The 230,686-nt window shown below is 71.3% G+C and carries 186 protein-coding genes, 2 tRNA genes, 1 pseudogene and 1 riboswitch (2 of these 190 running past the window's edge); of the genes and pseudogenes, 102 read left to right on the top strand and 87 right to left on the bottom strand.

The features are described 5' to 3' along the window. Both ettA and WME98_RS32100 read right to left on the bottom strand, forming a co-directional pair. On the bottom strand, positions 1-866 hold the 5' portion of the coding sequence (gene ettA, locus WME98_RS32095) for an energy-dependent translational throttle protein EttA (RefSeq protein ID WP_020733565.1). It extends 808 nt beyond the left edge of the window; only the first 866 of its 1,674 coding nucleotides appear in the window; the start codon lies at positions 864-866; the stop codon falls past the left edge of the window. Positions 867-1,136: 270 nt separating this feature from the next. Then, positions 1,137-2,816 (bottom strand): lipopolysaccharide biosynthesis protein, encoded by a 1,680-nt coding sequence (locus tag WME98_RS32100; RefSeq protein ID WP_437945503.1) that lies wholly within the window; start codon positions 2,814-2,816, stop codon positions 1,137-1,139. 191 nt (positions 2,817-3,007) lie between these two features. Between WME98_RS32100 and WME98_RS32105 the strand changes: the two genes are divergently transcribed. From WME98_RS32105 to WME98_RS32140, 8 genes are all read left to right on the top strand, one after another. Next, positions 3,008-3,083: transfer RNA gene (locus tag WME98_RS32105), tRNA-Asn, on the top strand. 273 nt (positions 3,084-3,356) lie between these two features. Then, positions 3,357-5,048 carry a DUF262 domain-containing protein gene (locus WME98_RS32110; RefSeq protein ID WP_437945504.1) on the top strand — a complete coding sequence of 564 codons (1,692 nt, stop codon included), beginning with the start codon at positions 3,357-3,359 and terminating at the stop codon, positions 5,046-5,048. 50 nt (positions 5,049-5,098) lie between these two features. Beyond that, positions 5,099-5,338, top strand: a complete 240-nt coding sequence (locus tag WME98_RS32115) for a hypothetical protein (RefSeq protein ID WP_437945505.1) — start codon at positions 5,099-5,101, stop codon at positions 5,336-5,338. Positions 5,339-5,427: 89 nt separating this feature from the next. Beyond that, positions 5,428-10,419 carry a DEAD/DEAH box helicase gene (locus WME98_RS32120; protein ID WP_437945506.1) on the top strand — a complete coding sequence of 1,664 codons (4,992 nt, stop codon included), beginning with the start codon at positions 5,428-5,430 and terminating at the stop codon, positions 10,417-10,419. 21 nt (positions 10,420-10,440) lie between these two features. Continuing rightward, complete coding sequence (locus WME98_RS32125; RefSeq protein ID WP_437945507.1) at positions 10,441-10,950, top strand: hypothetical protein; 510 nt, start codon at positions 10,441-10,443, stop codon at positions 10,948-10,950. Positions 10,951-11,747: 797 nt separating this feature from the next. Next, a complete protein-coding gene (locus WME98_RS32130; protein ID WP_437945508.1) occupies positions 11,748-12,614 on the top strand; it encodes a hypothetical protein in 867 nt (288 codons plus the stop codon). 804 nt (positions 12,615-13,418) lie between these two features. Continuing rightward, positions 13,419-13,811 (top strand): hypothetical protein, encoded by a 393-nt coding sequence (locus WME98_RS32135; RefSeq protein WP_437945509.1) that lies wholly within the window; start codon positions 13,419-13,421, stop codon positions 13,809-13,811. An 84-nt stretch (positions 13,812-13,895) separates the two neighbouring features. After that, a complete protein-coding gene (locus WME98_RS32140) occupies positions 13,896-15,485 on the top strand; it encodes an IS1182 family transposase (RefSeq protein WP_437945510.1) in 1,590 nt (529 codons plus the stop codon). Positions 15,486-15,556: 71 nt separating this feature from the next. On the opposite strand, the gene WME98_RS32145 is transcribed toward WME98_RS32140, so the two are convergent. The 3 genes from WME98_RS32145 to WME98_RS32155 all read right to left on the bottom strand — a co-directional run bounded on the left by WME98_RS32145 (position 15,557) and on the right by WME98_RS32155 (position 18,151). Then, positions 15,557-16,852 (bottom strand): hypothetical protein, encoded by a 1,296-nt coding sequence (locus WME98_RS32145; RefSeq protein ID WP_437945511.1) that lies wholly within the window; start codon positions 16,850-16,852, stop codon positions 15,557-15,559. A gap of 119 nt (positions 16,853-16,971) precedes the next feature. Continuing rightward, the gene (locus WME98_RS32150; RefSeq protein ID WP_437945512.1) at positions 16,972-17,517 is read right to left on the bottom strand and encodes a hypothetical protein; all 546 of its coding nucleotides are present in this window, start codon (positions 17,515-17,517) and stop codon (positions 16,972-16,974) included. Between the two features lie 220 nt (positions 17,518-17,737). Further along, entirely contained in the window at positions 17,738-18,151 is a 414-nt protein-coding gene (locus WME98_RS32155) for a hypothetical protein (protein ID WP_437945513.1), read from the bottom strand. Between the two features lie 183 nt (positions 18,152-18,334). Between WME98_RS32155 and WME98_RS32160 the strand changes: the two genes are divergently transcribed. Both WME98_RS32160 and WME98_RS32165 read left to right on the top strand, forming a co-directional pair. Beyond that, entirely contained in the window at positions 18,335-19,051 is a 717-nt protein-coding gene (locus WME98_RS32160) for a hypothetical protein (protein ID WP_437945514.1), read from the top strand. A gap of 108 nt (positions 19,052-19,159) precedes the next feature. After that, complete coding sequence (locus tag WME98_RS32165; protein WP_044987772.1) at positions 19,160-19,639, top strand: SRPBCC family protein; 480 nt, start codon at positions 19,160-19,162, stop codon at positions 19,637-19,639. 96 nt (positions 19,640-19,735) lie between these two features. Here the strand turns inward: WME98_RS32165 and WME98_RS32170 are convergent, their stop codons facing one another. The 3 genes and pseudogenes from WME98_RS32170 to WME98_RS32180 all read right to left on the bottom strand — a co-directional run bounded on the left by WME98_RS32170 (position 19,736) and on the right by WME98_RS32180 (position 21,783). Further along, a complete protein-coding gene (locus tag WME98_RS32170; protein ID WP_437945515.1) occupies positions 19,736-21,166 on the bottom strand; it encodes an ATP-binding protein in 1,431 nt (476 codons plus the stop codon). A gap of 100 nt (positions 21,167-21,266) precedes the next feature. Continuing rightward, positions 21,267-21,427, bottom strand: a pseudogene (locus WME98_RS32175) (helix-turn-helix domain-containing protein); the annotation flags it as partial. Next, positions 21,427-21,783, bottom strand: coding sequence for a hypothetical protein (locus WME98_RS32180; protein ID WP_437945516.1), 357 nt, complete (start codon positions 21,781-21,783; stop codon positions 21,427-21,429). The pseudogene WME98_RS32175 and the gene WME98_RS32180, both read right to left, overlap by 1 nt. A 76-nt stretch (positions 21,784-21,859) precedes the next feature. On the opposite strand from WME98_RS32180, the gene WME98_RS32185 reads away from it, so the two are divergent. From WME98_RS32185 to WME98_RS32205, 5 genes are all read left to right on the top strand, one after another. Continuing rightward, a complete protein-coding gene (locus WME98_RS32185; protein ID WP_437945517.1) occupies positions 21,860-22,093 on the top strand; it encodes a hypothetical protein in 234 nt (77 codons plus the stop codon). 126 nt (positions 22,094-22,219) lie between these two features. Next, on the top strand, positions 22,220-22,621 hold the full coding sequence (locus WME98_RS32190; RefSeq protein ID WP_437945518.1) for a hypothetical protein: 402 nt from the start codon (positions 22,220-22,222) through the stop codon (positions 22,619-22,621). Between the two features lie 3 nt (positions 22,622-22,624). Continuing rightward, positions 22,625-22,876 carry a hypothetical protein gene (locus tag WME98_RS32195; protein WP_437945519.1) on the top strand — a complete coding sequence of 84 codons (252 nt, stop codon included), beginning with the start codon at positions 22,625-22,627 and terminating at the stop codon, positions 22,874-22,876. Positions 22,877-22,886: 10 nt separating this feature from the next. After that, on the top strand, positions 22,887-23,810 hold the full coding sequence (locus WME98_RS32200; RefSeq protein ID WP_437945520.1) for a hypothetical protein: 924 nt from the start codon (positions 22,887-22,889) through the stop codon (positions 23,808-23,810). 55 nt (positions 23,811-23,865) lie between these two features. Further along, a complete protein-coding gene (locus tag WME98_RS32205) occupies positions 23,866-24,771 on the top strand; it encodes a hypothetical protein (RefSeq protein ID WP_437945521.1) in 906 nt (301 codons plus the stop codon). Positions 24,772-24,884: 113 nt separating this feature from the next. Here WME98_RS32205 and WME98_RS32210 read toward each other — a convergent pair whose 3' ends face one another. The 4 genes from WME98_RS32210 to WME98_RS32225 all read right to left on the bottom strand — a co-directional run bounded on the left by WME98_RS32210 (position 24,885) and on the right by WME98_RS32225 (position 29,928). Continuing rightward, entirely contained in the window at positions 24,885-25,535 is a 651-nt protein-coding gene (locus WME98_RS32210) for a glutathione S-transferase family protein (protein WP_437945522.1), read from the bottom strand. A 467-nt stretch (positions 25,536-26,002) separates the two neighbouring features. Next, positions 26,003-26,761 (bottom strand): hypothetical protein, encoded by a 759-nt coding sequence (locus WME98_RS32215; protein WP_437945523.1) that lies wholly within the window; start codon positions 26,759-26,761, stop codon positions 26,003-26,005. A 60-nt stretch (positions 26,762-26,821) separates the two neighbouring features. Beyond that, positions 26,822-28,168 (bottom strand): DUF1552 domain-containing protein, encoded by a 1,347-nt coding sequence (locus WME98_RS32220; RefSeq protein ID WP_437954044.1) that lies wholly within the window; start codon positions 28,166-28,168, stop codon positions 26,822-26,824. Between the two features lie 35 nt (positions 28,169-28,203). Further along, on the bottom strand, positions 28,204-29,928 hold the full coding sequence (locus WME98_RS32225) for a DUF1592 domain-containing protein (RefSeq protein ID WP_437945524.1): 1,725 nt from the start codon (positions 29,926-29,928) through the stop codon (positions 28,204-28,206). A 692-nt stretch (positions 29,929-30,620) separates the two neighbouring features. On the opposite strand from WME98_RS32225, the gene WME98_RS32230 reads away from it, so the two are divergent. From WME98_RS32230 to WME98_RS32240, 3 genes are read left to right on the top strand one after another with little or no spacing between them, the layout of a single operon-like run. Next, the gene (locus WME98_RS32230; protein ID WP_437945525.1) at positions 30,621-31,250 is read left to right on the top strand and encodes an RNA polymerase sigma factor; all 630 of its coding nucleotides are present in this window, start codon (positions 30,621-30,623) and stop codon (positions 31,248-31,250) included. Next, positions 31,240-32,559 (top strand): FecR domain-containing protein, encoded by a 1,320-nt coding sequence (locus WME98_RS32235; RefSeq protein WP_437945526.1) that lies wholly within the window; start codon positions 31,240-31,242, stop codon positions 32,557-32,559. The genes WME98_RS32230 and WME98_RS32235 overlap by 11 nt, the downstream gene beginning before the upstream one ends. After that, on the top strand, positions 32,556-33,614 hold the full coding sequence (locus WME98_RS32240; protein WP_437945527.1) for a hypothetical protein: 1,059 nt from the start codon (positions 32,556-32,558) through the stop codon (positions 33,612-33,614). The genes WME98_RS32235 and WME98_RS32240 overlap by 4 nt, the downstream gene beginning before the upstream one ends. Before the next feature lie 212 nt (positions 33,615-33,826). Here WME98_RS32240 and WME98_RS32245 read toward each other — a convergent pair whose 3' ends face one another. Next, a complete protein-coding gene (locus WME98_RS32245) occupies positions 33,827-35,149 on the bottom strand; it encodes an RICIN domain-containing protein (protein WP_437945528.1) in 1,323 nt (440 codons plus the stop codon). A gap of 236 nt (positions 35,150-35,385) precedes the next feature. Between WME98_RS32245 and WME98_RS32250 the strand changes: the two genes are divergently transcribed. Further along, positions 35,386-36,864, top strand: a complete 1,479-nt coding sequence (locus tag WME98_RS32250) for an RCC1 domain-containing protein (RefSeq protein ID WP_437945529.1) — start codon at positions 35,386-35,388, stop codon at positions 36,862-36,864. Between the two features lie 36 nt (positions 36,865-36,900). Here the strand turns inward: WME98_RS32250 and WME98_RS32255 are convergent, their stop codons facing one another. The 3 genes from WME98_RS32255 to WME98_RS32265 all read right to left on the bottom strand — a co-directional run bounded on the left by WME98_RS32255 (position 36,901) and on the right by WME98_RS32265 (position 39,461). Continuing rightward, a complete protein-coding gene (locus WME98_RS32255; RefSeq protein ID WP_437945530.1) occupies positions 36,901-37,542 on the bottom strand; it encodes a glutathione S-transferase family protein in 642 nt (213 codons plus the stop codon). Positions 37,543-37,718: 176 nt separating this feature from the next. After that, positions 37,719-38,501, bottom strand: a complete 783-nt coding sequence (locus WME98_RS32260) for an AraC family transcriptional regulator (protein ID WP_437945531.1) — start codon at positions 38,499-38,501, stop codon at positions 37,719-37,721. 183 nt (positions 38,502-38,684) lie between these two features. After that, positions 38,685-39,461 (bottom strand): SDR family NAD(P)-dependent oxidoreductase, encoded by a 777-nt coding sequence (locus WME98_RS32265; RefSeq protein WP_437945532.1) that lies wholly within the window; start codon positions 39,459-39,461, stop codon positions 38,685-38,687. 321 nt (positions 39,462-39,782) lie between these two features. On the opposite strand from WME98_RS32265, the gene WME98_RS32270 reads away from it, so the two are divergent. Further along, positions 39,783-40,388: a Uma2 family endonuclease gene (locus WME98_RS32270; RefSeq protein ID WP_437945533.1), complete on the top strand. Its 606-nt coding sequence runs from the start codon at positions 39,783-39,785 to the stop codon at positions 40,386-40,388. 76 nt (positions 40,389-40,464) lie between these two features. Here the strand turns inward: WME98_RS32270 and WME98_RS32275 are convergent, their stop codons facing one another. Continuing rightward, positions 40,465-41,679 (bottom strand): alpha/beta hydrolase, encoded by a 1,215-nt coding sequence (locus WME98_RS32275; protein ID WP_437945534.1) that lies wholly within the window; start codon positions 41,677-41,679, stop codon positions 40,465-40,467. 96 nt (positions 41,680-41,775) lie between these two features. Further along, positions 41,776-42,990: an aldose epimerase family protein gene (locus WME98_RS32280; RefSeq protein WP_437945535.1), complete on the bottom strand. Its 1,215-nt coding sequence runs from the start codon at positions 42,988-42,990 to the stop codon at positions 41,776-41,778. Positions 42,991-43,498: 508 nt separating this feature from the next. Between WME98_RS32280 and WME98_RS32285 the strand changes: the two genes are divergently transcribed. From WME98_RS32285 to WME98_RS32295, 3 genes are all read left to right on the top strand, one after another. Continuing rightward, positions 43,499-44,254, top strand: a complete 756-nt coding sequence (locus tag WME98_RS32285; RefSeq protein WP_437945536.1) for an RNA polymerase sigma factor — start codon at positions 43,499-43,501, stop codon at positions 44,252-44,254. A 138-nt stretch (positions 44,255-44,392) separates the two neighbouring features. Further along, complete coding sequence (locus tag WME98_RS32290; RefSeq protein WP_437945537.1) at positions 44,393-45,994, top strand: DUF1592 domain-containing protein; 1,602 nt, start codon at positions 44,393-44,395, stop codon at positions 45,992-45,994. 52 nt (positions 45,995-46,046) lie between these two features. Further along, the gene (locus WME98_RS32295; protein ID WP_437945538.1) at positions 46,047-47,624 is read left to right on the top strand and encodes a DUF1552 domain-containing protein; all 1,578 of its coding nucleotides are present in this window, start codon (positions 46,047-46,049) and stop codon (positions 47,622-47,624) included. A 56-nt stretch (positions 47,625-47,680) separates the two neighbouring features. Here WME98_RS32295 and WME98_RS32300 read toward each other — a convergent pair whose 3' ends face one another. Then, positions 47,681-48,526 (bottom strand): AraC family transcriptional regulator, encoded by an 846-nt coding sequence (locus WME98_RS32300; protein WP_437945539.1) that lies wholly within the window; start codon positions 48,524-48,526, stop codon positions 47,681-47,683. Between the two features lie 150 nt (positions 48,527-48,676). On the opposite strand from WME98_RS32300, the gene WME98_RS32305 reads away from it, so the two are divergent. Continuing rightward, a complete protein-coding gene (locus WME98_RS32305; RefSeq protein WP_437945540.1) occupies positions 48,677-49,375 on the top strand; it encodes an O-methyltransferase in 699 nt (232 codons plus the stop codon). A gap of 87 nt (positions 49,376-49,462) precedes the next feature. On the opposite strand, the gene WME98_RS32310 is transcribed toward WME98_RS32305, so the two are convergent. After that, positions 49,463-50,206, bottom strand: coding sequence for an SDR family oxidoreductase (locus WME98_RS32310; RefSeq protein WP_437945541.1), 744 nt, complete (start codon positions 50,204-50,206; stop codon positions 49,463-49,465). 183 nt (positions 50,207-50,389) lie between these two features. Between WME98_RS32310 and WME98_RS32315 the strand changes: the two genes are divergently transcribed. The 5 genes from WME98_RS32315 (at position 50,390) to WME98_RS32335 (ending at position 54,922) form a co-directional block, all read left to right on the top strand. Continuing rightward, positions 50,390-51,286 carry a cupin domain-containing protein gene (locus WME98_RS32315; protein WP_437945542.1) on the top strand — a complete coding sequence of 299 codons (897 nt, stop codon included), beginning with the start codon at positions 50,390-50,392 and terminating at the stop codon, positions 51,284-51,286. Positions 51,287-51,449: 163 nt separating this feature from the next. Beyond that, positions 51,450-51,779, top strand: coding sequence for an ArsR/SmtB family transcription factor (locus WME98_RS32320; RefSeq protein ID WP_061624550.1), 330 nt, complete (start codon positions 51,450-51,452; stop codon positions 51,777-51,779). After that, positions 51,776-52,216, top strand: a complete 441-nt coding sequence (locus WME98_RS32325) for an SRPBCC family protein (RefSeq protein WP_437945543.1) — start codon at positions 51,776-51,778, stop codon at positions 52,214-52,216. Before WME98_RS32320 ends, WME98_RS32325 begins: the two co-directional genes overlap by 4 nt. Then, a complete protein-coding gene (locus WME98_RS32330) occupies positions 52,213-52,431 on the top strand; it encodes a hypothetical protein (protein ID WP_437336635.1) in 219 nt (72 codons plus the stop codon). Before WME98_RS32325 ends, WME98_RS32330 begins: the two co-directional genes overlap by 4 nt. Before the next feature lie 64 nt (positions 52,432-52,495). After that, positions 52,496-54,922: an ATP-binding cassette domain-containing protein gene (locus WME98_RS32335; protein WP_437945544.1), complete on the top strand. Its 2,427-nt coding sequence runs from the start codon at positions 52,496-52,498 to the stop codon at positions 54,920-54,922. Positions 54,923-55,279: 357 nt separating this feature from the next. Here WME98_RS32335 and WME98_RS32340 read toward each other — a convergent pair whose 3' ends face one another. From WME98_RS32340 to WME98_RS32350, 3 genes are all read right to left on the bottom strand, one after another. Continuing rightward, positions 55,280-56,521 (bottom strand): pectate lyase family protein, encoded by a 1,242-nt coding sequence (locus tag WME98_RS32340; RefSeq protein ID WP_437945545.1) that lies wholly within the window; start codon positions 56,519-56,521, stop codon positions 55,280-55,282. Positions 56,522-56,574: 53 nt separating this feature from the next. Then, positions 56,575-57,603 carry a pectinesterase family protein gene (locus tag WME98_RS32345; protein WP_437945546.1) on the bottom strand — a complete coding sequence of 343 codons (1,029 nt, stop codon included), beginning with the start codon at positions 57,601-57,603 and terminating at the stop codon, positions 56,575-56,577. 303 nt (positions 57,604-57,906) lie between these two features. After that, positions 57,907-59,643 (bottom strand): hypothetical protein, encoded by a 1,737-nt coding sequence (locus WME98_RS32350; RefSeq protein WP_437945547.1) that lies wholly within the window; start codon positions 59,641-59,643, stop codon positions 57,907-57,909. Between the two features lie 256 nt (positions 59,644-59,899). On the opposite strand from WME98_RS32350, the gene WME98_RS32355 reads away from it, so the two are divergent. From WME98_RS32355 to WME98_RS32365, 3 genes are read left to right on the top strand one after another with little or no spacing between them, the layout of a single operon-like run. Continuing rightward, positions 59,900-60,418, top strand: a complete 519-nt coding sequence (locus WME98_RS32355) for an RNA polymerase sigma factor (RefSeq protein ID WP_437945548.1) — start codon at positions 59,900-59,902, stop codon at positions 60,416-60,418. Further along, positions 60,415-61,668: a FecR domain-containing protein gene (locus WME98_RS32360; protein ID WP_437945549.1), complete on the top strand. Its 1,254-nt coding sequence runs from the start codon at positions 60,415-60,417 to the stop codon at positions 61,666-61,668. The genes WME98_RS32355 and WME98_RS32360 overlap by 4 nt, the downstream gene beginning before the upstream one ends. A 3-nt stretch (positions 61,669-61,671) precedes the next feature. Beyond that, a complete protein-coding gene (locus WME98_RS32365) occupies positions 61,672-62,691 on the top strand; it encodes a hypothetical protein (RefSeq protein ID WP_437945550.1) in 1,020 nt (339 codons plus the stop codon). Positions 62,692-62,755: 64 nt separating this feature from the next. On the opposite strand, the gene WME98_RS32370 is transcribed toward WME98_RS32365, so the two are convergent. The 4 genes from WME98_RS32370 to WME98_RS32385 are packed head-to-tail and all read right to left on the bottom strand — an operon-like array spanning position 62,756 to position 66,283. Further along, the gene (locus tag WME98_RS32370) at positions 62,756-63,505 is read right to left on the bottom strand and encodes an ABC transporter ATP-binding protein (protein ID WP_437945551.1); all 750 of its coding nucleotides are present in this window, start codon (positions 63,503-63,505) and stop codon (positions 62,756-62,758) included. Further along, positions 63,502-64,311, bottom strand: a complete 810-nt coding sequence (locus WME98_RS32375) for an ABC transporter permease (RefSeq protein WP_437336644.1) — start codon at positions 64,309-64,311, stop codon at positions 63,502-63,504. The genes WME98_RS32370 and WME98_RS32375 overlap by 4 nt, the downstream gene beginning before the upstream one ends. After that, positions 64,308-65,144 carry a molybdate ABC transporter substrate-binding protein gene (gene modA / locus WME98_RS32380; RefSeq protein ID WP_437945552.1) on the bottom strand — a complete coding sequence of 279 codons (837 nt, stop codon included), beginning with the start codon at positions 65,142-65,144 and terminating at the stop codon, positions 64,308-64,310. Before modA ends, WME98_RS32375 begins: the two co-directional genes overlap by 4 nt. A 32-nt stretch (positions 65,145-65,176) precedes the next feature. Continuing rightward, a complete protein-coding gene (locus tag WME98_RS32385; protein WP_437945553.1) occupies positions 65,177-66,283 on the bottom strand; it encodes a substrate-binding domain-containing protein in 1,107 nt (368 codons plus the stop codon). 388 nt (positions 66,284-66,671) lie between these two features. Here WME98_RS32385 and WME98_RS32390 point away from each other — a divergent pair, with 388 nt between their 5' ends. Then, positions 66,672-68,099 (top strand): sensor histidine kinase, encoded by a 1,428-nt coding sequence (locus WME98_RS32390; RefSeq protein WP_437945554.1) that lies wholly within the window; start codon positions 66,672-66,674, stop codon positions 68,097-68,099. 43 nt (positions 68,100-68,142) lie between these two features. Here the strand turns inward: WME98_RS32390 and WME98_RS32395 are convergent, their stop codons facing one another. Continuing rightward, positions 68,143-68,685, bottom strand: coding sequence for a GNAT family N-acetyltransferase (locus WME98_RS32395; RefSeq protein ID WP_437945555.1), 543 nt, complete (start codon positions 68,683-68,685; stop codon positions 68,143-68,145). Then, positions 68,682-70,007 (bottom strand): hypothetical protein, encoded by a 1,326-nt coding sequence (locus WME98_RS32400; RefSeq protein ID WP_437945556.1) that lies wholly within the window; start codon positions 70,005-70,007, stop codon positions 68,682-68,684. Before WME98_RS32400 ends, WME98_RS32395 begins: the two co-directional genes overlap by 4 nt. Positions 70,008-70,075: 68 nt before the next feature. Between WME98_RS32400 and WME98_RS32405 the strand changes: the two genes are divergently transcribed. From WME98_RS32405 to WME98_RS32445, 9 genes are all read left to right on the top strand, one after another. Next, positions 70,076-71,614, top strand: a complete 1,539-nt coding sequence (locus WME98_RS32405) for a PLP-dependent aminotransferase family protein (protein ID WP_437945557.1) — start codon at positions 70,076-70,078, stop codon at positions 71,612-71,614. 392 nt (positions 71,615-72,006) lie between these two features. Continuing rightward, complete coding sequence (locus WME98_RS32410; RefSeq protein WP_437945558.1) at positions 72,007-72,531, top strand: DUF3943 domain-containing protein; 525 nt, start codon at positions 72,007-72,009, stop codon at positions 72,529-72,531. Positions 72,532-73,596: 1,065 nt separating this feature from the next. After that, a complete protein-coding gene (locus tag WME98_RS32415; protein ID WP_437945559.1) occupies positions 73,597-74,310 on the top strand; it encodes a hypothetical protein in 714 nt (237 codons plus the stop codon). A 77-nt stretch (positions 74,311-74,387) separates the two neighbouring features. Beyond that, on the top strand, positions 74,388-74,972 hold the full coding sequence (locus WME98_RS32420) for a Pycsar system effector family protein (protein ID WP_437945560.1): 585 nt from the start codon (positions 74,388-74,390) through the stop codon (positions 74,970-74,972). 11 nt (positions 74,973-74,983) lie between these two features. Beyond that, the gene (locus tag WME98_RS32425) at positions 74,984-75,475 is read left to right on the top strand and encodes a hypothetical protein (RefSeq protein ID WP_437945561.1); all 492 of its coding nucleotides are present in this window, start codon (positions 74,984-74,986) and stop codon (positions 75,473-75,475) included. A 393-nt stretch (positions 75,476-75,868) separates the two neighbouring features. Further along, entirely contained in the window at positions 75,869-76,450 is a 582-nt protein-coding gene (locus tag WME98_RS32430; protein WP_437945562.1) for a DUF6431 domain-containing protein, read from the top strand. Positions 76,451-76,573: 123 nt separating this feature from the next. Beyond that, positions 76,574-77,965, top strand: a complete 1,392-nt coding sequence (locus WME98_RS32435) for a DDE-type integrase/transposase/recombinase (protein ID WP_437945563.1) — start codon at positions 76,574-76,576, stop codon at positions 77,963-77,965. Then, on the top strand, positions 77,952-78,773 hold the full coding sequence (locus WME98_RS32440; protein WP_437945564.1) for an ExeA family protein: 822 nt from the start codon (positions 77,952-77,954) through the stop codon (positions 78,771-78,773). Before WME98_RS32435 ends, WME98_RS32440 begins: the two co-directional genes overlap by 14 nt. 262 nt (positions 78,774-79,035) lie before the next feature. Then, positions 79,036-79,335 (top strand): hypothetical protein, encoded by a 300-nt coding sequence (locus WME98_RS32445; protein WP_437945565.1) that lies wholly within the window; start codon positions 79,036-79,038, stop codon positions 79,333-79,335. Positions 79,336-79,639: 304 nt separating this feature from the next. On the opposite strand, the gene WME98_RS32450 is transcribed toward WME98_RS32445, so the two are convergent. From WME98_RS32450 to WME98_RS32460, 3 genes are all read right to left on the bottom strand, one after another. Then, positions 79,640-81,178 carry a hypothetical protein gene (locus tag WME98_RS32450; RefSeq protein ID WP_437945566.1) on the bottom strand — a complete coding sequence of 513 codons (1,539 nt, stop codon included), beginning with the start codon at positions 81,176-81,178 and terminating at the stop codon, positions 79,640-79,642. Between the two features lie 29 nt (positions 81,179-81,207). Next, a complete protein-coding gene (locus tag WME98_RS32455; RefSeq protein WP_437945567.1) occupies positions 81,208-82,623 on the bottom strand; it encodes a hypothetical protein in 1,416 nt (471 codons plus the stop codon). Positions 82,624-82,844: 221 nt separating this feature from the next. After that, on the bottom strand, positions 82,845-83,966 hold the full coding sequence (locus WME98_RS32460; protein ID WP_437954045.1) for a PEGA domain-containing protein: 1,122 nt from the start codon (positions 83,964-83,966) through the stop codon (positions 82,845-82,847). A gap of 302 nt (positions 83,967-84,268) precedes the next feature. On the opposite strand from WME98_RS32460, the gene WME98_RS32465 reads away from it, so the two are divergent. From WME98_RS32465 to WME98_RS32485, 5 genes are all read left to right on the top strand, one after another. After that, positions 84,269-85,285 (top strand): RNA polymerase sigma factor, encoded by a 1,017-nt coding sequence (locus WME98_RS32465; RefSeq protein WP_437954046.1) that lies wholly within the window; start codon positions 84,269-84,271, stop codon positions 85,283-85,285. Between the two features lie 74 nt (positions 85,286-85,359). After that, the gene (locus WME98_RS32470) at positions 85,360-85,974 is read left to right on the top strand and encodes a sigma-70 family RNA polymerase sigma factor (RefSeq protein ID WP_437945568.1); all 615 of its coding nucleotides are present in this window, start codon (positions 85,360-85,362) and stop codon (positions 85,972-85,974) included. A gap of 83 nt (positions 85,975-86,057) precedes the next feature. Further along, the gene (locus WME98_RS32475; protein ID WP_437945569.1) at positions 86,058-86,459 is read left to right on the top strand and encodes a hypothetical protein; all 402 of its coding nucleotides are present in this window, start codon (positions 86,058-86,060) and stop codon (positions 86,457-86,459) included. A gap of 86 nt (positions 86,460-86,545) precedes the next feature. After that, on the top strand, positions 86,546-87,904 hold the full coding sequence (locus tag WME98_RS32480) for a hypothetical protein (RefSeq protein ID WP_437945570.1): 1,359 nt from the start codon (positions 86,546-86,548) through the stop codon (positions 87,902-87,904). A gap of 379 nt (positions 87,905-88,283) precedes the next feature. Continuing rightward, positions 88,284-88,826: a YkgJ family cysteine cluster protein gene (locus tag WME98_RS32485; RefSeq protein WP_437945571.1), complete on the top strand. Its 543-nt coding sequence runs from the start codon at positions 88,284-88,286 to the stop codon at positions 88,824-88,826. 528 nt (positions 88,827-89,354) lie between these two features. Here WME98_RS32485 and WME98_RS32490 read toward each other — a convergent pair. Beyond that, positions 89,355-89,621: a hypothetical protein gene (locus WME98_RS32490; protein ID WP_437945572.1), complete on the bottom strand. Its 267-nt coding sequence runs from the start codon at positions 89,619-89,621 to the stop codon at positions 89,355-89,357. A gap of 310 nt (positions 89,622-89,931) precedes the next feature. Between WME98_RS32490 and WME98_RS32495 the strand changes: the two genes are divergently transcribed. Both WME98_RS32495 and WME98_RS32500 read left to right on the top strand, forming a co-directional pair. Next, positions 89,932-91,422, top strand: a complete 1,491-nt coding sequence (locus WME98_RS32495; protein ID WP_437945573.1) for an isochorismatase family protein — start codon at positions 89,932-89,934, stop codon at positions 91,420-91,422. Then, positions 91,419-92,135 (top strand): glutathione S-transferase family protein, encoded by a 717-nt coding sequence (locus WME98_RS32500; protein WP_437945574.1) that lies wholly within the window; start codon positions 91,419-91,421, stop codon positions 92,133-92,135. Before WME98_RS32495 ends, WME98_RS32500 begins: the two co-directional genes overlap by 4 nt. A gap of 42 nt (positions 92,136-92,177) precedes the next feature. Here WME98_RS32500 and WME98_RS32505 read toward each other — a convergent pair whose 3' ends face one another. Both WME98_RS32505 and WME98_RS32510 read right to left on the bottom strand, forming a co-directional pair. Then, positions 92,178-93,050: a hypothetical protein gene (locus tag WME98_RS32505; RefSeq protein ID WP_437945575.1), complete on the bottom strand. Its 873-nt coding sequence runs from the start codon at positions 93,048-93,050 to the stop codon at positions 92,178-92,180. 402 nt (positions 93,051-93,452) lie between these two features. Continuing rightward, positions 93,453-94,469: a hypothetical protein gene (locus WME98_RS32510; protein ID WP_437945576.1), complete on the bottom strand. Its 1,017-nt coding sequence runs from the start codon at positions 94,467-94,469 to the stop codon at positions 93,453-93,455. Positions 94,470-94,683: 214 nt separating this feature from the next. On the opposite strand from WME98_RS32510, the gene WME98_RS32515 reads away from it, so the two are divergent. The 3 genes from WME98_RS32515 (at position 94,684) to xylA (ending at position 98,624) form a co-directional block, all read left to right on the top strand. Continuing rightward, the gene (locus tag WME98_RS32515; protein WP_437945577.1) at positions 94,684-95,439 is read left to right on the top strand and encodes a ferritin-like domain-containing protein; all 756 of its coding nucleotides are present in this window, start codon (positions 94,684-94,686) and stop codon (positions 95,437-95,439) included. A 236-nt stretch (positions 95,440-95,675) separates the two neighbouring features. Continuing rightward, complete coding sequence (locus WME98_RS32520; RefSeq protein WP_437945578.1) at positions 95,676-96,791, top strand: hypothetical protein; 1,116 nt, start codon at positions 95,676-95,678, stop codon at positions 96,789-96,791. A 501-nt stretch (positions 96,792-97,292) separates the two neighbouring features. After that, on the top strand, positions 97,293-98,624 hold the full coding sequence (gene xylA, locus WME98_RS32525; protein ID WP_437945579.1) for a xylose isomerase: 1,332 nt from the start codon (positions 97,293-97,295) through the stop codon (positions 98,622-98,624). A gap of 44 nt (positions 98,625-98,668) precedes the next feature. On the opposite strand, the gene WME98_RS32530 is transcribed toward xylA, so the two are convergent. Then, positions 98,669-100,537, bottom strand: coding sequence for a hypothetical protein (locus WME98_RS32530; protein WP_437945580.1), 1,869 nt, complete (start codon positions 100,535-100,537; stop codon positions 98,669-98,671). A gap of 367 nt (positions 100,538-100,904) precedes the next feature. On the opposite strand from WME98_RS32530, the gene WME98_RS32535 reads away from it, so the two are divergent. The 6 genes from WME98_RS32535 (at position 100,905) to WME98_RS32560 (ending at position 104,894) form a co-directional block, all read left to right on the top strand. Then, complete coding sequence (locus WME98_RS32535; protein ID WP_061625990.1) at positions 100,905-101,252, top strand: polyhydroxyalkanoic acid system family protein; 348 nt, start codon at positions 100,905-100,907, stop codon at positions 101,250-101,252. A 12-nt stretch (positions 101,253-101,264) separates the two neighbouring features. Next, positions 101,265-102,641 carry a DNA topoisomerase IB gene (locus tag WME98_RS32540; protein ID WP_437945581.1) on the top strand — a complete coding sequence of 459 codons (1,377 nt, stop codon included), beginning with the start codon at positions 101,265-101,267 and terminating at the stop codon, positions 102,639-102,641. A 253-nt stretch (positions 102,642-102,894) separates the two neighbouring features. Then, the gene (locus WME98_RS32545; RefSeq protein ID WP_061625988.1) at positions 102,895-103,401 is read left to right on the top strand and encodes a hypothetical protein; all 507 of its coding nucleotides are present in this window, start codon (positions 102,895-102,897) and stop codon (positions 103,399-103,401) included. A gap of 444 nt (positions 103,402-103,845) precedes the next feature. Continuing rightward, positions 103,846-104,325 (top strand): DUF2383 domain-containing protein, encoded by a 480-nt coding sequence (locus WME98_RS32550; RefSeq protein ID WP_437945582.1) that lies wholly within the window; start codon positions 103,846-103,848, stop codon positions 104,323-104,325. A gap of 57 nt (positions 104,326-104,382) precedes the next feature. After that, positions 104,383-104,604 (top strand): addiction module protein, encoded by a 222-nt coding sequence (locus WME98_RS32555; RefSeq protein ID WP_437945583.1) that lies wholly within the window; start codon positions 104,383-104,385, stop codon positions 104,602-104,604. Beyond that, the gene (locus WME98_RS32560) at positions 104,601-104,894 is read left to right on the top strand and encodes a type II toxin-antitoxin system RelE/ParE family toxin (RefSeq protein ID WP_437945584.1); all 294 of its coding nucleotides are present in this window, start codon (positions 104,601-104,603) and stop codon (positions 104,892-104,894) included. The genes WME98_RS32555 and WME98_RS32560 overlap by 4 nt, the downstream gene beginning before the upstream one ends. Before the next feature lie 38 nt (positions 104,895-104,932). On the opposite strand, the gene WME98_RS32565 is transcribed toward WME98_RS32560, so the two are convergent. The 5 genes from WME98_RS32565 to WME98_RS32585 all read right to left on the bottom strand — a co-directional run bounded on the left by WME98_RS32565 (position 104,933) and on the right by WME98_RS32585 (position 109,305). Continuing rightward, entirely contained in the window at positions 104,933-106,099 is a 1,167-nt protein-coding gene (locus tag WME98_RS32565) for an acyl-CoA dehydrogenase (protein ID WP_437945585.1), read from the bottom strand. A 297-nt stretch (positions 106,100-106,396) separates the two neighbouring features. Further along, the gene (locus WME98_RS32570) at positions 106,397-107,530 is read right to left on the bottom strand and encodes a class I SAM-dependent methyltransferase (protein ID WP_437945586.1); all 1,134 of its coding nucleotides are present in this window, start codon (positions 107,528-107,530) and stop codon (positions 106,397-106,399) included. 37 nt (positions 107,531-107,567) lie between these two features. After that, positions 107,568-107,771, bottom strand: coding sequence for a hypothetical protein (locus tag WME98_RS32575; protein ID WP_061625985.1), 204 nt, complete (start codon positions 107,769-107,771; stop codon positions 107,568-107,570). Between the two features lie 27 nt (positions 107,772-107,798). Further along, entirely contained in the window at positions 107,799-108,986 is a 1,188-nt protein-coding gene (locus WME98_RS32580; RefSeq protein ID WP_437945587.1) for an iron-containing alcohol dehydrogenase, read from the bottom strand. Position 108,987: 1 nt separating this feature from the next. After that, complete coding sequence (locus WME98_RS32585) at positions 108,988-109,305, bottom strand: putative quinol monooxygenase (RefSeq protein ID WP_437336672.1); 318 nt, start codon at positions 109,303-109,305, stop codon at positions 108,988-108,990. A gap of 325 nt (positions 109,306-109,630) precedes the next feature. Here WME98_RS32585 and WME98_RS32590 point away from each other — a divergent pair, with 325 nt between their 5' ends. The 6 genes from WME98_RS32590 (at position 109,631) to WME98_RS32615 (ending at position 117,144) form a co-directional block, all read left to right on the top strand. Further along, positions 109,631-110,800 (top strand): hypothetical protein, encoded by a 1,170-nt coding sequence (locus tag WME98_RS32590; RefSeq protein ID WP_437945588.1) that lies wholly within the window; start codon positions 109,631-109,633, stop codon positions 110,798-110,800. 13 nt (positions 110,801-110,813) lie between these two features. Further along, complete coding sequence (locus WME98_RS32595; protein WP_437336674.1) at positions 110,814-111,485, top strand: hypothetical protein; 672 nt, start codon at positions 110,814-110,816, stop codon at positions 111,483-111,485. A gap of 208 nt (positions 111,486-111,693) precedes the next feature. Next, positions 111,694-113,613: an ATP-binding protein gene (locus WME98_RS32600; RefSeq protein WP_437945589.1), complete on the top strand. Its 1,920-nt coding sequence runs from the start codon at positions 111,694-111,696 to the stop codon at positions 113,611-113,613. A gap of 254 nt (positions 113,614-113,867) precedes the next feature. Then, on the top strand, positions 113,868-114,251 hold the full coding sequence (locus WME98_RS32605) for a response regulator (protein WP_061628355.1): 384 nt from the start codon (positions 113,868-113,870) through the stop codon (positions 114,249-114,251). A 378-nt stretch (positions 114,252-114,629) separates the two neighbouring features. Beyond that, positions 114,630-115,937 carry an ABC transporter substrate-binding protein gene (locus tag WME98_RS32610; protein ID WP_437945590.1) on the top strand — a complete coding sequence of 436 codons (1,308 nt, stop codon included), beginning with the start codon at positions 114,630-114,632 and terminating at the stop codon, positions 115,935-115,937. A gap of 76 nt (positions 115,938-116,013) precedes the next feature. Continuing rightward, entirely contained in the window at positions 116,014-117,144 is a 1,131-nt protein-coding gene (locus WME98_RS32615) for a substrate-binding domain-containing protein (RefSeq protein ID WP_437945591.1), read from the top strand. Here the strand turns inward: WME98_RS32615 and WME98_RS32620 are convergent. The 8 genes from WME98_RS32620 to WME98_RS32655 all read right to left on the bottom strand — a co-directional run bounded on the left by WME98_RS32620 (position 117,138) and on the right by WME98_RS32655 (position 130,200). Next, positions 117,138-119,327 carry a TonB-dependent receptor plug domain-containing protein gene (locus WME98_RS32620; protein WP_437945592.1) on the bottom strand — a complete coding sequence of 730 codons (2,190 nt, stop codon included), beginning with the start codon at positions 119,325-119,327 and terminating at the stop codon, positions 117,138-117,140. The genes WME98_RS32615 and WME98_RS32620 overlap by 7 nt on opposite strands. A gap of 51 nt (positions 119,328-119,378) precedes the next feature. Next, positions 119,379-122,213 (bottom strand): ATP-binding protein, encoded by a 2,835-nt coding sequence (locus WME98_RS32625; RefSeq protein ID WP_437945593.1) that lies wholly within the window; start codon positions 122,211-122,213, stop codon positions 119,379-119,381. Between the two features lie 3 nt (positions 122,214-122,216). Continuing rightward, the gene (locus WME98_RS32630) at positions 122,217-122,660 is read right to left on the bottom strand and encodes a response regulator (protein WP_020733683.1); all 444 of its coding nucleotides are present in this window, start codon (positions 122,658-122,660) and stop codon (positions 122,217-122,219) included. Between the two features lie 172 nt (positions 122,661-122,832). Beyond that, the gene (locus WME98_RS32635) at positions 122,833-123,864 is read right to left on the bottom strand and encodes a hypothetical protein (RefSeq protein ID WP_437572165.1); all 1,032 of its coding nucleotides are present in this window, start codon (positions 123,862-123,864) and stop codon (positions 122,833-122,835) included. Next, positions 123,861-124,748, bottom strand: a complete 888-nt coding sequence (locus tag WME98_RS32640) for a hypothetical protein (protein ID WP_437945594.1) — start codon at positions 124,746-124,748, stop codon at positions 123,861-123,863. Before WME98_RS32640 ends, WME98_RS32635 begins: the two co-directional genes overlap by 4 nt. A gap of 749 nt (positions 124,749-125,497) precedes the next feature. Continuing rightward, positions 125,498-127,153 (bottom strand): glycerol-3-phosphate dehydrogenase/oxidase, encoded by a 1,656-nt coding sequence (locus WME98_RS32645; RefSeq protein WP_437945595.1) that lies wholly within the window; start codon positions 127,151-127,153, stop codon positions 125,498-125,500. A 174-nt stretch (positions 127,154-127,327) separates the two neighbouring features. Beyond that, positions 127,328-129,364, bottom strand: coding sequence for an ABC transporter ATP-binding protein (locus tag WME98_RS32650; protein ID WP_437945596.1), 2,037 nt, complete (start codon positions 129,362-129,364; stop codon positions 127,328-127,330). Between the two features lie 260 nt (positions 129,365-129,624). Further along, on the bottom strand, positions 129,625-130,200 hold the full coding sequence (locus WME98_RS32655; RefSeq protein ID WP_437945597.1) for an NAD(P)H-dependent oxidoreductase: 576 nt from the start codon (positions 130,198-130,200) through the stop codon (positions 129,625-129,627). A 179-nt stretch (positions 130,201-130,379) separates the two neighbouring features. On the opposite strand from WME98_RS32655, the gene WME98_RS32660 reads away from it, so the two are divergent. Then, positions 130,380-130,874: a response regulator gene (locus WME98_RS32660; protein WP_437945598.1), complete on the top strand. Its 495-nt coding sequence runs from the start codon at positions 130,380-130,382 to the stop codon at positions 130,872-130,874. 10 nt (positions 130,875-130,884) lie between these two features. On the opposite strand, the gene WME98_RS32665 is transcribed toward WME98_RS32660, so the two are convergent. From WME98_RS32665 to WME98_RS32675, 3 genes are read right to left on the bottom strand one after another with little or no spacing between them, the layout of a single operon-like run. Further along, entirely contained in the window at positions 130,885-132,645 is a 1,761-nt protein-coding gene (locus WME98_RS32665) for a hypothetical protein (RefSeq protein ID WP_437945599.1), read from the bottom strand. Beyond that, positions 132,642-133,238 carry a hypothetical protein gene (locus WME98_RS32670; protein ID WP_437945601.1) on the bottom strand — a complete coding sequence of 199 codons (597 nt, stop codon included), beginning with the start codon at positions 133,236-133,238 and terminating at the stop codon, positions 132,642-132,644. The genes WME98_RS32665 and WME98_RS32670 overlap by 4 nt, the downstream gene beginning before the upstream one ends. A 57-nt stretch (positions 133,239-133,295) precedes the next feature. Beyond that, a complete protein-coding gene (locus WME98_RS32675; protein WP_437945602.1) occupies positions 133,296-134,123 on the bottom strand; it encodes a caspase family protein in 828 nt (275 codons plus the stop codon). Positions 134,124-134,352: 229 nt separating this feature from the next. Here WME98_RS32675 and WME98_RS32680 point away from each other — a divergent pair, with 229 nt between their 5' ends. Further along, positions 134,353-135,771 (top strand): multicopper oxidase family protein, encoded by a 1,419-nt coding sequence (locus WME98_RS32680; protein WP_437945603.1) that lies wholly within the window; start codon positions 134,353-134,355, stop codon positions 135,769-135,771. 75 nt (positions 135,772-135,846) lie between these two features. Next, positions 135,847-136,326, top strand: coding sequence for an N-acetyltransferase family protein (locus WME98_RS32685; protein WP_437945604.1), 480 nt, complete (start codon positions 135,847-135,849; stop codon positions 136,324-136,326). Between the two features lie 125 nt (positions 136,327-136,451). On the opposite strand, the gene WME98_RS32690 is transcribed toward WME98_RS32685, so the two are convergent. From WME98_RS32690 to WME98_RS32705, 4 genes are all read right to left on the bottom strand, one after another. After that, on the bottom strand, positions 136,452-137,873 hold the full coding sequence (locus WME98_RS32690; RefSeq protein WP_437945605.1) for an MATE family efflux transporter: 1,422 nt from the start codon (positions 137,871-137,873) through the stop codon (positions 136,452-136,454). Positions 137,874-138,084: 211 nt separating this feature from the next. Further along, positions 138,085-138,804: a CPBP family intramembrane glutamic endopeptidase gene (locus WME98_RS32695; RefSeq protein WP_437945606.1), complete on the bottom strand. Its 720-nt coding sequence runs from the start codon at positions 138,802-138,804 to the stop codon at positions 138,085-138,087. Between the two features lie 28 nt (positions 138,805-138,832). Further along, positions 138,833-139,231 (bottom strand): VOC family protein, encoded by a 399-nt coding sequence (locus WME98_RS32700; protein ID WP_437954047.1) that lies wholly within the window; start codon positions 139,229-139,231, stop codon positions 138,833-138,835. A 95-nt stretch (positions 139,232-139,326) separates the two neighbouring features. Further along, positions 139,327-140,271, bottom strand: a complete 945-nt coding sequence (locus tag WME98_RS32705) for a LysR family transcriptional regulator (RefSeq protein WP_437945607.1) — start codon at positions 140,269-140,271, stop codon at positions 139,327-139,329. A 49-nt stretch (positions 140,272-140,320) separates the two neighbouring features. On the opposite strand from WME98_RS32705, the gene WME98_RS32710 reads away from it, so the two are divergent. Next, positions 140,321-140,902, top strand: coding sequence for an arsinothricin resistance N-acetyltransferase ArsN1 family B (locus tag WME98_RS32710; RefSeq protein ID WP_437945608.1), 582 nt, complete (start codon positions 140,321-140,323; stop codon positions 140,900-140,902). 131 nt (positions 140,903-141,033) lie between these two features. Here WME98_RS32710 and WME98_RS32715 read toward each other — a convergent pair whose 3' ends face one another. The 3 genes from WME98_RS32715 to WME98_RS32725 all read right to left on the bottom strand — a co-directional run bounded on the left by WME98_RS32715 (position 141,034) and on the right by WME98_RS32725 (position 143,976). After that, positions 141,034-141,945: an SDR family oxidoreductase gene (locus tag WME98_RS32715; RefSeq protein ID WP_437945609.1), complete on the bottom strand. Its 912-nt coding sequence runs from the start codon at positions 141,943-141,945 to the stop codon at positions 141,034-141,036. Positions 141,946-142,025: 80 nt separating this feature from the next. Next, positions 142,026-142,976 (bottom strand): AraC family transcriptional regulator, encoded by a 951-nt coding sequence (locus WME98_RS32720; protein ID WP_437945610.1) that lies wholly within the window; start codon positions 142,974-142,976, stop codon positions 142,026-142,028. A 61-nt stretch (positions 142,977-143,037) separates the two neighbouring features. Continuing rightward, complete coding sequence (locus WME98_RS32725) at positions 143,038-143,976, bottom strand: serine/threonine-protein kinase (RefSeq protein ID WP_437945611.1); 939 nt, start codon at positions 143,974-143,976, stop codon at positions 143,038-143,040. Positions 143,977-144,012: 36 nt separating this feature from the next. Between WME98_RS32725 and WME98_RS32730 the strand changes: the two genes are divergently transcribed. After that, entirely contained in the window at positions 144,013-145,032 is a 1,020-nt protein-coding gene (locus tag WME98_RS32730) for a lipoyl protein ligase domain-containing protein (protein ID WP_437945612.1), read from the top strand. After that, a complete protein-coding gene (locus tag WME98_RS32735) occupies positions 145,029-146,411 on the top strand; it encodes a DUF2403 domain-containing lipoprotein (RefSeq protein ID WP_437945614.1) in 1,383 nt (460 codons plus the stop codon). The genes WME98_RS32730 and WME98_RS32735 overlap by 4 nt, the downstream gene beginning before the upstream one ends. 109 nt (positions 146,412-146,520) lie before the next feature. Here the strand turns inward: WME98_RS32735 and WME98_RS32740 are convergent, their stop codons facing one another. Continuing rightward, complete coding sequence (locus tag WME98_RS32740) at positions 146,521-147,981, bottom strand: aminotransferase class V-fold PLP-dependent enzyme (RefSeq protein WP_437945616.1); 1,461 nt, start codon at positions 147,979-147,981, stop codon at positions 146,521-146,523. A 37-nt stretch (positions 147,982-148,018) separates the two neighbouring features. Next, a riboswitch (SAM riboswitch) is annotated at positions 148,019-148,133 on the bottom strand. A 251-nt stretch (positions 148,134-148,384) separates the two neighbouring features. Between WME98_RS32740 and ggt the strand changes: the two genes are divergently transcribed. Then, positions 148,385-150,292 carry a gamma-glutamyltransferase gene (gene ggt / locus WME98_RS32745; RefSeq protein WP_437945618.1) on the top strand — a complete coding sequence of 636 codons (1,908 nt, stop codon included), beginning with the start codon at positions 148,385-148,387 and terminating at the stop codon, positions 150,290-150,292. Between the two features lie 80 nt (positions 150,293-150,372). Here ggt and WME98_RS32750 read toward each other — a convergent pair whose 3' ends face one another. Beyond that, entirely contained in the window at positions 150,373-150,843 is a 471-nt protein-coding gene (locus WME98_RS32750) for an ester cyclase (protein ID WP_437945619.1), read from the bottom strand. A gap of 547 nt (positions 150,844-151,390) precedes the next feature. Here WME98_RS32750 and WME98_RS32755 point away from each other — a divergent pair. From WME98_RS32755 to WME98_RS32780, 6 genes are all read left to right on the top strand, one after another. Then, positions 151,391-152,383 (top strand): 3-oxoacyl-ACP synthase III family protein, encoded by a 993-nt coding sequence (locus WME98_RS32755; RefSeq protein WP_437945620.1) that lies wholly within the window; start codon positions 151,391-151,393, stop codon positions 152,381-152,383. Positions 152,384-152,583: 200 nt separating this feature from the next. Next, a complete protein-coding gene (locus WME98_RS32760; RefSeq protein ID WP_437945621.1) occupies positions 152,584-154,344 on the top strand; it encodes a thiamine pyrophosphate-binding protein in 1,761 nt (586 codons plus the stop codon). A 182-nt stretch (positions 154,345-154,526) separates the two neighbouring features. Continuing rightward, entirely contained in the window at positions 154,527-155,309 is a 783-nt protein-coding gene (locus WME98_RS32765; protein ID WP_437945622.1) for a hypothetical protein, read from the top strand. Between the two features lie 34 nt (positions 155,310-155,343). Then, the gene (locus WME98_RS32770; protein WP_437945624.1) at positions 155,344-156,015 is read left to right on the top strand and encodes a hypothetical protein; all 672 of its coding nucleotides are present in this window, start codon (positions 155,344-155,346) and stop codon (positions 156,013-156,015) included. Positions 156,016-156,148: 133 nt separating this feature from the next. Further along, the gene (locus WME98_RS32775; protein WP_437945625.1) at positions 156,149-159,238 is read left to right on the top strand and encodes a TonB-dependent receptor; all 3,090 of its coding nucleotides are present in this window, start codon (positions 156,149-156,151) and stop codon (positions 159,236-159,238) included. 27 nt (positions 159,239-159,265) lie between these two features. Beyond that, a complete protein-coding gene (locus WME98_RS32780; RefSeq protein WP_437945627.1) occupies positions 159,266-160,057 on the top strand; it encodes a hypothetical protein in 792 nt (263 codons plus the stop codon). 190 nt (positions 160,058-160,247) lie between these two features. Here WME98_RS32780 and WME98_RS32785 read toward each other — a convergent pair whose 3' ends face one another. Beyond that, on the bottom strand, positions 160,248-161,258 hold the full coding sequence (locus WME98_RS32785) for a methyltransferase (protein ID WP_437945628.1): 1,011 nt from the start codon (positions 161,256-161,258) through the stop codon (positions 160,248-160,250). Between the two features lie 204 nt (positions 161,259-161,462). Between WME98_RS32785 and WME98_RS32790 the strand changes: the two genes are divergently transcribed. Beyond that, positions 161,463-163,319: a M20/M25/M40 family metallo-hydrolase gene (locus WME98_RS32790; protein ID WP_437945630.1), complete on the top strand. Its 1,857-nt coding sequence runs from the start codon at positions 161,463-161,465 to the stop codon at positions 163,317-163,319. Positions 163,320-163,384: 65 nt separating this feature from the next. Here WME98_RS32790 and WME98_RS32795 read toward each other — a convergent pair whose 3' ends face one another. Next, complete coding sequence (locus WME98_RS32795) at positions 163,385-164,263, bottom strand: SDR family oxidoreductase (RefSeq protein ID WP_437945631.1); 879 nt, start codon at positions 164,261-164,263, stop codon at positions 163,385-163,387. A 243-nt stretch (positions 164,264-164,506) separates the two neighbouring features. Here WME98_RS32795 and WME98_RS32800 point away from each other — a divergent pair, with 243 nt between their 5' ends. The 3 genes from WME98_RS32800 to WME98_RS32810 all read left to right on the top strand — a co-directional run bounded on the left by WME98_RS32800 (position 164,507) and on the right by WME98_RS32810 (position 167,532). Further along, a complete protein-coding gene (locus tag WME98_RS32800; protein WP_165373857.1) occupies positions 164,507-165,466 on the top strand; it encodes an AraC family transcriptional regulator in 960 nt (319 codons plus the stop codon). A gap of 358 nt (positions 165,467-165,824) precedes the next feature. Continuing rightward, positions 165,825-167,066: an MFS transporter gene (locus WME98_RS32805; protein WP_437945632.1), complete on the top strand. Its 1,242-nt coding sequence runs from the start codon at positions 165,825-165,827 to the stop codon at positions 167,064-167,066. Positions 167,067-167,106: 40 nt separating this feature from the next. Further along, positions 167,107-167,532, top strand: coding sequence for an ester cyclase (locus WME98_RS32810; RefSeq protein WP_437945633.1), 426 nt, complete (start codon positions 167,107-167,109; stop codon positions 167,530-167,532). Positions 167,533-167,773: 241 nt separating this feature from the next. Here WME98_RS32810 and WME98_RS32815 read toward each other — a convergent pair whose 3' ends face one another. From WME98_RS32815 to tssC, 4 genes are all read right to left on the bottom strand, one after another. Next, on the bottom strand, positions 167,774-168,649 hold the full coding sequence (locus tag WME98_RS32815; RefSeq protein ID WP_437945635.1) for an SDR family oxidoreductase: 876 nt from the start codon (positions 168,647-168,649) through the stop codon (positions 167,774-167,776). 281 nt (positions 168,650-168,930) lie between these two features. Then, positions 168,931-169,569, bottom strand: coding sequence for a glutathione S-transferase family protein (locus WME98_RS32820; RefSeq protein WP_437945636.1), 639 nt, complete (start codon positions 169,567-169,569; stop codon positions 168,931-168,933). Between the two features lie 33 nt (positions 169,570-169,602). After that, positions 169,603-171,717: a M13 family metallopeptidase gene (locus WME98_RS32825; protein WP_437945637.1), complete on the bottom strand. Its 2,115-nt coding sequence runs from the start codon at positions 171,715-171,717 to the stop codon at positions 169,603-169,605. A gap of 123 nt (positions 171,718-171,840) precedes the next feature. After that, positions 171,841-173,313: a type VI secretion system contractile sheath large subunit gene (gene tssC, locus WME98_RS32830; RefSeq protein ID WP_437945639.1), complete on the bottom strand. Its 1,473-nt coding sequence runs from the start codon at positions 173,311-173,313 to the stop codon at positions 171,841-171,843. A gap of 587 nt (positions 173,314-173,900) precedes the next feature. Between tssC and WME98_RS32835 the strand changes: the two genes are divergently transcribed. From WME98_RS32835 to WME98_RS32850, 4 genes are all read left to right on the top strand, one after another. Further along, a complete protein-coding gene (locus WME98_RS32835; RefSeq protein WP_437945640.1) occupies positions 173,901-174,161 on the top strand; it encodes a hypothetical protein in 261 nt (86 codons plus the stop codon). Positions 174,162-174,208: 47 nt separating this feature from the next. Continuing rightward, on the top strand, positions 174,209-174,799 hold the full coding sequence (locus WME98_RS32840; RefSeq protein ID WP_437945641.1) for a hypothetical protein: 591 nt from the start codon (positions 174,209-174,211) through the stop codon (positions 174,797-174,799). A gap of 2 nt (positions 174,800-174,801) precedes the next feature. Further along, positions 174,802-176,952, top strand: a complete 2,151-nt coding sequence (locus tag WME98_RS32845; RefSeq protein ID WP_437945643.1) for a heavy metal translocating P-type ATPase — start codon at positions 174,802-174,804, stop codon at positions 176,950-176,952. Positions 176,953-177,059: 107 nt separating this feature from the next. Then, the gene (locus WME98_RS32850; protein WP_061622284.1) at positions 177,060-177,614 is read left to right on the top strand and encodes a hypothetical protein; all 555 of its coding nucleotides are present in this window, start codon (positions 177,060-177,062) and stop codon (positions 177,612-177,614) included. Between the two features lie 21 nt (positions 177,615-177,635). On the opposite strand, the gene WME98_RS32855 is transcribed toward WME98_RS32850, so the two are convergent. Further along, positions 177,636-182,720, bottom strand: a complete 5,085-nt coding sequence (locus WME98_RS32855) for a sensor histidine kinase (protein WP_437945644.1) — start codon at positions 182,718-182,720, stop codon at positions 177,636-177,638. Between the two features lie 542 nt (positions 182,721-183,262). Between WME98_RS32855 and WME98_RS32860 the strand changes: the two genes are divergently transcribed. The 4 genes from WME98_RS32860 to WME98_RS32875 all read left to right on the top strand — a co-directional run bounded on the left by WME98_RS32860 (position 183,263) and on the right by WME98_RS32875 (position 189,808). Continuing rightward, positions 183,263-184,390, top strand: a complete 1,128-nt coding sequence (locus tag WME98_RS32860; RefSeq protein ID WP_437945645.1) for a serine/threonine-protein kinase — start codon at positions 183,263-183,265, stop codon at positions 184,388-184,390. 188 nt (positions 184,391-184,578) lie between these two features. Continuing rightward, a complete protein-coding gene (locus tag WME98_RS32865; RefSeq protein WP_437945646.1) occupies positions 184,579-185,694 on the top strand; it encodes a prephenate dehydrogenase/arogenate dehydrogenase family protein in 1,116 nt (371 codons plus the stop codon). Positions 185,695-186,362: 668 nt separating this feature from the next. Continuing rightward, on the top strand, positions 186,363-188,504 hold the full coding sequence (locus WME98_RS32870; RefSeq protein WP_437945648.1) for a response regulator: 2,142 nt from the start codon (positions 186,363-186,365) through the stop codon (positions 188,502-188,504). Positions 188,505-189,505: 1,001 nt separating this feature from the next. Next, positions 189,506-189,808 (top strand): hypothetical protein, encoded by a 303-nt coding sequence (locus WME98_RS32875; protein ID WP_437945649.1) that lies wholly within the window; start codon positions 189,506-189,508, stop codon positions 189,806-189,808. 545 nt (positions 189,809-190,353) lie between these two features. Here WME98_RS32875 and WME98_RS32880 read toward each other — a convergent pair. Together WME98_RS32880 and WME98_RS32885 are read right to left on the bottom strand one after the other, a co-directional pair. After that, positions 190,354-192,891 (bottom strand): GAF domain-containing protein, encoded by a 2,538-nt coding sequence (locus WME98_RS32880; RefSeq protein ID WP_437945651.1) that lies wholly within the window; start codon positions 192,889-192,891, stop codon positions 190,354-190,356. 226 nt (positions 192,892-193,117) lie between these two features. Beyond that, on the bottom strand, positions 193,118-194,362 hold the full coding sequence (locus tag WME98_RS32885; RefSeq protein ID WP_437945652.1) for an SDR family oxidoreductase: 1,245 nt from the start codon (positions 194,360-194,362) through the stop codon (positions 193,118-193,120). 177 nt (positions 194,363-194,539) lie between these two features. Here WME98_RS32885 and WME98_RS32890 point away from each other — a divergent pair, with 177 nt between their 5' ends. Then, complete coding sequence (locus WME98_RS32890; protein ID WP_437945653.1) at positions 194,540-196,021, top strand: hypothetical protein; 1,482 nt, start codon at positions 194,540-194,542, stop codon at positions 196,019-196,021. Between the two features lie 133 nt (positions 196,022-196,154). Here the strand turns inward: WME98_RS32890 and WME98_RS32895 are convergent, their stop codons facing one another. Then, positions 196,155-196,640, bottom strand: a complete 486-nt coding sequence (locus tag WME98_RS32895; RefSeq protein ID WP_437945654.1) for a gluconokinase — start codon at positions 196,638-196,640, stop codon at positions 196,155-196,157. A gap of 196 nt (positions 196,641-196,836) precedes the next feature. Here WME98_RS32895 and WME98_RS32900 point away from each other — a divergent pair, with 196 nt between their 5' ends. Next, complete coding sequence (locus tag WME98_RS32900) at positions 196,837-198,117, top strand: serpin family protein (RefSeq protein ID WP_437945655.1); 1,281 nt, start codon at positions 196,837-196,839, stop codon at positions 198,115-198,117. A 258-nt stretch (positions 198,118-198,375) separates the two neighbouring features. Here the strand turns inward: WME98_RS32900 and WME98_RS32905 are convergent, their stop codons facing one another. From WME98_RS32905 to WME98_RS32920, 4 genes are all read right to left on the bottom strand, one after another. Next, positions 198,376-199,038, bottom strand: a complete 663-nt coding sequence (locus tag WME98_RS32905; RefSeq protein ID WP_437945656.1) for a methyltransferase family protein — start codon at positions 199,036-199,038, stop codon at positions 198,376-198,378. Between the two features lie 160 nt (positions 199,039-199,198). Then, positions 199,199-199,546: a Kazal-type serine protease inhibitor domain-containing protein gene (locus WME98_RS32910; RefSeq protein ID WP_437945658.1), complete on the bottom strand. Its 348-nt coding sequence runs from the start codon at positions 199,544-199,546 to the stop codon at positions 199,199-199,201. A gap of 286 nt (positions 199,547-199,832) precedes the next feature. Further along, positions 199,833-200,093, bottom strand: coding sequence for a SemiSWEET transporter (locus WME98_RS32915; RefSeq protein WP_437945660.1), 261 nt, complete (start codon positions 200,091-200,093; stop codon positions 199,833-199,835). A gap of 211 nt (positions 200,094-200,304) precedes the next feature. Next, on the bottom strand, positions 200,305-201,762 hold the full coding sequence (locus tag WME98_RS32920) for a PLP-dependent aminotransferase family protein (protein ID WP_437945662.1): 1,458 nt from the start codon (positions 201,760-201,762) through the stop codon (positions 200,305-200,307). A 91-nt stretch (positions 201,763-201,853) separates the two neighbouring features. Between WME98_RS32920 and WME98_RS32925 the strand changes: the two genes are divergently transcribed. Beyond that, the gene (locus WME98_RS32925) at positions 201,854-202,888 is read left to right on the top strand and encodes a GNAT family N-acetyltransferase (RefSeq protein ID WP_437945663.1); all 1,035 of its coding nucleotides are present in this window, start codon (positions 201,854-201,856) and stop codon (positions 202,886-202,888) included. Here WME98_RS32925 and WME98_RS32930 read toward each other — a convergent pair. Continuing rightward, positions 202,804-204,330, bottom strand: coding sequence for a PLP-dependent aminotransferase family protein (locus WME98_RS32930; protein ID WP_437945664.1), 1,527 nt, complete (start codon positions 204,328-204,330; stop codon positions 202,804-202,806). The two genes, WME98_RS32925 and WME98_RS32930, sit on opposite strands and share 85 nt — an antisense overlap. 68 nt (positions 204,331-204,398) lie before the next feature. On the opposite strand from WME98_RS32930, the gene WME98_RS32935 reads away from it, so the two are divergent. Both WME98_RS32935 and WME98_RS32940 read left to right on the top strand, forming a co-directional pair. Then, positions 204,399-204,875, top strand: coding sequence for a carboxymuconolactone decarboxylase family protein (locus tag WME98_RS32935; protein ID WP_437945665.1), 477 nt, complete (start codon positions 204,399-204,401; stop codon positions 204,873-204,875). Further along, positions 204,872-205,681: an isocitrate lyase/PEP mutase family protein gene (locus WME98_RS32940; protein WP_437945666.1), complete on the top strand. Its 810-nt coding sequence runs from the start codon at positions 204,872-204,874 to the stop codon at positions 205,679-205,681. Before WME98_RS32935 ends, WME98_RS32940 begins: the two co-directional genes overlap by 4 nt. 86 nt (positions 205,682-205,767) lie before the next feature. Here WME98_RS32940 and WME98_RS32945 read toward each other — a convergent pair. Then, a tRNA-Arg gene (locus tag WME98_RS32945) sits at positions 205,768-205,841 on the bottom strand. 197 nt (positions 205,842-206,038) lie between these two features. Between WME98_RS32945 and WME98_RS32950 the strand changes: the two genes are divergently transcribed. Next, the gene (locus WME98_RS32950) at positions 206,039-207,670 is read left to right on the top strand and encodes a L,D-transpeptidase (RefSeq protein ID WP_061622737.1); all 1,632 of its coding nucleotides are present in this window, start codon (positions 206,039-206,041) and stop codon (positions 207,668-207,670) included. 17 nt (positions 207,671-207,687) lie between these two features. Here the strand turns inward: WME98_RS32950 and fusA are convergent, their stop codons facing one another. Beyond that, the gene (gene fusA, locus WME98_RS32955) at positions 207,688-209,799 is read right to left on the bottom strand and encodes an elongation factor G (protein WP_437945667.1); all 2,112 of its coding nucleotides are present in this window, start codon (positions 209,797-209,799) and stop codon (positions 207,688-207,690) included. Between the two features lie 204 nt (positions 209,800-210,003). Here fusA and WME98_RS32960 point away from each other — a divergent pair, with 204 nt between their 5' ends. From WME98_RS32960 to WME98_RS32970, 3 genes are all read left to right on the top strand, one after another. Continuing rightward, positions 210,004-210,342, top strand: a complete 339-nt coding sequence (locus tag WME98_RS32960; RefSeq protein WP_437336722.1) for a transcriptional regulator — start codon at positions 210,004-210,006, stop codon at positions 210,340-210,342. A gap of 334 nt (positions 210,343-210,676) precedes the next feature. Next, complete coding sequence (locus tag WME98_RS32965) at positions 210,677-212,677, top strand: protein kinase domain-containing protein (protein ID WP_437945668.1); 2,001 nt, start codon at positions 210,677-210,679, stop codon at positions 212,675-212,677. A gap of 53 nt (positions 212,678-212,730) precedes the next feature. Next, positions 212,731-214,047 carry a glycoside hydrolase family 113 gene (locus WME98_RS32970; RefSeq protein WP_437945669.1) on the top strand — a complete coding sequence of 439 codons (1,317 nt, stop codon included), beginning with the start codon at positions 212,731-212,733 and terminating at the stop codon, positions 214,045-214,047. Positions 214,048-214,050: 3 nt separating this feature from the next. Here WME98_RS32970 and WME98_RS32975 read toward each other — a convergent pair whose 3' ends face one another. From WME98_RS32975 to WME98_RS32990, 4 genes are all read right to left on the bottom strand, one after another. Beyond that, positions 214,051-215,463 (bottom strand): ATP-binding protein, encoded by a 1,413-nt coding sequence (locus WME98_RS32975; RefSeq protein ID WP_437945670.1) that lies wholly within the window; start codon positions 215,461-215,463, stop codon positions 214,051-214,053. 198 nt (positions 215,464-215,661) lie between these two features. Next, positions 215,662-216,369 (bottom strand): TIM barrel protein, encoded by a 708-nt coding sequence (locus WME98_RS32980; protein WP_437945671.1) that lies wholly within the window; start codon positions 216,367-216,369, stop codon positions 215,662-215,664. Between the two features lie 8 nt (positions 216,370-216,377). Further along, positions 216,378-217,460, bottom strand: coding sequence for a nucleotidyltransferase domain-containing protein (locus WME98_RS32985; RefSeq protein WP_437945672.1), 1,083 nt, complete (start codon positions 217,458-217,460; stop codon positions 216,378-216,380). Between the two features lie 31 nt (positions 217,461-217,491). Beyond that, positions 217,492-218,388 carry a hypothetical protein gene (locus WME98_RS32990; RefSeq protein ID WP_437945673.1) on the bottom strand — a complete coding sequence of 299 codons (897 nt, stop codon included), beginning with the start codon at positions 218,386-218,388 and terminating at the stop codon, positions 217,492-217,494. Positions 218,389-218,696: 308 nt separating this feature from the next. On the opposite strand from WME98_RS32990, the gene WME98_RS32995 reads away from it, so the two are divergent. Both WME98_RS32995 and WME98_RS33000 read left to right on the top strand, forming a co-directional pair. Next, positions 218,697-219,815, top strand: a complete 1,119-nt coding sequence (locus WME98_RS32995; protein WP_437945674.1) for a glycosyltransferase family 4 protein — start codon at positions 218,697-218,699, stop codon at positions 219,813-219,815. 14 nt (positions 219,816-219,829) lie between these two features. After that, on the top strand, positions 219,830-221,017 hold the full coding sequence (locus WME98_RS33000; RefSeq protein ID WP_437336730.1) for a glycosyltransferase family 4 protein: 1,188 nt from the start codon (positions 219,830-219,832) through the stop codon (positions 221,015-221,017). Between the two features lie 79 nt (positions 221,018-221,096). Here the strand turns inward: WME98_RS33000 and WME98_RS33005 are convergent, their stop codons facing one another. Then, positions 221,097-222,230: a hypothetical protein gene (locus tag WME98_RS33005; protein ID WP_437336731.1), complete on the bottom strand. Its 1,134-nt coding sequence runs from the start codon at positions 222,228-222,230 to the stop codon at positions 221,097-221,099. 893 nt (positions 222,231-223,123) lie between these two features. On the opposite strand from WME98_RS33005, the gene WME98_RS33010 reads away from it, so the two are divergent. Both WME98_RS33010 and glgX read left to right on the top strand, forming a co-directional pair. Continuing rightward, positions 223,124-223,258, top strand: a complete 135-nt coding sequence (locus WME98_RS33010; RefSeq protein WP_437336732.1) for a hypothetical protein — start codon at positions 223,124-223,126, stop codon at positions 223,256-223,258. Positions 223,259-223,325: 67 nt separating this feature from the next. Then, positions 223,326-225,455 (top strand): glycogen debranching protein GlgX, encoded by a 2,130-nt coding sequence (gene glgX, locus WME98_RS33015; protein WP_437945675.1) that lies wholly within the window; start codon positions 223,326-223,328, stop codon positions 225,453-225,455. A gap of 15 nt (positions 225,456-225,470) precedes the next feature. Here the strand turns inward: glgX and WME98_RS33020 are convergent, their stop codons facing one another. The 4 genes from WME98_RS33020 to WME98_RS33035 all read right to left on the bottom strand — a co-directional run. Further along, positions 225,471-226,790 (bottom strand): GNAT family N-acetyltransferase, encoded by a 1,320-nt coding sequence (locus WME98_RS33020; protein WP_437945676.1) that lies wholly within the window; start codon positions 226,788-226,790, stop codon positions 225,471-225,473. A gap of 10 nt (positions 226,791-226,800) precedes the next feature. Further along, positions 226,801-227,631, bottom strand: a complete 831-nt coding sequence (locus WME98_RS33025; protein ID WP_437945677.1) for a serine/threonine-protein kinase — start codon at positions 227,629-227,631, stop codon at positions 226,801-226,803. A gap of 126 nt (positions 227,632-227,757) precedes the next feature. Continuing rightward, positions 227,758-229,581 carry a Rieske 2Fe-2S domain-containing protein gene (locus WME98_RS33030; RefSeq protein WP_437945678.1) on the bottom strand — a complete coding sequence of 608 codons (1,824 nt, stop codon included), beginning with the start codon at positions 229,579-229,581 and terminating at the stop codon, positions 227,758-227,760. A gap of 145 nt (positions 229,582-229,726) precedes the next feature. After that, a protein-coding gene (locus WME98_RS33035; RefSeq protein WP_437939605.1) for an RtcB family protein crosses the window boundary here: on the bottom strand, positions 229,727-230,686 show its 3' portion. Its footprint extends 207 nt past the window's final position; only the last 960 of its 1,167 coding nucleotides appear in the window; its start codon lies off the right edge, out of view; the stop codon is at positions 229,727-229,729.

The following is a 230,686-nucleotide window of genomic DNA, read 5'->3' on the forward strand; positions in this document are numbered from 1 at the left end:
TTGCTCTTGGCCTGGCGGGCGCGCGGGGCCATGCGCACCCACTCGAGCTCGCGCTCGAGGGTGCGCTTGCGCGCGCTCTCCTGCTTCTGCTCGAGCTCGAGGCGCTTCTTCTTCTGCTCGAGCCAGCCGGTGTAGTTGCCCTCGTACGGGATGCCGGCGCCGCGGTCGAGCTCGAGGATCCAGCCCGCCACGTTGTCGAGGAAGTACCGGTCGTGGGTGACGGCGACGACGGTGCCGGGGTACTCGTGGAGGAAGCGCTCGAGCCAGGCGACGCTCTCGGCGTCGAGGTGGTTGGTCGGCTCGTCGAGGAGCAGGATGTCCGGCTTCTCGAGGAGGAGCCTGCAGAGGGCGACGCGCCGGCGCTCGCCGCCGGAGAGCTTCGTGACGTCGGCGTCGGGCGGGGGCAGCCGGAGGGCGTCCATGGCGCGCTCGACGACGCGGTCGATCTCCCAGCCGTTGGCGGCCTCGATCTTGTCCTGGAGGGCGGCGTACTCCTCGAGGAGCGCCTCCATGTCGGGGGGCGACTCGCCGAGCTTGGCGCCGATTTCCTCGAAGCGCTGGACGAGGGAGCGGACGTCGTGGACGGCCATCTCGACGTGCTCTTGCACGGTCTTGCCGGCCTCGAGCTGGGGCTCCTGGGGGAGGTAGCCGATGCGGATGCCGTCGGCGGGCTTGGCCTCGCCGAGGTACTCCTTGTCGACGCCCGCCATGATGCGGAGCAGGGTGCTCTTGCCGGCGCCGTTCGCGCCGAGGACGCCGATCTTCGCGCCCGGGTAGAAGGAGAGCCACAGGCCCTTGAGCACCTCCTTGTTCGGGGGGTGCACCTTCCGGACATCCTGCATCGTGAAGATGAATTGAGGCGCCACGGTATCTCCTGCGTGTGCGAGCCCGGCGGGCAGAGGGGAGCGGGGATGGGCGGGCGCTGGGTCGACCGCGCGTCGACCGAGCGGGCTCCGGCCGCGTTCGGGATCGGGGAGACCCGCGTATGCGAGATTGCCGGCTGTCGGTCAAGAGGCGTCGAGGGCGGGCGGCGGGGGCGGCGCTGGCGGGGCGGTGGGGAGGCGCTGGCGGGGCGGTGGGGAGGCGCTGGCGGGGCGGTGGGGAGGCGCGGGCGGGGCGGAGATCGCCGGGTCGGCTCACACCGGGCGGCCTCTGCGGCCGAACGCTTGCCGCAGGACGGCGAGGTCGTCCCGGCCGACCTCGCGCGTGGCGACGAGGAGGGCGACGTAGACGAGCGCGACGGCGATCGCCTCGCCGAGCACGGCGATCTTGCCGAGCCACGGCAGCCGCGCGCCGACGGCGATCGCGGCGGCGAGCGCGACGCCCACGCGGAGCGCCGTCGCCGCGGGGACGAAGCCGCCGGCGGCGCGGTGGAGCAGGGCGCCGGCGACGACCGCGGCGGTGGCGAGGGCGACCGAGGTGGCGGTCGCGGAGCTCACGAGCATGTCGGGGCCGAAGGCGGCGCGGGGCACGGCGACGGAGCAGCCGACGGCGACGAGGAGGACCGTGGCGGCGGTGAGCGCGGCGGCGACGCGCTCGCGGTGGAGGCTTGTGAGCGCGGCCGAGGCGACGCCGAGGATGGCGAAGGCGCCCATGCCGAGGGAGAGGACGCGGAGCGTGTCGCCGCCGCGGCTCCAGATCTCGACGGGGAAGGCGAAGCGCAGCACGTGGGGCGCGAGGCCCGAGATGGGGGCGACGAGGAGGCCGGTGAGCAGGAACGAGAGGCGGACGCCGGTCATGGCGTAGCGGCGGACCGCGGCGCGATCGTTCTCGGCGTGGGCGCGGGCGAGCATGGGGAAGAGGATGAAGGTGACGGAGAGGAGCAGCTGGTAGGGGAGGAACGCGAACAGCTGCGCGCCGCGGTAGACGCCGATGAGGTCGTCGGCGGCCCTGGCGCCGAGGGCGAGGTGGTTCGTGGCCTGGCCGAGGAAGCGGCGCAGGAGGAAGAAGTCGGTCTGGAGCAGGAAGTTGAGGAAGGTCTGCGAGACGGCGAGCGGCAGGAGGAAGACGAGGTGCTCGCGGATCGAGGGGCCGGCGTTGCCTGCGCGGCCGAAGCCGGTCTTGAGGGCCGCGAGGGGGACGATGATGGCGGCGGCGGCGACGAAGCCGGCGATGGCGCCGAGGACGCCGCTGTGGCCGGCGCGGAGGAAGAGGAGGGCGCCGGCGGCGACGCTGGCGGTGCGGAGGGCGCCGTAGCCGATGTCGAAGCCGGCCTGGGTGAGGAACCGCCGCTGGCCGTTGAGGGCGCCGACGAGCGGGGCGTAGAGGCCGTAGAGGAGGACGATGGCGGCGGCGAGGCGGAGCGGGCCGGCGACGTGCGGGGCCTCGGAGAAGTCGGCGATGGAGCCGGCGAGGAGCGCGAAGGCCGAGGAGACGGCGATGGCGAGGACGGCGTGGAGGGCGAGGGTGCGGCGGAAGGCCTCGGCGGCGTCGCGGTCGGCGACGCTGGAGACGGCGCGGGAGACGCCCTGGATGCCGGTGGCGACGATGACGTTGTTGACGACGCCGACGCCGGCGAAGACGACGGAGACGGCGCCGTAGCCGTCGGTGCCGAGCAGGCGGGGGAGGATGAGCTGCTGGACGAAGCCGAAGACGATGAAGGAGACCTTGGCGCCGGCGATGGCGAGGCCGCCGCGGCCGGCGGAGCGGGCGGTGGAGGGGGAGGGAGATGGAGAGGCGGGGGAGGGGCGTGCAGCGACAGCGGGGGCCGAGGGAGGCGCAGCAGGGCCCGGGGCGGCCTGCGCGGGGTCCGGGGGGGCCTGCGAGGCGGCGGGGGCTTCGGGCGGCGGCGGGAGGGGCTCGGCGGCGCGCGGCACGGCGCGGTTGTCGCAGAAGCACGCCAGGCGGGCAATCTCGCGAGAGCGGGCGAGGGGGCGCCGCGGGCAGGTCGGTAGGGGCGGGGGAGGGAGCGGGCGAGCTCACCTACCCGTCACCAAAGTGAAGCGCCGTGCGGATTCGCTTGACGGGAAGGGCTGGCCGACTATTCTCGCGCCCGTCTCCGACGCATTCCAGCTTAGCTCAGTCGGTAGAGCAGGCGGCTGTTAACCGCCGGGTCGCTGGTTCGAGTCCAGCAGCTGGAGCCATTCCTTCCTCCTCGCGAGCTTCGCGAGAGGCGTCAGCAAACAGCGGCCCCGGGAGCGATCCTCGGGGCCGTTGCCGTTTCTCCAGCTCGTTTCCGCGACCTTGCGGGCGTGTCAGGAGCGCGCGACGAGGGCGTTTGTGCTCTCTGTTCTGGCCAGCGGGATAGAGAGAGGCCGAGAGCGTTCAGCAGCGGAGGGCCTTCGCGCGAGACGGAGCCGCCGATGCTTAACTGGCCAGCGGCTCAGGAGTAGGATGCCGGCGGGAGATCCGTCGACATGAAGGCATCTGAGCGAACCCTGCAGCAGCTGCTCCACTCGTCCGACCAGTACGTGATCCCCGTCTTTCAGCGGTACTACACGTGGGGCACGTCGAACTGGGAGCAGCTCCTCGAGGACGTCGCCGAGCTCCTCGAAGCGGGCGCCGACGAGCGCCGCCACTTCATGGGCTCCATCGTCACGGTGCCGGACGGACATCAGCCCGGAGCGGTGCCTGCGTACCAGGTAATCGACGGACAGCAGCGCCTCACGACGCTGTCGATCCTCCTCTGTGTCGTCCGCGACGTGGCCGCGTCGCACGGGTGGAACGAACTCGCCGCCGAGGTCGAGGAGAACTACCTCGTCCACCGCTTCAAAAAAGGACGCGAGCGCTACAAGGTCTTCCCGCGCTTGCGAGATCGGGGTGGGTACCTCGCGCTCGTCGACCGCACTGATGCAGCCGCCGGTGGGCAGATCGAAGCCGCCCACCGCCACTTCGTAAAGCGAGTCGAGCAGCAGGCAACGTCGGAGCCTGAGCTGCGTCGGTTCTTCACGGCGCTTGTGACGAGGTTGGACTTCGTTGCAATCACCCTTGGGGCCGAGAACCCATACAAGATCTTCCGTTCGCTGAACTCCACAGGTGTGGACCTCACCGAGGCCGACCTGATCCGCAACCACGTCTTCATGTCGTTGTCGATCGACGATCAGGATGGATTCGACGACACGTTGTGGCGTGACCTCGAGTCCCGCTTCATGCGCGACGGCAAGTTGTCTGGGCGCGATTTCGAGGCGTTCCTTCGAGACGCGCTCATGCGCGACGGCACCTACGTCGGCCGGGACGGGACCTTCGAAGCGTTCGAGCGCCGGTTCCCGCATGGCAGGTTCGATCCCCGAGCCGTCGTCGGCGACTTGGTCAAGCTCTCGAAGCTGTACGACGTCGTTCGCGGGACCACCGCCCACGCCGACGCCGAGGTCGAAGGCGCGCTGCGTGCAATCAGGGAGCTCAACGTGACGACCGCCTACCCGCTCGTCACCGCACTGCTGGAGCGATCAAGCAAGAGCGAGCTGCCTCGCGCCGATCTCCTCGTCATCCTTCGGGCCATCGCAAGCTTCGTGTTGCGTCGCTTCGTATGCGGGCTCAGCTCGCGTGGGTACAGCACGTGGTTCGTTGCGGCGTGCCGCGAGCTGGCCGATCCCGCCCGGACAGTGCTCTCGTTCTTGCGCGCGAAGGGATGGCCCTCGGACGACGAGTTCCGGGCGAAGTTCGTGCGGTTCAACCTCTACCGGAGCAAGTACGACCGCGCGGTGCTCGCCGCTCTCGAGTTGGCCATCCAGGCGAAGAGCGAGCCGGTGCTGCTGGACGGCTGCTCCATCGAGCACGTCATGCCGCAGACCATCGATGATGCCGAGGACGATGGTCGCGCGTGGATCGCCGCTCTCGGTGAGCCGTGGCGCCCGGTGCACGCCGAGTGGCTGCACACACCGGGCAACCTCACGCTCGTCGGCGCCGATTACAACCGCGAGATGTCGAGCCGCCCGTTCGAGATCAAGAAGCCGGTACTCGGCCAGAGCAAGGTCTACCTGAACCAGTACTTCAAGGCAGAAGTCTTGAAGATATGGTCGAAGGACCAGATCGAAGCTCGCGCTAAGCTCCTCGCCGACCTCGCGATCAAAGTGTGGCCCGCGCCGACGAACCGGCAGAAGGACCAGTAGAAACGGAGACGCCAACGCCGCTGGCAGTGCGGGCCACGACCAAACCGGTCGTGCCGTCAACCATCGAGGAGCTGACGAGGCGACGGGACGCCGCCAAGGAGGAGCTCGAGCAGGCGGACGCGGCGCTCCAGGCAGCCATTGAGGTCGGGAAGGCCCAGAAAGACGAAGCCAAGCGCACCCAGCGGGAGGCGCTGCAGCAGGAGCCCGCTGCCGCGCAGGCCAAGCGCGAGGCGCAGGACAAGAAGATCGCCGAACTCCAGGCGAAGCTCGGTAAGCCGCCCGTCACCTGACACCGACGAGCGCGGGCCGCCCCGTCATGGTGCCCGCGCCTTGCGCTCCGCTCTTGCGTTCGCTCGCGTGCCCGTGCGAACTAGAGCGCGTGAGCGCGCTCCACGATCTCCTCGACCGTTTCCGCAACGCCGCCGCGACGAACCGTGAGCAGGGAACGTACTTCGAGGAGCTGACGATCAGCTACTTCAAGAACGATCCGCTCTACCGCGATCTCTATCGAGACGTCGTCCCGTACGCCGTGTGGGCCGCGCGCCGTGGGCTCGACCGGCGAGACGCTGGCATCGACCTCGTTGCCGAGACGGTCGACGGCGAGGTCCACGCCATCCAGTGCAAGCTGTACGCGGCGGACTACCGCGTCCAGAAGAGCGACATCGATAGCTTCTTCACGGCGTCGGGGAAGAAGCCGTTCACCCGTCGGCTGATCGTCGCGACGACGAACCACTGGAGCGAGCACGCGGAGGAGGCGCTCCGCGGCCAGCAGACGCCCATCACCAAGATCGACCTCTATGCGCTCGAGAACAGCGCCATCGACTGGTCGCGCTTCACTCCGCGCGAGAAGCCCGTCCTGCGCCCGAAGAAGGCGCCGCGGCAGCACCAGCTCGATGCGCTCCGGCGCGTCGCCCACGGGCTCGGGGAACGCGACCGCGGCAAGCTCATCATGGCCTGCGGCACCGGCAAGACGTTCACGAGCTTGACGATCGCCGAGAAGATCGCGGGCCCCGGCAAGCGCGTGCTGTTCCTCGTGCCCAGCCTCGCGCTGCTGTCGCAGACGCTGACCGAGTGGACGCAGGAGAGCGAGACGCGCCTGCACAACTTCGCCGTCTGCTCCGACAGCGACGTCGGCAAGAAGCGCAGCAAGGACAGCGACGTCGTACAGACGTTCGTCCACGAGCTGCAGTACCCCGCGACCACGGACGCGGAGCGGCTCGCGCGCGAGATGAAGGCGCGCCACGACGCCGAGCACATGAGCGTCGTCTACGCGACGTATCACTCCATCGACGTCATCCACCAGGCGCAGAAGGAGCACGAGCTGCCGGCGTTCGATCTCATCGTCTGCGACGAGGCGCACCGCACGACAGGCGCCAAGTTCGACGGGGAGGACGAGAGCCCCTTCGTTCGCGTGCACGACGCCGAGTACATCCGCGGCAAGAAGCGGCTCTACATGACCGCCACGCCGCGGATCTACGGCGACAAGGCGAAGGCATCTGCCGAGAGCGACAACGTGACGCTCTGCTCGATGGACGACGAGAAGCTGTACGGCCCGAACCTGTACGTCTTGACGTTCTCGGAGGCCGTGAAGCGCGGCCTGCTCGTCGACTACAAGGTGGTGGTCCTCTCGATCCACGAGTCGCACGTCAGCCGCCGCATCCAGGCCCTCCTCAAGGACAGCAACAACGAGCTGCGCGTCGACGATGCATCCAAGATCATCGGCTGCTGGAAGGCCCTGTCCAAGCAGGGGCTCGCGGAGGAGCTCACCGGCGATGCGCATCCGATGAAGCGGGCCGTCGCCTTCTGCCAGGTGATCGAGCGGCAGAAGGCGGCGAAGGTTCACAAGGTCAGCTCGAAGGCGATCGCGTCGATGTTCCAGGCCGTCGTCGAGGCGTACCAGGAGAGCGCGGACCCGGATGAGAAAGAAGTCGCGAGCCGTCTGCGCTGCGAGGCCGAGCACATTGACGGCAGCATGAACGCGACCGAGAAGGAGGAGAAGATCGCGTGGCTCAAGGCCGGCGGCGCGGAGGACACGTGCCGGGTCCTGAGCAACGTCCGGTGCCTCTCGGAAGGTGTCGACGTGCCCGCGCTCGACGCGGTCCTCTTCCTCACGCCCCGCAACTCGCAGGTCGACGTCGTGCAGTCGGTCGGTCGCGTCATGCGCAACGCGGTCGGCAAGACGCGCGGCTACATCGTGCTGCCGGTCGTCATTCCTGCGGGCGTCGAACCGCACGAAGCGCTCGATGACAACGAGACCTACCGCGTCGTGTGGCAGGTCCTCCAGGCGCTCCGGTCGCACGATGATCGCTTCGATGCGATGATTAACAAGCTCGACCTCGTCGGCGCGGACCCGACGAAGATGGAGGTCATCGCCGTCACCGACAAGATCGCGAAACGCTCGCAGAAGAAGAGCGGCGACGCGAAGAAGCAGAGCGCTCGGAAGGCGGCGAAGGGAGGGCGCGTCATCGGCGCCGCGCCGGAGGCCCCGCCGAAGGCCGAGCAGATGGAGCTCGAGTTCGAGATCGGCGAGATCGAGCGCGCCATCTACGCGAAGATCGTCCAGAAGGTCGGCAACCGCCACCACTGGGAGGACTGGGCGAAGGACATCGCCAAGATCGCGCGCACGCACATCGACCGCATCACCGGCATCCTCGACAACAAGGCCAACGTGCGCGAGCGCGAGGCGTTCGACCACTTCGCAGAGGAGCTGCGGGACGACCTCAACGACAGCATTACGCGCGACGAAATCATCGAGATGCTCGCACAGCACCTCGTCACCAAGCCGGTATTCGATGCGCTGTTTTCCGGCCACAGCTTCGCGACCGAGAACCCGATGTCGCGCGCCATGCAGGGCGTGCTCGATGCGCTCCAGGAGCATCGCCTCGACAAGGAGGCGAGCACGCTGGAGAAGTTCTACGAGTCGGTGAAGCTCCGCGCCGAGGGGATCGACGGCGCCAAGGGGAAACAGAAGATCGTCGTCGAACTGTACGACAAGTTCTTCCGCAACGCATTCCCCAAGATGTCGGAGCGGCTCGGCATCGTCTATACGCCGGTCGAGATCGTCGACTTCATCCTGAAGAGCGTCGACCACCTGCTGCGCACCGAGTTCGGCCAAACGCTCGGGAGCGAGGGGGTGCACATCCTCGACCCGTTCACCGGGACCGGCACGTTCATCACGCGGCTGATCCAGAGCGGGCTCATCTCGAAGGAGGAACTGCCGCGGAAGTACGCGAAGGAGATCCATGCGAACGAGATCGTTCTCTTGGCGTACTACATCGCGGCGATTAACATCGAGGCGGCCTATCACGGGGTGGTGGGTGGGGAGTACAAGCCGTTCGAGGGGATCTGCCTGACGGATACGTTCCAGCTTTATGAGAAGGATGATCTGGTTTCGCGGGTGCTGGTGGACAACAGTGCGCGGCGGACGCGGCAGAAGAAGCTCGATATTCGGGTGATCGTTGGAAATCCACCGTATTCGGATGGGCAGGATAGTGCTAATGACCTCAACGACAACGTTGCGTACCCGAAACTCGACGACCGCATTCGCTGTACTTATGCCGCGCGCTCGAACATCCGAATGGTGCGCTCTCTCTACAACAGCTACATCCGGGCAATTCGTTGGGCGAGCGACAGAATCGGGAACGCGGGTATTGTTGGTTTCGTCACGAACGCTGGCTTCTTGAACGCCATCAGTGCTGACGGGTTGCGTTGCTGTCTCGTTGACGAATTCAGCAGCCTCTACGTCTTCCACCTGCGTGGCAACCAGCGCACCGCGGGCGAGCTGTCCAAGAGAGAAGGTGGGAAGGTGTTCGGCAGCGGGAGCCGCGCGCCGGTCGCGATCTCGCTGCTCGTAAAGAACCCTAAGGCGGAGGAGATAGGTCGGGTCTTCTTCCACGATGTGGGCGATTACCTCAGCCGCGAGGAGAAGCTCGCGGCACTCTCGACTTCTGGCAGTGTCGCCGGTGTCACGGCCGCCAACGGATGGACGATCATCTCGCCCGATGCGCACGGTGACTGGTTCAAGCAGCGCGACACCACCTTCGAACGCCACATCGTGTTGGGCGACAAAAAGAGACAGCAGCTCCACCTGTTTGCGACCTTTTCGAATGGCGTGAAAAGCAATCGAGATGCCTGGGTCTTCAATAGCTCCAAGTCGCGGCTGCGTGAGAACGTGGAACGGATGACGCACTTCTTCAATGCAGAAGCGGAGCGCTTGGCTGAAGCCCGGCAGCGCGGGCTGGAGATCGAGATCGATGCGTTCATCAGAGTCGACCGCAGTCAGATCAGTTGGGCCGACGACCTCAAACGCGCGCTCGACGTTGGCCGGACCCTGAAGGTCGATCCCGACGCATTCGTGTGCAGTCTATATCGTCCGTTCAGCAAGCAGTGGCTCTACATGGACCGGCGTTATCTGTGGAGCCTCTACCTGATGCCGCGGCTCTTCCCCGCACCGGATGCCGTCAACCGAGTGATCATGGTCAAGCAACGCTGGCCTGGGGTTGGCTTCTTGGCCCTATTGGTCGACGTGGTCCCCGAGCAACAGACCGATGGGGGCACGCAGTGCTACCCGCTCTACCTCTACGAGAGCGATGTGCCCGACGCAGACGATGACGGCACCGCCTCACTGTTCTCGGCGCCGAGGAAGGTAGCAAGCGGCACCAGCACCCGCCGCGACGGCATCACCGACGCCGGCCTCGCCCACTTCCGCGTCGCCTACCCCGCCGAGCCCATCACCAAGGAAGACCTCTTCTACTACGTCTACGGCATCCTCCACTCGACCGACTACCGCGAGCGCTACGCCGACAACCTCGGCAAGGAACTCCCCCGCATTCCCCGCGTTGCCACCGCCGCCGACTTCTGGGCCTTCAGCAAGGCTGGCCGCAAGCTCGGCGACCTGCACGTCGGCTACGAACAGGTCGCCGAGTACCCCGCCACCGTCGAAGGCCCGAAGGCACCCACGCCGTCGCAGTACCGCGTCGATAAGATGAAGTTCGGCAAGGGCAAGGACAAGACGGTCATCCACTACAACGACTTCTTCGCCGTGCGCGACATCCCGCTCGCGGCCTACGAGTACGTCGTCAATGGCAAGTCCGCGATCGAGTGGGTGATGGAGCGCCAGAGCGTCACGACCGATAAGGACAGCGGGATCGTGAAGGACGCGAACGCCTACGCGACGGAGACGGTCGGCGACCCGCGCTACCCGCTGTCGCTCCTCCTGCGGGTGATCACCGTCAGCCTCGAGACGATGCAGATCGTGCGGGGGCTGCCGAAGCTTGAGGAAATGCCGGAGGAGAAGGCGCCGGTGGCGTATCCGACGCCGACGGAGCCGAAGCTCCTGATGGCTGCCGAGACGACCAAGCCGCGGGCCTAATTGATAGAGGAGGAGCGACGAATGGCCGAGTGGGTCTACAAGGCGAACACGACGCGCGCCAACTTCGACGACACGCACGATCTGGCGGTCTTCAACCACTTCCTGTGTCGATCGGCCTACGAGGGTGGCAACGACGCCGATCGGCTTCGGGCCGTCGGCGTCGTTGCGGAGGTCAAGGTCGGCGACCTGATTCACTTCTACTACCGTCGTGACAATGGCAAGGTGTCCTGCCTCGGCACCTTCCGGGTGGCTGACGGGAGCGCCCGGCCGGCCATCTTCGCGCTGTGCGAAGGCCACGGGGCGCTGTGCAAGGTGATCGAGTCGCCCGAGAACCAGAAGATCGTCGACCGGCTCCTGCGCGGGTACGACCGCGACCCGCGCCTCGAAGCCTTCACGGGATGGGTCATCGACAAGCTGCCAAGCGCCCACCCTACACCCGCGTTCGACATGGCTCGGATGTTCCCGGGCCCGCACACCAACATGTGGCCGTACCCGGATCCGAACCTGCCGAAGAAGGCAAAGAGGCGCTGACGGCTGCCAAGCGAGCCGCTGCAGCGACGCGTGTTGACGTGGCGAGCTTTTGGCGACGCTCGCGCTCAATAGTCGCGCGTTGCGCCATCGCAGCCTCGCGCGGCCCTGCTCCCTTCTCCCGCTCGAAATCGATGACGTAGTCGTTCGAACCGCTGCCCGCAGGAACGCTCGTCACCATCACCGCGGAGAACATCCTGCCCGGCATCAGCCAAGCCGACCACGACGCCGGCCTTCGATGGTCCCTGCAGAATCTCGCGCGTTACCTGGGGTGGCGCCTGCCTTTTGCGCGGAGCGACCGGGCCGTCGTGGTGCGGAGGCTTGGAGGGCGCGCCCGGGCGTGGGGCCCCCGACTCCAGAGGGCCGGGGCGGCCGCCGCCGTCGGTTGCGCGCCGCACGCTCGCGCCATGTAACCAGAAGGCGTAGGTGACGGCCATGCGCGAGCCGGGCGCCCACGCCCAAGGCCATCGACACCATCTGGCGCGTTGCCGCCGCCGCCCCCGCCGTTCGCGCCACCCCGCCCATCTGGACGCCCCCCGGCCCATCTGGACATCCCGCCCGCCCATCTGGACAGGGCGCGGCCTCATCTGGACACCCCGCCCGCCCATCTGGACAGGGTGCGGCCTCATCTGGACACCCCCCCGCCCACCCGGACATCCCACCCCGCCGCCTCACCTCCCGCCCCCCACCCCCGTCCAGACCCTGCTCCGTGCTGGACGCCCCTCCGACCGAGCTCATCCTTGCCGCTCTGCGTCGTGCCCCGACGGGCGCGGGTCGCAGGAGGAGGGGTCAACGTCATCATGGCAAAGCAAGCAACGGACTTCGATCGCTGGGTCAAGGTCGCCGCCAGGTCGGAGCGGACCGACAATCCGCTGAACATTCCGTACGACATCGCCGTGCGCGAGGCGGTCGTCGCCGCGGCGTTCGTGAAGAAGTACTGGGAGCCCGACGGCGATCGCCCGGGCCTCAAGCGGGTCAAGAGCCGCCTGCCCGCCTCGAGCAGCGAGGAGCTGCTCTCCATCGTGCACGCCGTGCAGGAGGCGCAGACGCGGCTGCTGCTCATCGTCGATCCGGCCGTGGCCGATCTCGGCGAGCGCGCCCGGTTCGTCGTCGATGAGCTCGAGTCGGCGCTCGAGTTCCTGCTCGACGACGACGTCGCCGAGCCCGCCGACGCGCAGCTGGCGCGCATCAAGGAGTTCCACGCGCAGGACGGCCAGCGCTCGAGCGCCCTCTCGCAGGCGCTCCGCGACTACGCGGGGCTCGCGGAGTCGCTCAAGGACCGCCTCGTCGAGGCGGACGAGGCGTTCGACGTGCGCGTGATCGCCGAGGCCAGGAAGCTCGCGGAGGACCTGCAACGGCGAGCGCTGGAGGCGGCCCCCGAAGCCGGCGCCTCGGCCGCCGCGACCACGATCCGCAACCAGCTGCTGCACCTCATGGTCGAGCGGGTGGGCGCCATCCGGAAGGCCGCGGCCCACGTGTTCCGGCGGCACCCCGAGATCGCCCGCGAGGTGACGAGCGCCTACGAGCGGCGCCGGCGCGCGGCGGCGCGGCGCGACAAGGCCCGCAAGGCCGCCGAGGCCGGACAGGCCAACGGCAAGCCGGCGGAGGCCAACGGCAAGCCGGCCGCGGCGCCCGCGCCGACGACCCCCGCGCCCACGACCTCCTAACGAGGGAACCATCTATGGCCCCCAAGGGGCCACAGGGGCCTCCTCGGGATCCGCGGACCACGCTGGACGATGTTGACCCCTTGCCGGAGGGCAATTCTGCGCGTGCGTTCAGAGCGGCCCGCGGTAGGAAGCGGTCAAGCGGACACCGACGGCCACGAGCTCGCGCGCTTCCTCCTCGACGCCGCGGCCGCTCCGCGGTCGACCAGGCTGCGGCTCCAGTCCACGCTCGAGGACCGCGCCGGGAGAGGACCCCGAGGTCGCCGGCGTCCACATCGGCGCCCGCGGCCGCTCCGCGGTCGCTCACGCCGCGGCGCCGTGCCCACGCTCGAGGAGCTCGCCGGCGACGTGGCCGAGCTCGACCAGGTGGCCATGGACGGCGACGGCCCCAAGCTCGCGCGGCGCTTCTACCCGGAGGAGATGATCCACACCTCGTGAAACGTCTCGCCGCCTCGCCGGGGCGAGGCGCCCGTACCCTCCACGGCCCCCTCGGCGCGTCCACGCCGCTGCTGGGCGGCACAGCGGCCCGCCTCGCCGCCAGGGCTCCCCGCGACGCCCCTTGGCGCGTCCACGCTGCCGCTGGGCGGCGCCGGGGTGCCTACCACGGGGAGGTGGGTCTGGTGCTTGTTATCAAGAAAAAAGACGCTGCGGCGAGGGCCGGTCACGCCGGCCGCTCGCTCGCAAATTCCCTCATCGGAAGGCGCATTCGGACCACCCTCGGCACCTCGCCGAACGCCGCAAACCACCCAGCGCATGGTTCATCCACGCTCGACCGGCTTTGGCCCGCGACTCGCATGCTCAAACATCATGCAGATCGGTCGGCTCATTTCCGCTGTCGTCTTTCTCCCGTGGATCGCTCTCTGTGTTGCCTCCTGCTGGATGCCACCATCGGAGGTGATTCCGGAGACCGAGGGCACTGCGAGCGAGCCACAAGCCGGCGAAATGGCCCTGTCGGAGGCAGACGGCGCAACGAGCGAACGAGAAGCTGCCGAGGTGATGGACGGTGAGGCTGTGGAAGAATCCATGGAAGCGTCGCTCGACGCGATCGGGCTGTTGAAAATCATCCGCTGCAAGAAAGCCGAACGTGGCATCCCATGCATGGAGAAGTGTGCAGAAGCGGGGATCTCGTGTGCAGCGAAGCGACCTCATCCAAGGGATCGTAACGTCGCAGCCGGATCCCTAGAGGACCGATCAGGTTGATTTTGTGATAATTCTGCGCTCTTCGATGGAAGGCTCGACCGTCTCGCCCGGGCCATGATCTCGTCCGCGTCCGGAGGTTCACGGATGGAACGATGGTCGCCGCCGGTGGAGCTGTCGCGGCAGGAGCAGGCGCTGATGAAACGGCTGACACGCGTGAGAGCACTGTTCGGCTTTCTCAGGCTGCACCGGCACGAGCTGTTCGATGAGACCTTCCAGGAGCAGCTGGAGGGCATGTACCGGACGACGGGGGCAGGTGAGCCGCCGCATCCGCCGGCGCTGATGTGCATGGTTACGCTGCTCCAAGGCTACGTCGGCGCATCGGATGCCGAGGCGGTGGAGCTGGCCGTAGTTGACCTGCGCTGGCAGATGGTGCTCGGCTGCCTGGGTGCGGCCACGCCGCCGTTCTCGCAGGGCGCGCTACAGGCGTTCCGAGAGCGGATGGTCGCGCACGAGATGGACCGGGTGCTGCTGGAGCGGACCGTGTCGCTCGTTCGGTCCGGCGCGATGACGGAGGGCGAGAGGCGCGCGATATCCAAAGCGCTGCGGGTAGCCATCGATAGCCGCCCTTTAGCGGGGGCCGGTCGGGTTGAAGACACGATCAACCTGCTCGGCCATGCTGCACGCAGCATCGTCCGCGTCGTGTCAAAGATCACGGAGCGTCCGCGTGAGGAGATCTGCCGCAAGGCGGGCATCCCGCTGCTTCTGGCTCCCAGCATCAAGGCCGGGCTCGATCTCGACTGGAGCGACCCGAAACAGAAGGCAGCGGCGATTCAGATCCTGGAGCGGCAGGTCTCGTCACTGCAGCAATGGGTCGACCGCCATCTGGACGACGTCGTCGAGCAGCCGCTGCGCATGTATCTGGATGCGCTCACACAGGTGGGAGACCAGGACCTGGAAACCGCCGAGGACGGGACCGTTCGCATCCGGCAAGGGGTTGCGCCCGACCGCCGTGTCTCGATCGAGGACGCCGAGATGCGCCACGGCCGCAAGAGTCGCTCGAAGCGGTTCGACGGCTACAAGGAACACATCGCACGCGATCTTGACCTTCCCGTCATTGTCGCCTGCGCGGTCACGCCTGCAAATCGGCCCGAAGAAGAGGGTGCCGCACCGATCGCCGAGGACGTCCAGCGTCAGCGGCTGCGCCTCGTCGAGCTCCACATTGATCGCGCCTACGTAAACAGTCCCGTCGTTGACGACGTGATCCGCGCGGGTGGCCAGGTGTTCTCGAAGCCTTGGGGCCAGCGGGCTCGAAGCCCCGATTTGTTCAGCAAGCGCGATTTCAAGATCGACCTGCGTGCCAAGACAATCACGTGTCCAGCGGGACAGGTCGAGGTGTTCGAGCCGGGCGACACGGTCGAGTTCGATCCCGAGGAGTGCGGCGCGTGCCCCCTTCGAGCCAAGTGCACGCAAGCTGCCTCGGGGCGAGGGCGGACCGTGTCCATCGCCGAGGACGAAGCTCTGCAGGGCAAGTTCCGGAAGTTGCAGCAGACCGGGCCAGGACGCGCCGTGCTCCGGCAGCGGACAGCTGTGGAGCATGCGCTTGCCCACATCGCGGCACGCAAAGGACACAGCGCGCGCTACATCGGCGCCAGGAGAAACCTGTTCGACCTCCGGCGCGCCGCAGCGATCCAGAATCTCGAGGCGGCTCAGCGGCTGATCCAGGAGGCTGCGTAACTAATTGGAATTAGATGATTTTCAACCCGTTCGGCGTTCTAGGACATGCAGAAAAGAAGGCGTCTTCCGTGCTAGCACCAAACGCTCCCACAGCCCTTCGCGCTGCCAGAACCCGCTTCCGCGGTATTTGGCAGCACAGGCCGTGCGTCTGACGGCGTGCGACCCCTGGCAGCGAACCCCATCACGACGCGGCGCCCGCCGAGCCACGGCAAGCCGATCTCTGCCGCGTTGAAGCGTTGGACCAGCGGGCGGAGCCAGGCTCGACGCGGCAGGAAGGCCAGCACGACGAGCAGGTGCGAGGGCGTGAGGATCAGGTCGGCGTCGCGCATCAGGACCCAGCGCCGCAGCGTGCGCGGGTGGGCGAAGTGGAAGCGGGGGGGCAGGGCGTCGCCCAAGGCGCGGAGCGCGTCCCAGGCGAGCGCAGCGATCCAGGCGCAGAGCGCGAGCGGTCCTTGGCGAAATCCGGGGCGGTCGGGCCGACCGCGCTTGGGATAACCGCTCGCCGAGGTGTCGAGCCAGAGGTCGTGCACGCCGATGCGGTGGCCCTGCTCGTGGTGCTGGCGAGTGCGGTACTCGTGCAGCAGCTCCAGGGCCGGCGTCGTGGTGTCGTGCAAGACGAAGAGCGCGTGCCAGCGGTCCTTGCCCTTCATCGCGTGCTCGCGCACGACCACGGTCCGCAGGGGCCGAGCGATGCCGCGGATCGTGGTGGTCGTCTCGGCGAGCTCGATCCTCTTGGGCTTGGCGCCCGTGTACCGGCCGGGCTCCTCATAGGGGGTGAACCGCGCTCGTGGCAATCGCTTCCACGCGTTGACATAGCCCGGCCGACGAGGCGCGCGGATCAAGAACACGGTCTTGCGGAAGCGATTGAGGCGCCGAAGGCCTTCGTTGGTGGCGGAGGCGCCCGCGTCGATGATCAAGCGAAGCTGACGGACCCGGACGCGCCGACGCACCGCGCGGAGGAAGCCGAGGGTCCGCTCGATGAGCTTGCCGTTGCCGCGGGTGACGACAAGCCCGAGGAAGCGGCGCGCCTGGGGCCAGTGCAGGAAGAAGAGCTTCTCGGCGCGCATCTTCTTGTTGCGGAGGGTATGGAAGCCCTTCGGGATCTTGAACTTGCGCGTGAAGCGGGCGACGACATGCTCGTCGAGGCTCAGTGTCACCCTGCGGTGGCGCAGCGCGCCCCACGACTCGGTCATGCGCGTGAGCCTCTTGACCCCTTCGGTCGTCACCGCGCGCACGAGCCCGCCAAGGCGGGATCGAGACATGACCTTCTTGCCGCCGGACAGGATCGCAAAGCCCGGATCGTCGAGGGTCTCGAAGTGAAAGATGCGCTCGATGCCCAGGCTCGCGCGGAAGAACAGCGACAGCACGAGGCGCTGCGCCTTGTCCGCGCTCCCCAGCGCCCTGGCCAGCGTGCGCTCCGCGGCGCGGCTCAGAGCGAGCGCGGCCGGCAGCAGGAGGAAGGCGCCCCCGAAATGGGTGCGCCCGATCAGGTGGGGCGCGCGACATGCGCCTCCGCGCGATCGTGCTCCGGGCGAAAGACGTACAGGCCGTAGGCGTCGAGAAACCGGCGGAGCGTCTGCTGCTCGATGTCGATCCCGAGCTCGCGCTGGATGAACGCGACCACCTCGGGCTGAGTGCATCGTGGATGGTCGACGAGGTACTTGGCGATCGGACCGGCATGCTCCGGGCGCAGCCGCGGTTGCCGGTGTCGCCCGAGCTCCGACCAGATCGATTCGAGCATCTGGTGGGCCGAGAGCGTGCGCACGGTGCGCATGGCCCGGTCGGTGCGACCGACCGCCGCGCCCACTTGCGCGGCCGTCAGCCCCATGTCCGCATGCAGGAGGAAAAAGGCTGCGACGCGCAGCAGGATCGGCTGGGCCGCGATGGCGGCCCCAAACCGCACCGCAGCCTCCAGCAGGACTTGCTCCGACCGTGTCGCCCCCTCCAGCACGTCCGCATGCTTGCGCTGCCAGCGTACCCACGCCTGCTGCGGCGCCTCGCTCGCCTGTGTCGTCGCCGTGTCCGTCGTCATGATGCCCTCCCCATGACGAGCATCCCACAGCGACGAAAGCCTGCAGCAGCCAGGCTCGGGCGATGATCATACGTTGAGGCGGAAGTCGTCGGTGAACGCTCCGAAGGGATCGGGGGCGTTTGGTGCTAGCAGTTGTTGGTATTACTATCCCAACGGCCAGCTTTGTGTCTTCGCCTTGTGGAGGTCGTTCTGTCGCATTGATAACGATTGATGGCGAAGGTTACTGATCGGGATCACGCAAGCCACGAACGGCTTCTCGCGCGGCTCGCTCCCAATCTGAGCCGAACAGACTCTCCATGCACTGGAGCGAGAGCCGGTACAGCTCGGGCGGCCGCTCCCCGCCAGCCAGCGCGGCGGAGCCCATCGTGTGAAGTCGGCGCATCCGCTCAACGTCCGCCACGGTGATGGTCGTAGGGCCCTGAACGCGCCCGTTCACATGCTCCATCATCGCCCACTCGGCGGCGACCATGGTGTTCTCCCACGCGGAGGGATCCACCCCAAGATCTGCGTCGCAGCGCTTCAGCGCGCGGGCAAGAAGGTAGATATAACCAAGGGCGAAGACCTGGGCATAGACCGTCCATGCGAGCTCTTCTTCCAGGTCTTCCTCCGCGTCGGTCCGCTCCTCGTCGGTCATGGCGTGCACTGTACTTCCGTGCCGAGGGGCTGCCAGCTGCGGGAGCCGCTCCAGGCGCGCGGTCGAGCCGCTCCAGGCGCGCGGTCACAGGGGCGCAGAACGGCCGCAGGCACGCCGAACCGCTCGCTCGGCGCGAGCTCGTCGCGCGCGTACGCGTCTTGGCGCACGGCCGTTGCCCGGGCCTTGGCGCGCGAGCTGCCCGAGCGCGCTGGTGCCCGCCTGCCCGCCTCGAGCAGCGAGGAGCTGCTCTCCCTCGTGCACGCCGTGCAGGAGGCGCAGACGCGGCTGCTGCTGATCGTCGATCCGGCCGTGGCCGATCTCGGCGAGCGCGCCCGGTTCGTCGTCGATGAGCTCGAGTCGGCGCTCGAGTTCCTGCTCGACGACGACGTCGCCGAGCCCGCCGACGCGCAGCTCGCGCGCATCAAGGAGTTCCATGCGCAGGACGGCCAGCGCTCGAGCGCCCTCTCGCAGGCGCTCCGCGACTACGCGGGGCTCGCGGAGTCGCTCAAGGACCGCCTTGTCGAGGCGGACGAGGCGTTCGACGTGCGCGTGATCGCCGAGGCCAGGAAGCTCGCGGAGGACCTGCAACGGCGAGCGCTGGAGGCGGCCCCCGAAGCCGGCGCCTCGGCCGCGGCGACCACGATCCGCAACCAGCTGCTGCGCCTCATGGTCGAGCGGGTGGGCGCCATCCGGAAGGCCGCGGCCCACGTCTTCCGGCGCCACCCCGAGATCGCCCGCGAGGTGACGAGCGCCTACGAGCGGCGCCGGCGCGCGCCGGCGCGACGCGAGAAGGCACGCAAGGCCACCGAGGCCGGACAGGCCAACGGCAAGCCGGCGGAGGCCAACGGCAAGCCGGCCGCGGCGCCCGCGCCCGCGGCCCCCGCGCCCACGACGCACTAAACATCGGCCGGCGTGCGGCGGCTTCAACGCCCATCATGCCGTGGGGTGACGCACGTCGGCAGACTCTCCGCTCTGGCCAGGGGACCGGTGGCGCGATAGCCTGTGTGGGTGCAAAATCCAGCCGCTAGAGGTCGAACGGATACCGCGTCGCTCGTCGTCGCAGCCCGACCCGACGCGGTCTACCGTGCCTTCGCCGATCCCGACGCGCTCATCACGTGGCTCCCGCCCGAGGGCATGACCGGTCGCGTCCTCGACTACGACTTCCGCGAGGGCGGTCGCTACCGCATCGAGCTGACCTACGAGGAGGCAGCGCCCTCCGGTGGGGGCAAGACCACAGGGCGCACCGACGTCAGCGCCGGGCGCTTCCTCTCGCTGGAGCCGGGCAAGCGCATCGTCCAGTCGGTCGAGTTCGAGTCGTCGGACGCTTCGTTTGCGGGCGAGATGGTGATGACGTGGTCGTTCGAACCGCTGCCCGCGGGGACCCGCATCACCATCACCGCGGAGAACGTCCCGCCCGGCATCAGCCAGGCCGACCATGACGCCGGCCTTCGATCGTCGCTGGAGAATCTCGCGCGCTACCTGGGGTGACGCCTGCCCCTCGCGCGGAGCGACCGGGCCGCCGCGACGCGGAGGGCCCCTCTCCCCGCTCGCTGGGTGGCGCGTTCGATGGCGTTGCGTGTGTCCTTAGCCACGACGCACCCCCTTCTTGCTGCTCTTCTGCGTCGCCTTCGTGCCCGTCTTCCTGGGCTTCGCTGCGGGTTTCGACGTCGACTTGACCGTCTTTGCCTTCGGCTTTGTCTTCTTCGAAGCAGCGGGCTTCGCGGCTCCGCCTCTCGACATGGTCTTCCCTCGCATCGCCGACTCGAAGCGGGGATGGGCCCAGAGGACGCAAGTCACGGAGACCTCCGTGGCATCGAAGATGGGCGGGGGACAGCCCGCTGCTTTCATCGTGCTGCGGATGGTCTGGATACCTTGTCCCTCCGCCTGGGCGAGCTGGAGGCGAGAGAGGAACCAGGCGAGCGCTTGGTTTCGCCAGCGGGGCGTGACCGAGCCCGTGCGGAGGTTCTCCAGCGTCACACCGACGGGGAGCGGCCCCGGTGAGACGAGCTCGATGCGATCACGGTACGAGGTGAAGCGGCCAGGATCGACGAGCTCATAGTCTCGATGCGCGAGCGCATTGACCATGGCCTCCTGGAGAGCTCGCTGTGGATACTTCTGCGCATTCGGCGCCTCGAGGTCGGTCTTGTCGAACAGCGTCACGGCTTCGGCGTCGAGGAGCTCCTGAAGGCGGCGCGCCTGATCGAGCAGCGTCCCGGGGATCTCGACGCGCCGAGCGACGGGAGCGGTGCGATCGAGCCCCGGGTACGCGGAGAAGATCGAGAACGCGCCCGGGATGAAGCGCTGGGGCTCTCGTCCGAAGAGCAACACGGCGAAGTTCCTCGGACGCAGCACGCCGGAGAGCGGCTCGGCCACGCACAGCGACGGCACGAACGGCGAGAGCTGGACCCCGTCGACCAGGTAGGGCTCGACACCGCGGTCGGGCGTGAAGACCCCCATGCGCTGCAGCGCGTCCCTCAGCGCGAGGAGGTCGATGTCGTTCACGGTCGCGGCGTTGCACGGCCTCCGATCCCAGGGCTCCAGAGCCCCCTTGCGAACGAGCAGGTCCTTGAGGAGCCCGTTCCGCGCCTCGATGGTGGAGCGGCTCACCCGCACGAAGTGCTTCGCCCCCTCGTTGCTTCGGCGAAACGTGTGCGCGGAGCCCGTGGCAGGTTGGAGGAAGACCAGGATCCGCCGCTGCGGATCGTCCGACTCGAGCTCCTCGACCAACGGCGCCAGAGGAGGAGAGACGCGATCCCTGCACCGAGTCAGGACGGTGTTCTCGACCTCCTTCAAGCGCGCTGCGGTCAGCCCCGTGCGAACGAGCTTGGGAAATCCGCTCTCGTCCTTCTCCTCCTTCGCGCCGCACACCACGTAGCCGCCGCCCAGATTCTGGAGGTCGTTCGCGAAGGCAATGAGCGTCTCGACGACGTCGTTGACGTCAGCGACGTTCTCTTTCCATTCCGTCCGCTCGCTCTCCCGTCTCGCGAGCTCCACGAGGCCGATGCGGTCCGTCACGAAAGCACCGCCTTCTTGCGCGCACCGATGAGGTGCGCACACGCATCGCGCAGGCCAGCCAGCGCAGCGTCGAGCTGCTCTTCCGTCTCGATTCCTCGGTCCCTCGCACCCACTCGTCGACCTCAGAAAGCTGGAACTTCCAGAGGCGTCCTATTTGTGCGCCGGCAGGCTCCGGGTCTCGATCCATCGGTAGACCGAGTCCTTCGCCACCCCAAGGTGCCTGGCGACGTCTTCAACCGAGGCCCAACGCTCTGTCGTCATCAGCTCCGCTCCGGTCGCGTGGAATCCCCTGTGCACCGGAGCAGGGTACCCGGGCCGAGCTCTGCCGACAAGACCCGACCAGAGTGGAGAGCGAGCGCGCCCGGTTCGTCGTCGATGAGCTCGAGTCGGCGCTCGAGTTCCTGCTCGACGACGACGTCGCCGAGCCCGCCGACGCGCAGCTGGCGCGCATCAAGGAGTTCCACGCGCAGGACGGCCAGCGCTCGAGCGCCCTCTCGCAGGCGCTCCGCGACTACGCGGGGCTCGCGGAGTCGCTCAAGGACCGCCTCGTCGAGGCGGACGAGGCGTTCGACGTGCGCCTCGTCGCCGAGGCCAGGAAGCTCGCGGAGGACCTGCAAGGCGAGCGCTGGAGGCGGCCCCCGAAGCCGGCGCCTCGGCCGCCGCGACCACGACCCGCACCAGCTGCTGCGCCTCATGGTCGAGCGGGTGGGCGCCATCCGGAAGACCGCGGCCCACTTGTTCCGGCGCCACCCCGAGATCGCCCGCGAGGTGACGAGCGCCTACGAGCGGCGCCGGCGCGCGGCGGCGCGGCGCGACAAGGCCCGCAAGGCCGCCGAGGCCGGACAGGCCAACGGCAAGCCGGTGGAGGCCAACGGCAAGCCGGCTGCGGCCCCCGCGCCCGCGGCCCCCGCGCCCACGACCCCCTGAACATCGGCCGGCGGGCGGCGGCTTCAACGCCCATCATGCCGCAGGGTGACGCACGTCGGCAGACTCTCCGAACTTCCTCGTGCCGCTTGCCTCGGCGAGTAATATTTTACTCGTCCGGAGGTCGTCATGTCCCGCTTCCAGGCCCTGACCAACAGCGTGCTCGACGCCGAGCTGGAGATGCTGCGGGAGCGGCTCGGGCTCGAGCCCAACCAGAATGCCGACCTCCTGCGTGAGGTCGCCGCGCTCGCCGGATGGGTCGTGCGGCAGGCCGAGCAGGGGCGAGCCATCGAGGCGCGCCGTGGTGAGGAGGTGGAGCCGCTCGTTCATCCGGCGATCGAGCGCCTCCGCGCCAGACGGCAGAAGCCGATGGGCGAGCGGCTCAGGCCGAGCGACGCCGAGACGATCCGCCTGGCCAGCGTTCTCGATCAAGGCTTCGCGCCGCCTCCCGCGCTCCGTGAGGCGCTGGCGAACCTGGCGAACCCGAAGCGCTGTCCGCCGAAGCTTCGCTGGAAGAAGCCGGCTGTCTGAACCATGGCGCTCCGCATCCAGGCCGGGGCGTGCGCAGGCGAAGACCCTTTCGCCGCGATGCTGCCTGGCGACGCCATGGAGGAACTGCGGACGCCACGGGGAGCGGTGGGAAATAAGTCGCCGTGCGACTTCTGCGGTCCGACCCTGAACAATATGGGATTGTCGAACCGGGTCATGACGCCGCAGGCCGCCGCGCAGGCCATGCCCAACATCGCCCAGGTGTTCACAATCCAGAACGTGCCCGTGTTCCGCTGACAGACCGCCCATGCGACCTCCCCTGCCTCTGCCCCTGTTTTCTCCGCGCGCTCAGCAGGTCCTCCTCTCCGCGGAGCGCGACGACATCGCACGCGATCGCGAGAGCGTCTCCCGCCGACTGGCCGAGTGCCATCGGCCGCTGTTCGCTGCGGCCATCGATTTCGAGCACCTCTACGGCGGGCTGTCGTGGGGCGAGGACACCCTCGGGATCTACGATGACGAACCGATGCGCGACGAGAACGACCCGCTCGACCTCGACGGCACGATGGTGCCGATCGGCAGCGAGGGGGTCTGCGGCCTGTTCATGAACGAGGCGGGAGAGGTGATCACCCAGCCTAACGTCAGGAGCGCCTCGATCGAGAAATACATCGAGCAGCGCGCGTTGCTCTCGGCCGCGGAAGCGCATCGCGCATACCGGCTCAAGGTCCGCCCCGCGACGGGCGACGCCCTCGCGGCGTCACTCGGTCTCACCGTCGTCTCCGAGGCGACCGACGCGTATCAGGCCTACTTCGCTTCGGGCGGCGTGCTCCTGCGCCACTACCGGCAGCCGGAGGTGTACGAGGCGCGCGCGGACCTCGTGCTCGCCCCCTCGCTCGAGCACGTCGCGGCGATCCTGGAGTCGGCTGCCCACGTCGTCGGATCGCCCCGCGTGAGCGTCCACCGCGTGGGGGCGACGGTGGTGCGCCTGTCCGCCGATGAGGAGTCGAGCCTCCCTCCTACGGGCTCGTGGAGCGCCGCCCCCGATGCCGTCCGTTTTGTGTACGGCGACGAGGACGACCACCACGATGGTACCGTCTGGCTCATCGGTGCGCGCGGCTCGCGGCGGATCGAGCAGTACCAGACGACCGCCGAAGGACGGCTGCTCAGCTGGACCACCTACGAGGATGGGAAGGCGACCCTGCGGCTCCCGTCAGGAGCGCCGGCGAGCTCCTGACGGGAGCCGCGATGGGCGCAGCCATGCGGGAGCACCGCCGCCGGGAGCGACCGAGATGAGCAAGGCACGCCGGCACAGTGACCGTCCGATCCGGGTCGCCGACAGCGCACGCAGGCGGCTGAGCCCGCACGCGGTCGAGGTCTTCCAGGAACTCGACCTCTGCCGCGACCCCGAGCACACCACGTCGCCCGACGCGCTGCGGGCCCTGCTGGAAGCGCGCGGGCTGCCCACCTACGAGGCCGCGCTCGATCTCGAGGGCCTCGCCGGGGGCACGCCGCTGCCGCGGTACAAGCGGCTCGGCGTGTTCGCCTCGCTGAAGGCGCTCGAAGGCGGGCGGCCGCTCGGGCCGGAGAGGCTGCCGCGCGCGGGGGGCAAGGTGCTGCTGCCGGTCGTGGCGAAGGGATACCCCTCACTCTGGATCGGCGAGGGCGGCACGGTGTACCTGGTCGACACCGAGGCCGCGGGCGTCGCGCCGGCGTTCGACGGGCCGGCGCAGTACCTCGAGGCGCTCGCCATCGAGCTGGAGACGGAGCCCTGGCCGCCCGAGCCGGAGCGCCTGCAGTGGCACCACATCAGCGTTGCCGGCCTGGTCGGCGCCGCGGTCGCCGAGGTCTTCTACGCGCCGCCGTTCGCCCCGGCTTCGGGCGCGCACGCGGCCACGTGGCTGCGCGAGCACCTCTACATCGTGGAGCAGAACACCCCGGGCTTCTTCGTCGGCACCCGGGTCACGACGACCGACGCCGACGAGGCCGTCGCCGCCCTGGAGGCGGCGCTCTCCACGAACCTGGAGGTGCGCTGGTCGGGGCCCCAGCGGCGGCCGCGCGCGGGGCAGCGGCCTGTCCTGTCGTTCACGTTCGCGATGGGGCAGAGCGCGCCCGACCGGGAAGCCGCGGTGTGGGGCGCGCCCGGCGACTACCGCATCGCCTCGCGGAGCGTCGGCGAGCCGTGGCCGTTCCGGTGAGAGCGTCATCCCTCCTCCGCAGGCAGCCTGCAGGCGGAGGCTCTCGCTCCACCCATGAAGCTGCTGGTCCAATCAGAGCGCGGATGCCGGAATGATAGAGGCCAAGACGCTCGTCAGCCTGACCCTTTTTCTGTTCTCTTCGCGTCGGCCGCCTCGAAAAGAGCGATCTGGTCGGCCCGGGCTTTCTTGAACGCGGGGCGATCGGTGACTCGAGTCACATAGGCCTCGGTCGCCGGCCGATCCCCGAAAGAGCGGACGTCCGGGATCCGTAGCACATCCGCCATCAGCAGGTCTGCGACGGTGAAGCGGCCGGCCGCGAGCCACTCTCGCTCGCTCAGTACCTTTTCGAGCTGGTCGAGGCGCTTGCCCATCCATCCGGTAAGTTTGTTCTGCGCATCGCCGCACATCTTCAGGAACCACCACGGTACGCTGACCATCTCAATCGAGTTGAGCGCGGCGATCGTCCATTGAAGCGTCTCCGCTTCTCCAGCCGGATCGCGCGGCATCAGCTTGTCGCTCTTCCGGGCCAGATGCAGCAGCCCCGCGCCGCTCTCGAAGATCTCCAGCTCTCCGTCGCTCAGGAACGGAACCTGGCCAAATGGCTGGCGCGCGAGATGGTTGGTCTCGCGATCATCGAACGGGATCGTTTGGACTTCGTAGAGGAGACCGGCCTCCTCACACGCCCACCTCAGCCTTAGATCACGCACAAAACCACGAGGCATTCCAGGCACCCAGTCGTAGGTCCAGATGGTCAGTTTGCTCATTGCAGCAAGCCTTTCCTGTATTCTTCGGCTGGGAACGATCCTCAGCGGGGTGTAGCCAATGTTACACAGCCAGTGAGCTCGTTGGGTCTGTCGGTCTTTGTAGGCGGATCCGTGGATCGCACTTTTTGTGCCTCATGTCAAATGCCGGTTCAGCCTACGGCCTGAGGACGCTCCATGTCGTCGGACAGCAGCGGCAAGGCCCCGGCAGCGAGTCCACGCGAGCGGCGAGCTCGACGTTCGGTCCAAGCTTGCTCACCGCTCCGGTGCCGCCGGCAGCCCGAGCAGCCGACCGATCGCCTCGCGAACGACCCGCGCCGCCAGCTCGTCCCCGAGGGCGACGGCGCGGCTCAGCTACTTTTCCAGGAGGGGAGGTGGAGCGCGCAAGGTGTTCTAGGTCAACCCGCGCGTGCAGCGTGGTTGTACGGTGAGACGGCCGCTACGAGGCGCTCATCCCGCGCGGCGCACGGTCAGGGCTGCGCCGCCTCGACCGACAGCACGTCGAGCTGGATGAACTGACCGATGAAAGGCTCGGGGGCCGGGGGGATGCCGTCCACGACGAGGTGCTTGTAGTTGGCGATCTCGACGGCGTTTTGACCGTCGCCGACGAACGTCACGGTGGCTCCGCCCCGAATCGGGATCGTCTTCGTGTGGTCGATGATGAACGTGTCGTGGCCCACGGTGGGGTTATCGTTGAGATAGTAGACCTCGGGCGGATCGGAGACAGCGAAGCTGTAGATGTTGTACGTCGGGTTGCTGGGCGAACCGCCGACGCGGAAGTGCATGCCGTCGGATGTGCCGCCCTGGTACGTCATCGGCTCGACGACGCCGCGCAGCCGGACAGTCACCTGGTAGGTCGTGTCGGGCGAGCCGCCGAACGTCCTGGTCTCGTCGACCCGCGCGGACGTCGTGCACTCGTCACGGTTGCCTGGGTCCTGGTCGCACGGCAGCTCCCAGCGAAAGCCGTCGATGCTGGCGGCCGCGGCGCGCGGGTCCTCGCCGCCGCTGCCGCCGGCCCCGCCGCTGCCGCCGGCTCCGCCGCTGCCGCCGGCCCCGCCGCTGCCGCCGGCCCCGCCGGAGCTCGCGCTGCTGGAGGCGCTCGTGCTGGCGCCCGTCGCGGCTCCCCCGCCCGAGCCCCCAGCGCCCGTCGCGCTGGAAGTCGCCGGGTCGTTCGCGGGCGGGTCGGCCTCGGAGCCGCAGGCAAGGAGGACCATCGTCACAGGGATCACGAGCAGAGAGATTCTCATTTCACACCAGTCCGGCGAGTGCGCCGCGCATCGTTCGAATGGCTAGGTCAGGTTGGTGAGCGGCCCGGTGCAGTCCCGCGGGTCGCCGAACGTGGTCCGGGTGTCGCCGAACAGGTTCAAGATCGAGACGAGCAGGTTGTTGTGCGGGAGGTTCGGGTACCGGAGCCAGCGCCCGGTGCGCAGGCCGCCGCCGCCGCCGGCCAGCAGGAACGGCATGTCGTTCTTCTTGTGCGACGGCGGATCCGACAGCTCGGAGCCGAAGAAGACGACGCTCTCGTCGAGCAGCGAGTGCCCGCCCATGTCGATCTTCTCCATCTCCTGCAAGAGGTAGAGGTGCTGCTTCGAGTACCAGGTGCAGATGGCCTCGCACTCGTTCGGCCTGAAGCCGCCGTCGTGCTGGTAGAAATGGTGGTGCTCGGTCAGGTTGAGCCAGGGGAAGGTGTGCTTCGCCTCGGTGTCGCTCCACTGCAGGGTGCCGACCCCGGTGATGTCGCAGGCGAGCGCCATCACCATCATGTCCGTCAACAGCTTGCCGACCTTGGGGATCGCCGCGTCGGTCGAGGTGTCCTTGATCGCGCCGTCGTCGGCCGAGTTGAGCCCCGTGCGCGGGTTGTAGTCGGACGTGTCGACCCTCGTCGGCACCTTGCACGCGCTCGTCTCGACCGGGATGTTGCTGAGGCTCTGCTCGATCTCGCGGATCTTCGTGAGGTGCTGGTCGATCTTCTGCTTGTCGGCGGCGCCGAGCTGCCCGGACAGGGTGGCGTAGCGCCGGTCGAGGAAGTCGAGGATCGATTGCTTCCGCGCGAGGCGACGGGCAGCGTCGTTGCCGTCGTTCGGGTTCAGCGTGCCGAAGAGCTCGGTGAAGATCTCCACCGGATCGAGGCGCGGCGGGATCGGCTTGTGCGGCGCGTCGTTCTCGAAATTCACGGCGTTCATCGGCGACAGCAGGCCGTGAGACTTGCCCGTGGCCCAGCGCAACGCGATCTGGATGCTGGCCTTCGCCTTCTGACCGGCGGAGATCCGGGCGGCGATCACCTGATCGATGGACGGCCCCTTCCCGTAGCCGCCGTTGTTGGCGCCCTCCTGCGACGTGCCCGTGAGCCATGCGATGATGCCGGCCTGGTGCTGCTCGCCGCGCGCGCTCTTCATGTCGAGGCCGTCGACGACGAGCAGCCGGTTCTGCACCGGCGCGAGCGGCGCCAGGATGGGGCTCAGGGTGAAGCTCGTCTCCGAGCCGGTCGGCCTCCAGCGGTTCATCACGGTCCCGCCGGGCGTGTAGACGGCGAGGAAACGCTTGGCGGGGGCAGGGGCCGCGTGCGCCGGGCGCTCGGTGCCCATGATCTCCAGCCAGGGGAGCGAGACCGCGATGGCGCCGGCGCCCCGCAGCATGGCACGTCGGCTCAAACGAAATTTCGACATGACCTTCACTCCTGTCCCGAAGCCAAATAGTGGAAAGCGTCCGTCTGCGTGAGATCGATCAGGAGCTGTTTCACGTTGTACCCGGACGCCTTGAAGGCGGTCGTGACAGCCTCTTCGGTGCACTTGTCCTCGTTGCGCAGGGTGAGGCCGTAGGCGAACTCGCTCCAGCGCTTGGCGAAGCAGTGCTGCACGTCTTCGGAAGCGGCGAGCTTCTGCACCAGCTCGATCGGCCCGCTCACGTCCCCCAGCGTCCCCGGGACCGTGCCGCTCGGATCGATCACGACGTCGTTCTCGGTGGTGCGGTACAGCCCGACCGCGTCGTAGTTCTCGAACGCGAAGCCGACCGGATCCATGAACTGGTGGCACCCCGCGCACGCCTTGTCCTGGCTGTGCTGGCTGAAGCGCTCCCGCGCCGTCTTGCCGGAGTACGGATCCGGCGGCTTCACCTGCTCCAGGATGTCGCCGGTGGGGAGCGGGATGATGATGCACATCAGCTTCTGCAGCACGAACGAGCCGCGGGTCACGGGGTTCGTGTTGTTCGAGTGCGTCGTCCCGGCCATCATGCCCGCCTGGGTGAGGATCCCGAGGCGCTGGGTCGTGTCGAGCTCCACCTTCTGGAACTCGTCGCCCGTCACGCCGGAGACGCCGTAGAACGCCGCGAGCTGCTCGTTCATGAACGAGTACGGCGCCGTCAAGATGGACGGCCATGTCCCGCCCCCCTCGAAGACCTCGTGCTCGATGAGCCGCTGTGTCTCCTCGCGCATCAGCGAGCCGATGGTGCGCGAGAAGGTCGGGAACGCCTCCGCATTCCGCTCGAGATCCGCGAGGCTGCTGATGGGGAGCAGGTTGTCGAAGAAGAACCGGATGGTGGGCCGGGACCGGGGATCCTCGAGCATGCGCTCGGCGTGCTTGCGCACGCCTTCCTTCGTCGAGAGCTCACCCGCCTGCGCGGCCGTGCGCAGCTGCTCGTCGGGCGTCGTGCCCCAGAGCATGTACGAGAGCCGCGTCGCCATCTCGTCGCCCGTGGGCCGGCGGAGCTCGGGGCGCTCCGGGTCGGGCATGCCGCGCTCGATGCGGTAGAGGAAGTCCGGCGATTGCAGCAGCGCCTCGATCACCGTCGCGACGCCGGTGGCGAACGTCGCGTCGGTCCTGCCGACTCGGTACAGCGCGAGGAGCTCGTTCGCCTCGCCGTCGGCGAGGGGCCTGCGGTACGCGACCGGGGCGAACCCCTCGATGATCGTGCGCGCGCACGCCTCCTCGTCCGCCGCCGCCACGTTGCGCGCGCAAGGGGCGAGCTTCGCGAGCGCCTCCGGGGTGGCGGTCGCGCGCTGGGCGACGCCCTCCGCGACGGTGCTCAGCTGCTCGGCCAGCAGGCTCGAGACCGACAGCGTGTCCGCGTCGTTGCCGAAGCCGTTCCCGACATCCTCGCTGGGCAGCGAAAAGGCGGGGTTGGTCGTGTCGCCCAGGAGATCGCGGACGGTGTTGTTGTACTCGACGCGCGTGAGCCGCCGCAGCGGCGCTCGCCCGGGGTACACCGCGCCGTCCTTGCACGCGAGCGGGGCCCCGGTGGTGGGATCCTTGACGTCGTCGGGATCGGTGCCGGGCTCGTCGCCGGAACCAGCACCACCCACGTTTCCGATGCAGCCGCTCGCCAGGAGCAACGCGGCCAGGATCGCCGACCGAGAGCCTCGGAAAGGACGCGCCTGCTCGTGATGTGAGGACCTGGACATCGTTGTCGCTCCTCGCCCGCTCCGGGCATGCTGAAGTTCTCTCATCGAACAACAGGCTTTCTTCACAAGAGGATCAGAGGATCATCGCGCAGGCCCCACCAGCGGGGCTTACGGCGAAGCAGGGACGACCGGGATCGCTCTGGCGAATCCGCGTTCCATCGATAGAAATGAGGAATCGAATCTCGGGACGTGCCGCCAGCCGCCAGGCTCGGGCGTCCCGCCCGTGGCGGCGGACCGACCGGGAGGACGAAGCGATCAGGAAGCGTAAGTGGAGCGCCCGCCATGCAGTAGCGGAACGCCCTCGGACCGGCTCACCACGTGAGCGAATATCGCCAAGGTGAAGTTTTCCTGTCGAAGCGTGCGCCTGCGCGTCGCGCCCGTGGGCGAGCTCACCGTAATCCGCCGGCTCATCCACCTGCCCGCGCGCGGTGAGCCGTTTCGGCGTCGCCGCGCTACTGCCTGACATGCGCTTCGCCACCCCGGCCGGGGAGCCGACCGTACCCCGTGGGGTCTTGCCGGCGTGGGGTGGTTTCGCCGCGGCTGGCAGCCATGCAATCCTCACCGGGGAACACCGCTGCGATGGCCTCTGGCCGTGTGCGACGAGCTCCTTGCAACGGAGACATGGGCTCGATACCGTGGCTCCCCCGCGCGGCCGCCGTGCGGGGATCATGAGCCCCCGGAGCGATGCCGTCGTGCGCAGAGCCAGCGTTGCCATCGCTCCTCCGGAAGCCGAGCGCGGCGGCCTCGACGACGGCGCGCTGGTGCGCGCGCTCGTGGCGGGGGAGCCGTGGGCGGCGGCGGCGGTGTGGAACCGGCACGCGCCGAAGGTGTTCCGGATCGTGGCGCGGGTGCTCGGTCCGGGCGCCGACGCCGAGGACCTCACCCAGGACGTGTTCGCGAGCGTCTTCTCCAAGGTGCCCGAGCTGAGGGATCCGGACGCGCTCGGGAGCTTCGTCGTGTCGGTCACCCTCCGGATGCTCAAGTGGGAGCTCCGGCGAAGGCGCGTGCGGCGGATCCTCCACCTCTCGGACAGCGCGGAGCTCCCGGAGCAGGCGGTGGAGCCGGTGGACAGCGAGGCGCGCGAGGCGCTCGGGCGCCTCTACGCGATCCTCGACACGCTGAACGCGGACGACCGGACCGTGTTCGTGCTCCGGCACATGGAGGGCATGAGCCTGCCGGAGATCGCCGAGGCGGCCGGTGTGTCGCTGGCCACGGTGAAGCGACGGCTCAGCCGGGCCACGGACCTCGTGTCGTCGCGCGTGGAGCACGACGCGTCCCTCGCCGGCTACTGCAAGAAAGGGGCGGCGCGAGATGAACCGTGACGAGGGGAGAGAGCCGGAGCTGAGCGCGAACGCCGCGCTCCTCGTCGGGCTCGCGCGCCGGTCGCTCGGCGAGATGTCCCACCAGCAGCGGACGCGAGGGCTGCTCCGCGTCGCGGAGCGGACGGCGTCGCGCCGGGCGCTCCGGCGCTCGCCCTTGCCGGCGGTCGCGCTCTCGATCGCCGTGGCGGCCGCGGGCTTCGTCGCCTTCGAGCGGTGGCAACGCAGCTCGCCCGCCGAGCTCCTGTCCTACGAGGTGGAGGGGGGCGCCGCCTCGCAGGACGGCTCGCTCCAGGCCGACGCGGCGAGCCGGCCGAAGCTCCGGTTCTCCGACGGCACCGAGGTGGAGCTCGCCGAGGGCGCGCGCGCGCATGTCGCGTCGGTGACCGGGCAGGGCGCCCGGGTCGCGCTCGACCGGGGCGAGGTCCGCGCGCACGTGGTCCACCGCTCGGAGACGCGGTGGCTGTTCGACGCGGGGCCGTTCGTGGTGACCGTGACCGGGACGGCCTTCGCGCTCGCCTGGGCGCCGGAGGACGAGCGCCTCGATCTGCGGCTCGAGCACGGCGCCGTCACCGTCAGCGGGCCGCCGTCCGGCGAGCCGATCGCCATGCGCGCCGGGCAGTGGCTCACCGTGCGGCTGCGCACCGGCGAGGTGCTCCTGCGCGACCTCGGCGCGCAGAAGGGCGCGGAGGCGGCGCCGGGCTCCGCCCCGCCGCCCTCGGCCGGCGCCGAGCTCCCCGGCGCGCCGCCGGAGGCCGAGCCGCCCTCGGCCGGCGCCGAGCTCCCCGGCGCGCCGCCGGAGGCCGAGCCGCCCGCGGCCCCGCGCGCGGAGGCGGCCGCCGCGCCGAAGCGCGACTGGGCCGGGCAGCTCGCGGCCGGGCAGCTCGACGCCATCGTCGGCGAGGCGCAGCGCCGCGGGCTCGACCAGACCCTCGCGGAGTCCAGCAGCGCGGAGCTCTCGGCGCTCGCGGACGCGGCGCGCTACACGCGGCGGGGCGACGTCGCGCGGCGGGCGCTGCTCGCGCAGCGCCGGCGCTTCCCCGCGACCCAGCGCGCCCGGGAGGCGGCCTTCCTGCTCGGCCGCCTCGCCGAGACCCAGGAGGGCGGCGCCGCGGCGCTCCCGTGGTTCGAGACGTACCTCAAGGAAGCGCCGCAAGGGGCCTATGCCTCCGAGGCGCTCGGGCGCAAGATGGAGATCGTGCGACGGCTCCACGGGGATGCGCAAGCCGAGATCGTCGCCCGGGAGTACCTGCGCCGGTTCCCCGGCGGGACCTACGCCCAGGCAGCGCGGACCCTCGCTCGGACGCCGTGAGGTTCGCGCGGGCGAAGGCGCTCTCCGGGGCCCTCGCGCTCCTCCTCTGCGCCGCGAGCCCCGCGGCGTCGGCGGAGCCTGCGCGCGTGGTCCTCGTGCGGCCCAGCGCCGCCGACCCGTCGATCTCCGAGGCGCTGATCCGCATCCACGGGGAGCTCGTCGCCGATGGCTTCGACGTGGAGCTCCTCGGCTCGCAGTCGGCCTCCGCCCCGCGGCCGGCGATGGACGACGCCGAGCAGCTGGCCGGCTCCGCGGCCCTGATCGGGCTGTTCCTGGCGCCGGACGGTCAGGCCGCCGAGCTCTGGGTGGTCGACCCGCGGACGGACAAGACGCTCGTGCGCCGGATCGACACGCGCGGCGAGGCGCCGGAGCACATCGCCGAGGTGCTCGCGGTGCGCGCCGTCGAGCTGCTCCGCGCGAGCCTGCTCGAGCTCCGGATGTCCTCGCGGCGCTCCGCGGCGCCCGCCGCCGCGCCGCCCCCGAGCGAGGCGAGCCGGCAGGCGCCTCGACGGGCAGAGCCGCCGCTCGACCCGCCGCGCCGGACGATGTGGGGCGTCGAGCTTGGGGGCGGGCTGCTCGCGAGCCCGGGCGGCATCGGCCCGGCGCTGCTCGGGGTGGCGCGCCTGCGCGTCGCGCCGCTGGCGCCGATGGAGGCGCGCCTCTCGCTCGCCGGGCTCGGAACGGCGCCGCGCGTCGCCGGGCCGCAGGGCAGCGCGACCGTGCAGCAGCGGTTCGGGCTCGTCGAGCTCGCGGCGCTCCCCTGGCCCGAGCTCCGCTTGCGCCCGAGGTTCTCGGCCGGCCTCGGGGTGCTCCACGTGGCCGTGGACGGCGAGGCGTCGTGGCCGTACCGGGGGGTGCACAGCGCGCGATGGGCGTTCGCCGCGGACGCCGGCGCCGGCGTCGAGCTCGGGATCGTGCCGCGGCTCGACGTCGTCGTCGAGGCGCACGCGCTCGTCGCGCACCCGTACCCGGTGGTCCGCTTCGTCGAGACCGAGGCGGCGCGCGTCGCGCGCCCGGCGCTGCTCGGCAGCCTCAGCCTCGTGGGGTGGCTGTGATCCGGAGGACGAGCGGCGCCGCCCCGCGCGCGTGGCGGTCGACGTTCATCGGCGGTCGATGTCGCTGAGCTGGCTGCTCGCCTGCGGGGGGTGGCCCGATTTGCCCCGGAGCGATTTCACATGAAGGCGGGAATATCATTGATCTTTTCTTCCCGCCTTCCCGCCTTCATGTTCAAATCCGGCCACCACCCGCCCGCGGAGAGGCGCCGGCGTCACGGGCCCGCGCCGCCGGTGCCGGTGCCAGCTTCGAGCGGGGTCAGCTTGAACTGCTGGCTGGCGCCGCCGTTGGAGGCCCTCTGGACGAGGGCGGTGCCGTTGGCGGGCGGGGAGCCGTAAGCGTCGATGACCTTGCCGCTGAGGCGCGACGTGATGCGGACGGCGCCGCCGCCTGCCTCGGTGACAGACCATTGCTGGTTGGGGTTCTCGTGGCAGGTGAACTGGACGATGGCGGCGCCGTCGGCGGTCGACGCGCTGCGGACGTCGAGGCACTTGTCGCTGTGGACGTTGCGGATCCGGTAATACCCGCCGTCCATCGCCTCGAAGCGGAACTGCTGGTTCATGCCGCCGTTGCAATCCCAGAGCTGCAGGACGACATCGTCGGCCGTGACGACGGCGGCGTCGACGTCCACGCAGAGCCCGCTCTGGGCGCCGATCAGGGTGTAGGTGGTGCCCGTCGAGATGTCCGCCTCGACCTCCGCCGGGACGGCGTGCTGGAAGAGCTCGGCGACCTCCGCCGGGGCGAGCGCTCGGCTGTAAATCGCGATGTCGTCGACGTCCCCGACGAGGAGCCGGCCCTCCTGCGGCCATCGGCCGACGTAGAGGCTGGTGGGGCCGGGCGAGATCGTCTCCTCGACGGGCACGGTGCTGTGGAGCCGCCCGTCGACGTAGAGGCTCATGGTGAGCGCCTCGCCGTCGACGACCCCGACGGCGTGCGTCCACCGCTGCAGCTCCAGGCAGGAACATACGATGGCTTGGTCGTCGGTGATCTCGGGCCCCTTCCAGAACCCGAAGCGCATGCCTGGCGCCTCGCCGTCGTAGTCGATGCTGAGCTCCCATCCGCCGGTGTCCTCCGCGCTGATCACGGCCCTCAGCGTGTCGCCGGCGGGGGGCTGGTCGGTCAGCACGCGGACCCACGCCGAGACGGTCCAGCTCGAGGTGGCGTTCGGGAAATCGCCCACCGTCATGAACTCGCCCTCGTCGAAGTGCAGCGCGTGCCCGAACCGGCCGTCCTTCACCCATGTGCCGCCGGTGAGCTCGCCGTGGCGCCGGTTGGCGGACCGGTCGGCCACGACCGTCCCTTCGCCCTCGTCGAACGGCCAGTACGCCACGAGGTCCTGCGTCAACGTCGTCGTCGTCGCCGGCGCCACGGCGTCGAGCGGCGCCTTCTCGCAGGCCGCGAGCCCGAGCGACGCGACCGCGGCCACCCAGCGGCGCGCCGCGCGGCCATGAGGCGCCGCCGCGGAGCCCGGCGTCGCGGCCGGACCCCGGCGCGGGTGCCGCGTGTTCGAGCGCGTCATCATCAGATCGTCACGCATAGCAGGCGACAGGACAGAGCGTAAAGCCCGCCTGTCGGGCTCGACAGGGGGAGCGCGGAGGCGCCGCGTGGCGCCGTCGGCAACGGGGACGGCATACGCTCGGTAGGCGTGCGCCGCAGCGCCCCTGAGGCCCTCCGGAAACGCGGGGACATCGGCGATCGAGCCCGACTGGACTTCTTGTGCTCCGTCCGGTAAGGCTGCGTAAGGGACGTTGGGGGTGTAGCCGGATGCTCGAGATGAAGAGGAACACCCAGACGCGACCGAACTTCTGCTCCGTTCTCGTCATCGCCGCCACCCTCGCTGCGGGGGCGGGATGCTCCGCTCCCGACCGGCATTTCACGGACAGCGGCGCGGGTGGCGGAACCGGCGGCGGCCCGATGGATGCGCAGGGCGGCGGAGGCGACGGCGCGTCCGGCGGAGGCGACGGCGCGTCCGGCGGAGGCGGCGGGGGCGACGGCGGAGGCGGCGAGGGCGCGTCCGGCGGTGGGGGCGGTGGGGATCCTGGATGCCAGATCCCGCCAGACAGCCCCACGCTCGCCGACGCCGTCATGGTGGCTGCGGGCGACAGCCATACGTGCGCGATCCGGCATGACGGCTCTCTCTACTGCTGGGGGGACAACTCGTTCGGCCAGCTGGGTGTCCCGCAGGCGACGGCGGTCTCCTCGAGCACGCCGGTGAGGGTGCTCTTCCCCGCGTCGCTCGGCGCGGCGACGATCACGCAGATCGCGTTGACCGAGCGGACGACCTTCGCGATCGACAGCCAGCTCCGACTCTGGGCCTGGGGAAACAACGAGACCGGGCTCCTCGCCAACGGCTCCAAGGACGCGATGGCCCATGACACCCCGGCGATCGTCGAGGAGGGTACGGCCCCGTTGCTCGTGCGCAAGATCGCGCCAGCGTGGTACTCGGCGTGCGCGCTCACCTCGACCAGCAACATTTATTGCTGGGGGGCCAACCTGTTCTCGAGCCTCGGGCCGGACGCGCGCGGCGAGGAGAGCCTCGTCCCGGTGAAGGCGTTCAACTTCACCGCGACGGCCGGTCCGAGGGCCGTCCTCGCGCGGGGCATCGGCTCGATAGGCAGCTGCTTCTCGACGGGGGTCGCGGAGGACGGGCTGCGTTGCTGGGGCGCCATGGGCGGCGGTTATATCCTCACGAACACCCCCTCCAGCTCCGAGGGCGGCGTGAACTACAGCGCGCACATGCCGCTCATCGAGGCGGGAGCGACGCTGCCCCTCTCCGAGATCTCGTACGGCACGAACTTCGGCTGCGCGCGCGACGACGTGGGAGGCCTCTTCTGCTGGGGGGCGAACAACAGCTCGGGTCAGCACGGCGCCGAGGCTCCCCCGCCCGGGACGGCGGCTGCGATCCCGGGTGTCTGGGGGCCGATGTCCACCGGCTACGTCTTCGTTTGCGCGGTCGACGACCAGAGGCAGCTCCGCTGCCGTGGCAGCAACGACCAAGGGCAGCTCGGTCGCAGCACGCCGATGATGGGCGACAATGCGCGACTGGAGCCCGTCGTGCTCGGCGACGGCACCGCGCTCGCCAAGGTCGTCGCGGTGAGCGCCGGCTTCTTCCACGCGTGCGCGATCGTCGAGGGGGCGTGCGGCCCCACGGGCCCTGGCCAGGTCCTGTGCTGGGGCAAGGGCAGCCTGGGTCAGCTCGGCGACGGCGCCGGGACGAGCTCCGCCGTCCCCGTCGAGGTGAAGGCGCCCTGAGGCGAGGATCCGCGGTGAGCGGGCGTCGACCCGGGCTCAGGTGAGCACGGGAGTCAGGTCCGGGTCGCCTTTGGCCATCGCCCGCCGGTAGGCGGGCCGCGCGCCGATGCGCTGGAGATAGGCGCGTATGCTGGGGTAGGGCGCGAGATCCACCGGATGGAACAGCCGCATCGTGGTGAGCGAGAATACGCTCATGACGTCGGCTGCGGTGAGCTCGCTCCCCGCGAGATAGTCGGTCTGCCCCAGTCGCGCTTCGATCAGCGCGAGCACTTGGTCGAGTCGCCCCTGCACCGACGCCTGAACCGGATGATCCGGCGCCAGCCCGCACCGTCCCACCATCATCGAGCGGAGCATCGCCGGCTGCAGGTTGCCGTTGGAGAAATGGAACCAGTAGAGATAGGCAGCGAAATCGGGGTGGTCCGGCCCATGGCGCAGGCGGCCGCGACCGTACCGGACGAGGATGAATTCGACGATCGCGGCCGACTCGGCCAGCAGCATCCCGTCGACCTCGATGAGCGGGGCCGCGCCGAGCGGATGCAGCGCCTTCAGCTCCGGCGGCGACAGGCGCGTGACGGGATCGCGCGTGTACTTCTCGAGATCGTAGGGAACGCCGAGCTCTTCACAAAGCCAGAGGATGCGCTCCGATTGGGAGTGACCGAGGTGATGGATCTTCAGCATGGATCCCTCCTTGCGTGCTGCACCCGGCGCCGTCGCGGTCGCGACGACGGCGCAGCAGGTGATCGCATGAACCACGTTCATGCCCCTGAACAGTAGCGCCCCCGGGTCGCCTCGGAACCGCAACCGCGCGCTCGGACGCCGCAATCCGCCGCGCGACGCCCCTGGGCGAAGGGGCGCTAGCGGCGGCGGCGCAGCTCCGAGGGCAGCACGCCAAAACGATCCCGAAAGCGCTCCGCGAACCGAGATGGCGAGTCGTAGCCGGATTGCTCGGCGACGACGGCGAGCGGTCGATCGGTCGTCCACAGGAGCATGAGCGCGTGATCCATCCGGATCTCGAGCAGCAGCTGCTGGAACCCCGTGCCCTCGCGGCGCAGGTGACGCTGCAGCGTGTCGTCGCTCATCCCCAGTTGCCGGGCGACCTCCGGCAATCGCCACGGGTGGGCGGGGCGCTCGCCGAGCATTCGCTTCAGCCGGACACGAAGATCGGACGCCGCGACGAAGGGGTCGATGCCTGCCTCGCCGAGCCACGCGACGAGCTCGAGGAGGCGCGAGCGCTGGACGGCCGCGGGGAGGCCTCGCTCGAACGCCTCCAGGCAACGGGTCAACGCTGCGTCGAGCTCCTCGTGCTCGGCCACGCGGAGCTTGCGGACCTGCTGGCGCTCGCGCGCCTCCGCGCCAGGCGGCAGGTAGCGCGCGAGCTCGAACGACAGAATGACGCCCTCCGCCTCGTAGGCCCCCTGCGCCGGCACATTGCGCACGTCGACCCGGGTGCCCGCGGGCAAATAGAGCAGCTCGCCCGGCCGCGCCGCGAGGGACTCGTCCGCGCGGCGGAGCTGCTTCTGGCCCTGCAGGACGCGCACGAGCGCCGGAGAGCCCCACTCGACGTCCGCGAAGAGCAGATCGGTCTCCGTCTGCCTCACCCGCAGCGGCAACCCGTGGGCGACCCTCGCCTCGGCCACGCGCGGCCGTGCGAGCCGTCCTTTGGCGTTCGCGTCCGTCGATCGCGCCCGTGACCGCGTCATCGGCGCTGGACGGTAGCACACGCCTCCCGTTGCGCGCCTCGACCGCGTCGTGAGCGCGCGTCGCTCGCCGGCATCGCGCCGGGCAGGGGGCGTGCTCGCTGGCCCGCCGGGGCCCGGCGCTCACTCCCCCGGCTGGATGGCGACGGAGTATCCGCCGTCGGCCATCACGATGGAGCCGACCATGAAGCTCGCCTTGTCGGACGCCAGGAACGCGACCACCTCGGCGATCTCCTCGGGCGCGGCCGCGCGACGGATGGGGGCGCCTTTGCCGTGATCGCGCAAGAACTCGCGGCCGTCGGGCCGGATGTCGTTGAGCAGGTTCGTGACCACGTCGCCCGACCCGACGGCGTTGACGCGGACGCCATGGTCGATGGCTTCCAGGGCCAGGACCCGCGTCAGCTGCGCCAGCGCGCCCTTCGACGCCGCATAGGCGGCGATCTGCGGGAACCCGAAGAAGCAGGCGTAGGAGCCGATGTTGACGATCGCCCCGCGCCGGTTCGGGATCATCGCCCGCAGCGCCTCGCGCGAATGCAGGAACACCCCGGTGACGTTCACGTTCATGATCGAGTTCCAGTCGTCCAGCGACATGTCGACCACGAGCTTGTTGATGATGCGCGCGGCATTGTTGACGAGGATGTCGAGCTTTCCGAAGCGCTCGACGGCGAGCGCGACCACGCGATTGGCCGTCTCTTCCTGGGCGACATCCCCGACGAACGGCACGATGCGGCCGTCACCGCGGGGCAGCTCGTGGACCGCCGGGTTGACGTCCTCGGCCACGACCAGGGCGCCGCGCGCCTTCAGCAAGAGCGCCGTGGCCCGACCGATGCCGCTCGCCGCGCCGGTGACGATCGCGACCCTACCTTCGAGATCACGCTGCAGGTCTTCGGTCTTGCTCATGTTCCTCTCCCGAGAGCGTTATGGATGTGCTCCCGATCTCTCCCTCTCCTGGTGGCGTCCAGGGGAGATCGCAAGCCCCCGGAGCCAGGGGCCCCGACCTCCTCGAGAGCGTCTTCCGAGCTCCACCAGATTGGCACTGCGCGCACGCCCGCGGGGCAATGCACGGTCCCGCTCGGCGATTGGCGAGCGCGGCTAGGTAATGCCGGTGGGTGAGGCGCCCCGCGTGCGCCGCGCGTGCCGGTGACCGCCCTCGAGGCCGCGGGCAGAGCGGGCACCATGTCGCACCAGGCGCCGCCCGGAGGGATTTGCTATCCTCGGAGCATGCCCGCATCCGCGCCGAAGGGTGCCCGCCCCGCGACCTTGGAGGATCTCCTCGCGATCCCGGAGGAGGAGCGGCGCCACGAGCTCATCGAGGGCAGCATCGTCGAGAAGGGGGCCGCGACCGGCGAGCACGGGGCCGTGCAACGCAAGCTCTCCGCCTACGTCGACCCCTACGATCAGCGGCCCGGCGGGCGCAGGCCCGGGGGTTGGTGGTTCGCCACCGAGGTCGATGTCCACTTCGACGCCGCGAACACCGTCCGCCCCAACGTGGTCGGCTGGCGGCGAGACCGCGTCCCGGAGCGCCCGCGCGGTACCCCGATCCTGGTGCGCCCCGATTGGATCTGCGAGATCCTCTCGACGAACAAGCGGAACGATCTCATCAGGAAGAAGCGCGTCTATCACCGGCACCAGGTTCCGCACTCCTGGATCATCGACCCCGAGGAGGAGACCCTGGCCGTCTACCGCTGGACGCAGGAAGGCTACGTCGAGATCCTCGTCGCCGAACGCGGCGAGCAGGTCCGGGCCGAGCCGTTCGAGGCGACCCCGCTACACATCGGCGTGCTCTTCGGCGACGACGAAGACGACCAGCCGGCGCGGGAACCCTAGCACAGCGTTCCCCGAGCTCCGCACGCGCTCGTAGACCCACAGCCTGCGGGGCCCAGCAGAGCTGGACCACCGTCCTTCAATCGACCGGATAGCCCCGCCACATCCAGCGCAGCGTGTCGGGGAGCGTCTGCCTGATCACGCTCCCTTCGCAGTGGCCGGCGCCCTTCGCGTAGACGAAGCGGTAATGATACCCCTTCTCCTTGAGGATCGCCGCCACGCGCTGGTTCGCCATCACCCAGTTGTGGTGGCTGGCCTCATCCCTGGTGCTGCCGAGGTCGTTCTCGCCGACCTGCAGGAAGATGCGCAGCGGCTTGCGCGGGCTCTCCCGGATGAGCCCCTCCGTGTACTCCCAGGCGCCGTCGGGATACTCGGCCTCGGTGGGCGCGCGGGGGTTCTGCTGGTCGACGAACGTGCCGGAGTAGGTGACGATCTTGCGGTAGGTGTCGTGCCCGAACCAGCCCATGGTCAGCGCCGCCGCCCCGCCCGAGCTGCATCCATACGTGGCGCGGCCGTCCGGGTTGCTCGTGAACTTCAGGTTGGGGTACGCGGCGCGGACGGCTCGATCGTTCTTGACCGCCTCGAGGAGCTCCGTATCGACGAACCTCTGATAGGCGTCCGACATGGTATCATATTCGAGCCCCCGCTCGCTGCCGTACGAGTCGCCCCCGCCGCTCGCGGCGAAGATGGCGATGACGCTCGGGAAATGGTTGCCCGGGTCCGCGACGAGGTTGTTGATCGTGTTGATGATCTCGTTCCTGTCGCGCGCGTCCTGCACGACCATGAACGGCGCCTCCGCGCCGTCGACGTACGTCGCGGGGATCGCGACCTCCACGCGGCGGTTGAAATCCCCCTTGGCATTGTCGTTCAAGGTCGGGTCGTGGCCGGTGAAGATCTCGCTCTCCCGGGAGGACAGGGTAAACGTGAACGTCCGCCCCTGGGGAACGCCGTCGATCCTCTTGATCTCCGGGGCGTCCTGGTAGCGCGGCCCGATCTCGAAATCGCCGTCGCCTTCGGTGCCGACCGGATCGACCGTCCCGCCCTGTCCTCCCCCGCCGTTCGGGTTCGGGTCGTCCGTGCCGCCCGCGCCCGAGGTGCTGGTGCTGGTGCTCGAAGAGCTGCTGGTGCTGGTGCTGGTGCTCGAAGAGCTGCTGCTGCTGCTCGAAGAGCTGCTGCTTCCTTTTCCTCCGCTGCCGCCCGAGCCGCCGCCGCCGGCGGCGCCGTCGTCGGACCCGCAGGCAGCGATTGAAAGCGCGACGAGGAGCGAGATACTGCATGAGCTCGAGCGGGGCATGGATTCTCCTTGGGCCGGTCGGCGGACGTGACGCCGATCGCGACGTTCGCGTGAGCGCGCAGGCGCCGCCGGGCAGCGCGGGCGACGATCGACGAGCTACTCGGTGGTGAACCGGAAGACGACCGTCTGCGCGTAGCGCTGGCCGGGCTTGAGGATGACCTCGTTCTTCCAGGCCGGGACGTTGATCGAGTTCGGGAACTTCTGCGGCTCGAGGCAGAGGCCGCTGTACTGGTCGTAGACCGCGCCGCCCTTGCCCTTGATCGACCCGTCGAGATAGTTGCCGGTATAGAACTGGATCCCCGGCTGGTCGGCCTCGACCGTCAGCACCCGACCGGTCTTCGGATCCTTGACCCGCGCCGCCTGGCGGAGCTTGTGCGGGTCGCCGTTGACGACGAAGTTGTGGTCGTATCCGACCGGCTTGCCGCCCACGGCTTTCAGGTCCCTGCCGATCGGCTTCGCGGCGGTGAAATCGAGCGGCGTCCCCTTCACCGGCTTGATCTGGCCCGAGGGGATGTCGGTGGCGTCCGGCGGGGTGTAGCTGTCGGCGTGCAGCGTCAGCTCCTGGTCGGCGACGGCGCCCGAGGCGTGCCCTCCCAGGTTCCAGTAGCTGTGGTGGGCCATGTTGACGATCGTGGTCTTGTCGGTCGTGGCCGACATCTCGACCGTGAGCTCGTTCTCGTTGGTGAGCGTGTAGGTCGCGGTTGCGCTGACCGTGCCGGGGTATCCTTCCTCCCCGTCCTTCGATACGTACGTGAGCTTGATGGACGGGCCGCGCGGCGTCTCGGTCGCTTCCGCGTCCCAGACGACCTTGTCCCAGCCTTTCTTGCCGCCGTGCAGCGTGTGGGCGCCGTTGTTCGCGGAGAGCTTGTAGGTCTTGCCATCGAGCTGGAACTGCGCGTTCTTGATGCGATTGGCCACGCGGCCGACCGTCGCCCCGAAGTACGGGCTGCTCTTCAGGTACCCGTCGAGGTTGTCGTGGCCGAGGACGACGTCGCCCATCTTCCCTGTCCTGTCGGGGACGTGGAGCTCGGTCACCGTCGCGCCGTAGGTCATCACCTTCGCGACCAGGCCGTTCGCGTTCGTCAGCGTGTAAAGGAGCACCTCTTTGCCATCGGCGTTGCCGAAGGGGGCCTTGGAGACGGAAGCGGGCTTTGCGTTCACGGCTTCACCACCAGGTGGCTCGGATTTGGCGGCCGGGGCCGCTGGAGGGGCGCCCGTCGCGTGGGCCGCCGCCGGCGCGGGCGGCGCTGCCGCAGGGGGCGTGTCGGCGGTCTGCGCGCCGCCGCACGCGCCGGCGATGCACGCCGTCATCGTGAATCCGAACCACGATCTCGTCCGACCTATCGCCATTCTGCTCCCTCCGTCAGGATGGGCTCACTTGGATCGGCTCCGCCTGAGCGAGCCCGGCGCGGGCGAGCCCCCGCGAGCTCGCCATGGCTTGCGTCTACGACACCCGAGCGGAGTCAGCGCGGATCTCGAGCCCGGTACCAAGGACCAAGAGTCCGGTGCGCACGACGGCTACCCGGGACAAAGCGGAAGGACGCCCCGAGGCAGAATTGTGAGCGTTCACATAGACCATGTCAACTCAAATGAATCGGCGCGAGGGAGCCTCGATCCCGAAATTGGAATCCACATCGAACAATACCGTGGCCCTGCGCCCGTCTTGTTGACGCGCCGCTCCGGGGGAGTCTCGCCAGCGCCAGCGCCAGCGACGCGACGTCGAGCGTGGCCGCGGATGGACAGATCCTCGTTGACATAAAAAATGTGAGCGTTCACAATACTGGGATTCCTGCTTCGACTTTGCCCTGAGGGGGTCGTGATGCATACCGGCACCTTCGCCATCGGGATCGAGCTCGGCTCCTACCGCGAGAGGGTTGTGTTCGTACCGATGGTGCGTGCGAAGGCTGCCCAGCCCGTGACCGCCCGCGCGGCGGTCGCTCCGTCGACGGCTCCGCCCGCCGACGCGGTCTCCGCCGTCCCCGACGACGCCGCGCCGCTCGACTTCGTCAAGGTGTACCGCAAGCTCTTTCCCCTCGTCGGTCGGACCGTGCGCCGCCTCGGCGTGGACGCCTCGTCGCACGAGGACGTGTGCCAGGAGGTGTTCGTCGTCGTGCACCGACGGCTCCCCGAGTTCCGGGGCCGCTCCTCGCTGAAGACGTGGGTCTTCGGGATCGTGGCCAACGTCGTGCAGGCGCACCGGCGGTCGCTGCGCCGCCAGAGCCCGGCCCACCGCGGGACAGGGGAGATCGTGGATCCCGAGCAGCTCGCAGGGCCGAGCGACCTCAGCCCCTACGAGGCCATGACGAGGGCGGAGACCGCGCGCGTGGCGCACGACCTCCTGGCGTCCCTCGACGAGGAGAAGCGCGTGGTGCTCCTCCTCGCCGATCTGGAAGAGATGCCGGCGGCGGAGATCGCGCAGGAGATCGGGGTGAACGTCAACACCGTGTATGCGCGGCTGAGGGCCGCTCGACAGGCGTTCTCCGACGCGGTGCACCGCCACCACGCCAGGCTCCGAGGAGGCCCTCCACGTCCGCCCCACACCCGGGCAGCCCGAGGAGCAACACCATCACCGTAGACTTCTGTGCACAGGGCACGGCCTGATCTTCGCGCGGCCCCGACGTCGATTTGATCACGAAATCCGCGCGCACCGGTCACTAGGGGGAATAGCCGATTCCATACGCGGGAGCCGATGATGACGTTCAGATTGGAGCGAGTGTTCGCGCGTCCCTGGCTCGCCGCCGGGGGATGCCTCCTGAGCATCTCGTGCACTGGTACCCTCGGGAGCGATAGCGCTCCGGGGCAGGGCGACGGCGATCCGGATCAGGACGTCGCCCTCGCTGTCGACGGGATGCCGCTGCACCATATGACAGCCTCGGAGTACAATTCGACGGTCGCCCACCTCCTGGGAACGCGCCTGCGGCCCGCGGACGGCTTCCCGGCCTTCGGCGCGAAGGGCTACGACGCGAACGTGAGCGCGCTCTCGAACCTCTCGCAGGTCCTGGTCCAGGGGTATTACGACGCCGCCAGGACCCTCGCCGAGGACGCGTTCTCCAACGAGGCGCAGCGCGCCAAGATCCTCGTGTGCGACCCGGCGCAAGGCGCGGGCGACGGGTGCGCGCGCGAGATCATCGAGCGCTTCGGGCTGCGCGCGTTCCGGCGCCCGCTCGAGGCGGCGGAGGTCGAGCGGTACGCGGCGCAGTACGCCCACGCGCGGACCGCCCTCGAGATGTCCCCCGTCCAGGCGGTGCAGCACGTCGTCCGGACCTTGCTGACGTCGCCGCATTTCCTCCTCCGGATCGAGCTGGGCCCCGACTCGGCGAGATCGGCGGGCGCCCTCAACGGCTACGAGGTCGCGTCGCGCCTCTCGTACCTGCTCTGGAGCTCGCTCCCGGACGAGGAGCTCTTCGACGCGGCGGAGGCCGATCGGCTGGCCACCGAGGACGAGCTCCAAGAGCAGGTGGACCGCATGCTGGCCGACCCGAAGAGCGCCGCCTTCTTCCAGAACTTCTTCGGGCAGTGGCTCGGCACGCGCACGCTCCCCAGCCACAACGCCGACGCGACCCGGTTCCCGCTCTGGAACGACGAGGTGAAGGGCGCGATGCTCGACCAGGCCAACGCCTACTTCGCCGAGTTCACGACCGGCGGGCGGCCCTGGTCCGAGTTCCTCACGGCGCCCCACCCGGAGAGCCGGCTCGTCGAGCCGCTCACCGCGAACGACCCCGAGGGCGTGCGCCGGGGGTTTCTCACGCTCCCGGCGTTCCTGACGCTGTCGTCCCGCGCCGACAGGACCTCTCCCACGTCCCGCGCGAAGACGATCCTGGAGCAGTTCTTCTGCGTACCCCTGGTGCCGCCCCCCAACGTGGACATCCCGGAGCTCGGCGACGCGGGCGGGGACGAGGGCCCCGTCGAAAATGTTCGCCAGGCGCTCGAGAAGCACCGCGCGTCGCCCGACTGCGCGAGCTGCCACGACGTGCTCGACCCGATCGGGCTGAGCCTGGAGAACTTCGATCCGATCGGCGCCTACCGGACCGCGTACCCGAACGGCGACCCGGTCGACGCGACGGGGGTGTACGAGGGCGCGGCGTTCGAGGACATCTCCGGCCTCGTGCCGGCGCTCGTCGAGGGCGCCCGGTCGGGGGCGTGCCCCTCGGAGCAGCTCTTCAGCTATGCCCTGCGCCGGCGCCCGAGCGGCGACGACAGGACCAGGCTCAAGGAGATCGCCGAGCGCTGGGGCGGGGGGACGATCGCGGATCTGGTGAAGCAGGTGGTGACCAGCGATGCGTTCCGCCTTCGAGGGAAGGGCAAGGCGCGGTGAGGCCGCGCGCGTTGTTTCTGCACGAGGCGAGGCACGAAGGAGCGATGCGCACATGAAACGCTTGATGACACGCAGGAACCTGTTGCGCGGCGCGGGCGTCTGTCTGGCGCTGCCGTGGCTCGAGAGCCTCGCGCCGCGCGGGGCGCGCGCGGGGGAGCCCGGCACCCCGAAGCGCTTCCTGCTCTGCACGTTCCCGAACGGGGCGCCCCATCACTGGTGGGAGACGGCCCCGGCGTTCGGGAAGACGTTGAAGGGCGCCGACTTCAAGCTGCCGAGGGTGCTCGAGCACTTCGCGCCGGTGAAGTCGAAGATGCTCATGATAAGCCGCCTCGGCAACTACACGTGGAGCACGGAGCAGCACCCCTACATCGAGCCTTCCCACTCGCGCCTCGGCGCGGCGCTCTCGACCTGCGTGGACGCCGATCAGCTGGGGAGGGAGGCGCGCCAGGACCTCGGCGAGTGGGTGGGCAACGGCGTCTCGGTCGACCAGCTCATCGTCCAGAAGGCAGGCCCGGAGCAGGCGACCCGCATCCCGTCGCTGCAGACGGGGCTCGGGGTCAAGCCCGGCTTCTTCGACCAGCGCAGCTACGCCTACAACCAGGTCGTCTCGTGGAAGAGCCCGCGCGAGCCGCTGAAGCGCTCGGTCAACCCGAAGGCGGTGTTCGACGCGCTCGTCGGCGCGGGCGTGGGGGCCGGCGTGCCAGGGCAGAGCGACGAGGAGGCCAGGATCGAGGCGGAGCGCCGCGCGGCGGCCGAGAAGAGCGTCATCGACGGCGTGCTCGCGGACGCGAACTCGCTCATGAACCGGGTCGGCTCCGAGGATCGCAAGATCGTCCAGCAATACCTGGACTCGCTGCGCGAGATCGAGAAGAACGCGACCCGCGTCCAGGACACGATGACGCCGGGGCAAGGGGGCCTCGGCTGCAGCCCGATCGGCCAGCCCGGCGTGGTCCCCGAGCCGCCGGGCCAGGCGGAGGGGCTCAACGAGAACGACAACACGGGAGCCGGCCCGTACAAGCACGAAGATCACGCGAAGGTCATGATCGACCTCATCGTCATGGCCATTCAATGCGACGTGACGCGCGTGATCACCCACATGCTCGACGACATGCGCTCCGAGTTCGAGTACCGGTGCATCCCGGAGGACGTCCGCGCCAAGGTGGGGCTCGCGTACAGGAGAGAGAGCAGCCTGCACTACCACTCCTCCCAGCACGCCGCCGGCAACCTGGACAAGGCGACCCAGAATGGCCAGTACAAGATCATCGCGCAGAGCAACCTCGACTACGCGGCGATCAACTGCTGGCTCAACCAGAAGAGCGCGCAGCTCGCGCAGCGGCTGGACGCGATCCCCGAGGGCGACGGCACGGTGCTCGATCACTGCGTCATGGTGCACATGAGCGAGATGCGCTCGCACGATCACGACGGGTACGACCTGCCCATCGTGCTCCTCGGCGGCAACGGCGTCTTCTTGAACGACGCGCACGTCGCCTACGGCGCCCTCGGCAGCGATCGCCAGCTCCGCGATCTGTGGTTCACCATCATGAACCAGTACTACGGCCTGGGCGTCACGTCGTTCGGCGAGGACCGCCGCGGCGCGCCGAACGCGTTGCTCGAGGAGATCCTGCGGTAGAGCGGCGACTCCCGTCCCGGAGCGCCCGCCTCCCGGCCTCGCCATCCCACCTCCGCTCAAGCAGGCGCGGCCAGGCGGCCCGCCATGTACCGCGCGGGCGACGTCCCGAGCGCTTTGCGAAACATGGTCACGAAGCTGCTCGCGCTCTCGTAGCCGAGGTCCAGCGCCACGCTTTGCACGGCCGCGCCGCGGGAGAGCTTCTGGATGGCGAGGATGATGTGGAGCTGCTGGCGCCAGCGGCCGAAGCTCAAGCCTGTCTCCTCGACCAGGAGACGGTTCAAGGTGCGCTCGCCGACGCCGATTCGCTTCGCCCACGCCTTCGCCGTCGCGCCGTTCGCCGGATCGGCGGTCATCGCGTCCACCAGACGACGGAGCCGCGGATCGGTCGGCATCGGCAGGCGATGCTTCTCGATGGAGACGGTCGCGAGCTCGTCGAGGAGCACGCTCACCAGCCGCGCGTCCGGCCCTTCGAGGTCGTAGAGCGCGGGGCGCGTCGCCAGGCGCAGCAACAGCTCGCGGAGGAGCGGCGTCACCGACACCGCGCAGCAATCCCGCGGGAGGTTCGGCGCCGCGCCGGGCTCGACGAAGACGCTGTAGCCCTCGAGCGGCGCGCGCGCGCGGATCCGATGCGTCACGGACGCGGGGATCCACAGCGCCGATTGCGGCGGCACGATCCAGAGGGCGCTCGACCCTTCGCAGACCAGCTCTCCGCGCACCAGGTACATCAGCTGCGATTCGCGGTGCGCGTGAGGCTCGCTCTCGAGCCCGCCGCTGGCCATGCTGAGCCCGATCGCGTTCACCGGCCGCGCGACCTCGGTCTTCCAGCGCCCACGCGCCTCGAGCGCGAAACGGGTCGCGAGCGACTCGAGCGACGCCGCAGCGCCACGGGGCTCGTTCGCCACCTGGACGTCTCCGCGGATCGTCCAGCCCGTCGGATGCTCAATCCGTGTCGCCCCCGAGCTCCGCCGCTTCGCTGCCATGACCGCTTTGAACAACAATTTGTCTTGATTGCGCAATGCGGTCAAGGCGCCGGTTGCTTAGGCTCTCCTCCCATGAAATCCGATCCCTTCGCCATCCTGCCCGACGGGCGGGTGCGCGCCGTGCTGCGGCGCCTCCACGACGACGCCGACCGGCAGTTGCCGGGCGTCCTGCTCCACTTGCTGCCGAAGCTGCCGCGGATGCTCCTCGGCCGCCGCATCGACGTTCCGGGCACGGAGTTCGACTTCGCCGACAAGTACCTCGCGATCGGGAGCGACCAGGGCGCCTTCTGCTACCTGACGGCGCGGGCGCTCCGCGCCACAACGATCGTCGAGTTCGGCACGTCGTTCGGCGTCTCGACGCTGTGGCTGGCGGCGGCGGTGCGCGACAACGGCGGCGGCCGCGTCATCGGCACCGAGCTCGTGCCGGAGAAGGCGCGGCGCGCGCAGGCGAACCTGGAGGAGGCGGGGCTCGCGTCCTTCGCCGAGATCCGCGTCGGCGACGCGACGGAGACGCTGCGGGCCGACCTCGGCGAGGTGGACTTCATGCTCAACGATGGGTTTCCCCTGCGAGCCCTCGACGTGCTGAAGCTCGTCGCCCCGGCCCTGCGTCCGGGCGCCGTGGTGGTGACCGACAACGTCGGCGTCTTCAGGGCCGACTACCGCGATTACGTCGCCTACGTGCGCGATCCGCGCCACGGCTTCGCGTCGATGACGGTGCCCTTCCGCTCGGGCACCGAGTACTCGGTCCGGCAGCCCGCACACCCGGGCTAACGGGGGCCAGCGGCAGCCCCGAGAAGGCGCGCGCGACGGCGTCCCGGTCGCGGATCGCGACGGCCCACCGCGCCCCGTCGACGGTGCTTATGTCGAGCGAGCCAGCGCCACCGCGTCGGGACCGGCCGGAAAACGGAGCTTCCCGGTCGCGTCGTTCGCGGCGCGCCACACCACCTCGGCCACGTCGGACTCCCTCGTCACCGCGGACGGCTGCCCGAGAGAGGCGAAGATGCGTTGCGCGAAGGGCGCGTACGCCTCGGGGATCAGCCCCTGCATCCGGGCCCCCCCGTTGCTCGTGAAGCTCGTGCTCGGGCCATAGCCCGGCTCGACCAGCTTCACCCGCACATCGAACTCCGCGAGCTCGAACGCGAGCGACGCGGTGAACCCCTCGATGGCCGTCTTGCTCGCCGTGTACACGGCCACCAGCGGCATGGGCGCCAGCGTCGCGCTCGAGGTCACGTTCACGATCACCCCCGACCTGCGCGCGCGGAGCTGGGGCAGCACGGCCTGCGTCATCGCCATCACGCCGAAGGTGTTGGTCTCGAACACCTCGCGCACCGTGGCCATGGGCGTGACCTCGAAGGCGCCGAAGAGGCCGATGCCCGCGTTGTTGACGAGCACGTCGATAGGCCCGCTCGCCTCGATCGCGGCGGCGATGCTCTCGGGCTTCGTCACGTCGAGCGCGACCACGCGCAGCCGGTCCGATCGGGGCAGGACGCCCTCGCGCGGCGTTCGCATGGTGGCGACCACGTTCCAGCCCTGCGCGTGGAAGTGGCGCGCCGTCTCGAGGCCATAGCCAGAGGAACAACCAGTAATGAGCACCGTCTTCATCGCGTTATCTCTCACCTCGTCGCCCCCTCCGGGACGTGCGGTCATCGTCGAACGAACGCCATTCGTCGCATTCACGTCGACTTCTTTGCCGCGGTGCGCGCGGCGTTCATGAGGGTAAAGTAGCCGCGGTGAGCCGGACGGTCCATCATGGACAGTCCGTGTTTCATTGGCTAGAGTCCGGACGTGAACGACCCGCTCTCGGAAGTCATCGCGCTGCTCCAGCCGCGCGCCGTGTTCTCGAAGGTCATCAGCGGAGCCGGCCGCTGGGGGGTTCGCTACTCGGACTTTGGCCAACCGAGCTTCTCTGCCGTGCTCGAGGGCCGCTGCCGTCTCGCTGTCGACGGTCAGCGCGCCGTCACGCTCGAGGCAGGTGATTTCGTGCTCCTGCCGGCGACGCCGGGCTTCACGCTGTCGGGCTTCGAGCCGGTGAGGCCGGAGCGCGTCGACCCCAAGGTCACGCCCGCGCCGACGGGCGAGGTCCGCCACGGCACGCGCGGCGGACGCCCCGACGCGCGGCTGCTCGGCGGGTATTTCGTCTTCGACGCGCCGGACGCGGCCCTCATGGTGTCGCTGCTGCCAGCGCTGGTGCACGTGCGCGGTGTCGAGCGGCTCTCGGTGCTGGTGCGGCTGGTCGGCGAGGAATCGAACGAGCAGAAGGCGGGTCGCGATCTCGTGCTCACGCGGCTCGTGGAGGTGATGCTCATCGAGGCGCTGCGGTCGACGTCAGGCGACGACGCGCCTCCGGGGCTCCTGCGCGGGCTCGCCGATGCGCGGCTCGCGCCGGCGATACGGCAGATGCATGCCGAGCTCTCGCGCTCGTGGACGGTGGCCGAGCTCGCGAAGACGGCGGCGCTCTCGCGCTCGACGTTCTTCGAGCGCTTCACCCGCGCCGTCGGCCTGCCGCCGATGGAATACCTGCTCGCCTTGCGCATGGCCGTGGCGAGGGATCTGCTCCGCCGCCACGATCTCGGGATCGCCGAGGTCGCCGAGCGCGTCGGCTACGGCTCGGCGAGCACCTTCAGCACGGCGTTCAGCCGGCACGTGGGCCAGCCTCCGAGCCACTACGCGCGCGCCGGCTAGAGCGACGGGAAGCCCGCGCCCCTTGGTGTGCCGCAGCTCACCGCGGAGGGGGCCGCTCTCGGAGGTCACGCACCGAGCGTGAGGATCATGACCCCGCTCCGCCGGTCCCGGCGGCCCGGTCTGCGCGCTTGACAATCCATAAGCGTCGGCTTATAGGTTGACCATGCAGCGCGCGGCCGCGGCCGAGGACAAGATCTTCCAGGCGCTGGCCGACCCCAGCCGCCGGGCGATCTTCGAGTCGCTCACGCGCGGCGAAGCGGCGGTGAAGGACCTCACGGCGCGCTTCGACATCTCGCAGCCGGCGGTCTCGCAGCACCTCGCCACGCTGAAGGACGCCGGCCTGGTGAACGCCCGGCGCGAAGGGCGCTGCGTCTACTACCGGGTGGAGCCGCGCGGGATGAAGCCGCTCCTCGACTGGATCGCACACTACCGAGCCTTCTGGACAGACCGCATCGATCGCCTCGAAGCCCTGCTGGAGAAAATGGACGAATGAGCCTCATCGACAATACCGCCCCGTCGCAAACCGAATCCATCTCCTTCGAATTCGATCTGCGCCATTCACCGGAGAAGGTGTGGCGCGCGCTCACCGACCCCGAGCTGCTCGCGGAGTGGCTCCTGCCCGCCGTCGGGTTCAAGCTCGATCCCGGGGCCGCGTTCACGTTCAAGACGCAGCCGTACCCCGGGTGGGACGGCACCGTGGACTGCCGCATCCTCGAGATCGAGGCGCACAGGAAGATCAGTTACACGTGGACCGTGCCTTTCCTCGACACCGTCGTGACCTTCACGCTCACCCCCACGGCGTCGGGTACCCGCCTGTCGCTCGAGCAATCGGGCTTCAAGCCGGACCAGAAGCAGAACTTCGGCGGCGCGCGCTACGGCTGGAAGATGATGGGTGGAAAGCTCGTCGAGCTGCTCGCGAGGCTCCCGTGAACAAACTGGTTCGACAGAGCCACCGCTGGGTGTCCGTCGCCTTCACGGTGGCCGTCATCGCCAACTTCGTCGCCTTGGCCTCGGGACAGGGGCAGCCTCCCGCCTGGGTGACCTACTCGCCGCTGCTCCCGCTCGCCCTGCTCCTGTTCACCGGTCTGTACTTGTTCGTGCTGCCGTATGCCACCAAGTGGCGCAGCGGGCGGGCCGCCGACTGAGCGGGCAGCCGGCCGGGGGGATCTCTTCACAAACCGTCGAACATCCATGACAGGATCGCGAAACATGACCGCCTCCAGCCAGCACGCCGCAGACCGCCACGACCTGATCCGCGTCCAGGGCGCCAGGGAGAACAACCTGAAAGACGTCAGCGTCGAGATCCCCAAGCGGCGGCTGACCGTGTTCACCGGCGTCTCGGGATCGGGCAAGTCGTCGCTCGTGTTCGGCACCATCGCGGCGGAGTCGCAGCGGCTGATCAACGAGACCTACAGCGCGTTCGTGCAGGGGTTCATGCCGACGCTGGCCCGGCCCGAGGTCGACGTCCTGGAAGGGCTGACGACCGCGATCATCGTCGACCAGGAGCGGATGGGCGCCAACGTCCGGTCGACGGTCGGCACGGCCACCGACGCCAACGCCATGCTGCGCATCCTCTTCAGCCGGCTCGGGAAGCCGCGCATCGGGTCGCCCAACGCCTTCTCGTTCAACGTCCCCTCGGTCCGCGGCGCCGGGCAGATCGTCGTCGAGAAGGCCGGCGGGAAGAAGACCGAGGCGCGCACGTTCGAGGTCAACGGCGGCATGTGCCCGCGATGCGAGGGGATGGGCTCGGTCTCCGACATCGACCTGTCCCAGCTGTACGACGACAAGAAGTCGCTCAACGAGGGCGCGATCACGATCCCCGGCTACAGCATGGAAGGCTGGTACGGCCGCATCTTCAGGGGCTGCGGCTTCTTCGACCCGGACAAGCCGATCCGCAAGTTCAGCAAGAAAGAGCTGCACGACCTGCTCCACAAGGAGCCGACCAAGATCAAGGTCGACGGCATCAACCTCACCTATGCAGGGCTGATCCCGTCGATCCAGAAGTCGTACCTGTCCAAGGACGTCGACGCGCTGCAGCCGCACATCCGGGCGTTCGTGGACCGCGCGGTCACCTTCACCACCTGTCCCGAGTGCCGCGGCACCCGGCTCAACGAGGCGGCCCGGTCCTCCAAGATCAAGGGGATCAACATCGCCGACGCCTGCGCGATGCAGATCAGCGACCTCGCCGCGTGGGTGCGCGGCCTGGACGAGCCGTCCGTCGCGCCGCTCCTGGCGACGCTGCGGGAGACGCTCGACTCGTTCGTGGAGATCGGGCTGGGCTACCTCAGCCTCGACAGGCCGTCCGGCACGCTGTCGGGCGGTGAGGCGCAGCGCACCAAGATGATCCGCCACCTCGGGTCGTCGCTCACCGACGTGACCTACGTCTTCGACGAGCCGACGGCCGGGCTGCACCCCCACGACATCCAGCGGATGAACGACCTGCTGCGGCGGCTGCGCGACAAGGGCAACACCGTCCTCGTGGTCGAGCACAAGCCGGAGGTGATCGCGATCGCCGACCACGTCGTCGATCTCGGCCCCGGCGCCGGCACCGCCGGCGGCAAGGTGGTCTTCGAGGGCACCGTCGACGCGCTGCGGGCCAGCGGCACGCTCACCGGCCGCCACCTGAACGACCGGGCCTCCCTGAAGCCGTCGGTGCGGAAGCCGTCGGGGGTGATCAAGGTGCGCGGCGCCCGCACGCACAACCTGCAGAACGTCAACGTCGACATCCCGCTCGGCGTGCTGGTGGTGGTGACCGGCGTGGCCGGGTCGGGCAAGAGCTCGCTCATCCACGGCTCGGTGTGCGGCCGGGAAGGGGTGGTGTCGGTCGACCAGACCCCGATCCGCGGCTCGCGGCGGAGCAACCCGGCGACGTACACCGACCTGCTGGAGCCGATCCGCAAGGCGTTCGCGAAGGCCAACGGCGTGAAGCCCGCGCTGTTCAGCGCCAACTCCGAGGGCGCCTGTCCGACCTGCAACGGCGCCGGGGTGATCTACACCGACCTGGCGATGATGGCCGGCGTCGCCACGGTCTGCGAGGAGTGCGAGGGCCGGCGGTTCCAGGCGTCGGTGCTGGAGTACCGGTTCGGCGGGCTCAACATCGCCGAGGTGCTCGACCTGTCGGTCGACGACGCGGCCCGCTTCTTCGGCGCCGGCGAGGCGCGTACGCCGGCCGCGCACGCGATCCTGCAGCGCATGGCCGACGTGGGGCTCGGCTACCTCCGGCTCGGCCAGCCGCTCACCACGCTGTCGGGCGGCGAGCGGCAGCGGCTCAAGCTCGCGACGCACATGGGCGAAGACGGCGGCGTCTACGTGCTCGACGAGCCGACCACCGGGCTGCACCTGGCCGACCTGGAGCAGCTGCTCGGGCTCCTGGACCGGCTCGTCGACGCCGGCAAGTCGGTCATCGTGATCGAGCACAACCAGGCGGTGATGGCGCACGCCGACTGGATCATCGACCTCGGGCCGGGCGCGGGCCACGACGGCGGGCGGATCGTGTTCGAAGGCACCCCGGCCGACCTGGTGGCGGCAAAGTCGACGCTGACCGGCGAGCACCTGGCGGCGTTCGTCGGCGGCCGTCCGAAGGCCGCCTCAGGCGGCGCGCCCGAGCCGCCCCGGGCGCGTCGTCAGAGGGCGTGACCTCGCTCGCCGGTTGTCCGCGATCCCCGACCGCGATAAGCTCATTCCATGGTCCACGCCGTCCCCGCCTTCTTCCGGCTTCGCTGAGCACGACAGCGCGTCTCCCTGCGCCGCGCGCCTCCCGCGCCGGCGCGCTGGTCTGCCGCGCTGTCGACCCGTCCCTGGACCCCATGTCGGAGGTCGGGGGCGTGATGCGCGCGCGGACGCCGCCTCTCCGGCGGGTGATGAAGGCGGTTCGGGATCGGAGCCCGGATCGCGGTCAACAACGCTCTGCACGCCGGAGGAGGGGCCTGGAGCGCTGCGGTAGAGCCGCTTCCCCCGAGGGCTGGTCCCCTGCCTCGTCGCGCTCCCGGTGGCTCAAAGGCCGAGCTCAGGTCTCGGACCTGCGCACCTGGTGAGCAGCGCCTCGACCTGGTCCGCGGGATCGAGGGAGTACTCGTAGAAGTCGCTCGGATCGAAGAAGGAAACCGTGGAGCCGCTCGACTCCTTGTCCCCCGACGTGGAACGGTAGATGTTCCCCGTGGCGACCAGCGTGCCGTCGTCATAGTAATGCGGGCGATTCACCGTGTCGAACACGCTGTTCTCGAGCACCATGTTGGTGCCGCCGCGCGCGTAGTTGCCGTAGGAGTCGATGCGCTGGAGCCAGTTGTTGTAGAGGTGGGCGCGGAGCACGTTGTCCGTGCTGGGGTTCCGCTGGTTCAGATCGCGGAACCAGTTGTGGTGGATGGTCATCTGCGCGGTGAGGTTCTCCGTCCAGCCGATCCCGAACGCCTTGTTGTGATCGCTCAGGATGCTCCAGGACACCGTCAAGTACGAGGTGTCCTTGCGGCTGTCGATCATGCCGTCGCCGATGTGGTGCAAATGGCAGTGATCGATCCAGACGTGGTGGGCCGTGTCCATCTGGACGCCGTCGAAGTCCTGCGTCTTCCCTTCCCAGTCTCCTTCGACGAAGGTGTCCCCGATGGTCAGGTTCCTCAGGATGACGTTGTGCACCCCGCTCCCCAGGAAGAACCCCCCCTGGGAGATCTCGGCCGTCGCGCCCACGCCCACGATGGTCTTGTCCGATGCGACCGAGATCTCCTTGCCCTTGGGGGACATCGTGATCTTTCCCTGGACCCGGATCACATAGGGCTCGGCCGCGCCGGCGTACTTCTCGAGATCGGCCTGCGTCGTCACCGTGACCGTCTCTCCGTCTCGTCCGCCATAGGTCCCGTCTTGGCCCTCGCCGCTCACGCTGGCAAAGCCCTCCAGGGTCAGGGGACAACCGTCGCTGTCGACCGCGCCGCCCGCGCCTCCGCCTCCGTCGCCGCCCGCACCCCCCGAACCCGCGCCCGGCTCGCCGCCGCCCGCTCCCCCCGAGGTGCTCGCCGAGCCGCCGCCCCCCGTGCCTCCCGGGCTCGGATCTCCACCCGTGACCGAGCTTCCGGCGGCCGAGCTCTCTCCGCTCGCCGCGCCTCCCGTCGTTGCGCCCGTGCTCCCGCTTCCCCCTGCCAGCGAGTCGATGCCTCCCGGGCCGTCGGGCGCTGAAGTCCCGCAGGCGAGGGCGAGGCCGAGAGGGGAGAGCGCGAGGAGGAAGGAGGCGAAGAGGTTCTGCTTCATCGCGCTTTGATCTTTCTTTGGTCTTGAGGGACAAGGGTCGATGAGAGGCGCTCTCAGTCCGCGAACGTAGGCCTCCAGGGCGCGAGCATGCTCTCGACCGTGTAGCTCGCAGCCTCGGCCGCGCTGAGCTGCCTGGACTCCGGGGCTCGCTCGCCCGGCTTCGCGCCAGGTCCCGTGGTCATGTGCTCGGCGAAGCGCGCGGTCGCGAGCGTGTTGTCGCCCATGCGGACCCAGCCCTGGGGCGCGATGTGCGCGCCGAGCTCGGTCCCGAGGTAGGCGGTCGCGCCGTAGGGCCTCCAGTTGCGACCGAGGGCGACCGAGCCGGACCTGACCGAGCCGGCCGCCGTGGCCCGTCCTCCGAGGAACACGATCCCGAAAGGGATCGATTCGTCCGTGCTCGGCGCCGTGATCGCCGTCCCGCCCGCGGCGTTGTGCATCGTGCAGTTCTCGAAGACGGCCGTGGCGCCCCCGAAGATGAAGTCGACGCTGCCCTCGATGTAACAGTCCCTGAAGTACTGCGTTCCGTTCTTCACGTAGAGCGTGTCCTGGTAACCGAGGGCCCGGCAGCGACGGAACTGCACGCGGCTCCCGGAGACGAGGAGAGCGACGGCCTGGATGCCTGGGCCCGTGCTGTTGGCGAAGGTGATGTTCTCGACCGAGACGTCGCTCGCGGAGATGTTGACGCTGAAGCTCCCCGAGGTGCCCAGCGTGCCCCCTGCGCCGTTCGAGGTGTTGGCGCTGTCGCCGTAGGTGAGCACGGTCGTCTCCGCCTGACCTGCCCGGCCGCAGAGCGTCAGGTGGGGGCGGTCGACGACGAGCTTCTCGGCGTAGGTCCCAGGGGCGATGCGGATCACGGTGGGCGTCGTGTTCGACCTGGCGACGCTGTTGATCGCGGCTTGAACCGAGGTGAAATCCCCCGAGCCATCCCGGTTCACCTCGACGAGCGGCCCACCTGTCGCGCTGTTGCAGTCGGACGCGCCGCTGCCGCCGCCCGAGCCACCTGCGCCTGAGCCGCCGCCGCCGTCGCCGCCGGTCCCCGAGCTGCCGCCCGTGTCGGCGCCTCCCGAGCCGCCGGGCGACACCGCGCCTCCGCTCCCCGTCGTGCCGCTCGATGGCCCGCCGGATGCGGTCGTGCCGCTCGATGGCCCGCCGGATGCGGCGGACGAGCCGCCTCCGGCCGCGGAGGTCAGCGGGTCGGCGTCCTGCTCGCTCGAACAGGCGAACGAGCCAACGAGAGCGAGAGGGCCCGCGCAGATCCACGCGACCGCCCCGAGCGAACGATGATGGAAGTTTCGACTGCCGCCGGAATGGCGGAAGAGCGCGCTGAAGGGCAACACGACGGGTGGTTGTTCGAGGGAGGTCGGACCCGTCAAAAAAAGCGGGCGCTACTCGCGCGCGAGCGGCAGCGCCCAGGGCCCTCCCGCGCCGGCGCGAGAGATCACCTGGGGAAAGGCGTCGCTCGCCCGTTCGGGCGCGTAGTCGTAAGGAGGCGTGAAGACGTCATCGGCTGGCTCCTCGCCCCCGCCGCCCAGGTGAACGCCGCTCCCGTCGCGGTAGAGGTTCGAGCCAGGGACGGCCAGGAGGAGCCCAATGCCCGTCGAGTCGCTGCAGCTCGAGCGCCGCGTCGCTGCCTCGACGTTCTCGAACACGCTCGCCTCGAGCAGCAGCTGCCCCTCGCACGAAGCGCCGACCGCCCACCCCGAGATGTTCGAGAACACGTTGTTGAAGAGGTGGACGCGCGCCTGGGAGCCGACCGCGAGGGGGGCGCGCGTGCTCGCTTCATCGAAGCGACAGTGGTGCATCGTCACCTCGGAGTCGGTGATCGTGGAGGCCCAGCGCTCGCGTCCGCCGCATTCCGCCTCGTTGCTCCCATCGAAGTGGACATAGGAGACGGTGACCGCGCTCGTGCCCGCGAGGATGTCGGTAAAGGCGTCGCTGATCCACTTGACGGTCGTGTGATCGATCCAGACCCTGGAGGGGGCTGTCAGCGTGAACGCATCGCCCGCTTCGAGAATGCCGGCGTTCAGATCGTAGAGGGCGAGGTTGCGGATGATGACGTTCTGGCTCTCGTCGAGGGCCATGGTCACACCCGGCAGCGCCGCGCCGCGTCCGAGCCCGACCAGCGTCTTGTTCGAGCCGAAGCGGAGGATGCGATCGTTCCGCGTCGCGCCGACGAGCGGGCTCGCGCAGGTCGCATCCCCGGTGAGGACCTGATAGAGCATCTTCTCGGCATCCTCCGCGCAGGCGCTCGGGCACACCTCGATGTCCGCGACGTCCGATCCCTTGCGGCGGAAATCGTGGGTGCCTTCGGCGAGCAGGAGCACAGCCGGCGCGTCGGAGCCGGCGAGCCTCTCGAGATCGGCCCAGCTCGAGACGAGCACGGGCGTCGCACCTGCGCCGCCGGTGGTGCTCTCGCCGAAGCCGACCGGCTCGATCCGTATCACCTTCCGGAGGGCGATGGGCCCCCTCGTCCCGGGCGCCGGCCCGATCCAGCGAGCCGTCGTGTTCGATGGAAAGGAACCCCCGGGATCGCAGCCCGGCAGATCTCCCGCGCTCCCCAGCTCGCGCGCCGCCATCCAGCCGCTGTCGTCGTAGCCAGGCGCCGTCCAGTCTCCTTCCGGCGCCGTGCTCAGCTTCCAGTCGCTGCCGCTCCCGTAGCTGCGCTCGAGCTCGTCGAGCTGGACGAGCGCCGCGGGGGTCCCCGCTGCGGCATGGACGCTCACGGCAATCACGTTGTCGCCCGGGAGCAAGGAGAGGGGCACGAAGCGCGGAGCGCGCGCCGATTCGCTCACGGCGACGAGGGCGCCGTTCCAATAGACGCGGAAGGTATCGCGCGCCGTGATGGAGAGACCGGGGCCCTCGAGCGCACCATAGCTCTCGCTGACGAGCGGCGACCGCGCGAGCTCCTCTCCTTCCCCGAAGGCGGCGCCCGGAGGGAGCTCGTCGTCGGGCGAATCTCCCTCGCAAGCGAGGTCCGCGAGGGAAGGAGAGCTGCCGCCGAGGCCCGCGTCCCCGGGGAGCCGCGTGGCCGTCTGGATGAGCTGGTCCTCACAGGAAAACCCCCAGGCCGCGGCCGAGAGCGCGGCGGCTCCGAGGACCCAGGTGCTGCGGGAGAGACGCATAAGGAACGAGGCAAAGCTGGGAGGCCATGCCGTGGAGCGCAAGCGAAATGCTCCGAGTTTCCTGCCTCGACCCCGCGGGCCGGCAGCTGCCGAATTTTTCTGGCGGGTCGAGACGCCCCCAAGTAACTAGGAGGGAGTGGCTCACCCCACGCGCTCCGTATCACCGCCGCCGGTGCCCACCTTGGCCCGCTTTCCCGCTGAAAAGCGGTCGGACGCGAGCCTGGTCGCCGGCGCGGCCGCAGGAGAGCGCGAGGCCATGGCCGTCATCTGGGATCGGTACTCCGGCCTCGTGCGAGGTGTGCTCTATGGCGCCCTCGGCCCCGATACGAGCCTCGAAGATCTGGTGCAGGAGGTGTTCCTGTCCCTGATCCAGGGCGCCGCGCGCATCCAGGACGGGCAGGCCCTCCGTGGCTATCTCGCGACCATCGCGGCGCGGCAAGCGGCGCTCGAGATCCGGAAGCGCAAGATACGCCGCTGGGTGGGCCTCTCCCCGAGCGGGGAGCTCCCCGAGCGCGCCCTCGAGCGCGTCGACTTCGAGCATCGCGAGGTGCTCCGCGCTCTCCACCGCGCGCTCGACAGGCTGAGCACGCGCCGGCGCATGGCCTTCGTGCTGCGCCACGTCCAAGGCCTCGACATGCTCGAGACGGCCGCGGCCCTCGGCGTGTCCGAATCGACGTTGCGCCGGGAGCTCGAGAGCGCACGCGAGCTGTTGCGAAAGGCGCGTGAGCCAGCCCTCCAGGAGTTTTTGTCTCAGCGTGAAGGACTCTGGCCATGAGCGACCCCGGACGACAGCTCGATCCCGTTGCGGAGCTCCTGCAGCGCGCCGCTCGGCTGAGCGAGACAGAGCGCATCGAGGCGCGCGCCGCCTTCCTGCGCCGCGTCGACGAGGAGCAGGCTCGCGCGAGCAAGCCGCGGGCGGTCGTGCGCTGGGCAGCGCCGCTCGCCCTCGCCGGGAGCGTGTTGCTCGCTCTCTTCCTCTGGCTGCCGGAGCGAGGCCTCGACTATGTCGTTGAAGGGGCGGAGGAGGAGAGCGGCTATGTGCGCGTGCCCCTCGATCACCCGGCCGCCATCACCTTCTCCGATCGGACGCAGATCCGGGCGGCGGCAGGGGCGCGGCTTCGCATCGACGAGATCGAGAACGAGAGCGGCGCCCGCGTCTCGGTCGAGCGCGGCCGCGTCGACGCCGAGATCACGCACACCGGGCACAGCGATTGGCGCTTCGTGGCGGGTCCGTTCGTGGTCCGCGTCACGGGCACGCGCTTCGAGCTCCACTGGGACGCCGACCGCGAGCGGATCGAGGTGACCCTGCACGAGGGCTCGGTCGAGGTGGAGGGCTACGCCGGTTTCGGCGCCGTGAGCGTGCGCGCGGGGCAGCGCTTCGTGGGGGACGCGTCGGCGAGGACGCTCCTCGTCAGCGACGCCGCGGCGCACGGCCCCGAGCCCGCGCCTCCCGCCGCGCAGGGAGAGGGCGCCGAGGTCGCGCCGGCGCCGCCGGAGCCCGCGAGCTCCCCGGAGCCGAGCTCCTCCGAAGATCCGGCGCCCCCGGCCGCGCCGCCGAGCGGCAAACCGTCCTGGACCAAGCTCGTTTCTCAGGGCGAGTTCCGGCGCGTCGTCCAGGAGGCCGCGGCGCGGGGCGAGCAGGCTTGTCTCGCCTCCTGCGACGCCGCCGATCTGAACGCCCTGGCCGACGCCGCCCGCTATGTGGGGCAGGGCGAGCTCGCCGAGCAGGCCCTGCTGGCCCTGCGCTCGCGCTACGCGAAGGCCGCAGGGAGTCGTGCCGCCTTCTTGCTCGGGCGCCTGCACGAGGGCCGCGGCGCCGCCGCGCGCGCCAGGACCTGGTACGAGACGGCGCTCCGCGAGGCGCCGAGCGGCCCCTTCGCCGCCGAATCGCTCGCGGGAAAGATGCGCACCGTCCAGATCCTCGAGGGGCCCGCCGCGGCGCGCGCGGTGGCGCAGGAGTACCTGCGCCTCTTTCCGAGCGGGGTCCACGCCAAGACGGCCCGACAGCTCGCCGCGCAGCCCTGATCCATGGGTCAGCGGGCGCGAACGCTCCTCGTCCTGCTGCTGCTGCTCGTCTGCCCTCGACTGGCCTGGGCGCAGCGGGTGCTCGTCGTGCGGCCGCCCCCGCGCGACGCCACGCTCTTCGAGGCCTTCGGACGGCTCAGCGCCGAGCTCGAGCTGCAGTCCTTCGAGGTGATCGCGCTCGGGAGCGCCGCGCGCCCTCCAGGGGCCGAGGAGCTCGAGCGAAAGGCGCAGGAGAGCGAGGCCTTCGCGGCTGTCGCGCTGAGCCGCGACGGCAGCGGCACGGCCGCCGAGGTGTGCATCGTGGATCGCGTGACCGGCAAGACGACCACGCGCAGGCTCCTCATCGACCCTTCGAGCGATGGCCCGATGCTCCTCGCCGTGCGCGCCGTCGATCTGCTGCGCGCAAGCCTGCTCGAGCTCGGCTCGGGCCAAGCCCCCGCGCGGGACGTGCTCGGCGTCGAGGCGCAGCCGCCCGCCCCCGAGGTGCTCCGCTTCTCCCAGAAGCCTCCCCGCTTCCACCTGCGCACCGGAGGGCTCGTCCTCTTCACGCCTCCGATCGGCGGCGGCGCGGGGGCGCAGATCGGGGCGCACTATCGCGTCGACGAGAGCCTCCGTCTCGGTCTGCTCCTGGGCGGCCCCCTCTTCGGCGCCGAGTTCCGTGGTGGAGGCGGCGCTGCCCAGGTGCGCCAGGAGCTCGCGCTCCTCCGGGCCAGCTGGAACCTCGCGCCAGCAGCTGCCGGTCCTCACTGGGAATGGGGGCCGCTCCTCGGCATCGGCGCCTATCACCTCCAGGCCACCGGCGACGTCACGTTGCCGCTCGTGGGGCGCAGCGAGGGGTTTTTCTTCTTTGCCGCCGACGTGGGGCTGAGCGCCCAGTTCTTCTTTCTTCCGAGCGTGAGCCTCGGCTTCGAGCTCACCTGCCTCACGCTCCTGCCGCGCCCCGTCATCGCCGTCGACGAGGCGCGCTCCGCTCCCCTCATCGCTCAAGCCCTGGGCGCGCTCAGCCTGGGCGTCGCGTTTTGACGGAGCGGCGCGCGGCCGGCAGCGCGTTTTCGGAGGTCGGCGGTGGCTCAGGGCATCGACTGCGTTACTCACCCCCGCCGCGCACCGACGCGACGAGCTCCTCCACGAAGCGCGACGCCGGCCGGGCCGAAAGCTCCTCCCACGTCCCGGCCTGCGTCACGCGCCCCGCCTCGAGCACGGCGATGCGCCTCCCGAGGAGCCGCGCGTCCGCCGCGTCGTGCGTGACGACGATCGTCGGGAGGGCGAGCGCCTCCAGGTACCCCGCGAGGAACGCCCGCACCTCGCGGCGGGAATGGACGTCGAGCGCGGCCAGCGGCTCGTCGAGCAGCAGCGCCCGCGGGCTCACGGAGAGCGCGCGCGCGAGCGCCACGCGCTGCCTCTCGCCCCCGGAGAGCGCCTCGGTCCGGCGGTCCGCGTGCTCGGAGATGCCGAGGTCGTGCAGCACCGTGTCCACCCGCGCGCCGATGGACGCGCCCCTCCGGCGCGAGGGATCGCTCCTCACCGCGAACGCGACGTTCTCCCGGACGCTGAGGTGCGGAAACAGCGCGTAGTCCTGCGGTACGTAGCCGATCCCGCGCCGCTCGACCGGCACGTCGATGCCGGCGGCCGTGTCGAGGAGCAGCGCGCCCCCGATCTCGACACGCCCCCGGTTCACGGGGAGCACGCCGAGCAGGAGTGAGAGCAGGCTCGTCTTCCCCGCGCCGTTGGGCCCCACGAGGGCCAGCGTCCCCGCTCCGGTCTCGATCTCCGCGTCGATGCGCAGCCGCCCGACCCGCGCCGTCACGCGGGCGCGCAGCCCCTCCGCGCCGGTCACGGCGCCGCCTCGCCGCGCCCGGCGGAGCGCCGCGCCGCGGCCCGCACGAACAGGAGCAGCGCGAACGCCACGGCGACGAGGACCATCGACAGCGCCTGCGCCGCGCGCATGTCCGACTCGAGCGCCGTGTAGATGGCGAGCGGCAGCGTCTGCGTCCGGCCTTGCAGGTTCCCGGCGAACATGAGCGTCGCGCCGAACTCGCCGAGGGAGCGCGCCCAGCTCATGGCCGCCCCCGCGACGAGCCCCGGGGCCGACAGCGGCAGCGCCACGCGAAAGAACACCCGGAGCGGCGACGCGCCGAACGTCCGCGCCACCACCACGAGCTTCGGGTCGACCCGCCGGAACGCGCTCGTCGCCGCCTGCACGAAGAACGGCGCCGAGACGAACACCTCGGCCATGACGACCGCCGCGGTCGTGAACGTCACCGACCACCCCTCCGGGTACAGCCAGCCGGCGAGGAGCCCGCGCCGCCCGAAGGCGAGCAGCATCGCGACCCCGGCGACCGCCGGCGGGATCACGATGGGCAGCTGCACCGCCGTCTCGACCGCGCGCGCGAGGCGCCCGCGCGCGCGCGCGAGCGTCCAGGCGAGCGGCGTCCCGAGGACCACCACGAGGGCGAGGCTGGCCGCGGTGGTGACGAGGCTCAGCCGCAGCGCGGGCCACACGAGGGGGTGGCTGAGCCCCTGCTCGACGTCCGCCGCCGTGGCCGTCACGAACAGCGCCAGGATCGGGACGGCCAGGAACGCCACGAGGACCGCGCCGATCGCGGCCAGGGCGCCCTGCTCCGCGCGGAGGCGCGCGCTCACGGGCCCGATCCGCCCCCGGACGGCGCGAGGAACCCGGCGCGCCGCAGCGCGCTCTGCCCGGCCTCCGAGCGCACGAGGTCGACCCAGGCGCGCGCGAGCCCCGGATGCGCGGCGCCGGCCACGACCGCGATCGGGTACTCGGCGACGACGTTGACCTCGGGCGGGATCGCCACGACGGTCACGCCGTCCTGCGCCGCCTGCGCGTCGGTCCGGTAGACCACGCCGACCTGCGCCTCCCCGAGGCGCACCTTGGTGAGCACCTGGCGCACGTTGAGCTCGCGCGAGGCGACCCTGGCCTCGACGCGCGCGCGGAAGTCCGCGCCCAGGGACGCGGACGCGCGATCGAGGATCTGCAGCGTATAGCGGCCGATCGGGACCTCCGGGGTGCCGAGGACGATCCGGTCCGCGCCGGGGAGGTCGGCGAGCCCCCGGATCGCGCCGGCGCTCTCGCGCGCGACGACGAGGACGGGCTCGTTGCGCGCGAAGACGACCGGTCCCACGGCGCGCCCGGACTTCACGAGCTCGTCCATGTGGCGCTGATCGGCCGAGGCGAACACGTCGGCCGCGGCGCCGTGCTCGAGCTGCGTGCGGAGCTCCTGGGTGCCGGCGAAGTTGAACGTGACCTCGACGCCGGGGTGAGCGGCCTTGAAGTCCTCGCCCATCGCGGTGAACACGTCCCGGAGGGAAGCCGCGGCGAAGACGGCGAGCCTGTCCTCGCGCGGGGCAGGCGGCGGCTCCGAGCGCCCGCAGCCGAACATGGCGATGAGGCACGCCGCGAGGACCAGGCGCGGGAAGGCGCGCAGCAGCGGTCGTCGGGCGACGCGCGTCCGCAAGGCCCCTGGGTGCCGTCTCCCCGCGCGCGCCGTCATGCCGCCCGCACCTCCGCGACCCGCTCGCCCGCCGGGCGGACGTCGTAGCCGAGGACCGACAGCTCGCGGCGGAAGGCCCCCGAGACGAGCACGTCGAGCAGGCGCTGGAGCCGCGCGTCGGCGAGCGACGCCCGCGGGATCGCGAGGTCGTAGCGCTCCTCGGCCAGGGCGACGAAGCCGAGCCCGAACGCCATCGCCGCGTCGCGCGTGGCGACGCCCGTGTCCGCCGCGCCCATGGCCACGGCGCGCGCGACGTCGAGGTGGCCGGCGGCCCGGAGCGGCGGCCTGCGCGCGAGCTCGATCGGCAGCCCGTGACCGCGCACCTCGCGCTCGAGGAGCCGCTGGGCGCCCGCGCCCGCCTCGCGCCCGACGAGGCGCAGGCCAGGGCGGCCGAGATCGGCCGCGCCGCGGATCCGGGCCGCGTCCTCGAGGCGGACCACGAGGCCCGCCTCCCAGCGCGCGAGCGTGATGAGGGCGATCGGCTCGGCGTGCCCGAGCTTCCGGACGTCGGCGACGTTCGCCTCGCCGGTGCGCGCGTCGACGAGGTGGACGCCCGCGACGTGGGCGCGCTGCCGGCCGAGCGCCTGGAGGGCCGCGGTGCTCGACCGGGGGAACCAGAGGAACCGCCCCGGCCCCGGCCGCGTGTTGAGCCGGTCGGCGAGCAGCCCGAGGCCCGCCGCGCAGCCCATCACGACGACGTTGTCCTCGACCTCGGCCAGCGCCCGGAGGGGCTCGACGTCCGCCTTCCCGCGCCGCTCGCCGGTCACGATGCCGTCCGCCGCCGTCCGCGCCGCGTCGTGGTCGAGCGGGTAGGCGACCCAGCGGCCCGCGATGCGCGCCACCGCGGCGCGGCCCGACGCCGCCGGCGCGTCGAGCTCGGCGGCGATGGCGGCCGCCGCGCCCGGCGCGCCGAAGAGGTCCTCGACCTGGCAGTCGAGGGCGCGCGCGACGCGCAGCGCGACGTCGACCGCCGGCGTCGCGCGGCCCGCCTCGATGGCGCCCACGCTCTGCCGCGTGAGCCCGGCGCGCTCCGCGAGCGCGATCTGCGACAGCCCGCGCGCCTCGCGCCGCTCGCGGACCCGGTTGGCGGCTCGGCCGGCCATGGCGCGTGATCTTTACATCGAGGAACGCGTGCTTGTCACCGCCTTCGCGCGCGAACGCCCCGGCGGCCGGGCCATCCCGTTCGGCCGCCCGCGCAGGAGCGCCGTAGCGCGTCGGTCGAGCGCCAACGCCCCTGCGCCGGTCGGCGGTCTTCTCGAGGACGCTGAAGAAGGCCGAGTGGCGCCGTGGAGCGCGTGGGAGCAACAGCGGACTGCCGTGCTCCGGCGCGACGCCGGCGCGCCGGGGCCGCCCCCCGGCGCGGCTCCGGGGGCAGCTTGCTCCCCGCGCTGCCCGGCCTAGCTTTTGAGCGGGGATCAGCCACGAAGGAGCGAGGGCTCTCTCCATCCGCTGGCCCGCTAGCCCCGTCGAGAGCAGGGAGGAACCTTGGTTATGCCGACGCGGACGCGCTTCGAGGCCACGGCGAGGAGGGGCTATGCCATCCTGATCCTGCTCCTGGCGGTCGGCATGGCGTTCTCCCTTCGCCGGTTCTCGTCCGTGGCGGACGCTCAGAGTGAGTGGCTGAGCGCGAAAGAGCGCAACATCACGCTGGTGGAACGGCTCCGGTGGACCGCCGAGCTCGTCGTGTCGCACGGCAGGGGCTACCTCGTTTCCGGAAATCGAGAGCTCCTCGACGAGGCCGAGGACGCCAAGGCGCGCTTCCGCGAGAACATCCGCGCGCTCCGCGCCGAGTCGCTCAGCCCGACGGCTCTCCAGCTGGTCGCGGACGTCGAGGAGGCGGCCGGGCGCTTCATCCTGATCCAGAGGGAGCTGCTCGCGGCCCGGGAGCGGACCGAGGACGCGGGCCTCATCGCGCGCCGCTTCGACGAGGAGCTGCGGCCGCGTCGCCGCGATCTCTATCGCTCCCTCGAGCGCCTCGTCGACCACAAGGAGTTTGCCATCGAGGCCGCCTATGCCGGCGCGCGGGCGGAGCGAGCCGAGCTCGCGCTGCGGCTGTACAGCCTGCTGGGCCTCCTGGCGTCGACCGGCCTCGGCGTCGCATGGTACTTCACGAGGCGCCTCGGCGGCCTGTACCAGCAGGTGCGGGAGGCGCGCGAGGCCGCGCGCAGGGCGGTGACGGCCCGCGACGAGCTCATGGGCATCGTGGCCCACGACCTGCGCAACCCGCTCAGCGCGATCACGTTGAAGGCCGCCCGGCTGCGGAGGGCGGCCGACTCCGAGCAGGTACGGCAGCAGGCGGAGTCGATCGAGAACGTCGCCAAGCGGATGGAGCAGCTCATCCGGACCATGCTCGACGCGGCGACCGTGGAGGCCAGCAAGTTCTCGGTGACGCCCGCGCCGTGCGCCGTCGACGATCTCCTGCGCGAGACCCTGGAGCTGTTCGGGCCGCTCGCCGAATCCAAGCAGGTCCGGCTCGAGCAGAGCGTGAGCGCGCCCGGGCTCGTGATCTCCGCCGAGCGGGAGCGCGTGCTCCAGGTGCTGTCGAACCTCGTCGGCAACGCGCTGAAGTTCACGCCTCAGGGCGGCCGCGTGACCCTCTCGGTCGACCGGGACAGCGAGATGGCCCGCTTCGGCGTCATCGACACGGGGCCCGGGATCCCCCGCGAGGACCTCCAGAGCATCTTCGAGCGGTTCTGGAAGGTCGAGGCGCCCGGGGAGAGGGGGACCGGGCTCGGGCTCTACATCGCCAAGGGGATCGTCGACGCGCACGGAGGCCGCATCTGGGCGGAGAGCGAGGTCGGGCGCGGCGCCCGGTTCTACGTGACGCTCCCGCTCGTCGAGCCCGCCGCGCACCGGGCGTCCGCCGCGGAGGAGGCGCCCGCGCTGTCCGCGGAGAGCGACCCTCGCGCCGGCGGGTGAGGCGCCCGCCGGGACGCGAGCCCCGCTCGGGGCGCCCTGCGCGTCACCGCCGCTCGCCGGCCGGCGCCTCCTCCCGGACCCGCGCGTAGAGCAGGACGTCGCCCACCCGCCCGTCCTTCACCACGTGCCGGCGCATCCGCGCCTCGAACGCGTAACCCGCCTTCTCGAGCACGCGGGCCGACGCGCGGTTCCAGTCGAAGATCCCCGCCTGGATGCGCTCGAGGCCGAGCTGCTCGAGCCCGGCCCGCGTCAGCGCGATCACCGCCTCGGTGGCCAGCCCGCGGCCCCAGTAGGCCGCGCCGAGCCAGTAGCCGATCTCGGCGGTGCAGCGGTGCACGTCGTCGAAGCGCTCGAGCCCGATCGCGCCGGCCGCCTCCCCGTCCACCACGATCGCCAGGGCCTCGGCGGGCTGCGCGCGCGAGGCGCACAGCGCGACCCAACCCTCGGCGTCGGCGCGCGTGTACGGGTGCGGAAAGCGATCCCGGAGGTTCGCCCAGACGCGGCGGTCGTTCGCGCTCTTCACGAGCGCGTCCACGTCGGCCGCGGTCCAGGGACGGAGCGTGAGGGAGGGGGTCTCGATGATCATGGAGTCGGTTCCTCCGGTCGAGCCTCGCCGGCTCGGGGTCGAGCCTCGCCGGCTCGGGCGGTTGGGCGATCGAACAGCTTCACGACCATCTCGGTCCCGATGCCGGTCGCGACCATCCGCTCGCGGCGGTTCGAGAGCAGCGCGCCGAGCCACGGCACCGCGCCCCCGTCCCCGACGGGGAGCTCGAGGCCGTCGTCCCGCCGGACGACGAGCTGGACGAACGGCCCGGCGTAGTAGCCGAGCCCCTGCAACCGCGCGAGGTCGTAGACGATCTCGACCTCCGGCCGCGCGCGCGCGAGCGGCTCGCCCACCTCGGCGACCCAGCGCTCGGCGCGCGCGACGGGCTCCGGGCCGAGGCCGAGCGACCGCGCCGCCCCCACGTAGTCCGCCGCGGCGCGCGGCAAGTCGACGGAGGCCTCGCGCAGGGCCGCCTCCGACGACCCCGGCTCGTGCGCCTTCGCCCGCTGCGCCAGCGCGTCCGCGTCGAGGCCGCGCGCGCCGAGGCACGCCCGGACCACGGCCGTGTCGGAGAGGACCACGCGCAGGCCCGCCGCGCGGAAGCCGGCCGCGGGCAGCGCGCGGATGAGGTCGGCCCAGACGAGCAGGTGCTCGAGCAGGGCGCGCCGCTCGCACGCGTCGTCCTCGCTCCGGCCCGGCGAGCGGGCCGCGGTCACGAGGGCGAACAGGCGGAAGTGCGGCGAGAAGCCGGGGTGCTTCGTCGGCTGCATGCGCAGCACGCGCTGGCTCGCGCAGAAGCGCAGCGGCTCGCCGCCCCGGGTCTCGCGCCGGCGCCGCGCCGCGTGCAGCGCGAGCCCGGTCGTCGGGTCGGCGGCGACCTCGGCGAAGCGCACCGTGGCGAGCACGTTGTTCGGCTCGACGCCAGCGCACGCGGTGGCGCCGAGCGGGCCGACCGGCGCGAGATCCACCGCCTCGAAGCCCGCCGCCGCCGCGTACGCCGCCGCGTCGAAGGCGTGGATGCGCCGGGCGTCCGCGGCCGACGCGTGGGTCATGGGCGTCCGCTCCGCGTGGTCCAGCACCTCGACGAAGCTCCGCCGCAGCGCGCGCTGGCGCAGGCAATGGAGCAGCAGCGTGGTCAGCTCGTTGCCCGGCAGGCCCTCCGCGAGCAGCCGATCGAGCGGCTGGCCGGCGTGCGCCTCGGCCGCGCGGCGCGCGATGCGCGACGACAGCTCGCCCGTCCTGCCGCCTTCGGGCGCCTGCGGCCGGCGAGGCGTCCCCGGCCGGTGACCAACGGCCTGCTCCTCTCGCGCGGCGGCCGGTGTCGTGACGTCGTCGGTGGTCGGCATCGGCCTCGGCGTCGGCATGGCGGGCTCCTCGTCGACACCGTGACCCGGATCTGGCACCCTGGAAAGTGCCACGGCGGCCGGTTTCGATGGTGCCAGTGCCCCACAGCTCCCACGCCCCTCACGCCTTCCTCCGCCTGGAGCGCGGCGCGCCGGCGACGCTGGCCGCGCAGCTGGTCGAGCAGCTGCGCCGCGCCGTGCTCGAGGGCGTCCTGCAGCGCGACCACCTGCTCCCGTCGTCGCGCGAGCTCGCGCGGGAGCTCGGCGTGTCGCGCAACACCGTCGCCGCGGCGTACGAGGCGCTGGCCGCGGACGGCACGGTCCTGGTCCGCGCGCGCCGGGCGCCGGTCGTGGCGCACGTGCCGGTGCGCGCGGGGGGGCAGAGCGCCGCCCGCGCCCAGCCCGCGGCGGCCCCGCCGCGGCTGTCCCGCAGCGCGCGGCGCCTCGCGGCGGTGGTGCCTCCCGACCGGCTCGACGCGCTCCTCGGCGGCCGGCCGCGCTCGCGCCCGTTCGGCGTCGGCCTGCCGGACCTCGATCTGCTCCCGTGGCGCATCTTCGAGCGGTGCCTCGCGCGCCGCCTCCGCGCGATGTCGGCCGAGGGCGCGCTCCACCACGATCCGCGGGGCGCGCTGCTGCTCCGGCGCGCGGTGCTCCACCATGTCGCGGTGGCCCGCGGCGTGCGCGCGACGGTCGACCAGGTCTTCATCACGGAGGGCTCCCAGGGCGCGCTGGACCTCTGCTGCCGCGCGCTGCTCGACCCGGGCGACGCCGCGTGGGTGGAGGCGTCGGGGCCGCTCGCCCTGCGCGCGGCGGTGCGCATGGCGGGCGCCCGGCCGATCGCGATCCCGGTCGACGACGAGGGGCTGCGGGTGCACGTCGGGGCGCGCCGGGCGCCGCGCGCGCGGGTCGCGTTCGTGTCGCCGGCCTCCGCGTTCCCCTCCGGCGCGCGGCTCACGCTGCCGCGGCGCATCGAGCTCCTGTCGTGGGCCGGCGGGGCGGGGGCGGTGGTCGTCGAGATCGACTACGAGGGCGAGCTGCGGTTCGACGGCTCCCCGCTGCCGTCGCTGCTCGGCCTCGACGTCGAGGGCGTGAACGACCGCGTGATCCACGTGGGATCGTTCAGCCGCTCGCTGTTCCCGGGCCTGCGGCTCGGCTTCATGATCGTCCCGCCCGCGCTGGTGCGCGCGGTGGCCCAGGTGCGCGCGGCGTCGACGCGGTCGCCGCCGTACCTGCTGCAGGCCGCGCTCGCCGACTTCATCGACGAGGGGCATTTCGCGCGCCACCTGCGGAAGCTGAAGCAGGCGACGCGGCGCCGCCGCGACTTCTTGCTCGCGGAGCTCGGGCGCGTGCTGCCGGCCGCGGTGCGGGTGCGCGCGCCCGCGGGCGGCTCGGTGCTGACGCTGGACCTGCCCGAGGGCTCGGACGACGTGGCGATCGTGAAGGCGCTCGCGGCGCGGGGCGTGGACGCGATGCCGCTCTCGCGCGGCGCGGCGGGGCGCGCCAGGGCGTCGCGCGCGCCGGGGCTGATCCTGGGGTTCGGCGCGCACGCGGAGCCCGCGCTGGCGGAGGCGGCGCGGGCGCTCGCGGCGGTGGTGGGCGAGGCGATCGGGGCGGGCGGGCGGCGGTGAGGGGGGCGGTTGACCGGGCCGAGGGCGCCGTCGACGGTCTGGAACAGGCGCTGGGCGGGGAGGATAGCCCGGGTCGCTGGCGAGTGCGGCGCGTCGCCGGGGTCGCCGGCGCGCTAGACTCGCGTCCGGCCGCCGTGCTCCTCGCGCGCGCCGCACCCGCTGTCTTGATGGCTTCGATCCGCCTTTACGCCGCCGCTGTCCTCGCCGTCCTCTCGTCGTCCGCGTGCGCCGGCCCGGCCACGACGGCTCCGCCGGTGGCGGCTCCGCCGGCCGGCGCGGCCGCTCCGCAGGCGTCCTCGGTCGCTCCGCCGGCCGGCGCGGCTGCCCCTCCGCGTCGCGCGCCTCGGGCCGGCGCGCCCGGGGCGCGGCCTGGCGCCGTCGCGACCGCGGGCGTGGAGCCCGCCTGGACGCCGCCGATCGTGCACACGCTGGCCGTGTTCACGGTGACCCGCAGCGTGGAGGCGGTGCTGTGGCCCGATCCGTTCGCCGACTTCCGCCTGGAGCGCTGGGGATACCACTACGGCGAGGCGTTCACGAAGCCGCCGCTCTTCGACGCCGATCAGCCCGCCTTCCGGTGGGATCACGACCCGTGGCCGATCAACGTGATCGGCCACGGCCTGCTCGGGAGCGAGATCTACTTCAGGGCGCGGAGCTGCCGGTTCGGCGTGCCGGCCGCCGTCGCCTTCGCCATCGCCGGCACCCACCTCTGGGAGTACGGCTACGAGGCCAACGGCGTCCGCCCCTCGGCGCTCGATCTCGTCTACACGCCGCTCGCCGGGGCGCTCCTCGGGGAGCTCCGCTATGCGACGTGGCGCGCGGCGGGGGGGATCGAGAGCGCGCCGGCGCGCGTGCTGGTGCGCGCGCTCGTGGATCCGTTCGGCGAGATCGAGCGGGGCGCGGGGGTGTTCGACTGCTAGATCCTGCGCATGTCCGGACGACGCGGTGCGGCGTGCCGACGGCTCTGTTATCCTGCCCGGAATGAGGATTGGCACAGAGTTTGGCGCGCGCATCCGCCGCTCGCGCGTCACCTGCGTCGCTCGCACCTCCCGGGCGCCGTCGGACTGGCTACCCGGGTCGCCGGTACTGCTGCTCGGTGATTGCTGGAACGACCGCTCGGGTCACCGGAACATCTGCTCGGGTGCCGTCGGAGCGACGCTCAGCCCGCGGCGAAACGGCTACTTGGAGCACGTCAGAATACGCAGCGACGGCGCAACATGGCGTCCGTCCGGCTTGTTACCAAGGCATCGCGTTGTTCACAAGCGCCGGCGAGGTGACGCGGCCCTTTGAAGGGGGCATCGGCCGTCCGCTGACGTCGCCGGATCTCTCGCCGACACCTCCACTAACACCTCGCAATGTTGGTTCGATCGTGTCACCCCACTGCCTCGTACGTGCGGCTTGACATGTCGGGTTGACCGTCGGCTACGCTAGCCACTCATGATGCGAAGGAGGGGCATGATGGGTGGGATCGGATGCATCGGCGTTCCATGCAGGAGCGGCGGCCCGTGGAACCGGGCGTTGATGACGCCGAACTGGCCGCCCTCGAGCAAGGTCGAGACGGCACCCTCAAGCGCGCCTGCCCGAAGCGTATCGACGGGCTGGCCGAGCGCACGCGCTCCCTCGAATTGGAGCGGCCCTCATCAGATCGACGCATGGCGCGCGGATGTCTGGCGGTGAGAGCCGCGGGGTCCAAGGCCGCGGCCCCAGTTCGAGCACCCTGCCAAACTCTCTAGAACAAGCAAGGTAGATCCTCTGGAACCAATTATCGGAGTGGAAAAGCGCAAGTTGCAGCTACTGGAGAATATTCCGGCCCACGCCCAGTCGCGCGGTGCGCGGTACCATTGGTACAAATCTTATGGTGTTCTCAGCAATGGTAGTGGCCTACTGATGGTAACGCTATGCACCGGCAGGCGACCATGCCGCCGGTACGGATCTGCGCCTGAGTCGCAATGGCCTTGAGCACATCATAATCATGCGAGAAGAAGATGACGAGTAGACGACAACAGCTTAGCGACTACTACCGACTCAAAGCCGGCGCTGACCAAGCATTGATCGAGAAATCTGCCGCGAGTGCGCAGCGTTACAAGTATTATGGTGACCAACTCACGGTGGCGCTCGTTGTTCGTGCGGACCTAAACGGCTACTCGAAGTGGGCGCGAGAAAAGGAGATCAGTGAACGTGTTGCGCTTTTGGATGAATTCTTCTCGCGCGTAGTCCCAACCGTCGAGGACCATGGTGGTGTTTATTTTCGCGATGAGGGTGACTGCATTGTCTGCATTTTTAGTCCATACTTCGGCGTCTTTGAAGTGCAGAAATCCATGTCGTTCTGTAAGCAGATTGTGGGTCAAGTGTATGGTCCTGACGAGCTAACCGCCAAGGTTACGATCGCGTGCGATAGCAAAGTGGCCTTCTTTCAAAAGGCGCATGAGCGCGGTACCGATGATTGGTCTGCGGAGGGCGAAGCCTTCGTTCGTGCCGCGCGGCTTGAACAGGCGATCCCGAGTCGTCCACGCATCTATGCTTATGCTGCCGAATATGACATTTTGTTTCATGAGAATGCTCCAACCGCATCCGCCGGAGAGCGATACTATTGGACGGTGAATGCGGAGAAGCTTCAGGTACCCGGCCTGTCACTTGCAGGAGGATGGACAGATGTTAAATATTTGGAATATGTGCCGGGTGGTCGCATTCAAATGTGACAAAATTTCTATATTGTGCGATACTGTAACGGGTTTGATGGGGCGCTAGAGCGGAACCAATGGCAACCGGGTATCCTATGGACTCAGCTGAATTCTCGAGCAAGGCCAATGCTTACCTTACGGAGTACGTCAAGATTGCGGACGCGAAGGCCGGAGCCATCCTGGCGTTCGCCGCCGCTGTCGGGGCTGTCGTCTCCGCAACCTCGGAGCGCATGCTCACCACGGCGCGCACGGCCGCCTGGTGGGCCTTCTGGTTAGGTGCGGTCACGGCAGCGGCCGTTGCAGTATCGGTATTGATGACCTTGGTGCACACGATCGATGCCTTGTCGCCTCGAACAGGTAAAGCGGAACACTCGCTTCACTCGTTTCCGGATATTGCCAATATGGCTTCCGAGGCTTATGTAAATGCCGTGGTTGCGCTCACGCCAGAGGCAATTTCTAGGAACTATTCGCTTCACAACCATACACTGGCGCAGATTGCTCTAGCGAAATTTGGATCTATCGAGAAGGCCATGTGCTGGCTGCGGATCGCCGTTCTCGCAGCGTTTGTGCTTGCCCTGCTATATGCTTGTGCGGGTGCAGCTCCCGATAAGACCGAAGTCGGTCGGCCTCAGTCCAGCTTTGATGCGCAAGTGTCGGAAACTTCGTATCTCAATATCTGACGGATTGGTCGGTGAGCAGCAAAGGTGACTATATCTATCTTCAGCGTGCTGCCGTGCGTGCGCAGATCAGGCGATCTTTCGCAACGGCTCAACGCGGTGTTCAGGCGCAGACCGTGGGCACGACAAAGTTCGCCCAAGAGCGTCTGCGTGAAACGGTAAGAACGGCTGGAGTGGGAGGCGCCGATCGTGGGCTCGTGTCTGACTTGCGTCAAAAGTCGCGCATTGGTGTGAATCATAAAGAAAGTGTAGCTGTTCTAGCCGCCGATATGCGTGGCTCAAGCACCATCGCCGATGAAAATGAGCCGGATGATGTTTTTGTGTTGATTCAGTGTTTTATCCCGTTGCTCGCCTTTGTTGTAAGGGAATTGCGTGGCGAAGTTGTGGGCCTTCGCGGAGACGGGCTCATTGCTGCGTTCGGATTCGGTGAGAGTGCCTGGTATTCATGTGTATTACCGCGCCCTCCCAAAAGTGGAGTTCGCCCCGATCTCGATCCCTGTTCGTGATGGCTATCTCCTGAGTGGTCCGTGCTCCTCCATCATGGAGTCGGTACCGACCGGGGAGAGGAAGCCGGGGTGGATGCAGCGGCTCCGTCGTCGGTCGGCGCTCGCCGTCGTGGATTCCGTGTCCTCACCAGAAATTCTCACAGAATCTTGGACCCAAAGCTACATCGCTTCCGTTGTCATGCGTTCCGGCTCCTTGCCCTAAATTACCAGTGCACGTTGCTCCACGTCAGCACCGCCGCTGACGTAAGGCCGGGCCGACGGAGCGGAGCATCGGCGCGAGGCCGGCCACAAAATAGGTGACGAGGGGATGCGTGTTGTGGCGACCCGTCCTCCCCTCGTCGTGCTCCGAGCACCATGCAGGAGCGGAGCTCATGCAGGATCGTTCAAGCCGACGTGGATATCAAGCGCTGGATGACGGTGCTGCCAACGATTGAGCACCTGCGGCCGGCGCGCTGTCCCTGCTGCGACGCGGCCGGCCGACCCGTCGACGGCCCGCTGGTGATGCGTGGCCACGGCCTGCGCGAGCGTCAGGTGTACGGCCCGCTCGAGGCGGGCGGCGCTCCGCAGCAGGTCACGGTGCAGGCTCGGCGCTACCGCTGCAGCGCCTGCCGCGCGGTCGTGCTCGTGGTGCCTCGCGGGCTGCTGCCCCGGCGGCGCTACTCCGCGGCGGCGATCGGCTGGGTGCTCGCGCGCATCGGACTCGACGGCGCGACCACGCCCGTCGTCCGCGCCGAGGTCTGCTGCTCCACGATCCTGGGCGTCGCGGCGGCCGAGCGGTGGCTCGCGCCGTCGAGATGGATCGAGGCCAGTCGCCGCGGGCAGCTGTTCCTCCGGCTCGGGCGCCATGGCGCCGAGAGCACCCGCGCGCAGGTCGCCGAGCGGACGGCGATGCAGCTCGTCGCGCTGTCGCCGCGAGGCCGCGCCGGCGACCGTGCCGCTCACCTGGCGTTCCGCGGCGCCGCGCTCGCCGCGTGATGCCCATCCGCAGGCAAACGCGCGCTCCGGCGACTCCACCACACAGGATCGGGCACGGCGGCCGGCAGATGAGGCACGGGATCCACACGGGTCGTCGAAACGCACCCGTGGAAAGGACCGTTCGTGGACATCCTCAAACCCAAAGATCACGCGGAGGAAATCGCCATTTTCCGCCATGGTGTCATCGGGCAGATCTGCGCTCGTGATCTCGAGCACGGCGACCTCGCCCAAGCGCTACGCACCCTCTCGATGCAGCGCCTGCGTCCGCCCGGGAGCGCGTGCACGCGCTCTTTCTCGATACCGACCCTGGAGCGCTGGCTCTATGCCTATCGCCGGCGGGGGCTCGAAGGTCTGCGCCCTCGCGCCCGTCGCGACCGCGGGCGCGGCCGCGAGCTCGACCCCGTGCTGCGGCAGCTCTTGTGCGACATCCGGCGGGAGCACCCGGATGCCTCGGTGCCGCTCATCCTGCGCACGCTCCGCGCCGACGGACGGCTGTGCGCCACGGTCAGCGCCTCGACCGTGCGCCGCCTCTTCCGTCAAGAGGGGCTCGACAAGATCCCGCAGCGCGACGGCAAGGGGCCGACGACCCGGCTCAAGTGGCAAGCCGACCACCCCGATGCGCTCTGGCACGGCGACGTCTGTCACGGCCCCACACTCCATCTCGCCGGGCGCAGGGTCACCGTCCGAATCCACGCCTTGCTCGACGATGCTTCGCGCTTCATCCTGGTTACCTCGGTCGAGAGCGACGAGAAGGAAGACACCATGTTGCGGCTGCTCGTCCGCGCCCTCCGGCTCTACGGCGTTCCAAGCGCGCTTTATCTGGACAACGGCGCTACCTACCGGGGTGATGCCTTGCGCCTCTTCTGCTCGCGCCTCGGAATCACCCTGCTCCACGCGCGCCCTTACGACCCGCAGGCGCGCGGCAAGATGGAGAGATTCTGGCGGACGCTTCGAGAAAACGTGCTCGACCACCTGGGCTCGATCACCTCGCTGGAGGACATCTCCTCTCGTATTCAGGCCTTCGTCGACGTCCACTACCACCCGTCCCCGCACGCCGGTCTGATGGGGCGCGCGCCAGGGCTCGTGTACGCGCCCGGGCAGCGCGAGATCGACCCCCTCTCCGAGGCTCGTCTGCGCGAAGCGCTCACACTCCGGCAGCGTCGGCGCGTGCGCCGCGATACCACCGTCTCCGTCCGAGGGCGGCTCTACGAGCTCGATCACGGCTACCTCGCCGGCCGTGTCGTGACCGTCGCCTATTGCCTGCTCGACGAGCCTCTCGCCCCGGTCGTCGAGATTGAGGGACAGCGGATCCCGCTTCGCCTCGTCGACCCGGTACACAATGCACACGTCAAGCGGCCTCCGCGCCGCGTCACGCAGAGCGGCGCGTCACCCGCGGGGCAGCCGGTCGCCTTCGACCCAGCCGGCGCCCTGCTCGTCAAGAGCGCGCGCGACGCGGCTCTGGCCGCTGGCGCAGTCGACGTCGACGCAGAGGAGGATCTCGATGCGATCTTCTGAGCTCGGCTTCTTCGGCCTCCGCACCGCCCCCTTCTCCAAGGAGCTCGACGATGCCGAGCTGTGGCTGCCCACGTCGAAGCAGGTGCTCGTCGACGATCTCGAAGCCGCGCTCCTCGAGCGCGCCAGCGTGCTCCTCGTCGGTGAGCCGGGGGTCGGCAAAACGTGTGTGCTACGGGCCTTGCGGCATCGGCTACCCCAGGCCGGCTTCCGCCTGACCTACTGCCACAATGCGACGCTCGGCCGGCGCGACTTCTACCGCTACCTCTGCCACGCGCTCGGCCTGCAGCCGACATCGAGCGCCGCGAGCCTGTTCCTCGCCGTCGAGCGGCATGTCCATGAGTTGCGCAGGGATCAGGTGCACCCGGTGTTTCTGCTCGACGAGGCCCATCTGCTCCACCCGGACATGATGGCGCATTTGCATATCCTCTTGAACCACGAGTGGGACAGCCGCGCTCTTCTGTCGATTGTCCTTGTCGGCCTTCCGGAGCTGGAGGGCCGGATGGCGCTGCGCTCCCACCGCTCGCTGCTCACTCGCATCCACCACCGCTTCATGATCGAGCCAGCAACGGTGGACGACACGGCGGAGTACGTGGCCTTCCGGCTGAAGGGCGCCGGCGCGGACCACGAGCTCTTCTCACGCGAGTCGCTCACCGCTCTGCATGAGCTCGCGTCCGGCTCGCTGCGCGAGATCGACCGCCTCGCCTCGGCGGCGATGCGGGAATCGGCGCGCCGCAAGCGGAAGCTGGTCGACCGCGACGTGGTCGCCCGCGTTGCGGAGACGCTCACGCTCTCCTCGTCGCTCGGCTAAGCGGCGGCGTGCAGCCCGCGAGGCTCATCGGCCTCGCGGGCTAAGTCGCTCAGGTCCACGATGGCCATCGCCTCGCCGCAAGGGGCGGTGGCCGGCAGGATGCCCATCGCAACGAGCGGCGTCGGGGCAACGCCCGCGATGGCCCTCGGCGCAGATGAGACCCTGCCGAGCGGCCGCGAGATGGCCATCCTCCAGGCGGAGCGCAGTGACACTAGCCAGTCGGCTCGGTAACACATGTGTAAATCGCGCATATGAGGCCGGGATGATCATGATCGAGGCTGTTAGAGACGAGCTTAAACCATTTCTTGTTGCTGAAGGGGTTCCAGTGCCGCGAGGCATGGGCATCGGAGTTGACTGTGGGAACGTTACGGTTACCAAGATTGGCTTGGCTGATGCAATTGAAGTTACCGCGTATGGATCTGCGGTGAACCAGGCTGCGAAAAGAAGCAAGTTGTTAAATCAGCTATGGATCTCCTCGAAAGCAAATAGGCTGCTTCATGGTGTGGACAAGGCGAATGCGTTGACCCAGAGCAAACGTCGCCTGCTGGGTGAACCGAAGTAGGCCACGAGTGAAGGCGGTATATGCCTATAATGCTGAAGGCTGCTCGTTAGAGATCTCCGAATGAGAGCTGTCTCAGGGGTAACTTGATCAAGCTTCAGACGTTCTGCTTGTCGACGGATATCCGATCCGCGAGCACCTTCGAATCACGGCCAGCGCCATCGTCGTGGTCGCCTGAGGCGCTGGCAGCGCGGGCTGCTCCGCCTCGGTCGCCAGCGACTGAAATTCCCGGGCTCACGTTACGGTGGTTCTCCTGTAGCGCTCGTGCCGGCCACGGCCCACAGCGTTCGCCTGATGAGCGCCGGTCCTACTCAGGAAAACGAAGGGTCTCGACGGTAATCCCGTCCTCCCCCTTGATCGCATTGCCGGCCCAATCCCAGCTGGTGCCGCCCTTGCCCGGAGGTCCGAGCTCGTAGGTGACGCCCTCCAGCGTGAGCTGATCCTCGTCGAGGTAGGCGACGCCGATCGAATCCCCGCCGCGCCCAGGCCCGCCGTAGCCGCCGTCGCCGCCTCGGCCACCGTTGCCCCCTTCGCAGGACCACGTGCCGTCCCCCACGGCGCCGCCCGGCGCTCCTCGGCCGCCTTTGCCTCCTTCCTCGGGCGGCCCTCCCTCGCCGCCCTGACCCGCGCCGAGCGTCCTGAACAGGGTGTCGCGCACGGTCAGCTTGGCGTGGAGCGCGACGATGCCGATGGTCGGCTCCCCGTTCTCGCCTCCTCGACCGCCTCGGCCGCCGCAGCCCCCGGCCGCTCCAGAGCCGCCGCCTGCACCTCCCTTGGAGGCCACGCCGCACGCGGCGAGCCCGCCGCGGCGCCCGCCGCCGCCGCCGCCGCCCTGGCCCGGCATGCCCCTGCCGCCGTCCCCTGCCTTGTCGCCCACCCACCCGGTCTCGGTGATGCGCCCGATACCCTTGCCCGGGGCGCCCATGGCGCCCGCCGCCCCGTACATCCCATCGAACCCCTGCTCGCAGTTGATGCCTGTCACGTCGCCGTCGCCTCCCCGTCCTTTGACCGGGTCGGACGTCGCACGCGGTTGCCCGTCGTCGCCGTCGCCAGCGCCGTCGGGAAGCCCGTCGCCTCCCTTGCCGCCGACGCTCGGGATTCCGCCCTCGCACGGGTTCACCACGGCCGGGCCGCCAGGTACGGTCTCCGCCGAGCACGCGTCGCCGCCGTACATGCCATGGGCGCCGTCCGCCGCGCGGTTCAGCCCGGGCCACGCCTCGCCCTTGCTGCCTGCCCATCCGTAGGTTGCCTTGATCTCGCTTCGGAGGATCTCCACCACGGTGTTGGACTGAACGAGCACCGCGATCTTGTCAGCCGCCCACATGCGCAGGTCGGCGAGCGTCGACACCCCGTCTGCGGCTCCCGTGTCGCTCGAGCCTGCCGGCTCGACCGTCACCACGGGGTCGGAGTTCGTTCTCACCTGAAGGAAGGATACCTTGTTGTCGTGATCGCGATGCCAGAGCCAGCAGTTGAATCCCCCGAACAGATCCACGCCGGAGGGCAACCTCACGTTGCCCTCGAAGCCGTCGCTGCAGATGAACACGCGCCCCCGTCCGCGGCGCGCGAGATCGACCGCACGTTGCACGGAGAAGACCGGCTCCGCCTTCGTGCCGGGGTTCTTGTCGTCGCCCCCGCCGGCGAGCCCGGCGACGAACACGCCGCAGCCGTCATCGAGGATGTCGGCGGCGAGGTGCTCAAGGCAGACCGACTCCGGCGGCGGCTCGCCCTGGCAGGAGGGTCCAACGCAAGGCGTTCCGGCAGGATCATTCACGTCCGGTGCCGTTCCGCAGCCGGTCGCCCACGGTGACAGCAGGATGGATAGGGCAGCGGCGGTCGTCTTTTTCATGGGAGTATCCTGAGGTAACGCACGGCGGTTCATCGAGGTGACTCCGGGTCGGGGGCATCGAACCTGTACCAGAACGTCGCTTGCCCCGCCTCGCCTGAACCTCTCTTGTCATCGGGGGCCGCATTGCCTGCGAGGCCGCCCTCCCCAGGTGTTCCGGGCAAGACGGTCGCATCGAGCGCAAGCGCCACGGATGCGCCCACGGAGGCGATGCCGAACGACGGACCACCGAGGCCACCACCAGCATCGCCTCCGCGCCCTCCATTACCTCCCCAGCCTCCGCGGCAACCTTCCCACATGCCCATCACGAGGGTGTGCCCACCGTGTTCACCTGATTGACCGTAACCGCCCGGCTGGCCCGTGCCGCCGACGCCCCCGCGGCCACCGGTGCCCGCAAGAACCTTGCTGGCCTCGACCGTCAGCGCGCTCCCCTGCAGTGCAACGATCCCGATGCTCGCGCCCCCGTAGCCGCCGCCTCGGCCGCCGCGCCCACCGCAGCCGCCGCTCCCCCCTGAGCCGCCGGCCGCGCCTCCCTGGGCTCCGCCCATGGGACACGCGCCCGTGTCTCCTCGCGACTTGCTGCCGCCACCGCCGCCCCCTCCTTGGCCGACGCCGCCCCGCTTTCCGTCCTCCCCCCGGACGCCGATCCAGCCATCAATGCCGAGGTGGCCGACACCGACCGCGCCGTCAGCTCGGCCGCCGTCGAGACCCTGCTTGCCGGCTTCGCCATCCTTGCAAGGCGCGCTCCCCGCGCCGCTGCCTGCACGCCCCCAATCCTCATCATTCTCCATAGGGGCCGGCTGCCCTGAAGAGCCGTCGCCTCCCGACTCGATCCCCCCGTAGCCTCCGTACCCCCCGATGGACTCGGTGCCATCGTCGCACACCGTCACGACCGGCAGCGCACCCGGCGTGAACTCAGCGGTGCAAGCGTTGGCGCCTTCATTGCCCATCACCCCGTCGTGCGCGCGGACGCTCGGCGCGTCCTCTCCCGCTTCCCCGTCCTTGCCGTCGCCCGCGATGATCTCGCTCGATCGCACGATCGCCTTGGCCCCCTGGCTCAAGATCATCGCGATCGACGATTTGTCGTCGATCGCGGACCCATCGGTCGCCACGACGCGCACGCCGAAGACCGTCGACGTGTCCTCTCCCTGGAGCACCCGCAGCGGCACCCCCACCGGCGGCGCGATGGTGGTCAGCTGATTCGGCCCGTCGAACGACCATCCATACGACCACTCGCCGCCGTCACACAGGCGACCCCCCCACAGGTCGACCCCCGCGGGCAGCGTGATCGCCTCCTCGAACGCGCCGCCGCAAGCGTACACGCGCCGGGTCGGCGCCTCGCCACCGCCTCGACCGCTCGCGGCGAGCCCGACCGCGTGCTGCAAGGTCTTGACCGGCGCGCCCTTCGTGCCGGGGTTCTCGTCATTGCCCTGTTCGCTGACGAACACCCCGCACTCGTCGAGCGCCGGCGCCTTGCCGGGCTCTCCTGCGCAACGGTCGGGCGGAGGCTCCGGATCAGGGGCGCACGCCGCCACCTCCCAGCAAAGGTCGGTGTAAGCGCACGCTGTCAGTGTGCTCGCCGCGCTCCACGCGCAGAGGGCGACGGCCACGGCGGACGTCGCAGCGCTCCGGCCTTCCTGCGAACGAATCCCCTCAGCGCCTCGGCTCCTCACCACAGGCCCCCGATCCACACGCCGGTCTCTCGCCCGGTCGCCATGGGCGCGACGTGGATCCGATCCTGAGTCGGCGCGAGCCCCAGGAAAGAGGAGTCGATGAAGAACGACGCCGCGGTCAGCGCCCCGATCACACCACCGGTGATGACCAGCGCAGTCCCCACGCCGGCGGAGAGGTTGCGCGCGTCTCGCAGGCGGACCAGGTCAGCACACGGGGAGTCTGGCGGCGCTTGCCAGCACATGGACGAGCTCGACGTCGAATCACGCGTGAGGCCATCTCGTCGCTCGCGCAGATCGCCATCGAGCTTGCTGGCCCTGATCATGAAGACGCCGCCCCCGAGCACCGTGCCCGTGGTGACGGCGATCCCCGCGACGCGCAGCGCCCCTGGCCAGGAAGCCCACGGGCTGGCAGGAACGTGCCTTCCGTGAGACGCGGGCGAGGCGCTCGCGGCCCTCGGCGCTTCCTTCCGTGATGCCGCCGAGTCCTCTTTGGAGCTGCTCAACGCCGCGCGCGGCAGTTGCATCGAGATGTTGTACTCCGTTCCGGCGACGGCGCCGAACGACTGAAACGCCTCCTCGCGCCCCGGAGCCCGGGCCCGCACCATGTGCTGGCCGGGCTCGAAGAACAGCGCGTAGGTCCGTGCGGTGCGGCCGATCGGCTTGCCGTCGACGAGCACCTCGGCGTCCGGCGGATTGATCGAGAGATAGAGCTTCGCGACGTGCGGCGCCGCCTTGCGCTGCCCCTCCTCCAATCGTTTCTGCAGCGCAACCGGCAGCGTTTCACGCTGCTCGAGGCTCCACGCCAGGTGCTCGGCCGCGTCGCGGTACTTGCGCAGCGCGAGCTCACAGAGGCCGAGCTCGCCGGCGATCTCCGCGCGCTCTCGCTCCGTGCTGGACGCCGGGGCCGCTGCCTCGAAGGCCGCCTTGTACGCGGCATACGCGTCGGTCCACCGTCCCGCGTCGCGCGCTCGCCGGCCACGGCGAACATGGTCCTTTGTCGTGGAACCGTCGCTCCGCCCCTGCGACGGGTGCTGTTCCTCTGCGCCGGCCTCACGGGTCAAGCCCGTCAAGGCGCCAAGCGCCAGCAAAATGAGAAGCAGGTGCACACGGCAACCCATCCAGGGACGGTACTTACGCCAGGCGCTCTGCGTCAATCGGCACAAAACGCCGCAATGCCGCGCTGTGGGCGAGAATTTGTGGCCGGATGACGGAAGGGCCCATCTGTTCCGTGAGTCGGTGATCTTGTAGCCCGACAGCGTGTGGCATGTTGTGCTACACTGTCCGACCAAACTGATCTCGTCCGTGCACTTTGCTGACCCCGAAGGCCCCCCTCAGGTGTGCTACCGGCGTGGGCAAGCCATCGGGCATCTCGCGCAGCTTCGAGCTCTTCCGTCGCATCGCGAGGCGTTGCGGTGTGCCTGTGCGAAACGCCGACGACGTAGCGCAAGACGCGCTCCTGCGCGGGTTGGAAGCGGATCAGAGGATCGAGCCGGGCGGGGATGCAGCGCCGTACCGTGTCACGATCGCGTGCAACCAGGCTCGCAATCATGTGCGCGATGCGCGACGCCGGAGAGAGGTTCTGACGTCGTTCGACGAGCACGAGATCCGAGCCGAGTGCCCGACGCCAGAGGAGCTCCTCCGCACTCGGCAGCGGGAAGAGCTGATGCGCCGCCTCATTGGCCAGGTCGACCGGAAATACCGGGACGTCTTGATCAAGCACGACCTCGAGGGCATCCCGCTCGCCCAGATCGCCGCGGAGCTGGGTCTCCACCCCGAGGCCGTGAAGACGCAGCACCGTCGCGCACGCGAGCAGCTGGAGGCGGCGACGCAACGCTGGAGAGCGAAGCAACGCTCGCGCGGATGGGACGACGCTGCCTGTGTCGCTCCGCTCGGGCTCTACCGTCGCCAGGGGTGGATCAGCTCCCTGGGCCGCTGGAGCCTGAGGGTCTTGGTTCAGGGCGCGACCTTCGCGCTCACGAGCGCGATCGTCGCCGCGGTCACGTCGCCGTCGGGCCTGGAGTCGTGGTTGAGATCGGCGGTCGGTAGCCGCTGGACTGAGCTGACTGGGCAGGCCCCGGTGCCGCTCCCGGCGGAGCCGCGCGGCGAGCAGGCGGGGACGCCGACCGCTGTGTCCTCAGGGAAGGACAGGGCGCCTCTCTCCGAGGATCGACGCGACAGGCAGGCTGGCGCTGGAGCGAGCGCGACATCCGCGCCCTCGAGCGCGACAGCTCGTCGTGCCTCGCCCCCCGCGACCTCCGTGCCATCACCCATCAGCGCGCGCGAGAGGAGCTTGATCACCCGCGCCCGCAGGGCCCTCGAGGCCCACACCGCGGAGGCGGACCTCGAGGCTCGCCAGCTGCTCGATGCCCACGCGCGGGAGTTCCCGCGAGGGAGGCTCGCCGAGGAGCGCGAAGGGATGCTCAGGCAGCTTCGCTGAACCTTCGGCTGCCCATCAACAGCGAAGCACGCCGTGACGCCGGTAGCACGGAGAATGCCCGGGGTGGTTGAGCCATGTCTCGTCAGTCCAATGAAGACGAGCGCGCAGCCGCGCACGCGCGCCTGTTTTGCCCGACGCTGGTTCGTGCGGTGCTGCGCTGGCTGGAGAGGCTGGGCGTCCCTCTATGCCATCGCGGCGACGTCGCAGGCCAAGTCTGGCTGAGCGCCTGGGAGAGCTGGCCCACGTTCGATCCGAAGCGAGGCAGGCCGGAACACTGGTTGAATGCGATCACCGTACACGTCGCCTCGCACTACCGCGAGCGCGCGCAGCACCGCAGGGAGGAGTTGGTCGATGTGATCGACGTGCTCGATCCGGCGCCCGACGCCGCTGCTGTGATGGAGCGCAGCGACATGACGGCCGGTGCCATCGAGGCCGTGAACGACCTCGATCCGCAGCTGCGCTTCGTGCTCGTCGCCCACGATCTCAACGGAGTCTCGATGGTCCAAATAGCCGAAGACGTAGGGATACCTGTCTCTACGCTTTACAGGCGGCGCGCAAAGGCCATCGGTGCGCTTCGCGACGCCATGGCTCTGCGGGAGGCCAGGGAGAACCACGCAGCATGCGTGGCGCGCCAGCGGCGCCGAGACGCGGCCGCTGGGCGCGAACCTCCTCCAAATCCCGCCCTCTGACGACGCGCACCTCCCAAGGCGCCCCAGCGAGCGCGCCGCGCGGCCCTTGACTTCGGGCTCCCCTTGCGACCTCCTGGTCTCTCATGAGCGATCCGAGCGAGCGCCACCCGGTGCGCGCGATCCCCGTCGACGACTACCGCCTGACGGTGGAGTGCAGCGATCACGGCTCGTGCATCCGGCTGGTCGATCGCGCCGGCGCGGAGCCGCTGCGGATCGAGCTGCGGCCCGAGGGGCCGATGCTGGTCCTCGGCAGCGGTCTCTCGATCGCCGTGGCCGGCGTTCTGCAGTTCGCGGCCGAGCGCGTGGCCATCCACGCCCGCGAGGGCATCGATCTGCACAGCGGCGGCGACACGGCGCTGCGCAGCGAGGGCGATCTGGTCAGCGAGGCGCGCGAGCAGCGGCTCAGCGCCCGGCGCGGCGACGTGCGGGTCGAGGCCAACGGCGACGTGAAGCTGCTCGGGGAGCGCATCCGGCTCAACTGCTGAAACGAGCGCCCAGCCGAGGCCGCTGCGCCCCGATACAGCGCGGCGGTCCTGGCCGGCGCGCCTGCCACCCTCGGAGGAGCATCGGCGTGAGCGACGTCAGCAACAGCATCGCGGGAGGCTTGAAGCGGCGGCCCTGGATCGGCGTCGCGCTCGGGCTGATCGCCGGCGTCACGCTCGGCGTGCTCTCGGTCCGGGCGTGGCAGCGGGTGGCGGCGTTCGGCGACGCGCCGGTGCGGCTCAGCGCGGCGGAGGCGCTGCGCCGCGCCCGGACGGAGGCTGTGTGGGTGGAGCTGACCGACGCGCAGTTCTCGTGCGAAGGGAGCGTGGAGCTCGCGGGCACGCGGTACGGTCGTCTGCTCGCGCCCTCGCTCGGCGAGGTCGTGGCCCTGGTGAGCGCGGACGGGCCGCTGTGTCCGCCGCCCGGCCAGCCGCTCACGGGCGCCTTCGACGCGCCGACGGGCCAACAGCGCTCCTTGCTGGTGGACCGGGGGCTGCCCGAGGCGGCCGACGAGGACGCGCTCGTGCTGTCGCTCGGGGACGGTCCGCGCAAGGCGCGCGTCGATGCCTGGACCTTGCTCGGCCTCGCCGCGATGTGCTTCGCGGTCGGGTTCCTGGGCTTCGTCATCCGCCGCGCCGACGCGCAGGCCGCGCGGCGGGCCGCGGCCGCCCTGCCGCTCGCGGAGCTCTGGCGGGGCCTCGACCGGGGCGCGCTGCGCCTCCGGCCGCGCTATCTCCTGATCGCCCTCGCGAGCGTGGTCCTCCTGGCGCCGCTCAACGGCGCGCTGATGGCGATCGCCGGCGTGGGCGCGGTCCAGATCGCGCGCGACGTGCTCGCGCAGCCGGGCCGCTGGGCCGCCGCGGAGCCGGTCGCCGTCGACGGCCTCGTCTCGGTGGCGCCTCACGGCCACACCGCCTGGACCGACGACTATCTCACCGATGTGGTCGTGAGCTTTCGCGCCGACGGCGAGGAGCAGGAGGTGAGCTACCTGGTCGCCTGGGCGCCGGGGGTGTTGCCGGACATCGAGGTGCGTAGGAGCGGAGGCGAGCTGATGACGAGCGCGGAGCCCGCCCTGAGGACACCGCGGCTGCTGATCGCGGCGGGGAGCGCGGGGTTCGCCGCCGTCCTGCTGGTGCTGGGCGTCAAGCTGGTGGGCGAGACCTGGTCGAAGCTCCGCGCGCTGCGCCGCGCTGCGAGCTCCCCCGAAGTCGTGCTGCTCCGGTTGCGCGACCTCCGGGAGAAGCGCCACAACGGCGTCGTCGTTGGATGGGAATGCGAAACCCTGAACGCGCAGGGGGAGGTGCGCCGCGAGGAGTTCAGTTACCGCGATCCTCCCGCGCTCGACGACGCCGGGGCGCACGTGCTCGCCGTCCGCCCGCGCGGCGCGCCGGGCGCCGAGCCGATCGTGGTGGCGATGGACGGCTATCCGTTCCGCATCGATCCCTGAAGCAGGGGCGAGGTCGCCCGAGCGCGCTGCCTCGGTCCCGCCCGGCGCTCCTGGGCGGCGGGGCCGGGGCGATCGTGCGCTCTCCTGGCCGCGCCGGGGACACGGGATCGCCCGCCCGGGTGTCCCCGGCACGTCCCCCCGCGTCCCTGCCAGCGGCCGCGGTGTCCCTGGCCCGCTCGCTCGTGTCCCTGGCGCCGGCGTCCATGTCCCTGGCAGCAGCTCCCTCGGTCGTGTCCGGCCTGGGCCCTTGTCCCAGCCGGCGCGGCCCTTGTCCCAGCCGGCGCGGCCCTTGTCCCAGCCGGCGCGGCCCTTGTCCCAGCCGGACGATTCCCTGTCCCTGGCGAGGGCGCCGGGGGGCTCGGGTGCTAGAACCCGGCGCGTGACTCCCCGGCCGCTCGATCGCCTCCGCGAGCTCTTCGCCAAGGTCGACGCGTTCTTCGCGAACGCGAGCGCGCGCCACGGCGGGCGGATGGCGTGCGCGACGGGGTGCAGCGACTGCTGCCGGCGGCGGTTCTCGGTGACGTCGATCGAGGCCGACGCCCTCCGCGAGGCGCTCGCGGCGCTCCCCGAGGCCGATCGCGCGGCGCTCGCCGGCCGCGCGCGAGCGGGCGATCCCGGCGTGTGCCCGGCGCTCGACGGGGAGGGGAGGTGCGCGCTCTACGCGGCCCGGCCGCTCATCTGCCGCACGCACGGCCTGCCCATCCGGTTCGCGCCGTCGGGCGGGCGCGCGCTGCCGGTCATCGACGCTTGCCCCAAGAACTTCGTGGGAGAGGACCTCCACGCCATCGAGGCGTCGTCGGTGCTGGATCAGACGACGCTCTCGACGGTGCTGGCCGCCCTCGACATGGCCCACGCCGACGCGGCGGGGCGGCCGCGCGGGCGGCGCGCCGCGATCGCCTCGGTGCTCTCGGGCGAGGGCTGACGCGCCCCCGGCGCGCCACGTCATTGCTCGCCTCTCCCAGCGCCGGTCAGGCCTAATCGTCAACGACCATTGACGAGGAGCAGGATGGGGCGGAGTGGCCAGGGCGCCGAGCACGTTGCAACTCGGCGATAACCGATCCGTTCGCAGGAAAGCGCCGGGGGTCGTTCGTTGTTGCCCGGCTCGCCTCGTGCACCGCTGGGAAACGCATCGCGGGCAGGGCGCCCGCGCGTGCGTCAGCTGCGGAGGGACCAAGGGATGAAGCAGGGAGATACGACGAGCCGAAGCGCACCGTCCTCTCGGACGCTCCAGCGCGCCCCGGCGGATGCCCCGGAAGCGTGGAGTGCGGGCAGGAGGACGGCCTGCCGCTCCTGATTCGCCAGGTCGGCGGGACCGTCGAGCTCCATCGCTTCGATGGCGTCTGCGGCCTCAGCCCCGTGGGCTGGAGATATTGCATCTGGGGCTCCGACGGGACGCTCACGGAGGGCCCCTCCTCCTGCGCGTGCGCGTGCCGTGAGGGGGAGTGACCGCTCACGCCTCCTTCAGGAACGTCATGTGGGGCAGCTTGGCGCTCGGGTCGTCCCGGTGGATCTCGGTGTGGACCCTGCTGATGAGCTGCTTGCAGTGGCTCAGGTCGTCGACCCGGAGGAGGAACAGGATGTCGTTGGGATCGTCGTCGTTCGTCCAGACGTGCTCCAGGTGCATCCCCTGTTCAGCGTGGCTGGCCGCGTCGGCCGCCAGCTGCTGCTTGACGTCCTCGAGCGTGGCGCCGGTGAGCCTTGCCAGTACGTGAGCCATGTTCAGACCTCCTCAGGGTGGTGAGCCAAAGGCGCGCCGCACGGGGGCCGTGCGGCCAGGCGCGGGGGGTTCGATCGGGATCCCTCGTGGGTGTAGCCGAACCGGGAGTCCGGCGGGGGCGCTTTTTCATCGAATCGCGCCCTGATGAGGCCGCAAGCGCCGACGCGAGCTGCCCTCCGCGAGCTGCCCTCCAGGAGAGCGCCGGTGGCTTCACCGAGCCTCCGCGCGTCGACGCGGCCGCCTCGCGGCGCGTCGCGCGCCGCGGCGCTTGGTCGACCGACCGAGGAGGTGATACCAGGAGGTCAAGGACGTGAGAGAGCGGCCACACCCCAACGACCCGGCGCGCACGGCGTTGCTCGTCATCGACATGCAGAACGACTTCCTCGCGGAGGGGGGCGCGTTCTCGAAGCGGCACTGCGATCCGCATCAGCTCGCCCAGAGCGTGGCCTGGCTGGTGCGCGCCGCGCGCGCGCAGGGGCGCGCCGTGGTGTGGGTGACCTCGGCCTACGGCGAGATCGAAGCGGCCCCGGACGCGCTCCGCGGGCAGACCCACACCGACGGCGCGTGCTGCGCCCGCGGCACGTGGGGCGCCGAGCTGTTCCCGGCGCTCGCCCCGGTGCGCGCCGAGCGCCCGGCGGGGGCCGCGGACTTGCACGTCGAGAAGCGCTGGTACTCGCCCTTCCGCGACACCGACCTGCGCGCCCGGCTCGAGGAGGCGGGCGTGACCGCGGTGGTCCTGTGCGGCGTCGCGACCAACGTGTGCGTCCTCGCCGCCGCCCGCGACGCGCGCCGGCTCGGCTTCGAGGTCGAGGTCCTCGAGGACGCGACCGCGGCGAGCACCGCGGGCAAGCACGCCGCGGCGCTGCGCGAGATCGAGGGCCTCGGCGCCCGGCGCCGCCGCTGGGCCGACGTGCTCTCGGACGGGCCCGGGCCGGTGTGCGTCGCCGGCATCGGCGCGGGCGGGACGGCGCTGTGGTGCGGCGCCCTCGACGAGCGCATCGATGGCGGCGCGGGCGCCTTCGAGGCCGTCGAGCGCGAGGTCGCGTGGACCACGATGCTCCACCGCGGCGGGGAGGTGCCGCGCCTCGTCGCGATCCAGGGCGAGCGCGCGCCCGACGGCGCCGTGCCGCTCTACCGTCACCCGGTCGACGAGCAACCGGAGCTCGGCGCCTTCACCCCCGCCGTCGACCGCATCCGCAGGGAGGTCGAGCGCCGCGTCGGGCACCCGCTCAACCACTGCTTGCTCCAGCTCTACCGCACCGGGCGCGACTGGATCAGCGAGCACTCCGACAAGACGCTCGACCTCGTGCGCCCGTCGTTCATCGTGAACGTCTCGCTCGGGCGACAGCGCACCATGGTGCTCCGGCCCAAGCGCGCCGCCGAAGGGGATGCCGTCCAGAAGGTCCCTTTGCCGCACGGCTCGCTGCTCGTCATGGACCTGGAGACCAACCGCCGCTTCTATCACGCCATCCGGCAGGAGGGCGACGCGGAGGGCGACGACCAAGCGTCGCGGATCTCGCTCACCTTCCGGCATATCGGCACGTTTCACGATCCGGCGACCGGGGCTGTCTGGGGCGTCGGCGCGCCCACCGCGGATCGCGCCGAGGCCGAGGCGCGCGCCCGGGCCCGGGCCGCGCTCGCCGAGCCGGAGCGGGAGGCCGCGGAGCGCGCCGAGGCAGAGCGGATGCTCCAGCTCTTCCGCGCCGAGAACATCGACGCCGACTTCGACGCCGCCGCGTACCGCGCGGGCTTCGAGGCGCTCAATTTTCGCACGTTGCAGGGGCCCGGAGGCGACCGATGAGCGCGCAGCGGGCGGTGTATTTCGTGAACGGCTCGATCTCGAGCTGGCGCGTGCTCCTCGCCGTTCGCGAGAAGGGCCTCGCCTTCGAGCCCCGCCGCCTGCGCGTGATGCGCGAGCCCCGCGAGACGCGCGCCGCGGAGTTCCTGGCCCTCAACCCGCGGGGCCAGGCCCCGGTGCTCGTCGAGCCCGACGGCACCGTCATGAACGAGTCGCTGGCGATCCTCACGTACCTGGAGATGCGGTATCCCGACCCGCCGCTCCTCCCGCCGCCCGCCGAGCCCGGCGCGCTCGCCCGCGCGCTCGCCTGGGCGCAGGAGTCCGAGGCCACCGCGTGCGTCTACGACCCGCTGGAGAGCCTCTTCGAGGCCGGCCCGGACGCCCTGTCGCCGGACCGGCGAGCGGCCATCGCGGGCGCGCTCTCGGGCGTGGAGCGCGAGCTCGCGCTGTGGGAGGCGCGGGCCCAGAGGACACGGTTCATCGCGTCGGACGCCTTCTCGCTCGCCGACTGCGCGTTCTACCCCGTGCTCGCCTACATGCAGCGGCGCGGGCTGTCGCTCGCCGGCCATCCGGCGCTCGACGCCTACGAGCGCCGCGTGCGGGGCCGCCCCTCGGCGGTCGCCTCGTACCCGGAAGGCTGGTCCCACGACCTGGCGCGCCCCGATCTGTTCGCAAAGGCGCGGGCGCTCGCCGCGCCCGGGATTCCCGGGAGCTGACGCGCGCACGGCTCGCCCGTGCCCCGAGCGCGGGGCGGGCGCTCAGGGCGCGGGCGCGGCGCCGACGATGTACTCGACCGCGAGGCCGAAGTTGCAGCCGCCGCTGATGTCGTAGTTCTTGAGATAGCGCTCGTTGGTGACGGTCAGCCCGCCGACCTCGGCGCTCTCGCCGTTCGCGATCGAGACGGCGGGCTCGCCGTCGGCCTCCACGGTCATCGCGAGCTCCTCGTAGCCGCACAGCCCATCCTCGCTGTAACAGGCTGGCTCGCCCTGGGCGATGGAGAGGCCGATGGGATCGTTCTCGCCCACGGCGACCACGAGCTCTCCGTCGCGCTCGACGCGGACTCCGGTGACGTGCTCCTGCCAATCCGTCGCTTCAGCATAAGAGTAGTCGACGTCGAGGGTGTCGCCGACGGCGACGGCGCTCGCCGCGAAGCCCGGGACCGTGAAGCCCAGGGTGAGCGCCTTCCCGGCCTCGTCGGCGAGGTCGATCATGACCTCGGGCGCGGTGCGTCCGATCGCGCTCCAGCGGAGCGCGCAGGGCTCGCCCTGGGCGGGCGGGCGCACGGCCGTCACCGTGCCGGAGAACGCGAGGGTCCACGGCACGCTCGAGCCCTCCCCCTCCCGTGCCGGGAGGTCGACGTCGGCGCACGCGAAGACCCTGGGCGCGTGCGCCTCACAGGCAGGCCCGCCGCCGGCGCCGGTGCCGCCGGTGCCGCCGGTGCCGCCGGTGCCGCCGGTGCCACCGGTGCCACCGGTGCCATCGGTGCCACCGGTGCCAGCGCCGGTGCCGGCGCCGGTGCCGCCTGGGTCGCTGCCGCCGGTGCCGGTGGTGCCGGTGCCGGTGGTGCCGGTGGTGCCGTCACCGCCGTTGATCTCGACGCTGCACGCGGCGAGGCTGACGAGGAATGTCATGAGGGAGGCAAGGAGAGGCAAGCTGGTTCGATGGTGCATCCCTTCACCGGGAGCACACCATGTGCCAATCCGGGCACTGTGCCGCTGGCGCTGGTCTTTCCCGTGCGATTCAGCAGGGATGACCGGCCCGAAGGTCCACGAAAGGCCGAGGCGGGCCGGGTCCTCACTGTGCCATCTTGAGCAACTCGGCGCGTCCGCGGGTGGTGGCCGGATTTGAACATGAAGGCGGGAAGGTGGGAAGAAAAGATCAATGATCTTCCCGCCTTCATGTGAATCACTCCGGGGCGAGTTGGGCCACCACCCGTCCGCGAAGGTGGATCATGCGCCAGACGCCAGCCGACGCCGGACCCCCTGGTCACGCGCGGCGTCCTCGTGGGCGACGGGGCGGTGCGGGGCGGGCGCTCAGGGCGTAGACGTGGCGCTGACGACGTACTCGACCGAGAGGCCGAAGTTGCAGTCTCCGGTGAGGTCGTAGTGCCTGAAATAGCGATGGTTGGTGACGGTCAGCGCGCCGACCTCGGCGCTCTTTCCGGTCGGGATCGAGACCGCGGGCCCGTCGCCGGCCGACACGGACATCCCGAGCCTCCCGTAACCGCAGACGTCATCCTCCTCGCGGTAGCACTCACGCTCGCCGTCGCGGAGGGTGAGCCCGAGGGGCTCGTTCTCTCCCACGCCGACGACGAGCGCTCCGTCTCGCTCGAGGCGAATGCGGGTGCGCGATTCCAGGTCCCAATCCACGAACTCGGAGGCGAAGAAGTCGACGTCGAGCGCGTCGCCCACAGCGACGGCGCTGGACGAGAAGCCCGGGACCGCGAAGCCCACGGTGAGCGCATTCCCGGCCTCGTCCGCGAGGTCGATCATGACCTCGGGCGTGCCGTGTGCGATCTTTGTCCATCGACGCGTGCACGGCTCGTCCGGGCCGGGTGGGCGTACGGCCGTCACCGTGCCGGAGAACGCGAACGTGCGAGGAGAGCTCGAGGGATCCACCTCCGGGAGGTCGAGGTCGGCGCACGCGAAGACCTCCGTCGTGTACGGATGACAGCTAGGCCCGCCGCCGGTGCCGCCGGTGCCGCCGGTGCCACCGGTGCCGCCAATGCCACCGGTACCACCGGTGCCGCCAACGCCACCGGTGCCACCGGTGCCGCCAATGCCACCGGTGCCACCGGTGCCGCCAATGCCACCGGTGCCACCGGTGCCACCGGTGCCGCCAATGCCACCGGTGCCACCGGTGCCGCCAATGCCACCGGTGCCACCGGTGCCACCGGTGCCGCCAATGCCGCCGGTTCCGCCAATGCCGCCGGTACCGCCAATGCCACCGGTGCCGCCAATGCCACCTGTGCCACTGCCGCCGGCGCCGCCGGTGCCGCCGCCGTCGATGATCTCGACGTTGCACGCGGCGAGGGAGACGAGGAACGTCATGAGGGAGACGAGGAGAGGTAAGCTCGTTCGATGGTGCATCTCTTCGTCATCTTCGTCAGCAGCACATGATGTGCCAGCCGAGCACTGTGCCGTGGCGCTGGTCCTTTCTTTGCCATGTGGGCTCGACGGGCCCGGAAGCAGCGCAAACCGCCGACGTTCACCAGGCCCCAGTTGTGCCATCCTGTGCAACCCGAGACCCCCGCGAAGGTAGATCATGCGCCCGACGCCGACCGACTCCGCCATCGATTTCGCCGCCCTCGATCCGGGCGCGCTGCCGCCCGCGCTCGTCGAGCAGGCGCGCCTCGTCTGGGCCGACCGTGTTCGCACCGAGTACCAGTCCATCCAGATCGCGACGCGCTTCCTCGGCGAGGCCCTCGCGGCGGGCGAGCCTCTCGACGTCTCCCGCGCCGTCGCGGAGACCATCGAGGAGGAGATCCGCCACGCCGAGCTGTGCGGCCGCATGTGCGCGGCGCTCGGGGGCCGCGCGCCCGCGCCCCGCGACGTCGCCGCGCCGCTCGCGGACCTGCGCGAGGTCCCGCTCGATGAGCGCGTGCTCGCGAGCGCCATCTCGCTCTTCCTGATCGCCGAGGCGTTCTCGGTCGGCTACCTCCAGGATCTCGAGGCCCGCGCCGACCACCCGGTCACGCGCGCCGTGCTCGCCGCGATCGCGGGCGACGAGGCGGAGCACGAGGCCTTCGGCCCCGAGCTCGTCGCGCGCAAGCTCCGCGATCTCCCCCCGGCGAAGCGGGCCGCGTGGCGCGGGTTCACGGGCCGGCTCGTGCGCGGGCACCTCGATCGCGCCGAGCAGGTCCTCGCGCGCGTCCCGGCGGAGGACCGGTCGCTCGACCGCTGGCCCGAGCCCGAGCGGGCGACGCTCGGGCTCCTCGGCGAGGTCCGGCTCGCGCTGCTCTGCCAGCGAACCTACAAGGAGCGGCTCGCGCCGGCGCTGGAGAAGCTCGGGCTCGGCTGAGCTGAGATGATGGCTCCTCGCCGTGGGCCTGCCGGCCCTCGCGAGGGGGGATCCTGCGCCGTCACGAACCGAGGGCGCCGTCCATCGCGAGCCTTCCTGCCGCTCGCAGCTCCGGCAGCGGTGCGCGCGGAAGGCGGTGTCGAGATCGGGACGCGGCTGGGTGGCTGGTACGCTGTGTGTATTCGCCGGTGCGGGGAAGTGTCCTGAGGCGATTGCCGTACACCACGGCAGGTGAGGTGAACATGGTCGTGTCGATGCAGCAGACCGCGGCAGCGGCTGCGGGCGCCGTGATGGTGGCGCTTGCGCTTTTGGGGTGCGGGTCCGAGGGGGGCGATCCGCCGGGCGGAACGGGCGGGGAGGGGGGCGCCGGAGGCGCGCAAGGGGAAGGCGGGAGCGCGGACGGGGGCGGCGGCGCCGGCGCGCAGGGCGGAGGCGGGCCGTGGGAATGCGTGACCCTCGACCTCAAGCCCGGCGAGGTCGGCCCTGGCGGCGTCATGGCGCTGTTTCGCGACGACGATCTCAATTGGATCGAGTCCGTCGGAGGGAGCGCGCTCTCGGGGGAGTATGTGTACTTCGACGCGGACTACCAGCTCCGGCGCGTGCCGGTCGCCGGCGGCCCCGCGGAGACGCTCGGGGACTTGCCCAGCGGATGGCACTCCATGGTCGGCGACACCCTCGTCTGGACCGAAGAGCTGAGCTCGCAACGCAACGTGCGCCTGCTCGCCGCGCCGGCGACGAACCTGAGCGCCTCGACCGTGCTCGCGGAGGACATCCTCCCTCCTCGCATGCTCGCGCTCGACGACACGAACGCCTACTACGATCAGGGCGACCCGCAGGCGATCTGGAAGGTCGCTCTGGCCGGCGGCAGCGCCCCCGAGGTGCTGGTGCCGAGCGGCCACCCGCTCGGCATGATCAGCCACGACGGCGCGCTGTACTGGCTCGACTTCCAGACGACCCAGCTCGAGCGGGTGCCGCGCGAAGGCGGCACCCGTGAGCCGCTCGCGGAGGTGTTCTTCGGCGGGCCGATGGCGGCGGCGGGCGAGAGCGTCTTCTGGACCGACCACAGCCTCCACACGGTCAACCGGTGGCGCGACGGCGCAGCCGCCATCGACGTCCTCCACGACATCGAAAGGGTCCCGAACGGGGATCCCACGCCCTCCGCCATCGCCGTGAGCGGTGATACCGTCTACTGGCTTCAAGGCTTTGGCTGCGTCGAGCTGTGGCAGGTGAAGACGGACGGCACGGGCGCTCGAAGGACAGCGTCGGGCTTCTTCCTCGCCGATGGGCTCTCGGTCGACGAGAGCCACGTCTTCGTGATAGCGCAAGACGCGATTTACCGCGTCGACCGCTGACCGCCGCCGCCATCACCAGGTCTCCGCCTCGCGCCGGCCCGGCGTCGAGGCGCACCTGTCTTACACTGCGCTCCATCGGGGGCCGCCTGCGTTGTTCCTGCGGCGAGCGGGCGGCGGCTCGCCGTGGAGGTGCGCGGCCCTACAGCATCGCCGGAATCGTTTGGCGTGACGGCTGCGGGCGGCCCCCGGCTCAGCTAGCTTCGGTCAACGGCGGAGATGCCGGCGCCGACCCTAGCCACCGACCCGTCACCATGTTACTGCTAGCCGGAATTCCACTACGCGTGCAATTGACGCGAATTGACGCGCGTCGGTGGTTCGCCTGGCGTGAGGAGAGTCGAAGCCACGAGAAGCTCACGTGCTTGAAAGGCCCAACCTGGGCGTGGCGAACCTGACTCCCCCCTGGCCCCGAGGTCAGAGCCCTTGGGCTCACCTCGCCGGCCCCGCCGCCGAGAGCCCCCTCCGAACGAAGGCACACGCAAACCACGAGCTGGAGATCCGGTCATGACCGTTGTAATTGGAGACAAAGAGTATTTCCCCGGTGTCGGCAAGATCCCCTACGAGGGGCCCGAGTCCGACAACCCCCTCGCCTTCAAGTGGTACGACGCGAACCGCGTCGTCGCCGGCAAGGCGATGAAGGATCACTTCAAGTTTGCGGTGTGTTACTGGCACACGTTCTGTGGTCGCGGACACGACCCGTTCGGGCCGGGGACGATCAACTTCCCCTGGGACGAGGGCAAGGACGCGCTGGCCCGCGCTCGCATGAAGATGGACGCGAGCTTCGAGTTCATCACCAAGCTCGGCGCGACGCACTACTGCTTTCATGACATCGACCTCGTGGAAGAGGGCGACAGCCGCGCCGAGACGTCGCGCCGCCTCCAGAGCATCGTCGAGTACGCCAAGCAGAAGCAGGCGCAGTCGGGGATCAAGCTCCTGTGGGGCACGGCGAACCTGTTCTCCAACCCGCGCTACATGAACGGCGCCTCCACGAACCCGGATTTCGCCGTGGTGGCCTACGCCGGCGCCCAGCTCAAGGACGCCCTCGACGCCACCATCGCGCTGAACGGCGAGAACTACGTGTTCTGGGGCGGCCGCGAGGGTTACATGAGCCTGCTGAACACGGACATGAAGCGCGAGAAGGACCACTTCGCTCGCTTCCTGACCCTGGCGCGCGACTACGCGCGCTCGCGCGGCTTCAAGGGGACGTTCTTCATCGAGCCGAAGCCGATGGAGCCCTCCAAGCACCAGTACGACTTCGACGCCGAGACCGTGATCGGGTTCCTGCGTCAGCACGGCCTGGACAAGGACTTCAAGCTCAACCTGGAGACGAACCACGCGACGCTCGCCGGCCACACCATGGAGCACGAGATGCAGGTGGCCGCCGACGCCGGCATGCTCGGCAGCATCGACGCGAACCGCGGCGACTACCAGAACGCGTGGGACACCGACCAGTTCCCCTACAACATCAACGAGACCGTGGAGATGATGCTCATCCTGCTCCGCAGCGGTGGGTTCCAGGGCGGCGGCGTGAACTTCGACGCCAAGCGCCGCCGCAACTCGACGGATCTCATCGACACCTTCCACGGCCACATCGGCGGCATGGACGTGTTCGCCCGCGCGCTCATCATCGCCGACGACCTGATCCGCAAGTCGCCGCTCGAGTCGATGCGCAAGGCCCGTTACGCGTCGTTCGACAACGGCAAGGGCGCGGACTTCGAGCAGGGGAAGCTCACGCTGGAGCAGCTGGCCGAGATCGGCAACGCCGGCGGCGAGGTCAAGCTCACGAGCGGTCAGCAAGAGCTGTACGAGAACATCGTCAATCGCTACATCCGCTGAGCCGAGCGCTCGAGGGGACGACGGCGGGGCGACGCCGCTCGGGCTCACCGGCCCAGCGCGGCCATCTTCTCGTTCACCCAGTCGTCCCCCACGAGCGGGTGCACGCCGGCCCCGTCCCGCTCGAGATCGATCCCCACCGAGAGCAGGCCGCTCTTCACGAGGAACGCGCCGAGCGGGTCCTGCCCGTCCGATTTGGTGAGCCGCCCGCGGATGGCGAGGTTGCCGCCCTGCGCCTCCAGCAGCCTGAAATCGACCTCGCCCTCCTTGCGCCTCACCGTCGCCGAGGCCTTGAGCCCCTCCATCGTGAGGAGCCCCGCGGCCCACCCGGGGATGGCGTCCTCGGCGTCGAGCAGCGCCACCGCGGGCCTCGCGTCCTTGCACTCGAGCCGGATCGCCGCCTCCATCAGCCCCCGCCCCACCTTCCCGTCGTCGACGTCGATGCGCGCCCACCAGCCGGGGAGCGCCTCGCCCTCGTGCTCGATCGCGAGGTCCTCGATCTCGATGCGGCTCTTGCCGAGCTTCGCCGTCGGGCCGAGGAGGTTCGCCGCCTCGAGCGCCACGCGCGCCTTGATGTCGCCCTTCACCCGCGTCTCCTTCCACGCGAGCGCCCCTTGCTTGAGGAGGAGGCTCACCGCCCCCGTGCCTCGGCCGAGCGGGTCGACCTCGAGGCTGCTCCGCGCGAAGGCGGTGCCGCCCGTGAACCGCGGCGCGTCCGGGCCGGCGCCCTCCGGGTTGAGCCAGCGCAGGTCCGGGATCGCCGCGGCGACGATGTCCACCTTCGACGAGAACCCCGGCGGGAGCCGCATGAGGTGGAGCTCCGGCGCGTCGAAGGCGGCGCTCGCCCGCTCCACCACGATGGGCGGCAGCCCCTTGCCAGGGCGCTCGAGCGTCGCGCGGGGCACCGCCACCGCGAGGCGCGCCTGCCCGCGCTCGTCGACGCGGAGATCCACGTCCGCCGCGACGGCCGCCCGGAGCGACCCGGCGGAGGCCGCGAGGTGGCTCGTGCCGTACGAGAGGGTGCTGCCCGGCTCGACGTTGCCCCGGTTCACGACGAGGTTCGCCCGGAGCCCTCCGCTCCCGTCCTCGATCCGCGGCTCCGCGCCCTCACCGGTGTAGAAGTGGATGAAGTCGAGCCCGGGCAGCTGGGCGTCGAGGCGCACGCGCGCCCAGGTGGTGTCGAAGACGTCGAGCCCCTCGATGTCCCGCGGATCGAAGGTGTTCATCGTGACGTCGAGGTCGGCGTCGATCCGCGCGGCGACGCGGTCGGCGAGGTGGACCTCGCCCGAACGGAGCTCCAGCGCCACGGGCCCGACGCGGACCGAGCGGAGCGGCTTGTAGTAGAACCCCCCGCGCACGCGGCCGCCGCCGGCGTACCGGACCTGCTGGATCCAGACCTCCTTGAGCGTCGTGTCCACGCGCTCCAGGTGCACGGTCCAGAGGTTGTAGCCCTCGTCCGAGTTCTCGAGATCGCGTCTCGGCGGCAGCTCCGGCTTGAGCGGGGGGTTCGTGAACTCCGGGATGGGGGGGAGCGCCTTGATGTGCGGCGCCTCCAGATCGCGCTCGCTCGTGGGATCCACGAGCAGCCGCATGCGGAACGTGAAGCCCTCGGCGCGGATGTCCTCCGCGTGGAACTTCTTCCGGAAAAGATCGGTCAGGTGGATGTCCGCCTCCACCTCGTCGAGCAGCACCGCCCACTCCAGCAGGCTGTCGGACCCGCTGAGCCGGAGCTCCTTCACGTGCACGACGCCCGGCCAGAGGCTCCAGGCCGACCCGTAGAACAGCGTCGCGTCGGTCGGGTTGTAGCTGACGAGCCTCGCCACGAGCTTCGTGCTCAGCATGACGTTGCCGATGACGACGTAGCCGAGCCAGAGCGCGATCGGCAGGATCAACATCACCTTCAGCGCCTTGCTCATGCGCGGCCCGACCCACCCTCTGAGGCCACGCGAAGACGTCACGGCGAAAGCTCCCGGCATGAACGGGCGGAACGCACGCGCCGTGCCGCCGAGCTGGCCCGCATCGCGGCCGGCGGGCGCTGGGCTCGCCGTAGCGATCTGCCCCGCGTGTGGCGGAGGTCGCCACGCGCGGCGCGCGAAAGTGCGCGATCTTGCCCGGATTTCCCGAGAAATGCTCTGTTCGAGGCGGTCGCCCCCCGCCGGACCCGGCGGGCACCCCGATTGCTAACCCCGATTGCCACGCCGACCCCTGGCGACCGCTGCGCTGCCGAGCCTGTCGCACGTCAGCCTCCGCTGGAGCCGAGCTCCAGCCAACCCCGAGGTCATCATGAAGCACACGGTCCATCACGACCTGAACGATGAAGAAGCCAAGAACGCCGTCCTGAGGGCGATGGAGCGGTATCGCGAGCGGTACGCGGAGTACGCGCCGTCGATGCTCTGGAGCGACGAATGGCGCGCGGATCTCGGCCTGTGCTTCAAGGGGTTCCAGGTCGCGGGGCGGCTCGAGCTCCGGCCCAAGACCGTCGATGTCGAGATCGACGTGCCGTTGCCGCTGCGCATGTTCAAGCGGATGGCGATCGCCGCGATCGACTCGGAGGTGCGGCGGTACATCGACGAGGCGCACCGCGAGCGGTCGCGGCGCGCTCATGGCGCGACCCTGGGGGGAGCTGTCTGAGCTAGCCGCGCCATGCCGAGCGCCAGCACCAAGACCCCCCGATCCAGGCGGCGCCCGCGGAGCGCGCCGCGCCGCGCGCGGCGCGCCGCCCCGAGCGGCGCCGTCGTCCAGCGGCACCGCGTCAGCCTGTCGATCGAGACCGTCGAGACGGTCGAGCTCGCGCGCGCCGCGGGCGCGCTCGCGGCGGCCGCGCCGCTCACCCCGTCGCCGGTCGAGTCCGCGAAATCGGCCGGGCTCCGGTACGTGAACGACGACGAGCCGGGCATCTCTCGCCGGAAGGTGGGCAAGGGCTTCAAGTTCCTCGACCCCGAGGGTCGCCTCATCAAGGACGAGGCGACCCTCCAGCGGATCCGGCGCCTGGCGATCCCGCCCGCGTGGACCGGGGTGTGGATCTGCCAGAGCGAGCGCGGGCACATCCAGGCCACCGGCCGGGACGCGCGCGGCCGGAAGCAGTACCGGTATCACCCGCGCTGGCGCGAGGTCCGCGACGAGACGAAGTACGATCGCATGCTCGCGTTCGGCGCGGCGCTCCCGGCGATCCGCGCGGCGGTGGAGCGCGATCTCGCGCTGCCGGGGCTCCCGCGCGAGAAGGTGCTGGCGACCGTGGTGCGCCTGCTCGACGAGACGTCGATCCGCATCGGGAACGACGAGTATGCGCGCGACAACAACTCGTACGGTCTGACGACGCTCCACGACGAGCACGTCGAGATCAAGGGCGATCTCATCAGATTCCACTTCCGGGGCAAGAGCGGCAAGGAGCACGAGCTGACGGTGCGGGACCGGCGGCTCGCGCGCATCGTGAAGCGCTGCCAGGACGTGCCCGGCCACGAGCTGTTCCAGTACATCGACGGCGACGGCCAGCGGCAGCGCATCCACTCGGACGACGTGAACGAATACCTGCGCTCCCTCGCGGGGCAGGAGTTCACGGCGAAGGACTTCCGCACCTGGACCGGCACGGTGCTGTGCGCGTCGTTCTTCTGCGAGATGGAGGTCGCCACCTCGGCCCGCCAGATGAAGAAGTGCGTGGCGCAGGTGATCGACATGGTGTCCGCCCGCCTCGGCAACACGCGCGCGGTCTGCCAGCGTTGTTATGTCCACCCCGCGGTGATCCGCGCCTACACCGAGGGGGCCTTGCAGACCTTGCTCGAGGCGGAAGAGGCGGTCACGGACGAGGCGATCGCGGCGCTCCGGCCCGAGGAGGCCACGATGCTCCGGATCGTCCGCGGGTTCAGCGAGCGCGACGCGGTGCCGCTCGCCACACAGCTCCGCGAGAGCGTGCGCGCGGTCAAGGCGCGGCGGGCGGACAGGAGCGCAGCGCACCCGAAGCGCAGCGTGAAGCGCCCGAAGAACGCGAAGCGCCCGAGCGGGCAGCGGCGCGCCGCTGCCTGACCCGTCCCCAGCGCAACCCTAGCTCCCGCGCTTGCTGCGCCCGGCGCCGCGCCGCCGCGGGCAGCCGACGAGTGCGCCGTGTCCCCCCGTCACAGCGTGGCCATCTCGCCGTGGCATTGTGCCCCGGGCGCGGGGCGTTCTGCCGTCGATCTGTGAGCAGCTACGCAGACTTCACGCGATGGACGCGCCCGGTACGTTTCGTGTTCTGCGAAGGAGAAGCGAACGACGAGGACCCTCAGCCAAGGAGACATACATGGCGAGCCAGAGGTTGGTCACCGAGATGGTGCGGACACGTGTGGAGGCCGAGGACGCCATCCGGCGTATCCTCGACCACGGACACTCGCGCAGGGACATCTGCGTCATCGTGAGCGAGGCCGCCCGACGCCAGCACTTCTCGCGTTCGCGCGTGCAGGGCGCGGCCGTGAACGGCAATGCGCTCAGCGCGATCCTCGCCGCGGCGGGCGCGGGGCTCGTGGTGCCGGGGCTGCGGCTCGCGGTGGCCGGCCCCATCGCGGTGAAGCTCGCCGACGCGAGCTCGGGCGGCGAAACCGCCAGCCTGGGCAGCGTGCTCGTCGACGCCGGCATCCCGGAGCCGCGCGCGCCGGAGGTCGAGCGGCGCCTCAAGGAGGGGGCGATGCTCATCGGCGTGCTCGCGCGCGACGACGCGGACGCCGCGGCCGTGCAGGCGATCCTGCGCGGGGTCGGCGCCGGGGAGTCCTGCGGCACCAGCAAGGGCGCGCGCGTCTTCGCGACCCTCTGACGCCGCGCTCGGCCGCCCCAGCTGCGGCGGTATGCCCCCACCGCGCGCCGTCAGGGCGCCAAGGACGCCAGGAGAGCCCAGAGTGCACCTCTCGCTTCTCTCCTGGCGTCCCCGGCGCCCTGGCGGCTCGAGCTCTCCTCGTCCTCTCCTCGTCAGCTCCGACGCCTGAACGCCTCGCTCCCGCGATGAGCCCGCTGCCGCACGAGCGGGAATCAGTACGGGTGGAACGGGGTTTGAATAGAATCCAGAGAGCTCAACCGAGGCCGCCCCGGTCTGAGACGTGGATTACCCCTGACGCAACGATGGCCGTACGCTCTCTGCGACGAGGTCGAACATCGGCGGTCTCGCTCACGGTTCTTGCGCGGACGTAGGTCGCGCCGGCTGCTGCTCGGGAGGTAGGGAGGAGACGAATCGGCGTTCACCAGCAATCTCAGGAGAGTACCCATGGAACCGATCGCATTCGCAGACGAGAGCGTGGGCCTGGACGGCCTGATCGATGACGATTCGATCGAGCAGCTCAAATCGTTCTGCCGGGGCGAGATGTCCGCGGTGGAGACCTACCGTCAGGCGATCGCCGCCGCGCGCGAGGACTGGTTGGTGCGGCGGCTCCGGCTCAACCTGGCGTCGCACGAGGCGCGGGTGCAGATGCTGCGCCGGCGGATCGAGGAGCTCGGGGGCGACCCGCCGTCGAGCTCCGGGCCATGGGGCGCGTTCGCCAAGGTGGTCGAGCGGACCGCGGTGGCGCTCGGCCACAAGACGGCGCTCTCGGCGCTGGCGGAGGGCGAGGATCACGGCCTGAAGGACTACCGGAACGACCTCGAGGAGCTCGACTGTGAGTCGCACGTCCTGGTGCGCGACGTGATCCTGCCGCAGCAGGTGTCGACGCTCCGGACGCTGGCCGACCTCAAGCGCCAGCTGCCGTGACGCGGCCGGGCCCGGCGGATTGTTCTGGCGGGCGCGTCATGCGATACTTCCCGACGTATGGCCAAGGCTGCCCTGGACATCGCCCGACTGAGCCGCGACGAGCAGCTCGACCTCCTCGACGAGCTCTGGGCTCACCTCGGGCGAGACCCTGACGTGTTCCCTCTCAGCGACGCGCAGCGCGTCGAGCTCGATCGGCGCCTTGACGAGCTCGAGGCCGAGGGACCGGTCGGGCTCACGTGGGATGAGGTCGTCGCCCAGGCGCGCGCACGGTCACGGTGAGGGCGGTCCTCGTTCGGCCCGCTGCTGCGGCGGATATCGCGCGAGCATACGCCTGGTATGAGCGAGAGCGCGACGGACTCGGAGAGGAGTTTCTGACCGAGGTCCGCGCCGCGATGCAGGCGGCCGTCGAAGCACCCATGGCGTACGAGGTCCTGCACCGCCAGACACGCCGGGTGCTCGTCCGCCGCTTTCCTTATGGCCTGTTCTTCCGTCTGATGAACGGTGTCGTGGTCTTCGTCGCGTGCTTTCACACGCGTCGAAGACCCGAGTCCTGGACGCGGAGGCGCTGAGGGCGGCGCTGGCCGGTCGTCGGGGACAGCTCCCCCGCTCAGCCCTTCACGTCGTACTCCGCCTGGAGCATCTTCGCGATCGTCGACAGCTGCATGTTCGACGTCCCCTCGTAGATCTTCCCGATCTTCGCGTCGCGGTAGAGCTTCTCGACCGGATAGTCCTTGGTGAACCCGACGCCGCCCATGAACTCGATGCAGAGCGACGCCGCCCGCTCGGCCACCTCGGACGCGAACAGCTTGGCCATCGCGGCCTCCTTCACGAACGGCTGGCCAGCGTCCTTGAGCCGCGCGGCGTTGTAGACGAGGAGGCGCGCGGCCTCGATCTCCATGGCCACGCGCGCATACTGGAACTGCACGCCCTGGAAGCTCGCGATCGACTGGCCGAACTGCTTCCGCTCGCCCATGTAGCGCATCGCGTGCTCGAACGCCCCGGCGGCCAGGCCGAGCATCTGCGCGCCGATCCCGATCCGACCCTCGTTCAACGTCTCGATCGCGATCTTGTAGCCCTTGCCGACCTCGCCGAGCACGTTGCCCTCCGGCACCTCGCAGTCCTCGAGGACGAGCTCGCACGTGCTGGAGGCGCGGATACCGAGCTTGTTCTCCTTCTTGCCCACCGAGAACCCAGGGGACGTCCGCTCGACCACGAAGGCCGTGATCCCCTTGTACCCCTTCGACGGGTCGACGCTGGCGAACACAAGGAACAGCGAGCTCTCGTTCGCGTTCGTGATCCACAGCTTGCGGCCGTTCAGCACCCAGCGGTCGCCCTTGCGCTCGGCCCGGGCCGCGAGCGCGAAGGCGTCCGAGCCGGAGCCCGCCTCGCTCAGCGCGTACGAGCCGACCCACTCCCGGCTCAGCCGCGGGAGATACCGCTCCTTCTGCGCGTCGCTGCCCCAGCGGAGGAGCGCGTTGGCCACGAGCGTGTTCTGCACGTCGATGAGCACGCTGACGCTCGGGTCGACCACGGCGAGCGCCTCGACCGCCAGGATCGCGTTGAAGAAGCTCGCGCCGGAGCCCCCGTACGACTCCGGGATCTCGATGCCCATGAGGCCGAGATCGAACAGCGGAGGGAGCAGATCGCGGTCGAGCGCGCCCTGCTCGTCCATCGCCGCCGCGCGCGGCGCGACGCGCTTCCGGGCGAAATCTAGCACCGAGTCGCGGAAGAGGCGCTCCTCGTCGGAGAGCTGGGTGAGCGGAGGATGGGACACGACGGTTTCTCCTTGTGGGTGCATGGCGCGGCGCGGCGGAGGCGACCGCGGCGTCCCACTATGCACCGCGAGGACCGCAGGCGAAAGCCGTTCGAGCGCGCCCGCGGCGCCCTCCGCCGCGGGCCGGCTCATCCGTTGCATCGCGCCTCGCGCGCCTCCCGCTCCTCGCGCGCCTCCCCCAGAGGGCCCGGCGGCCCGATCGTCCAGGCTGCTACGCGCTCTCCCCGATCCAGGGCGCCGCGCGCGCTCCGCTGCGGGCGCGCCGCGCGGCGCGCCAGGGCTCACGCGCTCACGCGCTCAGGCGCGCCTGCCGGCGGGCGCGTCGCGCCGGCGGCACCGCAGCAGCGTGTGGGCGAGGCCGAGGTGGTCGATCTCCGCGTCGACGGTGAGCCCGGCCTCCTCGATGCAGCGCTTGATGTCGGCGGCGCTGTACATGCGGCTGTTCCCGTTCGCGAGGCACGTGAAATACAGGGAAGAGCCGTGCAGGCAGTGGACCGCCACCTCGTTTTCCTGACGATCCCAGAACGTGTCGAGGATCCAGAGCTCCGTCTGCTCGCCCATGGCGGCGCGCGCCCGCCGGAGGATCTGGGTGATGTCCGCCTCGGAGAAGCACACGAGGAACTGGCTCATCCAGATGGCGTCGAACCCCGTCGGGAACGCCTGTCCGTGATCCAGGAAGTCGATGGGCGTGCCCATGACGCGGCCGAGCAGGCCGTGCTGCTCCACGTTGACGCGCGCGTCCTCGAGCTGGCCCGGCAGGTCCAGGATCGTGACCCGCACGTCGGGGTCGTGCGTACAGCACTGGATCGCCCACCGGCCGGTGTTGCCGCCGATGTCGAGGAGCGTCTTCGGCCGCCGCTCGAACACGATGGGCAGCGCCTTCGGGAACGCCGAGTCGGAGTAGAGGTGATCGAAGGCGAACCAGCTCTCCCTCACCTTCGGCGGGAGCTCCGGGAGCGCCTCGTACACCGTCGGCCAATCGCCGAAGACCTTCAGGCCCGCCGGCTTGCCGCCCTCGATGGCCTCGTCGAGAAAGCGCATGCCCTCGTAGCAAACGTCATGGATGAAATCCATGTTGATACGGGTCATCCGGTCGTTCTCGACGACGAGCCCGACCCGCGTGATCGCGTAGCGCTCTTCACCTTCGCGCCCCCCTCGCCCGCCTCGCAGCTCTCCGTTGCCGCCGGCGAGCTCCACGAGGCCGAAGCTCAGGCTCGCCTCCAGCAAGGTCTTGGCCGCATAGGCGGAGAGGCCGGTGTCCTGGGCCACCTCCGCCGCCGTCCGGCCGCCCTTGCCGGCGCGCTGGAGCGCCCTGAGCACGCCCCGGTTTCTCATGACCCGCGCCACCTGGAACATGACGGGCGCGAACGCGATGCGCTGGGCGGCGAGCATGGCGTCGAGGGTGGGATTCGGGGCGGGATCGTTCTTCATCGAGCTCCGGTCGTCGGGGATTGAGGGGAGGGCGAGGCTAGCGAGCGCCCTCGCGCTGGAGGAGCAGGGCGAAGCCGCCGAGGCCCGTGAGCAGCGCGCACTCCGCCCGGCCCTCGTCGGCGAGCGAGATCCCCATCACGCCGCAGGCCAGGCCGAAGGCGAGGGTCGCGACGCCGAGCCGCCTCTCATCGGTCGGCCGGACGGACGGAGACGACGGTCGCGTGCGGTAGGGGCTTGCCACCCGGGGATGATACCACCGTCCCCGACGTCACAAGGACGCCGCGGCGATGTCGGTCAGCTCTTCGTCGGTGAGGGGGAGCGGGTTCGCCTTCATGCTGCTCGCCGCCCGGGCCTTCTGCACGAGCGCCGGGAGATCCGCCTCGCTCACGCCGTAGCGCCGTAGGCCCGGGATCGCGAGGTCGCGGCAGAGCTCGCGGACCCAGGCGATCCCCTCCTCGGCGGCGGCCCCGGCCCGCCCGGTGACGAGCGCGGCGAGCTCGTCGAAGCGCGGCAGCGCCGGGTGCGCCGGGGCGCGGCCGCGCAGCGCCCGCAGGTTCACCTCGAGGACGGCCGGCAGGAGCGCGGCGCACACGGCGCCGTGCGGCGCGTCGAACGTGCCCCCCACCGGCGCGGCGAAGCCGTGGACCGCCCCGAGGCCGGCGTTCGCGAGGCAGAGGCCGCCGAGCAGGCTGGCCACGGCGAGGTCGTCCCGGGCCGGCGCGTCCGCGCCCTCGAGGACGGCGCGGCGGAGCGAGCGCGCCGAGCGGCGGATGCCCTCGCGCGCGAGGCCGTCGGTGAGCGGGTTGCTGCGGATCGACAGGAGCGGCTCGATGAGCTGCGAGAGCGCGTCGAGCCCGCTCGAGGCGAGCACCTCGGGCGGCGCGCCCGCGAGCAGGTCGGGGTCGATCACCGCGAGGCGCGGCAGCATGTGCGGGCTGCGCAGGCTCGCCTTCACGCCGGCCTCCCGCGACGCGAGCACCGCGTTGCGCGTCACCTCCGAGCCGGTGCCCGCGGTCGTGGGGATCGCCACGAACGGCGCGGACGGCCGGGAGAGCGCCTGCCCGCGGCCGATGACCTCGAGGTAGTCGAGCGGGTCGCCGCCGTTCGCGAGCAGCGCGGCGATCGCCTTGCCGGCGTCGACCGCGCTGCCGCCGCCCAGGGCCACGACGACGTCGCACCGCTCGGCCGCGGCCCTCGCCGTGCCCTCGCGCGCGATCTCCACGGTGGGCTCGCCCGCGACGGCGAAGGTCACGGCGTCGATCTTCGCCTCGGCGAGCGCGGCGAGGAGCGGCGCGGCGCGGCCCGGGCACTGCCCGGTGACGACGAGCGCCCGCGTCCCGCCGAGGCCCCGCACGGCCGCGGGCACCTCGGCGAGCTTGCCCGCGCCGAAGACGATGCGCGTGGCGGTGGCGAACTCGAAGGCGAGCTCGGAAGGCCCGGAAGGCGGAGGCGCCACGTCAATACCCCGCGTCGTCCGGGAAGACATTGACGTATTTCCGGCTGGTCCGCGGCTCGGCCATCATGTCGGCGACGGTGTCCCGCCACCGCTTGTAATGCTCCGTTTCCTTGTGCGCGGCCGGCGCCTCCTTGGTCCTGTAAACCTCGACGAGCACGAAGCGCGCGGGATCCTCGATGTCCTGGACGACGTCGAACCGGGCGATCCCCGGCTCCTTGACGCTCTCGCGCGCGTTGTCGAGCGTCGCCTGGCGGAAGGCGCTCACGTGCTCGGGTTTGACATGCACATGGACATGCACGATGAACAGGCTGCTCTGCATGCGCGCAATCTAGCTCGGTCGCGCTGCCGCAGGAACCCGGCTCGTGACGCGCGGGCGCGCGGGGCCTCGCGGCGTCACCTGGCCTGGCCGCGCGCGGGCCGCCCGGCGCCCCCGCGCCCGCGGGCGCCGCCCGGCGTCGCGCGCCCAGGTGACGCCGTGAGGCCCGGGCGCGCCGCCCGGCGTCGCGCGTCCATTGGCAGAGCGCCTTCGCCCCCTGCGTCCACTCCCGACTTGGCCCGGCCGGCTGCGGCGTTACGATCCCCGTGAATCGGCGGGTGGCCGGCAGGTGTCGAGTCCATCTGCGCCGCGAGCGAGGAAGGTCGATATGGCGGATCCGACCACGGAGAGCCCGCAGCCCGACGCTGCGCGCTCCATCGCGCTGGACTCCATCGAGTTCGTGTCCGATCACGGTCTGATGAAGGGCTGCGAGGGAGGGACCGGCTGGAGGAACGCAGGGGAGCCGTGCCCCCAGCCGGAGTGGACGCCGGAGCGGTCCGTCCCGGTGTCGATCTCGATGGGCCGGAGCGTCGTCATCCGGCTCGGGCTGTCGTCGAGCGGCGGCGCGCCCGCGGCGCCGGTCGCGATCCGCGGCGTAGGGCCGGCGGGGATCACCTTCGAGAGCGGGGGGACTACCGCCTTCGGCGCGCCCGTCGAGCTCACGTCCTCGCGGAAGATCGAGAGGAGGATCCAGAAGCTCAACCTCAACCTGAGCTGGTCGGCGGGCGGAGGCGCCTCGCTGTCGCCCGGCCGCACCGCGAACGTCGTTTATGTCACGATGGGCAGACCCCTGACCGACAGGCAGGATGTCTGGCAGGAAGACGGGGTGACCCTGAAGCGGATGGACAGGTCGGTCTCCTGGGTCGCGCCGCTCAACACCCTCGATCCACACGAGATCGTCGCGTCGATCATGGCCCGATTCCCGACGTACACGCTCGTGCCGAGCCCCAGGGTGCCCCGGGAGTACCACCACCCGACGTTCCTGAACGACCAGGGCGGGGCCTGGGCGATGACCGATTACGTGGAGGAGACGGGCGAGTGTCAGGCGATCGTCCGCCTCCTCCGCGGCATGCTGCGCCAGCTCGGGATTCCCGGGCGGACCCGGATCCTCGTGGTCTGGGGCGACCCCAACGTCGGCGGCGGGCGCAAGACGCTGTCGGCCGATCTGGAGGAGCGGCCGTGGGCGGGGCTCGACACGACGCAGATCGTGGGGGGCCGCGTGTGGCGCGCGGCGCTCATCGACGGCCCGGTCGAGGAGGGGAGGACGTACCCCGCCTCGCATACGCGCCTCCCCGACGGGACGCTCAGCCCCGGGCTCAACCGGTACGAGGCGTGCCTCGAGTTCTCGCACGGCGGCGTGACGCGGTACTACGCGGGCGGCGCCGGGGTGTTCGACAGCGTGGAGCCGATCCTGGGCGTCTTCTGGGGGCTCATCTGGTTCAGCTCGGCGCCGAACGAGGGGTTCCGCGTCGAGAAGATCGTGGCGACATACCGATAGTCCGGAGGTCTCGATGAACGCGCAGGAATGTCTCACGCACGAGGTGGACGCGAAGGTCGCGGCGTGGCTCTCGGCCGTGGCGCGCGTGCCGCCGGGCGGCTTCGCGCCGGTCGCGCGGTTCGACGACGTGCCGGCCCAGGCGCGCGCCGACTCGCTCTACTGGTGCGACTCCATCTTCAGGAGCGAGCTCAACCCGCACAACGAGGCGGTGGGGGCGCGCCACGCGCTCCATGCCGCCACGGACGACACGCCCGATCTGCTCCGCCACGAGTACACTGCGGGCGGGCTCGGGCTCACCGTCACCGAGGGGCGCAATTTCGTGCTCGTCCAGGTCGACCGCGCGAGCGTCGATATCCTCGCTCTGTGCGGCACGGACCGCGCCGCCGCCGCGCGCCGGGTGGCCGAGGCGATCTTCAACACGGGCATCGCGTCGGACACGGTGGGCGTCCCGATGACCTCCGGCCCGGTGGGCTGCCCCGGCGAGATGCCCGAGCTCGAGGAGGGGGTGACGATCGCGAGCAATCCGGCCGTGGATCCGGAGCGGCTCGCCTGCTGGAAAGACCGCACGGAGTGCGGTGTTCAAGACGGGAGGCTCTATTTCCTCTGCTACAAGAAGTCGTCGCAGCGCGCGGGGTTCGCGAACCCCTGGCAGTGGTTCGACGACCAGAGGACCGGGGTCGGGTGACGCGCGGAGAGGCGTGAGGCGGCGGAGGAGAGCGGGGTAGGGGAGGGGAAGCCGCGGCGGCGGGGAGCGGGAGGAGGAGGGGGGAGGAAAGGAAGGAGGGGGGAGGAGGGGAGAGCAGGGGAGAGCAGGAGCGCGCTGCGCCGGTATTGCGTCTGCGCGCCGCGCGCGGGATGTTGCGCGGGTGGCGGGAGCACAGCATCCCAGGGTCTTGATCTTCCCAGGCGGCTCCGCGGGCGCGGCGCAGGCGCTCGCGGCCGCCCGCGGCTACGTCGCGGCCGTGGCCCGGGACATCGAGGCGGGGCTGGATCTCCTGGCGACCCAGCCGTTCGACGTGGCCGTGCTCGGGGCCGAGGGGCCGCTCCCCGAGGCGCTCGCGCTCTGCCGGAGGCTGCGCGCGGCGCCGGGCGGCGATCGCGTGGCCGTGGTCGCCGTCACCGGGAGCGCCGGCGCGGCCACGGCGCTGCTCGAGGCGGGCGCGACGGTCGTGGCGGAGGCGAGCGAGCCGTCGATCGCGATCCAGCTCGACGCCGCGGTGTGGTGGACGCGGCGGCCGTCGGCGCACGCGGCCGGCCGGGCGCCGGCGGAGCGCGCGCTGCTCGAGCGCGCCGCGCGCTCCTTCCGCGACGCGTCCACGGAGGTGATCGGCCTGTTCGTGTGGGACGCGGCGGGGGGCATCCTCGACGCGAACGACGCGTTCCTCGGCATGATCGGCTACGCGCGCGAGGACGTCGAGGCGGGCCGCCTGAACTGGGTGGCGATCACGCCGCCCGAGCTCCGCGACGCGGACCAGCGCGCGCTCTCGGAGGTCCTGAAGCACGGGATCTGCCCGCCGTTCGAGAAGGAGTTCCTCGCCCGCGACGGGCGGCGCCTGCCGGTGCTCCTCGCCCCCGCGCTGGTCGAGGGGTCCCGCGATCGCGGCGTCTGCTTCATCGTCGACATGACGGCGCGCAAGGCCGCCGAGGACGCGCTCCGCGCGAGCGAGGAGCGCATGCGGCTCGTCGTGCGCGCCACGAGCGACGCGTTCTGGGACTGGGACCTCTCCTCGGGGCGCGTCACCGGGAGCGAGCGCATGCGGAGCTTCTACGGCACGGGCGGCGCCGACATCGAGGAGGACGCGGTGTGGTGGTTCGAGCGCGTCCACCCCGACGATCGCGACCGCGTGATGAACGGGCTCAGGCGCGCGATGGAGGGGAGCGACGGCACGTTCGAGCTCTGGTACCGGTGCGTGCTCGCGGACGGCAGCTACGCCGACGTCCACGACCGGGGCATCGTCATGCGCGACGCGTGCGGCAGGGCGTACCGGATGCTCGGGGCCGTGTCCGACGTCACCGAGCGCCGGCAGCTGGAGGCGCGGCTCCTGCTCGCCGATCGCATGGCCTCGCTCGGCACGCTCGCGGCCGGGGTGGCGCACGAGATCAACAACCCCCTCGCGTACATGGTCGCGAACGTGGATTTCGCGCGCAAGGAGCTCCGCCAGAAGGGCGCCGCCGCGCGCATCGACGCGCTCCTGTCGGCGCTCGACGAGGCCGCGGAGGGCGGCGCGCGCGTCCGGCACATCATGAGCGGCCTGAAGACGTTCTCGCGCGCCGACGACGGCGAGCTCGGCCCGGTCGAGGTCGACCGCGTGATCCAGCTCGTGCTGCGGATGGCGCAGCAGCAGATCCGGAGCAAGGCGCGGCTCGTCGTGGAGCTCGGCGCGGTGCCGCCCGTCCACGCGAACGAGGCGCAGCTCGGCCAGGTCATCCTGAACCTGCTCGTGAACGCCGCGCAGGCGCTGCCGGACGGGAAGGAGGCGGAGAACGAGATCCGGATCACCGCCGCGCCCGCGCCGCCCGGCCGCGTGCGCATCGAGGTGCGCGACACCGGGCCGGGGATCGCGCCCGAGCTCCAAAGCCGCATCTTCGACCCGTTCTTCACGACGAAGCCGATCGGGGAGGGGACGGGGCTCGGCCTCGCGATCTGCCACGGCATCGTGACGAGCTTCCGGGGCGAGATCGCGGTGGAGAGCGAGGTCGGCAAGGGCGCGTGCTTCCGCGTGCTCCTGCCCGCGTGGCGCGCGGGCGCCGGCGAGGATCGCGACGGCGCGCCGGGCGACGCCGACGAGGTCCCCGGGGAGGCCGCGCAGTAGGCGTGGCGCGCCGTCCTCGACGGAGATGCCTCGAGGGAGAGGGGGGAGGCCTCTCCCTCGAGGACCGCGCGCCGGGCTCGGGCGGGCTGCGCGCCGCTTCGTGGCACTGGCCGCTTGCGGCGGCGGTTGCGCGCGCTCAAGGTGCTTCACGGGCCCCATGAACGCTCGATCGGTCAGGGCCGCAGCTGGGCTGCCCGGCGGAGCAGCGGGAAGGGAGCGCGCCGCGCGGCGCGGTCCGGTGGTGAGGTTCGAGGATGATCGAGAAAACGGGCCGCATCCTGGTCGTCGAGGACGATCTGGACATCAGGAGCATCCTCTCGCAGCTCCTCGCGTTCGAGGGCTATGAGGTCGAGGAGGCGGCGGACGGCGCCGAGGCGCTCGCGCTGCTGCGCAAGGACGGGCCACCCGCGCTGATCCTGCTCGATCTCATGATGCCGATCATGGATGGATGGCAGCTCCGCGCCGAGCTCCAGCGCGACCCTGCGCTCTCGTCGGTCCCGGTGGTCATCGTGTCCGCCGACGTGCGGGCCGAGCAGGAGGCGTCGCGCCTCTGCGCCGCGGGGCTCCTGAAGAAGCCGCTCCAGATCGAGCCGTTGCTCGAGCTGGTCCACCGCATCTGCGGCGCGCCGGCGCGGTGAGCCGGGCTGGCCCGGCCGCCGTATCGGCGGATCGCATCCGCCGTTGACGCTCACCCCGCTCGCTCGGCGCCGCGCCCCTCGACTCGGCCCTCATGGGTTCGTCCGTCCGCGCGCATGCGCTCACCTCTCGGCCTGAACACCGCGCTCGACGGACAGAGAGCGCGGCAGGTGAGCAACGGTATTGGTCGGTGTGTGTTCTGTATCGCATCAGCGCGTGAGTCGTCGTTCCAGGACTCGTCGCTTGTGCTCATGTGCCCTTGACAGAACGGAGCTCGATGTGATGGCGTATCCCGCGGGGGAAGAATGTACCTTCGGATGCCTGCCACGCCGCATCGCCTCCGCCGAGCCGGCGTGTGCGTCGCCCCTCGCCGACGAAGCATGCGCTGGGTGGAGATCGGGCTCTCGGTGGGAGTCGCGTCCCTGCTCTCGGCCTCGTGCACGCCCGAGGAGCCCGGTCGACCCGAGAACGCGATCGTCCTCGGGGCACTCCTGCCCTTCTCCGGCAGCGAGTCGTCCATCGGCCGCAACCTCGAGCAAGCGATGTTGCTCGCGGTCCAGGACCTGAACGCCGCGGGGGGGATCGACGGGCGGCCGTTCCACCTCCGGAGCCGAGACAGCCACTCCAGCTCGGAGCGCGGGTTCGATCAGCTGCTCCACCTGCTCTACACGGATGAGGTCCATTACCTGATCGGGCCAGAAGAGAACTCGCTCGCCAACAAGAGCGTGCAGGAAGTGAAGCTGGCCGACGCATTTCAAATGCTGCCGGGCTATGCCGCGCCCCCCGTCGCGCGCAGCGAGGCGGACGGGGGCTGGATGCGGCTCGCCCCTTCCGCGTTCGACGTCGGCTGCACGCTGGCGCGCCTCGCCTTCGACGACGGCATCCCCACCGTGAACACCCTGGCCGCGTGGGACGACTACAACACCAGCGTCAGCAGCGAGTTCACCACCCACTTCGCGGCGCTCGGGGGGAGGAGCCTCGCCTCGGTGACGTTCAGGCCGGGCCAGCAGACGTATGCGAGCAAGATCGAGTCCGCCTTCGACGCGAAGGCCGGCCGGACGCTGCTGGCCGCGTATCCCCGCACCGGCTCGACCATCGTGACCGAATGGACCGTCTTCGGGCGCCCGGGCACCTGGTTCCTCGGTCCCGCGCTGCGCACCGAGGTGCTCCTCGCCAACATCCCGACGGGCGCTCTCGACGGGTACGTCGGGGTGTCGCCGTCGCTCAGCCTGCGGAGCGAGTGCCGCGCGACGGCCGAGGGCCAGGGGGCGGTGGACTGCGCGACGGGCAACGCCGACGCCTTCATCGGGCACTTCTCCAGCGGGTGGGACGGCGAGGCGCCGCTGCCCGCGGCGCACTTCTATTACGACGGGGTCGTCCTCATCGCGATGGGCCTCGTGTACGGCCAGGCGAAGACCGGGGAGATCCCGACCTCGGGGCACGAGCTGCACGAGATCATCCGCGAGCTCAACGACCCGGCCCACGAGGCGGCCTCGTGGCGCGACCTGCCGGCGGCGATGACCAAGCTCCGCGCGGGCATCCCGCTCCGCTACGTCGGCGCAGCCGCTGAGTACGAGTTCGATAGATACGGGGCGAACAGGCATTACTTCATGCAGCTGTGGACCGTCGACGGCGACGCCTTCGTCGATCTCGACCCCGTCCCCGTCGGCTGCTTTCCCGGGCGATGAGCCCGCTGCCAGATCGGAGCTTCACGTAAGGATACCGCGCGTGACCGGATGAACCACGGACCGTAAAGGGGGTCTCATGAACAGGATTGGACGACGCTGGGTGGCGGCCTTCGGGCTCGCGCTGATGACGGCGGCATGTGGATCGGGCGACACCACCGGCGAGGGCGAGGAAGCCGCGCCCATCAAGCGCGCGCCGACGCCCGCGAGCGAGTTCACCGCGACGGAGATCGAGGCGACGCTCGACGCGCTCGTCGCCGAGATCAACGAGGGTGCCATCGAGCCGATGCAGATGGCGATCCTGCTGAAGGCCCTCGGCGGGTTCTTCACGCCGATCGCCACGGGGGCGAACCGGGCCATGAGCGAGCTCGGGGTCACGGGGAACGTGGTCGGGCCCAGCGGAACGGGGGGCAATCAGCAGCAGAGGGCGGAGGCTCAGAATGAGCAGATTGGACAGGCGGTGACAGACGGCGCCGAAGGGATCGGTATCTCCCCCTTCGGCGACGCCATCGCGGCCGGCATCGACGCGGCCGTCGCCGACGGGGTTCCTGTGGTGACGCTCGACACCGACGCCAAGAGCTCGAAGCGCTTGATCTATGTCGGGACCATCAGCGAAGCGGCCGGTAAGACGGCAGGAGAGACCCTGCTCAAGCTGCTGCCCGGGACGCCGGGGACGGTGGTGATCCACGGCAACGTCGACCCGTCCTGGCTCGACGGGCTGAACCGAATGCAGGGGGCCCGGGGCGTCCTCGAGAAGGCCGGTTACAAGATCGCGGTGCGTCAAGTCACCTGGGGCCCGAACGGGGAGGTCGATGACGTCGCGGAAATGAAGGCCGTCATCGAGACCGCTGACCCGCCCGTCGTGGGGCTGCTCGGCCTGCACGACATCTCGTACCGGTGCGCGATGGCCGCGGAGGCCGCGGGCCGGACGGACCTCCCGGTCGTCGCCTTCGACTACGATCTGAAGACCGTCGAGTACATGCGTCAGGGGCTCATCAGGGCGACGCACACCCAGCGGCAGTACTACGCCGGGTACCTCGTGCCCTACATCCTCTACGGCATAAAGACCATCGGCCTCGAGGCGACCAAGAAGGCCCTCGCCCCGCAGATGTTCGACGAGAGCCGGCTCGACGTCGGCCTGGACGTGGTGCTGTCGACCAAGGTCGACGAGTACAACCTCTTCCTCGACTCGCTCGGCGCGACTCAGTAGCGGTGCCGTAGCTCGAGGAAGACCTCGCGCGGCGAGAGCGGGTACTCGAAGCCCGAGAACCCGGGGTCCGGACCGGTGGCGCCGAGGAGGTTCTTGGCGCGGAGCGCGACGGTCGTCTCGTGACCCGGAATCACCCACAGGTTGCGCGCCACCAGGCTGGCGTTCCACAGGAGATACGGCGGCAGGTCGAAGCTGCGGCCGTTCTCCAGGATGCTCGCGTCCGCGGCGCGGCGCGGGCCGACGACGATCCCCTGCGTCGAGAGCTCCAGCGGGAGGGAGCTCGGCGACGGCAGCTTCACGTAGGCGCCGGCCCGGGCGACCCAGGTCGGGTAAGCGACCATCGCGGGACCGACCAGATCGGCCTGATAGCCCACCTGGCCGGAGTCCCGGGTCGAGTGGACCGTCTCGAACGACGCGTAGCCGCCGAGGGCGTCGCCGCGCCGCAGCTCGGCGCGCGTCGCCCAGAACACGGACGTCTGGCTGGCGAGGTTCTCGGCCGTCTGGTTGATGCCCCGCGGGACGAACTCTGCTTTGTCGTTCAGGCGGCTGTAGGACACGCTCGTGCTCGCCGAGGCCCAGGCGGTCGGCCGCCACGTCACCTCGGCGTCCACGGTGTGGATGCGCTGAGGCCTGAGATCCACGTTGCCGATCACGTCGCCCGGGACGAGGGGCTCGGCATAGAGCAGATACGGGGAAGGCGCCTTGAAGGCGCTGCCGTACAAGAGCTTCGCCACGACCGTCTTCCCGAGGTGCGACGTCGCCCCGAAGCGGCCGGTCATCTGATTGCCGTATTTGCTGTGGCGATCGTAGCGGAAGCCGCCGGTCAGCTTCAGCCAGGGATCCAGCAGCTTGAGGTTGGCGCTGAGCAGCGCCCCGACGTCGACCAGCTCGGCCGAGAGCCGCTCACGCTCCGGCGAGCCGAACGCCTCGCCCGTGAGCTTGCTGATCCGGCGGAAGGACGGCAGGTCCTCTTTGTCGTAGATGGACTCGAGGTTCAAGATCACGTTGAACCGGTCCCACGGGACCCACCGGAGCTCGACGTTGGCGTCGACGCCGCGGTAGGCCATGCGCCGCTCGATGTAGTACCAGCCGCCGGCGACGTCCACGCGGTCGCCCGGCAGGACGCCGCCCTGGAAGTACGTGCCCTGCACCGCGAACGCGAGCTCTCGGTTCAGCTGGAAGAGCCCGTCGAGCGCCACGCGGCGCTGTTGCAGGCTGATCACGGTGCCGGCCTCGCGCCCGGAGGCGTCCGTTCCGCCGGTGAGCTGCGCCCACTGCGCGAAATCGCCGCCGCGCCGGAAGCCGGACCAGTACGCGCTGAGCGCGAGGTGGTGGCCGTGGCTCGGATCGCGGAACGCGATGCGCGAGCCGACCACCCCGGAGAGGCGCTCGAGGTTCTGGGCGTCGACGCGCCCCTCGTTGTACATCGGGACGCGGGGGGCCGGGGACTGGCGAGGCATCTCCAGGCCGCTCCGATCGTCGAGCTCACCCGCGGCCGAGATCATCATGTCGAAGCGGCCGCTGCTCCAGCCTCCCACCACGTCGAGGCGGCCGCTCGGGTGATCCTTCGTCACGCCGGCGTGCACCGTGCCGTCGACGAAGGGGATGTCCTCCGGCGACAGGGTGATGATGTTGACGACGCCGAGGAACGCGTCCGCGCCGTAGAGCGCCGACGCCGGGCCGCGCACGACCTCGATCTGCTTGATGGCCGACAGCGGGATCAGCTCCGTGCCCAGCCAGTTGCCGCTGGTGGTCCGGAACGCGACCGAGCGACCGTCGATCATCACCTTGATCCCGCCGCTCTCGGCCCCGAGCCCGCCCGTCATCCCCTGCACGCCGGCGTTCGGCAGGATGTGGTCGTCCACCAGGTAAAAGCCGATGACGTGCTGGAGCGCCTCGCCGACGCTCTTGTACCCCCAGCGCCGGATCTCCTCGGCGGTGATCGCCGTCACGAGGGCGGGCGCGTCGTCGAGGGTCTCCAGCGTCTTGCTGGCGGTGGACACCTCGACGTCGAGCAGCCGCAAGAGGTCGACGCCCTCGAGCGCGTCATTGCGCTGCGCTTCCCCCGCGGACCTCGGCTCTCCCGGTGCCGTCGCGGCCGTCGGCTGAGCCCACGCGGCGCCCGGCGTCGCGGCGAGCACCAGGGCAACAATCCACTTGGTATCGAGCGAGGCAAAGGTCATGCGGGTACGCTTCGTTCTGAGCCTGCGGCCATGGTGGAATAGGGCCAATCGTCAGCTCGCCTTGGCGGTGGCGGCGAGCTCCTGCCGCAGGGCGACGCTGACAGAATCGAACTCCTGCCGTAGCCGCGAGAGGTCGCCCTTCCGCGGCAGGTCGCCGTCGCGGGCGGCGAGCTGGATCTTCTCCGCCAGCTCGGCGACGCGCGCCGCGCCGATCGACAGCATGCTGCCTTTCAGCTTGTGCGCGCTCGCCGTCACCTCTTTGGTCATGGCCTCCTTGAAGGCCGACTCCAGGCTGTCGAGCTGCCCCGGCACGTTCTTGAGGACGAGCTCGATCAGCTTCCGCGACCGCGGGACCTCGGGGTCGAGCACGGGCAGGGCCGCCGACGGCCTGTCGGCGTCGGGGAGCGGCGGGCCCGGCTCCGGCTCGTCCCGGTTCAGCACCACGTGCCGCCACAAGGTCTTCTGCAGCGACTGCGGTCGCACCGGCTTGGCCAGGTAGTCGTCCATCCCGGCGGCGAGCACCCGGTCCCGCTCGCCGACGAGGGCGTGCGCGGTCAGCGCGATGATCACCGTGTGGCGGCCGATCCCGCGCTCCCACTCGCGGATCTGCTGGGTGGCGGTGTATCCGTCCATGACCGGCATCTGGCAGTCCATGAGGACGGCGACGTACTGCTTTTGCTTGACGCACTGGAGCGCCTCCAGGCCGTTGCTGGCGGTCTCCACGCGCAGGCCCAGCTGCTCCACCTGCTCCATCGCCACGTAACGGTTGATCTCGTTGTCGTCGACGACCAAGACGGGGAGCTTGCTCGCGATCCGGCCCGGCTCCACGCCGGGCTTGCTGACGGGCGCGGCCGCGGCCCCCGTCAGCGCGCTCTGCAGCGTGTTGTAGAGCTCGGACACGCGGAGCGGCTTGGGGAGCTGCGTGACGACGCTGGACTCCAGCCCGCTCAGCGCCACGCTCGAGCCCATGTGGTAGAGCGCCACGATGGGCAAACGGTGGAGCCCCGGCACCGACTGGACGGTCCGGACGAACTGCTCGAGGCCGAGATCGTCCATCTGGGCGCCGACGACGGCGGCGCTGAACGGCCGCTGCTCGAGCAGCCCGAGCTCCAGCCGGTTGATCGCGTCTCTCCCGGAGGCCGTGGCCTCGGCGTCGAAGCCCCAGGCCACGAGGTGCTCCACGACGACGTCGCGCCAGCTCTTGCTGATCTCCACCACGAGCGCGCGGCGCCCGCTCGCCCACTCGGCCGACCGGATCTGCTCGGCCCCGGCCGTGACCCCGACCTTGATCGTGAACCAGAACCGGCTGCCCTGCCCCGGCGTGCTGTCGACGCCGATCTCTCCGCCCATCGCCTCCGCCAGGTGCTTGCTGATCGCGAGGCCGAGGCCGGTGCCGCCGTGCTTGCGGACCAGCGAGCCGTCCACCTGCGTGAAGGCGGAGAAGAGCTTCTTCTGGTCGTCGGCCGCGATGCCGGGGCCCGTGTCCACGACGGCGAGCTTGAGCACCGCGGAGGCCTTGTCCTGCTGCGCCGTGGTCGCGTCGATCAGCACCTCGCCGCGCTCGGTGAACTTGATCGCGTTGCCGACCAGGTTCGTGAGCACCTGGCGGAACCGGTCGGGGTCGCCCACGACGCCGGTGGGGACGCGGCGCTCCACGCGGTACACGAGCTCGAGGCCCTTCTCGTGCGCCTGGCTCGCCATCAGCTCCGCCACCTCCTGCACGACGAGGCGCAGATCGTAGGACACGTGCTGCGCCACGTACTTGCCGGCCTCGAGCTTCGAGAAGTCGAGGACGTCGTTGATGATCGCCATCAGCGTGTTCGCGGAGGCGTCGACGGTCTCCACGTAACGCCGCATCTTGCCGTCGAGCGCCTGGCTCTGCATGAGCCGGATGACCCCGAGGATCCCGTTCATCGGCGTCCGGATCTCGTGGCTCATGTTGGCGAGGAACTCGCTCTTCAGCCGCGACGCCTCGAGGGCCTGCTCGGTCTTGACGCGCAGCTCCTCGAAGGCGTGCTCGTTGGCCTCGACCATGCTGTTGAACGCGGCGCCGAGCAGCTCGAGCTCGTCGCCGCTCGAGATCTGCACGCGCTCCCAGCTCTTCCGCGCCGTGCCGGTCGACTCGGCGAGCGGCGCGTTCGCGCGGAGCCCGGTGGCGATGGCCCCCGCGGCCGAGCGCAGCGCGAGCAGCGGCTCCGTGATGTGGACCGCGACGCGCTTGACGAGGAAATAGCTCGCCGCGACGCAGCCGAGGATCAGCGCCACGATCAGGCCGAGCGTGGTCGCGAGCCGGCTCCTCGCGAGCTCGCGGGCGTGGGCCATCCGCTCGGCGACGCTCTTCGTGCTGATGCCGTAGATCACGGTCCCGGCCTGGGTCCCCTCGGAGACGACCGGGGCCGAGACCTCGAGGACGTCCACCCCGCCCATGGGGTTCGCCCGCCGCTTCAGCGCCGGCCGGGGCTGGTGTTCCGTGCTGATGCCGAGCGCCTGCAGATCCTTCGCCGTGAGGGCCGGCGCGTCCTTCGCGGCGCTCGCGGGGCCGAGCCCGCTCGCCGCCCAGACCCGGCTCTCCGAGTCGACGAACAGGCCATACGCGATGTCGCTGTTCTCCGAGACCGTCTGGTAGATGAGCGCCTTGACGTCCCCGAACAGGTTGTCCGCCACCAGGCTGCGCAGCGCCAGCGACTGATTGAAGCCGAGCAGGCGCGCCTTCTCCTCGAGGCCGCCGAGGAGCTCCTGCTCGCGCGTGGCCTGGACCTCGCGATCCGTGGAGTAGATGAGGGCGCCGCTCGACAGGAGCGTGGCGCCGCCGAGGAGCAGGAGCGCGCCCAGGATCAGGCGCAGCAGCTTGTTACGGAGCGAGCCGTGGGAGTTCGGGGTGGGCATGACTCAGCGTGGACGCCGCGACGAGGCCGGCGGGGGCGCGGAGAGGGTCGTCACCGACGAGGTCGCGCCGCTCTTCGCGGCGCGCGCGGCCACCGCGCGCTCGACCGCGGGCGCCAGGGCGACGTGCAGCTTGGATTTCGAGACGATGCCGTCGGCGCCGACCTTCTCGCCGATCGCGCTCAGCTGCTCGACGTCGCAGCCGGAGACGAGGATGATCCCGAGGTTCGAGAGGTGCGCGTTCTCCCTGAGCAGCTTGGCCAGCTTGTCTCCGTTGATGGTCGGCATGTTGATGTCGAGCGCGACCACGGTGATGCCGTCCCGCTTGATGACCGACGTCGCGCCGATGGGGGTGGCCAGCTCGGAGACGACGTAGCCAGCCCTGACGAGGACGTTGCACATCGCCTCGCGGGCGATCTCGTCGTCGTCGATCACGAGCACCCGGATCACGAGCGCATCCTCCGGGGCAGCCGCAGGGCCGCGCGACGCTCCCGCCGCGGCGAGGCCGGCGAGGCGCAGCGATGACGACCTTGGAGGGCGCGAGCCGACCCGCAGCTTCGGGGACCTGAATGCATTTGAAAAGGCAACGGCATGGCGTCTCCAGTCCCCCTCCGAACTGCGGTTACCGACCGACGAGAAAGTCAACCTTTCCGAACTGGCTGGAATCGAGGCCGAAGCGCCGCGCGAGCCGCACGTCGACCAGGCGCTTCACGGAGATGGGCAGGCGGACGTCCGACGCACGGAGCTTCCAGTCCGCGTCCCCGAGCTCGTAGAGGAGATCCGCCGCCTGCAGCGTGAGCGCCTGCGTGTCGGGGATGGCCGCGAACGTCCCGAACTCCGCGTGCTCGTTCACGAGGGAGCGCACCGCCACGACCACCGGCGCGCCGAGCCGATCCACGTACGGCAGCCAGACGTCGGTGAGGAACGTCGGGCTCAGCAGGCCATTGTCATTCGGCAGCCAGATCGCGTCAACCTCGGCGCGCTGGAGCCTCACCAGCGCGGCGCGGAGGTCCTGGACGCGCGGCTTGTTCGAGAGCTCCTGCTTCACGAACGCCAGCTTCTCCACCTGCATCAGGGCTTCTTGCCGGGCGATGTGGCTGGCGAAGCCCTGGCGGTACACGACGCCGACCTGGCGGACGTCGAGGCCCAGCGTGCGCAGCCCCACCATGGCGGTGACCGCCGGCACCTCGTACGAGATCGCCACCGAGTTGGGGACGGTGCGCTGGAGCTCCTCGGCGAAGGACGACATCAGGATCAGCGCGACCGGCGGTGTCGGGGCGGCGCGCACCCAGCTGCGGTACAGGAGCACGGTCGAGTTGTTGACCAGCACCACCGCGCGCGGGCGATCCCTCGACACGATCCGCCCCACGGCCTCGGGGCCCGACTCCTCGACGCGCAGCGGGGAAATGGTGACACGGTATTCGTCGGAGAGCTCGACGCGGAGCGATTTCAGCATGTCCTCGAGCTGCGAGTCCGCGGGAGCGATGATGGAGATGACCGGCTTGCCGTCCGGAGGCGGCGCCTCGGACAGCGGGGCCGGATCTCTGGCGGCCTGCGGGGACGGGCCCGGCGAGCAGCTCAGGGGCAGGAGGAGCCCGAGCAGGGTGGAGGCTCGCCAGAGCGAGCGCGGACCGCGCGGACGCGTCGATCTCATCGCCATTCGTCCACCCCCAGATCCGCCAGCACGTGCTTCGGGAGCCTCCGGATCGCGCCCTCGATCGATTGACGCTCGCTCAGGAACGTGACCGCCACAAGCCCGACCTTGGCGGTCGAGAGACTCAGGATCGTGAAGCTCATCTTGCTCTTGGACTCGAAATCGGCGCGGAACCGCTCCGGCAGGAGCACCGCGTCGGCCGTTTGAAACTGGAGCAGCTGCAGCAGATCTTCGATCTTGGTGACGCGCTGGACCTCCGGCGCGTCGTTCACGCCGAGCAGACCGGCGACGAACCTCGGGAGCGACTTTCGCTCGACCAGGTCGACGATGCCGTACCGGAAGGAGGAGAGCATGTCCCTGGCCAGCAATTTCGTCGAGACCAGGAGGTATTGCTCTGCGTCGCTCCCCGCCCTCAGACCCTGGAGGTCGACGCCCCGGTTGAGCGACGTCAGGACCGGCCTGGGCGACAGCGCCGCGTTCGGCGGGCTGACCTCGAGCGCCGTCTTGAAATCGCTCAGCTTGCCGAACACCGTCACGTCGACGCCGGGCATCGCGTCCTCGATCTTCTGCTCGAGCGCCCGAGCGCGAAGCGGCGTGACGGCATAGACATAGAGCGTGGCCTCGGGGCCGGCCGTGAGCGGCGAACTGAGCAGCAGGAGACAGCTCCCGAGGAGCAGCGCCGCGGCGAGCAGCGCCGCCGGCGCCCGCGGGGGCTGGACGGCCCGGCGCTGGCGGCGGAAGGCTCCGGCCAGCCGAGCGGCGAGCAGCTCGGCGATGCGGCGAAATGTCCCCGGCCGGACCGGCGCCGCCAGAGGGTCGTTTGGCCGCGCACAAGGCGGACTCCAACGGTGCGCGATCCGCGCTGGGGATGCGAGCTGCCCCAAGGCCCGCTCGACCGCTGATCGCGATCCCCGTGTGGAACGCCTGCGACTCCTTTCCACCCGCTTCATCCCCTCCTGGTCATCGTAAGAGGACAGCGTAACCGACGATTAACCCTCCTTGTCAAGCGCCCGAGAGGAGGCGATCGTGTCAAGCGCCGAGAAGCGGCGAAGGCATGATCCGAACGAGCTTGGCGAACGGCGGGCCCTGGAGAGGGGAACAACACACTCGCGGGCCGCGCCGCGCAAAACTAGCGCCACCGTGATCCCGGCCGGCGTCGCCGCTTACGCGCGGCACACCGGTGCGCGCGCGACGCGTGCTGCCGTCTCAGGGCTGGATATCGCGCGCCTGTCGCCCGCGCGCGCCGCCATCTCCTCACTTGCAGTTGTGGCGCGCCGCAGCGCGTCTCAGGCCCTTCCTGCGGGTGGATTCTGGCGCTGGCGATCCGGAGCGCCGCAGCACATCGTGCCTCGCCGACCTACATGTGGAGCGATGAGGCACGGAATGGCAGATGACTTCACCTTGCCACGCACCGGGCGTGCAAAGGGGGGACGCCCGCGCCCTCCGTCGCCGGGGCCCGGCGGTGGCCCGATTCGCCCCGGCGTGATTCACATGAAGGCGGGAAGAGCAGTGATCTTTTCTTCCCGCCTCCCCGCCTTCATGTTCGAATCCGGCCACCACCCGCGGCCCGGTGGGGCCTTGTTCAATGGCGGGATCGCCGCGCGGTGGAGCGCGGTCCGCCCGAGGCGCGGCGCTACCTGACCGGCTGCGCCGCGGGGGGCGCCTCCCCCTCCGCGCGCTCGCGGGCGCCGTGCTGCTCCTGGAAGTACTCCGAGAGCCGCCGATCGGCGTCGTCCCCGAAGAGGATCCGGCACGCCTCCCGGAGGCCGGGCGACCTCGCGAGCTCGCCCGCGCGGATGAGGAGCGAGATCTTCGTGCGCCGCCGCAGGAAGTCCTCGAGCTTCACGATCATCTCGTGCCGCGCGGCGTGCGCGATCTCGCACCGCACGTCCTCTGCCCCCTCGATCAGCGCCTCGGCCATCCTCGGGTCGCGCCGGATCTCCTCGAGCAGCTCGCGCGCCGCTGCGCCGTACCGGCGCCACAGCCGCGCGCTGAGCTGCTCCGCGGCGCGCGGCGGCGTCAGCGCGTCGAGATCGAGGCGGCGCGCCGTTTGGAAGAACTCGTGACGAACCTCCTCGGCCGGCTCGCCGTACCAGCGCAGCGCCGGGCGGGGCAGCGCGACGCCGAGCTCCTCCACGGCGGCGCAGATCTCCTCGCCCACGTTGATGCAGTCGGTGAGCTTGCCGCCGAAGATGCTCACGTGGGCCTGCGCGCGGTCGACCTCGATGGCGTGCTTGCGCGAGAGCTGCAGCCAGTCCTCGCCGCCGCCGCCGTTCGCGACCGCGAGCGGGCGCACCCCGCAGCGCTCGGCGATGACGTCCGCCTCGGTGAGCGGCCGCGGCAGGTCGAGGCGCTTGTTGATGTTCGACAGCACGAAGCGCCGATCCTCGGGCGTCACCACGGCGTGAGGGCTCTCGACGCGGGTGTCGGTCGTGCCGATGCACGTCCTCGGGCCCATCGGGATCACGAAGAACAGCCGGCCGTCGTCGGCGAAGAACGTCAGCACCCGGCGGCTCGGGGTGAGCCGCTCCACGATGAGGTGGATGCCCTTCGAGAAGATGTGCCTGTGGCTCGTCCGCTGGCCGGTGAGCGCGTTGTGCGCGTCCACGAACGGCCCGCAGGCGTTCACGAGCACGCGCGAGCGGATGGCGAGCTCCCGCCCCGTCACGACGTCGCGGGCGCGCGTGAGCCACGCGTCCCCCTCGCGCCGCGCGCCGAGCGACTCGACGTAGTTGGCCGCCCGCGCGCCGTGATCGAGCGCGGCGCGGACGAAGCCCCAGACGAACCGCGCGTCGTTGTCGACGAGGTACGCGTCGGAGTACTCGAATCCTCCGTCGCAGCCGTCCAGGTTGATGATGGGCTCTTCCCGCGCCATGACCCGGCGGGAGAGCAGGCGGGGGATCTTCGTGAAGAAGCTGCCGATGATCCAGTAGAGCCAGGTGCCGAGGAAGAGCTTGAAGAGGCCGTGGCGGAACCCCCGCTCGTGCGCGGTATAGAACCGGATCTCCTGCACCGACGACGGATAGCTCCTGAGCAGGAGGTTCCTCGACTTGCAGAGCTTCCGCACGAGCGGAAACTCGAAGCTCTCCATGTACTTGATGCCGCCCCAGGCGAGGTTCGACGACTCCTGGCTCGTGAATCCGGCGAAGTCGCCGCGGTCGATCAGCGCGACCTTGGCCCCCTTCGCGGCGAGGGCCGCGGCGGCGACGGCGCCGTTGATCCCGGCGCCGAGGACGAGGACGTCGAAGGTCCCGCGGCTCAAGCTGTCGATGTTCGTGGCCCGCAGCATCGATGGCGACCCGGCGTGAGGCGCGGCTCTCGCGCCACCGGAGCTCTATCACGTCTCCGTGGCTCCGGGGGCGGCGGGCGGGCCGAAAAGCGCCGCTCCGCCGGCGTGACGCGCGCGCGCCGCGCGCGGCGCGACGCCGCGTGGGCGCGCGCCGCGCCGCCGCTCCGCCCCGCCTCAGCCCATCAGCCCATCGGCCCACAGGCCGTCGTCGCCGCGGAGCGCGTCGGGCGACGGCGCCGGGAGGGCGCGGCGCGGCCCGCTCTTCGGACCGCCGGCGTGGCCGGTGTGCAGGTGCTGCCACCGCGCCATCGTGGTGTAGACGCCGTCCCGGCGCAGGAGCTCCGCGTGCGCGCCGCGCTCGACGATGCGGCCGCGCTCGAGCACGAAGATCTGATCGCAGTCGACGACCGTGCTGAGGCGGTGGCTCATCAGGATGATCGTCCGCTGGCCCTTCAGCGCGCGGAGCGCTTCGCCGATGGTCCGCTCGTGCTCGGCGTCGAGCCCGTCGGTCGGCTCGTCGATCACGAGGATGGGGGCGTCCGTCAGCAGCGCGCGCGCGATGGCGATGCGCTGCCGCTGGCCGGCCGACAGGTTGAGCCCGCCGTCGGCGATCTGCGTCCCGTAGCCGTCCGGCAGCGCCTCGATGAAGCCCGCCGCGCCCGCCATCTCGGCCGCCCTCCGGATGTCGCCGTCGGTCGCGAAGGGGCGGCCGTAGGCGATGTTCTCCGCGATCGTGGCCGGCAGGAGGATGCTGTCCTGGAGGACCAGCGCGATGTGCCGGCGCAGGTCGGCCACGCGGATCGCGCGCGTGTCGATGCCGTCGAGCCTCAGCGCGCCGCGCGTCGGGTTGTGGAAGCGCGGCAGCAGGCTGAGCAGCGTGGTCTTGCCGGAGCCGACCGAGCCCACGAACGCGACCATCTGCCCCGGCCGGATCGTCGCGTCGACCCCGCGCAGCACCGGGTGGCCCGTGCGGTACTCGAACCCGACCCCGTCGAGCGAGAGCGCGCGCGGCTCGGTCGGCAGCGCCGCCGCGTCGTGCGCGTCGACCACCGCCTGATCGCGGTCCAGCACCTCGAAGACGCGCTGGGCGCCCGCGACGCCGCCCTGCACCGCGGCGCCGGCGCCGGTCAGCTTGCAGAGCGGATCGTAGAGCATGCCGAGGTAGCCGAGGAACGCCGTGAGCGCGCCCAGCGTCATGGCGGAGTCGCCCGCGCCGCTGCGCGCCTCGACGACGAGGTAGCCGCCGTAGCCGAGCACCAGCGCGCCGCCGAGCCCGAGGATCGAGCCCACGGTGAGCATGTGGCCGAGCTCGTCGTGGTGCAGCCTGAGCCACGCCTTCACGCTGTTGCGCAGCGTCGCGTGGAAGCGCGCCTCCTCGTCCGCCTCGCGGCCGAACGCCTGGACGAGGCCGATCGAGGCCATCGAGCGCTGCACGGACGTCGTGAGCTCGCTCTCGACCTCCTTCGCCTCGGTGCACCGCTTGTGCAGCGCGCGCCCGAACCGCTGGTTCGTGAGCAGGAGCGGCGGCACGACCGCGAGCGCGAGCAGCGTGAGCGGCAGGCTGCGCGAGGCCATGATGCAGATCATCACCGCGAGCGTCAGCGCGCTCCCCATCACCGCGACGGCCACGTTGAGGATCCCGTGGAACCCGGCGGCGTCTTGATTGAGCCGGTAGAGGGCGTCCCCCTGCGGCTGCGCCCGGTGATAGCCGATGTGGAGCGCCTGGAGCTTCCTGTACACGTCGCAGCGCACGCGCGTGAGCCCGCCGTAGCCGATGCGGAAGTTGAGCAGGGCGCGGCCCATGCCCACGAACTCCTGCGCCACGCGGAGGACGAGCGTCATCGCCGCGAGCCCGAGGACGCGGCCGAGCAGGCTGTCCGGGAGCGGCGCGAGCAGGAGGCGGTGGACGAGGTCCTCGTTGCGCGGCCCGCTCGAGATGAGATCCACGATCACGGCGACGGGCCACACCTGGAGGAGGCTGATCGCGATGGAGACGCAGACCAGGAGGGAGAGCGCGCCGATGCGCGCCCACTCCGCCGTGAAATAGGCGCCCACGCGGAGGAAGAACCGGAGCCGAGCCCCGCCGGCCGCCGCGCGGCTCGGCGCGGCGCGCCGCTCGGCGGCCATCGCCGGGGAGCGCCTCGACGACACGATCCTGCCTCCGCGCCGCGGCGAAGGGTGATAGTCCTTGCGGTGAGCTTGTGCGCTCATGGTTCGCTGAGCTCTCTCCTGTCTACGGCTGAGGTGGCCGCCGGCGGCCCGCGCGTCGGGCCCCGCCTGACGGACCATCGGTTCCGACCGGTAGCGAGGTATCGGCGCAGATGTAACAGCCCCTCGCGGCCGCGCTCACTGCAATGTGCAGGAGAGGAGCAGAGCTCCTGCTGATTTGCTGCGCGGTTGTCCGGGACTCCAGGGCTCGCCGCGGCGGCGCGGTCACGGCACAGGCCGGCGGCGCGGCCGTCGCGCCGCGCTCACCTGCGCGTCTGTTGTCCTGTCAGCGCGAGGCGGCGGCCGAGCGCGCGCGCGAGCGTGAGATCGAGCTCGCCCGAGCTCGCCCGGGGCGGGCCGCCGCGCCGGGCGGCGGTGTCCGGCGGATCCATCGCGGCGCGGGCGGGGGGCTGGACAAGGACTCCATGGCTGAGGAGGGAGACGATCATCGCCTGGAGGGCGGCGCGCTGCGCCCCCGCGATCGGCGAGGGCGAGCAGAACACGGACGCCACCTTGCCGGCGAGATCGCCCGAGAGCTGCCTCGCTCCGTCGAGGAAGCGGCGGAGCTCGGCGCTCATCGTGCCGTAGCGCGCAGGCGAGCCGAGGGCGATGCCGTCGGCCCAGAGGAGGTCGTCGCGGCGGGCCACCGGGACGCAGGCGAGGTGTTCCCGCAGGGCACGGATCCGCTCACTCGTCCTCCAGCGCTCCTGCGGCGCCGCGAGATCGGCGATCTGCCGGAGCCGCACGGTCGCTCCGGCCTGCTCGGCGCCCTCGGCGACCGCGGCGGCGAGCGCGGCCGTATCGCCATAAAGGGAATAGAAGATCACGGCCACGTTCATGGGGCCGCATGGATGCAGCGCCCGTACCGCGGTCTCGCGCCGTCGCGCGCCGCGCCGCTCCTGACGAGCTCGCTGCGCGCAGGGGCCTGAGCGGTTCGTCGCGGGCGATCCTTCCGCGCGCCGTGCGCCGCGGCGCGATTCAAATTGCGCGCTGTGGGGGAAAGCTTTATGGGGCCTCCATGGTCGCGAACGGACCGCGCTCGGGCGATAAGGACGATGCCCCGCGCGATCCGGAGCGGGGCGACGACGGCGGGGCCGCGGGCGATCCGTCCGCCGCCCCGCGTGCTCCTGGGCGCGGCGCCGCGGAGGGCGGCCCTGCGCGATCGCGGGCGATCCTCGTCATCGAGGACGACCAGGGCGTCAGCGACGCGCTCGTGGGTGTCCTGTCGGACGAGGGCTACCAGGTGATGACGGCCAGGAACGGCGCCGAGGCGCTGGCCAGGCTCCGCGACGCGCCGGCGCCGGCGCTCATCGTCCTCGACCTGATGATGCCGATGATGGACGGGTATGCCTTCCGCGCGGAGCAGCTGCGCATTCCGGCGATCGCCGACGTCCCGGTGGTCGTGCTCACGGCGGGGGCAGCGCCGCGCGCGGCCGAGCTCGGGCCCGTCGACATCCTGAAGAAGCCCGTGAACCTCGCCGCGCTGCTCGACGCGGTGAGGCGCTACGTCTGACGCAGCGAGCTCAGCGCGTGAGCGCGCTCGCGAAGCTGGTGGTGGCGGTCGTCGCGGTGTTCACGATGTCGAGGGTCAGCGTGACACCGAAGTAAAAACGAGGAGCGTATCGGCGCACGGGCGAGATGAACTCTCCGACCGGCAGGATCATGCCCTCCGCGTGGCCCGCGGGGAGGTACTCCTGCTGGACGAAGGCCAGGCCGGCGTTGAAGCTGAGGCCCGCCACGGGCTCGATCACGCCGCCGAGGAAGATGCGATCGAACGGCTCGCCGAGGTCGAGGTCCACGCCGGCCTGCACCCCGAGCAGGTCGCCCAGCGTCGCCGCCAGCCGCATGTCCTGGAACGATGAGATGACGCCGCGGCGCCGGCCTCCGGGAAAGACGTTGAGCACGATCGAGGGATTGACGCTCCAGTCCTCCTGGACCGAGAGACGGCGCTCGCCGCCGGCGCCGGGGACCGTGGTCTGGACGACGCGCCGCGACCCGTCGATCACGAGCGGGAAGAGGGCGCCGAACTCGAGGTAGTACTGCCCGTGATCGATGGGCACGGCGTACGACTCGTCGATCGCGCTCTCGGGTCCGTCGCCCGCGAGCTCGTAGCGGATCTTCAGCGACGTCAACGACGTGTCCTCGGGGACCTCCGCGGTCTGCTCCGCGAGGAGCTCGAGCTTCGGGGGGGTCGCGGGAGCCCGGGCGCCCTTCTCCGGGGCGTCGAAGCGGCGGTCCGACGAGCGGATGAAGCTCACCGAGAGCTTGAGCGCGTCCTTGAGCGCCGCCTCGCCGAACACGCGCACGATCAGCTTGTCTCCAGGGGACAGAGAGCCGACGAGCGAGTAGACGTCAGGCGTTAGACCTTCACAGAGCGGCTCGCCCGATCTGGCGTCGATGCAGAAGGCGCCGGGGGCCTTGCACGAGCTCGCGCAAATCTGCTGGATTTCCTGGCGCTCCGCCTGCAAAGCGCCGGCGGCGGCGACCAGCGTGCTCACGGCGCGCAGCGATTCATAGGCCTTCAATGCCTTCGTCGCGTCCGTCAGGTTCGGATCGTTGGCTTGCTTCTTCAGCGAATCGACGATCGCCGCGACGTCGATCTCGTCGAGCCGATCGTGAATCTCCTCGGCCCGGCCCGCGACGGCCGAGATGTCATCGCTCAACTTCGCCGCGAGCCGTTTGCCCGCCGCCACGGCGGACTTGAGGTCGTCCTCGGCCTTGGTGGCCTCGCTGAACAGCTGGTTGACGCAAGCGCTCGCCTTGGCAGGATCGCTGCAGTCCTGTATCGGAGCCGCGAGGCCGCCGGGGGGGGCAGCCGGCGGCGCCGGGGGCTTCGAGAGCTCCTGGTCTGCCTGGTTCCTCGCGTTGACGTAATCGCAGTGATCGTCGATGGCTTTGACCGCCGCCGCCCTCTTCTCGGCCTCCGTGCCTGCGGCGTTGGACGCGGTCTGGCGGCTCGCGAGGAACGCGCCGCTCTTGGTCTTTGCGTCATTCACCGCGGTTGCCACGCTGGCGCTGGGGGCGGCGGGGACGCGTCTCTGGAGAGCGTCTATCTCGTTTTTGACCTCCGCGTCGAGGTTGAACAACAGGCCGCTCAGCTTCCCAACGCACGTCTTGTCATCGTCGCCGCTGCATATTTGTTTGGGGTCCCTGCATGTGCCGTTTGCACGGACGGCGCTTGTCGTGAGGAGGATCGCGCAGATGGCCGCCGCGATGCGCGCGATCCGCACCCACAGCGCATCATGATTTGACGTGAGGAGCGTGCGCTCCCGCCTCTCATTCACGATTCATCTCCTCCTGTGCCGCCGCCGGTGCCGCCGCCCTCGCCGCCCGTGCCGCCGCCGCCCGCGCCGCCGCCGCCGGTGCCGCCGCCGCCGCCTGCGCCGCCGGTGCCGCCGGTGCCGCCGTCCCCGCCCGTACCCCCCGCGCCTCCCCCGCCGTCTCCGGAGGGGTTCTGCTGCACGTTCGTCACCGGCAGGAGCCGGCTCGCGAGCAGCGGCCCCGAGCAGGCCGGGGCGCCGTCGCCGCGGCCGGGCCCGAGGAGATCGACGTACAGCTCGCACTCGACATCGTCCGGTAGCACGAGGAAGAACAGCGGCTCCCCGGGCGGGGGCGCGGGGATGCACGATGGCTGTCGCGCAGCTCTGCCGGGCGCGCCCGTCGACAGATCGAGCTCCCCCGCGATCGTCTTCAGGCGCAGGTAGGCGCCCCCTCGCTGCTGGACGAGCACGCTGGTCCCCAGCGCCGGCGAATCCGGCTGCTTCGCGGCCGGCGCGACGATGAGATACCTCTCCACCTCCGGGTCCTCGGGGCACCCTGACGAAGAGAGCGCGGCGAGCATGATGAGCCCGAGCGGCCACCTGTGTTGGTTCGTCATGATTGTTCGTCTCCTGGCGATTCGCTCGCGTGAGAGCGCGAGAATGCCCTGCTCCGCTCATCGCCCGAAGAGCGGAGCCTCCTCGCGCCCGCGCGGCGCCACGAGGACCGCATCCTGGGCGTACCCGGCGCGGTTCATGGCGCGCGTCGCGCTGTCGACGATCCGCGCCAGCGAGGCCGTCAGCCCTCCGGGTTGCTCGAGCTCCCGGACGAGGTGATAGGTGAGCGCCCCGTGGACCCGGCCGCCCAGAGGGCCTTCGTACGCGCGCTGCCCCTCGGTGCAGGCGCCGATGAAGACGACGGGGAGCTCGCTCATCGCCCTGCGCATCCGGCGCTCCGCGCGCCTCCGATCGTTCCCCCGCGCGCTCCGGGGCTCGGGGGCCGCGCCGGCGCTCCAGCCGCGAGCGGTCCTGTTGTCGGCCGCCGGCCGTCCTCCCCGCGCCGACGCCGGGGGCATCCCGCCAGCGTGGCAGGAGTCGCAGGTCCACACGACCTGGGCGCCCCTGGGCAGGGTGGAGAACAGCGCGGTGAGCTCGTCGTCGCGGATCGCCGTGGCGTTCGTCCTGTCGAAGCCGAGCGCGCAGAGCACCTCGTCGAGCCGATCGAGCTCTCCGGCGTCTTCCGACGTGTCGAGCTGGTCGCCGTGGCCGCTGAAGTGGAAGAGGAGCTGATCCTGCGGCTCGGCGCCGCGCACGAGCCACTGGAGCCTCTCCAGAATGTCCGACTTGGTACCTGCCATCTGCACGGCGGAGACGATCTCCGTGTCGACGCTGAAACCACACCGGTCTCTGAGGAACTCGCCCATCAACGCGACGTCGTTCACCGGACCGGCGAGCGGATTGCCTGCGTAGTCATTGATGCCAACGAGCACGGCGCGCTTCTTCATTCGGTGCTCCATTCTATCGTGCCGCGTGAAACCAATGAGAGGCCGACAGCGTAATATCGCGCCCTACCTTGGCGCCTGTCCAGGGAAAAGCGCGAGCGTGGTCGAGCGGCACAGGCGCGCCGCGGTCCCTGGGAGCGCGGCGTCCCCGGGGCTGCGTGGGCGGCGCCGCCGGCCGCACGAGAACGCGCGGGTCTTCCGCCGCTCGCGTGGTAAAGTCGGCCTCCGCAACATGCCGTACCAGCGCCGTCTCTTCCTTTTTCTGAGCCCTTTGCTCGCCGCCGCCGCCGGGTGCGCGGCCGATCGGCCGTCTCAGCCCGAGGGGTGGGACAGCGCGGTGGCGCTGCGGCCGGCGCTCGATCGCGACGCCAGGCCGGATGTCGTCGAGGTCGATCTGACCGCGCGCGTCGAGGAGGTCGAGATCGTGCCCGGCAAGCGGACGCCCACCTGGACGTATGACGGCGGACTGCCAGGCCCGCTGATCCGCGCCAGGGTGGGTGATCGCGTGATCGTGAATTTCCGCAACGAGCTCCCGGCGCCCACGACGATTCACTGGCACGGCATACGCTTGCTGGCGGCGATGGACGGCGCGCCCGGGCACAGCCAGCCCGAGACGCCGCCGGGCGGCGGCTTCACCTACGACTTCGTCGTCCCCGACGCGGGGCTCTACTGGTACCACCCGCACGTCGACTCCGCCGTCCAGGCGGGCAATGGCCTCTACGGCCCGCTGCTCGTCGAGGACCCGAGCGAGCCTGCGGGGCTCGGCGACGCGCTCGTCCTCGTGCTCAGCGACATCAGCCTGCGCGACGACGGCACGCTCGAGGACCCGCAGGTGGGCGGCAACCTCGGCACGCTGTTCGGGCGCGAGGGCGACCTGCTCCTCGTGAACGGGCGGGTGAACCCGGTGATCGAGGCGCGCGCCGGGCTCAGGCAGCGGTGGCGCATCGTCAATGCGGCGAAGTCCCGTTATTACCAGCTCATGATCGCGGATCACCGGTTCACCCGGATCGGCGGCGACGGCGGGCTCCTCGAGCGCCCCGTCGTGACGGACAGGATCCTGCTCACCCCCGGCGAGCGCGCCGACGTCCTGATCGTGCCGCGCGGCGCGCCGGGCTCGACGCTCCCGGTGCGCTGGGTGCCTTACGACCGCGGCTATGGCGCCACGTTCGGGAGGCCCGAGGTCGAGGCGTTCCGCCTCCGCCTCGCGGACGAGCCCGCGGCCGAGGACGCGCCGCTCCCCGAGGTGGGGAGGGACATCCCGGCGCTCGACACGGCGGCGGCGACGCGCGTCGATCTGAAGCTCACGCAGCAGGAGAGCCCGGGCGGCGTGGAGATGGGCATCAACGGCGTGCCCTCCTGGAAGGCGGAGCCGCTCGTGGCAGCGGTGGGCGAGACCTCGGTGTGGACCGTGGAGAACACGATGGATTTCGACCACCCGTTCCACCTGCACGGCTTCTTCTTCCAGGTGCTCGGCGCGGACGGGAAGCCGGTGCGGCCGATGGAGTGGAAGGACACGGTGAACGTGCCTGTCGACGGGGCGGCGCGCTTCGCGGTCCGCTACGACAACCGGCCGGGAATGTGGATGTTCCATTGCCATATCCTCGACCACGCCGAGGCCGGCATGATGGGGATGCTGCACGTCATCCAGTGACGGCGCCGGGGCCGATCGGCGCCTCCGTCCGGGGCGACGTGGGCCTCCGGCGCCATCTGGTGGTAACCTGGCGCCATGCCTGATCTACCCATCTCTCTACGGCCGCTCGAGATCGCGGAGCTCGAGGCCGTCGTCGAGCTCGTGGCCTCCTCGTACGCGGAGCAGCGCGCGAGCGCCGTGGACGCGCGGACGGAGGACGAGCAGCGCAACGCGCGCTCCCAGATCGAGGCGTTCCTGCCGCAGGGGCTCGCGACCCCCGACCACCACATCTATTCGGTGCTGGAGGGCAGCGCCGTGGTCGGCCACCTCTGGATCGGCATGACCAGCGCGGACGGGTTTCGCAGCGCGTTCCTCTACGACATCCACCTGCGCGAGGACGCGCGCGGCCGGGGGATCGGGCGCCGGGTCATGGCCCTCGCCGAGGAGGTCGCCCTCGGCCTGGGCGCGCGGGACATCGAGCTGCACGTCTTCGCGCAGAACGCTCCGGCGCGGGGGCTCTACGAGTCGCTCGGCTACCGGCTCACGAGCCTCAGCATGAGAAAGCGCCTCGGCTGACGTCCGCGTGGCGCCGCCCGAGCGCGCGATTGGGGATATGCAGGACGAGACCAGCGCGCGCATCGATGGCATCGATCGAGGTGGCGGGCATACCGCTCCAGAGGGTGAGCGGCAGGCGGCTCCCCTCAGGCGACCCGCGCCGCGCCGGCGGCGCCGACCCCGGCGCGGACGATCTTGCCCCCCGTGAGGCGCAGGAGCCGGACGACGAGCAGCACCGAGTTCGTCACGAGCCCTGCCGTGAGCCCCCACCAGAGCCCTTGTGCGCCGAGGCTCAGCGCGAAGCCGAACAGGAGCGTGAGCGGGAAGCCGACCAGCCAGTGAGAGGCGATGTTGGCGAAGAACGGGAACCGCACGTCCCCCGCGCCGCGCAGCGCCCCGGCCGCGACCACCTGGACGCCGTCGAAGAGCTGGAACAGCGCGGCCACAGAGAGCAGCTGGACGCCGATGTTCAGCACCTCGGCGTCCGACGTGAACAGGCCGATGAGCCGGCGCGGGGCCAGGGCGAACAGGAGGGCGCCGCACGTCATGACGGACGTGCCGAGGGCGAGCCCGAGCAGCGCGGATCGCCGCGGAGGGGCGCCGGCGCCGATGGCGTGGCCGACGCGCACCGACGTTGCGCCCGCGACGCCGAGCGCGCCCATGAAGGTGAAGCTCGCGAGCCCGAGGGCGATCTGGTGCGCCGAGACGGTGGGGGCGCCGAGGCGCCCCACGATCATCCCGAGGACCGCGAAGGCGCCGCTGCCGACGAGCAGGTGCAGCCCGATGGGCACGCCGAGGCGGAAGACCGCCCCGGTCGCGACGCGCTCGCGCGGAGGCGCGGGCCGTCGCCCTCCGCGCGGCGCGGCGGCGCCGGCCCGCGCGGCGCGGAGGACGACGGCGGCGAGGACGAGGCTGCCGGCGCTCGTCGCGAGCCCGGCGCCCAGGGCGCCGAGGCGCGGCAGCCCGACCGGCGGGAGGCGCAGCCACGCGAGCATGTCGTCGCCGCGCACGAGCAGCCCGCAGAGCGCCGCGTTGACGACGTTGGCGGCGATGGAGGCGACCAGCGCGGGCCGCGTCTCGCCGTGGGCCTGGAGGAACGTCCGGTACGCGAGGTGCGCGAGGAACGGGAAGAACCCGGGAGCGTGGCCGAGCAGGTACGCGCGCACGCCCGGGATGAGCGCGGCCTCGACGCCGATCGGCTCGAGCAGCAGCGTCGCGGCGAACGAGAGCGCGACGCTCGGCAGCGAGAGGAGCGCGCAGGCGCGGAGCGTCGACCGCAGCGCCGCCCGCGCCTGCGCGGGCTGGCCGGCGCCGATCGCCTGGGACGCGAGCGGCTCGAGGGCGAACGCGACGCCCATCCCGAACGAGGTCGCCGCGAACATGATAGAGCGAGCGACGCCGATGGCCGCGAGATCCTGGACCGAGGCGCGGCCGATGATCGCCGTGTCGACAAGGCCCATGGACACGAGGCCGAGCTGAGCGAGGGTGATCGGCAGCGCGAGTCGGGCCAGCGTACGCAGCTCGGCGCCCGCGTCGGCGCCGGAGGGCGCGAGCGAAGTACGGCTCATGCGAGCTCCATGAGGGGCCGCCGATTATCCCCGTGGCCGCGCTGCGTCAACGCGGCCAGGGGAGCCGAGCGCGGCGGGTCACCCAGCGAGAGGCTCGGCCGGCGATCGCCCAGGAAGATCGCTGTCCTCGGAGCGCGCCGCGCGACATGTCACGGTGTCAGCGTGACAACCCCGCTCCCTTCACGACGAGGACGGGCCGCGGGGCGCCGCTTCAAGCGAGCCGCAGCGCGAGCATCCCGATCAGGTTGATGCCCGCGTGCGCCACGACGCACGGCCAGACGTTGTCCCGTCGCACCGCGAGCGCCCCGAGCGCCAGGCCGATGGCGAAGGTCTGCACGACGCCGAGCGTGGCTTGATAGAAGTGGCCGATCGCGAACAGGGCGGACGTCAGCACGACGGCGGCGGCGGCGGCGGCGGGGTCGTGGGGGTTTGGGGACAGGGCGGCGCGCAGGCGCGAGATGAAGAAGCCGCGGAAGACCAGCTCTTCGTACGTGCCGGTGAACAGCGCGAGCGGGAGGATGAGCGCCGGCGGAAGCTCGGAGAAGCCGCTGAGCGCGGCGGTCTTCTGAGCGGCGAGCTGCTCCGGGGAGACGCCCGCTGTCAGCCCATAGACGACCGTCCCCGCGCCGGCGAGCAGGTAGCTGGCGATCAACCCGAGCAGGCCCCAGCCGAGGACGGCGGCCGGCGCCTCGCGCCGGAAGCCGAGCGTGGTCCAGCGCTCCCGGAACACGGCGAGCATGACGGCGATGCTGCCGAGCAAGATGCCGCCGCCGGCGGTGACGCCCTGGGCGATGTCGCGCGGTGAGAGGCTCCGCGCGGCGGGGCGCGTCGCCTCGCCGAGCGCGAGGAGGGTCAGCAGGACGGCGGCGACGACGAGGGCTTGCAGCGCTGCCCTGGCGCGGCGCGTGTCGGGGCGGGCGGGGCCGGACATGGCGGGAGCCAGGCGAGCCCGTCGCGGGCTACGGCGCCGCTGAGCCGCGCTCCATGAAGAGCGCCTCCATGTTGTTGCCGTCCGGGTCGAGCACGAACGCCGCGTGGTAGCCGGGCGGATACCCTTCCGCGGTATCGCGCAGCCCAGGCGGGCCGTTGTCGGTGCCGCCCGACCTCAACGCCGCCGCATGAAAGGCATCGACCTCCGCGCGGCTGCGCGCCGCGAAAGCCGTATGGTTCCGCGTGCTGTGGGGGTGAAACCGATCGATCCAGAAGGCCGGATAGTCGACGCCGTAACCCATGGCATCGGCGCCGGTGTCTTCCGGCAGCTGCATGACCCGACGGTAACCGAGCGCGCCGAGCGCGGCGTCGTAGAGCGCTGCCGAACGGGCGACATCGGAGACGCCGATTCCGGTGTGGTGGATGATCATGAGGGTACGACTTCGTGCTTAGCGCCACGCGACGTACCTCGTCAATCCTCGGGCCGCCACGAACGGGGAGCGCACGGGGGCCGCGCGGCCGCTCACCCGCGCAGGATGCCGAGCGCCCGGGCCTGCTCACGCAGGGCAGCGATCACGGCGGCGGTCGGCGGCGCCGGCGGCGCGGGCCGGCGGCCGCGCACGAGCGCCATGGTGCGCGTGAGCGGCGCGAGATCGTGCACGGGCACGGCGACCAGCCTTCGCTCGGCGAGGTCGTCGGCGATGTACGTGGTCGGGAAGAAGCCGACGGCGGCGCCGCGCAGGACGAGATACCGCGCGGTCTCCATCGGCACATCCATCGACACCGCGGCGCGCTCCGCCAGCCGGGTGACCTCGGGGTGATGCGTGCGCCACCAGCGCAGGCGCAGGAACGGGCGCCCGAGGCGCGCGACATCGTCGCGATCGACGCGGCGGCGGCGGGCGAGCGGGTGATCCGGCGCGACGGCGAGCACGATCGGCTCGCGCAGGAGGAACAGGCGGGTCAGGTCGGCAGCGCCGGTGTCGAGGCACGGCCACACGACGACGCCGAGCTCGACGAGGCCGTCGAACAGCATAGCGAGCACCCCCTCGTGGTCGGCCGAGCGCACCAGCCACTCGAGCGACGGGTGCGCGGCGGCCACGGTCGCGAGCGCGGGGCCGACCAGCCCGGCGGCCACGGAGCCGAGCGAGGCGAGCGTGACGCGGCCGCGCTGTCCGGTGCGCGAGAGCCGCGCGGCCTCGAGGCCCTCGGCGAGCACCTCGGTGGCGCGGCGCGCGAACGGGACGAAGCCCTCGCCGAGCGGCGTGAGGGCGACGCGCCGGCCGCGGGTGAACAGCGCGCCGCCGACCTCGGCCTCGAGCGCGCCGATGCGCGCGCTCACCGCCGGCTGGCCGATGCCCAGCGTCCGCGCGGCGCGGGTGAAGCTGCCCTCGCGCACGACGCGCAGGAAGGCCGTCAGCTGGGCGACGTCCACGGAGGCGCTTTCATCGAGGATGTCGATGCGAACCATTGCTTCGATTGCATTGAAGCATGGTAGCGCGGCCGTTAGGTTCACCGCCATGGACACCGTACGAATGGCTCACGCCGGCGACGCCGCGGCGATCGCGGCGATCTACGCCCCGAGCGTCTCGGGGCCGATCTCGTTCGAGCTGGTGGCGCCGACCGTGGACGAGATGGCGGCGCGCATCGCGGGCGTGCTCGCCCACGCGCCGTGGCTGGTCCTCGAGCGCGACGGCGCGGTGGTCGGCTACGCCTATGGGGCGCGCCACCGCGAGCGAGCGGCATACCGGTGGTCGGTCGACACCAGCGTGTACATCGACGCCGCGCACCACCGCACCGGCGTCGGCCGCGCGCTCTACCGCGCGCTGCTGGAGCTCCTGCGCCTGCAGGGCTTCTACGTCGCCCACGCGGGCGTCACGCTGCCGAACCCGGCCAGCGTCGGCCTCCACGAGGCGCTCGGCTTCGAGCCGGTCGGCGTCTACCGCGACGTCGGCTGGAAGCAGGGCGCGTGGCGCGACGTCGGCTGGTGGCGGCTCGCCCTGCGCGCGCCCGACGGCGCGCCCGCGCCGCCGCGGACGCCGGCGGAGATGGCAGGGCACCCGGCGTGGACGGCGATCCTCGCGCCCGGAGCCGTGGAGTGAGGTCGTGCCGTTCGCGGCGCACAGGGCGGCCGCCTTGCGTATGCCTCAGAGATGATCCGCGAGAAACTGGAGCGTGCGGCCCAGCGCCGGCGGCGCCGCGATCCGATAGGCATGGCGGGAGCGGATAGCGCTCAGCGCGCTGGCCCTCGTCCGTTGTCGATCCAGCTGGAGAGCTCCTTCCGCGGCTCCGCTTCGAGCTCGAGCAGCTCCCTCAACCTCGACGCGAAGGACACGGGCGGCCGCCCGAGGACCGCCCCCAGGAGCGGATTGACGCTGGACGCCTCGCCTGCCTCCAGCGCCGGATACGTCGACGCCCAGAACCTCGCGACATCTCCGTTCGCGCTGTTCCGCCGCACGAACTCGTCCTGGCTCACCCGCGAGAAGCGTATCTCGCGGCCGAGGATGGACGAGATGAGCGCGGTCGTCTGCTCCAGCGTGTACGCCTTTGGCCCGACGAGGGCGATCGTCTCATTCTCGTATCCGCCGCCCGCGACGATCCTCGCCGTCGCCTCTCCGAGGTCGTCCCTCGCGGCCCAGGCGACCCCACCGTCGCCCGGCACGACGACCTCGTCGTGTCCGGCGCCGAAGAAGCCGAGAAAGACGGGGAAGCTCTCCATGTACACGCCTTCTCGGAGGATCGTGTAGGTGATCCCGCGCGATCTCAGGTACGCCTCCGTGTCGAGGTGCGCCCTCATCACGGCTGCCTTGCTCTCTCGCCCGAAGGCGAGAGAGGTGTAGTAGACATGCCTCACCCCCGCCGTCACCGCTGCGTCGATCGCGTTCTTGTGCGACGTGACGCGCAGGTCGTCGGAGAAGGACGGATGAGAGACGATCAGCAGCTTGTCTCCACCTCGAAACGCGTCTTCCAGGGATCTGGGGTCGGTATAGTCTCCCGACCTCACCAGCACTCCCGCCTTCTCGAGCTCTGCGCGAGCCAGGCGGTTGTGCAACGAGACGATGATCTCGGAGGGGGGGACCAGCGTGAGGATGTGCTTGAGGACGGACGAGCCGAGGTGCCCCGTGGCGCCGGTGAGGATGATCATGGCGGGAGTCTATGGTCGCGCCCGGGGGTGGGGCAGGGCGAGAGCTGCGCTTCTCTTGCCCGATCCTGCGATCCGGCGCGCTACGGCTTCCGGAGGCGCTCGGCGTAGTCGCCCGGCGCGGCGCCGAAGCGGCGCTTGAAGTCGCGGGTGAAGTGCGAGGCGCTCTCGTACCCGGCGCGCTGCGCCGCTTCGCTCGCGCGCAGGCCAGAGAGCAGGAGGGCGCGCGCGTGCTGGAGGCGCAGCTGCTTCAGGTAGCGCATCGGAGAGACGTGGGCGACGGCGCGGAATCGATGCGCGAAATGCGACGGGCTCATGGCGACGTGCCGCGCCACCTCCTCCACGGACAGCGGCCGCTCGACGTTCGCGCGCAGGAAGCGCATCGCCGCGTGGATCTTGTCCGCGTCGCGGTCGCGCCCCACAGCGCCTCGAACCATCGCGGCGGCCTCCGAGCGGAGCAGGCGAAAGACGAGCTCCTCGAACGCCAGGGGGGCGACGATCCGGCGCTCCACCGGGTCGCGGATCGCGCGGAGCAGCCGGACGACGGCGTCCTCGATCGGCGTGTCGAGGTCCGAGACGACGGCGGGAGCCGACTCGGCCCCAGGCTCGGCGCTCGCGTCGGCCAGCGCGAGCAGCATCCTGGCGATCGCGTCCGGCGGGATCTCGAGGCTCATGGCGAGGTACGGAGAGGCGCTGTCGACCTCCGTTATCGCTTCTTCGAACGCCGCGTCCCTCGCCACGACCGCATAGCGCGATGCATCGTACTCGAGCTCGACCTCGTCGAACCGCGCGGTCGTCCTGCCTTGACCGACCACGGTGAGCGCCGGACCGAGGGCATGAAGGATCCGACAGGTCGTCGGGCGCGACACACGGACGAACTTCAGGCCGTGAAACGCCGCGTCCGTGCATCCCTCGGCCTCCGCTTGGCTGGCGATGAGCGCCGCGCGTTCGCCGGCGGGCGCCGCGCGATGGAACCCTGCGGCCTGCGGGCCGCTGGGCCCGTGCCGGAGCCGAGCGTTGGATCTTCGCAGCATGCTGCCAGCGTACACCGCGCCGCGCAGCTCACCAGCGCGTCACCAGCGCGTCACCAGCGCGCTACGCCCGCCCCCTCGCCGCCGCCGTCGCATACGGCGGCTCGCGCCCGCCGCGCACCGCGGCGAGGTCGCCCCGCATCGTCCGCGCGTCGGGGTACCGCTCCTGCTTGAGGAAGGCGAGGGCGCGGTCCACCACGGCGCACAGGCCCGGCGGCGCCGTGGGGGCGTGCTGCGCCAGCGGCGGCGCCTTCTCGGTGGCGACGGCGATGAGCAGGCGCGCCTCGTCCAGGTTGCCGTGGATCGTGCGCCCCGCGAGCAGGCGGAACATCGTCGCGCCAAGGCCGAACAGGTCCGTCCGGCCGTCGATCTCGCGGATGAGGCCCAGCGCCTGCTCGGGCGCCATGTAATCGTCGGTGCCGATCGACACGCCGGTGCTCGTCTTCGTCATCTCGGGCACGCCGGCGACGTCCTCGAGCAGCGGATCGAGCACGCGCGCGAGGCCGAAATCGAGCACCCGCACGCGCCCGTCGTTGCCGATGTGCAGGTTCTCGGGCTTGAGATCGCGGTGAACGATGCCGTGCTCGTGCGCCACGATCAGCACGTCGAGGACCCGCTCGGCGAGCGCGATCACCTGGCCGACGGGGAGCGTCCCGTGCCGGACCATGCGGTCGAACACGGTCTCTCCCTCGAGCATCTCCATGGCCATGTAGACCACGCCGTCGTCGGTGGCCCCGGACTCCAGCACCTGGGGGAGCCCCTCGCAGAGCGGCGCCACGGCGGCCAGCGCGTTCCCGATCGGCCCCTCGCGCAGGAACCGCTTGCGCACCTCGTCGATGCTGGCGAGCTCGGCGTGCAGGACCTTGACCGCCGCCACGCAGCCGTCGGCGCGGCGGCCGAAGAAGACGCTCGCCATGCCGCCGACCCCAAGGACGCGCTCCACCGCCCACGGGCCGATCCGCGTGCCGACGCGCTGCTCTGCCAGCTCCTCTTCGGTCAACATGGAGCGATGGTAACACCGGCGCCGCCCCGCGGGGCCATGCGCTCCCTCCCGCCTGCCCATCGCCCCCTCGCCGGCGCGCTCGCGCTCGGCCCGGCGCTGCTCGCGCGCGCCCGCGCCGCGCCGGAGGCGCCGTGGCTCGCCGCGAGCCTCGTCGACGGCCCCGCCGTGGTGCTCGGGGCGCTGCAGCGCGCCGCGCGCGTGGTCGACCTCGCGGCCTGCGCGGCGCGCGGCGTGCCGGTCGTGCGGCGCGCCACGACCGGCACCGCCGCCTTCCTCGGCGGGCGCGGCGTCGTGTGGACCCTGGCGTTGCCGCACGTGGCCGCGCTCGCGCCCGACGCCACGGCCCGGACGCTCCTCAACCGCAACGTGCGCGGCTTCCTCAAGGGCTTCGCCCGCGCCGGCGCGCCCGCGCACTACGGCGGGCGCGAGTGGATCGCGCTGCAGCGCCGCCCCGCCGCGCTGCTCGGCGTCGAGGCCGCGCGGGACGGCGCGGTCCTCATCGAGGTCTTCGCCGGCCACGACGCGCCGCTCGCGGTCCCCGCGGAGCTCGCGGCGCCCGACGAGCGCGCCGTCGACCGCTGGCTGGGCAAGGCGCCGGCGGCGCTGGCCGAGGTCCTCCCGGCGCGGAGCTCGCTCGAGGCGCTCGCGCAGGCCGTGGTCGACGCGGTCGCGCTCGGCGCGGGGCTCCCGCGGGTCGACGGCGGCGAGGCGCCGGAGCTCGGCGAGGGGCCCTTCCAGCCCATCGCCGCGCCCGACGACCCGGCGCCGCCGGGCGCCGGCGCCGCCGTGGTCGCGCGCGTGCCCATCGGCTGGATCGAGGCCGCGGCGCTCGGCGAGGCGCCGGCGCGCGCATGGCTCGGCGGCGACGTCCTCACGGGGCGCTGGCTCCTGGAGGAGCTCGGCCGCGGCGAGGCCGCCGCGCCCCTGGACGCCGGGACCGCGCCGCTCGAGGGGGCGAGCCTCTCCGACCTGCGCGCGCTCGCGCAGCGCGCGCTCTCGGCGGGAGCAGCTGTTCGCGATGATCGAGGACCTGGGGGGCACGGAGGCAGCGCATGAAGAGGCGAGTCGAACGGGATCTCTTCGGGACGGCGGCCGCGCTCGGGCTCGCCATGGCGGCGGCCGGTTGCGGAGGCGGAGGCGGGACGCCGGGCGGGAGCGGCGGCGCTCACGGCGAGAACGGCGGCACCGGCGGCGCCGCGGGGACCGGCGGCGCCGCGGGGACCGGCGGCGCCGCGGGGACCGGAGCCGCCGGCGCCGGGAGCGGGGGAGCGCCGGGCGGAGATCCCTATCCGACGGAGAATGTCGGGCCGGTGACCCGCGGAGGAACGATGACGTTCCAGAACATCGGCGCGCCCGGCTACTGGGGTCGCCGCATCGAGGCGGAGCCGGGCGACCCGCGCTGCGACGTCGAATCGACGACGCTCAACTTCTCCTGGGGCGACGAGTTCTGCTGCCGTACGCGCCACGAGGTCACGAGCGCGTCGCTCTCGCCCTTCAACGAGCAGATGACCCTCATCTTGCGAGGGCCGCTCCGCGTAAAGCAGCTCGCCATCTATCAGCCCGGAGGCGCCGGCGATCGCTGGGTGCGTCGCTCATTCTGGGATCGCCGCGCGCCGCAGGCGCTCGCGGACCTCAAGCTCACCGGGCCGGACGGCGCGGGCGCGTTCACCGGCGATCTGGGCAATGCATGCCACTGGTATGCGATGCGCGACGCGCCTTTCCCCTGCGGGCCGGGCAGCGATCCGTACTGCCCCTCTGGCGGGCCCGACGTGAACTACCACGGCTGGGAGGGCTCGAAGCTCGTGGTGCTGCTCGCGTCGATGCCCTACGCGGACGACCCGGCGCTCGCGCAGCTCAGCTGCGCCGACGGCCCGAGCGACGGCTGGACCGACGCGCCGTGGGTCGGGTTCTCGGCATCGGAGCTGATGCGCGACGGCTGGGGCAAGTATCACCCTTGCCATTGCTATGCGAACACCGACCCCGGGGTGGGGGACGGCTGCGGGGAGATCAACGTCTTCGAGACGGTGTCGGAGGCCGAAGGGCTCGAGTACGGCAACCGGGATATCCTCAGCACCGGGCTCCGCTCGTACCAGGTCGGCCACCTGGGCGGGAACGTCTGCGGCAAGCAGCGCTGCGACGTCGCGTCGTTCCCCGACACCGCAGATCTGCTGGACGCGTGCGGACAGGCCGCGCTCGACGCCGGCGCCGTCCTCGACGCCGGCGACCCGGGCGGAGGCTGCCCGGTGTGGCGGCGTCCCCTCGACGACCGGTTCTTCTTCATCCTGCTCGACGAGGCGAAGCGCACCGTCCAGGTGGGCATCGTGCACCCCACGGCGATCCCGGCGAGCGCCGCGGAGATCTTCCCCGGCTTGCCGGAAGCGGTGAGTCAGGCATCGATGGATCGGCTCGCCGCGCTGCGCCTCCCCGAGCGCTGAGGCCCGCGCAGGCGCCCGGGCGCAGGCCGGCGGGGGATGTCGCCAATCCCCCGCCGATCCGCGCCGGCCCGGGGAAAGCACGGCGACGTCCGTCGGGGCGCTGCCGGCCTCAGGCCGGCGCCTGGCACGGCGCCAGGTGGCTCGCCAGGAGCCCGTGCATGGCGCCGCCGGCCGTGCCCCCGGCGAGGAGCCCGGCCAGCGCAGGGCGGGGGCGCGGGTCCGGCTCGGGGACGTACCGCCCTGCGTCGAGGCGATAGCGAGCGCGGGGACCCCGGGTGACGAGATCGGATATCGCGCCGAGGAATCGATCGATGTCCGCCCTGCTGGTGCCGACGCCGAAGCTCACGCGCACCGCGCCGGGCACCGCCGCGCCACCCGGCGCCTCCGGCGCGCGCGCCCCGGCGAGCGCGCTCATGAGCGGGTGCGCGCAGAACGAGCCGTCGCGGACGCCGATGCCGTGCTCGGCGCTCAGCGCGGCGGCGACCACGCCGGGGTGGAAGCCCCGCACCTGGAACGTCACGACGCCGATACGCGGGCTCGCGGGGCCCCACATCTCGAGCCGCTCGACCCCCGGCACGGCGCCGAGCCCGCGCGTGACGCGGTCGAGCAGGCCGGCCTCGTGCGCCGCCACGGCGGACATGCCGACCTCGGCGAGCGCGCGGCACGCCGCGGCCAGCGACACCGCGCCGACCACGTTGGGCGTGCCGGCCTCGTGGCGGGGCGCGCCGCTCGCCCATTCGACGCCGTCGAGCGTGACGCGCCGGACGGCGCCCCCGCCGGCGAGGTAGGGGCGCGCGGCGTCGAGCCAGTCCCCCCGACCCACGAGCACGCCGCCGCCGAAGGGGGCATAGAGCTTGTGCCCGGACAACGCGAGGTAGTCGGCCCCGATCGCCGCCATCTCGATCGCGCGATGGGGCGCGAGCTGGGCCGCGTCCACGGAGAGCCGCGCCCCGCGGCGGTGGGCGACCGCGGCGAGCTCCGAGAGCGGCCACAGCTCCCCCGTGACATTGCTGGCCCCCGTCACGGCGAGCAGCCGGTGGCGCGAGGGCGCGCCGCGCAGGGCGTCGTCGGCCCGCGCGATCGCCTCGTCCGCGCTCGCGGGCACCGGGAGGACCACGGAGCGACCGCGCCGCCAGGGCAGCTGGTTCGCGTGGTGCTCCGAGGCGAAGGTCACCACGGTCGTATCCTCGGGCAGCGCGGCGGCGAGCAGGTTGAGCGCGTCGGTCGTGTTCCTCGTGAACACCACCGTGTCGTCGGCGCGCGCTCCGACGAAGTCGCCCACCGCCTGGCGGGCGGCGGCGTAGAGCTCGGTCGTGACCGTGGACGCGAACCCCGCGCCGCGATGCACGCTGCTGTACCAGGGGAGCAGCGCCGCGACCGCATCGAGCACCGAGCGGAGGCACGGGGCGCTCGCCGCGTAATCGAGGTTCACGTAGCCCACCTGCTCGCCAGTGACGAGCGGCACGGAGAGGTCCGCGCCGACGACGGGCAAAGGGAGAGCGCCGGCGGCGAGCGGCGGCGGCGGCGCGGCCGCATCAGGACGCGAGTCCACGACGGGAGCGATCGACATATCACCTCACGAGTCCAGGGAGACTCCGGGCGACCAGAGTCCGCGCTTGCCAGCCGCTCATGCGGCCGGCCAGGTCTTCACCCGGGACACCCCACCGCGGTTCGGAGGGTTGTCGGCCAGCGAGCCGGGGCTACGCGCTGGCGCTCATGACCTGGCGAGACAGTACCCCGATGGCCGCCATGTGGCAAGGGCCTAGTTGACATCGCATCGGTCCGCGCGGTGTCGCGCAGGCCGCGGGCGCTCGCGGGCCGGCCGCGGGCGCCGGTACGGTGATTGCATTGTGATTTCCGGGAGACGGCGAGCTCCACATCGCTGCTCCTGAACAGACCCTCACGGCCGATGTCGCGCGTGAGGCAGAACGCCCCGGCGTGCCCCGCGCCCGGAGCGCTTCGCGAGAGAAGCCATGAAGAACACCACTCCCCTCGTCGGTCTCCTCCTCCTCTGCGCCTCCTGCAGCCCGAACGAAAACGTCGCTCCGATCGGCGCCGGCAGTGCCGATCGGAGCGACGCGGGCGCGGTGCCGGACGCCTCCGGGGGCGGCGCCGAGGACGATCTCTTCGCCCATCTGCCGAAGATCGCGCCGACGGCGACCGGACAGCGCGGGGCGGCGGCGACGGTCGATCTCCGCGGCACGCTGGCCGCCATCGAGGTCCTGAAGCGAGGCGGCAACGCCGTCGACGCCGCGGTCGCCGCGGCGGGCGTGCTGGGCGTGACCGACCCGTTCTCCTGCGGCATCGGCGGCGGCGGCTTCATGCTCATCTACCTCGCCGACGGGGACGAGGTGATCGCCCTCGATCACCGCGAGACGGCGCCGTCGCGGCTCGAGGCGCGGCTCTATTACGAAGGCGGCGCCCCGGTGGCCTTCAACGAGCTCGTCACCAGCGGCCTGTCGGTCGGCGTGCCCGGCACCGTGCGGGGCTGGAGCGACGCGCTCCGCCGCTATGGCACCCTCGGGCTCGGGGACGTGCTCCAGCGGGCCATCCAGGTCGCGGAAGCGGGGTTCGACGTCGACGAGACCTTCTTCGAGCAGACCGGGCGAAACCTCCCGCGCTTCCAGGCGATCACGAGCTCGAAGGCGCTCTTCCTCGGGCCCGACGCGAAGCCGTGGCCCGTCGGCACCGTCTTCAAGAACCCGGACCTCGCCGCCACCTACCGGCTCATCGCCGAGGGCGGAGAGAAGGCTTTCTATGAAGGACAGGTCGCCGCGGCCATCGTCGCCGCGGTGAAAGAGCCTCCGGTCGAGCCCGGGAGCGCGCTCGACGTCCGCGCCGGGGTGCTCGAGCTCTCCGACCTCCGGGACTACGAGGCCCGCGTCCGCCCGGCGCTCTCGACCACGTACCGGGAGTACACGATCTACGGCGTCGGACTCCCGAGCAGCGGCGGGGTCGCGGTCGCGGAGGCGCTCAACCTGCTCGAGGGCTACGACATGGCGACCCTCACGCCGGTCGAGGTGCTCCACCGCTACCTCGGCGCCTCGCGGCTCGCGTTCGCCGATCGCGGCGCCTTTCTCGGCGATCCCGAGTTCGTGGACGCCCCCGTGAAGGGGCTGCTCTCGAAGGACTACGCCGACGCGCGGCGCGCCCTCATCGACCTCGCGGCGGCGCCTTCCGCCGCGGCGGAGCCGGGCGACCCCTACGCGTTCCAGAGCGATCCGAGCCCCGCGCCGGGCCGCGCCCGGACGGCGAAGGGCGGGAGCGCTGGCCCGAAGGACGCGGACGACAACGAGACGACCCACATCACCGTCAGCGACGCCGCCGGCAACATCGTGTCCTACACCTGCACCATCGAGTACGAGGGCGGCAACGGAATCGTGGTCCCCGGCTATGGTTTCTTGCTGAACAACGAGCTCACCGACTTCACCATCCAGCCCGACCCGAGCTCGCCGCACCCCAACGTGGCCGAGCCGGGCAAGCGCCCGCGCAGCAGCATGAGCCCGACGATCGTCCTCAAGGACGGCAAGCCCGCGCTCGCGCTGGGCTCTCCGGGCGGGTCCACGATCATCACCACGGTGCTGCAGATCCTCGTCAATCACATCGACCTGGGCCTCCCCATCGACGAGGCGCTCTCGGCGCCGCGCCTCTCGCAGCGCAACTCCGGCGACGGATCGACCGACGCGGAGACGGCGTTCCTGAGCGCCCCGGAGGCGGAGGGGCTCGCGTCCCTGGGCCACGCCCTCTCCGACGCGGCCACGCTGGGCGGCGAGATCGGCGCGGCCACCGCCCTCCGCTTCCACGGCGACGGCACTGTGACCGCGGTCGCCGAGCCGGTCCGGCGTCACGGCGGGAGCGCGATGGTCGAGCGGCCGCGGTAGGCGCCGCGCGCCCGCGCCCGGTCAGCCCGGCGGGGAGACCGGGCCAGCGGCCACGCGGCGCGCGCCCGGGGTGGGTGAGCTCATCGCGCCGGCGGCCAGGCGCCGATCTGCGCGAGCGCGGTGAACCAGTCCTCGAGATGCCACGTCCGCGCGATCCGGCCGTTCCGCAGCGCGTGAAAATCGTGGCACGCGACGCTGATCTCCTTCCCGGTCGGCGCCACCCCCAAGAAGGTGCCGCGGTGGGTCCCCGTGAGGAGGGATCTCACCGCGGCCCGGCCCGGCTCCTGGAGGATGTCCAGCACCGCGAGGTGCACGTCGGGGAAGGCCTCGAAGAAGGCGCGCAGGATGGGCTTGATGCTCTCCGGGCCCAGCCCGTGACCGGGGGGCAGCGGGATATCCTCCCAGTCCTGGGTCACCGCCTCGTCGACGAGCTCAGGACGCCGCTCGCTGAAGGCTCGGTAGAACGTCAGCAATGCTGCGCGCTCGGCCTCGGCGGTCGACGCCGCGGCGCTGGCAGGAGCATTCGGATCGACGGCAACAACGTTCGCCATGCTGGCCCCTTCTTTCCCCGTGTGGGTCGGCGGATCACGTCCCCGACAGCAAGACCGTGCCGGTTGGCAATGCGCACGCCAACGGTCAGCCCGCCCGGCTGCCAGCGCGCTGCCCAGCGGCCCGCCCGATCGCGGCGCACGTCCGGCCGCCGTGAAAGGAGCGACTGGACGGGGCCATCGTCAGGACCGGCTGCTGATGCAGCAGCAGACAATCAGTAGGAATGTTGCTCCGGCAGCAGCCGGCCCTTAACACGATTTAACGAAATTCTCTTCCGCTCGGCACGGCCGTCGCCACGGCGCGGCATTACGGCCCGAGCAGCTGGCACGAGAGGTGGGCCACGAATCGGCGCGGGAAGAGAGAGGCCATACTGCTCCGCGGCACGTTCCTTGTTTGCTGTGAGCGAGCTGAGCGAAGGCGTCGGCGTCCTCGGTCGCCCGGGTGAGCGTCATCAGCTGGCCACCCCGCACGCATTGCTCGCCATAGCAGGTTTTCGACGCTGCGCTCTCCGGCGCGGTTTCAACACATCGGATTCGAGGGCGGAGCTCTATGAAGGCGCAGATCATCGATGTCGTCAGCTTCATGCCGGAGCGCAGGGTCGTGAACGAGCCGCCCGACGGGAGCTCGCAGGACGCCCTGGCGGACAACGCGTTCTTCAGCGGAGTTCACGAGCGGCGGTTCGCGTCGCCGGATTACCTGTCCGAGGACCTCGGCGTGCGCGCCGTCCAGCGGCTCCTGGAGAAGACCGGCGTCCGGCCGGAGACGATCGACCTCATCGTGTGCTCGTGCATCTTCTCGGACACGTTCTGGCCGGGCATCGGCCCTGCGATCCAGCACCGCGTGGGCGCGAAGCAGGCGACGATCCTCAACATCGACACGAGCTGCTCCTCGTTCCTGTCGGGGCTGAACGCGGCCCGCGCGTTCATCGAGTCCGGGCAATACAAGCGGATCGTCGTGGTGACGGTGACGAACTTCATCTCTCGCCTGCCCGAGTTCCAGAAGTCCCGCCGGTCGTCCGTGCTCGGCGACGGCGCGTCGGCGACGCTCGTCATGCCCGGCGAGGCGTCGATCCTGGCGCGGTACGAGCGCTCCCACGGCGAGTACTACGGCCTGTTCCGGTTCGAGCCAGACTTCGTGGACGGGCAGTTCAAGAACTACTGGGAGCGCGGCTGCGGCCCGATCACGGTCAACTTCTCCAAGGACATGGTCGACGCGATCCGCGCGAACGCGCTGCAGCTCGTGCCCGACGCGGTCGGGCGGTGCCTCGCGGAGGCGCGGCTGTCGCCGAGCGACGTCAACCTCCTGATCACGCACCAGCCGAACGACACCTTCCTCAAGGAGTGGCGCGCCCGGATCGGGATCCTCCCGCCGCGCACGCACGACACCCTGGCGCGCTACGGCAACCTGTTTCAGGGCTCGATCCCGGTCACGCTGGCGGACGCGCTCGAGACCGGCCGCGTTCGCCGCGGCGACATCATCGCGCTCGGGACGTTCTCGAACGGCGGCGATTTCGTGAGCTCCATGGTGCTGCGCTGGCATTGACGGCGAGAGGTCACCCCGTGTCCGAAGCTCTTGTGCTGGCTCGATGTTCATCGATGAGGGCTCATCCCAGGAAATTGCGTCAATTCATGGGTTTGTAGGCCGCGCGTGGCGCGACGCCGCCCGCCCGCGATCCCGCCCGCCCGTCGGCGCGGCGGGCCCGGGGGCGCGGCGTCCTCGCACGCACGGAAAGGACATGCAGTATGAAATTGGCCGATGCGCTGGTCCAGAAGCTCAGAGATTGGGGGGTTGAATACGTCTTTGGTGTGAGCGGCGCGAACATCGAGCACCTGCACGACGCCATTCACCGACACGGGCAAGGAAAGCTGATCTCCGTGCTGGCAAAGACGGAGACCGGCGCCGCGTTCATGGCGGACTGCAGGGCGAGGGTGCACAAGCGGCTGGCCGTCTGCTGCGCGACGTCCGGCGGCGGGATGCTCAACCTGGCGGTCGGGATCGCCGAGTCCTACGCCGAGGCGGTGCCGGTGCTCGCGATCGTGGGCCAGCCCCCGACCTCGCTCGAGGGCCGGGGGGCGTTCCAGGACTCGTCGGGCATCGGCAACTGCGTCGATGCGGTCCAGCTCTGGCGCGCGATCTCCAAGTACGTCGGGAAGATCAGGACCCCTCACGACTTCTGGCCGATGCTGCGCGACGCCGTCGTCGCGGCGACGTCGGGCCGGCAAGGGCCAGCCGTGCTCCTCGTGCCCCGGGATCTCTATGATCAAGAGGTCGGCGCGCCGCCGGCCGATTGGCCGGGAGACCTGGCGAGCTTCTGCCGATCGCGCGAGGTCGGGATCGGCGAGGTGATGCCGCTGCTCGAGTCCATCCGGAGCGCGCGCCGCCCGCTGCTCCTCATCGGCCAGGGGGCGCGACGCTCGGACGACGCCGGGGCCGTCGAGGCGTTCGCGCGCAAGGCCGGCATCCCCGTCGTGACCACGATGTCGGCGCGCGGAGATTTCCCGAACGACGACCGCCTCTACCTGGGGACGGTCGGCGCGGCGGGCCACCCGTCGGCGCACGCGTACCTGCGCGACGAGGCGGACCTCATCATCGCCGCGGGCGCGACGCTCGACGTCATGACGCGCTCCGCGGTCGAGCGGAGCTTCAAGGACAAGCGCTTCGCGGTGGTCGACGTCGATCCCGAGGCGATCCACCGCATCCTGCAGCCCGAGATCACCCTGTACGCGGATGTCGGCCGCGCCTTCCGCGCGCTCCTCGAGCTCCTCGAGAGGACTCCGATGTCGCCGTTCCCTCCGGTCCAGGGGTATTCGCGGAGCCTCTACGAGCCCCGCCTGGCGCCGGCGATCCCGGGCGACGCGCCGCGCGCCGGGAGGGCCGACGCCCTCCTGCAGAGCGAGGCCCTGGCCATCCTGGGGGCGCACCTGCCGACCAAGGGCCACGTCGTGCTCGACGCCGGCAATTGCGCCGCCGCGGCCATGCACTACCTCTCCGTCCCTCCGGGCTCCACGTCGACCATCGCGCTGGGGATGGGGGGAATGGGCTACGCCATCGCCGGCGCCATCGGCGCGCAGCTCGGGTCGGAGCCCGGGACGCGGACGACGGTCATCTGCGGCGACGGAGCGTTCCTGATGCTCGGCCTCGAGGTGCACACGGCCGTCGATCTCTCGCTGCCCGTCCTCTTCGTCGTCTTCAACAACGCCATGCACGGCATGTGCGTCACGCGCCAGCAGCTCCTCTTCGAGTCCAGGATCGAGGCCGTGCGCTACCCGAGCGTCGATTTCGCGACCCTCGCGCGCGGCCTCGCCCCCGAAGACCGGCTCTGGGTGGGCGCTGCTTCCACGCCCGAGGAGCTGCGCGAGCGCTTGCGCGAGTATCACGAGAAGGGCCGCCCTTTGCCCGGGGTGCTCGACTTGCGGCTGGAGCGCGAGGAGATCCCGCCCTTCGCGCCGTTCCTCGGGCCGGACGCGCCGACCATGCCGGCGTCTTCGTTCGGCGCCCTCTAGCGCGGCAGCTCCGGCGCGCAGCGCTATCGATCGTGCTCGGGGCCTTGAGTTCGGAAATTCATGCATTGTTTTAAACGATTTTGAGATTCGTCACTTTGTTTCAATATCCATTGTGATAACGCGATTGGTCATTATCATGGTGCGACCGTCGACGCTGGAGTCGGCGGCCTGAGGAGGCTTTCATGTACGCGCGTGGTTCCATGAAGTTCCTGTCGCTTGCTTGCGTCCTTGTCGCCGGTTGCGCCGTCGACGCCGGAGACCCTGAGCCCACCGCCGAGGCCCAGCAGGAGCTCCGGAGTTTCAGCGTCAATTTCACGAACGTCGTCGAGACGATCGGCCTGGAGCTCGTCCCGACCGACGAGGCCCGAGCCCTGGTCCCTGAGGAGTTCGTGCTCGCCGGCGAGGCGGACCCGGTCACCCCGCTCACCGTGAGGACGGCGTACGCCGACGGCATCTCGGTGAACGGCGGGACGGCCACGCCGGGCGCGGTCGTCCAGGTCGGCCTCGTCGTCGTCCCCCCGGACGGGACCGGCGACGTCAACAGCTATACGCTGTGGTATTACACCGATCACGCGCCCCTCGCGTTCAAGCTCATTCAGGCGGGCTTCCAAGCCCAGTACGTTCCGAACCTCGAGTACGATTACTCGCTGACCGACAGCGATATCTACGTGCGCGTGCCGTTCCCCGGCGGCCCCCGCTTCGTCGTCGAGGGCTCGATCGCGCCGTCCGGCGCGCCCCCGGCCCCGTTCGTCGCGAACTGGTGGGTGTCCACCTGGCACGGGCCCGTCAAGCAGAGCACGGCCATCTCGAGCCTCGTCTTCGGCGGCGCAGACGTCGCCCTCGAGACCAACGCAGGGAACGCGCTCGGGGGCCTGATCGGCGGCTCGACCGCGGAATTTACGGTGCTCGACAGCTTCAACCAGTTCCCGAGCGCCCAGACCACCGTGGCGCTGGCGCCGTTCTAGCTCGATCGCGATGTCGAACCCGAAGGAGAGCACGATGACTGCACATGACGATAGAGGGCCGTGGAGCCGATCCGGGCTCGTGAAGAACGGGATCTCCAGCAGGGAGATCCCCGGGCTGTACGTCTCCGAGGATCACTCCATCGACGAGTGCGTGAAGCACCTCGAGAGCATCACCAAGGAGACGTACTCGCACAACGAGATCTTCGGGCAGTACTGCCACCTCGGCGAGTACATCCATTGCCCGGTCGAGATGGCGTACGAGTACGCGGCGAACGTCTACAGCCTGGAGGAGTGGACGTTCAGCCTGCGGAACCTCCACCACCTCGGCGGCGGCCTCTACAAGGGGAAAGAGTTCCTCGCCAAGGACACGTCGATCTACGTCCGCGCCGAGGCCTACCCGGACAGCCGCGTCGTCGATTACCCCTGCGCGTGGGACCAGGGAGACGAGCTGTGGATGCGGTACTACTTCCGCTTCATCGACGCGAGGCCCACCATCCGCAAGCCGGGCACGATCGTGCTCTGGACCAACTGCAAGCACCCGTATTACGACCGGGCGACGGCGGAGCTCCCCGACTACATCAGCAAGCCGCGCGCGCGGACGGACCGCGCCTGGGTCGGCGACATCTGGCCGCACTTCGACGCCATCCACAAGATCGAGATGGCCAATTTGAAGGCCATCCTGGAGTACCGGTACTCCAAGCTGTAGCGCCGTCCAGAGAGGTGCATCCCCCGATTGACGAGGCCGGCCCCGTCGCCGCGCGCGCCTCTGCCGGCCTCGCAGCGGCTCGCCGGCGGCGGGCCGCCGGCGTCCCCACCGTGATAGGAGATCTGTGAACTTCATGCATGAAAGGCGCGGCGTCTGGGCCGCGCGGCTGGCCGCGGCGGCCAGCGTGCTGGTCTCGAGCTCGGCCTTCGCCACCGGCTCCGGCGTGCTGACCGGGACGGTCCTCGACGCATCGACGAAGAAGCCCGCGGCCGACGTCGTCGTGACCGTGACGTCCCCCGCGCTCCAGGGCGAGCAGGTGGTCGTCACCGATCCTTCGGGTCAGTTCCGGATCCCGAACCTGCCGCCGGGCGCCTACACGCTCCGGCTCGACAAGGAGACGTACCGGCCCTACAGCCGCGGCGGCATCGAGCTGCGCGTCGACAGCACGATCCGGGTGAACAGCGAGCTGCTCCCCGAGGCGCTGAAGGCCGAGGAGATCGTCGTCGTCGGCAGCGCGCCGACGGTGGACGTCGGGTCGAGCGCGACCGGCGTCAACGTCACCTCGGAGTTCGCGAGCCGAATCCCGCTCATCTCCACCGGCTCGAAGGGGGCGGCGACCCGCTCGTTCGAGGCGCTCGCCGACGTGGCGCCCGGCGCGAACGCCGACCAGTACGGCGTCTCGATCAGCGGGACGACCTCGCCCGAGAACCAGTACGTGATCGACGGCCTGTCGGTGAACAACCCGGCGTTCGGCGTCATCGGGACGCCGCTGTCCGCGGAGTTCATCAAGGAGGTCAAGGTGATCACCGGCGGCTACATGCCGGAGTACGGCCGCGCCACCGGCGGGTACCTCGACGCGGTGACGAGATCGGGCTCGAACGAATTCCACGGCGCGGTGTTCCTCAGCGTCACGCCCGGCATATTCGAGGCGGAGCGGGAGCAGGCAGAGAGCGAGGCGAGCACGATCAGGACCGACACCCGGCTGTCGTCGCTCCGGGACGTGGGCGTGCAGCTCGGCGGCCCGATCCTGAAGGACAGGCTCTGGTTCTTCGCCGGGCTCTCCCCTTCGGCGGCGAGCTACCGGCTCGAGCGCGAGCTGCGCTTCGACAGGACCGAGCCGCTGCCGGGCACGCGCCGGGTCTACTACGCCACCCAGCACAGCCTCCAGTACCTCGGCAAGCTCACCTTGCTGATCGATCCCGACAACACCGTCTCGCTGTCGGTTTACGGCTCGCCCACGATCTCGGGCGGCAGCGGCAACTTCGGCATCAACCCGAAGGACGGGACCGTGGAGCTCAACAACAGCTCGAGCAACAACGTCATCAACGGCAGCTTCGGCGCGCTCGCGCACGAGTACGTCTCGACCGCCACCGACGCCGCCCTGAAGTGGTCGTCGGCATTCCAGAACAAGACGTACCTGCTCGACGTCACGCTCGGCGTCCACCACGAGGACAACGCGGTCCGCGCCTCCGACGGCACGAGGATCGGGAGCGGCAAGGGGCTGTCCGACATCGCGCAGGTGCACTGGCAGCGGACCGATCCCGGGTTTCATTCCATCAACGATTTCGAGCCGTCCGCGGCGACGCGCGGCTGCGAGCCGGCGGGCGCGCCGAGCGCCGAGCATTGCCCCGTGGCGACCTACTACAGCGGCGGGCCGGGGGCGCTCAACGAGACGGTGCTCGATCGGTACCAGGGCAAGGCCGTGCTCACGTCCCTGATCACTGCCCTCGGGCACCACATCGTGAAGGCCGGCGTCGACCTCGAGCTGATGCGCTACGGGTCGTCCCGCGGCCACTCGGGCGGCAACATCTTCGCCGAGACCACCGATGGAAGGGCGTACACCGGCTTCCGCCGGCTCGGATTTCTGGCCAACCCCGACGACGCCGAGCCGCTCGTCAAGTTCGAGACGGTGTCGAAGTCGACCACGATCGGCGGCTTCGTGCAGGACAGCTGGAACATCCTCGACAAGGTCACGCTGAACGCGGGTGTCCGGTACGACGCGCAGCTGCTTTACGGGGGCGACGACAAGCTGGCGATCGCCCTGCCCAACCAGTGGTCGCCGCGGGTCGGCGTGATCTACGACTTCACGCACGCAGGTCGCTCCAAGCTGTACGCGAACTACGCGCGGTTCTACGAGAGCGTGCCGCTCAACATCATCGATCGCGCGTTCCCCGGCGAGCGGCAGGTCTTCTCCCTGCACAACGCGGCCCTGTGCGATCCCCGGGACGTCGCGCAGCAGCGCGACGCGTGCGATCGGAACGAGAACCTCATCACGACGAGCGCCCCCTACAGCCCGAACCAGAAGTGGCGCGTCATCGGCGGCGACGGCGGCATCGATCCGGATCTGGAGCCGCAGTCGACGGACGAGATCGTGCTCGGCGGCGAATACGAGGTGTACCCCAAGCTGCGCGTCGGGGTGCAGTACACGAAGCGTTACCAGAACCAAGTCATCGAGGACATCAGCCGCGACGAGGCGAGGACGTACCTCATCGGCAACCCCGGCTATGGCGTCGCGAAGGATTTCCCGAAGCCGGCCCGCGACTACGACGCGTTCACGGTTCACGCCGAGAAGACCTTCGCCGACTCGTGGCTCGCGCAGGCGAGCTACACGATCTCGACCCTGCGCGGCAACTGGGCCGGCCTCTTTCGCCCCGAGACCGGGCAGCTCGACCCGAACGTCAACTCGGACTTCGATCTGATGTCGCTCCTGCCGAACCGCACGGGGCCGCTCCCCGGGGATCGCAGGCACCAGATCAAGGTCTTCGGCGCCAAGGACTTCACGTTCCAGAACGGCGTGATCGTCAGCGTGGGCGGGGCGTACCGGTCCGCCTCCGGCGCGCCCACGAGCTATCTCGGCTCGCACCCGCTCTACGGCCCTGATCAGGTCTACATCCTCCCGCGCGGCAGCGGCGAGCGCCTCCCGTGGGTGCACACCGTCGACGCCCACGTCGGCGTCGGGGTGCAGCTCGCCCGGGAGAGCGCCCTGACCATCACCGTCGACTCGTTCAATATCTTCAATTTCCAGGCGGCGACGGCCCTGGACCAGCGCTACACGCAGGCCTCCGTCCTCCCGATCGAGAACGGCAAGAAGGGCGATCTCGGCCAGCTCAAGAACGTCGACGGGTCCGCGTTCGATCCGAACAACAGGAACCCGAATTTCGGAAAGCCGATCGCGTATCAGGCGCCACGCACCTTCAGGATCGGCGCCAAGGTGACCTTCTAGGGCGATCGCACTGCGAGACGGATGACCATGAAACGAACGCTCGGAACATCTCTCGGGATCCTCGCGATCGCCGCGCTGACCTTGTCCTGCGAGCAGCGGAGGGTCACCTGCACCGCGGCCCACGGGGGCTTCGCGGCGAAGTACACGCTGAAGCCCGGCTCGAAGCAGGGCGAGGGCGATTGCGATACGCTGAAGGGCGAGATCGTCGGAATCGAGAAATACAATCCTCGGCAGCCTGGCAATCCGAAGCGCCCTGATTTCACGAAGGCCCACGTCGCCGTCCGGGCGTCGGGGATCGCCTTCCCGGCCTTCGCGGCCCAGGGCGCGCAGGTGGAGCTCGGCGAGGCCGCGCTCGACTCCATCGGCGACTTTGCCGCCGTCGATCCGGACGAGGACGACGTCTGCGCGGTCCCTTCGTTGTCGGAGGCCAGGCTGAGCATCCCGGCGTACGAGGAGCCTCCGCCCGCGGACGCTCCGGAGGGGACGCCGCCCACGCAGCACCCTGCGGTCGAGATCGGCTATGCGTGGAGCAACCTCCGCATCTACGTGACGGCCGCGTATCCGGGCACGCAGATCATCGGCGATCTGACGTACACGGAGAACGGCTGCTCTGCGTCGTACAGCGTCGTGGGCCTGTACCCCGCGGTCGAGTGCGCGCCCGACGGCGTGCCGGATCCGAGCCTCTGCGATCCGCGCCCCGATCTCGCGAAGGGTCGCGCGTTCGGCTCCGGGATCAACCCCGACTTCGCGGACCGAGTGACCTGCGACGCCGAGACGGGCCTCTGCGTCCTCACGTCGCTGCCGGACGCGCTGCAATAACGGAAGGTCGCGGCGCCCCGCGGGCGCTCCAACGATGGATATAGCAGCGCACATGGCCTGCGGTGGGCGAGGGGCGGCGCCCCGCTGGCGTCGAGCCAGCGGGGCGTTCGCTCGGCCGGGGTGGCCCGGCGACCCCGCGGAGCTCATCGCTCCTGGTCGCCGGACCGTCAATCCTCCGCGCCGGCGCTCCTCACTTCACGCCGACGACGAACGAGTCCGACCCGATGAGCTTCTCCGCGCGGACGTCGCGGAAGCCTTGATCTCGCAGCCAGCTCGCGCAATCGGCGCTGGTGTAGTCGAAGCCCTCGCGCGTCTCGAGGAGGATGGTGAGGCTCATCATGAACCCGGCGACGTTCTCGCTGCGGTCGTCGTCGATCATCGCGTCGTAGACGACGAGCACCCCTCCTTCGGGGAGCGCGTCGTACGCCTTCTTGATGAAGCTCCGTTTGTCCGTGAGGCTCCACCCATGGAGGATGTGTCCCATGGTGATCACGTCCACCTGCGGGATCGGGTCCCGGAAGAGGTCGAACTCCTGGAAGCGCAGCCGGTCGGTGAGCTCGTGAGCGCGGACGTAGTCCTCGAAGACCGGCTGCACGGGCGCCAGATCGAGCCCGATGCCCTTCACGTGGGGGTGCTTCAGCGCGACCTGGACGGGCAATCCCCCCTGGGCGGTGCCGACGTCGGCGAAGGTCTTGTATTTCTCCCACGGGAACTTCGCCGCGATCGCCCGCGCCGACGGCAGGCTGAGCCCCGTCATCGCCTGCGTGAACTCACGATATTTCTCGGGCGACTTGGAGAGCCACGTGAAGATGTCCTCGCCCTCGGAGACCTCGTTCTTCGGCTCGCCGGTGCGCAGCGCGTCGGTGAGCGAGCCCCAGATCCGGTAGAGCCGCGCGTTCGACATCTCCAGCATCCCGCCGATGTACGACCGCTTCGCCCGATCGAGGAAGAGGTCCGTCTCCGGCGTGTTGGAGTAGCGCCCGTTCTCCCGCCGCAGGAGGCGGAGCGCCACCAGCGCGTCGAAGAAATCGCGCGCGGCGCGGGGGTGGATCCCGATCCGCTCGCGCAGCGTCTGCCAGTCCAGCGGTCCTTTCGCGAGCTCCGTGAAGACGCCGAGCTCGACGGCGCTGAGGAGCGTCTTCGACTCGGCGTAAGCCATTCCGAGCCGTACAATCGCGTTGTGATCGAACTCTTGTGCCATATGGATCACCTGGGTTTGTGCTTCGGGGGAACGCCTATGTATTGCACATAAGAGCCACAAAGGCTCTCGAAAAGTCGATTTGATTGCCGTCGTTTTCGCCTTGCGGCCGTGCGGATCTCGAGGCGCGAACGGTGCGTGGAGTGGTGTGCGCGTTGTCTGAATGGATTGGATGCGAATCGAATCCGCTCCGGAGGATGTATGAGGTTGACTAGGCTTTATCGGGTAGGCTGGATCGGCGTCGCCGCGCTCTCGTATGGTGTCAGCTGCCAGGGCGACGATCCCTCGAGCCAGGCGCCGGCCGCTCGCGAGCCGGCGTGCGCGAGCGTCGACGCCGAGTTCGAGGCCAGCTTCGACGCGCTGGCCAGGCTGGTCGCGGCCGAGACCTACCGCGAGGAGCAGTTCGCCAACGAGGAGGCGTTCGTCGCGAACATGCAGACGATCGTCGACGACCTGAACGCCCAGGCGCGGCAGTTCAACGAGGGGCAGAAGACCCACAAGCTGGAGCCGTGGGAGTGGAAGGTCGAGAGCGGCAACCCGGCCGAGCCCAGGTACTACTGGGTCTTCGGCTTCCGGCTCGGCAACGGGCCCCGCAAGATCTCGCTGAACACGCACTTCGACACCGTGTCTCCCGGCGACGCCGGCGTGTGGGAGCCGTTCCAGCTGACGAAGGCCAGGGGCGCGACAAAGCATGGGGGCGAGCAGGACCTATGGGTCGGCCGCGGCGCCATCGACGACAAGGGGCCGGCGCTGGCGACGTTCCTGGTGCTCAAGGACATCGCCCGCGCGTACGACGGCAGCCCCCTGCTCGACGACATCACCGTGGAGCTCATCTTCGACACCACCGAGGAGATCGGCCCCATGTCGATGCGGCGGTACCGCGAGGAGAACGCCGAGGAGAACGCCGACCTCGAGATCATCTTCGATACGTTCTGGTCCGTGCGCGCGGAGAAGGGCATCGAGCGCCCCGTCTTCTCCCTCCCGCGCGAGCCGCCTCCCGAGACGGGGGTGTGGATCGAGTCGCTGAACACCCCCTCCGGTCCCGTCAATCAGCTCCCGGACAGCGCCGAGGCGATCCTCCGCAGCGACTCGCCGGCGCAGCTCGAGGAGCTCGCCCAGCACGTCGAGGCGGATTACGCCGCCCACCCGTTCGACGATCCATCGTACCGGCGGGCCAAGCTCACCGTCGACACCTCGGGCCTCCCGGGCGAGCTCAAGCTGACGACCGAGGTCGCGGGCGCGCAGCACGCCTCGGTACCCCAGGAGAACCGCGCGAGCGGCGCGAACCCGCTCGTGTCCCTCGCCAACTTCCTCGGCGCGCTGTCGGAGGCGGAGGTCCTCGCCGACAACGACGTCGCGCGCATGTGCAGGTTCATCGAGTTCACCTGGGGCACGAAGACCTTCGGTGAGGCTCACCCCGAGCTGCTCGAGCGCCACGACGAGGTGTTCACCGAGGGCAACGGCACCACCTACGCGCTGACCAGGTTCTACACCGAGCCCGCGCCCGGAGCCGTCACGCTCAGCCTCGATGTCCGTTACGCCATCGGCCACCACAGCCAGCCGTGGGACGGAGAGAGCGAGGGCCTCCTGTGCGGCCAGAACAGCGAGTTTGCCGGCATCTTCGCGCAGATCGTCGACGAGTTCAACGCCGCCTCCGCCGGCGCCCCGATCTCCTTCGAGACCGCGACCAGGGTGGCGCCCGACGTCCGCCGGATCGACGGCCCGACCTTCAGCCGGATCAGCGGCGCGTTCGAGGAGGTGACGGGCAAGCCGGCCCCCGCGGTGGCCATGGGCGCCGGCACGGACGCCAAGGCGTACGTGAAGGCCATCGCCGCAGGCGCCCTGTTCGACACCACCTTCGGGGAGCCGGTCAATTACCACGGGATCAGAGAGGCCGTGCCGGTCCGCGACCTGGCCCTGAGCACCAAGATCCTCTGCAACGTCGTGGACCGGGAGATCAGGCACGCGAAGGAGCCGCAGCCGGAGCCGGTCGCTGGCACGTGCGAGGACTCCGGCGCGCGCCAGCGCTCCTCCTCGGTCGACGGCGACCACAGCGACCACTGAGCGCGCGCCGCGGGGCGCCCCGCCCTCGTTCACACAGGCGCCCGCGACGGGCGCCCCGCCCTCGCTCACTGAAATGACGCGGCGAAGGCGGCCACCGTGGTCTCCGGCTTGCCGAGCTCCTTCCAGGTCGCCTCCGCCTGGAACGGCTCGCGCGCGTTGTTGATCGCGTCGGAGATGTGCCAGACGTAGTTGAACAGCGGGGAGAACAGCCCGAGCACCTTCAAGATGCCGAGCGGCGCCGCGCCAACGGAGAGCTGCTCCTTCGTGTAATGCTTCGCGAACTGCTCGGCCGCCTCCTTCGCCGTGAGCGGCTCGGGTCCCTGCACCACGTACTCTCGCGATTCGTCGCCGGGGAGCGCCAGCGCGCGCGCGACCTGCTTGCCGTAATCGCGCGCCGCGATCCAGTAGGCCTTCTCGCGCGGGCTGCCGGCGAGGTTGATCCGCTTGCCCTGGCGGCTCCGGTAGGGGATCGACTCGATGAAATTCGACGGATAGAAGATCGTGCTCGGGATCCCGCTCTCCTTCAGGATCGTGAGCGCCTCGCGCTTCATGTCGAAGACCCACCAGCGGAACCCGTCGTACCGATGCAGGAGCGACGAGAGGTAGGCGATCCGCTTGATGCCCGCCGCCCGCGCCGCGGCGACGATGTTCTTCATGCCCTCCGACTCGACCCGCCACGTGCTCGCCGTTGCGGTGACCGGCACCGAGAGGCTCACATAGACGATGTCGTGCCCGCGGAACGCCGCGGTCAATCCGTTCACGTCGTTGACGTCGCCGGCGACCAGGTGGACGCTGGACGGCAGCCGGTGGCTCGCGCGGGTCGCGCTCGGGTCGCGGACGAGGGCGGTCACGGCGTAGCCGGCGGACACCAGCTCGTGAGTCACGGGGGCGCCGAGCATGCCGGTGCTCCCGAGCACGACGATGCGAGGGGAAGCGCTACTCATGGGGAGTTCTCCTGGGTTTCGGGGTACAGCGGTACCCATCGACGATGATCGCGGCGCCGGCCGCGCGCGGCGTCGGCCCCGCTCCGGCCCGTCGACGGGGCCGGGGAGCGCCGGACCTCCACGGGTTTGTAGCGGCCGTGCGCTGGCGGATCCATGCGACTTTGGCTCGATCACTTTCGAGATCGTCTACCGTGGTGCCGGCTTGATGGACGTTCTCGGGTCGTCTACCCTGGCCTCGATTGCATGGACCTCCTCAGCGAGATCGTCGGCGAGCTGCGCCTCGAGAGCGTGTCGTACTTCCGGCTGGAGCTCACCGCGCCCTGGGCGCTCCGCTTCCCGCCCGGCGGCCGGGGGATCCACATCATCACGCGCGGCAGCTGCTGGCTCGAGGTCGACGGCCCGCGGCCGCCGGTCGCCCTGACCAGCGGTGATCTCCTCGTGATGCCGAGCGGCCGAGGACACGTGCTCCGCGACGCGCGCAAGCCGCGCAAGGCCGTCCCGATCGAGGATCTCGTCCGGAGCGCGTCCCCCGGGCGCGCCGTCGAGCATGGCGGCGACGGGGTACCGACCACCATCGTCTGCGGGCAGTTCCGCTTCGGCACCCTCGGGCACCCCGCGCTCGAGGCGCTGCCGCCCGTCCTCCACCTCCGCGCGGACGAGGGGGTCGGCCCCTTCGTTCAGGCGCACACGCAGTGCATCGCCGCCGAGGTGAGCGCGCCGGCCGAGGGCGCGGGGATCGTGACGGCGCGCCTCTCCGACGTCCTGCTCGTGCAGGCGCTGCGCGCGTATCTGCGCGATGTGCCCGCCGACGAGCGCGGATGGCTGCGGGGCCTCGCCGATCCGCAGATCGGGCGCGCGCTCGCGCGGATGCACCGGAATCCGGAGCTCGACTGGTCGGTGCTGACGCTGGCGCAGGAGGCGGGCATGTCGCGGGCGGCGTTCTCCGCGCGTTTCACCGAGCAGATGGGGGCGTCGCCAGGCAAGTACCTCGCGGAGTGGCGCATGTACCGCGCGAAGGTCCGCTTGCGGTCCGGGGCGGCCCTCGTGGCGGAGGTCGCCGCGGAGGTGGGCTATAGCTCGGAGGCCGCGTTCTCTCATGCGTTCAAGAAGCTGGTCGGCACGTCGCCGTCGGCCTACCGCGACGGCCATCGCGAGGACGGCAGGCGCGCGGGGCAGGGCGACTCGCCCCGCCGGTCGACGTGAGGAGCCGACCGCGCCGCTCGCGCTCCTCCGCGTCGCCGCGCCGCGCCGGCGGCGTCGCGCGGCCGGCGCGATTGCTGCTGCAGCAACGCTCCACCAGCAGCGGTGTTGCCTCGGAAGCAGCGCGCCGCCAGGCGGAGGCGAGCGCGCGTGCCGTTCTGCGATGAGCCACGAGCGCGGGGACGCTGCGCCGCGGTCTCTGCCGTAGGCGCGGAACTTGGATAGGGGAGGCCCGGCGAGGGCTGCGGGGCGCGCGGGGCCGGCGGAGGCCGGGGCCAGCGGCGTGAACACGCCGGTCCTCGCGCGCAGAAGTCCGGTCGCGCCCACGAGCTCCCGCTCGGATTGGAAGAGCTGAACCCCCATGTCCACCCGCGATACCGAGAAGACGCCGCTCACTGGGTACCAGTTTCGGCTCCTCGCGTTCCTGAGCGTCGCCGCGTTCTTCGAGGGCTATGACCGCCTGGCGATCACGCAGATCCTCCCGAACCTCGGCGCGGAGATGGGGCTCTCCCCGAAGGGGGAGGGGCTCTTGATCGGGGTCATCAGCCTGGGCTCGATGCTCGCTTTTCTCCTCGTCCGCAAGGCGGACCACTGGGGCAGGAAGCGGCTGCTCACGATCACCATCGCGGGTTACACGCTGTTCTCCCTGCTCACGGGCCTCGCGCCGAACGTGATCGCGTTCGCCGGGTTCCAGCTCCTCGCGCGCATCTTCCTCGTCGCCGAGTATGCGGTCAGCGTCGTTTACGCGGCCGAGGAGTTCCCGAAGGACCGGCGCGGGCTCGCGATCGGCCTCATCGAGGCGTTCTCCAGCCTGGGGACGATCACGTGCGCCGGGCTCGTGCCGCTGTTCCTCTCGACCTCGCTCGGGTGGCGGACCATCTACTTCGTCGGGGCGATTCCGCTCGTGCTCATTGCGCTGGCCCGGCGCGACCTGCGCGAGACGGCGCGGTTCGAGCAGCTGGCCGCCGAGCGGAGGCGGGAGGAGACGCAGCCGTTCACGCGCATCCTCGGCTCGGCGTACCGCGGGCGGATGCTCAAGCTCGCGCTGATCTGGGCGCTGATGTTCGTGTGCATCCAGAACGCCGTCACGTTCTGGAAGACGTTCGCGACGCGGGAGCGCGGGCTCAGCGACGGGCAGGTGGGCACGAGCATCATGATCGCCGCGCTCGTCGCCATGCCCTTCGTCTTCACGTCAGGCAAGCTGATCGACGCCGTGGGCCGCCGCAAAGGCGCGGTGATCACCTTCACGCTGGCGGCGGCCGGCGTGTTCGGCGGGTACTCGCTCCACTCGCACGCCGGGCTCACGGCCTCGCTGGCCCTGTCGATCTTCGGCGGGAGCGCCGTGCTTCCCGTGCTGAACGCGTACACGACCGAGCTCTTCCCGACCCACCTCAGGAGTGACGCGCTCGCCTGGTCGAACAACCTGCTCGGCCGGCTCGCGTACATGCTCTCTCCGATCTTCCTCGGCGTCGCGGCGGAGCGGGTCGGCTGGGGGCCGGCCATGTCGGCGACGGTCGTCTTTCCGCTGATCGCGCTGGGGCTCATCCTGTGGCTCTTGCCGGAGACGCGGGGCAAGGAGCTCGAGGAGACGGCGCGCGTCTGACGGCGCTTTCGTCGAACCGACCCAAGAAGGAGCTGAATCCATGAGCACGCACGATCTCAAGGCGCTGTACCGGGAATACGTCGAGGTGGTCTGGCACGAGAGGAACGTCGCCGCGGCGGACCATTACTTCACGGACGACGTGCTCGACCACGCGGGGCCGCCGGGACAAGGGCCGGGGCTCTCGGGGCTCAAGCAGACGTTCGCGATGTTCCTCGAGGCCTTCCCCGATTTCCGCATCACGATCGAGGACCTGATCGCCGAGGGGGACAAGCTGGTCGCCCGCGTCTCCTTCACCGGCACCCACCGCGGCGCGTACCACGGTATCCCCGCGACGAACCGCCGGGTCGAGTCCGGGGGCACCCACATCGTTCGCTACGTCGGCAAGAAGATCGCCGAGCACTGGGCGCACAGCGACGACCTACGCACGCGGCAGCAGCTGGGCGTCATTCCGACGCCGGGGCATTAGAACGCCGATCGCGTTGAGGTTCGGCGAAATCAGTTCATGGGAGGAGGACCGCAAGAGCGCAAGGGACGCAAGGGGAAGAGAAGGATATAATTCCAACTCTGTCCCTTGCGCCCCTTGCGCCCTTGCGGTCTCTCCTCTTGCTGCATGCCGTGCTCTTCCGGCTTGCACCTCGGCGGAGCGAGCTGTCGCGGAGCGCGGAGGGCGCTCCTCGCGCCCTCCGGTCCGCGCCGCTACGCCGCGCTCACGCCTTCCAGGCGTCCTTGTGGTCCTGGGCGTACTGCGCCAGGCTGCGCGGAGCCCGGCCGATCAAGGTGGTCACGCCCGGGCTGACCTGCGACGCCGCGCCCTGACGCACGAACCCGAACAGCGCCGTGAGGTAATGGGCGTACCCCTCGGATAGGCCCGCTCGCGTCGCGCCCTGGATGAAAGACGCGTCGTCCGCGTTCACATACTGAATCGCCCGGCCCGACACCTTGGACAGGATCGCCGCCGCCTCGGCGTAGGTGAGCGCCTCGGGGCCGGTGAGCGTGAACGCCTGCTTGTCGAAGCGGTCCGATCGCAGCGCCGCGACCGCCGATGCCGCGATGTCCCGAGCGTCGATGAAGGCCGTCCGGGATTCCCCCGCCGGGATGGGCAGCACGCCCGCCTGCACGATCGGCGCGCGCCAGAAGGTGTGGAAGTTGTCCGAGAACCAGGTCGGGCGCAGGATCACGTAGGGCGCCCCCGACCGCTCGACGAAGAGCTCCACCTTCCGCAGCGGGATGCTGTCGTCGTACTCCACGCCGGACGCGGTCAGCAGCACGATCTTCCGCTGACCGCCGGAGAGCGCCGCCTTCAAGAAGGGGAGCAGCAGGTCGTCTTGCGCCAGCTCGCCGGAGGGCGACAGCAAAAACACGCGGTCGACCGCCTCCAGGGCCCCGGCGAAGGTGTTGGGATCGCGATAATCGAAGCGCACCGGCTCGACGCCGCGCACGTGCGCCACCTTGGCCGGGTCGCGCGACCCCGCGCGCACCTGCTCCCCCGCCGAAGTGAGCTGCTCGACCAGGAGCTTTCCGACCGTTCCAGTGCTGGCCAGGACCAGGATCTTCTTGCCGCTGCTGCCGTTGCTCGTGCCCATCTCGTTCTCCTCCCGGAGCGTGGGTGTGTTCGCTACGTCCGGATGCAGGGCAGTATCGGCATGGCTTCAGAGAGGATCCATGCGAATACGTCTCTCATCCATGCTAGATTGTCTCACCGCGCGATATCGTCGGTAAGCCACGTCCGCCGGCGTCCTTGAGGATTTGTACAGTGCGCTGTGCACGGGGGCTCCGGCGACGTGAGCGCGCCGGGGGGGAGGCCGGGGCTGCAGGGCCTCGCGAGCGCGTCGGGCGGCCGGAGCTGCGCGGCGAAGCGGGCGCGTCAGGAGGCCTTCACGGCCACGTGGAGGGGCTGGACCACCGCCGCGAACGCCGGGAGCGCCTCGCAGCGGGCCGCGTGCGCGGCCAGCGCCGGCCGCCTCGCCGCGTCGGTGACGGACGGGTGCGCCTCGCCGATGAACCGCAGCGCGCAGGCGACCGCGATGTCGGCGTGGCTGAAGGCGCCGAACCAGAAATCGCCGCCCCGGGCGGCGCGCTCGCGCTCCAGGAGATCGAGCGTCTCGCCGAGCTGCGCGGCGCAGCGGTCGACCCAGACCTGGCTGCGGCGGTCGCCCGCGCGCAGCACGTGCTCGTAGAGCAGGCTCACCGCCTTGTCGGCGAGCCCCGTGGCGAGCGCGCAGACCCGCAGCCCGGCGCGGCGCGCCTCGCCCAAGCGCGGCAGGAGCGCGCGATCGGGCCCCACCAGGTCGTCGAGGGCGTCGAGGATCGCCGCGCTCTCGACGAGCGACTCCCCGCTGTCCGTCACGAGCACGGGCACGCGCCGGAGCGGGTTGTACTTCGCGATGGACTCCGCGTCGGCCCACACCGACCACGGGCGGTGCTCGTACGCGAGCCCGTAATGCTGGAGCGCCACGGCGACGCGGCGCACGAACGGCGAGTCGTACTGGCCAATCAGGATCATGGTTCCTCCTCTCTCCAAGGACGCCGGCCGCGGCTACCAGACCGAGCACATCTTCGCCGGCCGCATCGGCGTGCCGGGCGCGCACTTGAAGGCCTCGGCGAACTGCGGCAGGTTCGCGAGCGGCCCGTTCACGCGGAACCGCGGCGGCGAGTGCGGGTTCACCTGCACCATCAGCCGGAGCGCCTCGTCGCGCATCTTGCCGCACCACGCCTGCCCGTGCGCCAGGAAGAACTGCTGATCTTCGGTGAACCCGCCCGCGACCGTCTGCTCCGCCGCGCCCTTGCGCATCGTGCGGTACGCCGCGAACGCGAGCTTCAGGCCCCCGAGGTCCGCGATGTTCTCGCCCAGCGTCAGCTTGCCGTTCAGCTTCACCCCCGGCAGCGCCTCGTAGCCCGAGTACTGCGCCTCGACGCACTCGGTCTTCGCCTTGAACGCCGCGGCGATCTCCTTCGACCACCAGTCCTCCAGGTTGCCCTTCTGGTCGAACTGCGAGCCCTCGTCGTCGAACCCGTGCGTGAGCTCGTGCCCGACGACCATGCCGATGCCGCCGAGGTTCACCGCGACGCCCGACTTCACGCTGTAAAACGGCGGCTGGAGGATGCCGGCGGGGAAGACCATGTGGTTGCGCTGCGGATCGTAATAGGCGTTCACCGAGGGCGGGCTCATCTGCCACTCGTCGCGATCGACCGGCTTGTCGATCTTCCCGAGATCCCACCGCGTGTGGAAGGCGCGCGCCGCCAGCGCGTTCTTCGCGTACGACTTGGGATCGACCTCGAAATCGTACGTCCGCCACTTGTCGGGATACCCGATGAGGTACGCCATCGCGCCGAGCTTGGCGAGCGCGCGCTGCCGCGTGCCCTCATCCATCCAGTCGAGCGCCCGCACCTCGCGGCCGAACGCCTCGCTGATCGCGCGCACCATCGCCTCGGCCGCGGGCTTGCTCTCGCCGGAGAAGCTCGTCTTGACGAACGGCTGCGCGAGCAGCTCGCCGAGCGCGTTGTCGGTCGCGTCGACGCAGCGCTTCCAGCGCGGCCGGACCTCCTTTTGCCCGGTGAACGCCGATTGCAGCGTGAAGGTCTCGTCGACGAACGCCTTGGACAGCGCGGGCGCGAGGGAGCGCACCACGTGCCACGCCAGGTAATTCTGCCACGCGGCGGGCTTCGCCGACTTGAGCAGCCGCGAGAGCCCCTCGAAGAACCGGACGGAGGTCACGTTCACCTCCTTGATGTCCGGGCGGCCGAGACCCTGGAAGTACGCATCCCAGGGGAAATCCGGCGCCGCCTTCGCGAGCGCCGCCCGATCCATCTTGTTGTACAGGCCCTTCGGGTCCCGCCGCTCGACCCGCGTCTTCGAGATCTTCGCGAGCTCGGTCTCGATCTGCACCACGTCGACCGCCGCCGCCTTCGCCGCGGCCTCCTGGGCCCCGGCGAGCCGCATCATCCGCGCGACGTGCTCCTCATAGGTCTTGCGGAGCGCCTTCGACTTGTCGTCCTCGTTCAGGTAGTAGTCGCGGTCCGGCAGGCCGAGCCCGTTCTGGTCGAGCTGGGCGATGACGCGCGTCGCGTCCTTCATGTCCTGCGCAGAGGCGATGTCGAACAGCGCCCAGATGCGGCGGCTGTGGAGCTCGGTGACGAGCGCCCCGACGCTCTTCGGGTCGCGCACCCGCCGCGCCTTGGCGAGGAGATCCGCGATCGGCTTCGCGCCGGCGGCCTCGATCGCGGCCTCGTCGACGCACGCGCCGTAGTAGGCCCCGATCTTCTTGCTCACCGGATCCCGGTCGCCGGCCTGCGCCGCCTCCTCGAGGATGCGCCGGAGCTCCGCCTCGTTGCGCTGCTCGATCTCGTTGAAGCTCCGCATCCACATGGCCTCGTCGCCCGGGATCTCCGTCTTCGCCAGCCATCCGCCGCAGGCGAACTGATAGAAGTCCTCGCAGGGGTTGGCCGAGCGGTCGAGCGCGGCCTCGTCGAGCCCGACGTTCTCGAGCTTCGTCTCGACGATCGGGAGGCCCTGCGGCACAGGCGGAGGGGCCGCCGCCTTCACGGCCGAGGGGGGCGGCGGCGGCGGGCCCGCGGCCGGGCCGCAGGCCGGCAGCGCAGAGAGGGCCAGGGTGATCGCGAGGGGGGCTGCGAGCGGTCGTTGCGTGCGCATGCGGCGCTCTACCACGAACCGCGCGCTGCGCGGACAGCGACCGCCGGCCGGGCGGAGCCCGCGACGCAGGCCAGCCATCGCCCCCTCGGCCCTCGGTCGCCGTCGCCCGAGGCGCGGGCGGCCTCACTCCCGGTCGAGCTTCCCCATCAGGCTCAGGGTGAAGTACGCCCCCATGTACTTGAGGTGCGGGCGCACCTCGAGGTGCACCCGGTACCAGCCCGCGCTCCCCTCCACCTCGGTCACCGTGGTCCGCGCCTTGCGGAGCGGCCTGCGCGAGCGCACGGCGGGCGACACGACATCCATGTCCGCGACATACTGGTTCAGCCAGCTGTTCAGCTCGCGCTCGAGATCGCCGCGCTCCTTCCACGTGCCGATCTGTTCCCGCTGCATCACCTTGAGGTAGTGGGCGAGCCGGCTGACGAGGAGCACGTAGGGCAGCTGCGTGCCGAGCCGGTAGTTGACCTCCGCGGCGCGCCCCTCGTCGCTCTGCCCGAAGAACTTCGGCTTCTGCACCGAGTTCGCGGAGAAGAAGCAGGCGTTGTCCGTGTCCTTGCGGAACGTGAGGCCGATGAAGCCCTCCTCGCTGAGCTCGAACTCGCGGCGCTCGGTCAGCATGATCTCGGTCGGGATCTTCGTCTGGATGGCGCCCAGCGCCTCGTACTCGTGGAGCGTGAGCCCCTCGACCGTGCCCCCGGACTGCGGGCCGATGATGTGCAGGCACCAGCGGTGGCGCGCGAAGCTCTCGGCGAGCCGGGTCGCCATCGCGTAGGTGGGGGCGCCCCACAGATACGCCGCGTGGTTGCCGACGACGTCCTCCTCGTAGGAGAACGCCCGGACCGGGACGGTGCTCGCCCCGTAGGGCAGGCGCAGGAGGAAGCGGGGGAGGAGCAGGCCCACGTAGCGGGCGTCCTCGGACTCGCGGAACGAGGTGTATTTCACGTACTGCGGCCCCTCGAAGAGCGCCTTGACGTCGCCGAGGTGCGGCACCTTCCGGTAGTCCGCGAGCCCGAAGAACTGCGGGCCCGCGACGGCCAGGAAGGGCGCGTGCGCCATCGTCGCGACCGCCGCGCACTTCTGGAGGAGCGCGATGTCCTGGGGCCCGGGGCCGAACTCGTAGTTCGAGACGACGGCGGCGAACGGCTTGCCGCCGAAGGAGCCGAACTCCGACGAATAGACGATCTTGTAAAGGCCGCTCCTCACGATCTCGGACGAGTCCTCGAAATCCGCGAGCAGGTCGTCCTTCGAGCAGTTGAGGACCTCGATCCGGATGTTCTCGCGGAAGTCGATGCGATCGACCGCGAACTTGAGGCCGCGCCACGCGGCCTCCAGCCGCTGGAACACCGGGTGGTGCAGGATCTCGTCGATCTGGCGCGAGAGCCGCTGGTCGATCTCGGCGATCCACAGGTCGATGAGGGCGTTGTCGAGCGCCGGGCCGGCGTCCGGCCGGCCGGCCACCCTGTCGAGCGCGGCCTTCACGCCGCGCTTCATGTCCTGGTAGGCCTCGTTGGCCTGGGGGATCCCCGTCTCCGCCAGGAGCTCCTCGAGCAGAGAGCCGCCGCTCTCCGTCGCCGGCTCTTCGTGCTGCCCCGCTTGCATGTCCACAAATTTACCACGGTCGGTCGCCGGCTGGAAGCGACGGACACGCCGGCGTCCGCGGCCGGCGCGGCGCGGTCCCGCGCAGCCTCGCCCCGTCTGCCCGCGCCGATCGCGCATTGACATGACGGCGCGGCGGCGCGCCTCGGACGCTCGCGCGCGGCCGTATGGAACCGTGCAGAACAGCGCAGAACAGCGCCGACGCTCCGTCAGCGCGCAAGTCAGGTGTCGAGTGGACATGAAATGTACATGGCGATCGAGAGACTACGGTGTTACAAATCATGCGTGGGTGCTCTCACGGAAGTCGCGGAAGCAGTGATCTTCGCTCGAAGGCGCCCTCCCAGATTGCCGGAATCGGCGCCGCCGCACGCGCGACGTCGCCCGTCCTGGCCGTGGCCGCGCGGCGCCGACATCGCGCGTCGCTAGCGTCCCGAACAGCCAAGAATCCAGGGAGCCAGCCACAGGAGCACGGAGGGACAGAGCGCCTCTGTCTCTCTCCGTGTTCGCTGTGCCTCTGTGATTCCGATGCTCTGTCTTTCAGCGGCGCCGCCGCGCGCCGCCGGTCGTGGATTTCGAGGAGAGGAGGGGGGATGGAACGCCTCGGGTTCGGCATCATCATCGGCGTGGGGCTCGCCAGCTTGACCAGGATCACCCGTCCGACCGTCAAGAGGGCCTTGCGGTTCGGGTTCGCCGCCGCCGACGCGCTCAAGAGCGCGCTCGGCGAGGGCAGGGAGCGGCTCGGCGACCTCGTCGCCGAGGTGAGGGAGGAGATGGCCCGGCAAGAGCAGCGCGCCGGCGTGGGCGGCGTGCGGGCGCCCGCGCGCGCCGAGATCGAGCCGCCCGCGGCCTGACGAGAGGGTGTTCCGGTGACCCGGCCCGGCCGGCCGGGAGGTGAGCCATGCCGAGCGATCGAGGGGTCGTCATCATCCACAGGGTTGTCGGGCGCGTGCGCTTTGGGGTCCCCGCGCTGCGCAGGGACCCGGCGAGGGCGGAAGAGATCGCGGAGGCGGCGCGCGCCTGCCCGAGCGTCATCGAAGCGCGGGCGAGCGCGTGGGCCGGGAGCCTCACGGTCGAGCACGAGCCCGACGTCCCGCTGGAGACCGTGCTCTCCGAGCTCGCGAGCATCCCGGAGCTCGCGGACTGCGGCTGTCACCCGCTCGACGCGCTCTCGCCCCCGCCGCCGCACTGCGCGGCGCCCGCCGAGCCGCCGAGCCCCGGCCGGACGGCGCGCCTCGTGGTCCAGGCCGCGGACCGGCTGAACGCGGCGTCGCAGGTCGTCCCGCCGCCGCAGGTCGACCTCAAGCTCCTGGTGCCGGCGGTCCTCGTCGGCTCCGGGGTGCTCCAGGTGCTGCTGCGGCGCTCCCCGAGCATGCCCCACTGGATCACGCTCATCAAGTACGGGGTCGACGCCTTCGTGGTGCTGAACCACGCCCGCATCCAGGGCTTCCTCGCGGGCTCGGGCGCGCCCGCCGGCGGCGAGGCGGGGTGACCATGGCAGCGCTCCTGTCGAGCGGGACCTGCGCGGTCTCGGTCGCCCACGCGATCCCCGGCAGGGTCCGCCTGCGGCTGCCGCGGATCGGGCGGGACGAGGCGTTCGGCCCGCTGCTCGAGGCGGGGCTCGCCGCCGTGCCGGGGGTCCTGTCCGTGCGCATCGCCGAGGGCGCGTCGAGCGCCGTCGTCGAGCACGACCCGCGGATCGCCGACGTCGGCGCCATTGTGCGCGCCGCGGCCGAGGCCTCCGCCGCGCCGGCCCCGCGGGGGGCGCTGCGCGCCGCGCGCGGCGCCAGGATGGCGCGCCGCGCGTCGGCGATGGCGAAACGCCCGCTCTACCTCTCGAGCGCCGGCGTGCTCTTCTCGCTCGGCTTCGTCTCGCCGCTCCTCGCGTACCCGTTCATCGCCGCGACGTGCGCGCCCATCTTCAAGCGGGCGTGGCACTCGGTGGCGCGGCAGCGCAAGCTCAACGTCGACTTGCTCGACAGCCTGGCGATCGCCTCGGCCGTCGCGACCGGCGACGCCATCAACGCGGCCGGCATCATCTGGCTGGTCACGCTCGGCGACCACATCCGCGATCTCACCCAGGCGCGCGCCCGGCGCGCGATCCGCGGCCTGCTCGGCTACCAGCAGGACCTCGCGTGGGTGGTGCGCGGCGACGCGAAGGTGCAGGTCCCGGTGGCCGAGCTCGCCGTGGGGGACGTCCTCGTCGTCTACACCGGCTCGGTGATCCCGGTCGACGGGATGGTCACGGACGGCGAGGGGCTCGTCGATCAGCAGACGCTGACCGGCGAGTCGATGCCGGTGCTCAAGGGCCCCGGCGACCGCTGCTTCGCGGCGACCGTCATCAAGGACGGCAAGCTGTACATCCGCGCCGAGCGCGTCGGCGGCGACACGACCGCCGCGAGCACGGCGCGGCTCATCGAGAACGCGCCCGCGCTGGAGACGCGCGCGCAGAACTACGCGGAGGTGGTGGCGGACCGGCTCGTCCCGCCGGCGCTCGCGTGCTCGGCGGTCGTGCTCGCGGCGACGCGGGACCTCGGCCGCGTGTCCGCCATCCTGACCATCGACTTCGGCACCGGCCCGCGCGTCTCGGCCCCGACCACGGTGCTCGCCTCGATGAACGCCGCGGCGCGGCGCGGCATCCTCATCAAGGGCGGCGCGTACATCGAGAAGCTCGCGCGGGTGTCGACCGTGGTGTTCGACAAGACCGGCACGCTGACCTCCGGCGTGCCCGAGGTGACCGACTTCCTCGTCCACGACGCCCTGCCCGAGCGCGAGGCGGCGACGCTCGCCGCCGCGGTCTCCGCGCGGCAGACGCACCCCGTCTCGCAGGCCGTGCTCCGCCTCGCCGAGGCGTGGCGGCTGTCGATCCCGGACCGGGAGGAGTCCCGCTACCTCGTCGGCCGGGGCGTGCAGGCCAGGGTCTTCGGCAAGGTCGTCCAGCTCGGCAGCCCGCGCTTCATCGAGGAGCTCGGCGTCTCGTGCCGCGCCGAGGCCGGCGCGAGGCAGGCGCTCGAGGCGACGGCGAAGTCGCTCCTCTTCCTCGCCGTCGACGGGCGGCACGTCGCCACGCTCGCCTACCGCGACGCGATCCGGGCCGAGAGCCGCGCGACCATCCGGAGCCTGCGCGAGCGCGGGATCGACGACATCGTCATGCTGACGGGCGACAGCCGCGAGGTGGCCCGGCAGGTCTCGCTCGAGCTCGGCATCACGCGGTACTTCGCGGAGATGCTGCCCGAGGACAAGGCGGAGATCACGCGGCGGCTGACGCAGGAGGGCCGCACGGTCGCGGTCGTGGGGGACGGCATCAACGACTCCCCGGCGCTCTCGTACGCCGACATCGGCATCAGCGTGTCCGCGGGCGCGGAGATCGCCCGGGAGACGGCGGGCGTGGTCCTCGTGGAGGACGACCTGTCGAAGCTCGTCGAGGCGATCGACATCTCGCGCGGCGCGATGCGCATCATCCACCAGAACTTCTCGATGATGCTCGCCGTGAACGCGGTCGCGTACGCGCTGTCGATCCCCGGCCTCCTCAACCCGGTCGCGGCGACGCTCATGAACAACGGCTCCGCGGTCCTCGCCTGCGTGAACGGCCTCCGTCCGCTCATGGCGGCGCCGCGCAGGGCGGCCCGCGCGGGCCGCCGGTGAGCCGGCTCGGCGCGCCCGGGCGGCGGCGGGCGCGTTCCGTCCGGCGCGGCGCCGCGGCCGGGTATGCGCGCTGCACGGCGGATGAAATGGCCGGGCTGGAGAGGGAAATGCGCGCTGGATCGAGGTCCTCCGCCGCGCGGCTGCGCGCGGCGCGCCGGGCTGTGCGCGGGCTGCCGGGCGCGGCGCTGGCGGCGGTGATCGGCTGTGCCGACTGTGCTCAGCCGCCCGCCACGCCGCACGTGACCGCGGCGAGCCCGGAGGAGGCGGGCCGCTACCTGATCCTCGTGGGCGGGTGCAACGACTGCCACACGCCGGGCTGGGATCGATCGAGCGGCAGGCTCCCGGCCTCGGAGTGGCTGACGGGCAACGGCGTCGGCTACCGCGGTCCGTGGGGGACGAGCTACGCGGCGAACCTCCGGCTCTCCGTCCAGGACCTCAGCGAGGACGCGTGGGTGAGAATGTTCCGCGCGGCCGTCGGGCGCCCGCCGATGCCCTGGCTCAACTACGCCACCATGCACGAGCGCGACCTCGTGGCGATGTACCGCTTCATCCGGAGCCTCGGCGCGAAGGGCGCCCGCGCGCCGCAGGCGGTGCCGCCGGGAGAGGAGCCGGAGACGCCGTACATCCTCATGGTCCCACAGCCGCCGGCGCGCAGGCCGTAGCGGTCCCCGGGCCGGCGCGCGTCAGGGGCCCGGGCCGCCGAGCGACGCCGGCGCCGTCCGGCTCGCGGCCGGCGGCTCGCAGGGCAGCTCCACCGTGAAGCGCGCGCCCTCGCCCTGGCGGCTGTCGACGCGCACCGCGCCGCCGAGCGCCTCCACGATGGTCTTCACGACGTGGAGCCCGAGCCCGAGCCCCCCGAAGTGGCGGCTCGACACCGCGCGCTCGAACCGCTCGAACACGTAGGGGAGGCGCGCGGCCGGGATCCCGATGCCCTGATCCTGCACCACGAGCTCCGCCGCGCCGCCCTTCCGCGCCACCGTGATCTCGATCGGCTTGCCCGCGCCGAACTTGAGGGCGTTGTCGAGCAGGTTCGACACCACCTGCTCCAGCCGGCTCCGGTCCCACGACCCCACGATCGACGGCTCGGCGCGCACGCTCAGGGGCGAGCCCGACTGCGCCACGCGCTCGCCGAGCCGCTCCACGACCTCGTCCACGACCTCCGCGAGGTCGACCGGCTCGACGTGCAGCTCCAGCCGGCCGGTGTGGAGCTGCGAGACGTCCAGGAGATCGTCGATCAGCCGGGTGAGCCGCTGCACCTGCCGATCCAGCCTGTGCAGGGCGCGCCCGACGCGATCGTCGGGCGCGTGGCCGTTGCGCCGGAGCAGCGCCTGGATGCCGAGGCGCAGGGAGGTGACGGGCGTGCGGAGCTCGTGCGACGCGACGCTGAGGAAGTCGTCGCGCACGCGGATCGCGTGCTGCGCCTCGCGGTAAAGGCGGGCGTTCTCCAGGGCGATCGCGATCTGGTCCGACAGGAGCTCCAGCACGTGGACGCGGTCGCGCGTGAAGGCCTGCGTGGTGAGGTCGTTCTCGAGGTAGACCACCCCGAGCCGCGCCTCGTTCCGCCGGATGGGCAGGACCAGGACCGACCTCGAGCCGCCGTCGGCGAAGCGGGGATCGCGGCCCTGCTCCGGCTCGCTGGCCGCGTCGTCGAGCACGAGGGTCTCCTGCGCCCGGTGCGCGTGCTCGACGACCCGCCGCGGGACCTCGCGCGACCGGCAGAGCGGCGCGCGCTCGATGGAGACCGGGGCGGCGACGGACCCGAGGGCCCGGACGAAGAGCTCCCCCTCTTCCTCGAGCACGAGCGCCCCGCGCTGCGCGCCGGCGGCCTCCAGGCAGACGCCGAGGAGCTTCTCGAGCAGCCGATCGAGCACGATCTCTCCGGAGAGCGTCTCGGCGGCCTTGAGCAGGCTGAGCGCGTCGAGGGCGACCGCCGGCAGCCGCTCCTCGGCGAGCTCGGGCTCCTCGCAGGGCCCGGAGAGCCCGAACTCGTCCGCGAGCGCGCGCGCCTTCTCGGAGGCGCCCCACCGGGCGAACCCCTGCCGCGCGGCGCGCAGGTACAGCGCCGCGATCCGCGCCCGCCCGAGCCCGTGGTAGAAGCGCCCGGCCAGCTCGTTGCCGAGGGCCGACAGCTGAAGGAACCCCGCGCGCGTCGCCGCGTCGACGGCCTCGTCGTACCGCGCGCCGGCGAGCTCGAGCTCGCGCTCGACGCGGGCGATCTCCGCGTCGACGAGGAGCCGCCGCGGGAGGAAGTTCTCCGCGCAGCCCGACTCCCACCGTTGCAGGACGCGCCGGAGGTCGGCCGCGCGCGCGAGCAGCGCGGCCCGCTCCGGCTCGTCGGCCTCATCGCACCGCTGCAGCAGGGTGAGCGCGGTGTACAGCGCGTGCTGGCACTCGGGGATGTAGCCGCTGATGAAGTGGATGCACGGGACCGCCGCGTCGGAGTGGGCGGTGGCCTGCGCCAGGTCCCGGTACGCGTAAGAGGCCTGGAGGCGCAGGATATGGTACACGCACCTCGCCGGCGGCTCCCTCTGCGCCGCCTCGAAGAAGGCCGTCTCGTCGAACTCGGCGTCGTCGGCCGCCCCTCGGCGCCTCGTCAGCCCCTTGAGGCACCGGATCGTCTGCCGGTAGGCGAGCTGGTAGAAGAGCGTCGACCTGTTGCCGGTCTGCCGGCTGAACGCGATCGCGTCGTTCAGATCGACCAGCACGCGATCGAGCTCCATCCCTGCGGCGAACGAGTGCTCCACGAGCCCGGTGCGCGCGTAGGAGGCGAAGCGGAGCTCGCCGGACGACAGGCCCAGCGCGACGATCTCGCGGAACGACCCCGCGCTCGAGGCGAGCGGGGCGACCCACGGGCGAACGAACTCGTTGACCATGTACCGGGCGATCGTCTCCTGGGCGCGATCCTCGAACCTCTGCGCGAGCTCCACGGCGAGCCGGCCGAAGCCCTGGGCGCACCAGAGCTCGCCCTCGGCCGCCAGGAGCATCGCGTGCCCTGCGTAGGGGAGGATCGACGCGCTCGCGTTGCCGTGCTCCAGCGCGAGGCGGACGCCGAGGGAGGTGAGGAGCAAGAGCTGCTTCCGGTCCGCGAACCAGGCGGGGGCGACCATCTCGGCGAGGAGCTTCATGTGGGCCCGCTCCTCCGGCTTGGTCGCGCGCGGGAGGTCGACGAGCGACTCGGGCGAGCGCGCCCCGAGGTGCGCGCGGATGGCCCGCCGCTGCGCCGCGATCTCCTCGTCGAGATCCGCCGCGGGCAGCTCGACCCCGAAGTGCGCGCGCAGCGCGTCGCGCCCCCAGCCGAGCGCCAGATCGTGCTCGCCGGTGATCGTCGCGCTCATGATCCGGAGCGCTTCCAGGTCGACCCGCTCGGGGATCGACGCCGCGTGGCGGAGCCCCTCCTCCACGAGCGCGCGGGCCCTGGCGTGCTGATCGGTCAGCGCGGCGCACTCCGCCGCGTCGCGGTGGAGGGAGAACCAGAGCGCGTAGCACGAGCGAGGGGCGCCCTCGGGCAGCAGGCGGAGGCCGCTGCGGAAGTACGCGAGCGCCGGGCCGTAGGCCGCGGCGCGTCGCGCCTTGAGGCCGGCGCGGTGGTTCAGCTCCGCGAGGCGGCCGCGCTGCTCCGGATCGAGCGGCGCCGGGCCGAGGTTCAGCTGGTCCACGGCGTCGAACAGCGCGCCCTCCGCGCCGCCGCCCGGGGAGGCCTCGAGGAGGAAGCGGCCGATCTCGAGGTGCAGCTGCCCCCGCCGCTCCGCCGGCGCGAGCTCGTAGGCGGCCTGCTGGACGCGATCATGGGCGAACCGGATCGCGAGCTCCGCGCCGCGCTCGCGCGCGCTGTCCGGCAGGAGGAGGCCCTCGCAGAGCGGCTTGCCGAGCGACGCGAGCGCCTCGTCGACGGACCGTCCCGACACCGCCGCGACGATCTCGAGGGCCGCGCGCTTGCCGATGCACGCCGCGATCTGCAGGAGCTCCTGCGCCTCCTCGGGCAGCTTGCGGACGGACTCCGCCATGAGCTGGACCACGTTGTCGGTGGCCCCGACCCGCTCGATCCGGCCGAGGTCCCACGTCCACGTCGAGCGGCCCGCGTCGAAGAGGAGCAGCCGCTTCTCCTGGAGCGATCGGAGGAGCTGGCGGATGAAGAACGGGTTGCCCGCGGTCTTGACGAGGATGAGCTCCGCGAGCGGCCGCGCCCGCTCCGGCTCGCAGCGGAGCGCGCCGGCGAGCAGCGCGACGATCGCCTCGGCGTCGAGGGGGCCGAGCGGCACGCGGGTGGTCGGGATCTCGGCTTGCCGGAGCTCCTCCAGCGCGCCCTGGAGCGGGTGCGTGAGGCCGACTTCCTTCGGCCGGTACGCCGCGATCAGCAGCACGTGGCGGCTGCCTGGATCCGCGGCCAGCGCGCGCAGGACGCGGAGCGACGCGGCGTCGGTCCACTGGAGATCGTCGAGGAAGATCGCGAGCGGCGGCCGCTGGGCGGCCACCGCGCGCACGAAGCCCTGGATCGCGAGCAGGAAGCGGCTCTCCGCGCGCCTCGGATCCGCCGCGGGCAGCTCGGGCGGAGCGGCGAGCAGGTCGGCGAGCTCCGGGCAGAGCTCGGCGAGCGCGCGGCAGGGCGCGCTCGCCGCTTCCCTGAGCGCTGCGCGGCTGTCCTCCGGCTCGGCGCGGAGCGCGGCCGCGAGGCCGCGGAGCGCCTCCGCCAGCGAGGCGTAGGGCACGTTGGCGGCGCGCAGATCGAACTTGCCCTCGATGAACCGCCCGCCCCGCTCGGCGACCGCGCTCCCGAGCGCCCTGACGAGGGCGGTCTTCCCGATGCCCGCATCTCCGGTCACCAGCGCGAGCTCCGTCCGGCCCTCCGCGGCGCGGGCGAGCGCGTCGCGCAGCGCGGCGAGCTCTCGCGCGCGCCCGAACAGGCGCTCGGGCAGCGGGAGCCGCCGCGCGAGGTCGAGGCGGCCGAGCTCGAACGGCGCGACGTCGCCCGCGGCGAGCCATCGCCGCCGCGCCTCGCGCAGGTCCTGGGCGAGGCTCTCGGCGCTCTGGTACCGCAGCTCCGGCATCTTGGCGAGGAGCCGCTGCACGATCTCGGAGAGCGCCGCTGGCACGTAGGGGCTCACCGCGTGCGCGGGCACGGGGCTCCTCGCCATGTGGGCGTGCACGAGCGCGAGCGGATCGAGCTCCTGGAACGGCGGCGCGCCGATGAGCATGGCGTAGAAGGTCGCCCCCAGCGCGTACAGGTCCGAGCGCGTGTCGACGAACCGGCCCGTGCGCCCGAGCTGCTCGGGGGACAGGAAGGGGAGCGCCTTCAGCTTCTCGAGCTCCACGGCGCCGGGCGCGCTCGTGAGCTCGGCCGCGTCGGCGAAATGGACGAGGGTGACCTGCCCATCCGCGCCGAGGACGACGCGGCTCGGGGCGATCGCGCGGTGGACGACGCCGCCCGCGTGGATGCGCGCGCAGACGTCGGCGAGCGCGACGGCGACGTGGAAGAACGCGTCGAGCGCGAGCGGCCCTCGGCCGATCCGCCGCTCCAGATCCTCGGGGCCCGCGTCCTCGAGGAGGAGCGCGGGCGCGCTCTCCGGGCCCTCCAGGGCGAGGGGCCGAGCGATCCCCGGCACGTCGAGCCGGCGCAGGAAGGCGTGCTCGCGCAGCAGCAAAGCCGCGGCGCCCGGGGCCGGAGGGGTCCCGCGGACGGTCTTCTGCACGACCGTCCTGCCGGCGAGCGTGAGCCTGCGGAGCCGAAAGCGGCCGCAGCGGTGAATCTCGGTCGTCTCCGCCCGAGTCACACGCGTCCCCCTCGCGCACTTCACGGGATCATAAAGCCGGGTGCGTGTGTGCGCTAGTCGAGAGGCCTCGGTCTCACGACGCCGCGGGAACACCGGTCCACGCTTCCACTTCGGCTTCAACCCTCTTCGGCCCTTCGGGCCGGGCGGGCAGCCACGCGGCCCTCTCGGCGCATCGACGCTCGATGACGCTCGATCGGCCGACCGCCGGGCTCAACGCTCATTCGAGCGGCGAGCGGTCGCTCGTCCAGCTGGGCTCTGCCGACGCGCAGCGCGCGAGGCGCCGGCGCACCCTGGGCGCCTTTGGGCACCTTGGCGCCCTTTGGATCGAACTCCGTGGAACGGGCGCTCGATGTATCCCGTCCGGTCCCTCGCGGCGCACGCTTGCTCGCGCGGCTCCGCGCAGCGCGCTGCTCCGCGCTTCCGGGCGAGCGCGCAGGCTGCTCGACCTCGATCATTCCAGCGAGCGAAGGTGATAGAATGAAGCTGCGCATGTCCGGGGTGGGCCGCTGCACCCGCGCCGGTGCGCGCAGCGGGGAGCTTCGATGAACGCACCTGTGGTCGCAGGGGACGTGATCGCCGAGAAGTACCGGGTGGACCGGGTCCTGGGCAGGGGCGGGAAAGGGGTGGTGGTCGACGCCAGCCACCTCGTCCAGCCCGAGCGGGTCGCGATCAAGCTCCTGATCGGCGACTCCAGCCCTGCGCTCGTGGAGCGGTTCCTCCGGGAGGCGCGCGCGGCGGTGCGGCTCAGGGGCGAGCACGTCGCGCGGGTGCTCGACGTCGGCCAGCTCGACTCGGGCGTCCCGTACCTGGTCATGGAGCACCTCGACGGCCGCGACCTCGCCGAGCTGCTCCGCGACCGCGGCCAGCTCGAGATCTCGGAGGCCATCGATTACGTGCTGCAGGCCTGCGTGGCGATGGCCGAGGCGCACGCCGCGGGCATCGTGCACGGCAACCTCGATCCGGCGAACCTGTTCCTCACGACGACCGCCGGCGGGGCGACGCTCCTCAAGGTGCTCGAGGTCGGCATCTCGTCGGAGCCGTCCTCCGCGGGCGACGGCGGCGCGGCGGCGCAGGAGGGGCTCGGCGTTTCCCTCTACGTGGCGCCGGAGCAGCTGCAGCCGTCGCGCCCTGTCGATGCGCGCGCCGACATCTGGTCGCTCGGCGCGATCCTCTACCGGCTCCTGACGGGGCAGCCGCCCTTCGCGGCGAGCTCGCCCGCCGATCTCGCGCTGCGCGTCGCGAGCGCCGAGCCGGCGCTCCCGAGCGCGCTCCGGCCCGACATTCCCCCCGCCGTCGAGCGCGTGCTCCTCGGCTGCCTCGCGAAGGAGCCGGCGCGGCGGCCCGCGAACGTGGCCGAGCTGGCGATCGCGCTCGCCCCTCACGCGCCGGTGGGCAGCCAGGATTACGCGCAGCGCGCCGCCCGCATCCTCGGCGCGACGCTGCCGCCGCGCCCACGCGCCTCGCTCCCGACGATCGGGCTCGGGCTCAACGCGAAGCAGCGCCCCGCGCCGCGCCTGCTGCAGGGCGCCGAGCCGGGCGCGCCGGCGCTCTCGCGGACCTTCCCGCAGGCGACGTCGCTCCTGGGGAGACCCACGACGCGCCTCGCGATCCTCGCGGCCCTCGCGTCGCTGCTCGCGATCCTCGGCGTGGCCGCGGCGCAGCTCAAATGAGCCTGCGCTGATCGCGCCGCCGCGACCCCGTCGAGGATCGCCGCCGGAGCTCGCGCGGGGCGGCAGCGAGGAGCCGGGCGGGCCGCCCCGTCGACGCCGGGCGCCCGCGCCTTCGCGCGCGCTGCACCTCGCGGCCGCGCCGAGAAAACGTGACGTCGGACTACACCGGCTGTCGTAGTATCCGTCGCATGCCGCATTCTCTCCCACAGTCCGGGGGCGGTTCCGCTCCGCCCCGGCGCATCGGCAAGGTCGCATTCCTCGGGTATGGCCGCTTCGGCGCGGCGCTCGGGTCGCTGCTGGGCGACGCGGGGATCGCGGTGCGCGCGCTCGACCCCGGCGCCGAGATCCACGGCGCCGCGCGGGCCGGCTCGCTCCCGGAACTCGTGGATGGCGCGGACCTGGTCCTCGTCGCCGTCCCGGTGCCGGCGATGCGCGAGGCGTTCGCCTCGCTGCGGCCGCACCTCGCGCCGGGGCAGGTCGTGGCCGACGTGGGCAGCGTGAAGGCCGTGCCGGCGCGCGCCATGGCCGAGGTGCTCGGCGAAGGCCAGCCCTGGGTGGCGACGCACCCCCTCTTCGGCCCGGCGAGCCTCGCCCGCGGCGAGCGCCCGCTGCGCGTTGTCGTCTGCCCGAACCCGGCCCACCCGGACGCGGTGCGCCAGGTCGCCGCGCTGTTCGAGCGGATCGGGTGTCAGGTGCTGGAGCAGGCCCCGGAGGAGCACGACCGGGTGATGGCCTTCACGCACGCGCTCGCGTTCTTCATCGCGAAGGGCATGCTCGACGCCGGCGTGCCGGCCGGCGCGCCGTACGCGCCGCCCTCGTTCCAGGGCATCGCGCACACGATCGAGACGGTGCGCGTCGACGCCGGGCACCTGTTCGCGGCGCTGCACCGCGAGAACCCCTTCGCGGGCGAGGCGCGCCGCCGGCTCATCAACGCGCTCCTCGCCGTCGATCGCAGCCTCGACATCCCGACCGAGGACGCCGCGCCCGAGGACCTCGCCGCGCTCTCGATCCCGGATCTCGGCTCGCTCTCTCCCGAGCTCCGCGAGACGCGGGAGCTCATCGACGAGCTGGATCTGGAGCTCGTCGAGCTGCTCGCGCGCCGCTCCGAGCTCGTCCAGCGCGCCGCCCGGGCCAAGGCCACGATCGGCGCCGCCGTCCGGGATCCCCTGCGCGAAGCGCGCCTCATGGAGTCGCGCCGCCGCCGCGCCGCCGAGCTCGGCCTGGACGCCGACGGGGTCGCCGAGGTGTTCGAGGTGATCCTCCGGCACTCGCGTTCCTTGCAGGAGCGGCGCTCTTCCACTTAGCCAGTCTGCGCATCGATTTCGCCTCTCGCGGTTCAGGCGTGTTTCGCGCGGGTTTCCTTCGTGGTCTCTCTCGATTCGCGATCTCCCTCACGACCTTTCGGGGCCTCTCGGGACCTCACGGGCGGAAACTCCGAACGGAGCGCTCCTTCCAGGTCGCCGCGAAATCCTCTTTCCACGCCGCCGCACTTCGGTGTAGGGTCGGTGTGCGGGGATCATGCAGCAGCATCGGGAGCCCCCTTATTGTCACTGCAGGCCAGCCCTGGGTCGCGGGTAAGAGCGCGCCTCGACTACGATACGGGCTCGTCAGTGCAGTTCAGGGAGGGCTGGAATGGATCAACGGAGCGGCCATGCGCAGGAGGCCGAGCGTTCCGCGGCCGATCGCGCCGGGAGCGCGGTCGGCGCGCGATCGACCGCCGCCGGGGGTGCCTCCCGGCGCGTGGGCGGCGGCGCCGGCAGCCGCCCGGTGGCGACGCAGCGCGGCTCCGTCCTCGGTCGCGCGGTCGCGCTGCGCCGCTCGGCCCACATCGTCTCCATGGGCCTCCTCGATCGGAACCCTGGAGCAGGCGCGGCGGGCGCCGCCCGAAAGCGGTGGACACAGAAGAGTTCCTGAGGATGCTGCGAGGCTGGCCGCGGCGCTGACGCCGGGCAGGAGGGCAAGGAGACGCGGGATGAGGGCAGAAGTAGGCAGGGTCAACATCCTCGTCGTTGACGACAGGCCTGAGCAGCTGCTCTCCCTGGAGGCTGTCCTCGCTCCGCTCGGCGAGAACGTCATCAAGGCGTCGTCCGGCAGGGAGGCGCTCCGCTGCCTCTTGCAGGAGGAGTTCGCGGTCGTCCTCCTCGACATCAACATGCCGGAGATAGACGGTTTCGAGACCGCGACGCTCATCCGCAAGCGGCGGAGCACGCTGCACACCCCGATCATCTTCCTGACGGCGCACAACGATCGCGTCTATGTCGAGCGCAGCTATTCGCTCGGGGCCGTCGATTACATCATGACCCCGTTCGCCCCCGAGGTCCTCCGCACCAAGGTGTCTGTCTTCGTCGATCTCTTCAAGAAGACACAGAAGATCAAGCTCCAGGCGGAGTCGCTGCGCGCCCACGCGGAGCAGCTCCAGCGGCTCAACCGCGCCGCGCTCACGATCAACTCGGCCCTGTCGCTCGACGCCATGGTCGCGGCGATCACGGAGGCGGCGCGCGACGTCGGCTGCGCCCATCACGCCATGACGCTCGTGAAGCTGGAGAGGCCCGGCGAGCGGGCGCGGACCGCGGTGTCGCTCTCGGAGCGGTACGCCACGTTCCAGCAGGAGGCGCCGCCCTCCATCGCCGGCAAGCTGTGCGCGTACGTGTGCGGCAGGAACCGGCCCCTCCGGATGACGCAGCTGGAGCTCTCGCAGCACCCGGAGTGGCTGGACGACGGCGGGCAGAGGCCGCCGCCGCGGGGGTACCTCGCCGCGCCGCTCACCGCGGCCGACGGCCAGAACATCGGGACCATCCAGCTCTCGGACCGGCGCGACGGCGAGTTCTCCGACGACGACGAGACGGTCCTCGTGCAGCTCGCCCAGCTCGCGTCCATCGCCATCCAGAACTGCGTGCACGCCGAGGCGCGCGAGGCGAACCGCCTGAAGGACGAGTTCCTCGCCACGCTCTCCCACGAGCTGCGCAGCCCGCTCAACGCGATCCTCGGCTGGACGCACCTCCTGCGCAGCGAGCCGTTCGACGAGCAGCGGGTGTCGCACGGCCTCGAGGTGATCGAGCGCAACGTGGCCGCGCAGACGAAGCTCATCGAGGATCTCCTCGACGTCTCCCGGGTCGCGACGGGCAAGCTGCGCATCAGCGCGGCGCCCATGGCGCTCGCGCCCGTCGTGGAGATCGCCATCGACGCGATCCGGCCGGCCGCCGAGGCGAAGGGGCTCACGATCGACGTCTCGCTCGACCCCCTCGTCGAGGTGAACGGCGACGCGGATCGGCTGCAGCAGGTCGTCTCGAACCTCACGTCCAACGCCCTCAAGTTCACGCGCCCCGGGGACCATATCCTCGTCTCGCTCCGGCGGGCCGGCGCCTACGCGGAGCTCACGGTGCGCGACTCGGGCGAGGGGATCGCGCCGGATTTCCTGCCCTTCGTCTTCGAGCGGTTCCGCCAGGCCGACAGCACGAGCCGCAGGACGCACGCGGGGCTCGGCATCGGGCTGTCGCTCGTGCGGCACATCGTCGAGGCCCACAGCGGCTCGGTCGTGGCCGAGAGCCCTGGGCTGCAGAAGGGGTCGACGTTCGTGGTCCGGCTCCCGCTCCTCGGGGTCGAGCGCAGCTCGCTGGCGGCGCCTGCGAAGGAGGGTCGCTCGCGCTCGTTCTCGCCGCCGGAGGCCGCCTCCGATCTCGGCGGGCTCCACGTCTTGCTCGTCGAGGACGACGCGGACGCCAGGGAGCTCCTCCAGGAGGTGCTCTCGCAGCACCGCGCCGAGGTGACGGCCGTGGCCTCGGCCAGCGAGGCGCTCGCCGCGTTCTGCGTGGCTCGCCCGCATGTGCTCGTAAGCGACATCGCCATGGCGGGCGAGGATGGCTACGAGCTCATCCGCACCATCCGTCAGCGCCCGCCGCACGCCGGCGGAGATTTGCCCGCGCTGGCGCTGACGGCGTATGCTCGCAAGGAGGATCAGAAGCGCGCGCTCGACGCCGGCTTCCACATGCACGCCACGAAGCCGATCGAGCCGGCGGCCCTGGTGGCCGCCGTGGCGAGCCTCGCGGCCAGAGCCCGCGCCGGCGAGCTCACCTGCCCCTGGGAGCGAGGCTCTAGCGACGAGATCAACCCGTGACGGGCGAGGGGAGCGGAGGGCGGCCGGGCGACTCCCGCACTGTCGTTCGGCCGGCCGGGGACGCGCCGTGCGGTGAGCGAGCGTCGCTGGTCAGGAGCGCCGTCGCGCCCCTTGCGCTCGCACACGACACCTGATTCGACGGCCGCGCCCGAGCGAGCTCGAGCGGGCGAGCGGGATCGATATCGAGTCTCGTCCGGTGAGCCCGCGCTCATGAGCCGGACAAGGGCCCTCGTCAGGCCGGTCCCGCAGACTCCCATCCGTGATTTCCCGGACCGCTCGACCTGAGCGGCCCCATCACGCGGCCATCCAGGAGGCGGGCAGAACGACACGACAGCTGCCGGGGCCGGCGCCTGGCGGCCTCAGTGTCCGCGGGCTCGTCCATCGACGGCGACCACGGACATGGAGCCCCGAGGCGTGACGAGCGGTAGGCCTGGGACTTGCAGTTCGCTCCGCGCAACATGTCCCCCTGGGCCACACGCGAGCCAGCCCCGACGCGGGGAGCCGGACGAAGCGCACCCGCACCGCGGCCGGGCAGCGGTCGCGCGCTGCGCGCCGGCGGTGCTCCTCGACGTCGAGCACGCGCACGCGAGCACGCATGGGCTCATGGGGCTTCACCTCTGGAGGTTTATCCGTTATAGCAGATGCCGCGTCAAGCGCAGTCGCTCTCGATACTTCACATGCGCTCGAGCGCGCATCGGCGAATGTGCTTGACCGGCGGGGGCTCGCGGTGGGCCGCGCACATGCAACGATGATGCAGTGAGACAAAAAGCTTGCGTAATCCAGTATGGTGGCCTATCATCCACAATAACGGAATCACCATGTAGCCGACACCGAACCATTGCAGGTGAGGGCGCTCGCGCGTCTTGCGAGCGCACATTCGCGCGATTTTCGGCGTGAATCGAGTCGCCTTGGCGGTGTGGAGCGGTGATCGGCGTGTGGCTGTGCCGCGCGATTCTTTGGGGGGGAACAACCCAAGGGAGAGAACGTACATGAAAGCTTCGATGAGCATCTTTGCGAGCGCGCTGCTGCTTGGCGCTACGATGATGATTGGCGCCGGATGCGGCGATGACGAGGACACCGGCAACAGCACGACGACCACCACCACGACGACCAGCGCGGCGACGACCGGCACCGGCGGCGCCGGCGGCGAGGGCGGCGAGGGTGGCGGCACCGGCGGCGAGGGCGGCGAGGGTGGCGGCACCGGCGGCGAGGGCGGCGAGGGTGGCGGCACCGGCGGCGCGGGTGGCGGCACCGGCGGCGAGGGCGGCGCTGGTGAGGGCGGCGCTGGCGGCGAAGGCGCCTGAGCCGAGCGCGTCCTTGATGCGTTTCCCGCTCCCGACCCGCAATGCGGAGGGAGCGGGAGCGATCCCATCGTAGCTCGAAGGGGATCACGGGAAGGCAGGGAGACGGAAGACGCTTTGCGTCCTCCCTCCTTCCCGTGATATCCGGAGCACCCTCATTTCAGGTCATGGGCCTTCCGGTGCCGGTTTATCCGGTCTGGAGGGTCTCTGCGTCTGGCGCACGCTGCGCTGGTGGCTGCGCAGCTCTGCCGCGCTGGTTGCTGCGCAGCTTTGCGTGCGCTGGCACGCGCCTTTCGCGCTGCCGCGCGCCGCTTTCGCATTGCCGCTCGCCCCCGCGCTCCCACGCATCTCGGACGGAGCCCCGGCGGGCAGCTTCCAGCTATGCATCATTTGCGGCCGCCTGAATCCAGCGTCATGGGTTCGTGCCGAGATCTCCATCGCGTCGAGCGCCGGCGATGCGTTGGCGCATCCCCGGTTTGGAGCGGCGCACCGGCGATGCGTTGGCGCATCCCCGGTTTGGAGCGGCGCACCGGCGCCGCGTTGTGGGGCTACCGTGCGTCGCTGCAGCGCCTCAGCTCGCTCCAGGGGCTCTCGGCGTCGCGGTTGGAGGCGCGGAGCTCCTCCGTGAGGCGAGCGACCTCTGCAGCGAGCGCCTCGTTGCATCGCCGGAGATCGCTCGCGGCGCTCTGCACCTCGCGGTGGCGCAGCGCGTTGTTCACGGCCACCGCCGCCTGCGACGCGAGCAACCCGCAGGGCTCGAGCTGCCCCGCGCGGAACGCCCCGGCGCCCGCGTCGCTCTCCGCGTAGAGCACCCCCGTGAGGCGGCCCTGGTGCGTCATCGCGAGGCACAGGATCGACCGCGGACCGGCCTCGAGCAGGTAGGGATCCTGCGCGAACCGCTCGTCCGCCGCCGCGCTCGCCACCACGACCGGCTGCTGCGTCTGCGCGACGTGCTGGATGACGCCCGCGGCGAGATCCGACGCGCACTCGAGCGGCATCGCAGCGTCGATCCGCACCCCCTCGGCGTCGGCGGCGAGCTCGGCCTCGACGCTCAGCGCGCCGTCGCGCGCGAGGAGCAGCACGGCGCGCCGCGCACCGGTGATGTCGCGCAGCACCCGGAGGAGCCGCTCGAAGAGCCGCTCGAGGACGAGCTCTCCGTGCAGGGCGCGCGAGGCGCGGAGGAGGGCGAGCGCATCGAGCGTAGGACGCTGCGTGCTCGCCGGCGGAGCGGCCTCCGGCGGCCGGCTCGCTTGCCCGAAGAGCGTCGTGCGCGCCACGAGGTGTGGGTACTTCCGGGACAGCTGTCGTACTTTGGCCGTCGCACCCCACCGCAGGTAGGCCTCGTGGGCGTCGGTCATGTAGACATGGGCGATGCGCTCCCTCCCGCTCGCCAGGTGGAACTTCGCGCAGAGCTCGCAGGCGAGCGCCTCGTCGCGGACGAACCCGTTCACCTTCGCCGCCTCGATCGCCTGATCGTAGAGCTTCATCGCCGCGAGCTCCTCGCCGGCCGCGCGCGCGGACTCCGCGCGGACGAGGAGGTGCTTGTGCCGGTAGTTGTCCGGGCACCGCTCTGCCCACGCCGCGAGCCGATCCCGGTAGCTCGGCACGGAGACGGGGGTCAGCTGCCGGCCGCGCGACACCGCGGGCGAGAGCAGCGTGAGGCAGGTGTAGAAGAACACCTCCGTCGCGAGGTGATCGTCGACGCGGCCCTGCATCTTCGCCTCGGCGAGCGATCCCATGCGCAGCGCCCCCTCGTAGTCCTCGACGAGGAAGCAGACCTGCTGGCGCAGCGCGTAATGGATGAGCGCGACGGCGCCGTAGGCCGGCGCCGAGATCTTCTCCTCGTACGCCGCGGTCGCCTCGTCGACGACCGGCTCTGGCGCGCGCGACGCGCCGACCGGCGCCGTCGTGCTCATCAGGTCGTCGAGCGCGCGGCGCACCCCCGTGAGCGCCGCCAGCGCGAGCTCATCGCGGCCGCGCTGCACCAGCGCGAGGGACTCGTCGACCTCGGCCCGCACCGCCGCGCACTCGTCGCCGAGCCCGAGGCGAACCAGGGCGGTATGCACGCACGTCTGCGCCACGTACGAGGGATCGCCCGCCCGGAGCCCGGCCTCGTGGGCTTCCTTGAAGAGGTCGAGGCTCGAGAGCAGGTGCTTGGTGAAGACGCTGATGTGCGCCCCGAGCACGAGGCGCAGCCGGCACGAGAGCTCGTCCTGTCCGGCCCTCTCGTTCATCTCGAGCGCGAGCTCGCCGACCTCGTAGGCCTCGTCGTAGCGGCGGAGCACCCGCGCGGCCATCCACGCATAGGCCATGTAGCCGTACGGGGAAGCGCCGCCGTGGCCGTGCTCCAGGGAGAGGTTGACCTGCTTGGCCGCGATGAAGGTGCAGAGCGGCGGGCAGATCCGCGCGGCGGGCATCGTCAGCGCCATGAGGAGCCGGAGCGCCGCGCGGACCCGGGCGTCCGACGTCTCGGGCTCGTCGAGCAGGTCGCTGAGCCTGCGCGTCCCGAGCGCGGCGCGCGCCGCCGCGAGCTCGGCGTCCGCGGCCGCCTTCCGCGCCGGCCCGTCCTCGGGGAGGGGGACGCCGAGCATCGCGAGCGCCGTCTTCCCGAGCGTGAGCGCCTCCTCCAGCCGGCCTTGCGCGGCGCACACGGCGATGCGCAGCTCATACGCCCGGGCGCGCTCCAGGTCCGAGCGCGCCTCCGCCGCGAGCACGTCGAGCAGCGACGCCGCGCGCTCGATCTGGCCGCCGAGGTACGCGCACTCGGCCGCCTCCGCGTGCAGCGAGAACGCGAGCTCGGGGTCCTCCTTGAAGCTCCCGTCCGGCAGCGCCGACAGCCCCGCCTCGAAGAAGCCGGCCGCCTCGGAGGGCGCGCCCTGCTCCTTCGCCTTGCGGCCCGCCGCCAGGCTCATCGCGGCGAGCTCCGCGCGCTCGTGCGGATCGACGAGCGGCGGCGCGAGGGCGCCGAGATCCCACGGAGCGGCGTCGGGGCGCGCGTCCCGGCGCCTCAGGTACGCCTCGACATCGACCTTCGTTACCTGCGCGCCCGGATAGCGCTCATCAGCCGATTTGCAGAGGAGCTTCATCGCCATCTCCGAGGCGATCGCGGAGGGGCGCCGGCAGCGGGGTCGGAGGTGCCGGCGTGGGTGTCCGCGCGGTGGCCCCTTCGCTCGCTGGGAGCTCCGTCGTGATCGTAGATGGATGGGGGGTCATGGAGGGGGCCATCGTCGCCCGCGACAGCGGGCTCCTCCAGCGGCGCGACGTCCGCCGGAGTCGTGCGGCAGCATTCTACCCCAAGTGGGCAGGGGTGCGCTACTGTGGCAGTTTGCCGGCGCCTCTGGGCTGCGCTCGCCACGCGCGCAGGAGCTCGGCCTCGCGCTCCGGCGAGAGCCCTGCCCGCGGCTTGGCTTGCCGCTCCGGCGGAAGAGTCTTCCACCACGACAAAGTGTCCTTGACCGTTTCCTGGACGGCGCGGAACGTGAGCCCTGCTTTGCGCGCGCGCTCGGTGCTGCGCAGGTGGAAGGCCTGCGTCTCGCCCTCTGCGGGGGCCCAGATCGGCAGGTCGACCGGCTCGCCGCCCGGCTTTTCGAGGAACTTCGCGCTCACCCAGGTGAAGCGCGCGTTCGCGCCGCCGCCGAGCGCGGCCTTGCACGTGTCGAGCAGCCCGCCCATCGTGAGCGGCTCGCCGGGCCCGGTCGCGTTGAAGATGCCAGTCGTCCGGGCCTCGACGACGGCGACGAGCCACGCGGCGAGATCGCGGACATCGATGATCTGGATCGGGTCGAGCGGCGTGCCTGGGGCGAGGACCTCTCCGCCCCGCTCGACGCGAACGGGCCAGTACGTGAACCGGTCGGTCGGGTCTTCGGGCCCCACGATGAACCCGGGGCGGACCCTCGTGACCCGGCCGGGCATCGCCGCCTCGGCGGCCTGCTCGCAGAGCGCCTTGAGAGGGCCGTAGTTCTCGAAGTCCTTGCCCATCGTCTCGACGGTGGGGTCCGCCATCGTCGCGACCGGGGCCGTCTCGTCGGCCCCCGGGGTCGTGTGGCTCGCGTAGGCGGAGAGGCTCGAGATGAACACGTATTGCTGCACGTTCGGGGCGAGCAGCTCCGCGGACGCCTTGACGATCCGCGGCACGTACCCCGAGTTGTCGATGACGGCGTCCCACGCGCGGCCGGCGAGGGCCTTGAGCCCATCGCCCTTGTTCGGATCCCGGTCGCCGTGCAGCTTCTCGATATCGGGGAAGAGGTGCGGCCGCGTCTTGCCGCGGTTGAAGAGGGTGACGGTATAGCCGCGCGCCTTCGCCGCCTCGACCACGGCGGGCCCGAGGAAGCCTGTTCCACCGAGGACGAGGAGCGTCTTCTTCCCGGAGCTCCCGGAGGACGCGGTCGGCTGCGGCGATGCCGGCGGGGCAGGCGCGGGCGCCTGGCCGCCGCCCGGAACGGGCCCGGCGCCGGCCGCCGCGGCCGGGCTAGGCCTCGGCGCGGAGGAGCAGCCGAACGCAGCCATCGAGCCCGCCGCAGCGGTGAGCGAGAGGAAGTGGCGGCGTGAAGAGGGCATGGAGCGGTTCTATCCGATCGCGCCCTCCCGTCCCAGATGAGTTCGCGCGCCCCGATACGCGCCCCGATAAAGGACGAGATTTTCGTACTTCCAAGAAGTTTGAAATGGAATGGTCATGGTCCACATCCTGCAGTGTCTCCAATCTGCCCGCGTCGAGGCGGGCGAGGAGAATGCGGTATGCGGTCTGTCTTGGGGGCGCTGGGCGCGCTCTGCGGCGTTATCTGCTGGGGAGCTGGGTGTGTCTCGGGGGCTGGGGGCGGCGCGGCGGAGGGAGAGCCGGGGCGCGACGGCGTGGATCCGATCGGGGCGAACGCGGAGCACAGATCGCCCGCGGGAATGTGCGGGACGGGGGCAGCGGATCCCGGCGGTGTGTGTCAGGGCGCCGCGGCCCCGCGCGGCGGCAGCGTGTCCGGCGCGGGTGGGCCGAGCGCGGCCGCTCGGGCCGAGCCGGGCTGCCGGCGGCGGCCGTTCAGCCGGCAGTTCCCCGCCACGGGCGCGACGTTGCGCGGCTTCGCCATCGACACGGCGGGCAACGCGCTGCTCGCCGGCGCCCTCGAGGGCGACGCGACCTTCGGCGACACCCGGCTCGAGAGCGCGGGCGCGGCGGACGTCTTCGTGGCGAAGCTCGACGCGTGCGGCAATCCGATCTGGGCCAAGCGGTTCGGCGACGCCGCGGCGCAGGGGGCCATCGACGTGGCCGCGGGCAAGGGGGGGCACGCGTTCGTGCTCGGCGAGTTCACCGGCGCGCTCGATCTCGGGGCGCACCACCTCACGGCGGCGTCGCCCTGGGGCGCCGATCTGTTCCTCGCGAAGCTCGGCTCGAACGGCGCGACCCGCTGGGCCGTGCAGATCAGCGCCGAGGAGGACTCCATCCTGAGCGGCACGGCGCTCGCGGCTGACGTCGACGACGGTGGCGCGCTCGTGCTCGGCAGGCTCGAGGGGGCGGCGAAGGTCGCCGGCGTGCGGATCGAGCGGCGGGCGATCGGCGCCTTCGTCGTCCGGCTCGACGCTTCGGGTCGCGTCGTGTGGGTCAGCCTGCCGCCGAGCGGCGCGGACAGCGAGGAGATCGGCATCAAGGTCGACGGCGACGGCAACGCGCTCATCGCGAGCCAGGACGGGCGCGGCACGGCGACGTTCGTGACCAAGCTCGATGACGACGGACAGCTCGAGTGGCACAAGCGGTTCCGCGGCTCGTCGGATCAGCTGGAGATGGCGTTCGATCTCGCCGTGGCTCCGGACGGCGCCGCGCTGCTCTCCGGCAGCGGCGTCTTCGGCGAGCCCGAGCTGCCGGGCGGCCCGCGGCCGTTCGTGGCCAAGCTCGACGACGACGGCGACGTGCTCTGGGTGAAGCGCTTCGACGCGCGGAGCCCCCGCCAGGTCACGGCGAGCGAGGAGAGCGTGGTGCTGGCCGGCGATGCGCTGTGCGAGGCGGAGGAGCCGGCGTCGTGCAGCGCGTGGGCGGCCGGGCTGAGCCCGAGCGGGGGGGAAGAGGCGTGGACCCAGCGCATCGGCGCCGACGTCCGCGTCGTCGGGCTGGAGCTGGACCCGTGGGAGAAGCCGGTGCTCGCCGGGGGGGTCCAGGGCACGATCGCGCTGGGGGGCGACGAGCTCTCCAGCGATCAGGGCGCGCTCTTCGTGGCCCGGCTCCGCGCGCCATGACCCCGTGCAGGCGCTGCTGCCTCCCGCAGGCGGCTGCTGCCTCCCGCAGGCAGCTGCTACCTCCCGCAGGCGCTGCTGCGGCGTCGTGCAGGCGCTGCGGCGGCGCGCAGGCGCTGCGCGGGGCGGGCCCGGCTCACAGGCCGAGCGCGCGGCGGACGGCGGCGGCGATCTCCTCGGGGGTGCCGCCGATGTCGACGCGGATCGCGTCCTCCGGCGGCTCCAGCGCGGCGAGCTGCGTCGCCAGGAGGCCGGGCGGCATGAAGTGCTCCGTCCGCGACGCGAGGCGCGCGGCGATCAGCGCGGGATCGCCGGTCAGGTGCACGAGGCGCATGCGCGCGGGGTCGACGAGCAGCTGCGCGCGGTAAGCCGCCTTGAGCGCCGAGCAGGCGATCACGGCGTCGCGCCCCGCGTCGAGGAGCTGGCGGATCCGCGCCGCGAGCGCGGCGAGCCACGGCGCGCGATCCCGGTCGTCGAGCGGCTTGCCGGAGCGCATCTTCTCGATGTTGGCGGCGGGGTGGAGGTCGTCGGCGTCGAGGAACTCCCACCCGAGGTCGCGCGCGAGGCGCACCCCGATCGTGGTCTTTCCGGCGCCGCTCACGCCCATCACGACCACGATCACGGGCGCCGCGCCCCTCTGGCGCCTCTCTCTCGGGCTCTCCGCATGGTGGGTCGCATCCTATCATGCGTGGCGCCGTGCCCTGCACGCCTGCTGCACGCCTGCCGGCGCTCGGACCACGGCAGGCCGGCACGCCCCCTGCTCCGCCGGGCGCATGCGTAGGCCTCCGATCTCCGCGGTCCTGTTGCCCTTTTCCCTGATGTCCGCCGGTTGCACCTCCGACGGCGCCGCGGCGGCGAAGCCCTCACCGCAGCCCTCGGCCTCCGGCTGCCGGGATCCGGACACGGCGGGCTGCGTCATCGCCTCGGAGAAGCCGCGGATCCTCGCGCCCGACGTGCCCCAGGCCGACGCCAAGGAGCTCGTCGCCGGCAACACGGCGTTCGCGCTCGAGCTCTACCGTCAGGTCGGCGCCGAGCCTGGCAACCTCTTCTGCTCGCCGTACAGCGTGTCGAGCGCGCTGGCGATGACGTACGCCGGCGCCCGCGGCGAAACGGCGGAGCAGATGGCGCGCGCGCTGCGCTTCACCCTGCCCGAGGAGCGGCTTCATCCGGCGTTCAACGCGCTCGACCTGGCGCTCGCGCGCCGCGGCGAGGGCGCCGAGGGGCAGGACGGCGCGGGGTTCCGGCTCAAGGTGGCCAACGCGCTCTGGGGACAGGTCGGCTCCTCGTTCGCGCCGTCGTTCCTCGACGTGCTCGCGGAGAGCTACGGGGCCGGGCTGCGCGTCGTAGACTTCGCCCAGGCGCCCGAGGAGGCGCGGGGGATCATCAACGGCTGGGTGGCAGAGCGCACCGAGGACCGGATCAAGGACATCCTGCCCGAGGGCGCCATCCAGCCCGCGACGCGGCTCGTGCTGACGAACGCCATCTACTTCAACGCAGCGTGGCAGTTCCCGTTCGAGGAGGAGGCGACCGCCCCCGGCGACTTCACGCTGGCGGACGGCTCCACCGTCTCGGTGCCGATGATGACCGGCAACGCGCAGGTCCGCTATGGCGACGGCGACGGCTACGAGGCGCTGGAGATGCCCTATGACGGCGGCGAGCTGTCGATGGTGCTCGTGCTCCCGTCGGAGCTCGGGGGCTTCGAGGCGGGGCTCGACCGGGAGCGGCTCGATGGAGTCCTCGCCTCGCTCGGGTCGCGGAGCGTCACGATGACGCTGCCGAGGTTCAAGTTCGCGTCGACCCTCGATCTCGTCCAGCCGCTCACGGAGCTGGGGATGCCCATCGCCTTCTCCGGCCTCGCGGATTTCTCGGGGATGAACGGGCAAGGCGGCCTCTTCATCAGCGACGTGCTCCACAAGGCGTTCGTCTCCGTGAACGAGGCGGGCACCGAGGCGGCGGCGGCGACGGGGGTGGTCATCGGCGAGACGTCGGCGCCCGAGCCCGCGACCATCCATTTCGACCGTCCGTTCCTCTTCTTCATCCGGGACCACGCGACCGGCGCGATCCTGTTCGTCGGCCGGGTGGCGAATCCGTCCGGTTGAGCCGCCGAGCCCGCCGCGGCCGCCGCTCCTCCGGTCGCGGCGATTGCCACGCTGAGCTCGTCGGGGCATTTCTCCTCTCCAACGACGGAGGGCCGCCGCCAAGGAACGCGCGCTGCGCCCGCCGTGCTGCGTCATCGAGGCGGCGTATCGCGCATATCCCGACGCGGCGCCCTCGATGCGGCGCGCGTGCGACGCGCGTGGCATTTTGTCGCGCAACGCCGCCGGGGGCGAAGCGGCGCACGGGCGCGTCGTCGCTCGTCAGTAGAGGCGGGGGATGAGCCGCGCGGAGGTCTGGCGCGCGTACTCGTCGTATTCGGGGAAGGTGTCGCGCAGCACGCGCTCCTCGTACCCCATGCGGATGACCTGCAAGACGAGCTCGACCGTGTAGAGCACGATCGCGGCGATCGACGGATAGAGCACGATCACGCCGGCGCCCTGGATCACCGCCGCGAGGTAGACCGGATGGCGCACGAGCCGGTACGGGCCGCCCGTGACGAGCCGGCGCGCCTCGGGCATGACGCTGAACGACTTGCCCAGCCAGCCGAGGCTGACCACGGCGAGCGAGAGCCCCGCGACGAGGAGCAGCGTCCCCGCGATCTGGCGGCCGGGCGTCGGCGCAACCTTGGGCAGCCACGCCAGGCTCGCCGGCAGCAGGCCGGCGGCGAGCGCGGTGATGCGAGGCACGACGCCGCTCAGCTTGCGCACCGGGCGGAGGCGAACCAGCGTGAGCGCCGCGACGAGCAAGAGATACGCCTCGGTGGCGAGGAGCGCGGCCAGCGTCGTCCCGTACGTGAGCCCCGCGGGCCCACGCCCGAGAAACAGGTGAACGTAGATATCCCGCCCGACGAACAGGGCGTTATAGAGCATCAGGACGGCGAGCGGCAGCCGCATCGCGAGGTCGTAGAGCACCGCGCCATTCATTGTATTCCCCCTTACGTTGGATGGTGAGAGGGGGCGCGGGCGCGGTCAAGCCGGCGCGGCCTGGTGCCGTATCGGAACCGTCATCGATTCACTGCGGGCGCAGCGCGCCTCGCGGCGGCGAGCCGGGGACGTATGCGTCGCGGGTGGAGGCGAGCTCGGCTCATCCATCGGTCGGGGCGACGTCGCACTCGCCCATCGCCTGGACGGCGACGCCGGCCATCGCGGCCAGACAGGCATTCGCGTAAGTCCTGTCGTCGCAGCCGCAGACGGGATTGAGCTCCTCCGTGCAGGACGCCGGTCGCTCCTCGCAGACGCCTGCCGCGTCCGCCCAGCCGCACCTGTCCTCGACCGCGTAGCTGCAATAGAGCCCCGTGGCGCAGACGGGCGCGGGGCCGTGGGTGAAGCCGCCGCAGCTCTCCCCCGCCTCGGCGATCGGCGCCTCATCGGAATCCCCGCAGCCCAGCGCCGCGAGCGCCAGCAGCAGACCCAGCCCGTGAAATCGTCTCATGAATCACCCTCTCAGGACCAAGGCAGCCCACGGCACGACGATCGAGGCGCGAGAGCCGATCTCTCGCCCCAGCGCGCCGAGCACGACATGGTCCGCTGGGGATCTGCGCCCTCGTCCCCCTGCTGGGACTGGCAATGCAGTAGAACGCGGGAAATGCCGTGTCAAGCGAGGCTCGGAAAGGCCGGCTTCGGCGAGAGGACCGGAGAGGCCCAGCGCGCGCCGCCGGGGCGGAGTGGGGTTGTCTGGGCGAGGCGGCAAGGGGGGCGCCGCGCGGGAGGGGGGCAGCTCAGCCGTACCGGAGCTTGAGGACGAACACGGTGCCCGAGAGGACGAACGTGATCGCGTTGGCGACGATGATCGGCACGTCCCCGGTGAGCAGGCCGTAAACGAGCCACAGGCCGACGCCGGTCACGAAGGCCGCGTACATGCCGACCGAGATCGAGCGGGTGTCCCGCGTGCGCAGCGTGCGGAGCACCTGCGGGAGAAAGGAGACCGTGGTGAGGGTCGCCGCGACGAGCCCGAGCGCGGTCACTACTTTTGGATTCATCGGGTGGTGTCTGTTCCTTCGGTTCGCCCCCGCTGCATAGAGTAGCTTTCCCCGGAGAGACAGGGAGAGACAGCGATTTTGTGGACGCGCCGCCATCGACCGGAGGTGGGGGCCGCCCCCCGGACCGCGGACATACGCGCTCTCCAGACGCTGCCGCGTTCGCCGCGTTGTCGGGCGCCGGGGCGCTCTGGCCGGCTGTCCGCCTGGCCGATCAGAGCGCCTGGACCATCCTCTCCACCGCCTCGCGGATCTCTCGCTCGTCCAGCGCCGCGAACCCGAGCCGCAGGAAGGGGCGTCTCTTGCCGTCGAACGCGAACCGCCGCCCCGCCGAGAACGCGACCTTCCGCGCGAGCGAGCGCTCGGCCCAGGCGTCCGCGTCGATCGCGGCGTCCACCTTGGCCCACAGGGCCATCCCGCCGGCCGGCACGCGGAAGTCGAGCGCGCCGCCCAGCCGGGCGCGCAGCGACGCGACGAGGAGATCGCGCCGCGCCCGGTAAATGCGCCGCGCGCGCTGCGCGTGGCGCTGCACCTCGCCGTCCTCGAGCAGCTCGGCGACGGCGCGCTCCACCGCGTGGTCGCCCTGCCGGTCGACGAAGGTGCGGTGCAGGGAGAGCCGCTCGATCAGGGGCTCGGGCGCGACCACGAAGCCGAGCCGGAGCCCGGGGGCGAGGATCTTCGACAGGGTGCCGATGTAGACGACGATGCCGGCCGTGTCCGCGCTGGCGAGCGGCAGCACCGGGCGGCCGTCGTAGTGGAACTCGTGATCGTAGTCGTCCTCGAGGATCGCGATCCGGCGGCTGCGGCAGAGCTCGAGGAGCGCGATCCGCCTGCCGGGCGCGAGCACCGCGGTCGTGGGGTACTGGTGGTGCGGGGTGACGTAGACGGCGCGGAGGCGCTCGCGATCGGCGAGCTCGGCGAGCGCGTCGACCGAGAGGCCCGCGGCGTCGACCGGCAGCGGGACGAGCCGCGCGCCGGCGAGGCGGAGCGCCTCCCACGCGGGGCGGTAGCCGTACGACTCGACGGCCACCGCGTCGCCCGGCGCGAGCAGCGCGCGCGCGACGAGGTCGAGCGCCATCTGGCTGCCGCGCGTGACGAGCACCGCCTCCGGGCCGGCGGCGAGGCCGCGCACCGCCGAGAGCATCGCGGCGAGGGCGGCGCGGAGGCGGGCGTGGCCGCGGGGATCGGCGTAGTCGAGCAGCCGCCTCGGCTCGGCCCGGAGCGCGCGGCGGTAGGCGCGCGCGAGCGCCGCGGTCGGGACGAGGCGCATGTCGGGGAGGCCGCCGCTCATCCGGAGCGCGCCCTCGGGGGCGAGGGGCAGGGGCCGGAGCGAGGTCGCGCCGAGGTCGAAGCCGAGCTTCGCCGGCACCTCGGCCCGGACCGCGGCGCGCCGGGCGAAGCGCCGGGGCGCGGGCGCCGGCAGCTCGGCCGAGACGAAGGTGCCGCGCGCGGCGCTGGCTTCGATCCACCCCTCGGCGGCGAGCTCGCGGTACGCGGCGAGGACGGTGTTGCGGTGGACCGACAGGGACCGCGCGAGCGCGCGGCTGCCCGGGAGCTCGTCGCCGGCGCGGAGCCGGCCGCGGCGGATGTCGTCGGCGAGGGCGCGCGCGATCTGCAGGAAGATCGGCTGCGACGCGGCGGGATCGACGGCGAGCGAGAGCTCCCAGGGCACGCCGACTGGTCTAGCAGAAATCCATGGACCGGATCTTTTGGACGTACCAGCCGCGCGGCACGCTCCGGCCATGCGCAGGAAGGACGTTCGCATGGATCGCGCGGAGGCCGAGGAGCTCCTCGGGCGCGCGGAGGTGGTGCACGTGGCCTCGACGACGGCGGAGGGCGAGCCGCTCTTGCGGGCGGTGCAGGGCGTCGTGGTCCGGGGGTCGATCGCGTTCCACGGCGCGCCCGCGGGCGAGGAGATCGAGGCCGTCGGCCGGGCGGCGGTGGTGTCGTGCGAGCAGATCGTCGCCTCGATCCCGAGCTGCTTCGCCGAGCCAGCGCGCGCCTGTCCGGCGACGACGCTCCACCGGCGCGCGCGGGCGCACGGGGTGATCGAGCGCGTCGACGATCCGGACCGCAAGGCCGAGGTGCTGGAGGCGCTGACGCGGAAGTACCAGCCCGAGGGCGGGGACGCGCCGCATGGCGCCCGGAGCCCGCTCGATCGCGAGGCGATCGACGGGATCCTCGTGCTCGCGATCCCGCTCGAGCGGCTCGACGGCAAGGCGGAGCTCGCGCAGAGCCGCGCGCCGGAGGAGCGGGCGCGCCTCCTCACGAAGCTCTGGGAGCGGGGCTCGCCGGGCGACCCGCAGGCGATCGAGCTCGTGCGCGGCGCGTGCCCGGACACGCCGGTGCCCGAGTTCCTGCGGGCGCCGGCGGGCTGCGCGCTCGCGTGCGCGCTCGGGCCGCGCGACGTGGGCGCGGCCGTCGATCTGCTCGAGGGGGCCTACTGGAGCCAGGGCGTGCCGCGCGAGGTGATCGCGCGGGCGCTGCTCGGCTCGTCGGCGTGGGTGGGCGCGCGCGACGCCGCGGGCCGGCTCGTGGCGACGGCGCGCGCGGTGAGCGACGGGAGCAAGCGCGCGTGGATGTTCGACGTGATGGTCGCCCCTCCGCTGCGAGGCCTCGGCGTGGGCGAGGCCGTGGTGCGCCTGCTGCTCGCGCACCCGGCGGTCCGCGGCGCGCGCCACGTCCACCTGGGCACGCAGGACGCGCACACGTTCTACGCGCGGTTCGGGTTCCGTAACCGCGCGGACCTGCCGCCGCTGCCGTTCACGTCGACGGAGATGGTCCTCGCCAGGGGGTGAGGCCGGGGCGGCGGCGAGGGCGCGATGGCCTGCGCGAGGCGGTGCACGGCCCTCTGCGCGCGCGAGGCGGGCAGCGCGGCGAACCCGAGCAGCAGCCCGTCGAGCCGCCCCTCGGCCGGGTCGGATCGATAAAAGCTCGACAGGGCGCCGGGCGCGAGGCCCAGCTGGCTCGCGCGCTCGACCACCTCGCCGTCCCGGGCGCCGGTCAGGCGCGCGGTCAGGTGCAGCCCGCCCGTCCCCTCCTCGACCTGGAGCTGCGGCGAGGAGAGCTCTTCGAGCGCGCGAGAGAGCGCGCCGTGCCGCTCTGCATAGAGCGCGCGCATGCGCCGCACGTGACGCGCGAAGTGCCCCTCGCCGAGGAAGTCGGCGGCGGCGCGCTGCACGGCGAGCAGCGGGGCCGGGTGCAGCAGGCTGGCCACGCGGGCGAGCGCGTCGCGCGCGCCGTCCGGAACGACGAGGAAGCCGAGGCGCAGCGCGGGGAACATCGATTTGCTGAAGGTCCCCGCGTAGATCACCCGGCCCTGGTCATCGAGGCTCTTGAGGGCGGGCAGCGGCGCCGAGGCGCGCTGGAACTCGCCGTCGTAGTCGTCCTCGATGATCCACGCGTCGGCGCCGCGCGCCCAGGCGAGGAGGGCGAGCCTGCGCGGCAGCGAGAGCGCCATGCCGAGCGGCATCTGGTGGCTCGGCGTCACGAACGCGAACCGGGCGCGCGGGGCGAGCGCGGCGCCGCGGGCGACGTCGAGGCCCTCGGCGTCCACCGGCACGGCCGCGAGCCGCAGCCCGGCGAGCTCCAGCGCGGCCCGCGCCAGGTGGTAGCCGGGCTCCTCGAACCACGCCCCGTCCCCCGGCCGCGCGAGCGCGCGGGCGAGCAGGCCGAGCGCGCCGTGGTAGCCCCCGGTGATCATCACCTGCTCCGCGCGCGCGACGACGCCGCGGGAGACCGCGAGGTGCGCGGCGATGGCCTCGCGCAGGGCGCGGTCGCCGCACGGGTCGGAGCCCGCGAGATCGCCGGCGCGGGCGCGCCGTGCGTGCCGGCCGAGCAGCCGCGACCAGGTCGCGACGGGGAACGCGTCGACCGCGGGGACGCCGATCTGGAAGGGCCGGAGCGCCGCGCGGGCGCGGGGCTCCTTGCGCGGCGGCTCCGGAGGGGCCGCCGGGGCGAAGGCGGCGGCGATGGGGAGCGGGGTCGTGACGAACGTGCCGGCCGCGCCGCGCGCCACGAGGAACCCTTCGACCGAGAGGCGCGCGTACGCGGCGTCCACGGTCCCCCGCGAGACGCCCGCCTCGAGCGCCATGGCGCGCGCCGAGGGGAGCCGCGCGCCCGACGCGAGCGCGCCGGAGAGGATCGCCTGGCGGATCCGGTCGTAGAGCTGCGCTTGCAGCGTACCGGCGCTCCGCTGCCGCCGGCGCACCGGGGAGAGCCGGGCTCCGCGGCGGGTCACGATGGCCCACTCGTTTTCGAGGTTCTTGGCACTGTCGCTGGGCCATCATGAACCTATCCTGCCGGGCCATGGCAACCAAAACTTCCCGGCTCGACTACGCGGGGTTCCGGCGCCTCGCCCCCGAGGCCGATCGCGCGCTGCTCGCGATCTCGGCCGCCACGAAGCAGAGCGCCCTCGGCGCGGAGCTCATCCAGCTGGTCAAGGTGCGCGCCTCGCTGGTGAACCGCTGCTCCTTCTGCCTCGCGATGCACCGGCGCGAGGCGCGGCGGCTCGGGATCTCGGGCGAGCGGCTCGAGGCGCTCGCCCGCTGGCGTGAGAGCCCTCGCTTCACGCCGCCGGAGCGGGCGGCGCTCGCGTGGACCGACGCGCTGACGCAGCTCGCGGACGGCGGCGTGCCCGACGAGGTGTACCGCGAGGTGTCGAGCGCGTTCTCCGACGCCGACCTCGCGGCGCTGACGTCGGTCGTGGCGACGATCAACGCCTGGAACCGCATCGCCGTGGCCTACCGGTTCCCGGCGGCGCCCGACGCGGAGGGCGGGGAATGAGCCAGCCGCACTCCAGCGCGGCGCGCTTCCGGGCGCTGCACGCGCCGGGACAGCTCCTCGTCCTGCTCAACGCGTGGGACGCCGTGAGCGCCCGCATGGCCGAGGCCGCCGGCGGCGCCGCGGTCGCGACGAGCAGCGCGGCGGTGGCCTGGGCGCACGGCGCGGCCGACGGCGAGCGCCTGCCGTTCGACCGGCTGCTCGCCTCGACCCGCGACATCCTCCGCGCCGTGCGCGTCCCGGTGAGCGTCGATCTCGAGCGAGGCTACGCCACGAGCGCCGAGGGGGTCGGCAACGCGGTGTGCCGCCTCGCGGAGGCTGGCGTCGCGGGCGTGAACCTCGAGGACGGGGCCGAGCCGCCCGAGGCGCTGGCTGCGAAGCTGCTCGCGGCGCGGGGGGCGCTCCAGCGCGCCGGGCTGGACCTGTTCCTGAACGCGCGCACCGACGTGCTCCTGCGCGGCGCGCCCTCGTCCGCCGCGGCCCTCGACGAGGTGGTGCGCCGCGCCAGGCGCTACGTCGACGCGGGCTGCGACGGCGTCTTCGTGCCGGGCCTCGCGGCGGCCGAGGGGCTCTCGCGCGTCGCCGCGGAGGTGCAGGCCCCGCTCAACGTGTGGGCCTCGCCGGCGCTGCCGCCCGTCGAGCAGCTCCGAGCCCTCGGCGTGCGCCGGGTGAGCGTCGGGCCGCGCCTCGCCCTGACGGCGCTCTCGGCCGCGAGGCAGGACGCGGAGCAGCTACTCGCCGGCCGGTGGGCGCCGCAGTCCCACGATGCGCCGCTGACGTACGCCGAGCTCAACGCGTGGTTCGCGTGAGCGCGTCACGCAGCGGCGCCTCGCCGCAATCCGGGCACGATCCCGAGATCACGGGACCCGAGGTCACGGGATCATCGACAACCCAGCGCGCCACAGTGGATTCGAACCACTGGCCTTCGGCTCCGGAGGCCGACGCTCTATCCAGCTGAGCTAGTGGCGCATGCTCGCGGGGTTCGCGAGGGCCCGGAACCTAGCCGGGGTCGGGCTTCAGCGCAACCCCTTCCAGCAACGTCGTGCATCGCCTGGCATCCCCGGGCATCCCCCTGGCATCTCCTGGCAGTGTCTTGCCGCTCGCCCTCCGATCGGGGGGAGCGCCAAAACTTGGCCACCTGCCCGTCTGTCCGGCATCCCCGGGGCATGGACGCCCGACAGCGAAGCTCTGCGATCCCGGCCCTCGCGCGCGGCTTCTCGCCGCCCGCCCTGGCGCTCGCCGCCCTCGCCCTGCCGGTCCTCTCGGCCTGCAGCGGCGGGGAGAACGCCACGCCCGAGGGCATCATCAGCCTCTCCGCGGGCGCGGCCCAGACGTCCGCCGAGAACGACCCCGCCACCCTCCCGCGCGTCGACGGGCCCCGCATCGGCGCCGTGCAGATGGTCGCGCCCATCTACGAGAAGGCGGACCGCCGCTCCGCCAAGCTCGGCTACCTGCGTGCGGGCGGGACGGCGCCCCGCGGGGAGAAGCCCGTGTCGTTCGACGACTGCCAGGGCGGCTACTACCGCGTGCTGCCCGCCGGGTACATGTGCGCGGACAGCGACGCCACGATCGACATGAAGCACCCGATCCTCCGGGCGCTCACGCGGCGGCCCGACCTGTCCAAGCCGATGCCGTACCCGTACGCCTTCGTCAGGGCCATCGCGCCGAACTACTACCGGATGCCGTCGATGAAGGAGCAGCTCCAGTACGAGATGAGCCTGGAGCGGCACCTCCGCAGTTACAAGAAGCTCAAGAAGAAGTGGGACGAGATCAAGGTCGGCGCCAACGACGTGCCGCTCGACGCGCAGGGCAACGCGACCGGCGACCCGCCCGCCGAGCCGCCCGAGCTCGGCGACAGCGAGCTCTACGGCGGCAACGGCAGCGACGAGATCCCCTGGTTCTTCAAGGGCGGGCGGCAGATCCCGAACATCTCGTCGTTCAAGGTCCCGGGCTACGCGATCATCACGAACCGGATCGCGCGCAAGGCGGGGCTCGCCCTCATCGACACCTTCATGGGCGACGGCGGGCGGCGCTTCGCGATGACCACCGACGCGCGGCTCGTGCCCACGTCGAAGCTCAAGCCCGCCCGCGGCTCCACGTTCCGCGGCGTCGACATGACCAAGGGGTGGGAGCTGCCCCTCGCGTTCGTGCACCGGCAGGACGCGAAGCGCTACGACATCTCGGGCGGCGAGATGGAAAAGGCGGGCGAGCTGCCCTGGCACACCGCCGTGCAGCTCACGGGGCGATCGAGGAAGGTGGGCGGCGCGCGCCTCGTCGAGGCGAAGGACGGGACGTGGGTGCGCGACTCCGACGTCGCCATCGCGGTGAAGCCCTCGGAGCTGCCGTCGTTCGCGCAGGGGGACGTGAAGTGGATCGACATCTCGATCCTCAGCCAGACGCTCATCCTCTACGAGGGCAAGCGGCCGGTCTACGCGACCGCGGCGGCGACGGGGCGCGACGGGCTCGGCGACCCCAAGAAGACCTTCTCGACCGTGCGCGGGACGTTCCGGATCCGCGACAAGCACGTCACGACGACGATGGACGCGCACGAGGTCGACAACAAGTTCGAGCTCCGCGACGTGCCGTGGGTGCAGTACTTCGAGGCGGGCTACGCGATCCACGCGGCGCCGTGGCACGACGACTACGGCAAGCCGCGCAGCCACGGGTGCATCAACCTGTCGCCGATCGACGCGCGAAGGGTGTTCCTCTGGACCGATCCGCCGGTGCCCGACGGGTGGCACGGGGTCAGCGCGGGGAAGGCCACGGGGGAGGGGACCATCGTCCACATCCACCCGTAGCCCGGGCGTCGCCCCCGTCAGTCCTCGTCGGCCTCGGCCTTGAAGCCGCTCTCCTTGATCACCTTCTCCTGCACCGCCGGCGGGCAGACCTCCAGGTGCTCGACGCTCATCGTGAACGTGCCCTTGCCCTGGGTCATGCTCTTCAGCTTCGACTCGTACTCGAGCACCTCGGCCAGCGGGACGAACGCGTTCACGATCGTCTGATCCTCGACCGAGTCCGTGCCGATGATCCTCCCGCGGCGGCTGTTGATGTCGCCGATGATGTCGCCCATCGTCGCGCTCGGCACCGTCACCGAGAGCCGCACGATCGGCTCGAGCAGCACCGGCGCGCACTGCGCGGCGGCGGCCTTGAACGCCTTGCTGCCCGCCATCTGGAAGGCCGCGTCCGACGAGTCGACGTCGTGGTACTTGCCGTCGAAGAGCCGCACCTTGACGTCGACCATCGGGTAGCCGGCCAGGACGCCCTTCGACATCGCCTTGACGATGCCCTTCTCGACCGAGGGGATGAACTGCCGCGGCACGGCGCCGCCCACGACCGCGTCCTCGAAGACGAAGCCGCCGCCGCGCGGCAGCGGCTCCATGTCGATGTAACAGACGCCGAACTGGCCATGACCGCCGGTCTGCTTCTTGTGCTTGCCCTCGACGTTCGTGGCCTTCCGCGAGATCGTCTCCTTGTAGGCGATGTGCGGCGGGCCGAGCCGGCAGTCGATCCCGACGCGCCGGCGGATGCGCTCCACCGTGATCTCCAGGTGCAGGGCGCCGAGGCCCGAGACGACGAGCTCGCGGGTCGACGGGTCCTGGTGCACGCTGAGCCCCGGGTCCTCCTCGGTCAGCCGGTAGAGTGCGTTGCCGACCTTGTCCTCGCCGCCCTTCGCGTCGAACCTCACGCCGCGCGAGAAGAGGGCCGGCGGCAGCTCCGGCGCGCTGAAGAGGAACGCGTGCTTCTCGTCGCAGAGCGTGTGCCCGCTCAGCGTGGCCTTCAGCTTGTGCAGCGCGACGATGTCGCCGGCGCGCGCCTCCTCCACCTGCTTGTGGTCCTTGCCGACCACGGCGTGGATCTTGCCGAGGCGCTCGGCGTTGCCCGTGCTCGCGTTGAGCAGCGTGGCGTCGGGCCGGAGCGCGCCGGAGAGCACGCGCGCGAACGAGGTGCGGCCGGCGTGCGGATCGATCGACGTCTTGAAGACGAACGCCGCCGCCGGCGCCTCCGCGGACGGCGGCCGCTCGGCGGCCTGCGGCGCGGCGCCGGGCTTGCCGCTCGGGACGACGCCGGCCCACGCCGGGTGCTCGGTCGGCGGGGGCACGAGCTCGACGATGCCGTCGAGCAGCGCGGCGGCGCCGCTCGGGCGGACCCCGGAGGCGAAGTAGACCGGGACCAGCGCCCCCCGGCGGACCGCGGCGCGGAGCCCCTGATCGAGCTCCTGCTGCGTGAGGTCGCCCTCGGTCAGGTACCGCTCGGTGAGCTCGTCGTCGCTGCCGGCGACGTCGTCGACGAGCTTCCCCCGGGCCTTCTCGACCGCCCCCGCGACGTCGGCCGGCACGGGAGCGCCGGCGGCCGCGGCGGGCGCCTCGGGCTTGTCGAGCCAGGCCTTCTTCGTCCGGATCGCCACGACCCCCCGGTACTGGAGCCCCTCGCCGACGCGCTCCTCCATGATCGCGAGCGGCGCCTTGAGGCGCGCGCGGACCTCGGCGATCACCTCGTCGGGTCGCGCGTTCTCGGCGTCGACCTTGGTGACGACGACCATGCACGGCAGCTTCGCCTCCCTCACCCACCCGAAGACACGCTCGGTGATCGGCTGCACGCCGTCCTTGCCGCTCACGACGAGGATGGCCGCGTCGACCGCGGCGAGCGCGAGCCGCGTCTCGGCGAGGAAGCTCCCCTCTCCGGGCGTGTCGACGAGGTTGATCTTCTTCCCGCCCCAGGAGAGGTGCGCGACGCTCGCCTCGAACGAGCAAACGTGCTCTTTTTCCTCGGCGGTATCGTCGAGGACACTCGACTTGTCGTCCACCTTGCCGAGCTTGGCCGTCGCCTTGCCGACGTACAGCATGGCCTCGGCGAGCGATGTCTTCCCAGCCCCCTTGTGTCCGATGATTGCAACGTTCCTGATGTCCCCTGCCTCAGTCGTTGTCATTCCTCGTTCGTATCAATCCCCGTGGAGATCGAGAAGGCCGGCACGCGATTTTTGGGGTGCTTTCCGCGGCGCAGCAGGACAGCGAAGACGGGCATCGAGTCGCTCACCCGAGCTCTGCCGCGACGCGCTGCGGCGTGCTCGATCGAACAGCGGTTGTCCGGCGCTGCCTGAGCGGATCGCGCGCCCGGGATCCCCTCGCGCGACATGAGCGCTCTCCGCCTCGCAATCCAGATGCTGCTCGGCATTGCGCTGCCGCTCGCGCTGCAGCGGTGGGATCGGCGGCGGCTTACGCCCGAGCAGCGCGCCGCTTGCTGGAACGGAGCGACCTGGGGCGCAGCGCTCTATGCGTTCGGGCCGCTGTCCATGCTCGGGTGGTGCTGGGTCACGCGCGGCGTTCAGCACGGGCGGCCGGACGCCCGCGGGGGGCGGGGCCTTCGCGCGGTGAAGGCGCTCGGGCTCGGCGCGGGGTCCGCCGCGGCGCTCGTCCTCGTCCTGGCCGGCATCGACACCCTGGTAGCGCTCGCGCTCGGGCTCCCGCCGTGAGCCGCGTGGACGGCCGGAGCGCAGGCCCGCGCGCCCCGCGCGGCGCAGCGCCGGACTGCATGGCACGGAGGGCGCATCGCTGGGCTGCATGGCTGGGAATGTCTGGATGGCGAAGGGCGATGGATCGGCTGCATTCGCGGCAGCGATGGATGGAGGCGGGCCGGCCGGCCGGCCAGCTGGCCGGCCAGCCGGCTGCGCACAGAACGGACATCCCCCTGTCGTCGTGGTCGGTAGACGACACGTCATGGACGCGTTGCTGCACTCTGGATCTGCTATTCAGAGGACAGGTTTTGACCCGGTTCGCGGAGCGCGCGGACCCCACCGAGGCAGTGCGTTGACGTCGCTGAAGGCCGGAGGAGAGGATCGCGCGGCCGCGCGAGAGTGGACCGACGCCGAGCGTGCGCCTCGGGCGGCCGAGGCTCCGGCGGGGGGCCAGGAGGTCGTCGCCGGCAGGTACGCGGTGGAGACCCGGCTCGGCCTCGGCGGGGTCGGCGCCGTCCACCTCGCGATCGATCGCGCGTCGGGCCAGCGCGTCGCGCTCAAGCGCGTGGATCCCAGGATCGCCGAGAACCGGCACGCCGCCGACCGGCTGCTCCGCGGCGCTCGCGCCGCGCGCGCTCTATCGGGCAGGTACGTCGCGCGGGTCCTCGACGTCGGGGTCGAGGGCGGCGTGCCGTTCGTCGTCAGCGAGTACCTGGAGGGCTCCGATCTCGCGAGCTACTTGCAGCGCCGCGGGCCGCTGCGGCCCAGGGAGGCGGTGAAGTACCTCCTCCAGATCTGCGAGGCGGTCGCCGAGGCGCACGGCGTCGGGCTCCTCCACCGCGACCTCAAGCCCGAGAACGTGTTCCTCAGCTTCGGCGACGGCGCGCCGAGCGTGAAGGTGCTCGACTTCGGCGTGTCGGCCGTGGCGTGCGGCGTCGAGAGCGAGGGCCCGAACGCCGCCTCCGGCGCCATGCGGACCTCGCTGCTCTACATGGCGCCGGAGCAGATGCGGTCGGCGGGCGGCATCGACGAGCGCGCCGACATCTGGTCGATCGGCGCGGTGGCCTACGCGCTCCTCTGCGGGGCGAGCCCGTTCGAGGCGCGGACCGAGCTCGAGATCTGCAACAAGGTCCTGAACGATCCGCCCGCGCCGTTCCCGCCGCGGTTCGAGCCGGCCGAGCTCGGGGGCCTCGTGCTGCGCTGCCTCGACAAGGACCCGGAGGCGCGCCCCTCGGACGTCGCGAAGCTCGCGTTCGCGCTCGCGCGCTTCGGGGGCGAGGGCGCGGAGGACGCGGCCGAGCGCGTGTGGGAGGCGCTCCGGGCGGAGGACGAGACGCTCCGCATGGCGACCCCGGCCCCCGCGCCCGTCGAGGACGAGTGGGAGGCCGACACGCTGGCCGATTTGCCGATGATGTCGCCCGACGATCTCATGGGCGACCTCGAGACGACGGCCAAGTGGGATGCGCCAGGAGGCGTCCGCCACGGCGAGATCACGCTGGTGTCGCACGCGGGCGCGTCCTGGGACGGCGGCGAGCAGCTGCGGCCGAGCCGCACGCCGCCCCCGGTCCTGACGGTGAGCCCGCCGCAGCTCCCCACCGACCTGCGGGGCAGGGCAGGGCAGCGTCCGGCAGGCGGAACGCCCGTTCCGCTCGACCGCGAGGTCGCGCATCGCGTCACCGTCGACCCGGCGCCGCGCGTCACGCCGGCCGAGGCGCGCGCGCCGGCCGAGACGGAGCGGCTCACGGTCGTGCGCGGCGGGCCGTCGCCGTGGCCGCGCCGGCTCGCGATCGCGCTCGCGGTGCTCGGGATGACCGCGGGGGTCGGCGGCGTGTGGCTCGTGCAGACGGGCGCGCTCGGCGGCGATGAGAGCGCGGCGCTGGCATCGAAGGGCGTGGCGAAGCGCGCGGCCCAGGAGGCGCGCTCCGCCGCCGCGGCGGCGAGGCGGCCGGGCGCGGCCGTGCCTGCCGCGGCCGTGGCGTCGGGTGAACCCGCGGCGCCGGGGCCGGATGCCGAGAGCGCTCCGGGCCCGGACGGCGGAGCGCTGCAAGCCGTGCCGCCGGGCGGGCTCCGGTACCAGCCGCAGCGGCCCGACGTGATCTACGACGAGGTCGAGCGCGAGCGGCGGCGGCGCGAGAAGATGGAGCGCGAGCAGCGGTGGCGCGAGGGGACCGAGCGCGCGCGGCAGGAGCGCGACGCGCTGTTGCGCGCGCGGCAGCCGTCGGAGGCGGCGACCGCGCCGCGGCCGGGGGAGACGGCGGCCGCGCCGCAGCCGCAGGGGCCGGCGACGGCCGCGCCGCAGCCGTCCGAGCAGGGTCACGGCGGGCCGCGGCCCCAGGAGACCGACGGCGGCTGACGTCCGCGGTACCGCGAGCCGCCCGCCTGGTATAAGGCGTCCCCGTGCCAGCGATGAGTCGAGAAGTACGCGCGCTCGCCGGCGCCGCGGGCGCCGCCCTCGCCGTGTCGGCGGCGGCCGTCTGCGGCGCTGCGCGGCCCGCGAGCGCCGCGCCCCGGATCGCGCAGGAGGCACCGCGGAGCGCGGCGGAGGCGCCGCGCGTCGCGCCGGGGGCGCTGCGCGTCCCGCCGGAGGCGCCGCGGATCTCGCCGGAGCGCCTTCCGTACGGCGCGACGGGGTGGGCCGAGTCGGGCTGGGGCGGCGTGCGCGGCGTGACGATCGGGCCGATCGAGAACCTCCGGCATCCGGGCCGCGGCTACGGGACCGCGGCGAGCGGGCGAGCGATGGATGAAGCGGTGGCGATGGGCGCGACCTGGGTCAGCCTGACGCCGTTCGGCCGCGTGTGGGACGGCAAGGGCACCGGCGTCGATCTCGTCTTCGAGGCGCCGTTCGAGGAGAACCGGCGCAACGTGCTCGCGGCGATCGCGCAGGCGCACGCGCGCGGGCTCAAGGTGCTGCTCGTCCCGCACCTCTGGGTCGAGAGCGGCGAGTGGCGGGCGATGATCGACCCGGGGGACGACGCGGGCTGGGCGCGCTGGGCCGAGTCGTACCGCCGGTTCCTGCTCACCTGGGCGGAGGTCGCGCGCGAGGGCGGCGCCGAGATGCTCAGCGTGGGCGTCGAGCTGCGGAGCTGGGTGACGACGGCGCGGGCGGCGAGCTTCCTGCCGATCATCGAGGCGGTGCGCCGCGCGTACCCGGGGCTGCTCACCTACTCGGCGAACTGGGACGACGTCGAGCACACGCTGATCTTCGACGCGCTGGACCTCATCGGCATCAACGCGTTCTATCCGCTCGCCGAGCGCGAGGGCGCGTCGTTCGAGGAGCTCCTGCGCGGCGGGCGCAAGGTCGCGGCCGGGGTGGACGCGGTGGCGCGCGCGTGGGGCAAGCCGGTCCTGCTCACCGAGATCGGCTACACCACGCGGCGCGATCCCGCCGTGCGCCCGTGGGAGTGGCCCGACCGCATGAAGGACGTGGTCGTCGATCAGCGCTCGCAGGCCGAGGCATACGCCGCCGTGATGGCGCCGTTCCTGGACGCGCGCACCTGCGCCGGCTTCTTCGTCTGGCGGCTCTACGCCGACCCGGACGACGTCTCGCAGGAGGCCGAGTGGGGGTTCTCGCCGAGGGGCAAGCTGGCGGAGCTCGTGCTGCGCGACGCCTTCTCCACCCGCTGGGCCGCGGACGGCCCCTGGCTCCCCGGCGAGGCGCTCGGCAGGCACCGCGCGCGCACCCCCGGCGTCTTCGGCTGGGAGCTCGATCCGGACGAGCCCTAGGGACTAGGACGGCAGGCGCAGGGTGAACGTCGAGCCCTCGCCGGCGGCGCTCGTCACCTCGATGCGCCCGCCGTGCGCCTCGGCGATGCGGCGCGCGGCCCACAGGCCGAGGCCGACGCCCGGGGCCACGCAGCGCGACGACGGCGCGCGCCAGTAGCGCTCGAACAGCCGCCGCTGGTCCTCGGCCGCGATGCCGACGCCCTGGTCGGCGACCGCGATCGTGACCTCGGCGCCCTCGCGCGCGACGGCGACCAGCACGGCGCCGCCCTCCGGCGAGTACTTGATGGCGTTCGCGACCAGGTTGTTGAGGACCTGCTCGATCCTGACCGGATCGCAGCGCAGCGGGACCGCCTCGTCGGGCAGCGACAGCCTGATCTCGTGCGCGGTCGCCGTCGGCCGGTAGAGCTCGACGACCTCGCGGGCGATCTCGCAGGCGTCCCGGATCTCGTGGCGCAGCTCGATCTCGCCGCCCTCGATCCGCGCGATGTCCATGAGGTCCGTGAGCATGTGATCGCAGCGCGCGGCCTCCTTCCCGATGCGGGCGAGCATCGGCCTGAGCCGCTCCTCGGGCGGCAGGGGCCGATCCGGCCGGAGGCGGTCGACGGTGAGCTTCAGCGCGGCGAGCGGGTTGCGCAGATCGTGCGCCACGCTCGCGAGGAGCCCGAGCTGCCTCCGGCGCTGCTCGGCCAGCGCCTCGGCCATCTCGTTGAACGCGACGGCGATCTCGCGCAGCTCGTCGAGCCCGCCCTGCGGCGCGCGAGCGTCGAGCGCGCCGGCCCCGTAGCGGTCGATCGCGGCGCGGATCGCGAGCAGCGGGCGATAGACTCGCCCGCTCATCTGCCACAGCGCGAGCAGGACCCCGGTGAGCAGCATCGCGGCGGCCCCGAGGCTCACGGTCTCCGAGAGCCGGTTCACCGCGTCGACGCGCCCCCGGGCGATCCGCGCCTCCTCGAGCTTCGCGGCGAGCAGCCGCTCGAGCGCGACGAAGGCGCGATCGACCTCCTCGGGGAGCCCGCGCTCCGCGGGGGCGGCTGGCGGCGCCGCCGCGTCCGCCAGCGCGCGCGCGGCGAGGTAGCGCTCGAGCGCCCGCTCGGTCGCCTTGACGACGTCCGCGTTGTCCGCGGTGACGGAGTTGTCGCGGAGGTCGTCGATCCACCGCTGCACCTCGCGCCCGGCGGCGTCGCGCGCGCGCGCGTGCTCGGGGAGCTGGGTCAGCGCGACCCGGGCGCTCTCGCGCTCGTACGAGAGGAGGTGGACCTCCAGCTCCATGATGGATCGCACCTCTCGGACCAGGTTGAACAGGCACGCGACCTCGCGGTCCATGTACGCGGTGCTGAGCGTGAGCCCGCTCGCCGTCAGCAGCGCGAGGGCGGCGAGCCATGCGGTGCTCGCGGCCGCGAGCGTCTTCAGCTTCATCGTGGTCCCCCCGATCCGGCCCTGGGCGCGCCGAGAACGGGCGCAGCGTAGCGCCTCGGGCGCCCCCAGACCGTCCGTTGGGCGCCGCGCTGCCCCCGAAGCCGCTCGTCGAGGCTGCGAGGCCAGGGCTCGCCAGGATCGATGCCGGCGACCGGCGAAACCGGCGCGCCCGCGCCCTCGCCGCCGGCGCTTCCCGGGTCAGCCGGGCGTCTTTTCCAAGCCGTCCGGGATCGTCAGCGCCGCCCTCGCGATGGCCATCTGCCGCTCCAGCTCCTCTGGCGACGCCGGCGTCTCCAGGATCAGCGCCGCGTCGCCCGGGACGTGGGCGGCGACCCGCTGGAACGCGTGCGCCGCGCTCTGGCTCAAGGCGTCGTGCCGGCTGCCCGAGTTCACCTCGCTCACGTGGAGCTGCTTCAGCCGCGTCCTGTGCGCCTTCACCAGGAAGTGCGCCTCCGTCATCGTGCGATCGACCTGGTGCGCGTGGCCGATATCGAAGCAGAACGACGCGTCCGGCAGCGCGTCGAAGAACGGCCGGAGCTCGTCCACCGTGCGGCCCGTCCGCTTTCGCTTGTCCATGTTCTCGAGCGCGAGCAGGCCGCCGAGCTGCCGGAAGGCGCCGAGGTCGTGGACGGTGTCGGGGTGGAGGACGACGAGCCAGCCCAGCGCGGCCACCTCCGCCATGGCGTCGGCGACGACGCGCTCCTCCGCCGCGTCGAAGCGGCTCGGGGCGTGGAACGACACGTAGCGATAGCGCGACAGGTCCAGGGAGCCGAGCAGCCGGAGCAGCGGCTTGAGCTCCGAGATGCGCAGCGCGGAGAGCTCCACCGCGGTCGCGGAGCTCCCTTCCAGCATCGAGAGCGCCCGCTCGACGTCGCTGAGCGCGAGCGCCCCTGTCGAGTAGCCCATGGGTCGCATCAGAACACCCCGTACGTCTGGATGAGCTTGCGGAGCTCCGGGTCCTCCTCGAAGAAGAGCCGGTCGAGCCCGCGCTGGAACTCGCGCCCGATGTCGCGCACCCGCTTGAACGTCGGGTCGTGGCCGAGCTGCTCGTCGAGCGGCAGCTGCTTCAGCCGGCCCCGCTCCTCCTCGTTCGAGAGGAGATCGAGGAACGCGTCGTAGCTGTCGAACAGCGTCCGCGCCGTCTCCGCCGAGATCGCGGGCCGGAGCAGCACCTCGGCGAGGCTCTCCAGCGGCGTCACCCGGATGCGCTCGCGGAGGAAGCGCACGAGCGCGGGCGTCGAGATCCGGTCGCCGTCGTCGGCCCACGTCGCCCGGTCCTTGCCGAACAGCTCGAAGCCGAAGCAGGTGATGAGCCCGCTCACGAAGATGAGCTTGCGCGACATCCGGAGCTTCGCGTTGCGGAGCGCCCAGCCCGAGCTGCGCTCCCGCTGCTTGTAGACGAAGTCGACGGCGACGGTGCGCCAGTACCGGACGATGTCGTTCAGCAGGAACATCGGGATGATCTCGCGCTTGCTGCCGTAGTGCAGCCCGCGGTCGTCCTCCACGTAGCGCGAGAGCACGAGCCTGAGCACGCGCTCATGGGCGTCCGGCTTGCCGATCGCGAGCGACTCCAGGAGCAGCAGGATGCGCTGGGTCGTGTTCTTGTTCGTGTCCTCCTGCCCGCCGATCTGGTGGAGGATCGGGTGGCTGAAGGCCACGTTGCCGAACACGCCCGTCGGGCCCGGCTCGTGGAACTTCGCCTCCTTCAGGAGCTTCGTGATGGCCTGGACCTGGCTGAAGTGCCCCTCGTCGGCCTGACCGTCGATGAGCAGCGTCCAGTCGAGATCGCTGCCGGTCGTGTACTCGCCCCGGGCGAGCGAGCCGAAGACCACCGCGCTCGTGTCGCACGGGATCTGCTCGCGGAGCAGCGCCGCGAGGCGCGTCCGGGTCTCCGCCGAGAGCCGCGCGGCCGCCTCGATGCTCGGCCACGACCGCCCCGCCTTCTCGCCGATCCGCTCGATGGCGCCCCGCGGCGCCCTGCCTTCCTCTCGTGTCATCGATCGCACCCTCGATCGCGCCCGCCGCGCCTCACGCTCCGCCGTCGCCCGGGAGGGAGAGCCCGAACCACCGATTCACGAGGTCATGGTGCTCCGCGAGCTGCTCGCGGTAGCGGGGCGCGCCTTCGATCGCGGCCCGCTCGAAATCGACCCAGTAGAGGGCGCCCGTCTTCTCGCCGATGAGCACGTTGCCGAGCTTGACGTCGAGCGGCGCGACGCCGCGCGCGTTCATCGCCCGGACGATCTCCTCGATGCGGCCGCGGTGGGCCTCGCCGCCGCCGCTCGCGAACGCCTCGATCTCGCGCCGATCGCGCTCCGGATCGAACAGCTGCCCGAGCGGCGCGAGGTCGATGTCGAGGATCTTCTGCCCGCGCTCGGCGACCTGATGTTGCAGCGTCTGGCCGCGCACGTAGTCGATGAACAGGGTGCGCGTGGTGAGGTGGAGATCGCGAATCCTCGGGACGCTGGGGAGATCGCGCAGGCGGAGGAGCGCGGCCGCTTCGTTATAGAAGAAGAGCCCGAGCAGGGAGGAGAGGTGCGCGCTCGCGGGCGCGTTCCGCGGCTGGCCGATAAAGCGCTTGCGAACGCAGACGTAGCCGCGGCGCAGGACGACGTGCAGCCGGTACCGCAGGCGCGGCATCTTCTCGCTCCTGCGGTTGAAGAAGGGGACGTCGGCCGGGTGGAGCGCGAAGGCGAAGCCGTCCTGATCGAGCTCGGCGAGCACCCTGTCCCCGGGGCCGAGCTCGGCGACCGACGGGATGTCGCTCGGGGTGACGGCGTCGGGCACCGGGAGCGGGTTCTCGTCGAGCCGGCGCGCGAGGAGCGCCTTGACGGTCTCGAGCCGCACGGCGAGCAGCCTCGCCGCGGCGCTCATGCCTGGCACGCGGCGCATGCCCTGGTCCAGGGCGCGCCGAAGTTCAGGGTTCATGCCCGTCTAGTAGCCGCTTCCGCTCGCCAAATCAAAAGTGCGGTGACGGCGAGGCGAGGTGGTAGGATGACCCAGCGACCCGGGGCGTCCTCTGGGCAAGGGCGAGCGCGAACGAGCGCGAACGAGCGCGAACGATCAGCGGCGAGCGCGACTCGGCGCGACCGCGCGTGACTCGGCGCGACTCGGCGTGACCCCGCGCCAAACGTCACGAACGCAGGCGCCCCGGCGAGGCGTGTTGGCAGCGTGGGTGACGGCGCGCGGTGCGGTTTGCGCTTCAACAGGAGACCCGATTCGGGTAGCAACCCTCCATGGGGACTTCGACGCTGCGGATCGTCCATGTCGTGAGCAGCCTGAACGGCGGCGGCATGGAGCATTTCGTGCTGCGCCTCGCCGAGGCGCAGCGGCGCCACGGCCACGACGCCTCCATCCTCGCGCTGCGCGGCGGGCCGCTCGCGGATCTGGCGCGGCAGCGCGCGCTGCCGGCCACCGTGCTCGGCGGGCGCCTGCCCGCGCGCGCGGCGCACGCGGCGCTGGCCTTCGCGCGCGCGCGTCCGCACGTCATTCACGCGCACAACCCCACTGCGCTCCACTACGCCACGGTCGGCAAGCTCCTCACGCGGGCGCGGCTCGTCTTCACCGATCACGCCCAGACGCGCGGGATCATCCGCGTTCCTTCGCGCTTCGAGTGGCGGGCGACGGACGCCGTCGTCGGATGTTCGCAGGACACGGCCGACAAGAGCGGCGCCGTGGGCGTCGCCGGCAACATCTCTGTCATTCACAACGGGATCGACATCACCCCGGCGCGGCGGACGCGCGAGGAGGTGCGCGCCGAGCTCGGCTTCGGCGCCGACCCGCCGCCCGCGCAATCGCCCGAGCCCGCGGGCCCGTCCGGCGGCGCGTTCGTCGGGATCATGCCGGCCGCGTTTCATCCGGTGAAGGCGCATGACGTGCTGCTCCGGGCGCTCGCGCGGCTGCGGGACCGCGGCGTCACCGTCCTCATCGTGGGCGACGGGGACGAGCGCGACCGCATCCACGGGCTCGCGAGGGAGCTCGGGATCCACGGCAAGGAGGCGCGCTTCCTCGGGTTCCGCAAGGACGTGCCCGATCTGCTCCTCGCCGCCGACTTCTTCGTGCTGCCCTCGCGCGACGAGGGGTTGCCGCTCGCGGTGCTCGAGGCCATGGCGCGCAGCCTGCCTGTCGTGGTGACGCCGGTCGGCGGCGTCCCCGAGGTGGTGCGGAGCGAAGAGCACGGCCTGCTCGTCCCGGTGGACGACCCCGACGCGCTCGCGGCCGCGATCGAGCGGCTCGCGCGCGATCCCGCGCTGCGGCGGCGGCTCGGCGAGGCGGGGCACGCGCGGGTCCGCGACGACTTCTCGTTCGAGAAGATGACGCGCAAGTACGAGCAGCTCTATCTCGGCCTCGGGTGACGGGCGAGCGCGCGATGAAGGTCCTCGTCTTCACCCACCATTACCCTTCCATGCGGCTGCCGACGATGGCGCCGTACAGCTATCACACGTACCGGGCGCTCGCGCGCCGCTGCGAGCTCAGGCTCGTGGCCCCGACGCCCTGGTGGACGCGCGTGCGCGGGGCGTCGCAGGAGCTCATCGGCGGCACGCGCGAGTCGCACACCGGCATCGACGCGCTGTTCCCCACCTACTGGTCGATCCCGGGGCAGCCGCGCCTGCACGCGCGGGCGATCCACGCGTCGCTCGGGCGGACGATGGCCGGGCTCCGGCGCGAGTTCCCCTACGACGTGATCCTGGCCGCCTGGGCCTATCCCGACACGGTCGCCGCGGACGTGTTCGCGCGGGAAGCGGGGGTGCCGCTCGTCACGACGGTGCTCGGCAGCGACATCAACGAGCAGCCGAGGGACGCCGTGCTGCGGGCGCAGATCGCGCCGGCGCTCCAGCGCTGCGCCCGGGTGGTGGCGGTGAGCGGGGCGCTCGGCGAGCGCCTCGTGGAGCTCGGGGTGCCGCGGGAGCGCGTCGTGGTGCAGCTCAACGCGGTGGACGGCGCGCGGTTCTCGATCCGGGACCGGGTCGAGCCGCGGCAGCGCCTCGGTCTGCCGGTGGACGCGAAGGTGGTGCTCTACGCGGGCTACCACGTGCCCGAGAAGGGCGTCGACGTCCTCGTGGAGGCGATGGCGCGCCTCGCCGAGGCGGGCCGCCGCGACGTGCACCTCATGATGGTCGGCGGCGGCGAGCTGCTCGAGCCGCTGCGCGCGCGGGTGCGCGCGCTCGGCCTCGCGGACCGGGCGCGGCTGTACGGCTGGGCGCTGCCCGCGGAGATCCCGGAGTACATGGCGGCGTGCGACGTGTTCTGCCTGCCGAGCCGCCGCGAGGGCTGCCCGAACGTCGTCCTGGAGGCGCTCGCCTCGGGCCGCCCCGTCGTCGCGACCCGGGTGGGCGGCGTGCCGGAGCTCGTGTGCGAGGGGCCGGGGGGCAACGGCCTGCTCGTCCCCGCGGGCGATCCGCAGGCGCTCGGGCACGCGCTGGTCCGAGCGCTGGACATGGCGTGGGATCCGGAGGCGCTGCGGGGCAGCGTGGGCGCGCTCTCGTGGGATGTCGTGGGGGATCGTTATTACGCGCTCCTCGAGGAGGTGCTCCGGGAGCGGCGCGGGGCGGGCTGAGGCTCTGTCGAGAGCTGCCCGGCCCCGTGGGAGGGGGCTCGTCGCGCGGGGGGCCCCGGAGGCCGGGTCTCCGGGCGCGTCAGCTCGCGCAGGGCGGCGGCTTCAGCCGGTAATCCCGGTAGTCCCCGGGGTTGCCCGTCTTGCCATCGAGCGCCGCGATCGCGATGTTGTACATCTCGCGCGCGGTCACGTAGTGGAGCACCCACTCCTTACCATCGTTGTACCGGGTCGTGAGCTCCCGGTGCAGCGTGTGGCTCCCCGCGCCGAGCAGCGACTCCGCCTGATCCTCGGGCGCCCCGTGCGTGTAGACCTTGACGAACACCCACTCGGGCCGCCCCTCGATGTGGATGTTCTGATCCACCCACGTCTTCACCCGGTCCGGCGTCGGCGGATCGACCGCCTGGAGCGCGCCGTACTCCATCCGCACCCGCACCCGGTTCCCCCGGCGCGTCAGCGCGAGCGCGAGCGGACCCTCGATCATCAGGATCCGGTCCTCCAGCACCTCGCCGACCTTGGCCCGGGCGCCGACGGCGTGGGCCCTCCGGCGCGCCAGGTTGCCGGTCGGCCAGTAGATCTGGTTCACGATGCTGTGCTGCGACTCGTCAGGGGCCGACGGGAACGTGTAGTCGGCATAGCAGCCGGTCTCGAACAGGAGCGGGAGCTCCGCGTCGACTCCGCAGTTCCGCGAGTCCCGCCCGGAGTTCGCCAGACACCAGTTGCCGTGGATGAACCCATATCGCATGCGCCCGTCCGCGTCGCGCGAGAAGTGCCCGTGCTTCCCGAGGATCTCCAGGTACCTGCGGATGTCCGCGCGCAGGTTCTCCTCCGTGTCGTTGTGGTGGTGCAGGTGCAGCTCCACCTCGCCGAAGCCGCGGCGCGTGAGATCCGCCAGCGCGTCGAGCCACCCGGGCGTGTACTGCTCCCCCGGGAAGAAGAAGCTGTGGCGCGGGTGCCGGCCGTCCGCGTCGCGGTAGGCGCCGGCCATCTCGGGATATCGCTCCGACCATGCCCTCACCCGCGCGTCGCCGACCTCCGGCGTCGCGTTCTCCCACCCCGGCTCCCAGTGGTCGCAGACCGCGAAGAGGAGGTGTCGCGGGCCGATCGGACGCGGACTGCGGGCGTTCTCGATTCTCTGGCGGGCGTAGCCGCCGAGCCAGTTGTGGAGGTTCTTGTTCTTGAGATACTGGAGCTTCGCCTGGAGTGTTCCGATCATGAGCTTTCTCGACCGCGGCGCGTTGGACCGGCGGCCGCCGCGGCGGACCGGAGTCTAACCTGGGCCCCCCGGGCGCTGCTACAGCCGCCTCGTTCGTCCACGCCGCGGCCGAGACGGCCTCTCCCGATGTGCGCGATCGGCCCCGCCCGCGCCCCGCGGCGCGCGAGCGCTTCGCACAGGATCTCGCGCCGCGCTCCAGGCGCCCGAGTCAAGATGAATCAGGGCGAAGAGCACTGAAACGACGAACGTGCGGCCGGAACGGAGTGGACGAGGCGCGCCGCGATCCATCGGCGGCGACCCCTGTGCAGCGGCCAGCGGCGGCCGCCGTCGCGCAGCCGCGCCTGTCGCGGTGCCCGGCCGCGAACCCGCGCCGGCCCCGAGCACCATCCGCCGCCGGGGCGGGGACGAGCGCTCCCGGCGCGCCCGCCCGCTCGTCCCATACGGCCTCGCCGCCGGGGTGCGCGCAGGCGACAGGAAGCCGAATCCTGACCCGGCAGAGCTCACGCGGCCGTCCAGGACATCCTTTGTCATGATCTTACCCTCACGGGCGCGCAATGTGCTTGCAATTTTGGCATCTGGCTGTCCGGGGCACCGATGACCGACGCTGTGGGAGACAATTCGCCCCACGTGTGGCGATTTTGTTGCCCCAAGCTCCACCGTGGAGCGCCGGCTGTTGTGTCCGCGGTGAGCGTACACACGGAAGTGTTGCTGGCATGATGCCTGCTCTCCGTGGTAGCTGACTGTAGGCATCACCGATATCGAAGGAGCCAGGCATGATTTCAACCCCGATGACGCCGACCGAAGAACTGGTCCCCCTCCCGCAGCGGAGGGCCTCCCTCGAGTCATCAGCTTCGATCGCTGAGGCGTGCGAGCTAGCCCGGCGGCTCGCTGACATGATCGAACGCCTCAGGTTCTGCACCCCGGAGGGCGACCAGGCCCAGACCCTCCGCATCGCCGAGGGGATGGCGCGGAGCGTGGCGGACGCGGTGACCGACGTCCTGCACAGCCGCCGCAGCCACGTGGCCTAGCCAGCGAACACACGCCCATCGCAACAAGGCCGAGACGGGGGGGCCCACTCCCGGCCTGGAGAACAGCATGAACCAGAAGCGCAAGGGATTGCGACCGGGGGATCCTTACCCGCTCGGCGCGACATGGGACGGCGTCGGAACGCAGTTCGCGCTGTTCTCGGAGAACGCCGAAGCGGTCGAGCTGTGCCTCGTCGACGACGAGGGGAATGAGCAGCGGCTGCCGATGCGCCACCGCACCTCGCTGGTGTGGCACATCTACGTGCCCGACGTGGGGCCAGGGCAGAAGTACGGCTATCGCGTGCACGGCCCGTGGGCGCCGGAGCGGGGGTTGCGCTTCAACCCCAGGGCGCGCCTGCTCGATCCCTACGCGAAGGCGCTCGCGTCGCGGGTCCGGTGGGACGCCAACGCGTTCGCCCACCGCAGCGGCGAGCCGGACGGCGATCTCGTGATGGTCGACGGCGAGGCGCTCGGCGCCCCGCTCGGCGTCGTCATCGACCCCTCGTTCGACTGGAGCGGAGATCGGCGCCCGTACGTCCCGTTCCACCGCAGCGTCATCTATGAGGCGCACGTCCGCGGCCTGACGATGCTGCACCCGGAGGTCCCGGAAGAGCTGCGCGGGACCTACCTGGGCATCGCCCACCCGGCCATCATCGGGTACCTGCGGTACCTCGGCATCACCGCCATCGAGCTCCTGCCGGTGCACGCCTTCGTGCACGAGAAGTTCCTGCTCGACAAGGGGCTCCGGAACTACTGGGGCTACCACTCGATAGGCTTCTTCGCTCCGGACGTCGACTACCGCGCGGGCGCCGAGGTGGCGTCCGAGGTCCGGCAGTTCAAGGAGATGGTGAAGGCGCTCCACGCCGCCGGCATCGAGGTCATCCTCGACGTCGTCTACAACCACACGGCCGAGGGCAACCACCTCGGCCCGACGCTGAGCCTGCGCGGCATCGACAACCCGACCTATTACCGGCTCGTCCCCGGCAACGAGCGCTACTATTTCGACTACACGGGCACGGGCAACACCCTCAACGTGCGCCACCCGCAGACGCTCCAGCTGATCATGGACTCGCTGCGGTACTGGGTCCTCGACATGCACGTGGACGGGTTCCGGTTCGACCTGGCGGCGGCGCTGGCGCGCGGCCTCCACGACGTCGAGCAGCTCTCGAGCTTCTTCACGATCATCCACCAGGACCCGGTGCTCAGCCAGGTGAAGCTCATCGCCGAGCCCTGGGACGTGGGCCCCGGCGGCTACCAGGTGGGCAATTTCCCGGTGCGCTGGGCGGAGTGGAACGGCCGCTACCGGGACACGCTGCGCGACTTCTGGCGCGGCGCCGGCGGCGTCGCCTCCGATCTCGGGTTCCGGATCACGGGGAGCAGCGACCTCTACGAGAACAGCGGGCGCAAGCCGTACACGAGCATCAATTTCGTCACGGCCCACGACGGCTTCACCCTGGCCGACCTCGTCTCGTACAACCACAAGCACAACGAGGCGAACGGGGAGGGCAACTGCGACGGCGCGGACGACAACCGCTCGTGGAACTGCGGCGCCGAGGGCCCGACCGACGATCCCGAGATCCTCCGGCTGCGCGCGCGCCAGATGCGGAACATCATGGCCTCGCTCCTCTTCTCGCAGGGCACGCCGATGATCCTCCACGGCGACGAGCGGGGGCGCACGCAGGAGGGGAACAACAACGGGTACTGCCAGGACGGCCCGCTCACCTGGCAGCCGTGGACCTGGGACGAGCCGTCGCGCGCGCTCCTGGAGTTCACGCGCAAGTGCCTCCGCATCCGGCACGAGCACCCCGCGCTCCGGCGCTCGACGTTCTTCAAGGGGCGCCCCATCCGCGGCGGCAAGGCGTACGATATCCAGTGGTATCGCCTGGACGGCGAGCTGATGACCGACGAGGACTGGTCGAACCCGTGCACGAAGTGCCTCGGGGTGTTCCTGTCCGGCGAGGGGCTGGACGACGTGGACGAGTCCGGCGACCGGCTGGTCGACGACGACTTCGTCCTGCTGCTCAACGCCTCGGAGTGCGACCTGCCGTTCCTGCTCCCCTTCGCCGACGATCCCAGGCCGTGGCAGCTCCTCGTCGACACGCAGGACGACGCGGCCACCGAGACGCGCAAGGGCGGGGAAGAGACGGCGCTGATCGCGCGCTCGCTCAAGCTCTTCCTCCGGAGCCGGCGCGGCGCCTGAGCGGCGCGCCGCGCGTCAGAATCCGTTGTAGGCGCCGAGGAACAGGGGGGGGCCGGCGAACGCCGCGTCGAGGAGCGCGGCCGCCTTGGCGCTGCCCACCACGAAGCCCTGGCTCAGGAGATCGCGCGCCGACGTGGCGCCGAAATAGATCTGCGTGAGCCGCTCGATGGATAGCGAGAGGCGGTCGCCCGCCGTGCTGCCGGGCGCCGTCTGGACGCCGCGGGCCGCGAAGGTGACGTCGAAGGCGCGCGGCGCGTCGGTGAACACGGGGTCCTCGACGTCGAGGCCGATGGCCCCGCGGACGCCGTGCTTCCGCGGCGACGGGTGCAGCGCGAGCGCGGCGGCGACGTCGACGATGCGCCCCATCGCGCCGGCCGCCGTCAGGCCGAGGACGTTGCGGCGGTGCGCCGTGTGCACGGGCGGGCACAGGCCGGGGTGCCGGGCCGCCGTCTCGTACACCATCGGCTCGTCGCGGATGCCCGGCTCGTCGAGCAGCGGCGCGCCGTAGCCGCGCGGCAGCACCAGCTCCACGACCTCGTACTGATCGCCGAGCGCGCCGAGGAAGCCGATGAGCCCGCGGTACGCGCCCGACGTCGGCGCGCGGAGCTCGCGGACGAGCAGCTGCTGGACGCCGTAAGAGCCGCCCTCCGGGACGTCGAAGAACAAGTAGCCGGCGATCGCCTTGGAGCCCGGATCGACGTAGACCGCGCCGCTCGGGGAGCGCTTGAACACGCGCACGTCCCACCAGTAGTCGCTCCGCGAGAGCTGCCCCGTGGTGTCGGCCCGCGCGAGGTCGTAGGCCTGCTTGATGAGCGGCTCGTCCCGCGGGCGGGAGAAGGCCCGCACGTGGCGGCGCAGCACCGAGTCCGGGAGCCGGTCGGGCGAGGTGCGCACGACGTCCCGGAGCTCGCACACGCCGAAGCCGAACCTGCGGTAGAACGAAAGCCGGAAGGGGTGGAGCAGCGCGAGCGCCTCGCCGCGGCGGCGCATGCGGCGGAGGCTCTCGCGGACGAGCCGATCCGCGATGCCCCGGCGGCGGAACTCCGGGAGCACCGCCACGGACGCGAGGCCCTGGAAGGGGACGTCCGCGCCCGCGAAGCTCATCGTCAGGTCGAGCGAGGAGACGTGCCCGACGAGCTGGCCGTCGGTCTCCGCGACGATCACGTTGTCGAGGGCGAGGTGCGCGTGCTCGGTGAAATACCGCAGCCACGCCTCCGGATCGCCCGCCTGGAACGCGCGGTAGGCGACCGAGGCGAGCGTGCCCTCCTCGCCCTTGCGGGCGCTGCGAAACACGAGCTCGTGGTTGGGACGGCTCGGGATGCGGGCGCGCGCCATGGCGGCTAGGCTAGCCCGCTTCGGGAGGCGCGCCCACAGGGCTCGGCGGCCCGGCGGCCATGGCCCGGTGCAGCGCGTCCGCCATCTCCTCGGCCGAGCCGAAGCGGCCGGTCGGCTCGCGGGACAGCGCCCGGACGAACCACGCGTCGAGGGCAGGCGTGACGTCGGCGGAGCGCTCGCTCGGGAGCGGGAAGATGCCGATACGGATGGCGCCCAGCAGCGCCTCGAGCCCCTTCTGCTCGAACGGCGGCGCGCCGGTGAGCGCCTGGTACGCCATGACGGCCACGGACCAGAGGTCCGAGCGGCCATCGACCCTCTTCGGGTTGAAGAACTGTTCCGGGCTCATGTAGACGAGGTTGCCGACGACCGCGCCCGTGGCCGTCAGCGTCGTCCCGTCGGGGTCGACATCCCCCCTGGCCACGCCGAAATCGAGCAGCTTGACGCAGATGCTCCCGCCGTCGTCGGCGAGGAAGACGTGCTCCGGCGTGATGTCCCGGTGAATGATCCCGAGCCTGTGCGCCGCGGTGAGCGCCCCGCAGAGCTGCGAGACCAGGGAGACCGTCTCCTGCAGGGACAGGCGCCCGGAGCGCGCGAGCCGGTCGGACAGCTCCTCACCGCGCAGCAGCTCCATGACGATGTACGGGAGGCCGCCGCCGGCGACGCCGTGCTCGTAGACCTCGGCCACGTGAGGGCTCTTGATCCTCGCCATGAGCGCGCCCTCGCGGTGGAACCGGGCGACCGCGATCGGATCGGTCGCGAGCGACGCAGAGATGAACTTGACGGCGACGTCCTTGCCGAGCCCGAGATGGTGCGCCGTCCAGATGCTGCCGATCCCCCCCATCCTGAGGAGGCTGACGAGCGTAAGGTGCGGCGCTACGTGGGACCCAGGCTCAAGCCGCATAGACAATCAGTATGCATGATGGTCCCTAGTCTGGCCACCTGACGGAGCCGCGGATCCGCGCGCGGCTCAATACAGCCCCTCGGGTGGCCGACCATCGGACATGAACTTCTTCGCCACGGCCGCGAGCCGGCGCGCGTGGAGCTCCCGCCGGACGGGGACCACGTAGGCGAGCAGCGCCGCGAGGTACGCGCCGTCGGGCTGCGGATCGGACGACTCGAGGCGCATGAGCGCCTCGAGCGTCTTCACGGCGTGCGCCGTGAAGATCGGCCTCACGGCGGCGTCGAGCGCGGCGAACGGCGCGAGCTCCGCGAAGGCGCGGAGGCGCCCGCCGGCGTCGAGCTCGCGCGCGATCGCGAGCGCCCCGCCGACGTCGCGCGCCTCCGCCGCCTGGAGCAGCGTGCCGCCGGGCGCGCGCGCCGTCAGCGCGGGCGGCGCGGCCGACGCGGGCGGCGCGGCCGACGCGGGCGGCGCGGCAGCGTCCGCGTTGCGGAGCTTGCCGACGAAGCCGGCGGCGAGCACGGCGAGCTGCGCGGCCTCGCGCGGGGAGGCCTCGCGCCCGAGCGCGGCCGCCGCCTCCGCGAAGGTGACGGCGTGGGTGACGTCGAGCACCCCGACCTCGGCGTCGAGGCGCTGCTCCCAGGCCGGATCGAAGCGCGCGAGGCGGACGGCCGCGGCGTGGCCGATCGCGACGAGCAGCGCGAGCGGGCCGGCGCCGCGCGCGAGCCAGCGCACGGTCGCCTCCACGGCCGGCCGCTCCCCGGCGAGCACCTCCGCCTCGAAGGCGGCGCGCTCCGCCGGGGCGAGCGGCGCGGCGCCGGCGGCGGCCGGGCCGGCGCCGCTCGAGCCCGCGGGCTCCTCGGCGCCGGGCAAAGGCAGCTCGGCGAGGCGCGCGAGCGCGGCGCGCGTGGCGGCGAAGGGGGGCAGGCTCGTGTCGGCGGTGGCCCAGGCGAGCTGCACCGTCGAGGCGGCGAGGACCTCGTCGGCCGCCGACGAGAACCGCTCGGCCAGCTCGAGCGCCTTCGCGAGGAAGATCGCGCCGTGCCCGTAGTCGTAGAGGTGCTGCGCGACGAAGGGCAGGAGCGCCCGGCGCGCGCCGGCGGCGCCGCGGACCTCGACCAGCTCGCGCATCCGCGCCTCGGCCTCGTCGCGCCGCTCCGCCGCGAGCGCCTCGCTCACCTTCGCCGGCTCGTCGAGCTCGAACTCGACGATGCGCGCGAGCGGCGAGCGCGCCGTCGCCCTGCCGGCGCCCTTGCCGCGCGGGCCGAGCCGGGCCGACGCCTCGCCGATCGCGTGGGCGGCGACCACGAACGCCTCCTCGGCGGGGACCCAGCCGCGCTCGACCCAGGCGCAGAGATCCGAGAGCAGCGCGAGGCCGTGATCGAAGCCGTACTCGGCGCGCTCGGCCCCGTCCTTGGCGAGCACCTCGAACGCGAGGTGGAGGCTGCCGAGGCCGGTCTCCATGCGGTGGAGCCCGAGCGCGCCCAGCCGGAGGCCGTCGCGCAGGGCGCGGGCCGGGTCGTCGCGGAGGATCGCCTCGCGCAGGCTGGCGACGAGGCGCCGCACCTCGGCCGCGGTGTCGACGGCCCGGTTGAGCAGCACGCGGCCGCCGTCGACGCGGGTGGCGTAGCGCCGCACCGGCTCGCCGCCGAACGTGCAGGCGCCCGAGGCGACGTCGAACTTCCAGTTGTGCCACGCGCACGTCAGCACGCCGCCGCGCAGCGCGCCCTCGGAGAGCGGGTAGCCCTGGTGAGGGCAACGATCGTCGAGCGCGTGGACCTCGCCGCCCCGGAGGACGCAGGCGAAGCGCCGCCCCGCGTCGTCCTTGCGGAGCACGGGCTCCTCCGCCGGAAATTCGGAGAGGGGGCCCAGATCGATCCAGTCCGACTTCATGGCTTCCCTGCGCTGCGGCGCGCGGCACGTCCGATCGCGGCGTGCGTCGCGGCAGCGACGCGCATGCTAGCCGAGAGCGGGGCGGGAAGGGACCGCGAACCCCGGGCGCGCCTCGCGGAGACGCGGCGGGGCCCGCGCCGGTCGATCACCCCTTCACGCACAGGACCTGCCGGAGCTCGGCGACGATCTCCACGAGATCGCGCTGGTCCTCCATGACGCGCTCGATCGGCTTGTACGCGGAGGGGATCTCGTCGAGGACGCCGCCGTCCTTGCGGCACTCGACGCCGGCCGTCTGCGCGGCCAGGTCCTTCGTGGTGAAGCGCCGCTTCGCCTCGCCGCGGCTCATCTTGCGGCCGGCGCCGTGCGACGCGCTCTCGAACGCCTCGGGGTTGCCGAGGCCGCGGACGATGTAGGAGCGCGTGCCCATCGAGCCGGGGATGATGCCGAGCTCGCCCTTGCCGGCGCGGATCGCGCCCTTGCGCGTCACGAGCACCTCCTCGCCGAAATGGATCTCTTCTGACACGTAATTGTGATGGCAATAGATGGCTTCCTGGATCTCGAGCTGCGGGAAGTGCCGCCGGAGGACGCCCTCGGCGAGGTGGAACATGGCCTCGCGGTTCGCGCGGGCGTAGCGCTGCGCCCAGAAGAGGTCGTGCCGATAGGCCTTCATCTCCGGGGTGCCGGCGAGGAACACCGCGAGCTCGCGGTCGGGCAGGTCGCGGTTGTGGGCGAGCTTCTTCGCCGTGGCGATGTGGATCTCGGCGAGCTCCTTGCCGATGTTGCGCGAGCCGGAGTGGAGCATCAGCCACACGCCGCCGTCCGTGTCGAGGCAGAGCTCGATGAAGTGGTTGCCGCCGCCGAGCGTGCCGAGCTGACAGCGCGCCCTCGTGAACAGCCCCTTCACCTTCGGGGTCAGGCTCGCGAACTCGTCCCAGAGCGGCAGGCCCGCGAACCCCTTGAGCGGCGTGTCGTGGGCGGCGAACCCGACGGGGATCGCCCGCTCGAGGTCGCTCCGGATCCGCTTGAGGTCGTCGGGCAGGTCGGCCGCGGTGAGGTTCGTGCGGAGCGCGCCCATGCCGCAGCCGATGTCGACGCCGACGGCGGC

The sequence above is a fragment of the Sorangium sp. So ce296 genome (assembly GCF_051529605.1).
Taxonomy (GTDB): Bacteria; Myxococcota_A; Polyangia; order Polyangiales; family Polyangiaceae; genus Sorangium; species Sorangium cellulosum_D.

Excerpts from the sequence above, each read along its gene's own strand:
- WME98_RS32390 (WP_437945554.1), top strand. The coding sequence starts at position 66,672 with ATGCCGACGCGGACGCGCTTCGAGGCCACGGCGAGGAGGGGCTATGCC.
- WME98_RS32305 (WP_437945540.1), top strand. The coding sequence starts at position 48,677 with ATGAAATCCGATCCCTTCGCCATCCTGCCCGACGGGCGGGTGCGCGCC.
- WME98_RS32585 (WP_437336672.1), bottom strand. The coding sequence starts at position 109,305 with ATGCAGAGCAGCCTGTTCATCGTGCATGTCCATGTGCATGTCAAACCC.
- WME98_RS32450 (WP_437945566.1), bottom strand. The coding sequence starts at position 81,178 with ATGAAAAAGACGACCGCCGCTGCCCTATCCATCCTGCTGTCACCGTGG.
- WME98_RS32625 (WP_437945593.1), bottom strand. The coding sequence starts at position 122,213 with ATGCCCACCCCGAACTCCCACGGCTCGCTCCGTAACAAGCTGCTGCGC.
- WME98_RS32900 (WP_437945655.1), top strand. The coding sequence starts at position 196,837 with ATGTCCGCCGGTTGCACCTCCGACGGCGCCGCGGCGGCGAAGCCCTCA.
- WME98_RS32235 (WP_437945526.1), top strand. The coding sequence starts at position 31,240 with ATGAACCGTGACGAGGGGAGAGAGCCGGAGCTGAGCGCGAACGCCGCG.
- WME98_RS32820 (WP_437945636.1), bottom strand. The coding sequence starts at position 169,569 with ATGATCCTGATTGGCCAGTACGACTCGCCGTTCGTGCGCCGCGTCGCC.
- WME98_RS32815 (WP_437945635.1), bottom strand. The coding sequence starts at position 168,649 with ATGGGCACGAGCAACGGCAGCAGCGGCAAGAAGATCCTGGTCCTGGCC.
- WME98_RS32890 (WP_437945653.1), top strand. The coding sequence starts at position 194,540 with ATGCGGTCTGTCTTGGGGGCGCTGGGCGCGCTCTGCGGCGTTATCTGC.
- WME98_RS32295 (WP_437945538.1), top strand. The coding sequence starts at position 46,047 with ATGAAACGCTTGATGACACGCAGGAACCTGTTGCGCGGCGCGGGCGTC.
- WME98_RS32350 (WP_437945547.1), bottom strand. The coding sequence starts at position 59,643 with ATGCGTCTCTCCCGCAGCACCTGGGTCCTCGGAGCCGCCGCGCTCTCG.
- WME98_RS32880 (WP_437945651.1), bottom strand. The coding sequence starts at position 192,891 with ATGAAGCTCCTCTGCAAATCGGCTGATGAGCGCTATCCGGGCGCGCAG.
- WME98_RS32325 (WP_437945543.1), top strand. The coding sequence starts at position 51,776 with ATGAGCCTCATCGACAATACCGCCCCGTCGCAAACCGAATCCATCTCC.
- WME98_RS32220 (WP_437954044.1), bottom strand. The coding sequence starts at position 28,168 with ATGCTGCGGGGCGCCGGCGCCATCGCGGTCTCGCTCCCCTGGCTGGAG.
- WME98_RS32970 (WP_437945669.1), top strand. The coding sequence starts at position 212,731 with ATGAGTCGAGAAGTACGCGCGCTCGCCGGCGCCGCGGGCGCCGCCCTC.
- WME98_RS32980 (WP_437945671.1), bottom strand. The coding sequence starts at position 216,369 with ATGGGCTACTCGACAGGGGCGCTCGCGCTCAGCGACGTCGAGCGGGCG.
- WME98_RS32865 (WP_437945646.1), top strand. The coding sequence starts at position 184,579 with ATGCCGCATTCTCTCCCACAGTCCGGGGGCGGTTCCGCTCCGCCCCGG.
- WME98_RS32135 (WP_437945509.1), top strand. The coding sequence starts at position 13,419 with ATGCAGATCGGTCGGCTCATTTCCGCTGTCGTCTTTCTCCCGTGGATC.
- WME98_RS32555 (WP_437945583.1), top strand. The coding sequence starts at position 104,383 with ATGGCCAAGGCTGCCCTGGACATCGCCCGACTGAGCCGCGACGAGCAG.
- WME98_RS32275 (WP_437945534.1), bottom strand. The coding sequence starts at position 41,679 with ATGCCCCGCTCGAGCTCATGCAGTATCTCGCTCCTCGTCGCGCTTTCA.
- WME98_RS32805 (WP_437945632.1), top strand. The coding sequence starts at position 165,825 with ATGTCCACCCGCGATACCGAGAAGACGCCGCTCACTGGGTACCAGTTT.
- WME98_RS32780 (WP_437945627.1), top strand. The coding sequence starts at position 159,266 with ATGAAACGAACGCTCGGAACATCTCTCGGGATCCTCGCGATCGCCGCG.
- WME98_RS32650 (WP_437945596.1), bottom strand. The coding sequence starts at position 129,364 with ATGAGCGCACAAGCTCACCGCAAGGACTATCACCCTTCGCCGCGGCGC.
- ggt (WP_437945618.1), top strand. The coding sequence starts at position 148,385 with ATGAAGAACACCACTCCCCTCGTCGGTCTCCTCCTCCTCTGCGCCTCC.
- WME98_RS32265 (WP_437945532.1), bottom strand. The coding sequence starts at position 39,461 with ATGAGCAAGACCGAAGACCTGCAGCGTGATCTCGAAGGTAGGGTCGCG.
- WME98_RS32535 (WP_061625990.1), top strand. The coding sequence starts at position 100,905 with ATGAAGCACACGGTCCATCACGACCTGAACGATGAAGAAGCCAAGAAC.
- WME98_RS32915 (WP_437945660.1), bottom strand. The coding sequence starts at position 200,093 with ATGAATCCAAAAGTAGTGACCGCGCTCGGGCTCGTCGCGGCGACCCTC.
- WME98_RS32675 (WP_437945602.1), bottom strand. The coding sequence starts at position 134,123 with ATGAAGAAGCGCGCCGTGCTCGTTGGCATCAATGACTACGCAGGCAAT.
- WME98_RS32715 (WP_437945609.1), bottom strand. The coding sequence starts at position 141,945 with ATGATCATCCTCACCGGCGCCACGGGGCACCTCGGCTCGTCCGTCCTC.
- WME98_RS32445 (WP_437945565.1), top strand. The coding sequence starts at position 79,036 with ATGATCATGATCGAGGCTGTTAGAGACGAGCTTAAACCATTTCTTGTT.
- WME98_RS32415 (WP_437945559.1), top strand. The coding sequence starts at position 73,597 with ATGACGAGTAGACGACAACAGCTTAGCGACTACTACCGACTCAAAGCC.
- WME98_RS33010 (WP_437336732.1), top strand. The coding sequence starts at position 223,124 with ATGATCGAACGCCTCAGGTTCTGCACCCCGGAGGGCGACCAGGCCCAG.
- WME98_RS32725 (WP_437945611.1), bottom strand. The coding sequence starts at position 143,976 with ATGTTGACCGAAGAGGAGCTGGCAGAGCAGCGCGTCGGCACGCGGATC.
- WME98_RS32395 (WP_437945555.1), bottom strand. The coding sequence starts at position 68,685 with ATGATCATCGAGACCCCCTCCCTCACGCTCCGTCCCTGGACCGCGGCC.
- WME98_RS32340 (WP_437945545.1), bottom strand. The coding sequence starts at position 56,521 with ATGAAGCAGAACCTCTTCGCCTCCTTCCTCCTCGCGCTCTCCCCTCTC.
- WME98_RS33020 (WP_437945676.1), bottom strand. The coding sequence starts at position 226,790 with ATGGCGCGCGCCCGCATCCCGAGCCGTCCCAACCACGAGCTCGTGTTT.
- WME98_RS32490 (WP_437945572.1), bottom strand. The coding sequence starts at position 89,621 with ATGGCTCACGTACTGGCAAGGCTCACCGGCGCCACGCTCGAGGACGTC.
- WME98_RS32705 (WP_437945607.1), bottom strand. The coding sequence starts at position 140,271 with ATGGTTCGCATCGACATCCTCGATGAAAGCGCCTCCGTGGACGTCGCC.
- xylA (WP_437945579.1), top strand. The coding sequence starts at position 97,293 with ATGACCGTTGTAATTGGAGACAAAGAGTATTTCCCCGGTGTCGGCAAG.
- WME98_RS32605 (WP_061628355.1), top strand. The coding sequence starts at position 113,868 with ATGATCGAGAAAACGGGCCGCATCCTGGTCGTCGAGGACGATCTGGAC.
- WME98_RS32460 (WP_437954045.1), bottom strand. The coding sequence starts at position 83,966 with ATGGGTTGCCGTGTGCACCTGCTTCTCATTTTGCTGGCGCTTGGCGCC.
- WME98_RS32475 (WP_437945569.1), top strand. The coding sequence starts at position 86,058 with ATGAGCGATCCGAGCGAGCGCCACCCGGTGCGCGCGATCCCCGTCGAC.
- WME98_RS32645 (WP_437945595.1), bottom strand. The coding sequence starts at position 127,153 with ATGCTGCGGGCCACGAACATCGACAGCTTGAGCCGCGGGACCTTCGAC.
- WME98_RS32250 (WP_437945529.1), top strand. The coding sequence starts at position 35,386 with ATGAAGAGGAACACCCAGACGCGACCGAACTTCTGCTCCGTTCTCGTC.
- WME98_RS32405 (WP_437945557.1), top strand. The coding sequence starts at position 70,076 with ATGGTGCCAGTGCCCCACAGCTCCCACGCCCCTCACGCCTTCCTCCGC.
- WME98_RS32150 (WP_437945512.1), bottom strand. The coding sequence starts at position 17,517 with ATGACGACGGACACGGCGACGACACAGGCGAGCGAGGCGCCGCAGCAG.
- WME98_RS32685 (WP_437945604.1), top strand. The coding sequence starts at position 135,847 with ATGCCTGATCTACCCATCTCTCTACGGCCGCTCGAGATCGCGGAGCTC.
- WME98_RS32925 (WP_437945663.1), top strand. The coding sequence starts at position 201,854 with ATGGATCGCGCGGAGGCCGAGGAGCTCCTCGGGCGCGCGGAGGTGGTG.
- WME98_RS32885 (WP_437945652.1), bottom strand. The coding sequence starts at position 194,362 with ATGCCCTCTTCACGCCGCCACTTCCTCTCGCTCACCGCTGCGGCGGGC.
- WME98_RS32810 (WP_437945633.1), top strand. The coding sequence starts at position 167,107 with ATGAGCACGCACGATCTCAAGGCGCTGTACCGGGAATACGTCGAGGTG.
- WME98_RS32775 (WP_437945625.1), top strand. The coding sequence starts at position 156,149 with ATGCATGAAAGGCGCGGCGTCTGGGCCGCGCGGCTGGCCGCGGCGGCC.
- WME98_RS32795 (WP_437945631.1), bottom strand. The coding sequence starts at position 164,263 with ATGAGTAGCGCTTCCCCTCGCATCGTCGTGCTCGGGAGCACCGGCATG.
- WME98_RS32835 (WP_437945640.1), top strand. The coding sequence starts at position 173,901 with ATGGAACGCCTCGGGTTCGGCATCATCATCGGCGTGGGGCTCGCCAGC.
- WME98_RS32765 (WP_437945622.1), top strand. The coding sequence starts at position 154,527 with ATGTACGCGCGTGGTTCCATGAAGTTCCTGTCGCTTGCTTGCGTCCTT.
- WME98_RS32210 (WP_437945522.1), bottom strand. The coding sequence starts at position 25,535 with ATGAGCAAACTGACCATCTGGACCTACGACTGGGTGCCTGGAATGCCT.
- WME98_RS32545 (WP_061625988.1), top strand. The coding sequence starts at position 102,895 with ATGGCGAGCCAGAGGTTGGTCACCGAGATGGTGCGGACACGTGTGGAG.
- WME98_RS32655 (WP_437945597.1), bottom strand. The coding sequence starts at position 130,200 with ATGAACGTGGCCGTGATCTTCTATTCCCTTTATGGCGATACGGCCGCG.
- WME98_RS32720 (WP_437945610.1), bottom strand. The coding sequence starts at position 142,976 with ATGCTGCGAAGATCCAACGCTCGGCTCCGGCACGGGCCCAGCGGCCCG.
- WME98_RS32735 (WP_437945614.1), top strand. The coding sequence starts at position 145,029 with ATGAAGAGGCGAGTCGAACGGGATCTCTTCGGGACGGCGGCCGCGCTC.
- WME98_RS32860 (WP_437945645.1), top strand. The coding sequence starts at position 183,263 with ATGAACGCACCTGTGGTCGCAGGGGACGTGATCGCCGAGAAGTACCGG.
- WME98_RS32190 (WP_437945518.1), top strand. The coding sequence starts at position 22,220 with ATGTCCCGCTTCCAGGCCCTGACCAACAGCGTGCTCGACGCCGAGCTG.
- WME98_RS32505 (WP_437945575.1), bottom strand. The coding sequence starts at position 93,050 with ATGACATTCCTCGTCAGCCTCGCCGCGTGCAGCGTCGAGATCAACGGC.
- WME98_RS32205 (WP_437945521.1), top strand. The coding sequence starts at position 23,866 with ATGAGCAAGGCACGCCGGCACAGTGACCGTCCGATCCGGGTCGCCGAC.
- WME98_RS32365 (WP_437945550.1), top strand. The coding sequence starts at position 61,672 with ATGGGTCAGCGGGCGCGAACGCTCCTCGTCCTGCTGCTGCTGCTCGTC.
- WME98_RS32840 (WP_437945641.1), top strand. The coding sequence starts at position 174,209 with ATGCCGAGCGATCGAGGGGTCGTCATCATCCACAGGGTTGTCGGGCGC.
- WME98_RS32995 (WP_437945674.1), top strand. The coding sequence starts at position 218,697 with ATGGGGACTTCGACGCTGCGGATCGTCCATGTCGTGAGCAGCCTGAAC.
- WME98_RS32875 (WP_437945649.1), top strand. The coding sequence starts at position 189,506 with ATGAGCATCTTTGCGAGCGCGCTGCTGCTTGGCGCTACGATGATGATT.
- WME98_RS32695 (WP_437945606.1), bottom strand. The coding sequence starts at position 138,804 with ATGTCCGGCCCCGCCCGCCCCGACACGCGCCGCGCCAGGGCAGCGCTG.
- WME98_RS32710 (WP_437945608.1), top strand. The coding sequence starts at position 140,321 with ATGGACACCGTACGAATGGCTCACGCCGGCGACGCCGCGGCGATCGCG.
- WME98_RS33025 (WP_437945677.1), bottom strand. The coding sequence starts at position 227,631 with ATGGGGGGGATCGGCAGCATCTGGACGGCGCACCATCTCGGGCTCGGC.
- WME98_RS32335 (WP_437945544.1), top strand. The coding sequence starts at position 52,496 with ATGACCGCCTCCAGCCAGCACGCCGCAGACCGCCACGACCTGATCCGC.
- WME98_RS32245 (WP_437945528.1), bottom strand. The coding sequence starts at position 35,149 with ATGCGTGACGATCTGATGATGACGCGCTCGAACACGCGGCACCCGCGC.
- WME98_RS32740 (WP_437945616.1), bottom strand. The coding sequence starts at position 147,981 with ATGTCGATCGCTCCCGTCGTGGACTCGCGTCCTGATGCGGCCGCGCCG.
- WME98_RS32550 (WP_437945582.1), top strand. The coding sequence starts at position 103,846 with ATGGAACCGATCGCATTCGCAGACGAGAGCGTGGGCCTGGACGGCCTG.
- WME98_RS32905 (WP_437945656.1), bottom strand. The coding sequence starts at position 199,038 with ATGAATGGCGCGGTGCTCTACGACCTCGCGATGCGGCTGCCGCTCGCC.
- WME98_RS32785 (WP_437945628.1), bottom strand. The coding sequence starts at position 161,258 with ATGGCACAAGAGTTCGATCACAACGCGATTGTACGGCTCGGAATGGCT.
- WME98_RS32200 (WP_437945520.1), top strand. The coding sequence starts at position 22,887 with ATGCGACCTCCCCTGCCTCTGCCCCTGTTTTCTCCGCGCGCTCAGCAG.
- WME98_RS32615 (WP_437945591.1), top strand. The coding sequence starts at position 116,014 with ATGAACAGGATTGGACGACGCTGGGTGGCGGCCTTCGGGCTCGCGCTG.
- WME98_RS32800 (WP_165373857.1), top strand. The coding sequence starts at position 164,507 with ATGGACCTCCTCAGCGAGATCGTCGGCGAGCTGCGCCTCGAGAGCGTG.
- WME98_RS32355 (WP_437945548.1), top strand. The coding sequence starts at position 59,900 with ATGGCCGTCATCTGGGATCGGTACTCCGGCCTCGTGCGAGGTGTGCTC.
- WME98_RS32125 (WP_437945507.1), top strand. The coding sequence starts at position 10,441 with ATGGCCGAGTGGGTCTACAAGGCGAACACGACGCGCGCCAACTTCGAC.
- WME98_RS32110 (WP_437945504.1), top strand. The coding sequence starts at position 3,357 with ATGAAGGCATCTGAGCGAACCCTGCAGCAGCTGCTCCACTCGTCCGAC.
- WME98_RS32155 (WP_437945513.1), bottom strand. The coding sequence starts at position 18,151 with ATGACCGACGAGGAGCGGACCGACGCGGAGGAAGACCTGGAAGAAGAG.
- WME98_RS32185 (WP_437945517.1), top strand. The coding sequence starts at position 21,860 with ATGGTCGAGCGGGTGGGCGCCATCCGGAAGACCGCGGCCCACTTGTTC.
- WME98_RS32755 (WP_437945620.1), top strand. The coding sequence starts at position 151,391 with ATGAAGGCGCAGATCATCGATGTCGTCAGCTTCATGCCGGAGCGCAGG.
- WME98_RS32285 (WP_437945536.1), top strand. The coding sequence starts at position 43,499 with ATGCATACCGGCACCTTCGCCATCGGGATCGAGCTCGGCTCCTACCGC.
- WME98_RS32770 (WP_437945624.1), top strand. The coding sequence starts at position 155,344 with ATGACTGCACATGACGATAGAGGGCCGTGGAGCCGATCCGGGCTCGTG.
- WME98_RS32595 (WP_437336674.1), top strand. The coding sequence starts at position 110,814 with ATGAACGCGCAGGAATGTCTCACGCACGAGGTGGACGCGAAGGTCGCG.
- glgX (WP_437945675.1), top strand. The coding sequence starts at position 223,326 with ATGAACCAGAAGCGCAAGGGATTGCGACCGGGGGATCCTTACCCGCTC.
- WME98_RS32635 (WP_437572165.1), bottom strand. The coding sequence starts at position 123,864 with ATGAGATCGACGCGTCCGCGCGGTCCGCGCTCGCTCTGGCGAGCCTCC.
- WME98_RS32195 (WP_437945519.1), top strand. The coding sequence starts at position 22,625 with ATGGCGCTCCGCATCCAGGCCGGGGCGTGCGCAGGCGAAGACCCTTTC.
- WME98_RS32760 (WP_437945621.1), top strand. The coding sequence starts at position 152,584 with ATGAAATTGGCCGATGCGCTGGTCCAGAAGCTCAGAGATTGGGGGGTT.
- WME98_RS32935 (WP_437945665.1), top strand. The coding sequence starts at position 204,399 with ATGGCAACCAAAACTTCCCGGCTCGACTACGCGGGGTTCCGGCGCCTC.
- WME98_RS33030 (WP_437945678.1), bottom strand. The coding sequence starts at position 229,581 with ATGAAGTCGGACTGGATCGATCTGGGCCCCCTCTCCGAATTTCCGGCG.
- WME98_RS32610 (WP_437945590.1), top strand. The coding sequence starts at position 114,630 with ATGCGCTGGGTGGAGATCGGGCTCTCGGTGGGAGTCGCGTCCCTGCTC.
- WME98_RS32825 (WP_437945637.1), bottom strand. The coding sequence starts at position 171,717 with ATGCGCACGCAACGACCGCTCGCAGCCCCCCTCGCGATCACCCTGGCC.
- WME98_RS32680 (WP_437945603.1), top strand. The coding sequence starts at position 134,353 with ATGCCGTACCAGCGCCGTCTCTTCCTTTTTCTGAGCCCTTTGCTCGCC.
- WME98_RS32280 (WP_437945535.1), bottom strand. The coding sequence starts at position 42,990 with ATGACGGCGTGCATCGCCGGCGCGTGCGGCGGCGCGCAGACCGCCGAC.
- WME98_RS32360 (WP_437945549.1), top strand. The coding sequence starts at position 60,415 with ATGAGCGACCCCGGACGACAGCTCGATCCCGTTGCGGAGCTCCTGCAG.
- WME98_RS32870 (WP_437945648.1), top strand. The coding sequence starts at position 186,363 with ATGAGGGCAGAAGTAGGCAGGGTCAACATCCTCGTCGTTGACGACAGG.
- WME98_RS32420 (WP_437945560.1), top strand. The coding sequence starts at position 74,388 with ATGGACTCAGCTGAATTCTCGAGCAAGGCCAATGCTTACCTTACGGAG.
- WME98_RS32130 (WP_437945508.1), top strand. The coding sequence starts at position 11,748 with ATGGCAAAGCAAGCAACGGACTTCGATCGCTGGGTCAAGGTCGCCGCC.
- WME98_RS32845 (WP_437945643.1), top strand. The coding sequence starts at position 174,802 with ATGGCAGCGCTCCTGTCGAGCGGGACCTGCGCGGTCTCGGTCGCCCAC.
- fusA (WP_437945667.1), bottom strand. The coding sequence starts at position 209,799 with ATGACAACGACTGAGGCAGGGGACATCAGGAACGTTGCAATCATCGGA.
- WME98_RS32270 (WP_437945533.1), top strand. The coding sequence starts at position 39,783 with ATGCCCGCATCCGCGCCGAAGGGTGCCCGCCCCGCGACCTTGGAGGAT.
- WME98_RS32750 (WP_437945619.1), bottom strand. The coding sequence starts at position 150,843 with ATGGCGAACGTTGTTGCCGTCGATCCGAATGCTCCTGCCAGCGCCGCG.
- WME98_RS32400 (WP_437945556.1), bottom strand. The coding sequence starts at position 70,007 with ATGCCGACGCCGAGGCCGATGCCGACCACCGACGACGTCACGACACCG.
- WME98_RS32540 (WP_437945581.1), top strand. The coding sequence starts at position 101,265 with ATGCCGAGCGCCAGCACCAAGACCCCCCGATCCAGGCGGCGCCCGCGG.
- WME98_RS32320 (WP_061624550.1), top strand. The coding sequence starts at position 51,450 with ATGCAGCGCGCGGCCGCGGCCGAGGACAAGATCTTCCAGGCGCTGGCC.
- WME98_RS32515 (WP_437945577.1), top strand. The coding sequence starts at position 94,684 with ATGCGCCCGACGCCGACCGACTCCGCCATCGATTTCGCCGCCCTCGAT.
- WME98_RS32140 (WP_437945510.1), top strand. The coding sequence starts at position 13,896 with ATGGAACGATGGTCGCCGCCGGTGGAGCTGTCGCGGCAGGAGCAGGCG.
- WME98_RS33000 (WP_437336730.1), top strand. The coding sequence starts at position 219,830 with ATGAAGGTCCTCGTCTTCACCCACCATTACCCTTCCATGCGGCTGCCG.
- WME98_RS32470 (WP_437945568.1), top strand. The coding sequence starts at position 85,360 with ATGTCTCGTCAGTCCAATGAAGACGAGCGCGCAGCCGCGCACGCGCGC.
- WME98_RS32440 (WP_437945564.1), top strand. The coding sequence starts at position 77,952 with ATGCGATCTTCTGAGCTCGGCTTCTTCGGCCTCCGCACCGCCCCCTTC.
- WME98_RS33005 (WP_437336731.1), bottom strand. The coding sequence starts at position 222,230 with ATGATCGGAACACTCCAGGCGAAGCTCCAGTATCTCAAGAACAAGAAC.
- WME98_RS32660 (WP_437945598.1), top strand. The coding sequence starts at position 130,380 with ATGGTCGCGAACGGACCGCGCTCGGGCGATAAGGACGATGCCCCGCGC.
- WME98_RS32255 (WP_437945530.1), bottom strand. The coding sequence starts at position 37,542 with ATGCTGAAGATCCATCACCTCGGTCACTCCCAATCGGAGCGCATCCTC.
- WME98_RS32530 (WP_437945580.1), bottom strand. The coding sequence starts at position 100,537 with ATGAGCAAGGCGCTGAAGGTGATGTTGATCCTGCCGATCGCGCTCTGG.
- WME98_RS32960 (WP_437336722.1), top strand. The coding sequence starts at position 210,004 with ATGAGCGCTCTCCGCCTCGCAATCCAGATGCTGCTCGGCATTGCGCTG.
- WME98_RS32910 (WP_437945658.1), bottom strand. The coding sequence starts at position 199,546 with ATGAGACGATTTCACGGGCTGGGTCTGCTGCTGGCGCTCGCGGCGCTG.
- WME98_RS32730 (WP_437945612.1), top strand. The coding sequence starts at position 144,013 with ATGCGCTCCCTCCCGCCTGCCCATCGCCCCCTCGCCGGCGCGCTCGCG.
- WME98_RS32990 (WP_437945673.1), bottom strand. The coding sequence starts at position 218,388 with ATGAACCCTGAACTTCGGCGCGCCCTGGACCAGGGCATGCGCCGCGTG.
- WME98_RS32500 (WP_437945574.1), top strand. The coding sequence starts at position 91,419 with ATGAGCGCGCAGCGGGCGGTGTATTTCGTGAACGGCTCGATCTCGAGC.
- WME98_RS32570 (WP_437945586.1), bottom strand. The coding sequence starts at position 107,530 with ATGAAGAACGATCCCGCCCCGAATCCCACCCTCGACGCCATGCTCGCC.
- WME98_RS32590 (WP_437945588.1), top strand. The coding sequence starts at position 109,631 with ATGGCGGATCCGACCACGGAGAGCCCGCAGCCCGACGCTGCGCGCTCC.
- WME98_RS32975 (WP_437945670.1), bottom strand. The coding sequence starts at position 215,463 with ATGAAGCTGAAGACGCTCGCGGCCGCGAGCACCGCATGGCTCGCCGCC.
- WME98_RS32690 (WP_437945605.1), bottom strand. The coding sequence starts at position 137,873 with ATGAGCCGTACTTCGCTCGCGCCCTCCGGCGCCGACGCGGGCGCCGAG.
- WME98_RS32385 (WP_437945553.1), bottom strand. The coding sequence starts at position 66,283 with ATGGCCGGCCGAGCCGCCAACCGGGTCCGCGAGCGGCGCGAGGCGCGC.
- WME98_RS32940 (WP_437945666.1), top strand. The coding sequence starts at position 204,872 with ATGAGCCAGCCGCACTCCAGCGCGGCGCGCTTCCGGGCGCTGCACGCG.
- WME98_RS32310 (WP_437945541.1), bottom strand. The coding sequence starts at position 50,206 with ATGAAGACGGTGCTCATTACTGGTTGTTCCTCTGGCTATGGCCTCGAG.
- WME98_RS32225 (WP_437945524.1), bottom strand. The coding sequence starts at position 29,928 with ATGTCCAGGTCCTCACATCACGAGCAGGCGCGTCCTTTCCGAGGCTCT.
- tssC (WP_437945639.1), bottom strand. The coding sequence starts at position 173,313 with ATGCAAGCGGGGCAGCACGAAGAGCCGGCGACGGAGAGCGGCGGCTCT.
- WME98_RS32985 (WP_437945672.1), bottom strand. The coding sequence starts at position 217,460 with ATGACACGAGAGGAAGGCAGGGCGCCGCGGGGCGCCATCGAGCGGATC.
- WME98_RS32950 (WP_061622737.1), top strand. The coding sequence starts at position 206,039 with ATGGACGCCCGACAGCGAAGCTCTGCGATCCCGGCCCTCGCGCGCGGC.
- WME98_RS32670 (WP_437945601.1), bottom strand. The coding sequence starts at position 133,238 with ATGACGAACCAACACAGGTGGCCGCTCGGGCTCATCATGCTCGCCGCG.
- WME98_RS32620 (WP_437945592.1), bottom strand. The coding sequence starts at position 119,327 with ATGACCTTTGCCTCGCTCGATACCAAGTGGATTGTTGCCCTGGTGCTC.
- WME98_RS32850 (WP_061622284.1), top strand. The coding sequence starts at position 177,060 with ATGCGCGCTGGATCGAGGTCCTCCGCCGCGCGGCTGCGCGCGGCGCGC.
- WME98_RS32510 (WP_437945576.1), bottom strand. The coding sequence starts at position 94,469 with ATGACGTTCCTCGTCTCCCTCGCCGCGTGCAACGTCGAGATCATCGAC.